The following is a 229,504-nucleotide window of genomic DNA, read 5'->3' as shown; positions in this document are numbered from 1 at the left end:
ACCACAGCAACCGAGCGAACAGGCACGGGCCCACCGTGGCTGACCTGCGCAGTTCCCCGCGCCCCTAGGTGGGTGGACGGGTGCGGGTCCGCCGCAGCTGGCCGCGCAGTTCCCCGCGCCCCTACGGGGCGGGGTGGGTGCGGGTTCGTCGCGGTCGACCGCGTCCCCAGGCCGTGGCTGGGGTCAGGGTCGGCTCCCTAGGGGCGCGGGGAACGGCGCAATCAGCCCCAGCGGACCCGCAGGTGGCACACCGGCTCACCCCCACCCACCTAGGGGCGCGGGGAACTGCGCAATCAGCCACAGCGGACCCGCAGGTGGCAAACCGGCCCCACCCCACCCACCCAGGGGCGCGGGGAACTGCGCACCCAGCCGCAACGGACCCGCACCCGCCCGCTCACGGTCACCTACCAACGGCCGCCAAAAGCGGAGCGCCTACGTGCGGGAGACGTTCCGTTCGTACACCAGCCGCAGCCCGATCAGCGTCAGCCACGGCTCGTGCTCGTCGATCACCGACGCCTCGCCCAGCACCATCGGCGCCAGCCCACCCGTGGCGATGACCGTGACGTCGTCCGGGTCCTCGGCGAGTTCGCGGGCCATACGGTGGACGACGCCGTCGACCTGCCCGGCGAAGCCGTAGATGATGCCGGACTGCATCGCCTCGACGGTGTTCTTGCCGATGACCGTGCGCGGTCTCGCGATCTCGATCTTGCGCAGCTGGGCCCCCCGCACCCCGAGCGCCTCGACGGAGATCTCGATACCGGGCGCGATGACACCACCCGCGTACTCCCCGCGCGCGGACACCGCGTCGAAGGTCGTCGCCGTACCGAAGTCGACGACGATGGCCGGCCCCCCGTACAGCTCGACCGCCGCGACCGCGTTGATGATGCGGTCGGCGCCGACCTCCTTGGGGTTGTCCATCAGGATCGGGACGCCCGTCTTGATGCCGGGCTCGACGAGGACGGCGGGCACGTCCCCGTAGTAGCGGCGGGTCACCTCGCGCAGCTCGTGCAGGACCGAGGGGACGGTCGAGCAGATCGCGATGCCGTCGATGCCGTCGCCCAGCTCGTCGCCGAGCAGCGGGTGCATGCCCATCAGGCCCTGGAGGAGCACGGCCAGTTCGTCCGCGGTGCGGCGCGCGTCCGTGGAGATGCGCCAGTGTTCGACGATGTCCTCGCCGTCGAAGAGCCCGAGGACGGTGTGCGTGTTGCCGACGTCGATCGTGAGCAGCATGCCTACTCAGCCTCGCTCAAGGGCGACTCGGGGGCGTCGCGCAGGTCGAGGCCGATGTCCAGGATGGGCGAGGAGTGCGTGAGGGCGCCCACCGCGAGGAAGTCGACGCCCGTACGCGCGTACGCCGCCGCGGTGTCCAGGGTGAGGCGGCCCGAGGCCTCCAGGAGCGCGCGGCCGCCCACCAGGGCCACGGCCTGCTCGCACTCGCTGGGCGTGAAGTTGTCCAGGAGGATGAGGTCGGCGCCCGCGGCCAGGACCTCGCCCAGCTGGTCCAGGGTGTCGACCTCGACCTCGATCGGCAGCTCGGGGAAGGTCTCCCGGACGGCCTTGAAGGCCTGCGCGACACCGCCCGCGGCGACCACGTGGTTGTCCTTGACGAGGGCCGCGTCCGAGAGGGACATGCGGTGGTTGACACCGCCGCCGCTGCGGACCGCGAACTTCTCCAGGGAGCGCAGCCCGGGCGTCGTCTTGCGGGTGTCCCGCACGCGGGCGCCGGTGCCCTCCAGGACGTCCGCCCACGCGCGCGTGGCCGTCGCGATGCCGGACAGGCGGCACAGCAGGTTCAGGGCGCTGCGCTCGGCCGTCAGCAGGTCGCGGGTGCGGGTCGTGACGCTCAGGAGCCGCTGGCCGGCTTCGACGCGGTCGCCGTCGTCGACGTGCCGCTCGACCTCGAACTCGTCGGTGCAGACGACGGAGACGACCGCCTCGGCGATCCGCAGGCCCGCCACGACCCCGGCCTCGCGGGCGGTGAAGTCGGCGGTGGAGACGGCTTCCTCGGGGATGGTCGCGACCGTGGTCACGTCCACGCCGTGGTCGAGGTCCTCCTCGATGGCCAGATGCGCGATGTCCTCGACCTCGACGGGGTCGAGCCCGGCGTCGGTGAGGAGCTGCGCGAGGGCGGGGTCGAGCCCGCACTCGGCGTACTCGGCGTACTCCGCGTCGTCGGCGCTGTACTCGCCGCAGCCGCAGCCGTCGCCGCAGCCACCGCCGTCGAGGAGGGGAAGGTCCGGAGTGCTCACTGCTGTCACTGCTCCTGGGGGCTGGGCGTGGGGGTTCCCTCGGTGCGCACGGAGTCGCGGGCGGCCGTGGGGAGTGTCGGGGGGAAGTCTGCGGTGTCGGTGGTGTGTACCGCGAGCGTCCGGTCGGGATTGAGCCGTACGACGATGTGGCGCCGCCAGTTGTCGTCGTCCCGTTCGCCCCGGTCCTCGCGCCAGTGGCAGCCGCGGGTCTCCTCACGGAGGCGGGCGGCGGCCACCAGGACGCGGGCCACGCACAGGAGGTTGGTCGCCTCCCAGGTGTCGACGCCGGGTTCGGCGGTCTTGCCGTTCTCGTCGAGGGCGTCGCGGGCGTCGGCGTGCAGTTGCTGGAGGCGGTCGGCGGCGATCTCCAGGGAGGCGGCCGAGCGCAGGACGCCGGCGCCGTCGGTCATGATCCGCTGGATCGCGAACCGGGCCTCGGCGGCGAGCAGCGGGTGGTCGGGCTTCTCCGGCCGGGCGGCGGGCGAGGGCACGCGCGCGTGGAGGCGGTTCTCGTCGTGCCCGGCCTCCTCGTGCCCGGCCTCCTCGTGGGAGTGCTCGCCGTACTCGTGCCCTACGCGCCCCTCTCGCCCCTCTCGCCCTTCGTGGCCTTCGTGGGTGTGCGCGATGTCCGCCGCGATGCGCTCGGCGTAGACGAGGCCCTCCAGGAGGGAGTTGGAGGCGAGCCGGTTGGCTCCGTGGACACCCGTGCAGGCGACCTCGCCGCACGCGTACAGGCCCGGCACGGTCGTACGGCCCCGGGAGTCGGTGCGTACGCCGCCGGAGGCGTAGTGGGCGGCCGGGGCGACCGGGACCGGCTCGGTGACCGGGTCGATGCCGTGGGCGCGGCAGGCGGCCAGGATCGTCGGGAAGCGGTGCTCCCACATGTGCGCCCCGAAGTGCCGGGCGTCCAGGTACATGTGCTCGGCGCCCTGTTCCTGCATGCGCCGCGTGATGCCCTTGGCGACGATGTCCCGGGGCGCCAGTTCGGCCAGTTCGTGCTGCCCCAGCATGAAGCGCTCACCGTGCGCGTCGACGAGGTGGGCGCCCTCGCCTCGGACCGCCTCGGAGACGAGCGGCTGCTGGCCCTCCGCGTCCGCGCCGAGGAACAGCACGGTCGGGTGGAACTGCACGAATTCCAGGTCGGAGACCTCGGCGCCCGCCCGCAGCGCCAGCGCCACACCGTCGCCGGTGGACACCGACGGGTTGGTGGTCGCCGAGAAGACCTGGCCCATGCCGCCGGTCGCGAGGACCACGGCGGGCGCGTGGACGGCTCCCACGCCGTCGTGCTGGCCCTCTCCCATGACGTGCAGGGTCACGCCCGCCGTACGGCCGTCGGCGTCCGTGAGGAGGTCCAGGACGAGCGCGTTCTCGACCGTGCGCAGCCCACGCGCGCGGACGGCCTCGACGAGGGCCCGGGAGATCTCGGCGCCGGTCGCGTCGCCGCCCGCGTGGGCGATACGGCGGCGGTGGTGGCCGCCCTCGCGGGTCAGCTCCAGGTCGCCCTCTTCGGACTCGTCGAAGTGGGCGCCGGTCTCGATGAGACGGCGTACGGCGTCGGGGCCCTCGGTGACGAGGGTGCGGACGGCGTCCTCGTCGCAGAGGCCGACCCCCGCCACCAGGGTGTCGGCGAGGTGCTGCTCGGGGGTGTCGCCCTCTCCCAGGGCCGCGGCTATGCCGCCCTGGGCCCAGCGGGTGGAGCCGTCGTCGAGGCGGGCCTTGGTGACGACGACGGTCCGCAGACCGGCGGCGTCGCAGCGCAGCGCGGTGGTGAGTCCGGCGACCCCGGAGCCGACGACCACGACGTCGGCGGTGACGGACCAGCCTGGCGCGGGCGCGTGCAGACGTATACCTGTGCCGGTGCCCGTACCGGCGCCCGTGCTGGTGCCTGTGCTGGTCACGAGGCGGCTCCGAAGGTCAGAGGAATGTTGTCGATCAGCCGGGTCGTCCCGACCCGGGCGGCGACGGCGAGGACCGCGTCACCGGTGTGACCGTCCGCGATCTCGGTGAAGTCCGACGGATCGACCAGCGCCAGGTAGTCCAGGACGAGCGGCGGGCTGAGCCGGGCCGCGTCGTCGAGGACCAGCCGGGCGGCGGCGCGGACGGCGGCGGGGCCCCCTGGGGCCGCCTTGGCGACGGCGTGCGTGTCGGCGGCGGCGCGGGACTCGCCGAGTGCGCTCAGGGCCTCGGCACGCGCGTGCGTGGCGGGCACTTCGCGGGCACGCGCGCACAGCGCCTCCTGGGCGGCGTGCCGGTCGCTGCCCGCGAACAGGGCCTGGGAGAGGGCGAGCGCGGTGCGGCGCTCGGCGGCCGACAGATAGCGGTTGCGGCTGGACAGGGCGAGACCGTCCGCCTCGCGCACCGTCGGGACGCCGACGATCTCCATGCCGAAGTTCAGGTCGCGCACCATGCGGCGGATCAGGGCGAGCTGCTGGGCGTCCTTCTGCCCGAACAGCGCCACGTCGGGCCCGGTGAGGTGCAGCATCTTGGCGACGACGGTGAGCATGCCGTCGAAGTGCCCGGGCCGCGTCGAGCCCTCCAGCCGCTCCCCCATCGGCCCCGCGCTGATCCGGACCTGGGGTTCGCCGCCCGGGTAGACCTCGTCCACGGAAGGGGCGAACACGACGTCCGCGCCCGCCTGCTCGGCGATCTTGATGTCGGCGTCCAGGGTGCGCGGGTAGCGGTCGAGGTCCTCGCCCGCGCCGAACTGGAGGGGGTTCACGAAGACGGTGACGACGACCTCGCCGTCGCCGCCCGCGAGTTCCCGGGCGGTGCGGATCAGGGTGGCGTGGCCCTCGTGCAGGGCGCCCATCGTCATGACGACGGCGCGGCGGCCCGCGCGTACGCGCGCGTGGAGCTCGTCGGCGGTGCTCAGCAGGACGGTGGTCATCGGACTGCTCCGTTCCCGGCGCCGGGGCTGTCGGCGCCCGAGCCTGAACCTGCGCGCTTCATCGGGCGTCTCCTTCGGGGACGTCCGGTCCTTCGGGGCCGTCGGCGAGTACGCCGAGCAGGTCCTCGGCGAGCTCCGGCTTGAGCAGGCCGTGGGCGAGGGCCCGGTCGGCCGTCGCGCGGGCCATCGCGAGGTAGCCGGCGACGGTCTGCGGGGCGTGCTCGCGCAGCTCGGAGATGTGCGCGGCGACCGTGCCCGCGTCGCCGCGCGCCACCGGCCCGGTGAGGGCCGCGTCGCCCGACCTGAGGGCGTTGTCCAGTGCGGCGCCCAGCAGCGGGCCCAGCATCCGGTCCGGGGCGTCGACCCCCGCCGTGCGCAGCAGGTCCATGGACTCGGCGACCAGGGTCACCAGGTGGTTGGCGCCGAGCGCGAGGGCCGCGTGGTACAGCGGCCGGGACTCCTCGGCGATCCACTCGGGCTCGCCGCCCATCTCGATGACCAGGGCCTCGGCGGCCAGCCGCAGTTCCTCGGGGGCGGTGACCCCGAAGGAGCATCCGGCGAGCCGCTGTACGTCCACGGGGGTGCCGCTGAACGTCATCGCGGGGTGCAGGGCGAGAGGCAGTGCCCCGGCGCGCAGAGCGGGGTCGAGGATCCTCGACCCGTACCGTCCCGAGGTGTGCACGAGGAGCTGGCCCGGGCGGACGGAGCCGGTGTCGACGAGCCCTTCGACCAGGCCCGGCAGGGCGTCGTCGGGGACCGTGAGCAGGACCAGGTCGGCCCGCTCCAGGACCTGCTCGGGTGTCACCAGCGGCACGTCGGGCAGCAGTTGCGCGGCGCGGCGCCGGGAGGCGTCGGAGACCCCGGACACGGCCACCGGGCGGTGCCCGGCGAGCTGCAGCGACGCGGCCAGCGCGGGGCCCACCCGGCCGGCGCCGACGACGCCGACGGTGAGCCGCGCGGGGCGGTCCTTGGGGTCTGCCTGGGGGAATGTACTCACTCGACGGCGGCCTTCCGTTCCAGTCCGCTCGGGGTACCGGACGCTTTCTCGTCATGTTAACGCGATCGGTCCGGGGCCGTTTTTCTGTCCACAGGTTCTTGTCCACAGCCTGTGGGAAATCGACCGGCCGTGGCACGGGGGCCGCCGATGAATTCGCGTGCCCCCCGTCATGGCGTCCTGCATCATCCGGAGCATGAACGATTCGGCGGAGAAGTCGGAAGTGGCGGAGCGGACGCCCGAGGAGCGGCGCGAGCGGCGCAGGGTCGCCTGGCGAGGGGCCCGGCGGGCGCTGTGGCGGCCCGGTTTCCGCTCCACGGTCGGTGAGCTGCTGACCGGTCTGACGGACGCCGCGCCAAACGTGTACGACCTGGACCTGCCGGTGGACATGTACGGCAACGGGATCGTCGAGACCCTGGAGGAGCGGGCCGCCGGACTGCTCGGCAAGGAGGCCGCCGCCTTCTTCCCGTCGGGGACCATGGCCCAGCAGGTGGCGCTGCGCTGCTGGGCGGGCCGTACGGGCAACGCGACGGTGGCGATGCATCCCCTGTCCCACCCGGAGGTCCACGAGAGGCATTCCCTCAGCGCCCTCGGCGGCCTGCGGACCGTCCATCCCACGCGCGAGCCGCGGATGCCCTCCGCCGACGAGGTGCGCGACCTGGACGAGCCCTTCGGGACGCTGTTCCTCGAACTGCCCCTCCGGGAGGCCGGTTTCCTCCTGCCCTCCTGGGAGGAGCTGGTCGCCGTCACGGACGCGGCACGCGAACGCGACGCCGTGGTGCACTTCGACGGGGCCCGCCTGTGGGAGTGCGGCACGCACTTCGGCCGCTCCCTGGCCGAGATCTCCGATCTCGCGGACAGCGTCTACGTGTCCTTCTACAAGTCGCTGGGCGGGTTCGGCGGCGCCGCTCTCGCGGGCCCGCGGACGCTCGTCGACGAGGCGAAGGCCTGGCGCCACCGGTACGGCGGCCAGGTCCTCCAGCAGTTCCCCACCGCCCTGTCCGCGCTGATCGGCCTGGAGAGGGAACTGCCCCGGCTCCCCCAGTACGTGGCCCACGCGCGCGTGGTCGCCGCGGCGCTGCGCGAGGGGTTCGCCGGGGCGGGGCTCCCCTGGGCGCGGGTCCACCCGGAGGAGCCGCACACGCACCAGTTCCAGGTGTGGCTGCCGTACGAGGCCGACGACCTGAGCGACACGGGGGCGCTGCAGGCGGAGGAGACGGGCGTGTCGCTCTTCCCGCAGGTCTGGAACCGGGGCGGGCCCGGCCTCGCGTACACCGAGGTCACGGTGGGCGCGCCGGGCCTGGAGTGGACGGCGGACGACGTACGGGCCGCTGTCAGGGAGTTCGCGGCGCGCATTCCCCGCTGATCACCGGGCCGGCCGTCCTGGCCGGCCCGACCCCGCCGCTCGGCCCGCTCGGACTCCGCGGGCGGCTCCGTCCGATCAGGTCGGGGCGATCGGAGTGACCGAGGCGGCCGGGGCGGCCGAACCATGCGATCCGGACCGCCCGTACCCGTGCGCGTACTCGCGCCCCTACCCGCCCCCGGGCAGGGCGGCCGGTCAGGACCGCGCGGAACCGCCGGTGGTCGGGCAGTTCGCGCATGACCTGCCAGTCGTGGGCGCCGGGAGCCGGCGGGGTCGGGTCGCCGTGCTGCCGGGCGCGGTAGGTGTCCAGTAGGTACTGCTGCGTGATGCTCATGGCTGATCGCCTTCTCGGGACGGGTACGGACGTCTGCCGGGCCCGGCCCCGCCATCGGTTCCTCTTCGGTTCCGATGCCGGTTCCGGCTCCCGGACGTGCTCCGTGGGCCCCGCGGTGCCCCGGTGGACCCAGCGTGCGCCCGGCCCGCCGTCGCCGTCCCGTCGATTGACGGCGCTCGTCAATCGGGGGCCGCGTTGTCGGTGGCGGGGTGCACCATGAGGTCATGAGCGTGACCATCGACATCTCCGGGCTGCGCAGGGAGCGGGTGGCCGTCGTGCCCTCGCCCCTGGCCGAGTTGTGCATGGCACTGCACGCGCTGGCCGAGCCGGGCCACCACCCAGGCCTCCAGGGCTGGGCGACCGGCGTGACCGCCCGCCTCGACCCGCATCTGGCCGACCGGATGTGCGAGGCCGACTTCCTGTGGCGGACGACGTTCTCGGACCTGTTCCTGCCGTACGCGGGAGCGGCGGGCGGCAGCACGCTCCCCGGCGCCACCCTCGCCGAGGAGCTGGACCTGGTCGACAAGCTGACGGACGAGCAGTTCGTGGACGCGGCCCTGGAGTTCACCTGCGCGCTCCCGTACGACGCGCAGGGCGCCGGCGCCCTGGCCGACCCCGCGTCCCGTCGGCGCGCCCTGGAGCTGGCCGCCGCGCGCGGGCCGCGGCCGGCGGAGTTCACCGAACGGCTGCTGGCCGACCCGCCGCGGATCCGGGCCTGGCTGCGGCAGTTCCTGGAGGACTGCGACGAGGCATTCTTCGCCGACACCTGGTCCCGGCTGCGCCACCAGCTCGCGGCGGACGCCCGCCGCAAGACGGACCTGCTCGGCCGACGGGGCCTGGGCGAGGCGCTGGCGTCCGTGTCGGCCGCGGTGACGCTCGACGAGGACGCGGGCCGGATCGTCGTGGACAAACTGGGGCACGGCCGTACGTCGGTCCGGGCCGGCAGTCTCCTGCTGGTGCCGACGAGCCTCGGCTGGCCGCATCTCATGGTGCTGCACCGGTACGGCTGGCAGCCGGTGATCCACTATCCGGTGGGCTCCCCGGAGCTGACGGTTCCGACCTCCGTCGAGCAGCTGACCCTGCGGATGACGGCCCTGTCGCATCCGATGCGGATGCGGCTGTGCCGGAGCCTGGCCCGCAGCGCGTTCACCACGAGCGAGCTGGCGCAGACGCACGGGATGACGGCTCCGGAGATATCCCGGCACCTGAGCGTGCTGAAGAAGGCGGGGCTGCTCACCACGCGCCGCCGCGGGCGGTACGTCCTGCACCAGCTGGACGTCACGATGGTGGCGCGCCTGGGCAGCGACTTCCTGGAGGGAATCCTCCGCTGACCGCCCCGCGCCCGGCCTCGCCCCCTGCCCCCGCCTGCGGCCCGGTCGGAGTCACCCGCGCAGTTCCCCGCGCCCCCAGGGGACCAGAGTCGGCCGGGACACGACTGCCGCCCGGTAGGGGGCACCCGCGCAGTTCCCCGCGCACCTAGGGGGCCAAGGCCGGGGCACCTCACACGGCTCCCCAAGCCCCAGGCACCCCAGGGGCGCGGGGAACTGCGCGGCCAGCAACAGCGCACCCGCACCTATCCACCACCGGAGCCCTCACCTACCAAGGGGCGCGGGGAACTGCGCGGCAAGCAACAGCGGACCCGCACCCACCCACCACCGAGCCCCCACCCACCCAGGGGCGCGGGGAACGGCGCAACCAGCCACGCACGGCTGGCGGTCGGCGACGCGGCCAGGGGCGTCAGCCCTGCCCGCCGGCCCGTACCAGGCCCGTCTCGTACGCCAGGACGACCACCTGGACCCGGTCCCGCAACCCCAGCTTCGTGAGGATGCGACCCACATGCGTCTTCACCGTCGCTTCGGACAGGACCAGCCGCGCCGCGATCTCCCCGTTGGACAGTCCCTGGGCGACCAGGATCATGACCTCGCGCTCCCGCCCGGTGAGCCGCTCCAGCTCCTTGTGCTGCGGATCCTTGCCCGCACTCGGCAGCAGCGGCGCGAACCGGTCCAGCAGACGCCGCGTCGTCGAGGGCGCCACCACCGCGTCCCCGCTGTGCACGGAACGGATCGCCGCGAGGAGTTCCCCGGGCGGCACATCCTTGAGCATGAAGCCGGAGGCACCCGCCTTGAGCCCCGAGAAGGCGTACTCGTCGAGGTCGAAGGTCGTCAGGATCAGCACCTTCGGCGGATTCGGGTCCGAGCAGATACGGCGGGTCGTCTCCACCCCGTCCAGCTTCGGCATGCGGACGTCCATCAAAACCACGTCGACATCCCGCCCGCGCAGTGCCTGCAGCGCCTCCACCCCGTCGCCCGCCTCCGCCACGACCTCCATGTCCGGCTGGGCGTCGAGCACCATCCGGAACCCGGTGCGCAGCAGCGCCTGGTCGTCGACGAGCATCACGCGGATCGGCATGGGGAGGTCCTCCGGTCGGTTCGAATGCGCGTACGCGTCTTCGCATGCGTGCACGTGTCAGTGAGCGGGCTTGAGCGGAAGCAGGGCGCTGATGCGGAAGCCGCCGCCGGGACGCGGCCCGGCGTCCAGGGTGCCGCCGACCATGCCGATGCGCTCGCGCATACCGATCAGCCCGTGGCCCTGGCCGTCCACCCCGCCCTCCTCGTACAGCTCGTGCGGGGCGCCCTTGCCGTCGTCCTCGACGAGCAGGCCGAGGCCGTCGTCGAAGTAGACCAGGCGCACACTCGCTCCCGCGTTCGGCCCCCCGTGCTTACGCGTGTTGGTGAGGGCCTCCTGCACGATGCGGTACGCGGTCAGCTCGACACCGCTGGGCAGCGGACGCGGAGTGCCCTCGATCTTGAAGTCGACGGGGAGACCGGAGCCCCGGCACTGCTCGATCAGCTCGTCGAGCTGCTCCACGTCGGGCTGCGGCACGTACTCGCCGGACTCCTGGTGCTCGCCGGTGCGCAGCACACCGAGGAGGCGGCGCATCTCGGCGAGGGCCTGCCGTCCCGTCCCGGAGATGATCTCCAGGGCCTTCTTGGCCTGGTCCGGCGCGGAGTCGAGTACGTACGCCGCGCCGTCGGCCTGGACCACCATCACCGACACGTTGTGCGCGACGACGTCGTGCAGTTCGCGGGCGATCCGGGCGCGCTCGGCGGCGACCGCGACCTTGGCCTGAGCCTCGCGCTCCTTCTCCAGGCGCGCGGCCCGCTCCTCCAGCTGCGCGAAGTAGGCGCGGCGGGTCCGCAGGGAGTCGCCGAGGACCCAGGCGAGGGCGAAGGGGACCGTCTGGAAGATCACTATCGCGACCTGCCCGCCGGCGCTCTGGTGCTCCTCCGGCCAGCGCAGCTGCGCCAGCGGGGCCGCGAGCAGACCGGCCGTGAGGGCGAGCCGGGACGCCCACCGGGTGCCGTTCGAGGCGACCGTGTAGGTGATCACCAGCAGCGCGAAGTCGGCCGGCGCCAACGGCATGTCCAGCACCAGCTGCGCCCCGCCCATGGCGACGGCGAGGACCAGCATCGACTCGGGCAGCCGCCTGCGCAGCGCGATCACCAGGCAGAGCAGGAGGGTGATCGGAAGGGTGACGGCCAGGTGGTCGGTCCCGGAGTCGGAATTCTCCTGCCCGGCCGTTCCACTCGCGACCGAGATCCCGAGCAGGACGACGGCCCAGAAGCCGTCGACCCATGTCGGGTGCCTGCGGAGAAAATCATAGAGGCGCTGCACGTAACCCAGCGTAGGGAAGCGTGCTGTGTGCAGGGGTCAACCGGAGGGTCGATCCGTAAGCGGTGCTTGTACTCCCCAAGGTGGAGGCCGCCGTGAACTTGGCGCTTAGCCTGGCGCGGTGACGGCGAGGGAAACAGGGGTGGGCGCAGTGGAGCGTGAGGCGGCGGGCGGGATGCGCGGGTGGCGCCCGGCGACCGAGGAAGCGCTGTACGGGCCCCGCGGTTTCTATCGCAGACCGGAGGGTCCCGCGGGCCATTTCCGCACCTCGGTGCATGCGTCACCGCTGTTCGCGGGGGCCGTGGCCCAGCTGCTGCGGCTCGTCGACGAGGCGCTCGGCCACCCCGCAGAACTCGCCTTCGTCGACCTGGGCGCGGGCCGCGGCGAACTGGTGCGTGCCGTCCTGAAGGCGCTCCCCGCCGAAGTGGCCTCCCGCGCGCGTGGGTACGCGGTGGAACGCGCCGCCCGCCCCGCAGGACTCGATCACCGGATCGAGTGGCTCCCGGAACCCCCGCCGGGTGTCGCGGGCCTCCTGTTCGCCAACGAGTGGCTCGACAACGTGCCGGTGGACGTGGTCGAGGTGGACGCGCACGGGGTGCCCCGTCTCGTCCTGGTGGCCCCGGACGGGACCGAAGCCCTCGGGGAGCCGGTGGGGGGCGCGGACGCGCGCTGGCTGGAGAAGTGGTGGCCGCTCCCGCACCCGGCCGACGGCTCGTCATCCGCCGACAGCTCGTCATCCGCCGAAGGTCTGCGGGCCGAGATCGGTCGCCCCAGGGACACCGCCTGGGCGTCCGCCGTGGCGGCCCTGGGCCGCGGTCTGGCGGTCGCCGTCGACTACGGGCACGACGCGGGAGCACGGCCGCCCTTCGGGACGCTGACGGGCTTCAGGGAGGGCCGGGAGACGGCACCCGTGCCGGACGGCTCCTGCGACATCACCGCACACGTGGCGCTGGACGCGTGCGCCCTGCCCGGTGGCCGCCTGCTCAGCCAGCGCGAGGCACTGCGGACGCTGGGCGTGAGCGGCGACCGGCCACCCCTCACCCTGGCCGCCACGGACCCCGCGGCCTACGTACGGGCCCTGGCGGGCGCGGGCGAGGCCGCCGAACTGACCGCCCGGGGCGGCCTGGGCGACTTCGGCTGGCTGACCCAGCCGGTCGGCATCCCGGACCCGCTCCCGCTTGCGGACCCTCTCCCGAAACAGGAAAAGCCCTCTCCGTAGAGGGCTACTTGTCGATGTCCCCCACCACGAAGAACAGCGACCCCAGGATCGCCACCATGTCCGCGACCAGCGTGCCCGGCAGCAGCTCGGTGAGCGCCTGGATGTTGTTGTACGAGGCCGACCGCAGCTTCAGCCGGTACGGCGTCTTCTCGCCCTTGCTGACGAGGTAGTAGCCGTTGATGCCGAGGGGGTTCTCGGTCCAGGCGTACGTATGGCCCTCGGGAGCCTTCAGAACCTTGGGGAGCCGCTGGTTGATCGGGCCGGGGGGCAGCTCCGCGAGCCGGTCCAGACAGGCGTCCGCGAGGTCGAGCGCGTTGTGGGTCTGCTCCAGGAGGCATTCGAACCGGGCCAGGCAGTCGCCCTCCTGGCGCGTGACGACCTTCAGCGTGTCCTGGAGTTCCCCGTACGCGAGGTACGGCTCGTCCCGGCGCAGGTCGAAGTCGACACCGGAGGCGCGCGCGATCGGCCCGCTCACTCCGTAGGCGTGCACCGCCTCGGGGGAGAGCACTCCGACCCCGCGCGTACGCCCCCGGAAGATCTCGTTGCCGAGCACCAGGCCGTCGAACCGGTCCATCCGGGAGCGCACCCCGGAAACGGCCTCCCGCGCGCGCGTGGCCCAGCCGGCCGGCAGGTCCTCCTTGAGGCCGCCCACCCGGTTGAACATGTAGTGCATGCGCCCGCCGGAGACCTCCTCCATGACGTGCTGAAGCTCCTCGCGCTCGGTGAACGCGTAGAAGATCGGGGTGATCCCGCCCAGCTCCAGGGGGTACGAGCCGAGGAACATCAGGTGGTTCAGGACCCGGTTCAGCTCCGCGAGGAGCGTGCGCGTCCATACCGCGCGCGGGGGCACCTCCATGCCGAGCATCCGCTCCACACCGAGGACCACGCCCAGTTCGTTCGAGAACGCGGAGAGCCAGTCGTGGCGGTTGGCCAGCATGATGATCTGCCGGTAGTCGCGCGCCTCGAAGAGCTTCTCCGCGCCGCGGTGCATATAGCCGATCACCGGCTCGGCGTGCTGGATCCGCTCACCGTCCAGGACGATCTTCAGCCGGAGTACGCCGTGGGTGGACGGATGCTGGGGCCCGATGTTGAGCACCATGTCGGTGCTCTCCGCGGCGCCGCCGATCCCGACCATGGTCTCCGTCGTAGGAGTCATGCGGACAGTGTGTCGTACGTACGCTTGCTGCATGGAGACGGGGACCTCGGAAAACGCGGGGCAGACAGCGGGGCGGCCGGCCGGGCGGGCAGCGGGGGTGCCGGCGGACGAGCCGGTGTGGATCGCGCTGCCGCCGGGGCTGCTGAGGATGCGACGGCTGCTGCTGGTGGTGTGGCTGGGGCTGCTGACCCTGGCCACGGGCCTGCTGCTCGGTCTGTTCGCGGGGCCCGTCTGGGCGGCGTTCGCGCTGCTGCCGCTGGCCGCGCTGCTGTGGGGCTGGCCGATGCTGGGCCGCAACTGGCGTTCCTGGCGCTATGCCGAGCGCGCGGACGACCTGCTGATCAGCCGGGGTGTCCTGTGGCACGAGGAGACCGTCGTGCCGTACGGGCGCATGCAGTTGGTCGAGGTCACCTCAGGTCCCGTGGAGCGGCACTTCGGGCTGGCGAGCGTGCAGCTGCACACGGCCGCCGCGGCGACGGACGCCCGTATCCCGGGGCTCGTACCGGCGGAGGCGGAACGGTTGCGCGACCGGCTCACCGAGCTGGGCGAGGCCCGATCGGCGGGGCTGTGACCACCCCACCGGAATCCGTGCCGCGCGAGCGGCGGCTGCATCCCGTGACTCCGCTGCGGCGCGCGTGGGCGCCGGTCGCCGTGATCGCCGGCTGGGCCGTGCACGATCCCGACCAGGCGCAGCGGCAGCTGATGCGGCTCACGACGACCGTCCTGCTGGCCGCCCTCGCCGCCGCCGTCCTGGGGGCCGCCCTGTACGGCTTCCTGAGCTGGTGGTTCACGCACTTCTCGGTGACCGACACCGAGCTGCGCATCCGGACGGGCCTGGTGTTCCGGCGTACCGCGCACATCCGGCTCGAACGGATCCAGGCCGTCGACGTCACCCAGCCGCTGCTGGCGCGCGTCGCCGGGGTCGCCAAGCTGAAACTCGACGTCGTCGGGACCGACAAGAAGGACGAGCTGGCCTATCTGGGCCAGGAGGAGGCCCGGGTACTACGGGCCGAACTGCTCGCCCGGGCCGCCGGTTTCGCCCCCGAGACGGTGCACGAGGTGGGCGAGGCGCCGGTCAGGCAACTCCTGCACGTACCGGCCAGGGTCCTCGCGGTCTCGCTCGTCCTGACCGGGGCCACCTGGGGGACGCTGGCCGCCGCCCTCGTCGTACCGCCGCTGCTGTGGTTCGCCACCCACAGCGTGTGGACGGTCCTCGCGACGGCGCTGCCGCTGCTGGGCGCGGCGGGCGCGAGCAGCGTGGGCCGGTTCGTCGCCGAGTACGACTGGACCGTGGGCGAGTCGCCGGACGGACTGCGCATCGACCACGGGCTGCTCGACCGTACGCACGAGACCGTGCCGCCCGGGCGCGTCCAGACCATCCACATCGTCGAACCGCTCCTGTGGCGGCGGCGCGGCTGGGTCCGGATCGAACTGGACGTGGCGGGCTCGTCCAACTCCGTCCTCATACCGGTCGCCCCGCGCGAGGTCGCCGAGTCGGTCATCGCGCGCGTGCTGCCGGGAGTGACCGTGCCCGCCACCCTCGCGCGCCCCCCGCGCCGGGCGGGCCGGTGTCTGCCGTTGTGGTGGCGGGGTTACGGGATCGCCGTCACCGACACCGTCTTCGTGGCCCGGCACGGGCTGCTCCGCCGCAGCATCGCGCTCGTACCGCACGCGAAGGTGCAGAGCGTGCGCCTGGAGCAGGGGCCGTGGCAGCGCCGCCAGGGGCTCGCCGACGTCCGGGTGGACACCGGCGCCAACAAGACGGTGACGGCCCGGCTGCGGGACGCCTCGGAGGCGGCGGAGCTGCTGTACGCGCAGGCGGACCGTGCGCTGACCGGCCGGCGCGAGGCCCGGCCGGACCGCTGGATGGCCTGACCGGCCCTCTCAGGGATTCCGGGTCCCTCAGAGATCTCCGGGCCCCTCAGGGATCTCCGGGCCCCTGAGGGATCCTCGGGAGCTTCTAGGAGACCGCGCTCCGCAGTTCCGTCAGGTCGATCTGTTCCGTCTCGTCGTGCGCGGTCAGGTCGATGACCTGGCCGACACCGCGCGACTCGTCGCCCGCGGGCTTGAAGCCGGACTCGGCCTCGGCCTTGTGGAGCGCGAGCGCCTCCTGCCCGACCACGTCGGCGAGGTCCTCGTTCTGCACGGCCTCCAGCGCTTCCGCGCCCTTCTGCGTACCGAAGAAGTCGAAGCCGCCCTCGACGGCGGGCCGCCGCACGGGTGCGGCCGGTGCGACCGCCACGGCCGTGGGCACGGCGAAGTGTCCGGCGGGACGGGCGGGACGCGCGGCGGGCGTCAGCGCGGCGGCGCCCGTCGGCGACGGACCGGCATCCGCCACGGGCGGCTGCTGTACGCGGGCCACTTCCGACGGGGTGGGACGCGCGAGGGCGCTGCCCGGAGACGACTCCGGCGCGGGCGCGGTGTCCTGCGCGGGCCGGGACGCCGTACGGGTCGCGGTGGACTGCAGGGACGTCACACCGACGGCGCCGGACCGTGCGCGGGGCCGAGCGGTCCCGGTGGCTCGGGCGGTCCCGGCGGGCTGTGCGGTCTCCGCGGGCTGCGCGTGGGGCCGTACGTTCTCGGTCTCGGCGGCCTGCGTGGGCCTCGGGGCGGTCGCGGCGGCCGTGCGCTCGTGCCCGCCGACCGCCTCGGGCCTCCCCAGCGCCTCGCCCTCCTGGCGGGTGTCAGCCTTCGTCGGCGCACCCGTCATGGCGCCGCCCGCGGTGGAGGCGGCGGCGGCCTTCGGGGAGCCGCCCGGCCTGGGCGCGCCCTTGCCGGGGCCGCCCGGCGACGGCGAACCCTTCCGGGTCCCGCCCTTCGGGGCCGTCCGCTTGGCCGGGCCGCCCTTGGGGGGCGTGGTCGGCGCGGGGCCGCCGGTGTCGGGGTCTTCCGGGGCCGGGTCGTCGGGGGTGGCGCCGGTCGCGGCGGGCGCGGTAGTCGACGGGGCAGCCGCAGCTTCGGCGCCTTGGTCTCCAGCGGCGCCGGCCTCGGCGTCGGTCCCGGCCTCCGCACCGGCGGCTATGGATCCGTCCGTCGGCGAGCCGGACCGCGCGGGGCCGGACTCCTCAGAGGCGGCCTCGACCGCGGTGTCCGCGGTGTCGTCCCCGGGCTCGGCCGTGGACCCGTCGCCGTTCAAGGCGTCCGAGTTGTCCGGGTCGTTCGGGTCGTGTGAGTCGTCCGGGTCGTTCGAGTCATCCGCCCGAGCCGCCTCCTCGACCGCGACGCCGTTGCGGGCCCCCAGGAGCCGGTCCAGCGCCGAGTTGGCCTTCACGTAGAGGACCGAGGCCGCGGAGGACGCCGCCAGGGCCGCCTGGACCGTTGCCGTCGTCGCCTCGGGCACCTCCGCCTCGGGAGCCGTGTCGGCGGATCCCTCAGGGGCCGTCTCCTCGGCCGTCGAAGCCGTGACGGGGGCCTCCGGGGCGGGCGCGGCCTCTATCTCCAGGAGCCGGCGGCCCTCCAGCGCGGTGGCCCGCTCGGTCTCCGCCGTGGCGTACCGCCGCAGCAGCGCGGCGTGTTCGTTGCGCAGCCCGGCCAGCTCGGCACGCTTGGCGCGCAGCCGTTGTTCCAGCTTCGTACGGAGTTCGCGCGACTCGTCCAGGTCGCTCTCCAGTTCGGCGACCCGCTCCTCGTGACGCCACTCGTCGCTCGCGCGCCCGCGTGCGAGATCCGCGACGCGCCTGCCCGCCGAGGCGTCCCAGCGGCGCATGACGATCGCGCCCACGACAGCCGTCAGCGCGGCGCCCGCGGCCAGCCCTCGGAGCACCATCGGTTCGGAGAACAGCCATGGCCCCACGGCGCAGACGACGGATACGCCTGCGATCGCCGAGGGGGGCAACAGCCGGTGCAGAGGTGGGGAATGGCGGTGACGTCCTCGTGGCATGGCCAGAAACTTACCGCGCGTAGGCGAATGATGGTGCCCCGCATGGCAAAAACGCAGCCACACCGAAACCTTCTCACCGCCCCTTCACCGGACAATCCCCGCACCGGCCCCTCCAGGACCACGAGTTGGGCCCGCCACCAGCAGTCGCACGGGTCCCGCCCCGTCGGTCCGCCGTCCGGCCGCCGTCCGCCTATTCGACGCGGACTCCCCCGTGGCCGCCGCGCCACTTCTCGATCAAGCTCCCCCGCATTCGTCCCCGGGGCGGGATCGCCGGCCTTGCGACCGGACTTCCCGAGATCCGAAAGAATCTCCGGGCCGGCGACCGGCGGTGAATTCAGCGGACTTCACCGCGTATTCGCGTACAGCCGTCGTCAGAAACCTTGACCGACGGCCGCTCGGTGATCCCCCGGGGCCGCTCAGTGGTCGCTCAGCCGCCCGCTCAGCCACTGGAGCGTCGCCGGGATCTCGCGCCGCCAGGTGTTGAAGTTGTGGCCGCCGCTGTCGAGGATGATCGACGAGATCCGGGTCGGCTTCCTCGCCCCGACCAGGTCGATGAACCGCAGCGTCTCCCGGTAGTTGCTCTCGCCCTGTCTGCTGCTGCTGACGAGCAGCGAGGTGTCGGGCGCGGGCCGGTGCTTGAGGAACCACATCAGGTCGGCGTTGTCGCGCAACTCCTCGTCCCCGTGGAAGAGATCGCCCGTCGTGGGGTCGGACGGCGGCCGGTAGTACGGGGACAGGCCCGCCCCGGCGGCGTACGTCCCCGGGTGGTGGATCGCGAGCTTCAGCGCGCAGTAGCCGCCCGTCGAGTCGCCGACGATGCCCCAGCCGCCGGGTTCTCCGCCCACCCTGTAGTGATGTGACACGGCGTCGGGGAGGTCCTGGGCGAAGAACGTCTCGGTCCGCGGTCCGCCGGGCACGTCCACGCACTCGGTGTCGCGCGGCGGTGCGACGGTCGGCCGCATCATGACCAGGATCATCGGCTGCATCCGGCCCTCCTCGGCCAGCGCGTGGGCGGTCTGCGGATAGTGCAGGCCCTTGATGAGCGCCTCCGCGGTGCCCGGATAGCCGGTGAGCACGACAGCGGCCGGGAACGTACGGGTCCGGTACTGCGGCTGGAAGTACTCCGGCGGCAGATAGACGTACGCGGGACTGGCGATGTGCGTCCGCCTGCCGACCAGTTCGACTTTCTGGATCTGACCGCCGACCTGGGGACGCGCCCCGCCGGACACGTTGACGTGCCGGGTGTCGACCACCTGGAGCGGCCCGGCCGCGTCCCCGGGGTCGTGGTCGACCACCACGCCCTGTCCGGACTCCCGGCCGAGGAGGTCGGCCCAGCTCGCGTAGAACCCGAAGGCCTGGTTGGCGCCAAGGCCGACCGCTGTGAAGACCGTGAGCTGAGTGGCCGTCAGCAGGGCGATCCGCCCTGCCACGGCACGCCAGTCGCGGCGTGCGAGCAGCGGCCAGCACCACACCGTGCCGACGAACAGCAGCACCGCGAGGAGGAGCACCAGTGCCAGCACCTTCTTGCTCGTGAGTCCCATGAGCTGTTCCTGCCTGCGCTTTCCGACGGGTGGCCGCACCGCTGCCTTCACGGCGCCTTGCCCCGGTCTTTCCTTTCCCTTTGGAGCGGTTTTCCGCAAGGGAGTGAACCTGGCTCCAAAAGACACCGTCCTAGAGGGCGCAATGTCGCCGGATGCCGGATTGGCACCGGATTCACGGTCTCTCGCAGAACCACGGGATGCGATGTCTGTCAGGATAGATGGGGAAAAGTCGGGCGAGGTTCCGGAACGAACGGACCGGCCGCGGGGCGCACTCGGCCGTCCGGGCGGCGCACCGCACGGCACGCGCCGCGTCTTCCACGGTCCGCGCCCCGAGGCCGTCCCCGCCTGGGTCGCCCGGGCCTGCACGCTCGTGGGCGTCCTGGACATCGCCGCGGGTGTCTTCCCGCGCTTCCGCCACAGCCGGATGCACACGCTCGCGGAGGTACTGCCGGGCGCGCTCGGCCCGTTCGCCGCCGCCCTGTCGCTCAGTACGGGTGTTCTGCTGCTGCTCCTGGCCCACGGGCTGCGCCGGCGCAAACGGCGGGCGTGGCGGGCCGCGGTGGGGCTGCTCCCGGCGGGCGCCCTCGCCCAGTTCACGTACCGGCACTCGCTCGTCGGCGTGGTCGTCTCGCTCGCGCTGCTGGCCCCGCTGCTGCGTCACCGGGACGAGTTCACCGCGCTGCCCGATCCGCGCAGCCGCTGGCGGGCGCTCGCCAACTTCGTCCTCATGGGCGCCGGTTCGCTCGTCCTCGGCCTGGTCATCGTCAGCGCCCACCCCCGCCGCCTGATCGGCGACCCGAGCCTCGCGGACCGTATCGCCCATGTGCTGTACGGCCTGTTCGGGCTGGAGGGGCCCCTCGACTACCAGGGCACCACGTCCTGGACGGTGGCCTTCTCCCTGGGCGCGCTCGGTCTACTGACCGCCGTGACCACGATCTATCTGGCCTTCCGTCCCGAACACCCGGCCGCGCGCCTCACCGAGGACGACGAGGCGCGTCTGCGCGCCCTCCTGGACAAGCACGGAGGGCGCGACTCGCTCGGCCACTTCGCGCTCCGCCGCGACAAGGCGGTCGTCTTCTCCCCCAGCGGCAAGGCGGCCGTGACCTACCGGGTCGTCTCCGGGGTGATGCTCGCCAGCGGCGACCCGATCGGCGACGTCGAGGCCTGGCCCGGCGCGATCGAACGCTTCATGGACGAGGCCACCGCCCACTCCTGGACGCCCGCCGTCATGGGCTGTTCCGAGACGGGCGGCGAGGTCTGGACCCGCGAGACCGGTCTCGACGCCCTCGAACTGGGCGACGAGGCGGTGGTGGAGGCCGCGGATTTCTCCCTGGCCGGGCGCGCGATGCGGAACGTGCGCCAGATGGTCAAGCGCATCGAGCGGGCCGGCTACGAGACCCGGGTACGGCGCATCCGTGACCTGGGCGAGGGCGAACTCGACCGGATCCGCGGGGCTGCGGAGGACTGGCGCGGCACGGACACCGAACGCGGGTTCTCCATGGCGCTCGGCCGCATCGGCGACCCGGCGGACGGCGACTGCCTCATCGCGACGGCGCACAAGGCGGACGGCGAGCCCGGCCCGTACGGCGACCTGAAGGCCGTACTCCACTTCGTCCCCTGGGGTGGGGACGGCGTCTCCTTGGACCTCATGCGCCGCGACCGCTCGGCCGACCCCGGCATGAACGAACTCCTCATCGTGGCGGCCCTCCAGGCGGCCCCCCGACTGGGCATCGCTCGCGTCTCGCTGAACTTCGCGATGTTCCGCGCGGCCCTGGCCCGCGGCGAGAAGATCGGCGCCGGCCCGGTCCTGCGGGTCTGGCGCGGTCTGCTGGTGTTCCTCTCCCGCTGGTTCCAGATCGAGTCGCTGTACAAGTTCAACGCGAAGTTCCGCCCCTCGTGGGAGCCCCGCTTCGTCGTCTACCGCACCTCCCGCGACCTCCCTCGCATCGGCCTCGCCGCCCTGCAGGCCGAGGGCTTCGTGAGCCTCGCCCTGCCGCGCGTCCTGCGCCGCCGCCCGAAGGCGCCCCGCCCGTGCGCCCACGCGCCGGTGGAACGCGCACGGCCGGCCTGAGCGCCATCACGCCCCCTTCCCACCACCCCCACCAGGAACGCCGGCCGCCTCGCGACGCCCACCCCCGTGCCGCGCGGCGGCCGGTCCGGGCCGGACACAGCGCAGACCGGCCATCCACCCCTTGGGCCTAGGCTGGACGGTATGAGCAAGATGAGTGGGCGAGGGCAAGTGTCAGGGCTCCCGGCGTGGGACCGCTGTGCGGTCATGGGCGTCGTGAACGTGACCCCCGACTCCTTCTCGGACGGCGGCCGGTTCTTCGACACGACCGCCGCCGTCAAGCACGGTCTCGACCTGGTCACGGAGGGTGCGGACCTGGTCGACGTGGGGGGCGAGTCCACCCGCCCCGGCGCCGCCCGCGTCGACGAGGCGGAGGAGCTGAAACGCGTCATACCGGTTGTCCGCGGCCTCGCCTCCGAGGGCGTCACGGTCTCCGTGGACACCATGCGGGCCTCCGTGGCCGAGCGCTCGCTCGCGGCGGGCGCCGTCCTCGTCAACGACGTCAGCGGCGGCCTCGCCGATCCGGCGATGATCCCCGCCGTCGCCGCCGCGGGCGCCCCCTTCGTGGTCATGCACTGGCGCGGCTTCCTCCAGGGCAGCACCGTACGGGGGTCGTACGAGGACGTCGTCTCCGAAGTGGTCGACGAGCTCCACGCACGCGTGGAGGCCGTTCTGGCGGGCGGTATCGCCCCGGACCGCATCGTCGTCGACCCGGGTCTCGGCTTCTCCAAGGAGGCCGAGCACGACCTCGTCCTCCTCGCCCACCTCGACCGCCTCCGGGAGATCGGCCACCCCCTGCTGGTGGCGGCGTCCCGCAAGCGGTTCCTCGGCCGTGTACTGGCGGGCCCTGAAGGTGCCCCGCCGCCCGCCCGGGAGCGGGACGCGGCCACCGCCGCGGTCTCCGCGCTCGCCGCCCACCAGGGCGCGTGGGCCGTCCGCGTCCACGAGGTACGGGCCACCGCCGACGCCGTCCGGGTCGCCCGGGCCGTGGAGGGCGCCCGCACCGCGGAGGGGGACCGGACCGCCCAGGGAGCCGCGACCGGCGAGGGAGCCCGGTGAGCGCCCCGCACACGGACGTCGAACAGGTCGAACTCGCCAACACGGCCTTCTACGAGACGCTGGAACAGGGCGACTTCGAGGAACTGTCCTCGCTCTGGCTGACGCCCTCCGACCTGGGCCAGGACGAGGAGTACCACGACCCCGCGCAGGCGGGCGAGATCTCCTGCGTCCACCCCGGCTGGCCGGTCCTCAACGGCCGCGGCGAGGTGCTGCGGTCGTACGCGCTGATCATGGCGAACACCGAGTACATCCAGTTCTTCCTGACCGACGTGCACGTCTCCGTCACCGGTGACACCGCGCTGGTGACCTGCACGGAGAACATCCTCAGCGGCGGCCCCCCGCCCGAGGACAGCGACGAACTGGGGCCGCTCGTGGGCCAGCTCGTCGTCGCCACGAACGTGTTCCGCCGCACCTCGGACGGCTGGAAGCTCTGGTCGCACCACGCCTCCCCCGTCCTGGCCGAAACCGACGACGACGAACCGGACGACCCGGCCCCCTGAGGCCCGCCGAGGCCCCGAGGCAGGCCCGGCGGCCGATCACCGCCGTAGTACGTTGGTGATCGCGACGCCGGCCCCGTGGCCCGGCCGACCGGCCGTGTCAGTACCCGCGGGTAGATTCGTTCCAGGTCGGCGCACCGCCCGCACACGGCAGGGCCGGCCCTCACCGACGACGATTGCAGGAGTGATTCGCGTGGATCGTGTCGCGCTGCGCGGCCTCAGGGCCCGTGGTCACCACGGCGTCTTCCCGAAGGAACGCGAAGAGGGCCAGACCTTCATCGTGGACCTCGTCCTGGGCCTGGACACCCGGCCCGCCGCGGCCGACGACGATCTCACGAAGACCGTGCACTACGGCATCGTGGCGGAGGAGGTCGTGGCCGTCGTCCAGGGCGACGCGGTGAACCTCATCGAGACCCTCGCCGAGCGGATCGCCGAGACCTGCCTCAAGCACGACGGGGTCCAGGAGGTCGAGGTGTGCGTCCACAAGCCGGACGCCCCGATCACGGTCCCCTTCGACGACGTGACCGTCACCATCATCCGGAGCCGTGCATGACAGCGTTCGCCGACGGCCAGAGCGACCCGACCGTCCAGCCGGTGCCGGCCTCCGTGGTGGAACGGGTGGACGCCGCCGACACGACCCTGCAGAACCCCGAGCGGGCCGTGATCTCCCTGGGCTCGAACCTCGGCAACCGCCTGGAGACCCTCCAGGGCGCCGTCGACGCCTTGGAGGACACCCCCGGCGTCCGCGTCAAGGCGGTCTCCCCGGTGTACGAGACCGAGCCGTGGGGCGTGGCGGCGGACAGCCAGCCGTCGTACTTCAACGCGGTGGTCGTCCTGAAGACGACTCTCCCGCCCTCCTCGCTCCTGGAGCGGGCCCACGCCGTGGAGGAGGCCTTCCACCGGGTGCGGGACGAGCGGTGGGGCCCCCGCACGATCGACGTCGACATCGTGGCGTACGCGGACCTGGTCTCCGACGATCCGACGCTGACACTCCCCCACCCGCGCGCCCACGAGCGCGCCTTCGTCCTCGCCCCCTGGAACGACGTGGAGCCCGAGGCCCAGCTGCCCGGCCGCGGCCCCGTGGCACAGCTGCTCGCCGCGGTCACCCGTGACGGTGTCGCGCCCCGGGCCGACCTGGAACTCCAGCTGCCCGAGTAGTCGTTAAGGTCAAGACGCACACGGACCGCCATGGGCCGGGACACGCAATCGTGAGAGGGACTGAGTGAAAGAGCTGCGCATCAGGACGCTGGCCGCGGTGTTCCTCGTCGCCGGGGTGCTGTCCTGGGCGGGTGCCCGTCTGTGGAACTCGGTGGGCACGCTGCCCCGGGTCCCCCTGGCCGCCCCCATCGTCCTGGCGCTGATCGCCGTGGTCCTGCTGGCCACGGCGCTCTCCCTGCGGGCCCGGCTGAAGGCCCAGCGCGAGCGGGTGGTCGGCGCCAAGGGGGTCGACCCGCTGATGGCCGCCCGCGCGGTCGTCTTCGGCCAGGCCAGCGCGCTGGTCGCGGCCCTCGTCGCCGGGATGTACGGCGGCACGGGCGCGTTCCTGCTGGAGTCGCTCGACATCCCCGCCCGCCGCGACCAGGCCATCTACGCCGGCTTCTCGGTCCTGGCGGGCCTCGCCGTCATAGCGGCAGCCTTCTTCCTGGAACGAGTCTGCAAACTCCCGGAAGACGACGACACAACAGGCAACACGGCCCCGGCCTAGCCCCCTCTCCGGGGCCGCGGAGAACGCCACAGCCTTCCGCCCTACAGGGGCGCGGAGAACGCCGCAGTCTTTTGGTCTTTGATCTTTAGGGGCGCGGGGAACGGCGCAATCTTTCCGCCCTTCATGGGCGCGGGGAACGGCAGCCCGCTACCGAGCCATGATGAGGCTCATCGCCTCATTACGCGTAGCCGCATCCCGCAACTGCCCACGCACCGCAGAAGTTATCGTCTTGGCCCCCGGCTTACGAATCCCCCGCATGGACATGCACATGTGCTCACACTCCACCACCACGATCACCCCCCGCGGCTCAAGAATCGCCATCAGCGAGTCGGCGACCTGCGTGGTCAGCCGCTCCTGCACCTGCGGCCGCCGGGCGTACACGTCCACGAGCCGCGCCAGCTTCGACAAGCCCGTGATCTTCCCGGACGTACTCGGGATGTAGCCCACGTGCGCCACCCCCCGGAACGGCACCAGATGGTGCTCACACGTGGAGAACACCTCGATGTCCTTCACGAGGACCATCTCGTCGTGACCGAGGTCGAACGTCGTCGTCAGGACGTCCTCGGCCCGCTGCCGCAGCCCCGCGAAGATCTCCTGGTACGCCCGGGCGACCCGCCCCGGCGTCTCCCGCAGCCCTTCCCGGTCCGGATCCTCGCCGACCGCGATCAGCAGTTCTCGTACGGCGTTCTCGGCGCGCTTCTCGTCGAAGTCGCCGATCACACCCTCGCCGTCCAGCCTCACGGGGTCGGTCATCTCGTGCCTCGTTCCTGTGCCTCTCACATGCGCGAACCGCGCGTACCGCCATCGGGCATACCAAGATGCCGCGCCCCCCAGGCTAGAACCTGAGGGGCGCGGCATTCATTCCGGGCCTGGTGAGGGCCCCGGGAGCCAGGGTGCTGTCAGCTCTCGGTGCGGTCCTCGGGAGCCGTCTCGGTCACCGGGTGGGCCTCGGCGGATGCGTTGGCCTTCGAGGTGATCGCGGGGCTCGAACCGTTCGTCCCGGTCGTCAGTGACAGCTCCCTGGGGGAGAGCACCGGCGGGCGGGTGGACGGGGTGCGGCGGGAGGAGCCGGTCCACGCGGGGCGGGCCGGACGCTTGACGAGGGGAGTGAAGATCTCGGCGATCTGCTCCTTGCTCAGCGTCTCCTTCTCCAGCAGCTGCAGCACCAGCGCGTCGAGCACGTCGCGGTTCTCGACCAGGATCTCCCAGGCCTCGTTGTGCGCGTTCTCGATGAGCTTCTTGACCTCTTCGTCGACGAGCGCGGCGACCTCTTCCGAGTAGTCGCGCGGGTGCGACATCTCCCGGCCCAGGAAGGGCTCGGTGTTGTCGCCGCCGAACTTGATGGCGCCGAGGCGCTCGGTCATGCCGTACTGCGTGACCATCGCGCGAGCCGTCGCCGTGGCCTTCTCGATGTCGTTCGCCGCGCCCGTGGTCGGGTCGTGGAAGACGAGCTCCTCGGCCGCGCGCCCGCCCAGCATGTAAGCCAGCTGGTCGAGCATCTCGTTGCGGGTCGTGGAGTACTTGTCCTCGTCCGGCAGGACCATCGTGTAGCCCAGAGCACGGCCTCGGGAGAGGATCGTGATCTTGTGAACCGGGTCGGAGTTCGGTGAGGCCGCCGCGACCAGGGCGTGTCCGCCCTCGTGGTACGCGGTGATCTTCTTCTCCTTGTCCGACATGATCCGGGTCCGCTTCTGCGGGCCCGCGACCACACGGTCGATCGCCTCGTCGAGCATGTGGTTGTCGATCAGCTTCAGATTGCTGCGCGCGGTGAGCAGCGCCGCTTCGTTCAGCACGTTCGACAGGTCCGCACCCGTGAAGCCCGGCGTGCGACGCGCGACGGCCGACAGGTCGACGTCCGGCGCGACCGGCTTGCCCTTCTGGTGAACCTTGAGGATCTCCAGACGACCCAGCATGTCCGGACGGTCGACCGCGATCTGGCGGTCGAAGCGGCCGGGGCGCAGGAGGGCCGGGTCGAGGATGTCGGGCCGGTTCGTCGCGGCGATGAGGATCACGCCGCCCTTGACGTCGAAGCCGTCCATCTCGACGAGCAGCTGGTTCAGCGTCTGCTCGCGCTCGTCGTGGCCGCCGCCGAGGCCGGCGCCGCGATGGCGGCCGACCGCGTCGATCTCGTCCACGAAGACGATCGCCGGGGCGTTCGCCTTGGCCTGCTCGAACAGGTCACGCACTCGGGAGGCACCGACACCGACGAACATCTCGACGAAGTCGGAACCGGAGATCGAGTAGAAGGGAACGCCCGCCTCGCCCGCGACGGCACGCGCGAGCAGCGTCTTGCCCGTACCGGGAGGCCCGTACAGGAGGACGCCCTTGGGGATCTTGGCGCCGACGGCCTGGAACTTCGCCGGCTCCTGGAGGAACTCCTTGATCTCGTGGAGTTCCTCGACCGCCTCGTCCGAGCCCGCCACGTCGGCGAACGTCGTCTTGGGGGTGTCCTTGGTGATGAGCTTCGCCTTGGACTTCCCGAAGTTCATGACCCGGGAGCCGCCGCCCTGCATCTGATTCATCAGGAACAGGAAGACGACGACGATGAGGACGAAGGGCAGCAGGGACAGCAGGATGCCGACGAAAGCGTTCTGCTTGGTCGGCGAGACCGTGTAGCCGTCCGGAATCTGCTTGTTCTGGTACTTGTCCTGGAGGATCGTGGCCAGGTTCACACCCTGGTCGCCGATGTAGCTCGCCTGGATCTTCGAGCTGCCCTCGATCTTTTCGCCGTCCTTGAGCTCGGCCTTTACGACCTGCTCGTCGCCGGTGGTGATCTTGGCTTGTTTGACCTTGTTGTCATTGATCGCCTGGACGACCTGGCCAGTGTCCACCGTCTTGTAGCCGCCGGACGAGCCGACGACCTGCATCAACACGACCACGGCAAGGACGGCCAGCACGATCCACATGACCGGCCCACGGAAGTATCGCTTCACGTCCATCCATACGGAGCGGTGCCGCCCCGTCCCTCCTGCCATAGTGAGTTTGATAAGACTGTTCTTCGGACGGTACCCCAGCATTGCCACCGGAAGCTGCACGGTCCGGCTGACAAGCCCCGTCTACGTATGCTCCAACGGCGCGGAACCCCCTGGGGTTCCCGGCCGTCCCACGGGGGCTTGACCCCCGTCAGGGTGAGTCACCCGTCCAGGGTGCCTCAGCCGCCGTAGACATGGGGCGCGAGCGTACCGACGAACGGGAGGTTCCGGTACTTCTCCGCGTAGTCGAGGCCGTACCCGATGACGAATTCGTTCGGGATGTCGAAGCCGACCCACTCCACGTCGATTGCGACCTTCGCGGCCTCCGGCTTGCGCAGCAGCGTGCACACCTTGAGGGACGCGGGCTCGCGGGAGCCGAGGTTGGAGATCAGCCAGGACAGCGTCAGGCCCGAGTCGATGATGTCCTCGACGATCAGGACGTGCTTGCCCTTGATGTCGGTGTCGAGGTCCTTGAGGATCCGCACCACTCCGGAGGACTGGGTGCCCGCGCCGTACGAGGAGACGGCCATCCAGTCCATGGTGACGGGGGTGGACAGGGCCCGGGCCAGGTCCGCCATGACCATCACGGCGCCCTTGAGGACACCGACGATCAACAGGTCCTTGCCCGCGTACTCCGCGTCGATCTTCGCGGCCAGCTCGACCAGCTTCGCGTCGATCTCTTCCTTGGTGATGAGCACCGACTGGAGGTCGGTGCCCAGGTCTTTCGCGTCCACCCGCATCACTTTCGGTCGTCCCACCGGCTGCTTCCCGGCCCTCAGCGAAGAGGGGCCGCTCCCCGAAGGGGTTGCCCTCCGGGGGAGTCGCCACCCGAAGGGCGACTCTTTTTCAGCCTTGCCGAATCACCAGTCTGCCACCCTGCCGCTGGGCGACGACCTTGCCCGGGAGGTTGATGGCTCCCTGGCCTCGCCAGCCGGTGATCAGCCGGTCGATCTCCTCGATGTGCCGGGCGAACAGCGAACCGGCGGGCGCCCCGGCCTCGATGGCGGCCCGGCGCAGGATGCGGCGGCGCACGGCGGGCGGCAGGGCGTACAGCTTGGCGCACTCCAGGAGGCCCGCCGCGTCGCGTACGGAGGCCTCGGCCCGGCCGGCCCACGCGTCGAGCGCGTCGGCGTCGTCACGGGACAGCTGGGCCGTACGGGCGAGTGCCTCGACGACGCCCTTGCCGAGCGCCTTCTCCAGGGCGGGCAGCCCCTCGTGGCGCAGCCGGGAGCGGGTGTACGCCGGATCGGCGTTGTGCGGGTCGTCCCAGACGGGCAGCGACTGGACCATGCAGGCCTTGCGGGCGGTCTGCCGGTCCAGGTGCAGGAAGGGACGGCGGTAGCGGCGGTCGGCGCCCGGCCCGCCGGAGACGGCGGCCATGCCGGACAGGGAGCGGGTCCCGGAGCCGCGCGCGAGACCGAGCAGGACGGTTTCGGCCTGGTCGTCGCGGGTGTGCCCGAGCAGGACCGCGGCGGCCTCGTGACGGTCGGCCGCGTCGTCCAGGGCGGCGTACCGCGCGTCGCGGGCGGCGGCCTCGGGGCCCCCGTCACGGCCGACGCTCACCGCGATGGACTCGGCGGGGGCCAGTCCCAGCTCGGTGAGCCGCAGGACGACCTCGTCGGCGCGCAGGTCGGAACCGGACTGCAGACCGTGGTCCACGGTGACGCCGCCGGCGCGGATGCCGAGCTTGGGTGCCTCGAAGGCGAGGGCCGAGGCGAGCGCCATGGAGTCGGCGCCGCCGGAGCACGCGACCAGCACGAGCGGCGCACGCGAGGGCGTGTCGGGGACGCGATCGGGGTCGAGCGAGGGGGCGTGATCGGTGAGGACGTCATGGAGTACGCGGCGGACCGCCAGGCGTATCGCCGCGACCGCAGGATGGGGACCCATGTCCGGTTCCCTTCATGAAATTGTCGGGGGGTGAGCCCGGGTTCGGTCACTCAGAGTGTGTCGATGGTGACAGAACCGGGCCGTTCCCCGAGCATTGCACGCCTACCCATGGCTCACGGTCCCTCGGACGGGTGATTGGAGGGGCGTTCACCTGCCGTCGGCCGAATTCAATTCACGACTCTGCCTTACGGTGCACCCGCGCGACCCAGTCCGCGGGTTTGGCGATCTCCGACTTGGTGGGAAGTGTGTTCGGCGAGGTCCACACGCGGTTGAAGCCGTCCATGCCCACCTCGCCCACGACCGCGCGGACGAAGCGCTCGCCGTCCCGGTACTGGCGCAGCTTCGCGTCCAGGCCCAGCAGCTTGCGCAGGGCGAGGTCGAGGCGGGAGGCGCCGCGGGCGCGCCGCTGCTGGAACTTCTCGCGGATCTCGGCGACGGACGGGACCACGGCGGGTCCGACGCCGTCCATCACGAAGTCCGCGTGGCCCTCCAGGAGTGACATCACCGCGGTGAGCCTGCCGAGGATCTCGCGCTGGGCGGGGGTCTGCACGATCTCGACGATGGAGCGGGCCTCGTCACCCTCCTCGCCCTCGGGACGGCTGCCCGTGAGGGACTGGGCGGCCTCGCGGACGCGTTCCAGGACGGTCATGGGGTCGACCTCGGTCTCCCCCAAGAACGACTGGATTTCACCCTCCAGGTGGTCGCGCAGCCAGGGCACGGCCGTGAACTGCGTGCGGTGGGTCTCCTCGTGGAGGCAGACCCAGAGCCTGAAGTCGTGGGGCTGGACGTCGAGTTCGCGCTCCACGTGCACGATGTTCGGGGCCACCAGGAGGAGCCTGCCGCCGCCGTTCTGCCCGGCGGGCAGTTCCCGGGTGGCCGGGGCGAACGTCTCGTACTGGCCCAGGACCCTGGAGGACAGGAAGGACAGCAGCATGCCCAGTTCGACGCCGGTGACCTTGCCGCCGACGGCGCCGAGGACGGCTCCGCCCGGGGTGTTGCCGCGACGTTCCTGCATCTTGTCGAGGAGCGGTTTGAGGATCTCCCGGAACCCGGCGACGTTCGCCCGGACCCAGCCCGGGCGGTCGACGACGAGTACGGGGGTGTCGTGGAGGTCGTCCCCGCCCATCCGCGTGAAGCCGCGGACGTGTTCCTCCGACGCCTTTGCATGCCGGCGCAGCTCGGCGACGACTGCCCTGGCCTCGTCTCGGCTCGCTTCTGGGCCCGGCCGTACGAGCCGGGTCGCGGTCGCCACCGCGAGATTCCAGTCGACCATCTCGGCACCACGGATGCTCGTCATGCTGCCAACCGTACGTGAGCGCTGGCGCTGGGGGCAGGGGTGGGCCGTGGGGGTGCGCCTCCTGGGACCGTGCGGGTCCCCTGTGGCCGCTTGCGCCGTTCCCCGCGCCCCCTTGTCGGAGGGGGCGGGTCGGCGGGCGGGTGCGGGTGCGGGTGCGTCGTGGCTGGGTGCGCCGTTCCCCGCGCCCCTGGTGGGGCGGGGCCGGGCGGCGGAGAGGGGTCAGTCGCAGCCGCAGGTTGCCAACGTCGAGGCCAGGGTGTCCAGGCCCTGCTGGGTGGTTGTCGCGTCCGTGGGTGGGTCGGACTCCGTCAGGAAGGCGAAGGCCAGGAGGCGGCCGTCACTGTCGACGACCGTGCCCGCGAGGGTGTGGACGCCGGTCAGGGTGCCGGTCTTGGCGCGTACGAGCCCGGTGCCGGGCTGACCCGCGTACCGCTTGCTGAGGGTGCCGGTGAACCCGGCGACGGGCAGGCCGGTGAGGACCGGGCGCAGCTCGGGGCGGTCCGGATCGGCCGCCTCGGCCAGCAGGGCCGTGAGCAGGTCCGCGGTGAGTTTGTCCGCGCGGTCCAGCCCGCTGCCGTCCGCGAACTTCGCCCCCTTGAGGGGCAGTCCGAGCTTCTTCAGCTGCTCGTGGGTCGCCGCGCCGCCGCCCTTGAAGCTCGCCGGTTCGCCCGCGGCGAGGGCGGTCTGGCGGGCGAGGGCCTCGGCGATGTCGTTGTCGCTGCTGGTCAGCATGCGTTCGACGAGCGCGGACAGCGGCGGTGACTTGACGGTGGCGAGGGTCTTGGCGCGGGCGGACGCCTTCGAGGTACCGGGGACCGTGGTCCTGATGCCCCGCTCGTGGAGGAGGTCCGCGAACTTCTCGGCCGCGTCGGCCGCCGGATCGTCACTGCGGTCCGCGGGCCCGCTGGAGGAGTCGTCGAGGCGGCCCTCGTCGGCCATCAGGGCGGTGACCGGGGCGAGGTTGGTGTTGTCGGCGCCGATGGGGTGCGCGGCGGTGCCCGCGTACAGCGAGGTGTCGTACGAGAGCGTCACCTCGCCGCCCTTGCCGCCGGCCTTGCGGGACTTGAGGGCGCGGGCCGTGTCGTCGGCGAGGTCGCGCAGGCTCGCGTTGCCGTCCGCGTCCTTGCGGGCGGTCAGCGTGGGATCGCCGCCGCCGACGAGGACGACTTCCTCGGTGCCGGGTTCCAGGACGGCCCGGGTCGCGATGCGGTGGTCCGCGCCGGCCGCGGTGAGCGCCGCCACGGCCGTCGCGATCTTCGTGGTGGAGGCCGGGGTCAGCGGATCGTCCGCGCCCTTGCCGTACAGGCGCTTGCCGGTGGCCATGTCGACGACGGCGCCCGCGCGGTCGGAGCCGAGCGCGGGATCGTCGAGCAGCGGTCCGAGGACGCCCCCCAGGGCCTTCTCCGTGGGGGACGGCGCGGAGCCCTTGAGGCCGCCGAGGCCGGTGAGCACGGACACGGCGCTCGGCGCGGGCGCCGGCTCCTTGCCGGACGAACCGGACACAGCACCGTGATCTGCGCCACCTGCGCGCTCCCGCGATGCGGCCCAGTCGCGCTCCGCCGTACGCTGACCGGTGGAGTCCCAGGGCCCGGCCGCGGTGACCACGGTGGCCGCCACGACGAGTCCGAGGGTGGCGGCGCCCGTCGTGAACTGCACGGTGGACGGCCGCTTGACCAGCGGTTTCACGACTCCAGTCGCCCGGGCGAGCGGTGGTTTCGCAGCTTCCGCCGCCCGTACGAGCGGTGGCTTCACGGCTTCCGCCGCCCGTACGAGTTGCGGTCCCACGGATCGCGCGACCCGCACCACATGCGGTCTCGCGGCCCGCCAAGCCCTCAGCTCTGGCACGACCACCAGCCCCTTTCGCGATCACACACCTGCGTGAGGGACACTTAACCACCAGAACTATGTGTTGATCATGGAGGAGCCACCGGTGGAGTTCGACGTCACGATCGAGATTCCGAAGGGTTCACGGAACAAGTACGAGGTGGACCACGAGACCGGTCGGATCCGTCTGGACCGTCGCCTCTTCACCTCGACCAGCTACCCGGCCGACTACGGCTTCGTCGAGAACACCCTCGGCGAGGACGGCGACCCGCTGGACGCGCTGGTCATCCTGGACGAGCCGACCTTCCCCGGTTGCCTCATCCAGTGCCGCACGATCGGCATGTTCCGTATGACGGACGAGGCCGGCGGCGACGACAAGCTGCTCTGCGTCCCCGCGCACGACCCGCGCGTGGAGCACCTGCGCGACATCCACCACGTGTCGGAGTTCGACCGTCTGGAGATCCAGCACTTCTTCGAGGTCTACAAGGACCTGGAGCCGGGCAAGTCCGTCGAGGGCGCCAACTGGGTCGGGCGCACGGACGCCGAGGCCGAGATCGAGCGTTCGTACAAGCGCGCCAAGGACGCGGGCGGTCACTGATCACCCTGTGTCCTGCGGGCCGCGTGACCCCGACCGGGTCGCGCGGCCCGTTTGTGTATCAGTGCGCATACTGGGGCGTACTGGACGTGCGAACCAGGAGTAGTGCGTGACGGAATCGGACGCCGAGGACCGCAAGCCGCAGTCGGACGAGGCACGCAGCGCCTTCGTGCCACCGAGCGGTGTGGTGACGCAGGCCCCGCCGGTCGAGGAGGAGTCCTCGACGACGTCCGAGTTCGCGCTGCCCAAGGGCTACGGCGTCGCGCAGCCGCCCGTCGCCGACCCCGAGGGGTCGGCGTTCAGCATGCCGAGGACGTACAGCTCCCGGGACGCGCCGCCCGCCTTCACCCCGCCGGCGGGCATACCGCGGGTCGACCTCATCAAGGACGCCCCCTGGCAGGACCGCATGCGCACGATGCTGCGCATGCCGGTCGCCGACCGGCCCGTGCCCGAGACCGTGCAGAAGACGGAGGACGAGGGTCCCGCCGTACCGCGCGTCCTCGACCTGACCCTGCGTGTCGGCGAGCTGCTGCTCGCGGGCGGCGAGGGTGCCGAGGACGTGGACGCGGCGATGTTCGCCGTCTGCCGCTCCTACGGCCTCGACCGCTGCGAGCCGAACGTCACCTTCACCCTGCTGTCCATCTCGTACCAGCCCTCGCTGGTCGACGACCCGGTGACCGCGTCGCGGACCGTGCGGCGCCGGGGCACCGACTACACGCGGCTGGCGGCCGTGTACCAACTCGTCGACGACATCAGCGACGACGAGATCGAGGTCTCCCTTGAGGAGGCCTACCGGCGGCTCGCGGAGATCCGCCGCAACCGGCACCCGTACAGCGGCTGGGTGCTGACCCTCGCCACCGGGCTGCTCGCGGGCGCGGCCTCCGTGCTCGTCGGTGGTGACCTCATCGTGTTCGTCGCGGCGGTCGTCGGCGCGATGCTGGGCGACCGGCTGGCGTGGCTGTGCGCCGGGCGCGGGCTGCCGGAGTTCTACCAGTTCACCGTGGCCGCGATGCCGGCCGCCGCGATCGGCGCCGCGCTCACGATCGCGCACGTCGACGTACGGGCGTCCGCGGTGATCACCGGTGGACTGTTCGCGTTGCTGCCAGGAAGGGCGCTGGTGGCGGGCGTCCAGGACGGCCTGACCGGCTACTACATCACCGCGTCGGCCCGGCTCCTGGAAGTCATGTACTTCTACGTGGGCATCGTCATCGGTGTCCTGGTGATCCTGTACTTCGGGGTGACGCTGGGCGCCCAGCTCAACCCGGACGCGGCCCTGCTGTCGACCAACCGGCCGCTGTGGCAGATCGGCGCGTCGATGCTGCTGACGCTCGCCTTCGCGGTACTGCTCCAGCAGGAACGTTCGACCGTGCTGGTCGTGACCCTCAACGGCGGGGTCGCGTGGAGCGTGTACGGCGCGATGCACTACGCGGGCGGGATCTCACCGGTCGCCTCTACGGCGGTGGCCGCCGGTCTGGTGGGGCTCTTCGGGCAGCTCATGTCGCGCTACCGGTTCGCTTCCGCGCTGCCGTACACGACCGCCGCGATCGGGCCGCTGCTGCCCGGCTCCGCCACGTACTTCGGGCTGCTCGCCATCGCCCAGAACGACGTCGACCAGGGCCTCGTACAGCTCAGCAAGGCCGCCGCGCTCGCGATGGCCATCGCGATCGGGATGAACCTGGGGTCCGAGATCTCGCGGCTGTTCCTGCGGTTGCCGGGAGCCGCGGCGGGGGCCCGGCGGGCGGCGAAGCGGACCCGAGGGTTCTGAGAGGGCGCCGTTCCCCGCGCCCCTGAAGGGCGCGGGGTGCCCTGTGCCGTCGTTCGGCCGGCCGCCGGCTGAAGGGCGCGGGGCGCCGAAATCAGCTGCGGGGGTAGTCCTGGCCGTACGGGTAGGGCTGCTGCTGGCCCTGCTGGTACTGCTGCTGGTCGTCGGGGTACTGCCACTGCTGCTGCCCGTAGTTCTGGTCCTGGCCGTACGGCTGCTGCTGGTAGTAGTCCTGCTGCTGGATCGGGTTGCCGTACTGGTCGTACTGCTGCTGGTGGCCCTGGTCCCCGTAGCCCTGGTCTCCGTAGCCCCGGTCCTGGCCGTACCCCTGGTCGTGCCGCTGGTCGTAGCCGTTCTGGTGGGGCTGCGGGATCTGGCGGAGCTGGGCCGTGCGGTCGTCCATGACGGGGCCCGTCCGCGGGGCGGGGGTGGCCTGGGACTCGGCCTGCGACCCGTTCGCCGTGTCCTTCTTGGACTTTCCGCGGGCGCGCAGGAACTCGATGATGATCGGGACCACCGAGATGAAGACGATCAGGAGCAGGATCGGCTCGATGTTCTTGCGGACGAACTCGATGCTGCCGAGCCAGGAACCGAGCAGGGTGACGCCCGCGCCCCAGAGGATGCCGCCGATCACGTTGAAGATCAGGAACGAGCGGTACTTCATGCCGCTGACACCGGCGATGATCGGCGTGAACGTGCGCACGATGGGCACGAACCGGGCCAGCACCAGCGACTTCGGGCCGTGCTTCTCGAAGAACTCGTGCGCCTTGGTGACGTTCTCCTGCTTGAAGAGGCGGGAGTCCGGCCGGGTGAAGAGCGACGGCCCCACCTTCTTGCCGAACATGTACCCCACCTGGTCACCGACGATGGCGGCGATGCAGATCAGGACGACCGCGCCCCACAGCGGGAAGTCCAGGGCGTCCGAGGTGATCAGCATGCCCGCCGTGAACAGCAGCGAGTCACCCGGCAGGAAGAAGCCGATGAGCAGGCCCGACTCGGCGAAGACGATGAGGAGCAGGCCCCAGATACCGAACGAGTCCAGCAGGTAGTCCGGATCCAACCAGCTCGGGCCAAGGGCAAGCGTCGTCACGATTCCGGGCTCCTGAGGGTGGTGGATGCGGCGGCGGGCGAAGGTGTGGCCGACCAAAGTTATCAACGCGCCACGATGGGACCAGGTTCCACCGGCTCCTACAGGATGCACTGTGCCCCGACTGGGACAAAGCTGTGGGCCATGGGTATCGAAGAATACGGCGGGGGCCAGGGCCCTCAGCCCGACGTACTGGTCGTGACGACGAACGACGTGCCCGGTTACCGGGTCGAGCAGGTCATCGGTGAGGTCTTCGGGCTGACGGTCCGCTCCAGACATCTGGGCAGCCAGATCGGCGCGGGGCTGAAGTCGATGATCGGGGGCGAGCTGAAGGGCCTCACCAAGACCTTGGTGGAGACCCGCAACCAGGCCATGGAACGGCTCGTCGAGCAGGCGCGGGCACGGGGCGCCAACGGCGTGCTGATGTTCCGCTTCGACGTGACGGACGCGCAGGACGTGGGCACGGAGGTGTGCGCGTACGGCACGGCCGTGGTGATGGTCAAGGAGTAGCGCGACGCTTCGGTAAGGGGCGTCGGCCATTGCCGACGCCCCTTACCGGGCCACTGTTCCCGTGACGAGCCCTATCCCTCGTGCCGGGCCTTATCCCTCGTGACGGGCCCTATCCCTCGTGCCGGGCCGCGTTCGCCGTGATCGCGTCCCTGAGGTGCTCGGCGAGGCCCGGGCGCATGGAGTCGTAGAACTCCTTGAACCGTTCGTCGGCGACGTACATCTCGCCGAGCCCGCGATGGATGTCGTACGAGCACGCGTAGAACCAGCGGGTGATGTGCTGCCGGTGCTCCTCGGCCATGTCCATGGCCGGCTCCCCCGTGGCGGGTTCGCCGGACGCCATGAGGGCGTCGTAACGCCCGCCCCAGGAGGCGACCTCGGCCTGCATCCGTTTCCAGTCGTCCTTGCCGTAGCGGGCGGTGCGGCGCCGCGACTCGGCGTACGCCTCCGTGCCGCCCCAGCGGCGCTCGGCCTCCTGGGCGTGCTCCTCGGGGTCCTTGCCGCCGAAGACCTCGAACCTCTCCTCGGGTGTGAGCCTGATTCCCATCGTGCGTGCCTCCATGGCGTGCTCCACGGCCGTGGCCATCTTCTGCAGCTTCTCGATCCGGGCGGTCAGCAGGTCGTGCTGTCCGCGCAGGTGCGCGCGCGGGTCCGCCTCCGGGTCGTCGAGCAGGGCCGCGACCTCGTCGAGCGGAAACCCCAGCTCCCGGTAGAACAGGATCTGCTGCAGCCGGTCCAGGTCGGCGTCGCTGTAGCGCCGGTGGCCCGCGTGGCTGCGACCGCCCGGTACGAGCAGCCCGATCTCGTCGTAGTGGTGCAGCGTCCGCACCGTCACTCCGGCGAGACCGGCGACCTCTCCCACGGGGTAGCTCATGGCCTCCGCTCCCTCTTCTCGGTACACAACTCGGTACGCGGTCCAGGCTGACGCCTCACGCCACGTGAGGTGCAAGCCGGACAGCCGCCTCACACGATGTCGCTTTTACCCGCTTTTGGCGTGAGGGTGGCCCACCATGGAGTCCTGGACCCCCTCGACCCCCTGGACCCCCGTCCAGACGACCGGAGGCATCATGGCGCTCCACCAAGGCCCCGCGAAGTCCGACGAGCACCCCTCGACCGTCAACCCCTTCTACGGGGAGGCGAATCCGGTCGGCGGCATGACCGAGGCCCCGCCCCAGCACCGGCTGCCCGACGGACCGCTGACTCCCTCCACCGCCTATCAGCTGGTGCACGACGAGCTGATGCTGGACGGCAACTCCCGGCTCAACCTCGCGACCTTCGTCACCACCTGGATGGAGCCGCAGGCCGACGTACTGCTCGGCGAGTGCCGGGACAAGAACATGATCGACAAGGACGAGTACCCGCGCACGGCCGAGCTGGAGCGCAGGTGCGTGGCGATGCTCGCCGATCTGTGGAACGCGCCGGACCCGGCCGCCGCCGTGGGCTGTTCCACCACCGGGTCGAGCGAGGCGTGCATGCTCGCGGGCATGGCGCTCAAGCGCCGCTGGACCCGGCGGAACGCGGACCGGTATCCGGGAGCCCGCCCGAACCTCGTCATGGGCGTCAACGTGCAGGTCTGCTGGGACAAGTTCTGCAACTTCTGGGAGGTCGAGGCCCGCCAGGTGCCGATGGAGGGCGACCGCTTCCACCTCGACCCGAAGGCCGCCGCCGAACTCTGCGACGAGAACACCATCGGGGTCGTCGGCGTCCTCGGCTCCACCTTCGACGGGTCGTACGAGCCGATCGCCGAACTCTGCGCCGCGCTCGACGAGTTGCAGACCCGCACGGGCCTGGACATCCCCGTCCACGTGGACGGCGCGTCCGGCGCGATGGTGGCGCCCTTCGTGGACGAGGACCTGGTCTGGGACTTCCGGCTGCCGCGGGTCGCCTCCATCAACACCTCGGGGCACAAGTACGGGCTGGTCTACCCGGGGGTCGGCTGGGCGCTGTGGCGCTCGCCCGCGGAGCTGCCGGAGGAACTGGTCTTCCGGGTGAACTACCTGGGCGGCGACATGCCGACCTTCGCGCTCAACTTCTCCCGGCCCGGGGCCCAGGTGGTGGCGCAGTACTACACCTTCCTGCGGCTGGGCCGGGAGGGCTACCGGGCCGTCCAGCAGACGACCCGGGACGTCGCCACGGGGCTCGCCGACCGGATCGGGGCCCTGGACGAGTTCCGGCTCCTCACCCGGGGCGACGAGCTGCCGGTGTTCGCCTTCACCACCGCCCCGGACATCACGGCGTTCGACGTCTTCGACGTGTCCCGGCGCATGCGGGAGCGGGGCTGGCTGCTGCCCGCGTACACCTTCCCGGCCAATCGCGAGGACCTGTCCGTCCTGCGGGTGGTGTGCCGCAACGGCTTCTCCTCCGACCTCGCCCAGTTGTTCCTGGAGGACCTGCAGCGCCTCCTGCCGGAACTGCGCCGCCAGCAGGGCCCCGCGACACGGGACAAGGAAGCGGCGACCGGCTTCCATCACTGAGCGGGCGGGCACTGCCGCGGTCCGCCCGCTCACCGGGGCGCCCGGGTCACCGGGCGCCCCGCCGTCGTCACCCGCTCGGAGCCACTCGCCCGGCACTACTTGCTCAGCCCTCCGAACTTCCGTACCGCCAGGGGGAAGAACACCGCCAGCAGGGCCAGCGGCCAAACGACCGCCGCCCAGATGTGACCCGACTCGGCGCCCGGCGAGCCGAACAGGTCGCGTACCGCCGTCGCCGTCTGGGACAGCGGGTTCCAGTCGACGACCGTGGCCAGCCAGTCCGGCATGGACTCCGGGGTCGCGATGGCGTTGGAGAGGAAGCCGACGGGCCAGACCAGGATCTGCACGGCCTGCACCATCTCCGGCTTCCCGGCCACCATCGCCAGCAGGATACCGATCCACAGCATCGCGAACCGCAGCAGCAGAAGCAGGCCCACGGCGCCCATGAAGGCGCCGAAGGTGCCGTGCGCGCGCCAGCCCAGCGCGTACCCGACCCCCATCAGCACGAACAGGCCGAGCGCCGACTGGAGCATGTCGGCGGCCGAACGGCCCACCAGGACAGCCCCGTTGGCCATCGGCATCGAGCGAAAGCGGTCGATCACTCCCTTGTTGAGGTCCTGGGTGACGGCCAGCATCGTGCCCTCCAGGCCGAAGGCCATGGTCAGCGCGAACATGCCGGGCACCAGGAAGTCGACGTAGTCGCCCTCGACGCCCCGGCCGCCGCCGATCAGGTAGCTGAACATCAGCAGCAGCATGACGGGGAAGACCAGGCCGACCAGGACCTGGGCCGGCTGCCGCACCCAGTGGGCGAGTTCGCGGCGGGTCATGACCCAGGAATCGCTCAGCGCGTACGTACTCACACCGCCTCCTTCGCCGGGTCGGATCCGAGGTCGCCGTCCGCGGTCAGACGCAGGAACACCTCGTCCAGCGTCGGCCGCCGCAGCGCCACGTCCTCCGCCTCTATGCCGGCCTCCTCCAGGGCCCGTACGACCCCGGCGAGCGCCTTCATACGGTCCACGACCGGGGCGCTCAGCAGCCGCCGGTCCACGTCCACCGAGATCTCCGCCCTGGCGAGCGGCAGCAGTGCCACCGCGGCGCCCAGCTGGCCGCCGTCCCGCAGCACCACGTCGATCCGGTCGCCGCCCGCCAGCGCCTTCAGTTCGTTCGCCGTGCCGCCCGCCACGATCCGCCCCCGGTCCAGGAGCGAGATCCCGTCGGCGAGCTGGTCCGCCTCCTCCAGGTACTGCGTGGTGAGCAGCACCGTCGTACCGCCGCCGACCAGGGAGCGCACCGCCTCCCACACCTCGGTGCGGCCCCTCGGGTCGAGGCCCGTGGTCGGCTCGTCCAGGAAGAGCACCTCCGGTTCGGTGATGAGCGAGGCGGCCAGATCGAGGCGCCGCCGCATGCCGCCGCTGTACCGCTTCACCGCCTTGCGGCCCGTGTCCGCGAGGCCGAAGCGCTCCAGGAGCTCGTCGGCCCGTACGCGCGCGTGCCGGGCGCTCAGGTGGTAGAGGCGGCCGAACATCTCCAGGTTCTGCCGTCCGCCCAGTTCCTCGTCGAGTGCCGCGTGCTGGCCGAGCAGGCCGATCCGGCGACGCACCTCCCGTGCCTGGGTCACCACGTCGTGTCCGGCCACCTCCACCCGGCCCCCGCCGGGCCGCAGCAGCGTGGACAGGACCCTGACCAGCGTCGTCTTGCCCGCGCCGTTGGGGCCGAGCAGCGCGTGCACCGTGCCGCGCGCGATCCGCAGGTCGAGCCCGTCCAGCGCGTCCTTGTCCCCGTACCGCTTCCGAACGCCCTCGACGACGATCACGTCAGTCATCGGGCTCCCTCCATATACAGACATCTCCCTGGTACTCAAACTTGACTACCAGGTCACAGGCGGAGGGTATGCCCACGAAAGGCTTTAGTCAAACTTGATTATTCGGCGTCTTCCGGATGCGTCTCTCCCGTGCTGTACGGGTTCTCCTCGCCTGCCGAGAGCACCCCCACGAACGGCTCGCCCTCCCCCGCGAAGGTGTACGCGCCCCCCTTGATCCGCTGGATCAGACCGCGGGTCCACTCGGCGCCGCTGTCGGCGGAGTGGACCCAGAAGTTCATGATCTCGCCGATGTGGCCGAGCTGTCCGGGCCCGTCGGCCGGCACGTAGTGCTCGGTGACGGCGGTGCGCCACTCCTCGATGCCCCGCACCCGCTCCTCCAGGAGTTCGAGCGCCTCCTCGCGGCCGAGGTCCACCACGAAGCCGAGCGCCGCGGAGAGGACGTCCGGCTTCTGGTCGTACGAGGTCAGGGACTCGCGCAGCAGGGTGAGGTACTCCTGCGTGCCCTTCTCCGTGATCTCGTACTCCGTGCGCGGCGGGCCGCCGACCGTGGAGGGCGCGATCTCGTGGGCGATCAGCATTCCCTGCTTCGCCATCTGCTTGAGCGCGTGGTAGATCGAGCCCGGCTTGGCGTTGGACCACTCGTGCGCGCCCCAGTACTCCAGGTCGTTGCGCACTTGGTAGCCGTGGGCCCGGCCGTGCTGACGTACGGCACCGAGGACGAGGAGGCGGATCGCTGACATGCGGTCAAGCGTAGGACGCCGCGCTCCGCACCGGGCGCCGGGCCCACCGGGACCCGGCGCGAACCTGCCGGCGCACCACCGCTCGGAACGGGAGGAATCAGAACGGGTGGATTCGGAACGGTTGTAAACGGGTGGATTCGGAACGGTTGTATTCGGAACGGGAAGGGTCAGAACGGGAAGAGGCTGCGGCCGTGCTGGACCGAGATCCACTTCTGGGTGGTGAAGGCCTCGACCGTGGCCTCGCCGTTCAGCCGGCCCACACCCGAGGACTTCTCGCCGCCGAAGGCGACCAGCGGCTCGTCGTGCACGGTGCCGTCGTTCACGTGGAACATGCCCGTGTCGATCCGCTTGGCGAAGGAGACACCGCGCTCGACGTCGGCGGTGTGCACGGCGCCGCTCAGCCCGTACGGCGTGTCGTTGACGATCCGTACCGCCTCCTCCTCGCCGTCGAACGGCACGAGGAGCGCGACGGGGCCGAAGATCTCCTGCCGGAGGATGTCGGACTCGGCGGGCAGACCGGTCAGGACCGTCGGCTCGACCAGGTTGTCGGTGGTGGTGCCCTGCACGAGCGCGGTCGCGCCCTCGGCGAGCGCCTGGCTCACGACCGACGAAAGGGCGTCCGCCTGCGAGGAGTTGATGACCGGTCCGATCACGGTCGCCGGGTCGCTCGGATCGCCGACCTTGAGGGACTTCACCTTCGCGACGAACTTCTCGGTGAACTCCGCCTCGACCGCACGGTCCACGAGGACGCGGTTCGCGGCCATGCAGACCTGGCCCTGGTGCACGAACCGGCTGAAGACGGCCGCGTCCACGGCGTAGTCGATGTCGGCGTCGTCCAGGACCACCAGGGCGCTGTTGCCGCCCAGTTCGAGGATCGAGCGCTTGAAGTGCGCGGCGCACACGGTCGCGACATGGCGGCCGACCTTGTCGGAGCCGGTGAAGGAGATGACCTTGGGGACCGGGTGCTCCAGGAAGGCGTCGCCGATCTCCGCGATGTCGGTGATCACGACGTTCAGCAGACCGGCCGGCAGGCCCGCGTCCTCGAAGATCTTCGCGACCAGGGAACCGCCCACGATCGGGGTGTTCTGGTGCGGCTTGAGAACCACGCCGTTGCCGAGGGCCAGGGCGGGCGCCACGGACTTCAGCGACAGCAGGAACGGGAAGTTGAAGGGGCTGATCACACCGACGACGCCGACCGGCACGATGTAGAGGCGGTTCTCCTTGGTGTCGCCGGGCGAGGGGATGATCTTTCCCTCGGGCCGCAGCGCCAGGTTGACCGACTCGCGCAGGAACTCCTTGGCGAGGTGCAGTTCGAAGCCGGCCTTCAGCCGCGTGCCGCCCAGCTCCGCGACGATCACCTCGGCGATCTCCTGCTCGCGCTCCTCGACGATCCGCAGCGCCTTCTCGAACACCGCGCGCCGCGCGTACGGGTTCGTCGCCGCCCATTCCCGCTGGGCGCGGGCGGCGGCCCGGTAGGCCTCATCCACCTCGTCGACCGTGGCTATCGTGATCGAGGCCAGCTTCTCACCGTCGTACGGATTGAAGTCGATGATGTCCCAGGACCCGGTACCCGGACGCCATCGGCCGTCGATGTACTGCTGAGCCAGGTCGGTGAAGTAGGACGACGACATGTGATCCCTCAATCCCTTGCTGCCCAAGGCAACAGCCCATGCATCTTCACGGTCTGATCACATGTCATCGTACGGGTGTTTCAACTGAGTTGGAGCAGTCCTCTGAGCAAATCGCGGCTCTCGTCGGGGCCCGGACTGTCCTGCTGGAGCTCCTTCATCGCCTTCTCGTACTGGGCGACGTCCTCGCGCTTGTCCAGATACAGCGCGCTGGTGAGCTGCTCCAGGTAGACCACGTCGGACAGATCGGACTCGGGGAAGCTCAGCATCGTGAAGGCGCCGCTCTCGCCCGCGTGCCCGCCGAAGCTGAACGGCATCACCTGGAGGCGCACGTTGGGGCGCTGGGAGATGTCGATGAGGTGCTGGAGCTGACCGCGCATCACGCTCCGGTCGCCGTACGGCCGCCGCAACGCGGCCTCGTCCAGCACCACATGGAACTCGGGCGCGCTCTCGGCCACGAGATACTTCTGGCGCTCCAGGCGCAGCGCCACGCGCCGTTCGATGTCGGCCGCGCTCGCGCCCCGCATGCCCCGGGTGACGACGGCGTGCGCGTACGCCTCGGTCTGCAGCAGACCGTGCACGAACTGCACTTCGTACGACCGGATCAGGGCCGCGGCGCCCTCCAGGCCGACATAGGTCGGGAACCAGCTGGGCAGGACGTCCGAGTAACTGTGCCACCAGCCCGCGACGTTGGCCTCCTTGGCGAGCGACAGCAGTGATCTGCGCTCGGCCTCGTCGGCGATCCCGTAGAGCGTCAGCAGATCCTCGACGTCTCTCGTCTTGAAGCTCACCCGACCCAACTCCATACGGCTGATCTTCGATTCGGAGGCTCGGATGGAGTAACCGGCCTTCTCACGGGTGATCCCACGCGATTCGCGCAGCCGCCTCAGATGTGAGCCGAGCAGCATGCGCCGTACCACCGATCCCGACTCCTGCGCGCTCACGTTCGCCAGCCTCCCCAACCCGTCTTCAAGGGCCGCAGTCTGCCACTAAAACACTTCAAGCAGTACTCGTTCGGTTACAGAAACGGCAAGCTTTCAGGGGAGTTACACAGGAAACGACAAGGAGAAGACCAGCCAGACCGAGAAATGTGGCGGAGAGGTGGCGGAAAAAAGCACCAAGAAGCGGTATGGGAAGGTCCAATTCGGGCGCGTGCACGTGCATCTGCCCTTGCATCTGCTGAACGCAGACGGAACGATGGTCTCGCGCCACCGCTGCATCGCAACGACCGCGAACCCCGGGAGTGCCTCGCATGGGGACGAATGGATCGACCATGCTGGAGCCGTTAAGGCAGGGGCTTCCGCCACTTGACCCGGCGGCCGTCTCCAACGCCGCCTCCTGCGCCCTCCCGCCCCGTTACGAAGCGGTGCGCGACGCACGGCAGTTCACCCGCCGCACGCTCGACCAGTGGGACGTGGGCAACCGCTTCGACGACGTCTGTCTGGTGGTCTCGGAACTCGTCACCAACGCGCTGCGGCACGCGCTGCCCGCGGACACCCCCCGCTCCGCCGACCAGGACCCGCCCGTGCGGCTGCACCTGATGCGGTGGACCGAGAGACTGGTGTGCGCGGTGCGCGACCCCAGCCACGACAGCCCGGTCGCGGGCGACTCCGACGACTTCGCGGCGGAGTCGGGGCGGGGCCTGTTCCTGGTCGAGTCCTTCGCCGACGGCTGGGGATGGCACCCGCTCGCCAACACGCTGAACGGCAAGGTCGTGTGGGCGCTGTTCCGCCTGGGGCCTTCCGCGTGACGGACCGCGGCGCTTTTTCGCGCCGCGGTTCTACGCGCGTTACGGGCTTCCTGAGCCCCCAGGGAGCCGCGGGGAACCGGGGGCGCGCGCGGCAGAGGCCGTATACACCCCGGCGCACCCCTGACAGCCGCTGCCGGCGTCAGCCCGCTATCAGGTGGTCGAACTCGCCGTCCTTGATGCCCAGGAGCATGGCCTCGATCTCCGCGCGGGTGTAGACGAGGGCCGGGCCGTCGGGGAAGCGCGAGTTGCGCACGGCCACCTCGCCGCCGGGCAGCCGGGCGAACTCCACGCAGGAACCCTGCGAGTTGCTGTGCCGGCTCTTCTGCCAGGCCGCCTCGTGCAGCTCCGTGGCAGCCATGCCGTTGTACACGTCGTGGTCCACAGGTCGCTCCCCGGTGGTGCATTGGCGTCTGTTGCCATAGATGCAGTGGTCAACTGCCCCGGATCATAGCTGTCTTCACATGCAGATGCATGGGCAGATGCACGTGCACGGGGGGTGGTCTCCTGGTTACAGGTTTGACGGTCGCGAAGCCCGAATCGTTCCAACTCCGCGCCCTGCCAATGGAAGAGACGCACACCGGGCCGTTCCTGTTCCGATACGACCGCACCCCGCCCGAAGAATGAACGGGCGGGGCGGGGCTGTCGGACAGGCGGGGGCGGCTGGGGCCCTCGGGCCCCCAGAGGCCATGGGGGACCTGGGGAGCGGAGGTTCTCAAGGCACCCGCGCTGGTCGGCCGTGGCCGCCGCGGCGGCCGGGACTAGCGGGACGCGTAGGGCAGCAGAGCCATCTCGCGGGCGTTCTTGATCGCGCGGGCCAGCCGCCGCTGCTGCCGTGCGGTGACGCGGGTGACCCTGCGACTGCGAATCTTTCCGCGATCGGAGAGGAACCTCCGCAGCAGGTCCGTGTCCTTGTAGTCGATGTAAGTGATCTTCGCCGCATCCAAGGGGTTGGGCCGGGGCGACGACGGCCTGCGACCGGGGTTACGAGCACTACGAGCGTCACGGGTGTCACGGGTGTCACGGGCCATGGGGTCAGACCTCCAGGAGGGTGTCGAAGGCGGGCGGGAGCCGTTTCCAGGCGGTGCGGCCGGCGGCGTACTCCCCGTCGGTCAACAGGCAGGACTCCAGCAGCAGTTCGAGCCCGTCACGGTCCAGGCCCGGCGAGGTGAAGACGAGGTGCTGGCAGCAGTCGCCGTGCTCGGGGTGCCAGTCGAGCGCGGCGGCGGCCCGGCGCACCGGCGGCACCATGTCCCAGGCCGCGTCGGGCAGGGACGCCATCCAGGGCCCGGCGCTCTCCACGCACAGCGCGCCGCCGGCCGCGTCCCAGTGCAGCAGGGTGTCGGGGCGGTCCGCGAGCCAGAACCGGCCCCGGCTGCGCGCGGCGGCGCAGGCCAGTTCCTCCAGCGCCGCGTAGAGCCGCTCCGGGTGGAACGGCCGGCTCCGGTGCCATACGAGCGTGGAGACCCCGCACTCGTCCGCCTCGGCCGGCAGCAGCGCGCAGGCCGGATGCTGGGCCGCGGCAGCCGACTCCACGTCGAAGCCGGCGAGGGCGGCGGTGGCGAGGGGGGACGGGGTGTGGGCCTCCGCACCGAGCGCGGAAGGGTGGCCGATCGGGATCCGGCGGGCGGTCGGGTGGAGCTGGGCCAGCAGGGCACGGTCCTCGTCGTCGGCCTCCTGCGAGTCGGCGAGGGCCAGGACCGGGGCGTACTCCAACTGGCGGGCGAAGGTGTCGGCGATGGTGCGCTGGTCGGTCGCGGCGGCGGCGAGACCCGCGTCGGCGAGGTCGTCGCCGTTGCCGAGGTACGGGAGCACCAGCGCGGGGTCGACCGCGGTGATGACACCCGTCAGGCGCAGCCCCGCGCTCGCGACGACCTCGGCCATCGCCTTGGGCTCGACGGAGTCCCAGAGTTCGACGATCGCGAGACGGGTCACGCCGTCCGCCGCGAGCCGCTCCAGCTCGGGGACCAGGTCCTCGCGCAGGGCGCAGCACGCGCAGTCGTTGACCAGTGGTGCCTCACCGGCCGAGACGATGCCGGTGCGGTCGCGGACGGTACGGACCACGGTGCCCGTCGCGGCCGTCGCGAGGTCGTGGTGCAGCGCGACGGCGCCCGGCACGTCCGTGAGCAGCCGTTCCACCGCCTGCCTGCGCGCGTCGGCGTGCAGCCCGCCGACGACGGCGACGGACAGCATCAGCGCTCCCCGCGCCGGTCGGCCCGGCTCTCGTCACGCCGGTCGGCCCGGCTTTCGTCAGGCCTGCCGAAGCGGTTCTCGTCAGGCCTGCCGAAGCGGCGTTCGAAGCGCTCGACGCGGCCGGCCGTGTCCAGTACGCGGGCCGTCCCCGTATAGAAGGGGTGACTCACGTTCGAGATCTCGACGTCGACGACCGGGTACGTGTTGCCGTCCTCCCAGTCGATCGTCTTCTCGCTCGTCATGGTCGAGCGGGTCAGGAAGGCGTGGTTCGCGGCCCGGTCCCGGAAGACGACGGGCCCGTACGCCGGATGGATTCCCTCGCGCATGACGCTCAGCGCTCCTCTCGGAAGTCGACGTGGCGGCCTGCGACCGGGTCGTACTTGCGCAGGGTCATCCGGTCGGGGTCGTTGCGGCGGTTCTTGCGGGTGACGTAGGTGTAGCCGGTCCCGGCCGTGGACCGGAGTTTGACGACCGGGCGGAGTTCGTTGCGTGCCATGTGGCTAGTATATGAAAACGACTCCCATTATCAATAAGTGGGAGGCGAAGAAGACAGAGAGGTACGTCACTCACCATGTCCGCGCACTGCATGCTGACCGGGACCCGGCCGGGCTTCGGAAACTCCATCTCCCACTCGCACCGGCGCACGTCGCGCCGCTTCGACCCCAACATCCAGAGCAAGCGGTACTGGCTGCCGGGCGAGGGGCGGTACGTACGGCTGAAGCTGAGCACCAAGGGCATCAAGACGGTCGACGTCATCGGCGTCGAGGCCGCGGTGGCCCGGATCCGGGCCCGCGGGGTGAGGGTCTGATGGCCAAGAAGAGCAAGATCGCGAAGAACGAGGCGCGGAAGGTGATCGTGGCGCGGTACGCCCTGCGGCGGGCCGAGCTGAAGGAGATCGTGCGCGGCCCGTCTTCCACGGAGGCGGAACGGCTGGCCGCGGGGCGGGAGTTGCGGCGTCAGCCGCGGGACGCCGCGGGTGGGCGTGTGCGGAACCGGGACAGTGTGGACGGGCGTCCGCGGGGGTATGTGCGGACGTTCGGGGTCTCGCGGGTGAATCTGCGGGGGTTGGCGCACGGGGGCTTCCTGCCGGGGGTGCGGAAATCTTCTTGGTAGGGGTTGCCCCTGGGCGGGGGGCGAGGGCTGCGGGCCGGCGAGGGCGCCCCCTGGGGCGGGGCGAGACGACTGAGACCGAGTTCCGACTGCGGGCCGGTTGGGGCTGATCGCGCAGTTCCCCGCGCCCCTAAAAACGGGCGGTGCGGGCCGGTCGCGCAGTTCCTCGGGCCCCTCGGGGCGGGGCGAGACGACTGAGGCCGAGTGCCGACTGCGGGCCGACGGGGGTCACCCGCGCCGTTACCCGCGCCCCTTAAAAGCGGGCGGTCAGCCCCGCCCCGGCGCCTTTAGGGGCGCGGGGAACTGCGCCGCCCACCCCAGCGCCCCGCACCCACGAACCCACCCCACCCGGGTGTGCCCCTTCAGGGGCGCGGGGAACTGCGCGGGTGCCCCCCACGGCCCCGCACCCGCGAACTCGCCCCACCCGGGCAGGCCCCCTAGGGGCGCGGGGAACTGCGCGGCGGCCCTCACCGACCCGCATCCACGAACCCGTCCCACCCAGGCACGCCCCTCAGGGGCGCGGGGAACTGCGCGGCCCACCCCCGCCCGCCCGCGCCCGCGAACCCGCGCGCCTACTGCTGGTAACTTGCAGCGGTTGGACCCGCCCGCCACACCCCTGGAGGCTTCAGTGACGTCGGCGACCTTCCCGCGCACGCGCAAGCACACGCACACGCACACGCACACGCACACGCGCATCGCGGCCAAAGCCGCAGGGCTCGCAGCCGCGCTCGCCCTCACGACGGGCTGCAGCAGCGACGGCGGTGACGGCGACGGCGACAAGACCCCCTCGTCCACGACGAGCGCCGAACCGACCCCGTCCGCGGACACCGGGACCGCCGAAGCCAACAGCCTGGACGGCAACTGGCTGACCACCAAGGACGGCAAGGCCGTGGCCCTGGTGATCACCGGCAAGGAGGCCGGTCTGTTCTCGACGAGCGGATCCATCTGCAGCGGCACCGCCGCCGACACCTCCGGCATGCGCATGATCACGCTGAAGTGCACCGACGGGAACAAGGACCGCGCCGAGGGCATGGTGGACTCCGTCAACTCCACCACCCTCAAGGTCACCTGGGACGGCTTCGGCTCGGAGACGTACACCAGGTCGGAGGGCGAGGGCCTGCCGCCCGGCCTGCCTACGGAGAGCCTGGGTTCCTGACACCGGCCGTCTTCGTGGACGGCTCCGTGACCGCCGACGTCCCGTCGAGCGTCATGGGCGGTACGGCGGTGTCGAGGGCCTCGGAAAGTTCGATCAGCGCATCGAGGACGAGGCGCGCCGCGTCACCCACGAACGTGTCGTTGTCGGGGACGGCAGAGGCGACGGGAGCTTCCGGGATGGCCGAGTCAGCCGGCGGAGTCGCCTCCGGCTCCCAGGCCGTCAGGGCGGCCCGTACCGCGTCCCACCCCGGCACCCGGCGCTCGCGAATGCCCTTCGCCCCCTGCTGGGTGGACTCGCGCAGAGCCTCGGCGAGGCCGGCGGCCGCCGGAACCGGTGTCGCGCCGCGTTCCGGAAGATGGGCCTCCAGGAGCATGGCGACACGGCCCAGCTGCGCGAGCGCGTCCTCCGCGTCGTCGGCGGCGGTCCGGGAGAGCCCGCGGTGGCGGACGGGCTCGGCGGTGGCGCGGGCCACGGCGGTGTGCCAGGCCGCGCGGGCGGTGCGCGCGGCGAGCAGTGCCTCACGGACGTCCGGGGCGTTGCGCAGCGCCGGGTCGGCGTAGGCGTCGAAGACCACGGCCGCGTAACGGCCCTGCGTGGCCAGCCAGTCCGCGAGTCGGGTACGCAGCCGCGGCGTCTCCCACGCCGGGTAGACGGCGTACGCGATCATCGCCAGCACCCCGCCGAGCAGCGTGAGCAGGACGCGTTCGGGCACGGTCTGCGTCCACTGTTCGCCGCCCATGCCGAGCAGGAAGACGACGTACGCGGCGATGCAGCCCTGGGCCGCGAACTGGCCCGTCCGCATCAGTAGGTACATGAGCGCGGCGCTCACCACGGCGAGTAGGCCGGAGAGGTACGTACCCGGGTCCGCGAGCCGCACCACGGCCGTGGCCACGGCCACCCCGACGACGGTTCCGCCGAGCCGGGCCACCGCCCGGCTGTACGTCTGTGAGAAGTCCGGGCGCATGACCATGACCGAGGTCAACGGGGCCCAGTAACCGTGGCCGAGGGGCAGCGCGGTGCCGAGGATGTAGCCGACGGCGGCGACCGCCGACACCCGTGTGGCGTGGCGGGTGATCGGGGAACCCCTGCGGAGTTCCTTGCGCATGGCCTGGAGCGCGGTGGGGATCAGCGCGAGGAGGGTGGGACGGCTGCGGGCGCTGTGCGGACCTTGGAGGGACGGGGGGTGCGGCGGGGTGCCCTTCGGCGTCCCCGCCCGGGTGCCCTTCGGCGCGGGCTCAGGAGTGCTCTTGGGAGCACTGCCGCCCGCCGTCTCCAGTACGTCCTGGAGGAGGGTGTTGAGGCGGGACGCCGCGCGGTAGGGGCGGCCGGTGAGGATGCTCCCGGTGTCCGGGGTGCGGAAGGTGGCCAGGGCCGCGCCCGGGACGGTCACGGGCTCGCCCCGGCGGATCGAGTGGGCCGCCACGTCGAGGATGGTGCCGGCGGCGGCGAGCAGTTCACGTACGCGGTCGCGGGCGCGCCCCTCCGCGGGCACGCCCGTCGCCGGGTCCGCGAGGGAGGCGAGGACCGGGCGGATGCGCTCGGCGACACCGCGGGCGCCGTGCAGTTCGGCGGGGCGGCGACGGGCCTGGCGGGGTGTGACGGCGGCCGCGTTGCGGGCCTCCATCAGGGGCAGCGGGTCGAAGGACGCGACGGGATCGTGGCGCAGCCTGCGCGCGTAGTCCGCCTCGGCGGCCAGGGCGTCGGCGAGCGCGTCACGGTGGGCGCCCCAGCGGCGTACGGGGAAGAGCACGATCAGCGCGGCCTGGACGACACCGCCCACGATCATCATGGCGGCGTGGCCCGCGGCCTGGGCGACGGAGGTCGGCAGGGTGACCGTCACCAGCATGATCGCCACGTTCGAGGACGCGATCAGGCCGATGGTCGGGCCCGCGGCCCAGCTCATCCCCGCGGCGAACGTCCACACCACCAGCAGCGCGAGGAAGAGCGGTTCCTGGGAGATCGTCAGGTAGCCGAGGAAGGTGGAGACGGCGAGGCTCGTACCGGAGGCGAGGGCCAGTTCGGGGCGGGGGCGCCAGCTGCGCTGGAACGTGGCGATCGCCGCCTGGAACGCGCCGAACGCCGAACTCGCGGCGGCGGCCGGACCGAAGGCCCACAGGCTCACCGCGATCACGATCGCGAGCCCCACCGCTCCGCGCACCGCGACGAGAGGTTCGAGCCGTGTCTTCTCCACGGCGAGCCCCGAGCGCGCGGTGTCCTTAAGCGCTCGTCGCCAGCTCACCGCGCCAGCGTACGGGAGGGGCCGCAGGGGTGGAGGATCCATGATGATCTACGGATACCGTCATCAGTCCGCAGCACCATCACCAGCAGTACTTACAGCAGCGGTACTCACAGCAGCAGTACTCACAACGGCAGTACTTACAACGGCAGTACTTACAACGGCAGTACTTACAGCAGCATCAGCATGCAACCGCACCAGCACCAGCACCAGCACCAGCACCAGCAGTACGACCATGAGGCTTGAGGACATCCATGCGCACCCTGCCGATCGCCATCACCGCCCTCGCGGCGACGCTCACCCTGACCCTGACCGCCTGCGGTGGCGACGACGGCGGCGGTGACAACAAGCCCAGCGGGTCCAGGACGGACGCCTCCTCGTCCGCCTGCGCGGCCGACAAGTTCGGCCAGGAGGTCGTCGCCAGCGAGGCCCCGGCCGCGGGCGACACCGGGACCGTCTCCGTCACCCTCACGAACGGCTCCGGAGCCGACTGCACACTGCAGGGCTTCCCCACCGTCGGCCTGGACGCCGGCGGCACCGCGCTGTCCGTCGCTCCGGAGAAGTCCGCGGAGCCCGAGAAGCTGACCGTGAAGAAGGACGAGACGGTCGGCTTCACGATCACGTACGTACGAGGGCCCGCCGGTGACGCCGAGAAGGCCGCCGCGGTGACGACCGCGAAGTTCACCCTGCCCGGGGCCGACGGCGATCTGTCCTTCGCCTGGAAGTACGGCGAGGTGGCCCTGCGGGGCGCGGGCGGCGCCGAGCCGGACGCGTCGGTGACTCCGCTGCAGCGCACGGGGGACTGAGCGGCGGGGTGACCGCCCCCGGACAGGACGGGGGCGGGCCGCCGACGGTCAGGGCCTGCGCAGCGGTGGCCGTGCCCTGACCTGGGCGCGGTCCGCCGCCGCGGCCCCCTCCTGCCAGCCGGCCAAGTCGTTCACCCCGCGCATCCGGGTCGTGACGGTGTCCGGGAACATGCGCTCCGTCTCGTCCGTGACCGCGACGTCGCGCGCCGCGAGGACCGGCAGCAGCTCCCCCGCCGCGGCGGCCGCCTCCCCCTCCGTGGCGGTCACCTGCCCCTCGGCCGCGTCGGCCAGCCGGTCGCCGATGCGATGCGCGTACGCGGCGAGGAAGGACTGCCGGAAGGACTTCGTACGCTTCCTGCCGCCCGCGCGCTGCGCCGCCTCCGCCTTCGTCATCGCGGCCGTGGCCTGCACGAGGAGCGAGGTGTAGAGGAGTTCGACCGCCTCCAGGTCGGGTTCGAAGCCGACGACGGTGGAGAAGCCGAGGGCCTCGTTCCACACGGCCCGGCAGCGGTTGGCGCCGGCCACCGCGTCGAGGAGTACGGCCTTGGCGGTCTCGTACGGCGCGTCGACGCCGATCCGGCAGGCACCGGGCGCGTCCTTGGCGTGGGTGCGGGCCGCGAGCAGCGCCTCGTCGATGCTGTGCCGCGCCATCAACTCCTGCGCCTTGGCGCTCAGCGCCTCCGCCTCCTCCGGGAACCCGGTCGCCTCCGCCTTGGCGAGGAGCGCGCGGATACGGGTGAGCATGCGGGTGTCCCGCGGGGCGGCGCCGCCCCCGGGCGCGCGGGGCGCGCTGGGTACGTGGGCGTCCAGCGGCTCCAGGGAGGGCAGGCGCAGCAGCAGGCGGTACAGCTCCAGGGCGGCGGTCGCGTACTGGAACCGGTCCGGGCGGGAGGTGCCCGGCTCCGCGCCCAGCCCTTTCAGCTCGTCCAGCTGCGCGGTCCAGCGCGGGGTCCGGGACGCGCGGTCCCGGGCGGCCTCGGCGAGGACCAGCTCCGACACGAGGCGTACGTGCACGTCGTCCAACTCGCGCCGCACGATCCGTACGACGTCCGCGGGCTGCCAGCCGCGCCGCCAGGCCGCCGCGACGAACTCCTCACCGCGGCGCGCGAGTTCGGCGTCGGCGGCGGGGTCGGCGGCGAGCAGGGAGGCGCCGGTGTCGAGGGCCGCGTCGGAGTCGGCGTAGAGGGCGGCCGCGAAGGCGCGCTCCACCGTGGAGGACGTACTACTCATTCGCCGATCGTGTCATGGCATGTCATCCGGGCCCGGGCCCGGGCCCGGGCCCGGATACGGACGCGGGCGCGGGCGCGGACACCGGCACGGACGCGGGCTCGGGTACGCGGACGTCTCAGCGGGTGAAAATCGTTCGACCCGAAGGGCGGCGGGCCCGAGCATGCCCCCATGGTCGACACCTCTCTGTACGTCGCGTTCCTGGTCGCCGCGCTCGCGCTCGTGGTGAGCCCCGGCCCCGACATGATGTTCATCGTGGCGATGGGAGGCCGGGGCGGCCCGGTCACCGGGGTGATGGCCGCGGCGGGCGTCGCCACGGCGATGCTCGTGCACTCGGTCGCCGCGATGCTGGGTCTCTCCGCCCTGTTCACGGCGCTGCCGACGCTGTACCACGTACTGCGCTGGGCCGGTGCGGCCTACCTCCTGTACCTCGCGGTCAAGGCGTTCCGGGACCGTTCGGTGCCGGTCGAGGAGGGCGCCGCCGTCGGTCCGGGCCGGCGGCGGGCCTTCTGGCAGGGGGCGGTCACCAACCTGCTCAACCCCAAGGTGATCCTCTTCAACGTGGCGTTCCTGCCGCAGTTCGTGAACCCCGCACTCGGCCATGTGATGGGCCAGTTCCTCGTCCTCGGCGTCACCATCGTGGTCATGGGCTTCGCGTTCGACGCGTCGGTGGGGCTGCTCTCCGGCCGCCTCTCCGACCTGCTGCGGCGCAGCCGCCGGGTCGCCCGGGCACTCAACATCTTCAGCGGCACGGTCTTCACGGGGCTGGCCGTGCGCCTGCTCGTGGCGTCCCCGAAGTAGCCGACGCGGCCGGGACAGCCGCCTCCACCAAGCCGCCGAGACAGCCGAAGCGGCCGAAGCAGCCGCACAGTCGGAGCAGTCGGAGCAGTCGGAGCAGTCGAAGGAGGTTCCTGAGGCAAGCCGTCGAACCGGCTGTCAACGCGAGGTTGACACCCCTTCACCGTCAACCTACGGTTGACACATGACCACGAATCCACGCGGCACCACCTCCGTACGCCTCGACGACCTCATCGAGGCCATCAAGAAGGTCCACGAAGACGCCCTCGACCAGCTCCAGGACGCGGTGATCGCCGCGGACCACCTCGGCGACGTGGCCGATCACCTGATCGGGCACTTCGTGGACCAGGCCCGGCGTTCGGGCGCCTCCTGGACGGACATCGGCAGGAGCATGGGGGTCACCCGGCAGGCGGCCCAGAAGCGCTTCGTACCGAAGGCCGAGTCGGACCTCGACCCGAGCCAGGGCTTCAGCCGCTACACACCACGCGCCAGGAACGTGGTGGTGGCCTCCCAGGAGGAGGCCAGGACCGCGGGCAACGACCAGATCCGCACCGAGCACCTGCTCCTCGGCCTGATCGCCGAACCGGAGGGCCTCGGGGCGAAGGCGATCACCGCGCAGGGCGTCACCCTGGACGCCGTACGCGAGGCCGCGAGCGCCGGCCTCCCCGCGCGTGCGGAGACCATGCCCGCACTCGTCCCCTTCGACGCCGGCGCCAAGAAGGCCCTCGAACTCACCTTCCGGGAGGCCCTGCGCCTGGGCCACAACTACATCGGTACGGAGCACATCCTGCTCGCCCTCCTGGAGCACGAGGCCGGTACGGGCGTACTGAGCGGGCTGGGGATCACCAAGGCGGCGACGGAAGCGGACATCGCGAAGTCGCTGGCGGAGGTCACCAAGCCGCTCCAGTGATCCCCTCAGGTCAGGCAGAGCGGGGGAGAGGGCGGATTGTCAGACCCTCCTGCGAGACTCACGTCATGACCGGACGGTGGGCTCTCGCGCCGGCCGAGGACGGCGGCGCAGAGCTCGCCCCCCTCGGCCCCGACGGGCTGCCCGCCGGACCACTCCTGCGGGAGACGGACCTCGCCGAGTCCGTACGTTCGCGGCCGGACGTCACCCGCTGGGTGTGGCGGGCGACGGCGGAGGTCTACCCACGGCTGCGCGCCGAGGGCGTCCGGGTCGAGCGGTGTTACGACCTGGAGGCCGCCGAGACCCTCCTGCTCGGCCACGAGGGACGGCTCGGCGAACCCCGCTCGGCCGCCGCCGCCCTGGCCAGGCTGCGCGGCGGCCCCGTACCGCCCGACCCTCCGCAGCGCTCCGCCGAGCCCGGCTCGCAGTCCTCCCTCTTCGAGCCGCGCCCGGTCCACGTACCGCTGGCCCAGCTCATCGAGGTGTACGGGGAGCAGCAGCGAAGACACGACGCGACCGCGCTGCCCGAACGGATGCGGCTGCTCACGGCCTCCGAGTCGGCGGGCACGCTCGTGGCGACCGAGATGAACGAGACCGGGCTGCCGTGGAGCACCGACGTGCACCGGGAGGTGCTGCACGAACTGCTCGGCGAGCGGTACGCGGGCGGCGGTGAGCCACGGCGCCTTGCCGAGCTGACGGAGGAGGTGTCGGCCGCGTTCGGCCGCCGGGTCCGGCCCGACCTGCCCGCGGATGTGATCAAGGCCTTCGCCCAGGCCGGGATCAAGGTGAAGTCCACGCGGCGCTGGGAGATCGAGGCCATCGACCACCCGGCGGTGAAGCCACTGGTCGAGTACAAGAAGCTGTACCGGATCTGGGTCGCCCACGGCTGGTCGTGGCTCCAGGACTGGGTGCGGGACGGGCGGTTCAGACCGGAGTACCAGGCGGGCGGCACCGTCACCGGCCGCTGGGTGACCAACGGCGGCGGCGCGCTGCAGATCCCCAAGGTCATACGCAGGGCCGCGGTCGCCGACCCCGGCTGGCGGCTCGTCGTGGCGGACGCCGACCAGATGGAGCCGCGGGTCCTGGCCGCGATCTCCCGCGACCCCGGTCTGATGGAGGTGGCGGGCCGCGAGAGCGACCTCTACCAGTCCGTCTCCGACCGGGCCTTCTCCGGCGACCGCGCCCAGGCCAAGCTCGCCGTCCTCGGCGCGATCTACGGCCAGACGTCCGGCGACGGCCTCAAGAACCTCGCGCTGCTGCGCCGCCGCTTCCCGAAGGCGGTGGCGTACGTCGACGACGCGGCCCGCGCGGGCGAGGAGGGCCGGCTCGTACGGACCTGGCTGGGCCGCACCTGCCCACCGGCGGCGGGGTCGGACTCCTCGGGCGAGGAGGCCGGCATCCCGGACAGCGAGGAGGCGGGTGGGCCGGGCGGCTCGGGGGGTCCCGCCGGCCTGGGCGGCCCGGATGAGGGCGCCGACGGGGGCGCCCAGGACTGGGTGCCCGGTTACGCGTCCAGCAACTCCCGTGCCCGGGGCCGCTTCGCCCGTAACTTCGTGGTGCAGGGCAGCGCCGCCGACTGGACCCTCCTCGTACTCGCCGGGCTCCGGCGCACCTGCCGGGACATGGCGGCCGAGCTGGTCTTCTTCCAGCACGACGAGGTGATGGTGCACTGCCCGAAGGAGGAGGCCGACGCGGTGGTCCAGGCGATCCGGGAGGCGGCGGAGGAGGCGGGACGGCTGACGTTCGGGGAGACGCCGGTGCGGTTCCCGTTCACCACGGCGGTGGTGAAGTGCTACGCGGACGCGAAGTGACCGCGCGAAGCGCGGTGACCTCGGGGGCCCGGTGAGCGCGGCGGTCCCGATACGCCAAGTGATCTCGATGAGCCCGGTGAGCGCGGCAGTCCCGATGAGCCCGGCGGTCCCGGCGGTCCCGGTCAGAGCTGTGAGCGGTGGTCAGCCGATTCGGCTCAGGAGCAGGTCCCTCAGCTCCTCGACCACCGGGCTGTCCGTGCCGTCGAGATCGTCGAGGGCCAGTTCCCACTGCTCGTACGCCTCCTCGGTGCGGCCCGCCGACCGGAGCAGCAGTCCCTGCTGGTGCCGGGCGAGCCCCGCGGTGTAGCGGTCGGCCCGCCGCTCGGCCCGCTCCAGCAGCAGGGCGCACTCCCGGGCGGCCCGCTCCGAGCGGTCGAGGTCGCGCAGAGCACGCACCAGACCGAGACGGGTCTGCGAACCGCTCTGCCAGTCGACCCCGTCCGAGATGCTCAGGGCACGGTCGAAGTGCTCCAGCGCACCGGCCGGTTCGCCGAGCGTGAGGTGGGCGTACCCGATGTTGCAGTGCCCGGACTCGCGCACCCGTGAGTCGCCCATGGCCTCCCCGAGCGCGAGGCTCCTCTCGTGCCACTCGATGGCGGCGCGCGGGTCGCTGTGCTCGTACAGGTTGCCGAGGTGGCTGTAGGCGACGGCCTCGCCGTCCGCGTCGCCCGCCTGCCGTGCCAGTTCGAGGCTTTCCCGCAGGGCGGTCTCGCACTCGGAGTACCGGCCCAGGCTTTCGAGCAGCAGTCCCCGGTTGCTCAGACAGCGCTGGACGCGCGTCAGGACGCCGAGACCGCGCCAGCGCGCGAGCGCCTGATCGGTCAGGACGAGCGCCTCGCCGGCCCGGCCCTGCATGAAGTGCAGCCCCGCCAGGTCGGAGAGCGCGATCGCCTCGGCGGCGTCGTCACCGAGGCGCCGCGCCACGTCCAGCGCCCGCCGCCCGAGCGTCGCCAGCTCGCGGAGCCGGCCGCGGCGTTGCAGATACGGAAAGAGGGCGCGGACGAGAACGGGGACGAGCGGGGAGGCGGCGGCCCGCCCCTCGACGAGCGCGACGACGTTCGCCACCTCCTGGTCCCCCCAGGCGACGGCCTCGGCGACCGAACCGAACGCCGGGGCCCCGTCCTCCTCGGCGGCGACGCGCGCCCTCTCGGCAACGGTCACCCCGAGCCGATTGTCCCGGTCGCCCCCGGAGGGAGTCAGGGCCACGACGCACTGCCGAGCGGAGGCGATGTACCAACGGAGGGCGGTGTCTGCGGGGTCGTACGGGTCTGCGGAATCTGCGGGGTCCGCGGGGTCCACCGGGTCCGCAGGGTCCGCAGGGTCCGCGGGACCCGGTTCCGGTTCCGGCCCGGCCAGGCCCGAGGGGTCCGAGCAACACGGCGGTCCCGAGGGGCCGGGCCCCGCCCCCGCCGCACGGGCGAAATCGGCCGCGTCCTCGCGAGAAGCGTCGCGCGAGACCTCGCGGGCGAAATCCCGTACGAGGTCGTGGGGGGCGTAGCGGCCGTACGTAATCTCGTCGAGGAGGGCGACGTCGACGAGGCGGTCGAGGGCGGCCTCCGCGCGCCGTTCGCCGGTGCCCAGCAGCCGCGCGAGGAGCGGAATGCCGTACGTCGGCAGGTCGAGCGCGCCGATCCGGCGCAGAGCGAGCGCGGCATCCCGGTCGGCCTCGCGGTCCGAGGCACGCAGCGCGTCGAGGGCGACCGCGAGCGAACGGCGCACACTCAGGTCGTCGTACTCCAGCTGGTGCAACCGTCCTTCACTGGCGGCCAGTTGACCCGCCAGCGCGTCCGGTGTGAGAACGTGCCGGGCGGCCAGGCGCGCGGCGACGATCCGCAACGCGAGGGGCAGCCGTCCGGTGAGGCCGACGAGTGGGTGCGTACCGTCGAGGCCGTCCCGCCCGGAGACGGCGCGCAACAGCTCGGCGCTCTCCTCGTCGGACAGCGGCGCGAGCGGAAAGCGCGTCGCGCCGTCCAGCGCGGTGAGGGGCGATCGGCTGGTGACGATCACCGCGCAACCGGGGCCCGCGGGCAGCAACTGGCGGACCTGGGCGGCGTTCGCGACATCGTCCAGCACGAGCAGGGTGCGGGTGGGCGCGAGCAACGACCGGAGCAACGCGCTTGCCGCGTCCGGGTGTTCGGGCACGCCTCGTGGCTCCACACCGAGGTCGCGGAGCAGCGCGGCGAGGGCCTGCCCGGCGGTGAGCGGCGGCACGCCCGGCGTCGCCCCGTGCAGGCGCACGTACAGCTGGCCGTCGGGGAACTCCGCCCGCAGCCCGTGCGCCACCTGGACACCCAGCGCGCTCTTCCCGACCCCCGCCATACCGCTGACGACGGTGACCCGGGGGCGGCCGTCCCCGGCGGGCAGAAGCGCGGCGCGCAACGCCTGAACGGTGTCGTCGCGGCCGGTGAAGTGGACCGGTACGGGAGGAAGTTGAGCAGGTTTCGGAACAGCGGCGCCAGTGACGTCGGCGGCGATGGTGCTGGCAGCGGCGGAGGCGGCGGCAACAGTTCCATTCGGAGTGGCTTCCGTCCGAGGCACGCGAAGGGCACCGCACGCATCCACCCGCGAGACCCGGGAAGCCCGGGAGACCTGCACGGGAATGGCGGAAGCCGAAGCCGAAGCCGGAACCAGCGCCGGCCCCGAACCGGCACCCGCACCCGTGCCCGTGCCCGCACCCGTGCCGTAGGTCTCCGCCAGGATCGTGGTGGTGGCAGGCCTCAGAAGCGGGGCGTCCCGCGGGGAGCCGGACTCGGCGGCAGCCAGCTCGACGGTCCGCGCTCGGGAGCGGGCGGCGGCGGTCACCGCGGCCTCGCCTCCCAGGGCCCCATCCCCCAGACCTCCATCCCTCAGGTCTTCACCCCCAGGGCCCCCACCCCCCGGCTCCCGCAGGATCTCCAGATGGGCCTCCCGCACCGCGCTCCCCGGCTCCACACCGAGTTCGCGGACGAGCCTGTCGCGCAGGTCGCGGTGGACGGCGAGCGCCTCCGCCTGGCGGCCCAACCGGTGAAGGACCAGCATCAGCTGCCGGTGGAAGGCCTCACGCAGTGGGAACTCGGCGACCAACGCGGCCAGTTCGGGAGCGAGCCCGGAAAGCCGTACGCCCTGGTCGGCCGCTCCCCGGCTGAGCCCCAGTTCGGCGTCGTAACGCCACTCCAGCGCGAACAGCCGTGCCTCCTCCAGCCGTTGGACGAGGGAGATCCCGCCACCTTCCGGGGACCAGCCGTCCAACGGCGTGCCGCGCCACAGCGCGAGCGCCGCCAGGGCCTCGCCCAAAGCCCTCTCCCAGTCGCGCCGCGCGTGTGCCGCGCGGGCGGTCAGGACCCGGGCCTCGAAGACCCGTACATCCAACTCATCACCGGCTACGCGCAGTTGATAACCGGACGCCACCGACCTCAGACGGTCCGGATCGTCCAGGAGCCGCCGCAGACGAGTCACGTGATTCTGCAGCGAGGCATGCGCGGACGCGGGCGGGAACCCGCCCCACAACGCGTCCTTGAGCTTGTGCACGGAGACGACCCGCCCCGGTTCCAGGAGCAGAGCGGTGAGCAGGACGCGCCCCTTGGCGCTGCTGACCGGGCGGGGGACGCCACCGGCGTCGTACAGGACCGTCGGCCCGAGCAGCCCGAAGCGCAACCGGCACGGACGCACGGGCGTGGACGCGGACGCGGGGATGGACGTGGACGCAGACGCAGACGCGGAAGTGGGGGTGGACGTGGACGGGGGCGGGGACGTGCCGGGCAGACCGGACCCCCGTTCCGACCGTGTCCCGCCATCCACCCGTTCGCCCACCCGTTCGCCCTCCCCGTCGGCGGCGTCGGGCGGCCGGAATCCGACGCTCCGCCAACCCTCGGGCGAAACTACGTGCCCCGCCGCACCGTTCGCCCCATGTTAGCGATCGGTTGGCGTGGCCTGATTTGATCACCGCATCGGATCCGGTCGCTCCGGTACGCGGTAGGCGTCGTAGGTCGCCGCGACTCGGGGGAGTGTCGCCGTCGCGACCGGGTCCGAAGGTCCCATGGAAGACGCGTGAGACACCCGCGTACCGGGCGGAACCCTCGACCTCGAGAAGCTCCGGCCCCTCACCGCTACCTCAGATGACGGGTGGCCGCCCCAGCCGCGTAAGCCGCCACACGGTCCTCCAGCGCATCGGCCGCCGCTCCCCCGCCGACGCCCTCAGCCCCTCCACGAAACCGCCGAACCACGCCCGCAGCCCACCGACGGACCGCGTCCGTACGAGGGTCAGCGCGATCCAGACCGCCAGGTGGACGGGGATGAGCGGCAGGGGCAGCCGCCGCCTGACCAGCCAGACGCGGTTGCGGGCGGTGACGCGGTAGTAGATGGCGTGCCGGGCGGGCGACGTCTTCGGGTGCTGGAGCAGCAGCTGGGGCTCGTACCGGATGGTCCAGCCGGCGTCGGCGGCCCGCCACGCCAGGTCGGTCTCCTCGTGCGCGAAGAAGAACTCGGCGGGCCAGTCCCCCGTCTGCGCGAGCATCTCCATGGACAGGGCGTGGCCGCCGCCGAGGAAGCAGGTGACCTCGCCGCCCCGCAGGGGGTCCTTGGCGCCGAGCCGGGGTACGTGGCGCCGCTGGGTCTCGCCGTTCTCGTCGGCGATGCGGAAACCGACGATGCCCAGGCGAGGCTCGACGGCGTACAGGTCCCGTACCGTCCGCAGGACGTCTGGGTCGATGAGCAGCCCGTCGTCGTCCAGTTCTACGACGACGTCCACGTCCCCGAACTCCCGCAGGCGCCGCAGGGCGACGTTGCGGCCGCCCGGGCAGCCGAGGTTCTCGTCGACCTCGATGGCGGTGACCTCACCGGGCAGGCCCAGCCGCTCGGCGAACTCCGGCAGCGGACAGCCGTTCCCGACGATCACGATCCGCTCGGGTGCGACGTCCTGCTTGGCCACCGACGCGAGCAACGCGTCGACCTCTTCGGGCCGCGTCCCCATCGTCACCACGGCCACCGCGATCCGCGGCTCCCTCGACACGACGCCCACCCCGATCTCGACCTCGTCGGACAATCAGAGAACGATGCTAGCCGTTCACGCTGTGGACTCCTCAAGTACGCGATTTCGTAAGGGTGTCGCGGCGCGTCCCGGACTGCGTTCCCCGTCCTGTACGTACCTGGCCCCCGGCCGTCTCACAACCGCGCGACGCTCCGACGCCCGTCACGCCAGGCCGTCAGCCAAAGCCGCCACGCCAGATCATCACGTCAGGCCCCCACACCGGACCGCCACACCGGACCGCCACGCCAGGCCGTCACTCCGGACCGCCACTCCACTGGGTGCCACTCCGCTGGGTGCCTCAGGGGGCCCGACGACCGGTAGCGTGTCCATGACCCGCTTCCGGCGCCCGGACAGACCACAGAAGCCAGAAGCCAGAAGCTAGAAGCTAGAAGCCCGACCCGCAGGGCCGAGCGGGGCCGAGCAGGACCGAGGGAAGAACAGGACCGAGGGGAAGAAGGGCCCACGACATGACCGTAACCGTCTCCCTCATGCTGATGGCGGCCGTCGCCCTGACCGCCGCGGTCGTGGGGCCCCGCGTCCTGACCGGCGCCTCCTGGCCCGAACGGGAGCCCGTACTCGCGCTGTGGGTGTGGCAGTGCCTGGTCGCCACGGTCCTGCTGTGCTGTCTGTCGTCGCTCGTACTGAGCGCCTCCGCCGTCTTCCACACGGTCCGCGCCCACGTCTTCGCACCCGCGCCGCCTTCCGTCACCGCGGCGTACGACCTGGCCGCCGCCCCGCCCTGGACCACCGCGCTGACGCTGCTGCTGGCGGGCGGCGCCGCCTGGACGACGGCGATGCTCGCCCGTGAGGTGACGGAGGCCCGCAGGCGCAGTCGGCTGCGCCGGGAGCACCTGCGCGAACGGGCCCCCGAGCTGCCGGCCGGGCTGCCGACCTCCCGCGGCCCGCTCCTCGTACTGGAGGACGAGTACCCGGACGCCTGGTGGATGCCGGGCAACCCGGCCCAGCTCGTCGTCACCACGGGCGCCCTGCACCGCCTCACCGACCACCAGCTGGACGCCATCCAGGCCCACGAACTCGGTCACGCCCGCGCCCGCCACGACTGGCTCCTGCATCTCTCCCAGGCGCTGGCCGGCGGCTTCCCGGGCATCCCGGTCTTCCGTGACTTCCGCGACCAGACGCACCGCCTCGTCGAACTCTCCGCCGACGACACGGCCTCGCGCCGCTGCGGCCACCTCACGACGGCGCTGGCCCTGATCGAACTGAACCAGCACCGGGGCGTACTCTCCTGCGCCACCCCGAGACCCCTGCTCCACCAACGCGTGGAACGCCTCCTGGACCCCCCACCCCGCCTCACCCGCTCCCACCGCCGAGGCACAACAACGGCCGCGGCATTGGCCCCACTGATCCCACTACTGATCGCCTTCGCCCCAGCCTTGACGACCCTGGCCTCGTAACGCCCGCAGCCCCGCCCGCTACCGCTGCCGCAGCTCTCCGAGGATCGCGGGAATCGTGTCAGGCAGTGCACAGTCCGCGAGTGCCGAGGCGATACCGCAGGAGTCATTCATGGGAATTCACCCATGGACGCGTCCCAGCGGAACTCGTACCAGCACGCACCCGTCGATGCCGAGCTCCGCGCACATCGCCTCTGCGCCTGCCCGGATACCGCGCACCGCCGAGCGGAAGACGGTCTCCCCCGCGAGCGTCCGCCCGCGGCCCGCGCCCATCCACCGCGGGAAGTCGGCGTATTCGGGATCCAGCGGCACCCCCTGGTCCCGGGAGATCTCCTCCAGCTCACCCTCGGAGAGACCCCAGGACTCACGGCCATCGACAAGACCCTCGTCGACCAGCCGCGCGTACACCGTCCGGAACGGGCCCTCCGGGTACGCGGCCCAGGCCGACACCGGCGACGAGCATCTCGCTGACGGCCTGCTCAGCGGCCTCCAGTACCTCGCGCTCCATACACGTGATCGCGCGGCGGCAAGCGGCAACGCCTTACTGCGGGCAACGGTTCAGCCGGTGACGGCGGAGTGTCCGCCCAGTTCATGCACTACCGTCACCACAACTCCGCCGAGCCTCTCGGGGGCCCGGGCCCGCACCGAGGCCGTGTCGGCTTCACCGTTTCCAACGTGGACGAGCTAGCCGCCGGTGGTCCAGAACTTGAAGCGGCCGCCCGCAGGTTGGGCTCCGGTCTTGCCCAGGCGTTCGGCCGCGCTGACGATCCCGCAGTTCTCCCCGGCGGGGGAACTGCGTCAGCGCTACTGGTCCCGCGAGTCGCGCATTTCACCGCCTGATCGCAGGTAATCTCCGGTGTCAAATTATGAGGCAATAGAACCGCGGAAGAATGGCCGTCCTACCGTCGGCAGCCCCGAGTCGCCTCGTCCGCCAAGAGGCGACTGGTGAAGCCCTCGGCGCATAGCCGCTCGTACGCGCGGAGGGCGGCTGCTCAGGGCAGGACGGGCCTCTCAGGAGGCGCGATGTCGGAGGTGGCGGGCCGCGACGGCATGGGCACCCCGCATGCTTTCCCCGACGCGTCGAACACGATCCCCGCCCCCTCGGGGACCTCTCCCGCGCTCAGGACAACCTCCCAGCCGTTCTTCACCAGGTGCCAACCCTCGCCACCGTCCTCGGCCGGTATCCGCTCCATCCGTCCCCAGCCCCGTGCTTTCAGCACGGCCAACACCGAGTCCACGGCCTCACGCTTCGGCGCGTCCTCAGTCCGCAAGACCCCCACCACACGGCACGGATTGCCCAACTCGCTCATGTCAGGGAAACTCAACCGCCCGATCCCCGCGGCCCTGACCGCAGACCGGACATCACCCTGCACGGCATCGACGGTCACCTCGTCCTCGGCCGCCTTTTCCGCCACACGAGCGGTCGTTGTCGCCCGCTCGCCCGCCGCGCCGTCGCTGTCACCGCCGCCACAACCTGTCAGCGCCGTCGTCACCGCTATCGCGGCCACGGCCACTCCCACCCCACGCATGTGTCCTGCCTTCGCATTGTTTCGTGTGCCGTGGAGTGTCACACACAAGCGACCACCCGAACGATGCAGGTCAGGGCAGCAGAATCCATCACCCGAAAGGCTGCACGTCGCACGCCGGCGCGTGCCCTGAGCGCGCAGGCGGTGGCCTGGTTTCACCCGTCCCAAGACCAAGAAAAGCTCGAACCCCGTCCCGATCCCCCGCCGTTCATCCCGTACCTGCACGCGCACAAGACAGAGCAGGAGGGAATGCGGGCCGTCGCCGGGGACGAGTGGCAGGAGCACGACGCACTCTTCACGCGGCCGGACGGTCGCCCCCTCGATCCCCGAGCCGACTGGGAGGAGTTCAAAGACCTGCTCGCCGAAGCGGGAATCGACGACCGCCGTCTGTACGACGGGAGCCGCCACACCGCCGGCACGATCCTGAACGAGCTGGGGGTGGACATACCCACGATCATGGAGATCCTGCGGCACACCGTCGCACGGCGCGCGCTCTCCGGCGTCGCCGCACCCGCCAAAAGCAAAAGCCCCAGGTCACGGCGAGTGAGTCCTGAGGCTTCCACAGAGCCGCCTTCGGGATTCGAACCCGAGACCTACGCATTACGAGTGCGTTGCTCTGGCCATCTGAGCTAAGGCGGCGCGCTGCGGAACTATGGTGCGATCTGCAACGTCAGCAAGTCTACACAGTTTCCGGGGGTGCTCCGTACCGCCCCGGAGGCGCCCCCGGAGTCACCCTCAGAGGCACCCCCGGCGGGCTCGCCGACAGCCCGGTGACGGACAGGCGGCGGGTCGGTGGCGGGTCGGCGTCAACCCGGTGGTGGACCGGCGTCGGCCCAGTGACGGACCGGCGGCGAGTCGGCGGCGCACCCGTCGCGGACCCGTGATCACGTCGCCGAGCAGCGTTTTCCCTTTTGGGGAGGGGTGCCTTCCAGTAGGTACTCGTTGATCGCGGAGTCGATGCAGGCGCTGCCGCGCCCGTACGCCGTGTGGCCGTCGCCGTCGTAGGTCAGGAGCGCTCCGGAGGAGAGCTGGGTGGCGAGGGCCTGCGCCCAGGGGTAGGGGGTCGCGGGGTCCCGGACCGTACCGACGACGACGATCGGCGCCGCGCCCTTCGCCTCGATGCGGTGCGGCTCCCCGGTCGGCTTCACCGGCCAGTAGGCGCAGTTCAGCGAGGCCCAGGCGAGGCCCCTGCCGAAGACCGGGGAGGCCTTCTCGAAGTCGGGGACGCCCTTCTCGACCTCCTCGGGGGAGGCGAAGGCGGCGGGCAGGTCCAGGCAGTTGACCGCCGCGTTGGCGGACATCAGGTTGGCGTACGTGCCGTCCGCCTCCCGCTCGTAGTAGCTGTCGGACAGGACGAGCAGGCCCGCGCCGTCCTTGTCCTGCATGGCCGTGGTGAGGGCCTCGCGCAGTTGCGGCCAGGCCCCCTCGTCGTACATCGCGGCGATGACGCCGGTCGTGGCCAGCGCCTCGCCCAGCTTGCGGCCGTCCGCGTCGCCCGCGTCGATGGGATCGGAGTCCAACTGCTGGAAGAAGGCCTTCAGGTTCTTGCCGACCTGCTCCGGCGACGTGCCCTTCCCGCCCAGCGGGCAGTCGGACTCGGTCACGCAGTCCTTCGCGAAGGACCGGAAGGCCGTGTCGAAGCCGGCCGTCTGGTCCCGGTTCAGTTTCCGCGCGGGCAGGGACGGGTCCATCGCGCCGTCCAGGACCAGCCGGCCGACACGCTCCGGATAGAGGCCCGCATAGGTCGCCCCGAGGAACGTGCCGTACGAGGCACCCACGTACGTCAGCTTCTCGTCGCCCAGCGCGGCCCGTACGAGATCCATGTCACGGGCCGCCTCGACCGTGGACACATGGCGCAGCACGTTCCCCGAACGCTGTCCGCAGGCCTCCGCGAACTCCTTGTAGGCGTCGACCAGCTCACTGGTCTCGCGCGCGTTGTCGGGGGTCGTGTCGGTCTGCGTGTACGCGTCCATCCGGCGCCCGGTGAGGCATTCGACGGGCGCGCTGCGGGCGACGCCCCGCGGGTCGACCGCCACCATGTCGTAGCGGGCGCGCACCTTCGCCGGGTAGCCGATCCCGGCGTACGACTGGAGGTAGTCCACCGCCGATCCGCCCGGCCCTCCCGGGTTGACCAGCAGCGAGCCGATCCGTTTGCCCGGCCCCGTGGCCTTCTTGCGCGCCACGGCCAGCTTGATGTCGCCCTTGGTCGGCTCGGCGTAGTCGAGCGGGGCCTTCAGCGTGCCGCACTCGAAGCCGGCGACTCCGCAGTCCCGCCAGACAGCCCGCTGCCCGTAGTACGGGGCCAGCGCGGACGGGGTGGCCTCGGGCAGCGCGCGCAGCGCCACCGATCCGGCCGGGCTCGCGGAGCTCGTCGAACTCCCCGCGGAGCAGGCGGAGACGAGGAGTCCGGCGACGGCGAACAGGGTGCCGTACGCGCGGAGGGAACGATGGGCCCGGGACGACCCGGGCCTGCGCCTGGTGTACATCGACCGAGCGTAACCCTGTGCGACGGATTGATTGCTCAGGGTTGCACGCATGCCTCGTACGAGTGACGACGCCAACTCCCCGTTCGAGCAACCTCAACCCGCCGCGCTCAGCCGGCCCCCGGTGTCCGCCAACCCGCCGCGCTCAGCCGGCCCCCGGTGTCCGCCAACCCGCCGCGCTCAGCCGGCCCCCGGTGTCCGCCAACCCGCCGCGCTCAGCCCCCGGCCGCCTACCCTCAGCGCTCAGCCCTCGGTGGGGGCCCGCGTCACCCCGCCCGCAGTGCCATCGTCATGGCCTCCACCGCCAGCAGCGGTGCCACGTTCCGGTCCAGGGCCTCCCGGCAGGCGGCGATCGCCTCTATCCGGCGCAGGGTGGCCTCGGGCGACGAGCCGCGGGCCAGCCGGTCCAGCGCGTCCTGCATCTCCGTGTTGGCGAGGGCGAGGTCCGTGCCGAACTGCAGGGCGAGCACATCGCGGTAGAAGGCCGTGAGGTCGATCAGGGCCAGGTCCAGGCTGTCGCGCTGCGTACGTGTCTTGCGGCGCTTCTGCTTGTCCTCCAGCTCCTTCATCACACCCGCGGTACCTCGCGGCATACGGCCGCCGGGCCCCGCGCCGAGGGCCGCCTTCATGTCCTCGGTCTCCTTGACGTCACCCTCCTCGGCGACCTGTTTGGCGTCCTCGGAGGCCGCGTCGATCAGCTCCTGGGCCGCCTTGAGACAGGCGCCCACGTCGTCGACCCGCAGCGGCAGCTTCAGGACGGCGGCCCGGCGCGCGCGGGCCCGTTCGTCGGTGGCGAGGCGCCGGGCGCGCCCGATGTGCCCCTGGGTGGCGCGGGCCACGGCGGCGGCGATGTCCGGCTCGATGCCGTCGCGGCGTACGAGGACATCGGCGACCGCGGCCACCGAGGGCGTCCTGAGCGTGAGGTGGCGGCACCGGGAGCGGATCGTGGGCAGCACGTCCTCCAGGGAAGGCGCGCACAGGAGCCAGACCGTGCGGGGGGCTGGCTCTTCGACGGCCTTCAGCAGGACGTTGCCCGCGCCCTCGGTGAGGCGGTCGGCGTCCTCCATGACGATGACCTGCCACCGGCCGACCGCCGGGGACAGCTGGGCGCGGCGGACCAGGTCGCGCGTCTCCTTCACACCGATGGAGAGCAGGTCGGTGCGGATGATCTGCACGTCCGCGTGCGTACCGATGAGGCTCGTGTGGCAGCCGTCGCAGAATCCGCAGCCGGGGATCCCGCCGAGGGCTCGGTCGGGGCTGGTGCACTGCAGGGCCGCCGCGAAGGCGCGCGCCGTGGTGGAACGGCCCGAGCCCGGCGGCCCCGTGAAGAGCCACGCGTGCGTCATCTTCGAGGCCTCGGGCAACGGGGTGTCGGCCGCGACCGCGGTGACCAGGGCGTCGGCGTCCCGCGCGGCGGCCTCGAGCTGCCCGCTCACCTTCTCCTGGCCCACCAGGTCGTCCCATACGGTCATGGGGCGCCGCCCTTTCGTCGAACCCGCCGTCGAACCCACCGTCTCACCCGACGGCGGGTTCGACGGCGCGTGTGTCGTCATGCCCGCCGCCGCGTCCCACGGCGCACGTGTCGTCACGCCCGCCGTCGCACCGGTGCCCTGCTGTGTCGCTTCTGTCGTTTGTGTCGCCGCGTCCCATTGTGCGGGAGGGCACTGACAACGAGGCCCGACGCCGGCAGCGCCCGCTGCCGACGTCCTTCCCGACGGTGCGGTCAGCGCCGCCGGCGCCCGTTGCCCTCGCCCTGCCCGTCCCGCTCGTCGTCCTCACGCGGGCCCAGCAACTCGTCGGCCAGGGTCGGCAGATCGTCCAGCGGGGTCTCCTCCGCCCAGTCCGAACGGGGGCGCCGCCGCGGCCTGCCCTCGGCGTCGACCTGGGGCAGCTCACGGGTGCCGCCGTCGGAGGCACCGGTCCGGTCGGTCCGGTACCCGGGAGGCACCCGGTCCTCGGGCCCACGGCCGCGCTCGTCCCGTACCGGGGGAAGGACCGCCGTCTCGTCCGCGGCGGGCTCCGGCCGGACCGGCGGCAGCACCGCGGTCTCATCGGCGGCTCCCTGCGGAGCATGCGGGGCTTGTGAGCCCTGTGGGACCTGCGGCAGCACAGCCGTCTCGTCGCCGGCCGACCCGCCGACAGGACCAGCGGCCCGACCGTCAGTCGGCCGGGCGTCCTGCGGCCGCACCGGAGGCAGCACGGCCGTCTCGTCGACCGGACCGCCGGAGGCGTTCGTCGGCGTCACCATGGGCGTCTGCACGGTGCTCTCGTTGTCCGGGCTGTCACTGTCCGGGCTGTCACTGTCCGGACTCTCGCGGTCCGGGCTCTCGCGGTCCAGGCCCCGGCCACCCGCGCCCCTACTATCAACCCCCGCCCCGGACGGCGCCGCGGCCGCCGCCCGTGCCGAAGCCGCCGCGGACGCGGAAGCGGTGGTGGCCGCCGCGGCAGCGGCAGCGGCCTCCGCCGCCCGTCGCGCCTCCTCGGCCTTGACCAGCGCCTCCTCGGCCTTCCGCTGCTTCTCCAGGCGCCGTTCCTCGGCCTCGGCCCGCAGCCGGGCCTCCTCCTCCGCCTGCTTGCGCCGGCGCTCCTCCTCGGCCGCGCGGGCCTTCTCCTCCGCGAGCTGCCGTGCCTTCTCCTGCTCGGCACGCACGCGTGCGGCCTCGGCGCGTTGGCGGGCCTCCTCGGCCTGCCGCTCCGCCTCGCGGCGCTGCGCCTCTTCCAGTTCGAGCCGCTTGCGCTCTTCCTCCTCCGCGCGCAGCCGGGCGAGCTGTTCCTGGCGCTCGCGCTCCAGCCGCTCCTCCTCGGCCTTGCGGGCCGCCTCTTCCTCGGCCTTGCGGCGTGCCTCTTCCTCGGCGGCCCTGCGTGCCTCCTCCTTGGCCTTGATCTCGGCCTCGGAGAGCGGCAGCACCACGTCGAGCCGGTGCCGGATCACGGTCGTGACGGCCTCGGGCTCCTGCCCGGCGTCGACGACCAGGTAGCGGCCGGGGTCGGCGGCGGCCAGCGTGAGGAAACCGGACCGCACGCGCGCGTGGAACTCGGCGGGCTCCGACTCCAGCCGGTCCGGCGCCTCGGTGAACCGCTCGCGCGCGGTCTCCGGGGCGACGTCCAGCAGCACCGTCAGATGCGGTACGAGCCCGTCCGTGGCCCAGCGGTTGATGCGGGACACCTCGGTGGGGGACAGATCGCGCCCCGCTCCCTGGTAGGCCACCGAGGAGTCGATGTACCGGTCCGAGACCACGACCGCGCCCCGTTCCAGCGCGGGCCGCACCACGGTGTCCACGTGCTCCGCGCGGTCGGCGGCGTACAGCAGCGCCTCCGCGCGGTGCGAGAGTCCGGCCGACGACACGTCGAGCAGGATCGACCGCAGCCGCTTGCCGACGGGGGTGGCGCCGGGCTCGCGCGTCACCACGACCTCGTGTCCCTTGGCGCGGATCCACTCCGCGAGGGCCTCGGCCTGGGTGGACTTGCCGGCTCCGTCGCCGCCCTCCAGGGCGATGAAGAACCCGGCGTCGGTGGGCGCCTGCACCGGGTCGTCCCCGCCGCGCAGCGCGTCCCGCAGGTCGTGCCGCAGGGGTACTCCGGAGCGGTCGTCGGCCTTGGCGAGGACCAGTGCGGCGACCGGCAGGAGCAGCGCGCCGACCAGCATCAGCGTGAAGGCGGCGCCGCCGTGCGCGAACACGAACTTGCCGTTCTCCAGGCGGTGCGGGCCGATGGCGGCCGCCACCAGCGGCGCCACCAGGACGCCCACGGCCACGAAGACCCGTACGACCGCGTGCAGGTGTTCCGTCGTCCGCGCGCGGCGGTAGTCCTCGGCCTCCTGGTCGAGGAGCGCGTGGCCGGTGTTGGCGGCGACGCCCGCGCCGATGCCCGCGAGGCCGACGATCAGGAGCACGGTGGTGACGTCCGGGACGAGTCCGGCGGCGAGCAGCGCGATGCCCGTGAAGGCGATCGCCAGGGCGAGCAGCCGCCGGCGCGACAGGGACGGCAGCAGCTTGGGGGCCGTACGGATGCCGACCACGACCCCGCCGGTCACCGCGAGCACCAGCAGCCCGAACGTCACCGGGCCGCCGCCCAGGTCCTTGGCGTGCAGCACGGCCACGGCGACGGCGGCCGCGACGGCCCCGGCGACGGCCGCGCAGGCGAGCACCAGGAGCGGGATGGCCCCCGTACGGCCCTTGTCGATGCCCGAACCCGTCCTGGGGCGGCGCAGCCCTTCCAGCGGCGACCGCGCGCGCGGGGTCCGTACGCCGGGCAGTTCGAGGAAGGTGAGCACCGACAGGGACGCTGCGAACAGGCCCGCGGAGACGTACGAGGCGAGCGCCGCCTGGTGCTGGTCGAACCACGCGAGTCCGGCGCCCAGCAGGTTGTTGAGGAGCCCGGCGACGACGAGGGTCGCCGCCGCGAGGGGCGCCGCGACGAATCCCGTACGCAGGGAGAGGCGCCGCAGGGCGTCCATGTGGTCCGGCAGCGGCCGTACCGTCGCGCCCTCCAGGGGCGGCGCGGGCAGCAGCGCGGGCGCCGCGCTCTCGCGGCACACCGTCCAGAAACGCTCGGCGACCCCGATGACGAACGCCGTCACGAGGAGCACGGCCAGCGCGTTCTCGGGGGTCCAGTCGATCCACAGGGGCGCGATGATCAGCAGTACGGCCCGTACGCCGTCCGCGCCGACCATGGTCCAGCGGCGGTCGAGCGGGCCGTCCTGGGCGGTGAGGGAGGTGAGCGGGCCCAGAAGCACCGCTCCGAAGAGCAGCGTCGCGAGGATGCGCGCTCCGAAGACCGCGGACACGGCGAGGGCCACTCCGCGGTAGCCGCCTCCGAAGGAGCCGTCGGACACCGCCGCCTGGAGGGCGAGCAGGACCAGCACCAGCAGGGCGAGGGCGTCGCCGACGCCGCTCACCAACTGGGCGCTCCACAGCCGCCTCAGTTGCGGTACACGCAACAGCGCCCGGACGGCTCGCTCCCGTGAGTCTGCGACCAGGGAGTCGTCGGGGGCCGAAGTGTGGGCCGTTGGCTGCTCGGCTCGCGTCATCCCGCCAGCCTATCCGGACCGGCCCGGTCCCCGAAGAGGGCCCCGAACAAGCGAACGCCCTCGACACCAAGTGGTGTCAGGGCGTTCGTTCCGGGTACCGAAGGTCAGTTGATCCTCTGTGAGGAACAGCTCAGTCCTCGGCGGTCACCTTGGCGGTTGTGGCCTTCGCGGTGGTCTTCTTGGCGGCCGTCTTCTTGGCGGTGGTGGTCTTCTTTGCCGCCGTTTTCGTAGCGGCCGTCTTCTTTGCCGCTGTTTTCTTCGCCGGCGCCTTCTTGGCGGGGGCCTTCTTCGCCGCCTTCTTGGCCGTCTTCTTCGCCGGCCCCTTCGCCCGCTTCTCCGCGAGCAGCTCGAAGCCCCGCTCCGGAGTGATCGCCTCGACGCTGTCGTCGGACCGCAGGGTCGCGTTGGTCTCGCCGTCGGTGACGTACGCGCCGAAGCGGCCGTCCTTGACGACGACGGGCTGGCCGCTGACCGGGTCCGCGCCGAGTTCCTTCAGGGGCGGCTTGGCGGCCGCGCGACCGCGCTGCTTGGGCTGCGCGTAGATCGCGAGGGCTTCGTCGAGGGTGATCGTGAAGAGCTGGTCCTCAGCTGTCAGGGAGCGCGAGTCGGTGCCCTTCTTCAGATACGGGCCGTAGCGGCCGTTCTGCGCGGTGATCTCCACGCCCTCGGCGTCCGTGCCGACGACGCGCGGCAGCGACATCAGCTTGAGGGCGTCCGCGAGCGTCACCGTGTCCAGGGACATCGACTTGAAGAGCGAGGCCGTACGCGGCTTCACGGCGTTCTTGCCGGTCTTCGGGGTGCCCTCGGGGAGCACCTCGGTGACGTACGGGCCGTAGCGGCCGTCACGGGCGATGATCTGGTGGCCCGTCTCGGGGTCGGCGCCCAGCTCGAAGTCACCGCTCGGCTTGGCGAGCAGTTCCTCCGCCAGCTCGACGGTCAGCTCGTCGGGTGCCAGGTCCTCGGGCACGTCGGCGCGCTGGTGGTTCTCGGCGTCCCTCTCGCCCCGCTCCACGTACGGGCCGTAGCGGCCGACGCGCAGCATGATGTCGCTGCTGTCCACGCGGAACGACGACACCTCGCGGGCGTCGATGGCACCGAGGTCGGTGACGAGCTCCTTGAGGCCGCCGAGGTGGTCCCCGTCGCCGTTGCCCGCCTCCGCGGCGCCGGTCGCCTCGCCCTCACCGAAGTAGAAGCGCCTCAGCCACGGAATGGACAGGGCCTCGCCCCGCGCGATGCGGTCGAGGTCGTCCTCCATCTTGGCGGTGAAGTCGTAGTCGACGAGCCGCCCGAAGTGCTTCTCCAGGAGGTTGACCACGGCGAAGGACAGGAAGGAGGGCACGAGGGCCGTCCCCTTCTTGAACACATAGCCGCGGTCGAGGATCGTGCCGATGATCGACGCGTACGTCGACGGGCGGCCGATCTCCCGCTCTTCGAGCTCCTTGACCAGGCTGGCCTCGGTGTAGCGGGCCGGGGGCTTGGTCGCGTGGCCGTCGACCGAGATCTCCTCGGCGGTCAGCGGATCGCCCTCCTCGACCTGCGGGAGGCGGCGCTCACGGTCGTCCAGCTCGGCGTTCGGGTCGTCCGCGCCCTCGACGTACGCCTTCAGGAAGCCGTGGAAGGTGATCGTCTTGCCGGACGCGCTGAACTCGGCGTCCCGGCCGTCGGAGGCCCTGCCCGCGATCTTCACGGTGACGGAGTTGCCGACCGCGTCCTTCATCTGGGAGGCGACGGTCCGCTTCCAGATCAGCTCGTACAGCCGGAACTGGTCACCGGTCAGACCCGTCTCGGCCGGGGTGCGGAAACGGTCGCCCGAGGGACGGATCGCCTCGTGCGCCTCCTGCGCGTTCTTCACCTTCCCGGCGTACGTACGCGGCTTGTCCGGCAGGTAGCTCGCGCCGTACAGCTGCGTGACCTGAGCGCGGGCCGCGGTGATCGCGGTGTCCGAGAGGGTCGTGGAGTCCGTACGCATGTAGGTGATGAAGCCGTTCTCGTACAGCTTCTGCGCCACCTGCATCGTGGACTTCGCGCCGAAGCCGAGCTTGCGGCTCGCCTCCTGCTGGAGCGTGGTCGTACGGAACGGCGCGTACGGCGAACGTCGGTACGGCTTCGACTCGACGGACCGTACGGCGAAGGCGGTGTTCTCCAGGGCGGCGGCCAGCGCGCGGGCGTTGGTCTCGTCCAGGTGGAGGGTGTTCGCACCCTTGATCTGCCCGAGCGAGTCGAAGTCACGGCCCTGGGCGACGCGCTTGCCGTCGACCGCGGTCAGCCGGGCGACCAGGTTCGACGGGTCGCTGCGGTCGCCGGCACGGCCGGTGCCGAACGTGCCGGTGAGGTCCCAGTACTCGGCGGAGCGGAAGGCGATGCGCTCGCGCTCCCGCTCGACGACGAGACGGGTCGCGACCGACTGGACGCGGCCGGCCGACAGCCGCGGCATGACCTTCTTCCACAGGACCGGCGAGACCTCGTAGCCGTAGAGGCGGTCGAGGATACGGCGGGTCTCCTGGGCGTCGACCATGCGCTGGTTGAGCTCGCGCGGGTTGGCGACGGCGCTGCGGATCGCGTCCTTGGTGATCTCGTGGAAGACCATCCGGTGGACGGGGACCTTCGGCTTCAGGACCTCGAGGAGGTGCCACGCGATGGCCTCGCCCTCGCGGTCCTCATCGGTTGCGAGGAAGAGCTCGTCGGAATCCTTCAGCAGATCCTTGAGCTTCTTTACCTGGGCCTTTTTGTCAGCGTTGACCACGTAGATCGGCTGGAAGTCGTTCTCGACGTCCACGCCGAGCCTGCGCACCTCGCCGGTGTACTTCTCGGGCACCTCCGCGGCGCCGTTGGGGAGGTCGCGGATGTGCCCGACACTCGCTTCGACGACGTATCCGGGGCCGAGATAGCCCTTGATCGTCTTCGCCTTGGCAGGCGACTCGACGATGACGAGTCGGCGGCCGCCGTGTGCGGTCTCGCTGGTCGGGGACAACTTCGCTCTTCTCTCCGGTCGACGCAGGGGGTCTCGCCCCAGGCCTTGAACCCGGGGGTCGGGTCATGCTGACGCTGCGGAGTGTGACGGTACATCCCGCCCCCGTGTCAAACGGGAAAAGCCCGCAACGGCCACTCGAACGGTAACCCGACTCCCGCCATTCCTGCCGCCCGGAGTGCCGACCAGCCCTTTCCGGGACATCCGGAGCGTGACCTATCAATTACCGGAGAGGAGAAGTCCGACCGGCGTCGATCTTGCCCGCGCCCGCCGCCGTACGGCGATTCCAGGACAGCGGGGACGGCGTTTCCCGGACAGCGGACCGGCGTTGCGCGGGCGGCGGGGCGGCAGCGCGCGGACAGCGGAGGCGTGGTCTATGCGCGGGGCAGACCGGCGCGGCGACCGCTGCCGGCGCTCAGACGCGAGTGAAACACCACACCGCGAGGAGCACGGCGGCCGTCCCGGCGAAGGCCGCGACCGTCGCCGATGCGACGGGGCTCACGCCGTGGGCGACGGGGGCGCGCTGCCGCAGCCGGACCGCGGTCCACAGCAGCAGCCCGCCCCCGAACAGGGCGAACACCGACCCCGTGAAGATCGCCGGTCCGCTCTCCATGACTCGCCCCTCCGCCCTCGTGTGTCCCTCGGGGTCCCGCTCTCGCGTGTCCCGGGTCTCGCCTACGCGTGCTCTGGGTCTCGCCTTCGCGTGCCCCGCGTCCCGCCTTCGCGTGCTCTGGTCGGGACGCTGGCACCTCCGGGAGACCGGAATCCCAACCCGGGGTGAACGGGAGGCGGCCGGCTCCGTGCACCCCGGCGCGGGACAGCTCACAACCGCCCACACCGCTGCCGCACCGCCACTCCCTCACCGGGAGCGGGCCGCCCGGAAGGGACCCGCCACCGCACGCACACGGAGCCGACCACGCCGCCGGGTGGAGTCCGTCACACCGCGCCGGGGGCCGGCGTCTTTCCGCTCGTCTGCGCGCATGCAGTCCACGACGCCGAGGTTCGGCACCGACTCGGACGGCGTTCCGGACCGGACGGCCCGCACACAGTCCCCCGTCCTCAACGGCTTCACTCCATCCGCTGCCCCCGGACACCGGGAGGCAGCGGGGAAGGCGTCCCGGGGCCCCGCGAACGTCACCGCGCCGCGGGCTCGATGAATCCCTGTTCGACCAGCAGCCGGATCTGCGCGGGCGTCCGGTCGCGCAGCAGCACCGGGTCCTCTCCGACCAGTTGGGCGATGGCGTCCAGGATGCGTCCCGCGCTCAGCGTGCCGTCGCAGACGCCCGCGAACCCCGCGCCGACCGTGTCCACCTTCGTGGCCCGCCGCATACCGCGGTGCTGGCGCAGCACGACGTGCTCCGGGTCCTCGGCACCGGGCAGCCCGACCTGCTCCTGCACGACCTCGCCGACCAGTTGGAAGTGCGCCGCCAGCAGGGCCGCGTCGTCGTGCTCCCGCAGATAGTCGACCCGCTCGAAATGCGCGCGCACGGCGTCGCCGAGGGGCTGTTCGACGGAGTGCGGCCACTCCTCCAGGACGACCGAGGGCAGCTCCGCGTCCGACCTGCGCAGCGTGATCCAGCCGAATCCGACGGCCTTCACCTTGCGCGCCTCGAACTCGTCCAGCCAGGCGTCGTACCGCGCCTGGTACTCGACGGGATCGGCGTGGTGGTCGCCCGCGTCGCGCAGCCACAGTTCGGCGTACTGCGTGACGTCCTGGACCTCGCGCTGCACGATCCACGCGTCGCAGCCGCGCGGCACCCAGGAGCGCAGCCGCTCCTGCCAGTCCTCGCCCTCGACGTGCTGCCAGTTGGCGAGGAACTGGGCGTATCCGCCTGCGTTCAGCCGGTCGCCCGCCTGCTGGACGAGCGTGCGGCACAGATCGTCCCCGCCCATCCCGCCGTCGCGGTAGGTGAGCCGGGCGCCTGGGGAGATCACGAAGGGCGGGTTCGAGACGATGAGGTCGAACGTCTCGTCGCCCACCGGTTCGAAGAGGGAGCCCTCGCGCAGGTCGGCCGCCGGGGCCCCGGACAGGGCGAGCGTGAGCGCGGTGATGTGCAGCGCGCGGGGGTTGAGGTCGGTCGCGCTCACGCGCGTGGCGTGCTGTGCGGCGTGCAGCGCCTGGATCCCGGAACCGGTGCCGAGGTCGAGCGCGGAGGCGACGGGGGTGCGCACGGTGATGCCCGCGAGTGTCGTGGACGCGCCGCCCACTCCCAGTACGACGCCTTCGTCATGGCTGCCGATGCCGCCGGCCCCGCCGACCGCGCAGCCCAGGTCCGAGACGATGAACCAGTCCTCGCCGCCCGGTCCGCCGTACGGCCGTACGTCGACGACGGCCGCGACCTCGTCCCCGCCGACGCGGGTCAGCCAGCCGCTCTCCAGGCAGTCCTCCACCGGCAGAACGTCCGCCACGCGCGCGTGCGGCACGGGCTGCTGCAGCAGGAACAGCCTTACGAGTGCTTCCAGCGGGGAGTCGCCCCGGGTGGCCCGGAGCGCGGGCACGGTCTCGCTGCGGGCCAGCGCCGCGTACGCGGGGGCTCCGAGCAGGTCGAGCAGCCCGTCGGCGCTGAAGGAGGCGCCCAGGAGGGCGTCCCGCAGCCGTGCGGTGACGTCGGTGCGGTCGAACGAGGGCAGCGGTGCCAGGCTGGTGTTACTCACCCGCCCATTGTGACGCGCGAACGACGCCGGACGGGCGGCATCCACGCCACGCGGCCCGCGTCACCCGGCCTACGTCACGCGGCCCGCGCTACGTCCTGGCCCGCGCCATATGCCCCGTGTGGTCCGCCCGAGCGGGGCCACGCGCCGGAGTCGCCGCCCGGCACCCCCGCGCCGGGCGGCGACTCCGCCGGGGTCAGCTCTTCGTCGCCGCGGCCGACGGGGACGCGCTCTTGCAGCTCTCCTGCTTGGCCATCGCCTTGCCCACGTCGCCCTCCTCCAGCTTCGCGAGGGCGTCGTTGCCGCTCTGGCTCAGCTTGTCCAGTTGGGTGGCGATCCCCTTCAGACCGTCGGCGAACTTCGCCTGGTCCTTCGTGTCGAGGTCGTCGACCTGCTTCTTGAGGTCGCCGTACGACGCGGAGATGGTGTTGAGCTCCTTGACGGCGTCCGTCTTCTTCTTCTCGCCGCCCTCGACGTCCGGCGCCCCGGCCTTGTTCACGGCGCTGCCGATCGCCTTGTAGGCGTCGGACATGTCCTGGAAGGCCTGGGCGTCGGTCTTCTGGACGTCCGCCGGGGTGCTGTTGTCCGAGGTCTGCTTCTGGATGGCGGTGTTGGCGGCCGAGATCTTCTTGGCCTGCGGCTTCACCGCGTCACAGACCTGCTTGGCCCAGGAGTTCAGCTTGTCGCTGCTGTCGTCACTGCTGCTGCATCCCGACAGCGCCAGTACCAGTACCGCACCGCCGGACAGCGCGGCCGCGAGCTTCTTGTTCACCGGGTTGGTCCCTTCCATGGCTCTCGGCCCCGGAACATACACGCCAATCGGGCGACACCACCGTGACGAACATCCGTTTGGACCACTATTGAAGCCATTTGCACCAGGCGCGGAACGGGCGAGATAAGGCTCACGAAACAGGGCGTACACGCAGGCGTACACACAGACGGGCGGGCGGACGGCACGTCAGTACGTACCGTCCGCCCGCCCGTTGAGCGCAATCCGCTCAGCCGGGCCAGGGGGCTAGGAGACCACCGCCGGATCGACCGGCTTGGCCACCCGCTCGGAGTTGCCCTCGTCGCCGACGGCGATGCCGCGCCGCTTGGACACGTACACCGCGCCGATGATGACGGCGAGCGAGAGCGCCGCGATGAGGATCCGCATGGCCACGCTCTTGTCCTCGCCGTAGCTGAACTTGACCACTGCCGGCGCGATGAGCAGCGCCACCAGGTTCATCACCTTCAGGAGGGGGTTGATCGCGGGTCCCGCGGTGTCCTTGAAGGGGTCACCGATCGTGTCGCCGATCACCGTCGCGGCATGGGCCTCGCTGCCCTTGCCGCCGTGGTGGCCGTCCTCGACGAGTTTCTTGGCGTTGTCCCACGCGCCTCCGGAGTTGGCGAGGAAGACGGCCATCAGCGTGCCGGTGCCGATGGCGCCCGCGAGGAAGGCGCCGAGCGCGCCGACCCCGAGTGTGAACCCGATCGCGATCGGCGTCAGTACGGCGAGCAGACCGGGCGTGGTCAGCTCGCGAAGCGCGTCCTTCGTACAGATGTCTACGACGCGCCCGTACTCGGGCTTCTCTGTGTAGTCCATGATCCCGGGGCGCTCGCGGAACTGCCGCCGCACCTCGTAGACCACGGCCCCGGCCGACCGCGACACCGCGTTGATCGCCAGCCCCGAGAAGAGGAAGACGACCGCGGCGCCCGCGATGAGCCCGACCAGGTTGTTGGGCTGCGAGATGTCCATCATCAGGTTCATCGGAGCGCCCGGACCCGAGACCTTCTCCCCCACGTCGTTCGCGGCCGTGAGGATGGCGTCCCGGTACGAGCCGAAGAGCGCCGCCGCCGCCAGTACCGCGGTGGCGATGGCGATGCCCTTGGTGATGGCCTTGGTGGTGTTGCCGACGGCGTCCAGGTCGGTGAGCACCTGCGCGCCCGCGCCCTCGACGTCGCCCGACATCTCGGCGATGCCCTGCGCGTTGTCGGAGACGGGCCCGAAGGTGTCCATGGCGACGATGACGCCGACCGTGGTCAGCAGACCCGTTCCGGCGAGGGCCACCGCGAACAGCGCCAGCATGATCGACGTACCGCCGAGCAGGAAGGCCCCGTAGACGCCGAGGCCGATCAGCAGGGCGGTGTAGACGGCCGATTCGAGACCGAGCGAGATACCGGCGAGGACGACGGTGGCCGGGCCGGTGAGCGAGGTCTTGCCGATGTCCTTCACCGGGCGACGGGTCGTCTCGGTGAAGTAGCCGGTCAGCTGCTGGATCAGCGCGGCCAGCACGATGCCGATGGCGACGGCGAGGAGCGCGAGGATCCGCGGATCGCCGGCCTTGCCGAGGATGGCCTCGTCGGTGACACCGTCCAGGTCGGCGTACGAGGACGGCAGGTAGACGAAGACGGCCACGGCCACGAGCACCAGTGAGATCACCGCGGAGATGAAGAAGCCACGGTTGATGGCGCTCATCCCGCTGCGGTCCGCACGGCGCGGCGCGACCGCGAAGATGCCGATCATCGCGGTGATCACACCGATCGCGGGCACGATCAGCGGGAAGGCGAGCCCGGAGTCGCCGAACGCCGCCTTGCCGAGGATCAGCGCGGCGACGAGCGTGACGGCGTACGACTCGAAGAGGTCGGCGGCCATACCGGCGCAGTCGCCGACGTTGTCGCCCACGTTGTCCGCGATGGTCGCGGCGTTGCGCGGGTCGTCCTCCGGGATGCCCTGCTCGACCTTGCCGACCAGGTCGGCGCCGACGTCGGCCGCCTTGGTGAAGATGCCGCCGCCGACACGCATGAACATGGCGATCAGCGCGGCGCCGAGACCGAAGCCCTCCAGGACCTTCGGCGCGTCGGCCGCGTACACCAGCACCACACAGGAGGCGCCCAGCAGACCGAGCCCCACCGTGAACATGCCGACGACGCCGCCCGTGCGGAAAGCGATCTTCATGGCTTTGTGCGAGACGGCGGTGAGATCCTTTTCGGGCTCACCCTCCGCCGGGGTCGCTTCCCGTGCCGCGGCGGCCACGCGGACATTGCTGCGTACGGCGAGCCACATGCCGATATATCCGGTGGTCGCCGAGAACGCCGCGCCGATCAAGAAGAAGACCGATCGGCCGGCACGCTGATTCCAGTCGTCCGCGGGCAGCAGCATGAGCAGGAAGAACACCACGACGGCGAATACCCCGAGGGTACGCATCTGCCTGCCCAGGTAGGCATTCGCGCCCTCCTGGATCGCGACCGCGATCTTCTTCATGCTTTCGGTGCCCTCGCCCGCCGCGAGCACCTGGCGGACCAGGACCCCGGCGACGGCAAGCGCCGCAAGGGCGACGACCGCGATCACCACGACGATGAGACGGTTGTCGTCTGTCAGTACTGCGGCTGCGAGGGTAGTGGACTGGTCAAACTGATGAGGGGTAGAAAGCCCCGCCATTCGTCCTCCTTGACGCTTGGACCGAGCTCAAGATGTGGACGGATTGTAGGTACCGGAACCTGATCAAAACAGTGCGCGGTAAGCGGAATTGGCCTTCACATGCTCTTCAGCAAATGATCCGGCGATCCGCAAGGGGCTCGAAAGTGGTAATGCCTCAAACGCATTGACGCCAGGTCCATTACCGTGCGGCGCGGCGTAAAGCTGATCGTATTGTTGATCGAAATCCAGATCGTGAATTAATTCACGAAATAGGCGTGGCTTGATCCGGAGGGCGTGGGGGGCCCTGCGGGGGCCCAGCCCGGTCCAAGGGCAACTGTCGTCGGGTGCCCGATGGGGTGGCACGAGGGTCGCTGATGACGGGCGAACCGCCGAGCGACGGTGGGCGCCGGCGCCCTTCCGGGATGCCTCCCGAGAGGGACGGCTGTCGACACCTGAGGGGGTGCGCGATGGAAGGCCGCCGGAAAGCCTCCGCTCAGGGACGGGGACGAACGCGCCAGAGAGGGCGCCAGAGCGACAGCGGGGCGAACGCCGACAGGCGGGGGCCGGGTGACGGACTCGGGCCGCGAGGCAGGCTCCTGGATGACCGGCTGAGCCGGCACCAGCACGGCCGCCGGCCGGCTGACGGACCGGCCGGCCGGTCAGCCGGGCTGCGGGGCCGGGTGGCTGGCCGGGCGGCCGGTCGCAGCAGGGCCGGTCGGTCGGCTGCGGGGCCGGAAAGCGGGCGGGCATGCCAAAGGGCCCTGGTGAGCAGGGCCCTTTCGCACAGGTTCAGGCAGTACCAAGAGGGGTGGATCAGGAAACGAGCGTGGCCGGCGGCGTGGTGGGCCAGCTCATCCTGATCAGTCCGCCGTTCTCACCGGCGGTCACTTCCACGTCGTCGACGAGGCCGCTGATGACCGCGAGGCCCATCTCGTCCTCTTCGGTCTCGACGTCCGCGCCGTCGGCTCCGCCATGGGCACCCGGCGACTTGTCACCGGGAACCGTGTGCGGCGCCTCATCGCCGACCTCGATGGAGAAGAGCTTCTCCTCCTCGATCAGCGAGACCCGCACCGGCGCCGAGATTCCGGCGCTTTGGTGCAGGCCGACGGCCCGGGTGCAGGCTTCGCCCACGGCGAGCCTGACCTCGTCGAGGACGGCCTCGTCCACTCCGGCCCTGCGCGCCACCGCTGCCGCCACCAGTCGGGCGGTCCTGACGTGCTCGGGCAGCGCGCTGAAGCGGAGTTCAACGGTGGCCATGCATCCCCCTCGGAACTACGGGCGTGCGGTCGGGGGGTCGGGTCGCCGAGACCTGACCCCCCTCCATTGACTTCTGCCTCCCGGGCCGTGCCCGGGATTCGGCTGTGACGGCTGACCGGCCAGTCAGCAGGGACGGGCCGGACCGTGGCCGCTCAGTCGGTGGCCGCCACCGCTTCTTCGACCGAGGTGTGGATCGGGAACACCTTGGTGAGACCGGTGATGCGGAAGATCTTCAGAATGCGCTCCTGGTTGCAGACCAGCCGGAGCGAACCCTCATGGGCACGCACCCGCTTCAGGCCGCCCACCAGAACGCCGAGACCGGTCGAGTCGAGGAAGTCCACGCCCTCCATGTCGACGACAAGGTGGAAACTGCCGTCGTTCACCAGCTCGACCAGCTGTTCGCGCAACTTGGGCGCGGTATATACATCGATTTCGCCACCGACCTCGACGACCGTACGATCGCCGACGGTACGGGTCGACAGGGACAGGTCCACGGATCCTCCAGCACCTTGCTATCGAGCGGTCATCCCAAGGGACACCTCGGCGGAGCCCCCGGGACGGTTCGCCAGCCGCGATGGCATTCAATCACTTACCGGCAGGCGTGCACGACGCCTTGGGCCCATTGTCCGTCATGCCAGTGACACACTCGATGCCGATGGCCAATAATCTCCGACCCGATCGAACCTCGACGGACACCGCGTCCCGCCCCTCGCCGGGCGAGATCCTGGACCGGCTGGCCTCTGGGCCGAGCCGGGCTTCGCGCATCACTCATACGGAGCACTTGCCCCCACGTGAGGGTCGCCATGCCGTGTGGCCCGACCGGATCCGTTCGGAGGTCATCGCGGCGGTGCAGTCCGCCGGTATCGAGCACCCCTGGGCCCATCAGGCACTCGCGGCCGAGCACGCCCTGGACGGCGAGTCGGTGATCGTCTCCACGGGTACGGCCTCCGGCAAGTCCCTGGCGTATCTCGTCCCGGTCCTGTCGACACTCCTCGACGGTTCCGAGGCGCCGAACGGTCGCGGCGCGACCGCCCTCTACCTCGCCCCGACCAAGGCCCTCGCCGCGGACCAGCGCCGATCCGTGAAGAAACTCTCACATCCGCTGGGCCACGCCGTACGTTCCGCGGTCTACGACGGGGACACCCCCGTCGAGGAACGCGAGTGGGTACGCCAGTACGCCAACTACGTCCTCACCAACCCCGACATGCTGCACCGCGGGATACTTCCCTCCCACCCCAAGTGGGCCTCCTTCCTGCGCGCCCTGCGCTATGTCGTCATCGACGAGTGCCACACCTACCGGGGCGTCTTCGGGTCACATGTCGCCCAGGTGCTCCGCAGGCTGCGCCGCCTGTGCGCCCGCTACGGCTCCTCCCCCGTCTTCCTCATGGCCTCGGCGACCGCCGCCGAGCCCTCCGTCGCCGCCTCCCGTCTCACCGGTCTGCCCGTGGTGGAGGTCGCCGACGACGCCTCACCCCGCGGTGAACTGGTGTTCGCCCTCTGGGAACCACCCCTCACCGACCTGCATGGCGAGAAGGGCGCCCCGGTCCGCCGCTCCGCCACCGCCGAGACCGCCGACCTCCTCACCGACCTGACCGTGCAGGGCGTCCGCTCGGTCGCTTTCGTACGGTCCCGCCGCGGGGCCGAGCTGATCTCGGTGATCGCCCAGGAACGGCTCTCCGAGGTCGATCGCTCCCTGGCCCGCCGCGTGGCCGCCTACCGCGGCGGATACCTCCCCGAGGAACGCCGCGCCCTCGAACAAGCCCTCCACTCCGGCGAACTCCTCGGCCTCGCCGCCACCACCGCTCTCGAACTGGGCATCGACGTCTCCGGCCTGGACGCGGTCGTCATCGCCGGCTACCCGGGCACCCGCGCGTCCCTGTGGCAGCAGGCAGGCCGCGCGGGCCGCTCCGGACAGGGGGCACTGGCCGTACTGGTCGCCCGGGACGACCCGCTGGACACCTTCCTCGTCCATCACCCGGAAGCGCTGTTCGACCAGCCGGTGGAGTCCACCGTCCTCGACCCGGACAACCCGTACGTCCTCGCGCCCCACCTGTGCGCCGCCGCGTCCGAACTTCCCCTCACCGAGGAGGACTTCGAACTCTTCGGCCCGGCCACCGCCGAACTGATGCCGCAGCTGGAGGCCGCGAAACTGCTCCGCCGCCGCACCAAGGCGTGGCACTGGACCCGGCGGGAACGGGCCGCCGACCTGACCGACATCCGCGGCGGAGGCGGCAACCCGGTGCAGATCGTGGAGACCGGCTCCGGACGGCTGCTGGGCACGGTCGACGCCGGGGCCGCGCACACCAGCGTCCACGAGGGCGCGGTCCACCTCCACCAGGGCCGCACGTACCTGGTCGACGAACTGCACCTGGACGACTCGGTCGCCCTGGTCACCGAGGCCAACCCGCCGTATTCGACGGTCGCCCGTGACACCACGGCCATCTCCGTCCTGGAGACGGACGTCGAAATCCCCTGGGGCGACGGCCGGTTGTGCTACGGCTCCGTCGAGGTCACCAACCAGGTCGTCTCCTTCCTGCGTCGTCGTCTCATGACCGGAGAGGTGCTCGGCGAGACGAAACTCGACCTGCCTCCCCGCACACTCCGTACGCGCGCCGTGTGGTGGACGGTCACCGAGGACCAGCTCGACGCCGCCCGGGTGAACCCCGAGATCCTGGGCGGCGCCCTGCACGCCGCCGAGCACGCCTCCATCGGCATGCTGCCGCTCTTCGCCACCTGCGACCGCTGGGACATCGGCGGCGTCTCCGTGCCGCTGCACCCGGACACCCTCCTGCCCACCGTCTTCGTGTACGACGGCCATCCCGGCGGCGCGGGCTTCGCGGAGCGCGCCTTCCACACCGCCCGCGAATGGCTCACCGCCACCCGCCAGGCCATCGCGTCCTGCGAGTGCGACGCCGGCTGTCCGTCCTGCATCCAGTCCCCCAAGTGCGGCAACGGCAACGAGCCGTTGCACAAACGGGGAGCCGTACGCCTGCTGACAGTCCTCCTGCAAGGAGCCCCGACAGCACCGGCAGCACCAGCAGCACCGGAGGAACAACCCGGGGGAGGCTCGCCCGAGGAGGCGGAGCAACACGTCGGCCAGCAGCCGGACGTCGTCACCGCGACCGAGCCCGCGGAGGGGTAGAGCCTGGCGCCGCGGGTGCCGGCGGACCTGCCGTGACCCCTGGCGCCATGGGTCCGGCGGGTGGGCCTGCCCGTGACCTCACCTCGGCCGTCAGCGGCCCCCGCCCCGCCTCGACCGTGACGTCCGAGATCTCGCCCCGGACGTCACACCGCACGATCCGGGTGCCCTGGGCCCGTGCCACACGGTCCGCCCGGGCACATGCCTCCGCCCCGCCGCGCATCCAGTGGTCGGCCGCCGCGAGCGCCGCCAAGTCGGCCGCGCCGCCCGCCCGATGACGAACCACCACCGCCTGCCCCATCGCCAGCACGGCACCGAAGACCACGCACAGCACCGCGAGCGCGCCCACGGTCCAGACGGTGGCCGACCCCCGGTCCGACACCGACCCCACCGCCCAAGACCTCGTACGCCCCCGGAGACCACCTCCCCTCGCCTCTACCCGCTCACCCGGCTCACCCAACTCTCCGGGCCCTCCTGGCCTTCTCGGCGCCCTCGCCGTCTCTGTCACTCCCACCACCCCCGCCGTTCTCACCGCACCGCCCCCACCGTCTCCTCCGCCAGGGCAGTTGCCTCCTGTGTGAGGTCGAGGGCCAGCGCGTCCGGGCCGGGGGTCTCGGCCTGGACCCGGACGTGTACGAGGTCGCCTTCGCGTCGGACGGAGATCCTGGCGCCACTCGGCGCCGCCTGCCGGGCGGTCTCCGTCACCGTGCCCGGCGGTTCCTGCCGGGCCGCCGCGCGAGCGCCCGCCCGGGCCGCGTCCACGCACTGGATCAGCGCGGCAGCGGCCAGCAACGCCCAGACCAGCGCCATCGTGAACGCGACCAGCACCGGCAGCACCACAGCCGCCTCCGCCGTCACGAAACCGCGGTCCTCGCGCGCCCTCGCCTCAGAACTCCCCACTGAGCGCCCGCCCGACGATGTCCTGCAGAGCCCCGCGCACCTGCCCGCTGGTCAGCACCTCGTAGAGCAGCGCGGCGAACCCCACCGCCGCGATCAGCCCCATCGCGTACTCGGAGGTGACCATCCCGGCGTCCCTCCGCCCCGGCCTTGCCAGCCCTGCCCGACACACCCGGTCCCACCCCTCCAGAACCCACGCCCACGCCCGTACACGCACCCGTACCCGCACTGCCTTGCCCATCCGAACCCCCGTACAGCTCTGTTCCGTTGACCGTTCACCGTCGACCTGTGGAGCCGTCGACCTCGCTCACTCGTGGTTTCGCCCGTCACCCAGCACCCCTCCCGTCACCCATCACCCCCACCCAGCACCCCGCTCGCCAGCCCGAGCACTACCGGCAGTACGCCGATCGCGATGAACGCGGGCAGGAAGCACAGCCCGACGGGAGCGGTGATCAGGACGCCCGCGCGTCGCGCCCGAGCCGTGGCGGCGCGCCCCCGTTCCGCGCGGGCCTCGGCGGCGAGGCGCGCGACCGGTACCGCCGCCGGTACTCCCGACTCACCGGCCCGTTCCAGCAGGCGGGCCAGTCCCCGGGCCCCGGGCAACGCGGCCAGCGCGCGCCAGGCCTCCGCCGGTTCACCGCCGAGTCGCACCTCGGCCGCTCCCCGCGCCAGCCGTGCCCCCACAGGCCCCTCCAGCGCGTCCCCCACCGCCCGGGCGGCCATGACGGGGCTCGCGCCCGCCGCGATGCAGGCGGCCAGCAGATCGGCGGCAAGGGGCAGTTGCCGCGCGGCCCGTACCGCGTCGAACTCCTCCGTCGGCACCGGTCTGCGCTGCCACCTCCACATCCCGAACGCGGCCACCAGCCCCACCAGGACCCCGGTCGCACCCCCGACGAACACCCAGCAGGCGCTCAGGGCGCCGATCACCGGCAGCCATCGCCGTACCGCGTCACGCAGTTGCGAGCGCCGTGCGAAGGAGGCGGCCTCCACAGCCGGTTCGCGTTCGTCGGCCAGGATCGTCAGGAGCGCCTCGAACCGCCCGCGGACCCTCCGCTTCCGCCGTGCCGCTCCCAGGGACCGGGCGAGCGCCCACAGTCCCACCGCCACGCACACCGCCGCCCCCAGCCTGTGGACAACCTCCGCACTCATCCGTCCTCCGCTCCCCGTACGATCCGCAGCGCCCACCACAGGCCGACGCCCTCCAGAACCCCGCCGACCAGCAGACAGCCGAGTCCCGCCCCGGTGTGCAGCACGACGTGCAGCGGGTCGGCGCCGAGCGCGGTGCCCAGGAGCAGCCCGAGCGCCGGCAACCCCGCGAGCAGTACCGCCGTCGACCGGGCGCCCGCCAACTGGGCCCGCAAGTCCGCACGCTGGTCCCGCTCCGCGCGCAGCGCCCCTTCGAGTCGGTCGAGCCCGGCCGCGAGACCCGCGCCCCGGTCCACGGCGACACGCCAGCACGCGGCGAGCCCCAGCAGTCCTTCGGCCCCGGGCCGCCGGGCCGCCTCGGTGAGCGCGCCCGGCACATCCCCTCCGAATCTCGCGGCCGCCAGTACCGACGCCTGGACGTCTCCGAGCCCTCCCGAGTCCCGGGCGGCGCCCAGCAGCGCCTCGCCCGGCTGCCGTCCGGCCCTGACCTCCCCCGCGAGCGCCCCGCACAGCGCGATCACCGCCGCTGCCCGCCGCTCCCGGGCCCGGCGCGCCGCTCCGGCCCGCCGAACCCTCCTTACCAGCGGGACTCCGAACGCCCCGAGGACGACCGGCACCACGGACGCTCCCAGGAGTCCGACCACCGCCCCGGCGACCAGTGCCCACCACTCGCCCCGCGTCCCGTGCAGCCGCCGAAGCCGTTCGCCCGTCCGCAGCGCCCGCTTCCACGGCGACGACGGCGGTGATGGTGGCCCGGTCCCGGCCGCCCCGCCACCCGCACACACCAGCCGCGCCCGCCGCGCCCCGTGCCCCGGCCCGCCCGTCAGCCAGAGCGCCGCCCCGGCACACACCGTCGCCGCCACCACCGACATCCCGCCGACCCCCGTCACAGCCCACCCCTCCGTTCGCTCATGCCACCGGTGCCACGCACGTCACCCACGCCCAGCGCATCTCCCACACCACCCAGGTCACCCGGGCCGCCGAGCAGTTCTCGCAGCCGTTTCCATCCGCGCTCGTACCTGAAGGCCTCCGCGCCCCAGCGCAGCGCGGGCACCGTCACGACCAGCCCTGCCGGATCCCTCTCCAGCACGTGCACCTCGGCGATCCGCCGCCGTCCGGCCCGGTCGCGTACGAGATGGAGCACCACCGACAGCGCCGCCGCCACCTGGCTGTGCAGGGCGGCCCGGTCGAGCCCGGCGGCCGTTCCCAGCGCCTCCAGGCGAGCCGGCACCCCCGAGGCGGCGTTGGCGTGCACGGTCCCGCAGCCGCCTTCGTGCCCCGTGTTCAACGCGGCCAGCAGCGCGACCACTTCGGGGCCCCGGACCTCACCGACCACCAGGCGATCCGGTCGCATGCGCAGCGCCTGGCGCACCAGATCCTGGAGCGTGACGAGTCCCGCGCCCTCCTGGTTGGGCGGTCTGGATTCCAGCCGTACGACATGGGGGTGGTCGGGGCGCAGCTCCGCCGAGTCCTCGGCGAGCACGATCCGCTCACCTGGCCCGACGAGGCCGAGAAGCGCGCTCAGCAAAGTCGTCTTGCCACTGCCCGTCCCGCCGCTGATCAGGAACGACAGCCTCGCGTCGAGCAACGCGCGCAGCAGCCGGTCCCCGCCCGGCGGTACCGTCCCGGCGGCCACCAGTTCGGCGAGCGTGAACGCCCTCGGCCGTACCACCCGCAGGGACAGGCAGGTCGAGCCGACGGCGATCGGTGGCAGCACCGCGTGCAGCCGGGTGCCGTCGGGAAGCCTGGCGTCCACCCAGGGGTGGGCGTCGTCCAGCCGCCGCCCGGCCACGGCCGCGAGCCGCTGTGCGAGCCGTCGTACGGCCGCCGCGTCCGGGAAGGACACGGCGGTCAGCTCCAGGCCGCCGCCACGGTCCACCCACACCCGGTCGGGCGCCGAGACCAGCACATCGGTCACCGAGGGATCGTCGAGCAGTGGTTCCAGCGGGCCGCTGCCGACCAGTTCCGACCGCAACCGCTCGGCCGCGCCGAGGACCTCGGCGTCCCCGAGCACCCGCCCCTGCTCCCGCAGAGCCTGCGCCACGCGCGCGGGGGTCGCTTCGCCCCCGCTCTCCGCCAGCCACTGCCGGACCCCGTCCAGCAACCCCGTGTCGGCGCTCACGCCGCCGCGCGGCTGCCCGCCCCCGAACGGACCCGCACCGGGACGACCGCCCGCGAACGGACCCATGCCCGGACTTCCGCCCGACAGCCGACTCCCCGGCCGCGCCTCCCGCCGGGCGATCACGCCGCCCGGCTGCCCGCCCACGAGTGAATCCGCGCCCGGTCGCCCGCCCGACAACCGACCCCCCGGCCGCACCTCCCGCGCCTCCCGCCCCGCGCGCACCGGAGAACCACCACGCAGCCCCGTACCCCCGTTCATACGCCCCCTCCGGCGATCGCGGCCCGCGCCCAGAACGACGAGCAGAAGCGGGCGAGCGGGCCTCGGCCGTCTCCGCCGGGTGGGGCGCCCCGCTCCTGGGCCGCCGACAGCCCCGGCTCCGTGGGCACCTCGCCCAGCAGGGGCAGTCCGAGGAGCCGGGCGACCTCCCGGTCGTCCAGACCCGGCGCGTACGGTCCGCGGACCGCGACGCGCAGGTCCCTCAGGACCATGCCGACCGCGGACGCCACCCGTCCGGCCGCCGCGACGGCGCGCAGCTCGGCCGGAACCACGAGCACCCCGAGGTCGATCTGGGCGAGGGCCTCCACGACCCCTTCGTCGATCCGGCGCGGCAGGTCCACGACCACCACCCCGCCGCGCCGCCGGGCGGCGGCCAGGACCGCGCGGACGGCCTCGGGCGCCACGGTGACGCAGTCGCCGCGGTCCCAGCTGAGGACCCGCAGGGCGTGCAGTGCGGGCAGCGACTCCTCCAGGGCTTCGCCGCCGACGCGTCCGTGCGAGGCGGCGAAGGCAGGCCAGCGCAGTCCCTCGACGGATTCGCCGCCGAGGAGTACGTCGAGTCCGCCGCCCAGGGGGTCCGCGTCGACAAGGAGGGTGCGGGCGCCCTGGCGCGCCGAGGTGACGGCGAGCGCGCAGGCGAGCGTGGACGATCCGGCGCCTCCGCGACCGCCGATCACGCCGACGGTGAGGGCGGGCGGTCCGACCCCCTCGGCCACGTCGGCGATGCGGTCGACCAACCATTGTTCGCCATCCGGCAGCATCAGCACATGGTCGGCACCGATCTCCACAGCCCTTCTCCAGACCCCGGGATCGTCCTGATCCCGACCCACCAGCACGACGCCTCGTCTGCGTGCGGCGCCGCGCACCCGGCGCGCGGCGTCGTCGCCGACGAGCACCAGCGGTGCCGTGTCCCAGCCGCCGCCGCGCTCCGGCACGCCGTGGTGGACTTCGGGCCGGGCGCCGGCCGCGGCGCACAGCCGCAGCAGGTCGTCCAGCAGATCCACGTCCTCGGTGACGATCAACGGTCCGCCCTGCCGCCCCTCGGCGGCCGACGGCCGGCCGTGTGTGATGGCTCCCGCCACGCTCTCCAGCCCCCTTCGCTGCTCCCCCGCGGAACCTCTGCGGCCCCGCGATTCCCGCCCAGCGCGAGAGCCGTCAACCGGCCCTCCATATGAACCGCCGATACGAACCGGCCATAGCCGCCGAACAAACGGAACCGGCCATGAACTTCCGCAAGCGGTACGCGCTGGAATCACGGTGCAGCGAAGCCGGAAATCGTGTGGATCTTGGTCGATAACTGTGGACAACTCGGCGCCTGTGAATATCGCCTTCACCCAAACCGGTGAGCGTTGTACGACTTCCTTGGCGCGACAGCACAGCTACACACAGTGACGAATCCTGTGCGGAGACAGAGAAACGCCGGGCCCCGCAGTGCGGGACCCGGCGCTCTCAACAACGGACGGGAAAACCCGTCCGGACATGCGACGACCCCCGCCGGGGGGGAGAGCGGGGGTCGTCCCCACGGTTTGACTCGGGGGGGGAGGAGCCAAACCGGGTTAGCACGGTCGCGAACGATCCGTGACTTCCATGGTGTACCCGAGAGCTCTCTCAGGCAAACCCACACGTCCCACACTAGCCCGAATGGCGGGCGCATATGCTCAACCCGTGGAAAACCACTCCTTGCCTCGTACAGCGGCCTTCTTTGACCTGGACAAGACGGTCATTGCGAAGTCGAGCACGCTCACCTTCAGCAAGTCGTTCTACCAAGGCGGTCTGATCAACCGCCGCGCGGTGTTGCGTACCGCATATGCCCAGTTCGTGTTCCTCGCGGGCGGCGCCGACCACGACCAGATGGAGCGGATGCGCGAGTACCTGTCCGCGCTGTGCCGCGGCTGGAACGTCCAGCAGGTCAAGGAGATCGTCGCCGAGACCCTGCACGACCTGATCGACCCGATCATCTACGACGAGGCCGCCTCCCTCATCGAGGAGCACCACACCGCCGGCCGCGACGTCGTGATCGTCTCCACGTCCGGCGCGGAGGTCGTCGAGCCGATCGGCGAACTCCTGGGAGCCGACCGGGTGGTGGCCACCCGCATGGTCGTCGGCGACGACGGCTGCTTCACGGGCGAGGTGGAGTACTACGCGTACGGCCCCACGAAGGCCGAGGCCGTCAAGGAGCTGGCCGCGTCCGAGGGATACGACCTGTCGCGCTGCTACGCGTACAGCGACTCGGCGACCGACATCCCGATGCTCTCGGCGGTCGGCCACCCCCACGCGGTGAACCCGGACCGCGCGCTGCGCCGCGAGGCCCTCGCGCGCGCGTGGCCCATCCTCGACTTCAACCACCCGGTGCGCCTCAAGCAGCGGCTGTCCGTGACGCCCCGGCCGGCCATCGTCGCGGCGGCGGCCATAGGGGCGGCGGCGGCCACCGCGGGACTCGTCTGGTACGCCAGCAGGCGCCGCGCGACGGTGAGCTGACCCCGCCCAGGAGGCGTCACTCCAGCCCCCTCGCCTCCTGTGGGCCCCTTCTTGCCCACTCCTTGTCCGTCCCTACGAGTCGACCGCCCGATTCGCTCGCTTTTGATCCCAAAAGTAAAGAAGTACAGCGAGGGGTTCCGCTTGCCTTGGACCAGGAGTACAAAGGGATTAACGGCCCGCGAGACCAAGGACATCCGAAAGGATCACCTTCAAACGCAACCGAGGCCCCACGGACCGCGCATGAACACCGGGCACCCACGCGACGTCGACCCGTCGATTACGGGCCAGCCGCACCAGGCGACGGGCAACAGTTCCCGACCTGATGGGCAACACTCCGAGGACGCTTGGTAACCCGGTGAACATGCCAGCGGCGGTACGGGAACCCGTACCGCCGCAACCCTGTGCAGGTACTTATGCCGCGCCCCGCTGCAGCGCCTCGCACACGGCCGTCGACTCCCTGGCGCCGAGTTCGACCGCCTTGCCGCAGTGCGCGATCCAGGCCGCCATCCCGTCCGGAGTGCCCGAGGCATAGCCGTCGAGAGCGGCGGCGTAGGCGGCGCGGCCGAGTTCCGCGTGGCCGACCTCCGGCGGGCAGACCGACTTGGGGTCGAGACCGCTGCCGATGAGGACGATCCGTTCGGCCGCGCGCGCGACCAGGCCGTTGTGGGAGCCGAAGGGGCGCAGCGCGAGCAGTTCGCCGTGCACCACGGCGGCGGTCACCAGGGCGGGCGCCGAACTCCCCGCGATGACCAGCCGCGCCAGTCCGTCGAGCCGGCCCTCGACCTCGGCGGCGTCCGGCAGCGGAAGCCCGATCAGCGGCGGCCCCGCGGCGCCCGCCGCCGGGGTCTCCGTGGCGGGCTCCCCGTCCCGACGTGGACGTCCGACCGCGTCCCCGTTGTCGGCGGCGGCGACCAGGTGCAGCCTCGCCAGCACCCTCAGGGGCGACTGGCGCCAGATGGACAGGAGTTCGCCCGACTCGGCGGTCAGCCGCAGAGCCGCGCCCACCACCCTGGCCTGGTCGTCCCCACTGAAGTCGGCCCTTCGGCGTACCTCTTCCAGGGCCCAGTCCGCGCCGGACAGCGCCGCGGATCCACGGGAGCCCCGCAGCGCCGCCTCTCCGGTGATCTCGTTGCTGCGGCGCCGCATGATGCGGTGCCCGTAGACCCGGTCCACGGCCTTGCGCACGGACTCCACGGATTCCGCCACACCGGGCAGCGAGCCAAGCGCCGCGAGGGGGTCGGCGTTCGCACCTGTCGCACCCGCTCCTGTCGTACTCATGAGTACGACCCTACGCACCCCCGGCCCGCACCCCACGAACGAGTGGTCTTCTTCACGTCCCGGAGCCCTCCGGGCCGGCGGGACCACTACGCTACATGAACATGAAAATTGCTTTCGTTGGGAAGGGTGGCAGTGGCAAGACCACCCTGTCCTCGCTCTTCGTCCGTCACCTCGCGACGACCGGGTCGCCGGTCGTCGCGGTGGACGCCGACATCAACCAGCACCTCGGCCCGGCACTCGGCCTCACCGACACCGAGGCGCAGAGCCTGCCCGCCATGGGCGACCGCCTGAGCCTCATCAAGGAGTACCTGCGCGGCTCCAACCCGCGTATCACCTCCGCCGAGACGATGATCAAGACCACCCCGCCCGGCGAGGGCTCCCGGCTCCTGCGGGTGCGCGAGGACAATCCGGTGTACGAGGCCTGCGCGCGGCCGGTGGAACTCGACGGCGGGGCCGTTCGTCTGATGGTCACCGGCCCCTTCACCGAGGCCGACCTGGGGGTGGCCTGCTACCACTCCAAGACCGGCGCGGTGGAGCTCTGTCTGAACCACCTCGTCGACGGCCCCGGTGAGTACGTGGTGGTGGACATGACGGCAGGCTCGGACTCCTTCGCGTCCGGCATGTTCACGCGCTTCGACATCACGTTCCTCGTCGCGGAGCCCACCCGTAAGGGCATCTCGGTCTACCGGCAGTACAAGGAGTACGCGCGCGACTTCGGCGTCACCCTGAAGGTCGTGGGCAACAAGGTGCAGGGCCAGGACGACATCGACTTCCTCAGGGGCGAGGTCGGCGACGACCTGCTGCTGACAGTCGGCCACTCGGACTGGGTACGCGCCATGGAGAAGGGCCGTCCGCCCCGGTTCGAGCAGCTGGAGGACGGCAACCGCCGTGCGCTGAGCGCCCTCCAGGCGGCCGCCGACGCGACCTACGGGCAGCGCGACTGGGAGCGCTACACACGGCAGATGGTCCACTTCCATCTGAAGAACGCGCAGTCGTGGGGCAATGAGCGCACGGGTGCCGACCTGGCCGCCCAGGTCGACCCCGCCTTCGTCCTGAGGGAGGCCGAGGCCGCCACGGCGTGAGCCGCACGCGGCCCGGGCGCTACGGCTTGACCGCCGGGGCGCCCGGCACTCCCTTCGGCGCCGGGGCCGGCCGGTCGGACAGGAACGACGCCCAGTCCTGCTTCGGAGCCTGGCCCACCTTGAGCGTGCGGAGCTTGTCGAGGGTCTTGGGGTCCTGGGCGTCGAGCCAGTCGGCGAGCTGCCGGAAGGAGACACACCGCACCTCGCGCTTGGTACAGACGCGCTCGATGGTCTCCTCGATGGCCCGCATGTACGTGCCGCCGTTCCAGGACTCGAAGTGGTTGCCGATGATCAGGGGCGCGCGGTTGCCCCGGTAGGCCCGGGAGAAGCCCTTGAGCAGGCCGTCACGCATCTGGTCGCCCCAGTACTCGTGCTTGTCGGGATCGCCCTGGGAGGTGGTGCCCGACTGGTTGACCATGAAGTTGTAGTCCATGGTCAGCGTCTCGAACCCGCGGCCCGGGACCGGGACGAGCTGCATCGAAAGATCCCACAGGCCCGCCTTCTTCCTGGGCCAGACCTGGTCGTTGACGCCACTGGTGTCGTAGCGGAAGCCGAGCTCGCGGGCGGCCCGCGTGAAGTTCTTCTGCCCCTCCAGGCAGGGCGTGCGGGCGCCGATGAGTTCCTTGTCGTAGTCGAAGGGCAGCGGTGAGCCCTTCGCCGTACCGGTGTTGGTCTTCCAGGACTTGACGAAGGACTTGGCCTGGGCGATCTCGTCCTTCCACTCGGCGACCGACCACTCACCCACTCCGCCGCCGCTGCCGCAGAAGTGGCCGTTGAAGTGCGTACCGATCTCACTGCCTTCGAGCCAGGCGCCGCGCAGCTGCTTCACGGTGTCCCGGATGCCCTGCTCGTCGTTGAAGCCGATGTCGGAGCGCCCGGGCGAGTGCTGCGGCGGCCGGTACAGATCGCGCTTGCCCTCCGGGAGCATGTACACGCCGCTGAGGAAGTACGTCATGGTCGCCCGGTTGTCCTTGGCCACCTTGCGGAAGTGCGAGAAGAGCTTCTGGCTGTCCTCGCCCGCCCCGTCCCAGGAGAAGACCACGAACTGCGGCGGCCGCTGCCCGGGCTTCAGCCGCTCGGCCCGGGGCAGACGCGGCTGCGCGCCGGTGAACGCGGTGGAGCCGTCGCCGATCAGCCGGACCGCGTTCTTCGGCGCCGGAGCACCCACGCCCTTCCTGGCCCCGTGCGCACCCTCGCCGTGCGCCTTCTCACCGTGGGCCCCCTCGCCCTGTGCGCCTTTTTCGGCTCCGGTGTCGCCGATCCCGCATCCGGCGAGCGCCGCGGCACAGACCGCGATGACGGCGACGCTCTTGGTGAACCTCTGAGTGGCGGCCATGCTCCGCCCACCTTCTTCCTTCAATCGGGACAAAACAGACGGCGAGGCCAAGATCGCAGGGGTCCCGAAAGGAGGTGGTGCGACAAGCCGATCAAAATGACTAATCACTCTCCGGAATGAAGCGTTGGACCATTTGCGCTATTTTTCCTGACACGTCCTTTACTCTCCATTACGATTCATTTACCGAGCGTTGTTAAATCCCGCCGCTGTACGCCGTGACCCACGGCCGCGCCCCCAAGCGACCGCGTAGCCCCGGAGGAGACGGGAACCATGACTGCCTTCGTCCCCACTCGCACCGACGACTCTTCGCACACCCCGGACGAGGGGCGGCCGCACAGCCCGTCCCCGCCCTGCCGCGACACCGCCCGGATCCCACGGATCCTCCGCCTGCCGAGGCCCCCTCGGCTCCCCCGGATCGCGGCCGCCGACCTGTCGGCCTCGGTCGCCGTCTTCCTGATCGCCCTGCCCCTGTCTTTGGGCATCGCCCTCGCCACCGGAGCACCGCTGCAGGCGGGGCTCGTGGCCGCCGCCGCGGGCGGACTCGTGGCCGGCCGACTCGGTGGCTCACCTCTCCAGGTGAGCGGCCCCGCCGCGGGGCTCACCGTGGTCACCGCCGATCTCATCCAGAAGTACGGATGGCGTACGACCTGCGCCATCACCGTCCTCGCCGGACTGGTCCAGCTCGGCCTGGGCTTCCTGCGGGTGGCCCGCTCCGCACTCGCCGTCAGCCCCGCGATCGTGCACGGCATGCTGGCCGGCATCGGCATCACCATCGCCGTCGCCCAGTTGCACATCGTGCTCGGCGGCTCCCCCAGCAGCTCGGTCGTCGACAACATCCGGGCGCTGCCCGCCCAGTTGTCGCACCTCCAGGTGGCAGCGCTGTCGATGAGCGCCCTGACACTGACCGTGCTGCTGGCCTGGCCTCGCGTCCCCGGGCGCGTGGGGCGGATGCTGCGTACCGTCCCGGCCGCGCTCGTCGCCGTCGCCGCGGCCACCACGACGGCCGCCCTCGCCGGGCTCACCCTCCCCAAGGTCGATCTGCCGTCCTGGCGCAGTCACGCGCTGGCCGGACTGCCCGAGGGTCCGGCACTCGGAATCGTCGCCGCCGTGCTCACCACCACGCTGGTGTGCAGTGTCCAGTCGCTCCTGGGTGCCGTCGCCGTGGACAAGCTCACGGCCAGACGGCCGGCTCAGCAGGGGCGTTCCGACCTCGACCGCGAGCTGCTCGGACAGGGCGCCGCCAACATCGTCTCCGGCACCCTCGGCGGGCTCCCCGTCGCGGGCGTGGCCGTACGGACCTCGGCGAACGTCCAGGCCGGCGCCCTCAGCCGGAACTCCACGATGCTGCACGGCGTCTGGATCACGGTGGCCGCGCTGCTGATGGTCCCGTTCCTGGAGCTGATCCCCCTCGCGGCACTGGCCGCCCTGGTGATGGCCGTCGGCATCCAGATGGTGTCCCTGCACCACATCCGCACGGTCACCCGCCACCGAGAGGTGCTGGTGTACGCCGTCACCACCCTCGCCGTCGTCGTCCTCGGAGTCCTTGAGGGCGTCACCCTCGGGATCGCCATGGCCGTCGGCGTCGCCCTGCACCGCCTCACCCGGACGCGGATCACCCGCTCGGTGGGCCCGGACGGCGTCCACCACGTGCGCGTGCGCGGGCAGTTGACGTTCCTCGCCGTGCCCCGGCTCAGCCGGGCCCTGCATCTGGTGCCGCCGGGGGCCGATGCCGTGATCGAGCTAGACGGCTCCTTCATGGACCACGCGGCGTACGAGTCGCTGCACGACTGGCAGAGCGCGCACACCAGCCACGGCGGCTCCGTCGAGCTGACCGGGCGCACCGGAGCGCGGCTCGCGGAACCGCACGTCAAGGACGACGACGGGCAGTCGTCACACTGCCACTGCCGTCCCTGGACGCCCTGGCGCAACCACCACTGCGAGAGCCCCGAGACACCGCCGCCCGGCGGGCACCGCAGCGGGCACCAACTGGCCAGCGGCATCAGCACGTTCCAGCGCAACACCGCACCCCTGGTGCGCGGCGAGCTGGCCCGGCTCGCCCGGGAGGGGCAGCAGCCCTCACAGCTCTTCCTGACGTGTGCCGACTCCCGGCTGGTCACATCGATGATCACTTCCAGCGGCCCCGGCGACCTCTTCGTCGTACGCAATGTCGGCAATCTCGTGCCGCCGCCCGGTGAGGAGAGCGGCGACGACTCGGTGGCCGCCGCGATCGAGTACGCGGTGGAGGTGCTGCGGGTGCGGTCCATCACCGTGTGCGGGCACTCCGGATGCGGGGCGATGCAGGCGCTGATGAACACCGAACCGGGAGGCGCCCGGACACCGTTGAAGCGGTGGCTGCGGCACGGACTGCCGAGCGTGGAGCGCATGACCGCCGAGGACCGGCCCTGGACCCGGATCGCCGGACGGGCGCCCGCCGACGCCACCGAGCAACTCTGTCTCACCAACGTCGTGCAGCAGCTGGAGCATCTGCGGGCCTACGAGTCCGTGGCCCGCGCACTGGAGGAGGGTGTGCTCGAACTGCACGGGATGTACTTCCACGTGGGCGAGGCCCAGGCCTACCTCCTCACGGCGGCCGCCCCCCGCGACGAGGAGGAGGGAGAGCTCTTCGACCGGGTCGCGGCGACGGCCCTGTACGACACCCAGGCCTGAACCACCGCGGCCTGACCCACCGAGCCCGGGCGCCCCTTCGGCTTGCCCCACCGCGCCCGGGCGCCGCGCTTCGGCCTGAACCACCGCGTCCGGGCGGCACCCCGGCCTGAACCGCTCCCTTCCCCCGTCCGTGAGAACGTGTGGCCGCCCGTGTCCGCGGGCAGGCCACCCGCACACAGGATCCAGCGTCCATGATCCGGCACACAGGTCTAAACCAATTCCCGGACGGCCCTTGTCACCAGGGGCTTGCGTCTGATGAGCTGTGGCCTGGGACACAACGGGCGCCCCTGGCACAGCACCGCAAGGGAGATGTCGTGAGCAACGAAAGCCTGGCCAACCTGCTGAGCGAGGAGGGGAAAGCATGAGCGAGCCGTCCTCACTCTCCAACCTGCTCAAGGAAGAACGCAGGTTCGCGCCGCCCGCCGACCTGGCCGGACACGCCAACGTCACCGCGGAGGCGTACGAGCAGGCCAAGGCTGACAGGCTCGGCTTCTGGGCCGAGCAGGCCCGCCGGCTGACCTGGGCCACCGAGCCGACCGAGACCCTGGACTGGTCGAACCCCCCGTTCGCGAAGTGGTTCCAGGACGGCAAGCTCAACGTCGCCTACAACTGCGTGGACCGCCATGTCGAGGCCGGCCACGGCGACCGGGTCGCCATCCACTTCGAGGGCGAGCCCGGCGACAGCCGCGCCATCACCTACGCCGAGCTGAAGGACGAGGTCTCCAGGGCGGCCAACGCCCTCACCGAGCTGGGCGTCGAGAAGGGCGACCGGGTCGCCGTCTACCTGCCGATGATCCCCGAGGCCGTCATCTCGATGCTGGCCTGCGCCCGCATCGGCGCCGCGCACTCGGTCGTCTTCGGCGGCTTCTCCGCCGACGCCATCGCCACCCGCATCCAGGACGCCGACGCCAAGCTGGTCATCACCTCGGACGGCGGCTACCGCCGCGGCAAGCCCGCCGCGCTCAAGCCGGCCGTCGACGAGGCGGTCTCCCGGGTCGACGGCGTGGCCAAAGTCCTCGTCGTGCGTCGTACGGGCCAGGACGTCGCGTGGACCGAGGGCCGCGACGTGTGGTGGCACGAGATCACGCAGAAGCAGTCCGCGGAGCACACGCCCGAGGCGTTCGACGCCGAGCACCCGCTGTTCATCCTCTACACCTCGGGGACGACGGGTAAGCCCAAGGGCATCCTGCACACCTCCGGCGGCTACCTCACCCAGGCCGCGTACACGCACCACGCCGTCTTCGACCTCAAGCCGGAGACCGACGTCTACTGGTGCACCGCCGACATCGGCTGGGTCACCGGGCACTCGTACATCACGTACGGACCGCTGGCGAACGGCGCGACCCAGGTGATGTACGAGGGCACGCCCGACACCCCGCACCAGGGGCGCTTCTGGGAGATCATCCAGAAGTACGGCGTGACGATCCTCTACACGGCCCCCACAGCCATCCGTACGTTCATGAAGTGGGGCGACGACATCCCCGCGAAGTTCGACCTGTCGAGCCTGCGGGTCCTCGGGTCGGTCGGCGAGCCGATCAACCCCGAGGCGTGGATCTGGTACCGCAAGCACATCGGCGCAGACCGCACCCCGATCGTGGACACCTGGTGGCAGACCGAGACCGGCGCCATGATGATCTCGCCGCTGCCGGGCGTCACCGAGACCAAGCCGGGCTCCGCGCAGCGGGCGCTGCCGGGCATCTCGGCGACGGTCGTCGACGACGAGGCGCGGGAGGTCCCCGACGGCGGCGGCGGTTACCTCGTCCTGACCGAGCCGTGGCCGTCGATGCTGCGCACCATCTGGGGCGACGACCAGCGGTACATCGACACCTACTGGTCGCGTTTCAAGGGCAAGTACTTCGCGGGCGACGGTGCCAAGAAGGACGACGACGGCGACATCTGGCTGCTCGGCCGGGTGGACGACGTGATGCTCGTGTCCGGGCACAACATCTCGACCACCGAGGTCGAGTCGGCGCTCGTCTCGCACCCGTCGGTCGCCGAGGCGGCGGTCGTGGGCGCGGCCGACGAGACGACCGGACAGGCGATCGTGGCCTTCGTGATCCTGCGCGGTTCCGCGTCGGAGACCGAGACCCTCGTCGGCGAGCTGCGCGACCACGTCGGCAAGACCCTCGGCCCGATCGCCAAACCGAAGCGGATCCTTCCGGTGGCCGAGCTGCCCAAGACCCGCTCCGGCAAGATCATGCGCCGGCTGCTGCGCGATGTCGCGGAGAACCGCCAGCTGGGTGACGTCACCACGCTGACCGACTCCACCGTCATGGACCTCATCCAGACGAAGCTCCCCGCGGCGTCCAGCGAGGACTGAGGCAGATCCCGTACGGGCGCGGACCCAGGTCCCGTACGGGCGCGGGCTCCGAAGGGGCACCCGGCGGCGGACTCGCCGGGTGCCCCTTTTCCATCGCGGGTAGGCTGCGACACGTAACCACACGACAACACAACGTCCGAGCTCCGAACGAGCCCGGAGTTTCCATAGGTGCGCCGGGAAGTCTGGTCGGCATGTGCTCCGCCCTGCCCACCGACCGGAGGTCGACCCGTGTCCGCGCCCACCCCCTCCCCCACGCCAGGCGACAGCGACAACCGCCAGGCCGCCCAGGAACGCGAAGGCCGTGACAAGGACCGCAAGGTCCTGGGACGCCTCTCGCTGCCCGAGCGGACCTTCGTCGCGGACGCGCTGCGCACCGAGACGGTCGGCGGCGTCCTCCTGCTCGTCGCCGCCGTCGCCGCGCTGATCTGGGCGAACACCCCCGTCCGGGAGAGTTACGAGTCCGTCCGCGACTTCCACCTCGGGCCCGCCGCGCTCGGTCTGAACCTCTCCGTCGAGCACTGGGCCGCCGACGGACTCCTCGCGGTCTTCTTCTTCGTCGCTGGCATCGAGCTCAAGCGCGAACTGGTCGCGGGTGACCTCAGGGACCCACGGGCCGCCGCGCTCCCCGTGGTCGCCGCGCTCTGCGGGATGGTGATGCCCGCGCTGGTCTACACCCTGGTCGGCGTCACCGGCGGCGGCTCGCTCGCCGGCTGGGCCGTACCCACCGCGACGGACATCGCCTTCGCGCTCGCCGTCCTCGCCGTCCTCGGTACGTCGCTGCCGAGCGCCCTGCGCGCCTTCCTGCTCACGCTCGCCGTCGTCGACGACCTCTTCGCGATCCTGATCATCGCGGTCTTCTTCACCGATGACCTGGACTTCGCCGCGCTCGGCGGCGCCGTCGTGGGCCTCGCCGTCTTCTGGCTGCTGCTCAGGAAGGGCGTACGCGGCTGGTACGTGTACGTGCCGCTCGCGCTGGTCGTGTGGGGCCTGATGTACAACAGCGGCATCCACGCCACCGTCGCCGGCGTCGCGATGGGCCTGATGCTGCGCTGCACCCCCCGCGTGGACGAGGGCGAGGAGCACTCACCGGGCGAACAGGTCGAACATCTCGTACGCCCCCTGTCGTCGGGCCTCGCCGTACCGCTGTTCGCCCTTTTCAGCGCCGGGGTAGCGGTGTCGGGCGGCGCGCTCGGCGAGGTGTTCACCCAGCCGGAGACACTCGGGGTCGTCCTCGGTCTCGTGGTCGGCAAGGCGGTCGGGATCTTCGGCGGTACGTGGCTGACGGCCCGCTTCACCAGTGCGTCGCTCTCCGACGACCTCGCCTGGCCGGACGTCTTCGCGGTGGCCTCCCTCGCGGGCATCGGCTTCACCGTGTCGCTGCTCATCGGCGAACTCGCCTTCGCGGACGACCCGGCGCTCAGCGACGGCGTCAAGGCAGCCGTCCTGACGGGCTCGCTGATCGCGACCGTCCTGTCGGGCGTGCTGCTGAAGCTGCGCAACGCCAGGTACCGCAAGCTGTGGGAGGCCGAGGAGCGCGACGAGGACCTCTCGGGCGTCCCCGACGTGTACGAGCAGGACGATCCGGCCTACCACCTGCGCATGGCCGAGATCTACGAGCGCAAGGCCGCCGAGCACCGAAGGCTTGCCGAAGTGACGGGCGGGGCAGGCGTGGGGCACGACGGTCCGGCATGATCTGACACACACGGTCCGAAACGTACGGCCCGGACCTGACGGTCCGAAACCACCGGCCGGACCGTACGGACGGCCACGGCACAGCCAAGACAACGGCGACACGACAACCAAGACAACAGGGAGAACGCGATGAGCGCACCCGACGGCAGCCCGGTCGGCGCCGAACGCAGCATCGGCCAGCTGTTCGCCTCGGCGACGACCGAGATGTCCGCGCTGGTGCACGACGAGATCGCACTGGCGAAGGCCCAGCTCAAGCGGGACGTCAAGCGCGGGGCGGTCGGCGGCGGCGCGTTCAGCGCGGCCGGCGCGGTACTGATCTTCTCCCTGCCGATGCTGAGCTTCGCCCTGGCCTACGGCATCCGCACCTGGAGCGGCTGGAACATGGCCGTCTGCTTCCTGCTGTCGTTCGCCGCGAACGTGCTGGTGGCCGCGGTCCTCGCACTGATCGGTGTGGTCTTCGCGAAGAAGGCCAAGAAGGGCAAGGGCCCGCAGAAGACGGCGGCCTCGGTCAAGGAGTCGGCGGCCGTACTGCAGAACGTGAAGCCGCACCCCCGTGAGGTGACCACCGTGTACCGGGTCGGTGACGGGGTCGGTGACGGGGTCGAGGCTGTGACACGCTCGTCCTCATGACGGGCTCCTCCCTCCCTGCGGGGCAACCATCCTCGGCCTCCGCGGGGCATTCATCCTCGGCGCAACCCACCTCTGTCGTACGGCTCGACGTGCCCGGCGCGAAAGAGGTGATCCACCGGGACGTCGCCGCGAACGGGGCGCGCTTCCACATCGCCGAGACGGGTGACGGGCCGCTGGTCCTGCTGCTGCACGGCTTCCCGCAGTTCTGGTGGGCCTGGCGGCATCAGCTGGTGGCGCTCGCCGACGCGGGCTTCCGCGCGGTCGCCATGGACCTGCGGGGCGTCGGCGGCAGCGACCGCACCCCGCGCGGCTACGACCCCGCGAACCTCGCGCTCGACATCACCGGGGTCGTACGGTCCCTCGGTGAGCCCGACGCCGCGCTGGTCGGCCATGACCTCGGCGGCTATCTGGCGTGGACGGCGGCCGTGATGCGTCCCAAGCTGGTGCGCAGGCTCGTGGTCTCCTCGATGCCCCATCCCCGGCGCTGGCGCTCGGCGATGCTCTCGGACATGAAGCAGACCGCGGCCGGTTCGTACGTCTGGGGCTTTCAGCGGCCCTGGGTCCCGGAGCGCCAACTGATCGCCGACGAGGGCGCGCTGGTCGGCCGGCTGATCCGGGACTGGTCGGGGCCGCGGCTGCCGGAGGACGACGTCGTGGACGCGTACCGGCGGGCGATGCTCATCCCCTCGACCGCGCACTGCTCGGTCGAGCCCTACCGGTGGATGGTCCGCTCGATGGCCCGTCCCGACGGCATCCAGTTCAACCGGCGCATGAAGCGGCCGGTGCGGGTGCCGACGCTGCATCTGCACGGATCGCTCGACCCGGTGATGCGCACACGGAGTGCGGCGGGGTCCGGGGAGTATGTCGAAGCGCCGTACCGCTGGCGGCTGTTCGACGGGCTCGGGCACTTCCCGCACGAGGAGGATCCGGTGGCGTTCTCCACCGAGTTGGTGAACTGGCTGAAGGACCCCGAGCCGGACCGCTGAGGCGGCCTCGGCCCGCCTCTCGGTCAGCCCACGGACGGCGCCTCGGGCGGCCTCTCAAGGGGGTCCGATCGCAGGCTGTCGCCCCGTGCGTCACACGGGCCCCAGGAACGTCTGTTCTACGAACGCCAATTGCCTCACGCATAGGCCAATTGGGGGGCGTGGGGGCGGTTATCGACCTTGGGGCTGGGGCAGACGTCGGTGTATGGGCTGGACGCACGACTACAGTGACGCAGCACGCAACCGCCGCTCGATCGGCGGGCTGAGTTCCCACCGGAGGGGCGCCCCGCAATTGCAGGGCACGGACCCCCGGCTGGGAATCCCGCACATTCTGAGGCGCCGGGCCCGATGGGTCTCGGCGCGTTTGCGTCATCCCCGCGGCTGAGCCGCGCGAGACGCGGCCGTACCGGCCAGGGACCTTCCCCGCGTGGGGCTCGCCGCCCTCGCGGACAGGCGGTTCGTGCGACCCGTGTGACGGGCCTCAGAGCGCGCAGCTGTCGCTGTCCACCTGCTGGTTGGCGGTGCGGCCCTTCGTGATGTCGTCCTGGATCTCGTCCACGGTCAGCGCGTAACCCGTCTCGGGGTCGTCGAGGGACTTCGCGAACACCACGCCGTACACCTTGCCTTCCGGGGTGAGCAGAGGGCCGCCGGAGTTGCCCTGGCGCACGGTCGCGAAGAGCGAGTACACCTCGCGCTTCACCGTGCCCCGGTGGTAGATGTCCGGGCCGTTGGCCGTGATGGGGCCGCGCACCCGCGCCGCGTTGATCGTGTACGAGCCGTTCTCCGGGAAGCCCGCGACGATCGCGCCGTCCAGCCGGACGGCCGCCCGGTCGGAGAACTGCAGGACGGGTGCCTGCAGATCGGGCACGTCGAGTACGGCGATGTCGCGCTCCCAGTCGTAGAGCACGACCTTCGCGGCGAGCCGCCTGCCCTCGCCGCCTATCTGGACGTACGGCTCGTCCACGCCGCCGACCACGTGCGCGTTGGTCATCACGCGGCGCTGTCCGAAGACGAAGCCGGTGCCTTCGAGTACCTTGCCGCAACTCTGGGCGGTGCCGGTGACCTTGACGATGGAGCGCTTGGCCCGGGTGGCGACCGGGCTCGTCGCGAGGGCCGGGTCGGGAGCGGGCACCTTGTCGATCTGCTCGTCCGAGAAGGGGCTGAAGACCTGCGGGAAGCCGTTCTGCGCGAGGACCTTGGAGAAGCTCGCGAACCAGGTGTCGGCCTGGGCGGGCAGCGCCCGCGCCACCCCCAGCAGCACCCTGGAGCCGCGGACCTCCTTGCCGAGCGTCGGCAGCGTCGTACCGGCCAGGGCCGAGCCGATCAGCCAGGCGACGAGGAGCATCGCCACGACGTTGACGAGGGCGCCGCCCGTGGCGTCCAGGGCGCGGGCCGGGGACCAGGTGATGTACCGGCGCAGCTTGTTGCCGAGATGGGTGGTGAGGGCCTGGCCGACCGAGGCGCAGACGATCACCACGACCACGGCGACGACGGCGGCGGTCGTACCGACCTCCGCCTCGTCCGTCACCGCGCCCCAGACGACGGGCAGGAGGTAGACGGCGACGAGGCCACCGCCCAGGAAACCGATCACCGACAGGATGCCGACGACGAACCCCTGCCGATAGCCGACGATCGCGAACCACACGGCGGCGACCAGCAACAGGATGTCCAGCACGTTCACTGCCACTGCCTCAAGCCTCGCCTCATCACTTTGCGGTGGCCACGCCCTGGCCGGGGGGCCGGCCCGCCGCACGGCGGCAGGGGGACACGGAGCCTCCCGGGAAGACACAGCACGGGGGCCACCCTGTCATGCGCGCCAGTCGAGCGGGACCTGCTTGTCGCGGTCCCAGGGCAGCTCCCAGTCGGCGTAGTGCAGCAGGCGGTCGATGATTCCGGCTGTGAAGCCCCAGACCAGGGCCGATTCGACCAGGAATGCCGGACCTCGGTGGCCGCTGGGGTGCACCGCCGTCGCGCGGTTTGCCGGATCCGTGAGATCCGCCACGGGCACGGTGAAGACCCTCGCGGTCTCGTTCAGGTCGACCGCGTCGACCGGGGTCGGCTCGCGCCACCAGCCGAGGACGGGGGTCACCACGAAGCCGCTCACCGGGATGTAGAGCTTCGGGAGCACCCCGAAGAGCTGGACGCCCCGGGGGTCGAGCCCGGTCTCCTCCTCGGCCTCGCGCAGGGCGGCCCTCAGCGGCCCGTCGGTCTTCGGGTCGCCGTCCTCGGGGTCGAGGGAGCCGCCGGGGAAGGACGGCTGCCCGGCGTGCGATCTGAGCGAGGTGGCGCGCTCCATGAGCAGCAGCTCGGGGCCGCGCTCGCCCTCGCCGAACAGGATCAGTACGGCCGACTGGCGTCCCGCGCCGTCCTCCGGAGGCAGGAAGCGGCTCAACTGGAGGGGCTGGACCGTCTCGACGGCGCGCACCACCGGGTCCAGCCAGCCGGGCAGCCCGGCCTTGGTCACGACCGGATCGCCGTACCGCGTGTGGTGTGTGCCGTCCTGTATGTCGTGCGTATGGCTCGCGCGCGTCATCGCCACCCCCGTTCTGCTGCTCTCAACGCCCGCGAGACCGCAGATCGTTCCGTCATCCGGTGCCCCGCGAGGGTGAACCGGTCGCGGGCGCGGCGGGTGACGCGGACGGGGGTGAGGTGGGTGCAGCGGGCTCGGGCTCGGGTGAGGCGGAGGTGGAGGCGGGCACTCCGAGGGGCGGGGCCGGGATGCCGCCCGCGTCGAGGTAGGACTGCGGAGGGTTGAGGCGCTGGCCCGGGAAGCCGCCCTTCTCGTACTTCAGGAGCTTCTTCGCCTTCTCCGGGTCGGTCTCGCCCTCTCCGTACGCCGGGCAGAGCGGGGCGATGGGGCAGGCGCCGCAGGCGGGTTTGCGGGCGTGGCAGATCCGGCGGCCGTGGAAGATCACGTGGTGGGACAGCATCGTCCAGTCGGTCTTCGGGAAGAGCTCGCCGATCGCCCGCTCGATCTTGTCGGGCTCCTTCTCGGCGGTCCACTCCCAGCGTCGTACGAGCCGCTGGAAGTGGGTGTCCACGGTGATGCCGGGGCGGCCGAAGGCGTTCCCGAGGACGACGAAGGCGGTCTTGCGGCCGACGCCGGGCAGTTTCACCAGGTCTTCGAGACGACCGGGCACCTCGCCGCCGAAGTCGTCCCGCAGGGCCTTGGAGAGGCCCATCACCGACTTGGTCTTGGCCCGGAAGAACCCGGTGGGCCTCAGGATCTCCTCGACCTCCTCCGGGTTCGCCGCGGCCAGGTCCTCGGGCGTGGGGTACTTCGCGAAGAGCGCCGGTGTCGTCTGGTTCACCCGCAGGTCGGTCGTCTGCGCCGACAGGACGGTGGCGACGACCAGTTGGAAGGGGTTCTCGAAGTCCAGCTCCGGGTGGGCGTACGGGTACACCTCGGCCAGTTCGCGGTTGATACGCCGGGCCCGCCGGACGAGAGCCGTGTGCGACTCGTTCCGGGGAGGCTTGGCGGGGGCGATGCGCTCGGTGGCCACGGCTTTCTTGGCGGTCCCAGTCACAGCCTTCTTGGCGGTCCCGGCCACGGCTTTCTTGGCCGTCCCAGTCACGGCTTTCTTGGCGGGCGCGGCCCCGGCTTTCTTGGCGGGCGCGGACTTCGCGGCTGACGCCGACTTCGCGGCCGACGCGGCTTTCTCGGCGGGCGCTGACGTCTTGGCGGGCACTGACTTCTTGGCTGGCACGGCTTTCCTCACGCGAGCGGTCTTCTCGGCCGGCACGGCTTTCCGGGCAGGCTCGGCCTTCGTGGCCGACACCGCCCTCTTGACCGTCACCGCCCTCTTGACCGTCACGGCCTCATCGGCAGGCGCGGCCTTCTCGGCAGCCGCCTTCACGGACGCGCTCTTCGTCGCGCCCGCTCCGGAGGACCGGGCCGTACCCGCCCCGGACGCCCGGATCTTCTTCGCGGGCGCCTTCTTGCCGGGCGCCTTCACCGGCGCACTCCTCTTCGCGGTCTCCTTGGCGGTCCTCTTCGCGGCGGCGGCCTTCTTGGCGACCGCAGCCTTCTTCGCGGCAGCGGCCATCTCCGACGCGGCGACCCCCGCGGCCTTCCCGGCGGCCCCCGCCGCGGTCGTCGCCGGTCTCGACCCTGCCGCTTTTGTCGTTTTCTTCGCTCCACCGGAGCCCTGTTCGCCCACAGCGGAATCACGACGTACACCCACGCGCCCAGCCCCCTTGGCCTGTGCTCTCACCGGCGATTTGGACACCCGGCCAGCCTAAAGCCCACCACCGACATCTGGCCCGGCCACCATCCATCAGCCCCCAATTGGCCCCCTGCCGCACTGTCGGACACGCCGGTGCGGCAGACTTGTGACTGATCACACTGTTTGGACCGTCCAGCAAAACGGGGAACACGGACCCCTGGTACACCGGGACCAAGATCCCCTATGCAGGTCGACAAGGAGAGAACTCGTGGACGACGTTCTGCGGCGCGCCCCGCTCTTCGCGGCGCTCGATGACGAGCAGGCCGCGGAGCTCCGCGCCTCCATGAGTGAGGTGACCCTCGCACGCGGGGACGCGCTCTTTCACGAGGGCGACCCCGGAGACCGCCTGTACGTGGTCACCGAGGGCAAGGTGAAGCTCCACCGCACCTCACCCGACGGCCGCGAGAACATGCTGGCGGTCCTCGGCCCCGGCGAGCTCATCGGTGAGCTGTCGCTGTTCGACCCCGGCCCGCGGACGGCGACCGCCTCCGCGCTGACCGAGGTGAAGCTGCTGGGACTCGGCCACGGCGACCTCCAGCCCTGGCTGAACGCGCGGCCCGAGGTGGCCGCTGCCCTGCTGCGCGCCGTCGCCCGGCGGCTGCGCAAGACCAACGACCAGATGTCCGACCTGGTCTTCTCCGACGTGCCGGGCCGGGTGGCCCGCGCGCTCCTGGACCTCTCGCGCCGCTTCGGTGTGCAGTCCGAGGAGGGCATCCACGTCGTGCACGACCTGACCCAGGAGGAGCTGGCCCAGCTGGTCGGCGCCTCCCGTGAGACGGTCAACAAGGCGCTCGCCGACTTCGCGGGCCGCGGCTGGCTCCGCCTGGAGGCCCGCGCGGTGATCCTCCTGGACGTGGAACGCCTCGCGAAGCGCTCGCGCTAGTCACGACTTCTTGCGCTAGTCACAGCTTCTTTACAGAAGGGCCCTGCCACACGGCAGGGCCCTTCTTCTGTCCGCCCGCGCCTGTTTCCTCCTCCGCGCGTCTCCCGCTCGCGAGGAGGGGAAATGGCATGCCCGCGCGGGCCCTGTCCGGGCACAGTGGTCGCATGTCGAAGAGAGGGCTCGACGCCCTGGGGTACATCGAGCGCGAAGGTTCCTTGGGGCGCGTACCGAAGGCGTTCCGGCCGGTCGTCGCCGCGGCCCGCGACCGGGTGCTGGACGTCTTCGGGGCCCGGCTGCACAGCGCGTACCTGTACGGGTCGATTCCGCGCGGCACCGCGCGCCCGGGCCGTTCCGACCTCGACCTGCTGCTGGCCCTGCGCGAGGAGCCCACGGAGGCGGACCGGGCGGACGCGCGCACCCTCGACGAGGCCCTCGACAAGGAGTTCGCCCAGATCGACGGGGCCGGGACGCTGCTGGTCGGCCGGGCGCAGGTGCTGAGCGACCTGGAGAGGCACGACCTCGGGTGGTTCGTCGCGTGCCTCTGTACGCCCCTGCTGGGCGAGGACCTCGCCGAGGAACTGCCGCGCTACCGCCCCGACACGCTCCTCGCCCGTGAGACGAACGGCGACCTCGCGCTGCTCCTCCCCCGCTGGCGCGAGCGGATCGCCCGCGTCGCGGGGGTCACCGGGGCGGGCGGCTCGGAGGAGGCCCTGCGGCCCCTGGTGCGCCACCTGTCCCGTCATCTCGTCCGGACGGGCTTCACGCTCGTCATGCCCCGCTGGAACGGCTGGACGAGCGATCTGACGGAGATGGCCGAGGTGTTCGCCGCGTACTACCCGGAGCGGGACCACCCGCGGCGGGCCGTCCGGTTGCGGGAGGCCGCCGTCCTCGGCCACGAGCCTGTCGGCGACCGTGCCGTCCTGCGGTCGTACGTCGACGATCTCGGCCCGTGGCTCGCCGAGGAGTACGCGCGCGTGCACGGCGTCAAGAACCCGCGCCCCTGAGCGAACACTCTGCGGGGCCTCACTCCCGGCCGATGAGCCCGTGCTCCTTGAGGTAGTCCAGCTGCGCCCGTACCGACAGTTCCGCCGCCGGCCACAGGGAGCGGTCGACGTCCGCGTAGACGTGCGCGACGACCTGGGAGGGGTCCGTGTAGCCGTCCTCGACGGCCGTCTCGACCTGGGCGAGGCGGTGGGCGCGGTGGGCCAGGTAGAACTCCACGACGCCCTGCGCGTCCTCCAGGACCGGCCCGTGGCCCGGCAGGACCGTGTGCACGCCGTCGTCGACCGTCAGGGACCTGAGCCGCCGCAAGGAGTCCAGGTAGTCGCCCAGACGCCCGTCGGGGTGGGCCACGACGGTGGTGCCCCGGCCCAGGATCGTGTCGCCGGTCAGCACGGCCCGGTCGGCGGGCAGATGGAAGCAGAGTGAGTCGCCGGTGTGGCCGGGGGTGGGGACGACGACCAGTTCCAGGCCGCCCGTCGTGATCACGTTCCCGGCGGCCAGGCCCTCGTCGCCGAGCCGCAGCGCCGGGTCGAGCGCCCGCACCTTCGTGCCCGTCAGCTCGGCGAACCGCGCGGCGCCCTCGGCGTGGTCCGGGTGCCCGTGCGTCAGCAGGGTCAGCGCGACCCGTTTGCCGGCCTTCTCGGTTGCGTCGACGACAGCGCGCAGGTGTACGTCGTCCAGGGGCCCCGGATCGATCACCACCGCCAGTTCGGAGTCCGGCTCGGCCACGATCCAGGTGTTCGTGCCGTCCAGGGTCATCGCGGACGCGTTCGGGGCGAGGACGTTGACCGCGCGCGCGGTGGCGGGGCCGGAGAGCACCCCGCCGCGCGGCTGGCCGGGCAGTGCTGCGGCGTCGGTCATGCGGAGGCTCCACCGGTCGGGATGTGCTTGGTGAACTCGTCGTGGCCCGGCCAGCTGAGGACCAGCTCGCCGTCCACCAGCCTGGCCCGGGCCAGCACGGGTGTCATGTCCCGTCCGGGCGCCGCCGCGAGGGCCTCGGCGGCACTCCCGTACGCGCCGAGCTGGCGCAGGGTCGCGATGGTGGGCGGCATCATCAGGAGGTCGCCCCTGTCGTAGCCGTCGATCGCCTCCGAGGGGCGGATCCAGACGGTGCGGTCGGCCTCCGTGGAGGCGTTGCGGGTGCGCTGGCCCTCCGGGAGGACGGCCACGAAGAAGAAGGTGTCGTAGCGGCGGGGCTCGAACTCCGGGGTGATCCAGCGCGTCCAGGCGCCCAGGAGGTCGGAGCGCAGCACGAGCCCCCTGCGGTCGAGGAACTCGGCGAAGGAGAGGTCGCGGGCGACCAGGGCCGCCCGGTCGGTCTCCCAGTCGTCCCCGGTGGTGTCGCCGACCACGGTGTCCGCGGCCGGGCCCGCGAGCAGGACGCCCGCCTCCTCGTACGTCTCGCGGACCGCCGCGCAGACGATCGCCTGGGCGGCGGTCTCGTCGACGCCGAGCCGGGACGCCCACCACGCGCGCGTGGGGCCCGCCCAGCGGACGTGATGGTCGTCGTCCCTGGGGTCCACACCGCCGCCCGGATACGCGTACGCGCCTCCGGCGAAGGCCATGGAGGCGCGTCTGCGCAGCATGTGCACGGCGGGATGGGAGCCGGTGTCCTCGGGGCGGGAGCCGGTGGAACCGGAACCCGTGTCCTTGAGCAGCATGACGGTGGCCGCCCGCCTGGGGACGACCGGTGTGAGCGTGCCCTCCGCGAGTGCGCGGATCCTCTCGGGCCACTCCGGGGGGTACCACTGCCCATTCGCCATGGGCGGAGGCTATCCCGGAGTGAGCTGATGTTCGAGAGGCAACGATCGGTCCCCCGGAGGGCCCCATCAGCGCGTCGTCTCCCCGGCGGGGGCAGGCGAAGGCGTGCTTATGCCTCCGTCAGCTCCACCTGGATCTCGACCTCGACGGGTGCGTCGAGCGGCAGCACCGCCACGCCGACCGCGCTGCGCGCGTGCACGCCCTTGTCGCCGAGAACCTCGCCCAGCAGCTCGCTCGCGCCGTTGAGGACAGCGGGCTGGCCGGTGAAGTCGGAGGCCGAGGCGACGAAGCCGACGACCTTCACCACGCGCGCGATGCGGTCGAGGTCGCCCGCGACCGACTTGACCGCCGCGAGGGCGTTCAGCGCGCAGGTGCGGGCCAGTTCCTTGGCCTCCTCGGGGGTGACCTCCGCGCCCACCTTGCCGGTGAGCGGAAGCTTGCCGTCCACCATCGGGAGCTGGCCGGCCGTGTACACGTACACACCCGACTGCACGGCGGGCTGGTACGCGGCCAGCGGCGGCACGACGCCCGGCAGGGTCAGCCCCAGTTCGGCGAGCTTCGCCTCGACAGCGCTCACGCGGCCCTCTCCCGCTTCAGGTAGGCGACGAGCTGCTCGGGGTTGTTCGGCCCGGGCACGACCTGGACGAGCTCCCAGCCGTCCTCGCCCCAGGTGTCCAGAATCTGCTTCGTGGCGTGGACGAGCAGAGGCACGGTTGCGTATTCCCACTTGGTCATGGGGGCGACTGTATCCGCTGGCGCGCCCCGCCTTTCCTGGACCTCCGCCCGCCGCCCCGCCGCCGCCCCGTCCGACACCGGGCGGCGACCGGGCCGAGGCCGGGACGGCGACCCGGCCGATGGCTGAGCGGCGGCCGGGCCGATGACTGGGCAGGGCGCTCCGTGGGCACCCGTATGCGAAGCAGGGCCCCACGGCCACCGCACCACCCAGTGAGGAATTAGGCTCGAAGACGTGAGCAGGCTTCAGGTCGTCAGCGGCAAGGGCGGTACCGGAAAGACCACGGTCGCCGCAGCACTCGCGCTCGCCCTCGCGACCGAGGGCAAACGTGCCCTTCTGGTCGAGGTCGAGGGCAGACAGGGCATCGCGCAGCTCTTCGAGACGCAGGCGCTGCCCTACGAGGAGCGGAAGATCGCCGTCGCTCCAGGGGGCGGGGAGGTGTACGCACTCGCCATCGACCCCGAGCTGGCCCTTCTGGACTACCTCCAGATGTTCTACAAGCTCGGCGGCGCGGGCCGCGCCCTGAAGAAGCTGGGCGCCATCGACTTCGCGACCACCATCGCGCCGGGCTTGCGGGACGTGCTCCTGACGGGCAAGGCCTGTGAGGCCGTACGCCGCAAGGACAAGCGCGGGCGGTTCGCGTACGACTACGTGGTGATGGACGCGCCGCCGACCGGGCGGATCACCCGCTTCCTGAACGTCAACGACGAGGTGGCCGGGCTCGCCAAGATCGGTCCGATACACAATCAGGCGCAGGCCGTGATGCGGGTGCTCAAGTCGCCCGAGACCGCCGTGCACCTGGTGACGCTCCTGGAGGAGATGCCCGTCCAGGAGACCGCCGACGGCCTCGCGGAGCTGCGTGCGGCGCGACTGCCGGTGGGGCGGACCATCGTGAACATGGTGCGGCCCGCGATCCTGGACGAGGCCGACCTGGAGCTCGCGCGCGAGGCACCGCGAACGGCCGTCGCCAAGTCGCTGTCGGCCGCGGGACTCGGCGGCGCGCGCCGCGGCGGGGTCGCCGAGCGCCTGGTGGAGCCGCTGCTGACCCAGGCGGACGAGTACGCCGAGCGGTACGCGCTGGAGCGCGAGCAGCGGACGGTGCTCCAGGGCCTGGGGCTGCCGCTGCACGAACTCCCGTTGCTCGCCGAGGGAATGGACCTCGCGGGCCTGTACGAACTCGCCAAGGAACTGCGTCAGCAAGGGATCTCATGAGTCAGGACCCGGCCCGCGCAAACGATTCTGCCCGCGGACGCGGGCCCGCCCGCGCGTCTGAGGCCGCCCGCACGACCGGCACCGCAGGCTCGGTCGACACCGCCCGCGCGATCGACACCGCGTCCTCGGCCGTCCTGGGCGTCGACGCGCTGATCGACGACCCCGGGACCCGCATCGTGGTCTGCTGCGGTTCGGGCGGCGTCGGCAAGACCACCACCGCGGCGGCGCTGGGCCTGCGGGCCGCCGAGCGCGGTCGCAAGGTGGTCGTCCTGACCATCGACCCGGCGCGCAGGCTCGCCCAGTCGATGGGCATCGACGCGCTCGACAACACCCCGCGCCGGGTGAAGGGCATCGACGACTCCGCGAGCGGCGAACTGCACGCGATGATGCTCGACATGAAGCGCACCTTCGACGAGATCGTCGAGGCGCACGCGGACCGCGAGCGGGCCGCCACGATCCTGAACAACCCCTTCTACCAGTCGCTCTCCGCCGGCTTCGCGGGCACGCAGGAGTACATGGCGATGGAGAAGCTGGGGCAGCTGAGGGCGCGCGACGAGTGGGACCTCATCGTCGTCGACACGCCGCCCTCGCGCTCGGCCCTGGACTTCCTGGACGCCCCCAAGCGGCTCGGGTCGTTCCTGGACGGCAAGCTGATCCGGCTGCTGACCGCGCCGGCGAAGCTGGGCGGCCGGGCCGGGATGAAGTTCCTGAACGTCGGGATGTCGATGATGACCGGCACCCTGGGCAAACTGCTGGGCGGCCAGCTCCTCAAGGACGTGCAGACCTTCGTCGCCGCCATGGACACCACCTTCGGTGGTTTCCGTACGCGCGCGGACGCCACGTACAAGCTGCTCCAGGCGCCCGGTACGGCGTTCCTGGTGGTCGCGGCCCCGGAGCGGGACGCGCTGCGCGAGGCGGCGTACTTCGTGGAACGGCTGGCCGCGGAGGAGATGCCGCTCGCCGGTCTCGTGCTGAACCGGGTCCACGGCAGCGGTGCCACCCAGCTGTCCGCCGAGCGCGCGCTCGCCGCCGCGGAAAATCTTGCCGAGGCCCGCATTGTGGATCAGGTGGGCGGGAAAGCTGGACTTCGTAACTCTCCCGACACGTACGGCAGTTCAGAACCACCCGCTACCGAGACCGCCGTTCCCGAGGCTCCCTCATCCGACGCAGGCTCCCCCGCCGCGGACCGGACCAGTGCCGACGGAGCCGGAACGGACGACGACCGCGGCACGGCGGACCCCAGCGCCGAAGCCGACGACGACCGCAGCACGGAAGGCCGCACCGTCGAACAACTCACCGCAGGCCTGCTGAGGCTGCACGCCGAACGTATGCAACTGCTCTCCCGCGAGCAGCGCACACGTGATCGCTTCGCCGCGCTCCACCCCGAGGTGGCGGTGGCCGAAGTGGCCGCGCTGCCCGGCGATGTGCACGACCTCGCGGGGCTGCGACACATCGGGGACCGGCTCGCGGCGGACAGCTCACCGACGGCGGCCTCCTGAGCCGCTCGACGACAGCTTTCTGAGCCTCGCGGGGCCACGGGGCCCGCTGTGGCGTACGTGGCGCACGCCGTCGTCGTACCGCGCGTACGCCGTTGTACGGGGTCACGTGGACGTCACTCGTACCTCTGAGGACGCCACTCGCACCTCTGGCGCATACGGAAGCGCTGTGAGTCCGCTGCGTGCGCGGAGCCCGGTCAGCCCACCGCTGCGTAGTTCTCGTACACCTCTTCCTCGTCGAGAGGCAGGATTCCCGCCCCCCGCTCGTACTCGGTACGCGCGGTTTCGAGCAGCCTGCGCCAAGAGGTGACGGTTGGCCGCCTGCGCAGCAGTGCGCGGCGCTCCCGCTCCGTCATCCCTCCCCACACGCCGAACTCGACGCGGTTGTCCAACGCGTCGGCCAGGCACTCCGTGCGCACCGGGCATCCGGTGCACACTGCCTTCGCCCGGTTCTGCGCTGCTCCTTGAACGAACAGTTCATCCGGATCGGTAGTGCGGCAGGCCGCCTGCGCACTCCAGTCGGTTACCCAGCCCATACCGGCGCCGTCCTCTCCCGAATCGAGGCTCCCCCACGGCGGCAGCGGCATATTCACCGCCACCAGTTCAGGACGTTACGGAAGGTGGGCACAGTCAACCAGCCCCTTCGGGCCCAATCTTGAATGGCCCGAATGGACTATGGGTACGCGACAGATCACCCAACGGAGTGACCCGACGACATACGTGACTTTCCCGGCAAACCGGGGCAGTTGAGTTGCGTCACAACGGACACCAGGTGACACATAAGGCGGATTCGGGCACGTCCTCAACAAAAAAGTCGAGTGTCGACCGAACCGATTAGGGGTCGCCGGACGTATTGATACGTGGTCCTACTGCTGTGACAGTTGAGAGCAGCTTAGGCCAATGCCTATACGCGTGTCCGGCGAATGAGAACGTAGGCTGCCCTCATGCCAAAGAAGCGCTCGGGCGGTGGTCTGTCTCCCACGCAGCAGGCCGCCAAGTTCCTCGGTGTCAGTGTGCTCGCGGGGGCCGTCATGGCCGGGATCGCCGTGCCGGCGTTCGGTGCGCTCGGACTCGCGGCCAAGGGTTCGGTGGAGGGGTTCGACGAGATCCCGGCCAACCTGAAGCGGCCGCCGCTGAGCCAGCGCACCACGATCCTGGACAACCAGGGCGGCCAGATCGCCACGGTCTACTCACGTGACCGCACGGTGGTCGACCTCAAGGACATCTCGCCGTACATGCAGAAGGCGATCGTCGCGATCGAGGACGCGCGGTTCTACGAGCACGGCGCGGTCGACCTCAAGGGCGTCCTGCGCGCCCTCAACAAGAACGCGCAGAGCGGCGCCGTCTCGGAGGGCGCCTCGACGCTCACCCAGCAGTACGTGAAGAACGTCTTCGTGGAGGAGGCCGGCGACGACCCGACTAAGGTCGCCCAGGCCACCCAGCAGACCCTCGGCCGCAAGGTCCGCGAGCTGAAGTTCGCGATCCAGGTCGAGGAGGAGCTGGGCAAGAAGAAGATCCTCGAGAACTACCTGAACATCACGTTCTTCGGGCAGCAGGCCTACGGCGTGGAGGCGGCGGCCCAGCGCTACTTCTCCAAGTCCGCCAAGGACCTGGAGGTCCAGGAGGCCGCGCTGCTGGCCGGCATCGTCCAGTCGCCGACCCGGTACGACCCGGTGAACGACGAGGCCGAGGCCACGAAGCGGCGCAACGTGGTGCTGCAGCGCATGGCCGAGGTGCACGACATCTCGCAGGCGGAGGCCACCGAGGCCAAGAAGAAGCCGCTCGGCCTCAAGGTCAGCAAGCCGAACAACGGCTGCATCACGGCCGTCAAGGACTCCAGCTTCTTCTGCGACTACGTACGTGAGGTGTTCCTGAACGACCCGGTCTTCGGCAAGACCCAGAAGGCCCGGGCCAAGGTCTGGAACCAGGGCGGTCTGACGATCCGTACGACGCTCGACCCGCAGGCGCAGAAATCGGTCCAGACCTCGCTCAAGGACCACGTCAACCAGTCGGACAAGGTCGCGGCGGCGTCGACGCTGGTCGAGCCCGGCTCCGGCAAGATCCTGGCGATGGGCCAGTCGAAGCCGTACGGCTACGGCAAGAACGAGACCGAGATCAACTACTCGGTCGACCAGAAGATGGGCGGCTCGAACTTCGGCTTCCCGACCGGTTCGACGTTCAAGCCGTTCCTGGCCGCGGCGGCCCTGGAGGGCGGCAAGCCCGTCACGCAGTCCTATCCGGCGCCGTTCGAGATGCCGTACCCCGACAGCGTCCAGGCGTGCGGCGGGAAGGTCTGGCGCAACAGCGAGAGCGCGAAGGTCGAGAACGAGGACGAGTCGGAGGTCGGCCCGTACGCGCTGAAGAAGGCCATGGCGCTGTCGGTCAACACCTACTTCGTGCAGATGCTCGAAGACATCGGGATGTGCCCGGTGGTGGAGATGACCGACAAGCTGGGCGTCGTGCAGGGCAACGGCACGAAGCTGCCCGAGCAGCCCTCGTCGATGACCCTCGGCTCCACCGGTATCTCGCCGCTGACCATGGCGAGCGCGTACGCCGCCTTCGCCAACCGGGGCACGTACTGCACGCCGGTCGCGATCGCGTCGATCAGCCAGAAGCTCGGCGGTGAGAAGAAGTCCCTGCCGGTTCCGAAGACGTCCTGCTCGCGCGCGATGTCGGAGACCACCGCGGACACCGTCAACACGCTGCTGAGCGGTGTGGTCGACTCCGGTACGGGTCAGGAGGCCGGTCTCACCGACCGCGCCAACGCCGGCAAGACCGGTACGACGGACTACCGCAAGAACGCCTGGTTCGTCGGCTACACGCCGAACCTGTCCGGCGCGGTCTGGGTCGGCAGTGCCACCCAGAAGGTCAAGATGGTCAACATCACCATCGGCGGGACGTGGCACGAGAAGGTCTTCGGTGGCGCGGTGCCGGGGCCGATCTGGAAGGACGCCATGACCGGCGCCCTGTCCGGCAAGGAGTCCCCGAGCTTCAACCTCGTCAACATCCCCGACGCCGACAAGGACCGCGACAAGGGGCGGGGCGACGGAGACAACGACGACAACGGCAACGGGGACGACGACAACGGGAACGGTAACGGGGAGAACCGGGGAAATGACAACGGGGGCGGCACCGACGGTGGCCAGCCCCAGATCCCCACGCCGACCTTCTCCATCCCCGACGAGTGGACGATCGGTGGGAACGACGGCGGCGGCGGTAACAACGGCGGTGGGAACGGGAACGGTGGTGGCATCGGCGGCGGCAACTGGCCGTAGCCCGGCCTGACTTCTCCCGCTCCACCCGCTTTACCTGCGTTACCTGCGTTACCCGCTCTGCTTGTACGCCGATGGGGGCGCCCCTTGTTCTGGGGCGCCCCCATCGGCGTACGGGAGAAGGGCGGGTCGTTTGCGGCCGGGGTCAGCCCGCGAGGCGCTTCTTGACCTCCGCGGCGACGCGGCCGCCCTCCGCCAGGCCGGCCACCTTCGGGTTCACGATCTTCATGACCTGACCCATGGCACGGGGGCCCTCGGCGCCGGCCGCCTTCGCCTCCTCGACCGCCTGCGCGACGATCTGCTGGAGCTCGTCGTCGGAGAGCTGCTTGGGCAGGTACTCGGCGAGAACCTCGCCCTCCGCCTTCTCGCGCTCGGCCGACTCGGCACGGCCGCCCTTCGCGAAGGCGTCGGCCGCCTCACGGCGCTTCTTCGCCTCCTTGGCGATCACCGTCTGCACCTCGTCGTCGGAGAGTTCGCGCTTCTGCTCGCCCGCGACCTCCTCCTTCTGGACGGCGGCGAGGGTCAGCCGGAGCGTCGAGGAACGGAGCTCGTCGCGCCCCTTGATCGCGGCGTTGAGGTCTGCCTGCAGCTTCGACTTGAGCGTGGTCATGGGGTTGATTGTCGCAGGTGTGGTGCGGCGGACGCCCGTGCATTTCGGCCGGGGCTCTCCTCGGCGGCCCGTGGGCTTCGCGGCGGCCGGGGTCTGACACGATGGGCGTATGCGCGCGCGATACGGAGTACCACTGGGAATCGCGGCGGCTGGCGCCGCCGGTCTGCTCTACTCGGCGGGGTTCGAAGCCCGCTCGTTCAGACTTCGGCGGGTGACGGTCCCGGTGCTGCCCCCCGGGATGCGACCGCTGCGCGTGCTCCAGGTCTCCGACATCCACATGGTGAGCGGGCAGCGCAAGAAGCAGCGCTGGCTGCGTTCGCTGGCGGGGCTGCGCCCCGACTTCGTCATCAACACCGGGGACAACCTCTCGGACCCCGAGGGCGTACCGGAGGTCATGGACGCCCTCAGGCCCCTGATGGAGTTCCCCGGCGCGTACGTCTTCGGCTCGAACGACTACTACGGGCCCACGCTCCGCAACCCGGCCCGCTACCTGTTCGAGAAGACACAGGGCCGGCACGGGCTGAACGGCAACGCGCCCGCCGTCAACGTCGTCCACAACCCGTGGGAGGAGCTGCGCGACGGCTTCGACGCGGCGGGCTGGCTGAACCTGACGAACGTCCGGGGCACGCTGAAGATCGACGGCTTCGAGATCGAGCTGACCGGGCTCGACGACCCGCACGTCAAGCGCGACCGGTACGCGCGCGTGGCCGGCGGCCCGTCCGATGCGGCCGACCTCTCCCTGGGCATCGTGCACGCGCCGTACCTGCGCGCGCTGGACGCCTTCACCGCGGACGGCTACCCGCTGGTCCTGGCGGGCCACACGCACGGCGGGCAGCTGTGCATCCCCTTCTACGGCGCCCTGGTCACCAACTGCGACCTGGACACCGACCGGGTGAAGGGCCTGTCCACGTACACGGAGGCGGAGTCGGGCCTGACGTCCTACCTGCACGTCTCGGCGGGCTGCGGGACGAGCAGGTACACACCGGTACGGTTCGCGTGCCCACCGGAGGCGACGCTGCTGACGCTCACGGGGCGGGATTCGGCGTAGCGGGGCGGGGGCGGCGTAGCAGGGCGGGGCGGCGTAGCGGGGCGGGGGCGGCGTAGCAGGGCGGGGCGGCGTAGCGGGGCGGGGCTCCGCATAGGGGGTGGGGCTGCACGTAAGCGGGGAGATCCCCGCCCGCGCCTCCCGACCCCCACCCATCCGGTTCAATCCACCTCGCCCCTTTTGTCGTGCCCTCCTAGCGTGAGGGCATGACCACCCCCATACCTGCGGACATCCCGGACATACCCCGGATCCCCGGGATAGCCGCCAGTGCCGCCGCTGCCGCCGTCCCCGTCGTGCCCGCGTACGCGGTGGTCCCGCGTGTACGCCGGCCCCTGGTCGCCGTCTACCGCCTGCTCGTCGCCCTGGCAGCGGCTGCGGGCGTGGCGCTCGACCTGCTGCTGGGCGACCCCGTCCGCGTCCTGAGCTACGCCACGATCCTGAGCAGCATCCTGGTGGCCGCGGTCTTCACCGTCTCGGCCTCGCGGGCCTGGAAGGCCCGCCACCCGCTGCGGCCGTCCCTCACCGCCTGCACCGTGCTGTACGCGGTCGGGACGGGCCTGGTCTACCACCTGCTCCTGGCCGACGACGCGACCGCCTTCTCCATGACGGGCGACGCCACGGCGCTCACCGGCTGGCACGCGGTCACGAACCAGCTGCTGCACACGGCGATCCCGGTGGCGGTCGCGCTGGACTGGCTCCTGCTGACCCGCCCGGGGGCTCTGCGCCTGCACAGCGCGGCCACCTGGATGATCCTCCCGGTCGCATTCCTGGCGTACACGGTGACCCGGGGCCTGCTCCTCCCCCCGGGCACGCCGGCCCGCTTCCGCTATCCCTTCCTCGACGTGTCCGAGCACGGCTTCGTCGAGATCCTCGGCAACGTGACGATCCTCGGCCTCGCCTGTTACGCCCTGGCCGTCCTCCTCGTGGCCCTGGACCACATCAGGCCTGGCCCACGCCGCCACCGCGCCCCGGAAAACCGGATTTCGTCTCCGGCCACCGGTGGGCTAAAGTAAACGACGTCGCCACGGCACACACCACGAGAGTGGCTCGCCGCCAGCGACATCGGGGTGTAGCGCAGCTTGGCAGCGCGCTTCGTTCGGGACGAAGAGGTCGTGGGTTCAAATCCCGCCACCCCGACAGCCAAAACAGCAGGTGAGGCACCTACGGATTTCCGTAGGTGCCTCACCTGTTTCTGCGTGCCTGTTCAGCTGAGAGGTGCCGGCTAGGGCGCCGTCGCTGAGCCGTCGTAGACGTTCTTCGGAGTCGCGATCGCTGTGATCGCGCGGGCCAGCAGCGTGGACGGTTCCTGGCCCTCGCTCGTGATGTCGGTGTTCATCATGATGACCAGGGTGGCCTTCTGCGAAGGCAGGTAGACCGTCACCGTCTCGTAGCCCGGAATCGAGCCGTTGTGGCCGGTCCAGCCGTTGGTCTTGAGGATGCCTAGGCCGTAGGTGGTTCCGGGAATGCCGGTGGGGAGGGTTCTGAGGCGCTGTTTTTGGGTCTCGGGGCTGAGCAGTTGACCGGTCGCGACCGACTTGGCCCAGTGTCGGAGGTCGTGCAGGTTCGAGATCATCGACCCCGCCGCCCAGGCCCAGCTGGGGTTCCAGTCCGTCGCGTCCTCGACCTCGCCGCTCAGTGTCTGGTCGGTGTAGCCGCGCGGGTGCGGCTGCGGGAACTCGTTGCCGTGCGGGAACAGTGTGTGGTGCAGGTGCGCCGGGCGCAGCACGCGGTCGTGGATGACGTCGGCGAGCGGGCGGCCGGTCACCTTTTCGATCACCATGCCCAGCAGGACGAGGTTGGAATTGAAGTACTGGAACTTCTCGCCCGGCGCGAAGGTGTTGCGGTGCTTGAAGCCGTACGCGAGGGACTGGCGTGGGGTGAAGGTGCGCTGTGGGTCGCTCAACAGGTCCTGTACGAAGTCGGCGTCCTCGGTGTAGGGGAACAGGCCGCTGCGCATCCCCGCGAGTTGGCGCAGCGTGATGCGGCGGCCGTTGGGCACGCCCTTGACGTACGTGGAGATCGGATCGTCCAGGCCGATACGGCCCTCGTCCACGAGTTGCAGGAGTGCGGTGACGGTGAACGTCTTCGTCTCGCTGCCGATCCTGACGAAGAAGTCCGCGGACATCGGCTCGCCGGTTCTTGTGTCGGCTACGCCCATCGAACGGATGTAACAGCCCTTGGCCGGCATCCACAGACCTACGACCGCCCCGGGGATGTTCGCCTTCCGTCCGACGTCGTCCATCGCCTTGTCGAGGCGGGATGTGAGCTTGCTGCTCAAGCTCTTCCGGCAGCCGCCTGTATCGGGATGGGCCGCGGCCGGGTTGGCTGCCGTCGGCGCCCACAAGGACGCGGCGAGCAGCGCTGCGCAGAGAGTGCGGCGGGAGGTGGTACGTCTCATTGAGGGCGCCTCTTCCAGACAGGGCAGGGGGCGGACGTCATGAACATCACCACCCCCGCCCGCGACGCAAGCCCCATCGCCCGCTCCGGTGTCGAGGAATTCACTCGTCCGGCGCCCACTGCGCACCAGAGGGGGCAGCCCTTCCCCCTCACCCCACAGCTCCGCGTCGCGTCCCGCACTGCAACCGTCCGTGTTCTCAAAGAGTCGTATCCGCCGTGACCGGAACTCGTACACACCGCTGCTTGGGGTTGTCGCGCGGCTGCGCCGCCGGCCTCGGCTTCGGAGGTCTGGTCCTCGCTGCAGTCGGGAGTTGGAGCGGTCTCCTGCTGGTCGTGCGGGGGCGGGTCGTTCCCGGGTGAGGGCTGAGTGCGGCTCTGCTTGTCATGGCGCTCGTTCTGCGCGGGGCACTCAAGCGGGCGTATCCACCGGCGGCGGTGGATGCCGCGCGTCTTCCACGGAAGCAGACCGTCTGGGTACCGCTGGGGGTTCGTCTGCTGATCGTCGCGGCGGTGTTCGGCATCGCAGGAGGAGCGTTGGGCGATCTGTTCCTCGGCGCGGAGTACCGCGTGCTGCGTCCCTCGGGGCCGGGGGGCTGCACGGCGGTGGTGCGCGAGGCGTCCTTCCTCATGAGCGGCGGTGGCGAGGCGTGGGCGGTGGGGCGCACCGGCCTGGCCTTCGGCGAGTCGGGCTCCTGGACGGTCGACGACGGTTACCGGCCCGTCGCCTCAGGCACTTACGCCTTGGACTGGGGGCGGGACGGCGGCCTTCTGCAGATCAGCGGCACGAGCACCAACCCCGTCGCCAGCGGGGGATCGGCCGACCTCGACTGCGGGTGGTGGTGAGGCTGCCGCCCGAAGGGCGGTTACGACGGCAGACGGGCTCCTGAACCTTGGTCGCCGGCCGCGGAGTTGGCAGGATGCTCAGCCATGGGCGCGAGAGATGACAGTGACGAGGCGTACGTCGTCGGTCTGTGCGACCTGATCCTCGGCGAGAGCGGTCTGCCGCAGCACAAGTTCGACTGGCTGCTGGGGGATCCCGGCACGAACGGTCGCCGCGCCAGGCTGCCGGTCGATGCCTTTTGGCCCGGCCATGGGCTCGTGGTCGAGTACCGCGAACTGCAGCACGATCAGCCGACGCCCCACTTCGACAAGCCGGACCGGCTCACTGTCAGCGGGGTTCACCGCGGCGAGCAACGGGCCTTGTACGACGCGCGGCGGGACACGGAGATTCCCGCCCACGGGCTGCGGCTGGTCGTTGTCCGGCCCGCGGATCTCGATGCGGACGGCCGCGGACGGTTGCGCCGCAACAAGAAGGCCGACCTCGCGGCGCTGAAGAAGATCCTCGCCACCGGCAGCACCGGCGACACCGTCAACCAGTACCTGGTCCGCCGATCGATGCCGACATTGCCTACGGGTAACTGCTGCGGCGCATGACGAGTCAGGGCCCCCGTACGTGTTACGCGCAGCAACCAGGCGGGCGGCAACTGCGTGGAGGTCGCCGACAGTTTCCCCGGCGTCGTCCCCGTCCGTGACAGCAAGGTCCCGTACGGGCCCACTCTGGTCGTCGACTCGGGGGCTTGGGCCGTGTTCATAGCCCGGGTGAAGGTCGGGTCGTACCGCTTCTGAGTCGGCGAAGTGCCGGCCAGCGTCCGGAAAAGCCTCCGCGACCGCAGCCGCTCCGGATCTGCCGGATACGGAGGCAGGGTCTGCGGTTCGGACGGCGGTCGTACCCCTCCTTCGGGGATGACACCAAGAAGGTCAGATCGGCACCGCCACCCCCGTGAACGTCGTCTCCGGGGTCTGAGGGCTCGTGAAGCGGGCGTTGACCAAGTAGAGGCGGTTGGCGAAGCGGGCCGCTGTGGTGGGGACGTCGAAGCGGGGGTCCGTGATCGTGCCGGTCAGCGTCGCCGTCGTGGAGGTCGAGTCCAGGTGGAACACGCTGATCAGGTTCAGGCGGTTCTGGACCACGTACAGGGTGCGGCCGATCCGGTAGAGGCCGTCGCCGTTCACGACGTCCGCCGCGCCGGCCAGGGTGATGCGGGTGGCGTGGCCCGTCCGGGTGATCACCTTGTACAGCTCGCCCGGGTTGCTCTTGACCACGATCAGGGCCCGGCCGTCGGGGGTCCCCACGATGCCGTTGGCGTTGTTGACGTCCGGGAGCTGGACCCAGTCGCCGATGAGCGGCAGGGTGCGTACGGCTCCGGAGCGGCCCCTCGGGACCCCGTACAGTGCCGCCGCCCGTGAGTCCGTGAACCACGCTCTGTCGCCCAGCAACGTCACATCGTTGATGAAGTGGCCCGTCGCTTCGCTCAGTTGGTGTGTTGCCACCACATTGCCCGTGCGGGAGTCGTGGGTACGGGCCACTCCCGTGTTGCCCGCCACATACAGCAGGCCGTCGCTGTCCAGTTTCAGGCCCACCGCCACCAGGCCCGTGGCGCCCGCGAAGAGGATGCCGCCCTCGCCCGTACGCAGATCGGTACGGTAGATCGCGCCGTTCGCGCGCGAGCCCATGTACGCGTACGGTTTCCTGCCGATGGCTATGCCCTCGGGGAGGAAGCCGTCGGGGAGGGGGAACTGCGTCGGCCAGGTGGCGGGGGAGATCGCCGCCGCCGCGTTGACCGTTCCTGTCGCCGTCGCCGTCGCCGTCCCCGTCGCCACCGTGAACGCGGCGAGCGCCGCGCCGCCCAGCAGCGTGCGGCGCGAGGGGTGTTCGCGGGTCGTGCGGATCGAGTGGGTCATCGTTCCTGGCCTCCTTGGAGGGTCTGAGAACTTCAACTCCGTACGTGCCGTACCTTCATCCTGGCTCAACCTCGCCCCACCCATCCCGCCCGTGCCCCGCATCGACAGAGGATCGACAGCTTGACGGTCCCCGTGCGGGTACGTGACGCCTCAGCCGTTCCAGCTCTCGTCGTACGGGTCCTTGGGAGCCTTGATCGGCTTCGTCTCCGTGACGTTCAGGAACGGGATGATGCCGTCGTTCACCGGGTCCTTCGTCTGCTTGCCGGTGTACGTGCCCGTCACCTCCAGCCAGGTGTCCGGGCGCAGGACCGTCGGCGTGCGGCCGGTCAGGCCGATCTTCACCGGCTGGGCGTCCGCGGCACAGCAACTGAGCGCCATGCGCATCAAGTAGGGCGTGCCGTCGCTGCCCACCGCCAGGAAGCCCGCCGTCCTGATACGGCGGTCGTCGAGCGAACGGCCGTGGTCGTACGCGGCGCGGCCCGCGTAGTCCACGAGGCTGAGGCGGACGGTGTCCCCCTTGGGCAGTTCCGCGAAGCCCCACGGCTGTTTCTGCAGCGCCGTTCCCGTGCGCATCGCGCTGTACGAGCCGAGCGCCGGCGGGGACACCAGGACGAGGGCCAGGAGGGGGAGGACCATGAGCCAGGCGATACGGGGTTCCCGGTGGGCGTGGCCGTCTCCGTCCCGGTGGGCATGGCCGCCTCCGTCTCCGTCCCCATCTCGCTCTCCGTCGCCATCTCGCTCTCCGTCCCCATCCCGCTGCGGGCGTGGCGACCGGCGTTCGTACCAGACCGTCGCGATCGCCGTGGCTATCAGGACCACCCCCGCCGTCAGCAGCAACGGCCTCAACCCCGCCTTGACGTACCGCAGATAGAGGTCGGTGAGGCCCGCGTGCAGGATCGCCCCGCCGGTGAGGAGGAGTACGGCTGCCTGCGCCTGGCGGTTCACAGGAGCACCGCCCCGACCAGGGACGACACCAGGACGGCCAGGGTGAAGGTGGCGGGCGCGAAGCGCAGGGCGAAACCTCGGCCGAACGTCGCCGTCTGCATCGCGAAGAGTTTCAGGTCGATCATCGGGCCGACGACCAGGAAGGTCAGTCGGGCCGTGAGCGAGAACTGGGTGAGGGACGCCGCCACGAAGGCGTCCGCCTCGGAGCAGATGGACAGGAGTACGGCCAGGACCGCCAGGGCGAGGATCGAGAACACCAGGTTGTCGGCGGCCAGGCCGAGCCAGTCCGCCGGGACCACCGCCTTGAGCGTCGCCGCGGCCATCGCGCCGACGACCAGGAATCCACCCGCGTGCATCACGTCGTGCCGTACCGAGCCCCAGAACGCCGCCCCTTTCCCGAGGTCTTCCCAGGACGGGCGGTCCGGCGGGCGCAGCCAGTCCGCGCGGCCCAGCCGGTGCCAGAGCCAGCCCATCGCGCAGGCCACCAGCAGGCTCGCCACGAATCGCGCCAGGACCATCTCCGGGTCGCCCGGGAACGCCACCGCGGTCGCCGTCAGCACGATCGGGTTGATCGCGGGCGCCGACAGGAGAAACGCCAGCGCCGCCGCGGGCGTGACACCCCGGCGTACCAGCGCCCCGGCCACCGGCACGGACGCGCACTCGCAGCCCGGCAGCACCGCTCCGGCCATGCCCGCGACCGGTACCGCGAGCGCCGGCCGCTTCGGCAGCGCGCGGGCGAAGAACGACGGCGGGACGAACACCGCGATGACCGCCGACAGCATCACACCGAGCACCAGGAAGGGCAGCGCCTGCACGATCACCGCGACGAACACGGTCATCCAGCTCTGCATCACCGGTGCGGACAACGCCCCGCGGATCGGTCCCTGGAGCACCACACCCGCGAGCAGCAGCATGGTCAGGACGAGGGGGGAGTTGAACTGCCAGCCCTTCGGTTCGCCGGCATCGGCCGTCGTGCCGTCCGGCTCGCTGTCCTCCACCGCGGGCCGCGTCGCGTTGGTTGTGGTCACGGGAGAGGTACCTCCGGTAGGGAGGGGCTTCGTCGGTGGACTCCGTCGGTGGACTCCGTCGGTGGATTCCGTGGGTGGATCGCCCTCCACCTTGAGTACGCCTGATCCGGCACAGCTTCTCATCCCGGTCCGCCGCCGGTGTCCGGGGCCGGTGTCCTGGGCCGGTGTCCTGGGCCGGTTCGCCGCCGGTCCCCTCGTGGCAGGTCACCGTGCAACCGACCGTGCCCGTACGGCACTCTGTGCTGTTGTGGGGAGCCTTCCGAACCAGAGCGGACCGAATCAGAGCAGACCGAACGACCGCGGAGCGGACGACCGCGGGCCGAGCGATCGCGGACGGCACGATCGCGGACGGAATGACGGAGCCACGCACATGGTGGTGTGCGGGGACGACGCTCTCGCGCACCGGCTCGCGGCCGAGTTGCGGGGCGTCTACGGGGAGCGCGTGACGCTGGTCGTGCCGTCCGCCGAGCGGAACGTGCGGCCCCCGGTCGTGGGACGCGCCCGCGCCTCGACCCTGCTCGACCGCGTGTCGGCCGCGATGACCCGGGCGGCGGGCAACGGCGTCACCGGCGGGAGCGGTGAGGGTGGAAGCGGAGGCGGTGGCGGCGGGGCCTCCCAAGGACGGTCCGCGGACCAGGTGTTGGAGGCCGCCGTACTCACCGAGGCCGTGCTCGCCGAGGCCGGGGTCGAGCGTGCCCACGCGCTGGCCCTCGTCCATGACGACGACGAGACCAACATCCGCGCGGCCCTCATGGCCCGCCGGCTCAACCCGCGCCTGCGCCTGGTCATACGGCTCTACAACCGCCGCCTCGGCCAGCACATCGAGGCCCTGCTCGACCAGGCGTCCGCCCTGGCCATGGCGGGGATCGGGGAGGCCACGGGCTCGCCCGGGCCCGGTCTTGTCGACGCCTCCACGACCGTACTCTCCGACGCGGACACCGCCGCGCCCGCGCTGGCGGCCACCGCCGTCGCCGGAACCACCAAGGTCGTACAGACCGACGGGTTGATGCTGCGAGCCGTGGAACGGCAGCCGCCGGGGCCCGGGGAGGTCGCCGACCCCGGGCTGTGCACGCTGGCCCTGCTCTCCGCCACCACCAACGACCCGGCCGGCGCTGACGGTTCGGAGAGCAGCGGCGATCAGGGGCCACGGTTGCTGCCCGACGAGGCGTCCGTGGCCGCCGCGACCGGGCGCGGCACGATCGTCCTGGAGACCGTGTCGTACTCCGGTCCCCCGTTGCCCGCCGGACGCGGTGTCCTGCCGGGCGGGATGTCCATCGGGCTGCCCCTGGGAAGGCTGTTCTCGCGGCGGCTGCGCTGGTCCTTCGCCGGTCTGGTGGCCTGTGTCGTCGCGCTCGCGGTCGCGTCCATGCTCGTCACGGGCGCCCATCCGCTGCACGCCACCTACCTGACCCTCCTCGACCTCTTCGCGATCAACGACCCCGCGCTCGACGACCCCCTCGGCCGCCAGATCCTCCAACTCCTCTCCGGGCTGGTCGGGTTGCTGCTGCTTCCCGTGCTCCTCGCCGCCGTCCTGGAGGGCCTCGGTACGTTCCGCAGCGGGACGGCGCTGCGGAAGCCACCCCGGGGGCTCTCCGGTCACGTCGTCCTCCTCGGAGTCGGCAAGATCGGTACGCGGGTCCTCGCGCGCCTTCGCGAACTCCACATCCCCGTGGTGTGCGTCGAGGCCGATCCCGAGGCGCGCGGGCTCGCGCTGGCGCGCCGGCTGCGCGTGCCCGTCGTGCTCGGTGACGTCACCCAGGAAGGCGTCCTGGAGGCCGCCAAGATTCATCGGGCGCACGCCCTGCTCGCGCTGACCAGCGCCGACACCACCAACCTCGAAGCCGCCCTGTACGCACGGTCGGTGCGCCCCGATCTGCGTGTCGTCCTGCGTCTGTACGACGACGACTTCGCCACGGCCGTCTACCGCACCCTGCGCGCCACCCACCCGCACGCGCTCACCCGCAGCCGCAGCGTCTCCCATCTGGCCGCGCCCGCCTTCGCCGGAGCGATGATGGGCCGCCAGATCCTGGGGGCGATCCCCGTGGAACGCCGGGTGCTGCTCTTCGCCGCCCTGGACGTGGCGGGACATCCGCATCTGGAGGGCCGGACCGTCGCCGAGGCGTTCCGGGCGGGGGCGTGGCGGGTCCTCGCCCTGGACACGGCGGTCGTGGACACCTCGGCCCCGTCTGCGTCTGCGTCTTCACCTCCGCGTCCGCGTCCGGCACCGTCTCCGCCTCCGTCCCCCTCGCCCTCGCCCTCTCCGTCGCCGTCGCCGTCGGTCCGTGATCGCGACGGCTCGGGCCCGGACCGGTCGGACCGGCCGGACCGGCCCTCGGGCGGACTGGTCTGGGACCTGCCACCGAACTATGTGCTGAGCGCCGGGGACCGTGTCGTCATCGCCGCCACCCGGCGGGGACTCGCCGAGCTGCTGGGGCGCCGCACGCGGGAACGCACGATCGGCGGCGCCTCTTAGCGGCGCATTTCGGCGGGGCCTCTCAGCTGTGCCTCTCGGCGGTGCTCCGGCGTGCTGCCCGGTAGCGGTCTGATAAGTGTGCGAGCGTCCCTATCGGCCCCTGAACTGCGGGGATGCGCGGTTCGACCGTGTCGTGGACCGCTTCGGCCGGAGAGTTTTCCACAGGCTGAGGGGCCCCTCGGCGCGATGTCGTCCTGTGCGTGCAATATGGGGCCATGACTGAGAGCAACGGGGCCATCCCGCACGAGGTAACCATGCCCGAATGGGAGAAGCGCTTCCGGGCGCCGCGGGTGTCCTTGCCGGACTGGGCGGAGGACGCCCCGCACCGGTCCCTGTTCGTGTCCAACGCGACAGGGACGTACGAGTTGTACGCGTGGGACCGTGCGACGGGCGCCCAGCGCCAGGTCACGGACCGGCCCAACGGAACGACGGACGGCGTGCTGTCGCCCGACGGCGAGTGGATCTGGTGGTTCGACGACAAGGACGGCGACGAGTTCGGGATCTGGCGCCGACAGCCCTTCGCCGGGCCGGAGGCTGAAGGCGCATCGACCGCATCGACCGGATCGGGCGGAACAGGCGGATCGGGCGGTCCCGACGCACCCGCTGCTCCCGGGCTCGACCCCTCCTACCCCGCCGGGCTCGCGCTCGGGCGGGACGGGCGGACGGCGATCGTCGGCAGGTCGACCGACGAGGACGGTTCGACGATCTACGTCAGCCGCACCGGCGAGGACCCCGTCGAGGTCTACCGCCACCGCGAGTCGGCCGGAGTCGGCGACCTCTCGCACGACGGCACACTGATCGCGGTCGAGCACACCGAGCACGGCGACGCGATGCACTCCGCGCTGCGGGTGCTGCGGATGGACGGTTCGACGGTCTCCGAGCTGGACGACACCAAGGGCGGTACGGCCGAGCTGGGCCTGGAGGTGCTGGGCTTCGCCCCGGTGGCCGGGGACACGCGCCTGCTCGTCGGACACCAACGGCGCGGGCGCTGGGAACCGATGGTGTGGGACGTGGTGTCCGGCGAGGAGACGGACCTGGAGCTGGCCTCGCAACTGGACGGCGACCTGAGCGCCGAGTGGTATCCGGACGGCTCCGCCCTGCTCGTCGTCAACAGCTTCGAGGCGCGCAGCGAGCTGTGGCGGTTCGACCTGGCGACCCGCGAGCTGGAGCGGGTGCCGACGCCGAAGGGCTCCGTGTCGGGCGCGACCGCACGCCCCGACGGCAGCGTGGAGTATCTGTGGTCGTCCTCCGCCGAGGCGCCGGTGGTCCGCTCGACGTCCGGCGAGGTCGTCCTCGATCCGCCCGGCATGAAGGCGCCGGAGTCGGTGCCCGTCGAGGACGTGTGGGTGACGGGTCCCGGCGGCCGTATCCACGCCCTGGTGCAGCGGCCGGCCGGAGCGAGTGGTCCCCTCCCTACCGTCTTCGACATCCACGGCGGCCCGACCTGGCACGACAGCGACTCGTTCGCGGCGGGCCCGGCGGCCTGGGTGGACCACGGGTACATGGTGATCCGGGTCAACTACCGGGGTTCCACGGGGTACGGGCGGGAGTGGACGGACGCCCTCAAGCACCGGGTCGGCCTGATCGAGCTGGAGGACATCGCGGCCGTACGGGAGTGGGCGGTCTCGTCCGGGTACGCCGACCCGGACCGGCTGATCCTGACCGGCGGTTCGTGGGGCGGCTACCTCACCCTTCTCGGTCTGGGTACGCAGCCGGAGGCGTGGGCGCTCGGTATCGCCGCGGTACCGGTCGCGGACTATGTGACGGCCTACCACGACGAGATGGAGGCCCTGAAGGCGATGGACCGCACGCTGCTCGGCGGTACTCCGGAGGAGGTTCCGGAGCGCTTCGAGGCGTCGTCCCCGCTGACGTACGTCGACGCGGTGAAGGCGCCGGTCTACATCTCCGCCGGGGTCAACGACCCGCGCTGCCCGATCCGTCAGGTCGAGAACTACGTGACCCGGCTCGCCGCGCGTGACGCGGACCACGAGGTGTACCGCTATGACGCGGGGCACGGTTCGCTGGTCGTGGACGAGCGGATCAAGCAGGTCCGCCTGGAGCTGGACTTCGCGGAGCGCCACCTGGGGGGCTGACCGGGGCGGCGGGCGGCGGGCGCCGGTCTTCCGGGGGCAGCCGCCGACGGGGGCAGCTGCCGACCGGGGGCAGCGGTCGGCCGGGGGGCGCGCCGCCGTCGACCGTCCATGGCATCGGTGTCCCTGTGAGAGGGGTCGTGGTCGAGGCACCCCCCCTCGGCCACGCTCCCCGCAGGGGCCCCGTACCGTTGAGGTCGTGTACCGGTTCCTGCTGACGCCCCGCTGGTGGGGGATCAACGTCTTCGTGCTGTTGGCCATCCCCTTCTGCGTGTTCATGGGGTCATGGCAGTTGAGCCGGTTCGAGGACCGGGTCCAGGACCACCGCGACGCCGGCGACCAGGCCGCGGCGGCCAAGACGCAGGCTCCCCGGCCGCTCGCCCAACTGCTGCCCGTGGACAAGAAGACGTCGGGCAAGCAGGCCACGGCGACGGGCCGGTACGGGAAGCAGTTGCTCGTGCCCGACCGGGAGCTGGACGACAAGCGCGGCTTCTACGTCCTGACGATGCTGCGCACCGACGACGGCAGGGCTCTGCCGGTGGTCCGGGGCTGGCTCGCCGGCGACGCCGACACCGCGAAGGCCCCGGCGGCTCCGGCAGGCGAGGTCACCGTGACCGGCGCGCTCCAGGCGTCGGAGTCACCCGGGTCGAACGGGGTGCCCGCGGCCGGGGGGCTCCCCGCCGGGCAGACCGGTGCGATCAGTTCGGCGTCCCTGGTGAACCTCGTGCCGTACAAGATGTACGACGCGTGGATCACGCTCGCCGAGGCCGACCCGGGGATGAAGGCCGTGCCCGCCGCGGCGCCTTCGGACACGGGCCTGGATCTGAAGGCGTTCCAGAACCTGGGTTACACCGGTGAGTGGTTCGTCTTCGCCGGCTTCGTGGTCTTCATGTGGTTCCGGCTGATGCGGCGCGAGGTGGAGTTCGCGCAGGACGCGGAGCTGGGGCTCGTGGAGGAGACTCCGGCGGAGACCGGCGCCCCGAAGGTGTCCTCCGCGTCGTCCCCCACCGCCTGACACGGCCCGGCACCCAGGCCCCGGTCAGTACCCGGCACCCGGGCCCGAGCGGCAGCCCGGGCCCGGCGCGGTCAGGAGCCGGCCAGCACGCCGGTCCGGTAGACCGTCCCCGCACACGCGTTGGACACGGTCGTCGCGGCCGCCGGTGCGCCACCCTCGGCCGTGTAGGACACGCTGACGCTTCCGTCGACGGTCCCGTCGGCCCTCATGAGCTGGGGTTCCTCGCCGGTCGCGCCCTCCGAGACCGTACCGCCGCTGGCCCCGGTGGGGTCCTCCGTGGGGGTCGGGTCGGGCGTGGGTTCCCCGCCGCCGGTACCGCCGTTGCCGCCGCTGGTCGGGCAGGTCGACGAAGGCACCCAGGCGAACTTCACGTTGTACGTCCCGCCCGGCGGCAGGACCAGGGAGGTGGCGTAGGTGGACGGGTCGGGCAGCCCGGCGGCGGGGTCGCCCGCCACGTGCAGGGCCGTCATGAGCTGGGACTGGTCCGCGGCGCCCACCGCGGTCGGCGCCACCGAGCCGTCACCGACGACCGTACAGCTGGCGGTCGAGACGTTGGTGACCGTGAAGGTGCCGTAGACCGCGCCGGTGGCGTCGGGTGCGCCACCCCCGGCAGCGGCGATGAGCTGCGTCGGCGTACAGGTCGGCGCGACCGCGGTGGAGGTCGTGGGCGGGGTGCCCGCGGTGCCGCCACCACCCTTGCCCTTGCCGGGCTTGTCCTTCTTGTCGCCCTTGTCCGACCCCTTGGACGAGCCCGCGGAACTGCCGGAGCCGCTTCCCGAGGAGGATTCCTTGCCCTCGTTCGCGCCGCCCTGGGTCGCCGAGGTGTTGCCCGCCATGGACGGGTCGGCGTTGGAGCCCGTGGAGTTCGAGACGTGCACCAGGGCCGGGACGGCCGTGCCGATGAAGAGCGCGGCGGCGGCCATACCGACGAGGGCCTGGCGCTTGCGCGCCCGCCGGGCCGGTACCGCGCGCCGCAGATGGTCCAGCGTGCCGTCGGTCGGCTCGATCTCCTCGACGGCCTGGTGCAGCAGCCGCCGCAGGGCCAGTTCGTCGGAGCCGAACATGTCCGGTCCCGATCCGCCGCCCGTCCCGGAGCCGGCGCCGAGCCCCAGGCCGAGACCGGGGATGCCCGCACCGGACTCACCCGCGCTCACCGGCTCCGTACCCGCGGACTCCGTACTCGTGGACTCCGTACCCGCGTCGCCCGAATCACCCGCGGAGTCCTTCGAGGACCGGGGAGGCAGAGGGGAAATCTTGGTCGGTGCGTCGTCGGACGCCGTCTCCGGCGTGCCGTCCGCGACCTCGGCCTCGGCCGGGGACGTGCCCGGCGCTTCGTCCGAGCCGTCGGGGTCGACCGGCTCAACCGGCTCGACCGAGTCGCCCGCGTCGTCCGAGGTGATCGGCTCGTTCGTGGGGTCGCCCGGTGAGCGGTCCGACGGGCGGCCTTCCGTATCCGTGGGGCCCGACTCTTCCGGGCCCGAGTTCTCCGAGGGGCCGTGTTTCACAGTTCCGTTCCCAGCGTGCTGCTCGTGCTCGTCGTCGTCGCCGTGGCGACCGTGCTCGTCGTGGCGTGCTCGCTCGTCGTGCCCGCTCATGCCGGCGCCTCCATGGCGACGCGCAGCGCGGCGATGCCGCGCGACCCGTACGCCTTCACGGAGCCCAGGGAGACACCGAGGGTCTCGGCGACCTGCGCCTCGGTCATGTCCGCGAAGTAGCGCAGGACCAGGACCTCGCGCTGGCGTCTCTGGAGCCCCTTCATCGCCTTGATCAGGGCGTCACGCTCCAGCTGGTCGTACGCGCCCTCCTCGGCGCTCGCCATGTCGGGCATCGGCTTGGACAGGAGCTTCAGGCCGAGGATGCGCCGTCGCAGGGCGGAGCGCGAGAGGTTGACGACGGTCTGGCGCAGGTAGGCGAGCGTCTTCTCCGGGTCGCGCACGCGCTTGCGCGCCGAGTGCACCCGGATGAAGGCCTCCTGGACGACGTCCTCGCAGGACGCGGTGTCGTCGAGGAGGAGCGCCGCGAGACCCAGGAGCGACCGGTAGTGGGCGCGGTAGGTCTCGGTGAGATGGTCGACGGTGGTGCCGGCCGCCAGGGCCTCGTCAGCGCCTTCACGCTGATTCGGGATGCGGGTCGGCCGCGCTGCGGGCATGGGGGCGATCACCGGCATGCCGCCGCCGGACGCGCCGGACGTGCGGGGTCGGCGGGGCGGACGGAGGGTCGTGCCCCGCGTCGCCACAGTGAATTCGAGAACCTCAGCCACGCCAGTTGGACACGCTTCCCCCCGTCGGGGTTGTACGCGACAGGCATCACGTTTGCGTAGGACCTCATGCCGGACCGTGCGCTAAGTGTCCTCATACGTAAAAGCCCATCCCCTATGCCCAAATGAACGTGGCGTCCGGTCACCCCTCAAGGGCGACCGCAAAGACGCTCCCCGCCCTCCGCGCGGTTGCGGAGAACGGGGAGAAAAAACCTTTGGGCGCCAGAGGTCTGGTTCCTGTGGTCCGGACCACAGCTTCGGCCACGATCGAACCATAGAAGTCGCACAGATCCTACAAAAGATTCAACTTATGACCGGCGAATTTCCTGTCCGGAACCTGCCGGAACCGATCGGAACCGATCCGAACCGGCCGGAACCGTCTGAGAGCTGCAGGTCACAGCTCGGCCGCCACCAGCTCCGCGATCTGGGCGGTGTTCAGCGCGGCACCCTTGCGCAGGTTGTCCCCGCAGACGAAGAGCTCCAGCGCCGTCGGGTCGTCGAGAGCCCGGCGCACCCGCCCGACCCAGGTGGGGTCCGTACCGACCACGTCGGCCGGCGTCGGGAACTCCCCCGCCTCCGGGTTGTCGAAGAGCACCACCCCGGGGGCCGTGGCGAGGATCTCGCGCGCCCTGCCCACCGTCACCTCGCCCTGGAAACGGGCGTGGACGGTCAGGGAGTGCACGGTGACGACCGGCACCCGGACACAGGTGACGGCGACGGGCAGGTTCGGCAGCCCGAGGATCTTGCGGGACTCGTCCCTGACCTTCATCTCCTCCGAGGACCAGCCGTCCTCACGCACGGACCCGGCCCACGGCACCACATTGAGCGCCACCGGCTCCGGGAACGGCCCGGTGTTGTCCCCCACGGCCCGCCGTACGTCACCAGGGGTCGTCCCCAGTTCCGTACCGGCGACGAGCTTCAGCTGCTGGCGCAGGGTGTCGACGCCGCGCTGCCCGGCCCCGCTCACCGCCTGGTACGAGGAGGCCACCAGCTCGCGCAGCCCGAACTCGGCGTGCAGCGCGCCCAGGGCCACGATCATCGACAGGGTCGTGCAGTTCGGGTTGGCGATGATGCCGCGCGGCCGGACGCGGGCGGCGTGCGGATTGACCTCGGGCACCACGAGCGGCACCTCGGGGTCCATCCGGAACGCGCCCGAGTTGTCGACCACGACGGCGCCCTTGGCCGCCGCCACCGGCGCCCAGCGCCCGGCCACCTCGTCGGGTACGTCGAACATGGCGACGTCGACCCCGTCGAAGGCCTCCTCCGTCAGGGCCACCACCTCGACCTGCTCGCCGCGCACGGCCAGCTTGCGGCCGGCCGAGCGCGGCGAGGCGATCAGGCGGATCTCGCCCCAGATGTCCGCGTGCTGGGACAGGATCTGGAGCATGACCGTGCCGACGGCTCCGGTCGCGCCCACGACCGCGAGCGTCGGCCGCCCGGTCATCGTCGTACGCCTCCGTACGAGGGGACGGTCATCGGCCGGTGCCTCCGTAGACGACGGCCTCGTCGCTGTCGGAGTCGAGCCCGAAGGCGCTGTGCACAGCGCGCACCGCTTCGTTGACGTCGTCCTGGCGGGTCACCACCGAGATGCGGATCTCGGAGGTCGAGATCAGTTCGATGTTGACGCCCGCGTCGGACAGCGCCTGGAAGAACGAGGCGGTGACGCCCGGGTTGGTCTTCATCCCCGCGCCGACCAGGGAGATCTTGCCGATCTGGTCGTCGTAGCGCAGCGACTCGAAGCCGATCGCGCCCTTCGCCTTCTCCAGGGCCTCGATGGCCTTGTGGCCCTCGGCCTTGGGGAGCGTGAAGGAGATGTCCGTGAGGCCCGTGGAGGCCGCGGACACGTTCTGCACGATCATGTCGATGTTGATCTCGGCGTCCGCGATGGTCCGGAAGATCACTGCGGCCTCGCCCGGCTTGTCCGGGACGCCGACGACCGTGATCTTGGCTTCGGAGATGTCGTGCGCGACTCCGGAGATGATGGCGTGCTCCACCTGCGCGTCCCCTTGCGGATTCTCGTTGCTGACCCAGGTGCCCCGCAGTCCCGAGAAGGACGAGCGGACGTGGATCGGGATGTTGTATCGGCGTGCGTACTCGACGCAGCGGTGCAGCAGCACCTTGGAGCCCGAGGCGGCGAGCTCCAGCATGTCCTCGGAGGAGATCCAGTCGATCTTCCGGGCCTTCTTCACCACCCGCGGGTCGGCGGTGAACACACCGTCGACGTCCGTGTAGATCTCGCAGACCTCGGCGTCGAGGGCGGCGGCGAGGGCGACGGCCGTGGTGTCGGAACCACCGCGCCCCAGCGTGGTGATGTCCTTCTTGTCCTGGCTGACGCCCTGGAACCCGGCGACGATCGCGATGTTGCCCTCGTCGAGCGCCGTCCTGATGCGGCCCGGCGTGACATCGATGATGCGCGCTTTGTTGTGGACGGAGTCGGTGATCACGCCTGCCTGGCTGCCGGTGAAGCTCTGGGCCTCGTGGCCCAGGTTTTTGATCGCCATGGCCAGCAGGGCCATGGAGATCCGCTCCCCGGCGGTCAGCAGCATGTCGAACTCACGCCCGGCAGGGATCGGGGATACCTGCTCGGCGAGATCGATCAGCTCATCCGTCGTGTCACCCATCGCCGACACCACGACGACGACCTGGTGGCCGTCCTTCTTGGCGTCGACGATTCGCTTGGCGACACGCTTGATGCCCTCGGCATCGGCTACGGAGGAACCTCCGTACTTCTGCACGACAAGGCCCACGTGCGCTCCTCGCTCAGTCCGTCTCGTACCGCACGACTGCGGTCGGCTCAGTCTAACGAGCGGCCGAATTCCACCCCGGGGATATCGCATCGTGAGATGTCCCGCTCACGTGTTGATCACCCGGCTCAGTCGGGTCCGGCCGTACGGGCGTCCGATCGGTCGGCTCCCGCAGTCCGGCCCTCCGGCCGCTCCAGGACCGCATCTGCCCGTCCCGGACGCACCTCACGCGCAAAGTGCCCCTCGTCACACGGTCGGCGCGATATGTCCGCGCGACAAGGGGCACGGCATGCGTGTGGGGCGGGCCCGGAGTCGACGACTCCGGGCCCGCCCCACACGCAGCACGCACGTCCGCGACCGCGCGCTACTTGACCTCGCGCAGGCCCAGCGGACCCGCGATCTCCTCCGCCATCACCCGGCCGGCCTCCTCCGCGAGGGCGTCCTCGCTGAGCTCCTGGTCGGTGTCCAGGCCGTCCAGCTCCTGGAGGGGCTGGTTCAGCCGGACATGGGCGACCAGGGACTGGAGGGCGCGCAGGGTGGCCGAGGCCGTGGAGCCCCAGTTCGAGAAGTACGAGAACTGCCACCACCACATCGCCTCGGTGGTGCGGCCGGCGCGGTAGTGGGCCATGCCGTGCCGCAGATCGGCCATGACATCGGCCAGGTCGTCCGAGATACGGGCCGGGACCGGGGCCTTACGGGGCTCGTACGGGTCGAAGACCTCGGAGTAGACGTCGACCGGGTCGAGCATCTCGGCGAGACGCTCGCGCAGTTCGTCGACGTCCGGCTCGGGGCCCAGGTCCGGCTCGTACCGCTCGTCGGGAAGGATGTCCTCGTGCGCGCCGAGACGGCCGCCGGCCAGCAGGAGCTGGGAGACCTCCAGGAGCAGGAAGGGGACGGCCGAGTCCGGCTCGTCGCCTCTCGCGACCTCTGTCACCGCGACGAGGAAACTCTCGATCTGATCCGCGATCTGGACCGAGAAGTCGTCGGGGTCGGGATCGGTCGCGTGCAGCGTGGCGTCAGACATCTAGAAGCCGGCCTTCCTCAAGAACTTCCCGTACATCAACCAGTCGTTCAGACATCCAGCAGCCGCCTTCCCTCGAAGGCGCGTCCCAGGGTGACCTCGTCGGCGTACTCCAGGTCGCCGCCCACCGGCAGCCCGCTGGCGAGGCGGGTGACCCGCAGACCCATGGGTTTGATCATGCGGGCGAGATACGTGGCCGTGGCCTCGCCCTCCAGGTTCGGGTCGGTGGCCAGGATCAGCTCCGTGACCGCGCCGTCGGCGAGCCGCGCCAGCAGCTCCCTTATGCGCAGGTCGTCCGGGCCCACGCCCTCGATGGGGCTGATCGCGCCGCCGAGCACGTGGTACTTGCCCCGGAACTCGCGGGTCCGCTCGACCGCGACCACGTCCTTCGGCTCCTCGACCACACAGATGACCGAGAGGTCGCGGCGCGGGTCACGGCAGATGTTGCACAGCTCCTCCTGCGCCACGTTCCCGCAGGTGGCGCAGAAGCGGACCTTCGCCTTGACCTCCATGAGGCACTGCGCGAGACGGCGTACGTCCGTCGGCTCCGCCTGGAGGATGTGGAAGGCGATCCGCTGCGCGCTCTTGGGACCGACGCCGGGCAGTCGCCCCAGCTCGTCGATGAGGTCCTGGACCACGCCTTCGTACACGGATTGCCTTCCTGTTTCCCACGGATTTCCCACGGACTCGGTACGTACCGTAGTCGCGCTTGCTCTCTTCGTACGTACGGTAGTTGGCGGTCGGCCTTCTTAGAAGGGACCGCCGGATTGACTTAGAACGGCAGGCCGGGGATGCCGCTGCCGCCGCCGAGCCCCTGGGTCAGCGGGCCGAGCTTCTGCTGCTGGAGCGCCTGGGCGTTCTCGTTCGCCGCCTGGACCGCCGCGACGATCAGATCGGCGAGGGTCTCGGTGTCCTCGGGGTCGACGGCCTTCGGGTCGATGACCAGGCCGCGCAGTTCGCCCGACCCCGTCACCGTCGCCTTCACCAGGCCGCCGCCCGCCTGACCGTCGACCTCGGTGCGCGCCAGCTCCTCCTGGGCGTTCGCGAGGTCCTGCTGCATCTTCTGGGCCTGCTGGAGCAGCTGCTGCATGTTGGGCTGGCCACCACCGGGAATCACGATCAGCTCCTGGTTCGTACGGCTGTGAGTACTGCGGTGAGTACTGCCTTCGGATACGGCTTTCGGGCGTGAATTCCGCCTTGGCACGAGCCTACGTGGTCTACCGGGCCGTCGCTTCGACACTCTTTCGAGTGAGAGGGCGAGTTGGTCTATACCTGATCAGAGCCCACATCCGAGCGGAAAAGCCCCGAAAGCAGGGCTGTCCCCACCGATGGGGAGGTAGTAAGAGTGCGGCGCATCAGCACCACGCGCCACGTTACCGTCACACAACGTCACAACGAGGGAGCGTGGGGTGAGCCAGCCGGACATGCAGCCCGAGGGGCCGGCCCAGAGCGGTCGGGGCGACGGTCCGGTGGAGCCCGGCGATCTGCTGGGACGGGTCTTCCCCCTCGGCGACTGGGGTGAGCCGGCCGAGCGGCTGGACGAGCTCTACCGGTGGGTGGAGGAGGGGGCGCTCACCACCGCGGACTGGTACCTCGCCGACCGGGTGTGGAAGCGGCGAGGGGCGCGGGCCCTGCGGGCCGGGGCCGCCGCGGGAGCCCTCGCCGGGGCGGGGCTGCCCCTGCTGGATCTCGCCGGAGTGCTCGGCGGGGGCGCCACCTGGGGATATCTGGCGCTGCTGGTGGCGGTCGCCTGCGTCGCGGGGGACCGGTTCTTCGGGGTGACCTCCGGGTGGATGCGGGACGTGGCGACCGCGCAGGCCGTGCAGCGGCGGTTGCAGGTGCTCCAGTTCGACTGGGCGTCCGAGTGCGTGCGGGAGGTTCTCGGGCCGGCCGAGGGGACCGCGGGGGAGGCCGCCGAGCGGTGTCTGGGGGTGCTGCGGCGGTTCTCCGAGGACGTGACGGAGTTGGTGCGGGTGGAGACGTCGGACTGGATGGTGTCGTTTCGGAGTGGGATGACTCCGTCGGTGCTTCGGGAGGGGGTGGGTGGGGGTGGGGGTGTGCGGGACGCCGCGCCGGCCGGGCGGTTGCCGCTTCCCCCGGGTACGCGCCCGAACATGCCGCGCCAGCGGCCACCGGAGCCCCGGTAGGGGCGTGTTCCTCGCCCCCGCCGCCCCTACCCGTTCCCATCCACGCATGGGGGCTGCGCCCCCTCGCCCCCGCAATCGCGCTGACGCGCTCGTCCTCAAACGCCGGACGGGCTGAAGGATTAGCCCCTCCGGCGTTTGAGGAGCGGGGGTTCGGGGGCTGGCCCCCGAGTACGTGACGGGAACCGGGTCAGGGTTGGGGGGAGGGGAATGTGACCGGGCTTTTCAGGCCCGTTCTGTTTACCGCTCGTACGCCGAAGAAGACGTTGTCCTTGGACAGGTCCACCTCGTGGGACGTCACGTCGCCGACCGGGATCACGTGCGTCCACTCGGACGCCGTGGTCTCCCGCCAGACGACTTCGTAGCCCGCGAGATCCGGCTCGGCCCCCCGCTCCCACACCAGCTCCGTGGAGTTCGTGAGCGCGGCGGTAAGGATCCGCGCGGACCGCGGCGCACCCGGCGCCTGCGCCAACGTCCAGAGCGCGGCCGCGTTGACCCGCGCGACCCGAGCAATGAAGGGAAAGTCGCAGAACTCCGGCAGGTCCCCGTACTGCTTGCCGTCCTCGACCCGCACATCCTGGTGCTGATGGGCGAAGTCCTCGGCGGGCTCGGTGAACCGCGCCGCCGCGTACCCCTGCTCCAGGAAGGGGATGTGGTCACCGCCCCGCCGGTAACGGTCCCGCCGGTAGACGACCCGTACCCGCATACCCGTCGCCGGGTTGTCCGCCGTGTCCCGCACGAAACGGGCCAGCTGGCGCGACGGGGAGTCGTTCTCGCCGCCCACCGACCGGCGCGTGGCCGCCTGCTCCGGGGTCTCCGACGTCGGCACGCCTTCCGCGAAGAGCCGGATGGTGTACGGGTCCTTCGTGCCGTCGTCCGCCCTCGACGCGCCCACGATGTCGTTGGTGAACATGCCCTGCACGTCCGTACCCGCCGCCTTGAACCGCGCGGCCATGTGCGCCGCCCCGTACAGGCCCTGCTCCTCCCCCGCCACCGCCGCGAAGACGATCGTGGCGGCGGGGCGGCGCCGTGCCATGACCCGGGCCAGTTCCATCGCCACGGCCACGCCCGAGGCGTCGTCGTCGGCGCCCGGGGAGTCCGAGGTGGCGTCCATGACGTCGGTGACGCGGGAGTCGTAGTGCCCGGAGACGACGTACACGCGCTCCGGGGTGACCGAGCCGCGCAGGGTCGCCACGATGTTCGTGATGCGGGTGGCCGTGGGGATGCGGGGCGCGGGTTCCTGCACGTACGACTGGAGTTCGGCCGTCATCCGGCCGCCGGACGTGGCGGCGTACGAACGCATCTCCGCCAGGATCCAGTCGCGGGCCGCGCCGATCCCGCGGACCGGGTCGTCCTGGGTGGAGAGCGTGTGGCGGGTCCCGAAGGAGACGAGTCTGCGGACGGTCGCCTCGATGCGGGCGGGGTCGATCTCCCGTAACAGGGCGCGGAGTTCGGGGGTGGGGGGCTGGGCGGTGGCCGGTGGGCGGGTGGACGCGTTCGACGCCTCGGCCGCCGTCGCCGTACCCGTGACCACCGTGGCGGCTCCGGCTGTCGCCGTCGCGGCCAGGACCGTTCTTCTGCTGGGGCTCACAGGGCGTTCGGGTCTCATGGGTCGCATGTATCGATGGTTGTGTACGCGTCAATCGCAGGCAAGGGAGCGCGCACCGGCCCGTGTCAGCCCTCGCCGCAGATCCGCTGCCCCACCGGTGTCGCGCACGGCAGATGGCCATGGGTGCGGATCACGTCCTGGCCGCTGCCCCGGCTGATGTACGTGAGGAAGCTGGAGACGAGCGAGTCGGCGGGCGGCGAGCCGTACGTGTACGCGTACTCGATCTCCCGGTACGGGTACTCGCTGGTGCCGTGCTCGATCTCCTCGACCGACGGGTCGTGGCCGTCGAGGGTCACCCGGTGCACGCCCTCGTGGCCGGTGGCGAGGTTGAGTTCGCTGTACCCGATGGCGCCGGGGATCCGGGCGACGGTGCTCAGCACCTGCTCGGTGGAGAACAGTTCGCAGCGGACGACCGGGGCCGCCTCGTAGTCCTTGTGCTCGCAGTCCGAGGAGTAGTTCGCGCCCTCGTTGCGGTTCAGGACCCGGCGCTGGAAGACCTTGCGCGTACCGGAGTTGGCGTCGCGGCTGATCAGGTGGACGGGCAGGTCGGGGCCGCCGAGCTGCTTCCAGTTGCTGATCCGGTCGCTGTAGAGGCGGCGTACGTCGTCGGTCGAGAGGTTCTTCACCGGCAGGTCCTCGTGGGCCACGAGGACGAAGACCGAGACGGCCACCCGGGTCTCGCGCAGTTCGCGCAGACCGCTCGGCTTGGTGCCGTCGGACAGGGCGATCACCGGCGGGGAGCCGTTCTTCGACTTGGCGCCCAGCCCGGCGAGTTCCTGGACGCCGGCGGTGGAGCCGTGCGGGTCCACCTCGATCGACGCGCCCGCGCAGTCGTCCTCGTACTTGGCGGCCAGTTCCCGCATCACGGGCCCGAACGCCGTCGAGCCGGTCACCGTCAGCTCGCCCCGCTCGCAGCCGATCGGCGGCGGGGTGTCGTCGCGGGTCACCACGATGACGGCGAGGGCGAGCACGCACAGCGTGAGCAGGCCGGTGATCAGCCGCGACGCCCGGCTGAACAGCGCCGGCGTGCCGTCCACCGGCGCGGCGCGGTTGGGGTGCACCTCGCCGTCGCGGATGCCGCCGATGAGCCGTATCCCGCTGCCCACATCGCCGCCCGACAGCAGGACGAGCAGCTTGAAGTGCTCGCCCCGGTTGAGCGGGACGCGCGGGATACGCAGGGTGCTGCCCTCGTAGCCGAGGCCGTTCGACGGGGTGAAGTGGTCCATCAGGTGGTCGGTCTCGGGCGGCTGGGTGACCGACACCCCGCGGATCGTACGGTCCGTGAACACGGCGGTCAGGCCGTGGAGTTCGCGTCCCGTGTAGTCCATGTCGGCGATGCTCTGCGAGCCGTCGTTCTCGATGCGCAGCAGGACGAGCGTCGCGTCGGCCATGCCGGGCGCCTCGTCGAAGAGCCCCAGCCGGACGCTGGCCCTGCCGAGGCGGACGTCGTCCCCGATCGGGTTGTCCATCTGTACGCGGTAGCCGATGCGTTTGCGGCGCGGCACCCGGCGCTCGTACCAGACCATGACGCCCGAGGCCACGATGCCGACGACCGCCGTGCCCACGGCCACCACGTTCTCTGCGCTGAGCCACTCCACTGGGTGCCCCACCACTCCCGGAGTTCGACGGTGCGGACACTGTACGAGCGGGACGGGCGGGATCGCTGTGGCGACGGCTGAAGTTCAGCAGCTGTTCAGGGGCGGCCGGGCAGGCGCGGCCCCACCCTCACCGCCTCTGCCGCTTCTACTGCTTCGTGTACGTCAGCGCGTCGCCGTTGTCCGCGTTCACGCGCCGCAGCCGGCCGTCCGGCAGCAGGGTCAACTCCGTTGCCGCGCCCGGCGAGCACGACGTGGCCGGTTCGCCGACGGTGACCTCGGACGGGCCGATCCGCAGCGGGCCGCCGTCGCTCGGGGCCTCGGCGAGCGACGCCCGGAACACACAGTGGTACGTGCCGCCGTCGGCCGGTCCGTCCGCCGTGAGCGAGAGCACCGCGTCACCCACCTCGCCCTGCTCGATGGTGAGCCGGCGGGTGTTGCGGCCCGTGGCGTTGTCGATGGACGCCGTCCAGGTACCGAGGTACTCGGTGGGGATCGCGCCGTCCGCGGGCGTCCCCTCCCCCGTGGTGGGCGGCTGCGTCGAGGGCTTCTGGCTGGACGGGCCCGGGGTGGTGGGCGCGCCCGTCGTCCGGGACTCGCTGCGGTCGCCGCCTGCCTGGCCGTCCCCGTCGCCCTTCATGAGCGCGTACACGGACGCGCCCGCACCGAGCGCGACGACCAGCGCCACCACGATCAGCAGGGCGGTGGAGCGGGCGTTCCCGCGCGGCGGCTCCGGTTCCGGCCGCGGCGCGAAGCCCGGCCCGTACGGGGGTGTCGGGCCGTAGGGAGGGGTCGAACCCGGGGGTGACGCGTAGCCGTTGGGAGCCGTGTAGCCGCCGGGGGTCGCGTACGCGTTGGGGGTGGCGGGTCCGCCCGGGGGCGCCGACCAGGCGCCGGGCTGCTGCTGGTGCGGGTAGCCGTAGCCGGAAGCGGGCTGGGGGTGCTGCTGGGGATAGCCGTAGGCCGGGTGGGCGGGGGCGGGACCCGGGGCCGAGGCCGGGGCCGGGGGTGCCGGTGGGAGTGTGCCGGGCCGGCCCGCGGTCATCGTGGGGAGGTGATCGGCGGGAGCGCCCGCCGGTGGTTCCGGCGGCGGGGAGGAGGCGTCGGGGGTGGGGGCGTGTTCCGGGGAAGCGGCGTGTTCCGGGAAAGCCGTGGGAGGGGGTACGGGGGCCGCGGGCGGGGTGGGCGGTGGAGTGGGCGCCGGGGCGGGTGTCGGGGCGGGGTCCGGGGTCTGGCCGGCCTCGTCCTCGAAGGCCGGACGGGCGGAGACCTCCGGGTCCTCCGAGTCCAGCAACCGCACCGCGTGACGGCCCAGTTGGGCCACCAGCATCCCCGGCAGCCAGGGGTCGCGGCTGCGGCCGTCCGCGACGGTGTCCTCCGCTCCCGTGCGCTCCAGGATGTCGTCGAGCGTCGGGCGGGAGGCGGGGTCCTTGCGCAGGCACTGGCGGACGAGGTCGGCGATGCCCTCCGGCACCCCATCGAGGTCCGGTTCCTCCTGGGCGATACGGAACATCAGGGCGTGCGCGCCGCTGTTGGCCGCGCCGAAGGGGAGGACGCCCGTGGCCGCGTACGACAGGACCGAGCCCAGGCAGAAGACGTCGCACGCGGGCGTGACCCGGTCGCCGCGGACCTGCTCGGGGGCCATGAAGCCGGGCGAGCCGACGAGCGCGCCGGTACGGGTGAGGCCGCCGTCGGTGACCGTCTCCAGGGCGCGCGCGATTCCGAAGTCGATGACGCGCGGGCCGTCGATCGTGACGAGGACGTTCGACGGCTTGAGGTCGCGGTGGATCAGTCCCGCCGCGTGGATGTCCTTGAGCGCGTGCGCGAGGCCGGCCGCGAGGATCCGTACGGAACGTTCCGGGAGCGCGCCGTGGTCGTGGCCGACGACCTCCTGGAGCGAGGGCCCCGCCACATAGCCCGTGGCGACCCACGGGATGGCCGCCTCGGTGTCCGCGTCGAGCACCGGGGCCGTCCAGTAGCCGCCCACACGCCGGGCCGCCCGCACCTCCTGACGGAAACGCGCGCGGAACTCCTCCTGTTCGGCGAGTTCCTGGCGGACGAGTTTGACCGCGACGGTCCTTCCGCGGTCGGAACGCGCGAGATACACCTGGCCCATACCGCCCGCGCCGAGCCGCGCCAGCAGCCGGTACGCGCCGATCCGGTGCGGATCCGCAGATCCGAGTTTCTCCATCGAAACGCCGCCCTCCCCCGTGCATGTGCGACAGCCCGAGGATAGTGCGGCGCGACGGGGAGGCGGCAGGGGCGGTGTCTACGGTTCCGTAACAGGGCGTACAGGCTCCGTGGCTGGTTCCGTGGCTGGTTCCGCGGGCATCCCGGTGACCGTCTCCATCGCCGCGATCAGCCGTTCCAGCACCCGTACGGTCTCGGCCAGGCCCTCCTCACCGAGGGTTTCGGCGAGCCGGTCCGCGAAGGCGGCGTGGCCGGGGCCGATCTTCCGGACGGCCGCGAAACCCTCGTCGGTCGGCCGGAGCAGCTTGGCGCGGCGGTGTGCGGGGTTGGGTACGTACTCGGCGAGCCCCCGTTCCACCAGCAGGTCGGCGATCCGCTGCACGCTCTGCCGGGTGATGCCCATGACCCGGGCGATCCCGGATACGGGCAGGGGTTCCCGCAGGACGGCACCGAGCACCTGCCACCGGGCGGCGGTGACCCCGGCAGGCCCGGCCAGTTCCTCGGCGACGCCCAGGTACTGGCCGTTCAGCCGGAAGACCGCGAGCGCGCTCCGGCTGAACAGGTCCTGGCGCCCGCCGCCCTCCTCCTCGCCCGTACCGCTCACCGCGTGCCCGCCTCGGCCGCTTCGGTCGCCTCGGCCGCTTCCAGGACCTCGTACGCCTGCGCGTCGGAGTCGTGGAACAGCCGGTACCAGGCGTCGAGCACCTCTCCCTCGTACACGCCGAGCAGGGCGAACACCTCCCGTGCGAACGCGACGGGGTCGGTGGGTCCGGCGGTGACGAGTCCGCCGTCCGTCACGGCGTCGGAGTCCACGTACCGGTCGCCGCCCTTGTAACCGGTGGCGGCCAGGTAGAAGGAGACCGCGCCGGTGTGGGCCCGGTCGTCGAGCAGTCCCTCGCGGGCGAGCCCGGCGGTGGCCCCGCAGATCGCGGCGACGGGTACGCCGGCCGCCAGGAACTCCCGTGCCCTGCGGGCGAAGGGGGCCAGTTCGTCGCCGGTGTCCCAGAGGTCGGCGCCCGGCAGGATCAGCAGCGCGGCGTCCTCGGGGCGTACGTCGTCGAGCGTCACGTCGGGCAGGATCCGCAGGCCGCCGACGGACCTCACCGGGTCGCCGGACAGGCCGGCCGTGCGGATCTCGTAGCCGGCGCGGGCGAGATACGCGGTCGCGTGACCGGTCTCCCAGTCGGCGAGCGTGTCGTACACGGCGAGGTACACGGGCTTGCGGGCGGACTCGCGGGTCATGGCCTCTCCTCGGTCGGGCGGTCAGTCGGTCCCTCAATGAGCTATGTCAGCATGCTGTCATTTCGACAGCATGCTGTCAATTCTGTACGGAGTTTCCGCCGAAGGCCCTCCGGGGATCCGTCGGGGCGTCCCACACACGACAACCTGTCGCTTTCGGGGCCGCACCGCAGACAGGACGCCGATGTCGCGCCCGCGCGCCGGCCGCCTACCCTCGGGCGCATGACCCCTCAGCCCAATCCCCAGGCCGGCGCCGCCGTGAAGGCCGCGGACCGTGCGCATGTGTTCCACTCCTGGTCAGCGCAGGAGCTCATCGACCCGCTCGCCGTCGCCGGTGCGGAGGGGTCCTACTTCTGGGACTACGACGGCAAGCGGTATCTGGACTTCACCAGCGGCCTCGTCTTCACGAACATCGGCTACCAGCACCCGAAGGTCGTCGCCGCGATCCAGGAGCAGGCCGGGAAGATGACGACGTTCGCGCCCGCGTTCGCCGTCGAGGCCAGGTCGGAGGCGGCGCGCCTGATCGCCCAGCGGACACCGGGCGACCTGGACAAGATCTTCTTCACCAACGGCGGCGCCGAGGCCGTCGAGAACGCCACCCGGATGGCCAAGCTGCACACCGGCCGGCCGAAGGTGCTGAGCGCGTACCGCTCTTACCACGGGGGCACCGCGGCCGCGATCAACCTCACCGGCGACCCGCGCCGCTGGGCGAACGACTCCGGTTCGGCCGGGGTCGTGCGCTTCTGGGCGCCCTTCCTCTACCGCTCCCCCTTCCACGCCGAGACCGAGCAGCAGGAGTGCGAGCGCGCGCTCCAGCACCTCGCCGACACCATCGCCTTCGAGGGCCCGGCCACCATCGCCGCGATCATCCTGGAGACGATCCCGGGCACGGCCGGAATCATGGTCCCGCCCCCCGGCTACCTGGAGGGCGTCCGCGCGCTCTGCGACCAGTACGGCATCGTCTTCGTCCTCGACGAGGTCATGGCCGGCTTCGGACGCACGGGCAAGTGGTTCGCCGCCGACCACACCGGTGTCGTACCCGACCTGCTGACCTTCGCGAAGGGCGTGAACTCGGGGTACGTGCCCCTCGGCGGCGTCGCCATCTCCGGCGCGATCGCGGACACCTTCGCCCGGCGCCCGTACCCCGGCGGCCTCACGTACTCCGGGCACCCGCTCGCCTGCGCCGCCGCCGTCGCCACCCTGAACGTGATGGAGGAGGAGGGCGTCGTCGAGCAGGCCGCCCGCATCGGCGAGACCGTCCTCGGCCCCGGGCTGCGCGAGCTGGCACAGCGCCACCCGAGCGTCGGCGAGGTGCGCGGCACCGGTGTCTTCTGGGCCCTGGAACTCGTACGGGACAGGGAGACCCGCGAGCCCCTCGTCCCCTACAACCCGCAGGGCGAGGCGAACGCCCCCATGGCCGCCTTCGGCGCGGCGGCGAAGGCCCACGGACTGTGGCCCTTCATCAACATGAACCGCACCCATGTCGTGCCGCCGTGCAACATCACGGAGGCGGAGGCCAAGGAGGGCCTGGCCGCGCTCGACGAAGCCCTCTCCGCGGCGGACGAGCACACGGCCCGGTAGGGCGGACAGGCGCGGACAGAGGGGGTGTGACGCAGGACTCCCGCAATCCGGGTGGCCCGACATCGAACGCGTAAGGTGACTGGCTCGTAGACATGAGCGAGTACTTGTTCGCGAGTACTTATTCGATGGGGGAAGGACCCGGACGATGCGCGGCACCGGCAGTGGCGGCGGCAATGGTGCCGTCACCCGCAGCACCCTGCGGCAGCAGATCGCGGACGCGCTGCGCGACGAGGTGCTCGCCGGGCGCCTCCAGCCGGGCAAGGAGTTCACGGTCAAGGAGATCGCCGAGCAGTACGGCGTCTCCGCGACCCCCGTCCGGGAGGCCCTGGTCGATCTGTCGGCGCAGGGCCTCCTGGACGCGGACCAGCATCGCGGGTTCCGCGTCCACGAGTACTCGCTGAGCGACTACCGGGGCATGATCGAGGCCCGCAGCCTCGTCACGGAGAGCATCTTCCACGGGCTGCTGGACTCGACGGCCGCCACCACCCGGGGCGCCCGCGCCGCGCTCGCCACCCGCGCCGACGATCCGCGTACCTCCGCCGCGCTCGCCGGGGTGCGCCGCCGCGGCGAGGAGGCGCAGCGGGCCGCCGCGGCGGGCGACCTGAACATCCTCATCGGCTACGACCTGCGGTTCTGGCGCGAGCTGAGCGGCCTGTTCGGCAACCCGTACCTCGCCGACTTCCTGCACCGGCTGCGCGTCCAGTCCTGGGTGTGCGCGGTCCAGCACCTGCGCAGGCTCGACGATCTGCGGGGCCGTCTGTGGGCCGAGCACACGGACCTCGTGGACGCCCTCACGCGCCGGGACGCCCCGGCGGCGCACGAGATCGTCGCGGCGTACAACACGCACTCGCTGGCGCTGATCGAACTGCTGGCGCAGGGCTGAGGGCTGAGGTCCGAGCGGCGGGTCGGGCGGCGGGCCGAGTGACGGGTCGGGCCGAAGTCCGAGCGGCGGTCGGTCGGTGTGCGCCGCCGGTGGGGCCGCCGGTGTGGGGTATCCGACCCGCACGGAGGGGACCGCCCGCGCCTTCACCCATTACGCTGCCTTGACCACCGTGCTGAACGAGGAGTTCTCAGTTGGCCTGTGACCTGTGGCTGGTCCCGCTCGTCGACGTGTTGTGCCACACCCCCGACAACCCCTTCGCCGAGGAACTCGCGCTCTACGACAAGGTGCTGGGCGAGGCCGGACTACCGCCGGTGCCGGTGTACGCGTACATGCCGGGCCTCTCCGGCGATGTCGCGCCGGTCGCGGGCTTCGACTACGACGCGCTGCACTTCCTGCGCCGCGCGTACCTGTTGCAGGTGTGCCAGCTGCCGGTGACGCCGGTCGGCGAACTGGGCGGCGACTACGAGCAGCTGCTGGAGATGTTCGACACGACGGCCCAGCAGTCCCACCTGGTCTGGCACTACGACCACGCGGGCGCGTACGTCCCGGTGGACTTCCCGCATCCGCTGTCGAGCGACGAACTCCTCGCGGGCGGCGGGCCGTTGGGCTCCTCCCAGGTGCTGCTGCGCGAGCTGGAGCTGGTCGCCCCCTCGATCGGCATCGACCCCGCCAACCCGCCGGTGCCGCCGCAGCCTCCGATGACACCGACGGAGTTGGAGGAGCCGGCCGCCCCGGCCCCCTTCGACGCGAGCCCGTTCGCGCGCGAGCGCCATGTCTGGCTGGGCCTGCACGCGGCGGCGACCCGGAGCCTGGCCCAGGGCTCGATGATCATCTTCAGCTAGGACACGCCCTAGGCCCCGACCCGGCCCGGGGGAACGGCGGGGCCGCTCAGCGGAGTTGGGACAGGCCCTTCTGGAGGTCCTCGCCGTTCATGATCGGGGAGACCTCGACGTCCGCGTCGAACTGGGTGAAGAACGGCTCACCCATGGCGGGCAGCTCCGAGCTGTCCCGCATGTCGAGGAACAGGAGGGCGGTGCGCCGGCCGCCCAGGGCGCCGAAGTACGCCGCCTCGGGCTTGAGATGGTCCAGCGCCTCCTTCATCAGCTCCGGCATCTTCCCGCTGCGGATCGCCTCGTTCGCCTTCTCCGTGTCCATGGTCGCCTTGAGCAGAACGCGCATCGCACTCACCTTCTCCGATCGCGGATCCACGCGTACGCGTACCTGCCCAGGATATGCCCGTTATGACGTTATTGACTTTTTTTCCGACGGATGCGCACGAGACGGAGTGAGCACATACGGGAGGGCCGCCGCCGCGTACGCATGCTTCGTACGCGGCGGCGGCCCTCCCGTGTGCCGTTCCCGTGGGTCCTACCGGAGGAACGAGTTGATCTCGATCGTCTCGTCGCGGCCCGGGCCGACGCCGATGGCGGAGATCGGGGCACCGGACATGTCCTCCAGCGCCTTCACGTACGCCTGGGCGTTCTTCGGGAGGTCGGCGAAGGTCTTGGCCTTCGTGATGTCCTCCGACCAGCCGGGCAGGTTCTCGTAGATCGGCTTCGCGTGGTGGAAGTCGGTCTGCGAGTACGGAAGCTCCTCGACGCGCTTGCCGTCGATCTCGTACGCGACACAGACCGGGATCTCGTCCCAGCCGGTGAGGACGTCGAGCTTGGTGAGGAAGAAGTCCGTCAGGCCGTTGACGCGCGTCGCGTACCGCGCGATCGGCGCGTCGAACCAGCCGCAGCGCCGGTCACGACCGGTGGTGACACCGCGTTCGCCGCCGATACGGCGCAGCGCCTCGCCGTCCTCGTCGAGCAGCTCGGTCGGGAACGGACCCGCGCCGACCCGGGTCGTGTACGCCTTCAGGATGCCGATGACCCGGCTGATCTTCGTCGGGCCGACGCCCGAGCCCGTGCAGGCGCCGCCCGCGGTGGGGTTCGACGACGTCACGAAGGGATACGTGCCGTGGTCGATGTCCAGGAGCGTGCCCTGGCCGCCCTCGAAGAGGACCACCTTGTCGTCGTCGAGCGCCTTGTTCAGCAGCAGGACGGTGTCGGCGACGTACGGGCGCAGCCGCTCCGCGTAGGTCAGCAGCTCCTCGACGACCTGGCCCGCCTCGATCGCGCGGCGGTTGAAGACCTTGGTGAGCAGCTGGTTCTTGCCGTCGAGCGCGGCCTCGACCTTCTGCGTCAGGATCGACTCGTCGTACAGGTCCTGGACGCGGATACCGACACGGTTGATCTTGTCGGCGTAGGTCGGGCCGATGCCCCGGCCGGTGGTGCCGATCTTCCGCTTGCCGAGGAAGCGCTCGGTCACCTTGTCCACCGTCACGTTGTAAGGCGTGATGATGTGGGCGTTTCCGCTGATGAGGAGCTTGGAGGTGTCGACGCCTCGTTCGTTCAGTCCGTTCAGCTCGGAGAACAGGACCGACGGGTCGATGACGACTCCGTTGCCGATGACCGGGGTGCACCCCGGCGAGAGGATTCCGGAAGGGAGGAGGTGGAGGGCGTACTTCTGATCGCCCACGACTACCGTATGGCCGGCGTTGTTGCCGCCTTGGTAGCGCACCACATAGTCCACGGAACCACCGAGCAGGTCGGTGGCCTTTCCCTTGCCTTCGTCACCCCACTGAGCACCGAGCAGCACAAGTGCGGGCACGCGCGTACACCCCTTCCGGGCGGGGCATGTCCAAGGTCGGGGACGTACGCGGCTGTATCTGGTACGGCTGCGTACGCCGGCGACCACCTTTGGCCGCGACCGTCGGACCGGATGCCCCGGAATAGACGAAGCCCCTGGCGCAATAGCGCAAGGGGCTCTTGCACAAAGATGCTACCCGAGGAAGCGAGGCATGACCGAGGTGGCGACTTCCGACCAGCTCCTGGTGGTCATCGACCCGGTCGCCCGTCGCGGTGACGGTGAGGCGGTACGGATCGCAAAAGACGTGCTCAGCGCGGGTGCGACGACAAAAGTGTGCCTCCCCGACGGGCCCGAGGAATTCGATCGGGCACTGGCCCGGAGAGGGTCGCGGCGACCCGTCGTGATCGGGGACGACCGGGCGCTGTTGCGCGCTGTGTCCCTTTTGCACCGGCGGCGCGAGTTGGCCGGATGTGCACTGTCGCTGGTGCCGGTGGGTGTCGGCGGCGGAGCGCTGACGCTCTCGCGGGCCCTCGGTGTGCCCATGGGGGCCGTGGCGGCGGCACGGGCGGTGCTCGACGGGTCCGAGCGGCGGCTCGACCTGCTGGTGGACGACAGTGACGGGGTGGTGCTGGGGGCTCTGCGGATTCCGCCGCTGGGTGGGGGTGGGGCGGGTGGCACTGGTTTGGCCGGTGATTCTGGTGGGGTCGGTGGGGGCGGTTTCTCGGACTCGGAGGAGGACGGCTCGCGGCACCACAGCCATCACCATCACTGGTTGCGGACCTGCCAGTCCCTCGTCCGCACGCTCACCGCACGGCCCGCCCGCCAGCCGGCGTCCGCCTCACCCGGGCCCGCGCGGCTGCGGGTCGAGGTCGACGGGGAGACCCTCGTCGACCTGGACCAGCCCGTGGAGGGCGTGTCGATCACTCCGGGAGGCGCGGGGGGTGGGGCGCGGGTCGAGGTCCGGCCCGTCTCCGTGGGGGCGGAGGCGGCGCCGTTGTCGGCCGTGGGACGGACGATCACCGTGTCGGGGGCGGATTTTCGGTATCGGGCGGATGCGGTGGTGGGGGGACCGGTACGGACCCGGACGTGGACCGTCCGGGAGGGGGCTTGGGGGTTGACGCTGCCGGGGTAGCGGGCGGGGGGTGCGCCCGGGTTTCCTCGTCCCCGCAATCGCGCTGCGCGCTCGTCCTCAAACGCCGGACGGGCTGAATACGTTTCAGCCCGTCCGGCGTTTGAGGACCGGGGGTTCGGGGCAGCGCCCCCGAGTCAGTCAGCCCGCACCGAAGTGGCGTTCGCGATGTACCCGCCACCGGTCCATCATCAGCGCCACCTCCCCGTCCACGAACTCGAAGAACGCCAGCGTCTCAGCCAGCCGCCGCCCCGCCGGAGTCCCCTCCCCGAGGCTGTCGACGCCCTCCCGCAACGCGTACTGCCAGTGCTTGATCACCGCTTCGCGGTTGGTCAGCGCCTCGTACCACTGGTCGCTGTGCACCCGGTACCGCTCGCGCCGCGATCCGGGCTCCCGCTCGCGCGAGACCAGGTGCTGCTGCGCGAGATAGCGCACCGCCCCGGACACGGCGGCCGGACTGATCCGCAGCTGTTCACCCAGCTCGACCGAGGTCATGGTCCCGGAGTCGGAGGAGAGCAGCGCGGCGAACACCCGGGCCGGCATCCGCTGCATCCCCGCCTCGACGAGCTGCGCGGCGAAGCTCTCGACGAACTTCGAGACCGCCTCGGCGTCACGCGCCGCCCGCCCGCCTCCCGGTGCCGCGCCATTCGGTTCCGCCATCCCGCGTTCCTCTCCGGTACCCCTCGCCTGTGCCTCACCCGGGATCTAGTCTATCCGTCGTTCATACGCTTCCTTAACTTCACAAGTTTGTGAAATCAGCGTACGTTCTGAAGCATGACGAAGGCAATCAGCGTCTCCGGACTGCACAAGTCGTTCGGCGGCACGCACGCTCTGGACGGTCTCGACCTCGATGTCGAGACCGGAGAGGTCCACGGCTTCCTCGGCCCCAATGGCGCCGGCAAGTCCACCACCATCCGCGTCCTGCTGGGCCTGCTGCGCGCCGACTCGGGCACCGCGCGGCTGCTGGGCCGGGACCCCTGGGCCGACGCGGTGGAACTGCACCGCCGGGTCGCGTACGTCCCCGGTGACGTGACGCTCTGGCGGAACCTGTCCGGCGGCGAGGTCATCGACCTGTACGGGCGTCTGCGCGGCGGCCTGGACGAGGCACGCCGCGCGGACCTGATCGAGCGGTTCGAACTGGACCCCACGAAGAAGGGGCGCACCTACTCCAAGGGCAACCGGCAGAAGGTCGCCCTCGTCGCCGCCTTCGCCTCGGACGTGGACCTGCTGATCCTGGACGAGCCCACGTCGGGCCTGGACCCCCTGATGGAGGAAATCTTCCAGCGGTGCGTCGAGGAGGAACGCGACCGGGGCCGCACCATCCTGCTGTCCTCCCACATCCTCAGCGAGGTCGAGGAGTTGTGCGACAGGGTCAGCATCATCCGCAAGGGCGTCACGGTCGAGACCGGTTCGCTCGCCGATCTGCGGCACCTCACCCGCACCAGCGTCACCGCCGAACTCGCCGGACCCCCCGACGGACTGGCCGCCCTGCCCGGCGTCCACCACCTCGACATCCAGGGCGCCCGGGTCAGGCTCCAGGTGGAGAGCGACCAGCTGAACGCCGTACTGCGCTCCCTCACCGAGTCCGGCGTACGGTCCCTCACCTCGACACCGCCCACCCTGGAAGAGCTCTTCCTGCGGCACTACCAGGAGGACGTGCACGCGGAGGCGGTGTCCCGATGACCGCCACCGTCACCTCACCCGCCGGACCCACCACCACCGTACGGGGCAGAGGTTCGCGCCAACTGGCAGGCACCTGGCCGCTGTTGAAGCTGGCGCTGCGCCGCGACCGGGTGGTGATCCCGCTCTGGGTCGGCGTCGTCGCCCTCATGGTGGTCTCCATGCCGGGCTCCCTGAAGAGCGTGTACTCCACGGCCGCCGAACGCACCGAACTCGCCCACCAGATGCTCACCAACAGCTCCCTGCGCGCGATGTACGGACCGGTGTTCGGCGACTCGCTCGGCGCCCTCGCGGCATGGCGCATCGGCGCGTACGCGGGGGTGTTCGCCGGAATCATGAGCCTGGTCGTCGTCGTACGGCACACCCGGGACGAGGAGGAGAGCGGCCGTCAGGAGATGGTCTCGGCGGGCATGGTCGGCCGCCGCGCCCCGCTCACCGCCGCGCTGCTCGCCGCCCTCGTCGCGAACGCGGCCCTCGCCCTGCTCATCACCGCCGGCCTCGCCGGACAGGGCTCGTCGGGCGCCCTCGCGCTGGGGCTCGGCACGGCCGGGGTCGGCATGGTCTTCGCGACGATGGCGGCGATCGCCGCTCAGCTCACGGAGAGCGCACGGCTCGCGAAAGGGCTGACGGGCGGTCTGCTGGGCGCGGCGTTCGTACTGCGGGCCGCCGGTGACTCCTCGGTGAGCGACGGCTCGTCCGTGCTGACGTGGCTGTCACCCGTCGGCTGGCTGGAGAACCTGCGGGCCTTCGCCGACGAACGCTGGTGGGTCCTCCTCCTGTTCGCCGCCGCCGTCACCCTCCAGGCCGCGACCGCGTACGAACTGGCCGGGCGCCGCGACGTCGGCATGAGCTTCCTTCCCACTCGGCCAGGACCCGCCGCCGGCCGCCTCGGTACGGCGGGCGCGCTGGCCTGGCGACTGCAGCGCGGCAGCGTACTCGGCTGGAGTCTCGGCTTCTTCGCCGCCGGCGCGGCCTTCGGCGGGGTGACGAAGGGGGCGACGGATCTGGTCGGCGACAACGAACGCACCCGCGAGATCATCGAGCGCATGGGCGGCCAGTCCGGCATCACCGACGCGTTCCTCGCCACGATGGTCGGCATGCTCGGCATGGTCGCCGCGCTGTACGTCGTCCAGTCCGTACTGCGGCTGCACGCCGAGGAGACCTCCCAGCGCGCGGAACCCGTCCTCGCCGGCGCGGTGAGCCGCCTGCGCTGGGCCGCCGGCCACCTCCTGATCGCCTTCGGCGGAGCGGTACTCATCATGCTCCTGGGCGGCCTCGGCCTGACGGCCGGCTACGGCCGGTCGCCGGGCACCATCCTGGGCGCCTGCCTCGTCCAACTCCCCGCGATCTGGACCATCGGCGCCCTGGCGGTGCTCCTGTACGGGGTCTCCCCGCAGGTGGCTCCGGCCGCGTGGGCGGTGGCCGGCAGCGCGCTGCTCCTGGGCTGGATCGGCCCGGCCCTCGACCTCCCCGACCCGGTGCTGGACCTCTCACCCTTCGGCCACCTGCCGAAACTCCCCGGCGGCGAGATGACGTGGACACCGGTGGTGCTGCTCACGGCGATCGCGGCTGCCCTGACCGCAGCAGGCCTGACGGCACTCCGCCGCCGGGACCTGACGACGGGGTGAGGCGGACGCTTCAGGAGGGCTGGTGCCGCCGTCCTCTCAGGCCCGGGGCCACCCCCGTCTTTCAGGGGCGCGGGGAACCGCGCGACCAGCACCGACGCGCCCGCACCTGCCCACCGGCCCCCGGCCACCCCACCCCTCAGACCTCCACAAGCAGCCCCTCCAGCCCCCGGATCACGAAGTTCGGCTTCCGCGAAGGCTCGGCCGCGAGCCGAAGTGAAGGAGCCTGCTCCAGCAACGCCCCCATGGACGCCGCGAGTTCGATCCGGGCGAGCGGCGCCCCGATGCAGTAGTGGATACCCGCGCTGAAGGAGATGTGCGGATTCTCCGCCCGGGAGAGGTCGAGCGCCTCCGGCTCGGCGAACACCGCCGGGTCGTGGTTGGCCGCCCCGAAGAGCAACGCCACCTCGCTCCCCCGCGGAATCACCGTCCCGTCGATCTCGATCTCGTCCAGCACCCACCGCTCGAACAGCTGCAGCGGGGTGTCGTACCGCATCAGCTCCTCCACCGCCGTACCCACCAGCCCCCGGTCCGCGCGCAGCGCCGCCAGTTGCTCCGGGTGCCTGAACAGCGCCCACCAGCCGTTCACCGTGGCGTTCACCGTCGCCTCGTGGCCCGCGTTCAGCAGGAGGACGCACGTCGAGATCATCTCCTGCTCACTGAGCCGGTCCCCCTCGTCGTACGCCGCGATCAGCCCCGAGATCAGGTCGTCCCCCGGCTCCTTGCGCCGTACCGCGATCAGCTCCCGCAAGAACTCCGTGAACTCGGCCGACGCCCGCACCGCCCTCTCCGCCGTCTCCTCGGACGGACTCAGCTCGTACATCCCGCAGATGTCCGCCGACCAGGGACGCAGCTGCGCCCGCTCGGACTCCGGGATGCCCAGCATCTCCGCGATCACCGCCACCGGGAGGGGCTCGGCGACGACCGTCAGCAGGTCTCCGCCGCCCGCCGCGACCAGCTCGCCCACCAGCTCGGACGCCAGCCGGTCCACGTACGGCCGCAGCCGCTCGACCGTGCGCGGGGTGAACGCCTTCGACACCAGCCGCCTGATCCGTGTGTGGTCCGGCGGCTCCAGGTCGAGCATGCCGTGGTCGTTCAGCACGTGGAACGGCTCGTGCTCGGGCGGGGGCGCTGTCCGCCCGAAGTCCTCGTGCGTGAACCGGTGCTGGTAGGTACGGCCCAGCCTGCGGTCCCTCAGCAGCGTCGACACGTCCGCGTGGTGGGGTACCAGCCATTGGTCGGTGGGCTCGTAGTAGTGGATCCTGCCGTGGGTGCGGAGGTCCGCGTACGCGGGGTACGGGTCTGCCAGGAAGGTCTGGTCCCAGGGGTCGAAGGACTTCGGGGGGTTGATGGCTGCCATGAGCGGACGCTAGCCGGTGGTGTCCCTGTCTGGACAGGGCCTGCCCTCTTGAACTGGGGCTTCGCTCCGGGGTGTCTTTCGGCTGCGGGTCGGTGGGGGCTGGTTGCGCCGTTCCCCGCGCCCCTGAAAGGCCAAAGATTGCGCCGTTCCCCGCGCCCCTAAAAGGCGAAAGACTGCGCCGTTCCCCGCGCCCCTGGGGGGGGGGCGGTCAGCCTGGGGTTACCAGGCGGGCCTCGTAGGCGAAGACTGCTGCTTGGGTTCGGTCTCTCAGGCCCAGCTTCACCAGGATGCGGCTCACGTGTGTCTTTATGGTGGACTCCGCCACGACCAGGCGGGTGGCTATCTCCGCGTTGGACAGGCCCTGGGCGATGAGGACCAGCACCTCCGTCTCCCGGTCGGTCAGGTCACCGTAGGCCGCGTGGGCGGTGGCCGAGTAGCGCGGCTCCTCGGCCAGCTTCGAGAACTCGGTGATCAGCCGCTTCGTCACCGAGGGCGCCAGCAGCGCCTCGCCGGCCGCCACCACCCGTACCCCGTCGGCGAGCTGCCGGGCCGAGGCGTCCTTCAGGAGGAACCCCGACGCACCGGCGCGCAGCGCCTGGTACACGTACTCGTCGAGGTCGAACGTCGTCAGCACGAGCACCTTCGCCGCGCCGTCCGCCGCCACGATCTCGCGCGTCGCCTCGATGCCGTTCATCTCGGGCATCCGGATGTCCATCAGGACGACGTCCGGGGCGAGCTCCCTGACCCGGTCGACCGCTTCCCGGCCGTTGACCGCCTCGCCCACGACCTCGATGTCCGGCATCGCGCCGAGCAGCACCGAGAACCCTTCGCGGACCATCATCTGGTCGTCGGCGATCAGTACCCGAATGGTCATGCCGTGTCCTCCGCAGACACCGCCGCCGTCACCGGCAGGAAGACCTCGACCTCGTAGCCCCCGTCGTCCGTCGCCTCCGCCGTCATCTCCCCGTCCAGCATCGACACCCTCTCCCGCATGCCCGTGACACCGTGCCCGGCACCCGGTGACGGCTTGACCAGCCCGGTCGCCGGACCGTTCACTATCCGCAGCCCGAGCCCGCCGAGCACATAGCCGACCTCCACCTTGGCCGCGGCGCCCGGCGCGTGGCGCAGGCTGTTGCTCAGCGCCTCCTGGACTATTCGGTAGGCGGACAGCTCGACGCCCTGCGGCAGCTCCCGCACCGCTCCCGTGACGGTCTTGTCCACCTGGAGGCCGGCGTCACGCACGTTCTCCAGGAGGCGGTCCAGGTCCGCGAGCTTGGGCTGCGGGGCGTCCGGGGCCTCGTAGTCCTCGGCCCGTACGACGCCGAGCACCCGGCGCAGCTCGGAGAGCGCTATGACCGCGTTCTCCCTGATCACCTTGAACGCGTACTCCAGCTCCGGCGGGGGGTTCTCCACGCGGTAGGGCGCGGCCTCCGCCTGGATGGCGACCACCGACATGTGGTGGGCGACCACGTCGTGCAGCTCGCGGGCGATCGTCGTGCGCTCTTCGAGAAGGGTCCGCTTGGAGCGCTCGTGCGCGGTCACCGTCTGCTGGGCGGTCACCTTCTGCGCGGCCTCGCGGCGCACGTGCCACACCGTGACGACCAGCATGGCCAGCGCGCTCACGAACAGGAACGGCATGGTGTTCGTGTAGTAGTGGTCACCTCGGAAGAAGGCCTCCGCGACGAGGCCGTAGGCCGCGGTCAGCGCCCACATCCAGGCCGCCGTGCGAGGCCTTGTCCGCATCGCCACGACCGTGAGGACGACCAGCTGGGTGGCGAAGGCGCCGGGCGACCAGGGCCAGTTGCTGCCCCAGTGGTTGCCGAACTGGGCCGTGACGGGTGCCACCGCGAGGGAGATCCAGAAGGCGCCGACCGGCCTGAGCAGGGTCAGCAGGATCGCGCCCATGCCCAGGAGGCCGGTCAGGAACTGCGCCAGATCGCCGCCGCCGTTGCCCGCGAGGGAGATGAGCAGCGTCACCGTGCCGGCCAGCACCACCAGGGCGTGCGGGAAGCGGGTGGCGTGCTCCTGAAGGCGCGGCGGCAGCAGTCGGGTCAGCGGGCCGTCCACGCGCATCCTCGGAAGCGGGTGGAGGGCGAAGGCGTCGTGGAACAGGTCCTGCCGCAGTCCCCGCGATACGTCCATCGCCAGCTGGAACTCGGGGCTCCGCGGCCGGCCGCCGCCTGGCAGCGTCGTCTGTGTCTGGGTCGTCTCGGTCACGTTCAAACCGTAGGCCGGGGCGGGGGTGGTGGTCGTCACCAGTGAGAAGGGTCCTTCGGCCTCCCCCTCAGGTACTACGGGTATCCCCGTGGCCCGGTGGGTCAGTAGCCGGTGGGGCGCACCAGCCCGCACTCGTAGGCGAACACCGCCGCCTGGGTGCGGTCCCGCAGTCCCAGTTTCACCAGGATGCGGCCCACGTGGGTCTTCACGGTCTGCTCGGCGACGAAGAGCCGCTCGGCGATCTCCGCGTTCGACAGGCCCTGCGCGATGAGGGCGAGGACCTCCGTCTCGCGCTCGGTCAGCTCGCCGACACGCTGCTTGAGGGGGGCCCGGGGCGCGGAGCCCAGCCGGGAGAACTCGGCGATGAGACGACGGGTGATCCCGGGCGCGAGCAGCGCGTCACCGGCGGCCACGATCCTGACCGCCTCCGCGAGCTGGTCGGCCGACGCGTCCTTGAGCAGGAACCCGGAAGCACCGGCCCGCAGCGCGTCGTACACGTACTCGTCGAGGTCGAAGGTGGTCAGCACCAGGACTCTGATCTGCGGGGTCTCGCCGGTGATGCGGCGGGTGGCCTCGATGCCGCCCAGCTCGGGCATGCGGATGTCCATCAGGACGACGTCCGGGGCGAGTTCGGCGACCTTCGCGATCGCGTCCAGGCCGTCGACCGCCTGCCCGACCAAACCCGCGCGGCCGGGGCCGCGGGCGTCGAAGGTGAGGTGCTGACGGGACGGGTCCGCCATGGCGCGGGCGGCGGACGCGCGGGTTTGGTCGCCGTGGGCGGCGGCCATGCGGGACGCCTCGGCGGCGTTCGCCCGGTTCGCCGCGTACGCCCTGTCCAGGGTGGTGGGGGTGATCGTGCCGATGCGGGGCGGGGCGGGCGCGGGTATCTGCGGATTCGCGGTCGCGGCGGAGATCGGGGCGACCACGGCTGCCGTGACCAGCGTGGCGAGCAGGGTGTGGCGCAGGCGGGGGCCTTGGGGTGGTGGGTGCGGTGTTGGGGGCGATGCCTCGCCGGGTGACTGAGCCGGGGTCCGCAGCTCACCTGTTTTTGGCCACCACTGCATGACTCGTCCCCGTCCCTGTTCCGGTCCCTGGTTCCGTGCGTTCGGCCTTCTGGCCTCGTGACAGGGAAGTTACGGATTCGGGCGGGTAGTCGGCGTCCCGCCAGGGAGCCCAACTGGGATGTGGCTCTCAGGTATTACGGGTATGACCCGGGGAACGCGGACGCGGTGAGCTGCGTGCGGCGGTGAGGGCCGGGTGCGCAGTTCCCCGCGCCCCTTTCGGGGCGGGCGGGGTACGCGGGGCGGGCGGGGTACGCGGGGCGCTGTGCCGTCCGGTGGGCTTCGAACTACCAGGCCAGTTGGGCGATCTCTTCCGCCACCACCGCGCACGCGTCCGCCGCCGGGTCGATCAGGGGGAAGTGGCCGACGTCCTCCAGGAGCGTCAGGCCCACCACCTCACCGGCCTTCGCGGCGGCGTCCGCGTATGCCTCCGCGACCGCCTGCGGTACGACGGTGTCCGTCCTGCCCTGGACCAGGGTCGTGGCGATGCCTGTCGGGAGGAGCAGGGCCGGGTCGGCGTACGGCTGCCGTTCATCGAACTTGCTCTCTCCACCGAGGAGTTGGAGGGCCGCTCCGGAACAGACGTCCAGCTTCTCCGCGACCGTGAAGTCCGCGATCGGGGCCAGGGCGACCACACCGCGCAACGGGGCCGGCCTCTCCAGGTACCAGGGCGCGTCGGTCGGCAGCAGGTGGCGGGCGGCCGCCCACAGCGCCAGCTGGCCGCCGGCCGAGTGGCCGGTGACCACCGTGCGGCGCACGTCGGCTCCCGGCAGGGCCTTCCGTACGAGAGCCGGCATCGCGTCCAGCGCCGCCGCGACGTCGTCGAAGGTGTCGGGCCAGCGCCCGGCCACCGGTCCCGTGCCGCCCAGCGCCGGGATCGTGGCGCCGCGCCGGTACTCGACGTTGGCCACGGCGAAGCCCCGCCGGGCCAGGAAGTCCGCGAACGGGGTGATGTGCCGCCGGTCGTACGGGGCACGCCAGGCGCCGCCGTGCAGGACGACGACGAGCGGGGCAGACTCCTCACCGCCGCGGGGCGCGTAGAAGTCGACGACCTGGTCGGGGTGGTCGCCGTACGCGGCGGTGGTGTCGGGGTCGACGGGCGGATGGGAGAAGGCCGACTCCTCCTCCGCGGCGTCGCGGGCGTCGTCCGGCATGCTCCAAGCCTCTCAGCGGTGCGGTGTTCGTTCCCCGGCCCGTGAGCTCACGGAGCTTGCGGTCAACGTGCTCCGGGGCGCGGGTCGTTGGCGGGACGGTATCAGGCCGGTGACGTGCGCCTACACACCGCCGTGACGCTCGGTTAGCGGTAAATGGTGCTGGTGTTTCGTTACGCTGGTGGGGGGCCGGAGTCAGGCGTTCGGCCCCCGGCTCCTCTCCTGCCGACCTGTCTCGTCCCGACCTGCATTCTCCCGACCTGCCTTCTCCCGACTCGTTCCGACTCGTCTCGTCCCGATACCGTCCGTGTTCGCCAAGGAGTTCCTATGATCGCCGCGCCCGACTCGACCGAGAGCGAGCCCGAGCGCGAGCCCGAGCCCGAACCCGGGACCGTCCGTCCCGGGGGGCGTACCGCTCGGGTCCGTACGGCCGTGTTGCGTGTCGCCGGGGACGTGCTGGCCGAGCAGGGGTTCGCCCATCTCGATCTGGCGGATGTCGCCCGGCGCGCGGGGGTGGGGAAGACGACCGTGTACCGGCGCTGGGGCTCCGTCACCGGGCTCGTCGCCGACCTGCTCGGTGACATGGCCGAGCAGTCCCTCCCCCGTACCGAGACGGGCTCCGTGCTCGGGGATCTGCGGGCCAACGCCGCGCTGGTCTGCCGTACGCTCGCCGATCCCCGGCAGGGCGCGTTGTTCCGGGCGGTGATCGCCGCCGCGGCGTGCGACGCGCGTACGGCGGAGGCACTGCGGCGGTTCTACGACGTGCGGGTCGCCGAGTGGGCGCCCTGCGTCGAGCAGGGGGTTGCGCGGGGGGAGCTGCCTGTGGGGACCGATGCGGGGGAGGTTGTGCGGGCTGTTTCGGCGCCGCTGTATTACGCGTTGCTGACGTCGGGGGTGGCGCCGGACGCGGCTGCCGGGGAGCGGGCGGCCGCGGCGGCGGTTGCCGCTGCGCGGGGCGGGGTGTTCGTGGGGTAGAGGGCTTTCTTCGCCCCCGCCGCCCCTACCCGTTCCCGTCCACGCATGGGGGCTGCGCCCCCTCGCCCCCCTTTGTCCTCAAACGCCGGACGGGCTGGTTTTCCAGCCCGTCCGGCGTTTGAGGACCGGGGGTTCGGGGGCAGCGCCCCCGAGTCGTCGACGGGAACGGGTAGGGGCGGCGGGGGCGAAAACCCTGCTCGTCAGAACAACCCGCCCAACACCCCCGCCGCCCTCTCCACATCCGCGAAACCCACGTACAGCGGGGTGAAGCCGAAGCGGAGGATGTCTGGTTCCCGGAAGTCGCCGATCACTCCCCGGGCGATCAGGCGGCGCATCACCTCGCCCGCGTCCGCGCAGCGCAACGCGACCTGGCTGCCCCGTTCGCCGTGGTCGGCCGGGGTCACCGACTCGACCGCACCCGCAGGTACGTACGCCTCGACGCATTCCAGGAAGAAGTCCGTCAGGGCGAGGGACTTGGTGCGGACCGCCTCGATCGAGACGTCGTCCCAGACCTCGAGGGCCGCCTCCAGGGCGAGCATGGAGAGGATGTCCGGGGTGCCGACCCGGCCGCGGAGGGCGCCGTCGGCCGGGACGTGGTCCGGGGTCATGCCGAAGGGGTCGGCGTGGGAGTTCCAGCCCGGCAGCGGGGAGTCGAAGCGGGGCTGGTGGTCCCGGCGTACGTAGAGGTACGCCGGTGAACCCGGGCCGCCGTTCAGGTACTTGTACGTGCAGCCGACCGCCAGGTCCACGCCGTGTTCGTCCAGGCCGACCGGCAGGGCGCCCGCGCTGTGGCAGAGGTCCCAGACCGAAACGGCACCCGCCTCGTGGATCGCGGCCGTCAGGGACGGCAGGTCGTGCAGGCGGCCCGTGCGGTAGTCGACGTGGTTCAGGAGCACCGCGGCCGTACGTCCGCTCAGGGCGTCCGGGACCTCGTCCGGCGCCACCGGGCGCAGCGTGCAGCCCGTGAGCCGCGCCGCCGACGCGGCGATGTACCCGTCCGTGGGGAACGTCGTCGCGTCGACCAGGATCTCGTCCCGGGCCTCACCACGCGCACCCCCGCCCTGGCCCCCGCCTCCGCCGGCGAGGCGCACCGCGCCCACGACCGCCTTGAACACGTTCACGCTCGTCGAGTCGCCGACGACGATCTGGCCGGGCGCCGCGCCCACCAGCGGCGCGATCCGGTCGCCGATCCGCTCCGGCGCCGTCCACCAGCCGCTCTCGTCCCAGGACCTGATCCGCAGCGAACCCCACTGTCTGCGCACGACGTCCTCGATCCGGCCGGGCACCGAGCGCGGCAGCGCGCCGAGCGAGTTCCCGTCCAGGTACACCGTGTCGTCCAGCACGAACTGCGCGCGCAGTTTGGCCAGTTCGTCGGTGGCGTCCAGCGCCGCCGCCCTGCTCGCGTACGACTCCGTGCCGGACTCCGCGTACGGCTCAGACATGCGACCGTGCCGTCCACAGCTCGGGGAACACGTTCTTGCGGGCCCGCTTCTCCAGCCAGGCCACGCCCGCCGAGCCGCCGGTGCCCGTCTTGGAGCCCATCGCGCGGCGGGTGGCGACCAGGTGGTCGTTGCGCCAGCGCCAGACCAGTTCGGCGACGTCGGTCAACGCCTCGCCGAGGCGCGCGAGTTCGGAGCTCTCGTCGCCCGCGTAGAGGTCGGTCCACACGGCCTCGACCTCGGGCGAGGGCTCGTAGCGGCCGGAGACGTCCCGCTGGACGACCGAGGGCGGTATCGCGTGGCCGCGCCGGGCGAGCAGCCGCAGTACCTCGTCGTACAGACTCGGCTCGTGCAGGGCCTTCTCCAGCTCGGCGTGCACGCGGGGCGCGCCCCGGTGCGGTACGAGCATGGACGCGGACTTGTCGCCGAGCAGGAACTCCATGCGGCGGTACATCGCCGACTGGAATCCGGAGCCCTCGCCGAGGGCGCTGCGGTACGAGTTGAACTGGGCCGGAGTGAGCTGGCCGAGGGGCTTCCAGGAGGCGTTCAGCGCCTCCAGTTCCCGTACCGAACGCTTCAGGGCGGCCACCGCGACCGGCACGCGGTCCTCGCGCAGCGCCTTCGCCGCGGTCTCCCACTCGTGCACGATGACGGTGAACCACAGCTCCATGACCTGGGTCGTCACCAGGAAGACCATCTCTCCGGGGTCGTCGGAGAGGGTGTGCTGGAGGTGGGTGAGGACGTCCGCCTGTACGTAGTCCTCGTACGGCGTCGTGCCCTGGAAGTCGAGATGCGGGGTCTCGGGCTCCGAAGCCGCCGTGTGGGCCTCGCCGTGCTGAGCCTGTTGGGACATCGCTGTCTCCTGCTGTACTCCGGGTAGCGGTCCGCCCCTGCCGAATTCCGACACGGGGGCCCCGGTCCCCAACCGGCATCCTCCACAATCGTGCCCCGAAACCGCAAGGTCCGCCTGGTCACACCAGGCGGACCTGTACGTACGCGGCCCTCGGCGGGCTCGCGGGACCGGCCCGGGGCCTACCCAGCGGTCTGGCCCGGGGTCTAGCCCAGGGTCTGGGCCGCCGCCGGGGAGGAGTCCTTCAGGAACTGCGAGCAGCGCTCGTACTCCTCCTGCTCGCCGATCGCCTGGGCGGCGCGGGCGAGACCGTGCAGGGCGCGCAGGAAGCCGCGGTTCGGCTCGTGCTCCCACGGCACCGGGCCGTGGCCCTTCCAGCCGCCGCGGCGCAGGGAGTCGAGGCCCCGGTGGTAGCCGGTACGGGCGTACGCGTACGACTCGACGACGCTGCCGCGCTCGTACGCCTCGTCGGCCAGCTGGGCCCAGGCGAGCGAGGAGGTCGGGTACTTCGCGGCGACATCGGCGGGCGCCGTGCCGTTCGCGAGGAGCTCGCGCGGCTCCGGGTCGTCGGGCAGGTGGGTCGGGGGCGGTCCCCCGAGAAGGTTCTCGTGAATCGACATGGTCTCCAGTTTGCGCTATCCACGGCCGCCCCGGGCTCCCTGGGCTACTCCAGTCGCCCCCGCGACCGGTTCGGCTCCAGCGGCGGAGCCGTCACGCTGCCGTGCGTGAGGCATTCCGGGCGCAGACAGCCCGGTGGCGGCTTGCGTACGGTCGCGAAGGCGATCACCGCGCCCAGCACGAGGATCCCCGCGCACAGCGGCATGGCCCGCCGGAACGCGTCGTCGAAGGCGTCCGCCGACCGGTACGCCTCCTCGCCCATCCCGGCCAGCAGCGGCAGCGCGGCCACCGCGACGAGACCGGCGGCGCGGGCCGCCGCGTTGTTGATGCCGCTGGCGAGCCCCGCCCGGCCGGTGTCCACGGAGGCCAGCACGGTCGCGGTGAGGGGCGCGACGAGCGTCACCATGCCGGCGCCGAGCACCAGGACGGCGGGCAGCACATCGGCCGCGTACGACGCGTCCTCGCCCACTCTCAGCATCAGCAGCATCCCGGTCGCGCACAGCAGCGGGCCGACGGTGAGCGGGATGCGCGGGCCGATCCGCTGAGCCAGTTCCCCCGAGCGGGCGGAGAGGAGCAGCATCAGGACAGTCGTCGGCAGCAGGGCCGTACCGGCGCCCAGGGCCGAGTAACCGGCCACCACCTGGAGCTGGACCGCGGAGAGGAAGAAGAACCCGCCGAAGGCCGCGTACACGCACAGGGTGACGACGTTGACCGCCGTGAACTGGCGGGACGCGAAGATGTCGAGCGGCATCATCGGGTCGGGCCGCCGCTTCTCCACGGCCACGAAGGCGACCCCCGCCGCGACACCGGCCGCCGCCGTCACCGCCACCACGGGCACCGAGCCGCCGGGCGCCTCGATGAGGGCGTACGTCACCAGGGCCAGCGCCAGTGCGCCGAGGGCGGCGCCGAGCACGTCGAAGCCGCGGCCGTGCACCCGGTCGTCCTTCGACTCCGGTACGTGTCTGAGGGCGATCGGGGCGCACAGCAGGGCGAGCGGGACGTTCAGCAGGAACACCCACCGCCAGCCGGGGCCGTCCACCAGCCAGCCGCCCAGGAAGGGGCCGACCGCCGCGCCGATGCCGCCGAAACCGGACCACAGACCGACGGCCCGCGCCCGGTCCTCCGGGTGGAACGACGCCTGGATGAGGGCCAGCGAGCCCGGGGTGAGCAGCGCGCCGCCGACGCCCTGGAGCGCGCGGGCGGCGACGAGCACGCCCGCGTTCGGTGCGAGCCCGCACAGCAGCGAGGCCGCCGCGAACCACACCACACCGACGACGAACACCTTCCGCCGTCCGAAACGGTCGCCCAGGGCGCCGCCCAGGAGGATCAGACCGGCGAGGGTCAGCATGTAGGCGTTGACGGTCCACTGCAGGCCCGCCAGGTCGGCGTCGAGGTCGCGGCCGATGGTGGGCAGCGCGACGTTCACCACCGTCGAGTCCAGCATCGCCATGCTCGACCCGAGGACCGTGGTCAGCAGGATCCACTTGCCCGTGGCGGAGGACATCCGGACGGCCGGGGACGGAGCCGGGGATGGGGATGGGGATGGGGCCGGGTTCGGAGACGGGTCCGGGTCCGGGGACCCCTGCGGGGACGGTGGTGGGGCGGCCATGTTCCGGATCATACGGACATACGGCGGGGCCCGGTCGTCCCTGTGGACAACCGGGCCCCGCCCCCGCGAGAGGGGTGCTTACTTGATCTTCGTACCCGTGGAACGCAGGTTGCCGCAGGCCTGCGTGACGCGCGCGGCCATCGAGCCCTCGGCGAGCTTGCCCCAGGTGCGGGGGTCGTACGTCTTCTTGTTGCCGACCTCGCCGTCGACCTTCAGGACACCGTCGTAGTTGCGGAACATGTGGTCCGCGACGGGGCGCGTGAACGCGTACTGCGTGTCCGTGTCGATGTTCATCTTCACGACGCCGTTCTCCAGGGCCGTGCGGATCTCCTCCTCGGAGGAGCCGGAGCCGCCGTGGAAGACGAAGTCGAACGGGGACGGCTTGTTGTACTTCGCCGCCACGCCCTCGTTCAGCTCCTTCAGGAGCTCGGGGCGCAGGACGACGTTGCCCGGCTTGTAGACGCCGTGCACGTTGCCGAAGGACGCGGCCAGCAGGTAGCGGCCCTTCTCGCCCAGGCCCAGGGCCTCGACGGTACGGAACGCGTCGTCGACCGTGGTGTAGAGGGAGTCGTTGATCTCGTGCGTGACGCCGTCCTCCTCACCACCGGTCGGGGTGATCTCCACCTCAAGGATGATCTTCGCGGCGGCGGCGCGGGCCAGTAGCTCCTGCGCGATGGCCAGGTTGTCGTCGAGGGTCTCCGCGGAGCCGTCCCACATGTGGGACTGGAACAGCGGGTTCTGACCGGCCTTGACGCGCTCCTCGGAGACCGCGAGCAGCGGACGCACGTACCCGTCGAGCTTGTCCTTCGGGCAGTGGTCCGTGTGCAGGGCGACGGTGACGTCGTACTTCGCGGCGACGATGTGCGCGAACTCGGCGAGCGCGACCGCGCCCGTGACCATGTCCTTCTTGTACTGGCCGCCCAGGAACTCCGCACCGCCGGTGGAGATCTGGATGATGCCGTCGCTCTCGGCCTCCGCGAAGCCGCGGAGCGCAGCGTGCAGGGTCTGCGTCGAGGTCACATTGATGGCCGGGTAGGCGAACTTGCCTGCCTTCGCCCGGTCGAGCATCTCGTTGTAGACCTCGGGGGTTGCGATGGGCATCTGTCCGCTCCTTGTATGTGCGGGTGGCGTTCTGCTGAGAACCCTGACCTAGGGGGCGACGTCATCGTCGGCCCCATCTTTCCAGACATGACCGGATGCTCCGGTCTCACTCAGGTCTCGCTCAGGCGAGGCCCAGCTCGTCCTTGGAGTAGGCGAAGAGGTACGGGACACCGGCGGCTTCCTGGATCTTCTCCGCGGCGCCGGTGGCGCGGTCGACGATGGTCGCCACGCCGACGACCTCCGCGCCGGCCTCGCGCACGGCCTCGACGGCGGCGAGCGGGGAGCCGCCGGTCGTCGAGGTGTCCTCGACGACGAGCACACGGCGGCCCGCGATCTCCGGGCCCTCGACCCTGCGCTGCAGGCCGTGCGCCTTCGCCTCCTTGCGGACCACGAAGGCGTCCAGGCGCCGGCCGCGCGCGTGGGCGGCGTGCAGCAGGGCCGCGGCCACCGGGTCGGCGCCCATGGTGAGGCCGCCGACCGCGTCGAAGTCCAGGTCCGCCGTCAGGTCGAGCAGCACCTCGCCGACCAGCGGGGCGGCCTCGCCGTCCAGGGTGATCCGCCGCAGGTCGACGTAGTAGTCGGCCTCGATGCCGGAGGAGAGGGTCACCTTGCCGTGCACCACGGCCTTGTCCTTGATCTGCTGCAGCAGCTCGCCGCGTACGTCGTCGCTCATGCGGGTCAGCTTAGAGGCGGCGCCAGGTCCAGGTGGTGGCGGCTTCCAGGGGGTCGATGGGGGTGACCAGGCGGGGCAGGGTGTTGAGGCCGTTGGGCGGCCCGGTCTGCGGTTCCACGCACACGGCCGCCTCCTGCTCGTCGTAGACGACGACCCACTGCTCGCGGCTGGCCACGTTCAGCTCCAGCCGGCCGGGCCAGGTGAGGGTGACGTCGACGCCGTCGGGCATACCGAAGCAGTCGTCCCAGGGGCTCGGCCGCGGGTCGATGCGGCGGCCGGTCGGCAGGTGGTCGTCGCCGCGCTCCTCCTGCCAGGCGGCGCTGAAGTCGACGCGCGCGCCCTCGCCTCCGCCGAGGGTGCGGTTGAACCAGGGGTGCCACCCGATCTGCGCCGGGAAGGAGTCGCCGTACGTCTCCACCGACATGGTGAGCGTCAGGGAGTCCTCGGTCAGCTTGACGACCTGCGTGACCCGGCCGGAGTACGGCCAGGGGTCGACGAGGTCGTACGTGATGACGGCCTCGTCGGCGCTCGTACGGGCGGTGCGCCAGGCGGCGTCGCGGGCGGTGCCGTGGATGGCGTGGGGTGGGGAGTTGAGGGGGAGTTGGTGGGGGGTGGAGCCGTTGAGGAAACGGCCGTCCCTGGTGCGGCCGCACCACGGCACCATGGGGAAGCAGCCGAACTTGTCGCCCTGGCGCAGCAGTTCGACGCCGTCGACCTTCAGTCCGCCGATCCGTCCGCCGTTGCCCGGCTGCACGGTCGCTTGCGCGTCGCCGGCGGTCAGCGTGATGTCTTCGTTACTCACGCGGAAGACCCTACGGGGTGCGCGACGGGTTGTGCCCCGCAGGGGCCCATCCCGGGGCGGCCGCCCCCAGGGGCGCGGGGAACTGCGCGCGCGCCCTGTACCCACCCGCAGAAAAAACCCACACCGCACGCGGTATATCCCGTGCACGCCGCCCGCGGCTGGCCGCGCAGTTCCCCGCGCCCCTGAAAACGGGCCCTGCGGGCCGTCTCCGGGCGGGCGGGAGGCCACGCCCCAGGACCGGCCGCCCCTCAGGGGCGCGGGAAACTGCGCGGGCAACCCCCACTCGGCCGCACACAAAACACACCGCACACCGGATGCCCCGTGCACGCCGCTCATGGCTGGCCGCGCAGTTCCCCGCGCCCCCAAGCAGCCCCCTCAGGGGCGCGGGGAACCGCGCGGGCGACCCCCACCTCGCCGCGGTGGTCAGTGGCGTTTGCGGAGGGCTCGGCCTACTACGATCGCCGAGGCCAGGGCGAGGGCCGCCGCGGGTGCGGCCCAGCGGAGGACCGCGTTGCCGCCCGCGGACTCGGGCGTCGGCACGGGCGCGTACCGGCCGCGCGGCGGCGCGTGGTCGACCTCCTCCGCGCTGCGGCCGATCATCGTGCGCCGCGCGTGCGCCGCCTCGGCCGGTGCCCCGGGCGGCGACGTCCCGTCGTCCTCGAAGCCGCTCGCGAAGTCGCCCTCCGCGAACGGCACGTGCGAGGAGGAGGGCTCTTCCTCCGCCGGGTCGGGCCCCGGCTCCGGGGACTCCTCCTCCGGCTCCGGTTCCGGCGCCAGGTGTTCCGCGAAGCGGTTCAGCAGGCGGGTCGTCGCCGACGCCACCTCGTCCGCCGGCAGATCGGCGATACGGCCGTCGGCCGAGGCCGTACCGGTGAACGTGAGCGTCGAGCCCCCCTCGGCCGGCCGCACGGCCAGCGTGAGCGCGAGCTTCACCGAGCCCGTCCCCCGCGCCTCCGTGGCGTCGGCCTCGACGGAGTACGAGCCGTCGTCGCGCGCGGAGACACCGAGCGTGCCCCGGTACGTGATGGAGTGCCCGCCGACCCGTAGCTTCAGGCGGCCGGAGACGGGCGCCGTCCCCGCGTCCTGCTGGAGACCGGGCAGCGCCCGCGCCACCCGCGCGGGATCGGCGAGAGCCTCGCGCAGACGCTCGACGGGAACCGGAACGAACACCTCATGCTCCATGTCGGCCGAGCCTACCCAGCACCACCCGTACCGCACCCGTACATGCGGGGATTCCCCCGGATCCACCGCGGATGGACGCCCGGACGGACGCGCGGAGGGACGCGCGCGACGGACCGGCGGACGCACCCGTGGAGCCAATCGCGAAGCGCCCCCGGACGGGCTCAGTCCGCGTATTCCGCGTATTCCGCGTACTCCCCGTAGTCCGCGTATCTCGGGTGTACCAGCGTCGAGGGCGGCAGGCCCTCCAGCCGCGTGCGCTCCATCGCGCGGACGCCCGCCTGGAGGGACGGCACGCGCGGCGCCCCCTCCGTCGCCCCGTCCCCCAGGTACGGCCGCGTGCGCGCGGCCAGCACGTACCCCCAGTCGTGCGGGACCCGCGACCCGCCCGCGGCGTAGGAGTCGCGGCCGCCGACGGAGTACGGCACCGTCCGCAGCCCGGCCGCCCGTACCGTCGCGTCCACGGTCCAGAACGCGCGCGGCCGGGCCGCGACGGGCCCGGCGTGCACGACGAGCCGCCCGCCGTCGCCGAGCACCGCGCGGGCCAGCCCGTAGAACTCCTGCGAGTACAGCTTCGTACTGGACGTGTCCTCGGGGTCGGGCAGATCGGAGACCACCACGTCGTACGCGTCCCGCGGGGCCTGCCGCAGCCAGCCGAACGCGTCCGCGGCGACGACCCGCACCCGCGGATCCTCGTACGCGTGGCCGTTCAGCGCGGACAGTGCCGGGTCGGTGCGTGCCAACTCCACGAACTCGGTGTCGAGTTCGACGACGTCGACCCGGTGTACGCCCCGGTGCCGCAGCACCTCGCGCACGGCCAGCCCGTCGCCACCGCCGAGGACGAGCACGCGCGCGTGGGGGCCGTTCATCGCGGGGTGGACGAGCGCCTCGTGGTAGCGGCGCTCGTCGCTGCCGCTGACCCTCAGCCGGCCGTCGAGGTAGAGGTCGAGCCGGCTGCCGTCGGTGCCGCCGGTGAGGACGACGTCCTGGACGTCGGTGTGCATGGCCACCCGGACGTCCCTGCCGTACATCGCGTGCCGCGCGGACCGCTCGAAGTCGTCGACGAGGACGGCGGCCGAGGCGAGCAGCGCGAGGACGAGGAGGTTGGCGACGACCAGCAGCCAGCGGCCGCGCCGGGTCAGGTCCTGCCGGAACAGGCCGAGGACGAGCGCGGCGCCGGCGATCGCGTTGACCGTCCCGGTGATCAGCGTCGCGGTCAGCTGGCCGAGCAGGGGCAGCAGCAGGAACGGGAACGCGAGCCCGCCGGCCAGCGCGCCCACGTAGTCCGCGGCGAACAGGTCGGCGACCGCGCCGCCCGCGTCCTGTCTGCGCACGCGCTGGATCAGCTCCATCAGCAGCGGCACCTCGGCGCCGATGAGCAGGCCGATGGCGAGGGAGAAGGCGACGAGGAGGTAGCTGGAGCCGTTGGCCCAGGCGCCGCCCCAGTCGCCGGTCCAGGCGAAGACGGCGTACAGGGCCATCGCGCTGCAGCCGCCGATCAGCGCGAGCAGGGCCTCCACGGCACCGAAGCCGGCCGCGGCGCGGCAGCGCAGCCGTTTGGCGAGGAGTGAGCCGATGCCCATCGCGAAGACCATCACGGACAGGACGACGGAGGCCTGGGTGATGGAGTCGCCGATCAAGTACGAGGCGAGGGCGACCAGTTCCAGTTCGTACACCAGTCCGCAGGCCGCGCAGACGAACACGCCGGTGAGGACGAGGAACCGGCCGGTGGCGGGCCTGACCGGCAGACGCGCCTGGCCCGCGCCGCGGCGGGGCGGCGGGGCCGTACCGGGCGGGGCGGGCGCGTGCGGCTCGATCACTCAGGGAACGCTACGTCACCGGTTCACTGCGTCCTGTCACCCACACGTGTGTAAATGCTGTCGCCCGCGCATACTTCGGCCGTTTCGGGGCCCCCTCCCGCCGGACGGAGGACGGCGGCGTGACGCCAGGGCCCGGGGCCTGCCCTAGAGACGCGCGGGTACCCGTACTCCCACCTTCGTACGGGTGGCGACCAGTTGGCCCTCCTGGGGGTAGGCGTGCCAGGTGCGCCAGTGCACCTGGCCCTCGTGGCGCTGCGCGAGCATCGCGGTGAAGGCGTGCGGGCTGCCGGGGAAGACCCCCGCCAGTCCGTTCGGATGGTCGGCGACGAGGGCGAGCAACTCCTGGGCCCGGCCCGCGAAGGAACCGCGCGACAGCGTCTCCACGCGCGCGGCGAACTCGTACTCCCAGTCGCCCGCCCGCTTGGCGACGCCGAGCGGCAGCGGTGAACTGCTGCCCGCGATACAGGCGACGGTCTCCGAACAGGTGCCCCGCTCCTCCTCAAGGAGGACCTGGTGGGACGCTCCGAGCAGTCTCAACTGCAGTTTCGCGTCGGCGAATTCGATGTCGAGGGTGGCGAGCGCGGGCAGCGGTTCGCGTCCGAGGGCCCAGGCGAGGTCGGCCGCGCGCGTGTCGGTGTAGGCGGTGTTGAGGGTCGTGAGCATGGGTCGGCTCCGCTGCACGCAAGGGTGGGGTCGGTCCGTCGCACCCCGGTCGGCGCCGGGCGGTGATCCGGGCCCGGTCGGCCAGGTCAGAGGGTTGTTCCGGGGTCTGCGTCGGCGATACGAGGGAATCATGAACGGCGCGTCCGTCACAGCGTTTTTACCCAACTTCGGCGGGTTTCCATCCCCCCGAGGGCTCCACAGCTCAACTGTTCAACCAGAAAGTGCGCCCCTGGGGGGCTCACGTCGAGGTTCACGCCCCCTGAACGACGGAGTGCCCGCCGGGAGATGACCCCCGACGGGCACTCGTTCGAGCGGACGATCCGGACGCGGTTCCCGGCCCGGAGGCGGTTGCCCCGTCCCGGAACCCGGTTGCCGCCCGGAGCTCAGCTGCCCCGTGTCAGCTGCCTCCGCCGCATCCGCCGCCTCCGCCCCCGCAGGACGAACCGCCGCCGCAGGAGTGGTTCCCCGACGAGCCCGACGAACAGGAGGAGGAGGAGCCTCCGTCGCCCCCGCTCGTCGCTCCCCCGCCGGCCCACCAGCTGTCGCTGTTGCGGCGCGAACGCCCCCTGCCACGACCGCGTCCCCGGTCGGCGGCGGATGCGATCCGCACGCCCACGACGACCACGAACCCCACGACGAACAACGCCAGGATGATGCCGATGACCATGGCGCCACCCTCCTTCCGTTCCCCCGAAGCGGCCCCCCGTGGGCTCTGCTTCTCGTCTGCTGCTGCCTGTTTCCTGCCGAGATCCTTGCTGTGACTGCCGCGGCGACCGCTGCTGTGATTCCTTCGGTGACCGCGGCGGTGATTCCTGCCGCACACCCAGGTGTGCGCCTTGCGTGGGAGGGGGATGCCCTGTCGTCTCACGGACCAAAGCAGAGTTGAGCAACTCCAGAGGTTGAGCGCAGGATGGCCGTCATGACCTCCAGTGCACGTCGCCCCCTCCTCAACCGCCGTCTCGCCGAGTTCGGTACGACGATCTTCGCCGAGATGTCGGCCCTCGCCCTGAGCACCGGCTCGATCAATCTCGGGCAGGGCTTCCCCGACACCGACGGGCCCGAGGAGGTCCGGGAGGCGGCCGTGCGGGCGTTGCGCGACGGGCGCGGCAACCAGTACCCGCCGGGGCCTGGCGTCCCCGAGCTGCGTACGGCCGTCGCCGCGCATCAGGAGCGCCTGTACGGGCTGACGTACGACCCCGGGACCGAGGTGCTGGTCACGGCCGGTGCGACCGAGGCCATCGCGGCCACCCTGCTCGCCCTGCTGGAGCCCGGCGACGAGGTGATCGCCCTGGAGCCGTACTACGACTCGTACGCGGCCTGCATCGCGATGGCCGGTGGTACGCGCGTGCCGGTCACCCTGCGGCCGCACGAGGAGACCGGCGACGACGGCGTCGTACGGCGGCGGTTCCGGCTCGACCTCGACGAGCTGCGCGACGCGGTCACGGACAACACCCGGCTGCTGCTGCTCAACACCCCGCACAACCCGACCGGCACGGTCCTCACCCGCGAGGAACTGACCGCGATCGCCGAGCTGGCCGTCGAGCGGGATCTGCTGGTCGTCACCGACGAGGTGTACGAGCACCTGGTCTTCGGCGGCGCCGAGCACGTGCCCCTCGCGACGCTGCCCGGGATGCGCGGGCGCACGGTCAGCATCGGGAGCGCGGGCAAGACGTTCTCGTTCACCGGCTGGAAGGTCGGCTGGGTGACCGCCTCACCCGAGCTGGTGACGGCGGTGCGCTCGGCGAAGCAGTTCCTCACGTACGTGTCCTCGGGGCCCTTCCAGTACGCGGTCGCCGAGGCGCTGGCGCTGCCCGACACGTACTTCGACGCCTTCCGCGCGGACATGCTGGCCAAGCGGGACCTGCTGAGCGCGGGGCTCGCGGAGGCGGGCTTCGCGGTGTTCCGGCCGGCCGGGACGTACTTCGTCACCACCGACATCCGGCCGCTGGGCGAGAGCGACGGCTTCGCGTTCTGCCGGGCGCTGCCGGAGCGGGCCGGGATCGTCGCCATCCCGAACGCGGTCTTCTACGACCACCGGGACGCCGGGGCGCCCTTCGTCCGGTTCGCGTTCTGCAAGCGGACGTCCGTACTGGAGGAAGCGGTGAGCCGGCTCAAGACGCTCGCCGGGTGACTCCGGCCGGCGAACGCCTCGGAGCCCGTTGTCACGGCGGCGCGCCGTGGTGGCGGAACAACGGGGTGAAGCGGACCCGGTCGGCCGCGCGTTGCTCGCAAAAGGCCCGGATTGCCCGCAATCTTCGGATGTGAGCCTCGTCCGTACCCTCGCGCCCTCCCCCGTCACGCCCCCCGCCGCGGAGCGTCCGCCGCCGCGCCGTCCGGTCCCGGCCGCCACGATGGGCACGGCCCTCGCACTGTTCATGGCGGCCCGGCTGCTGGGTGCCGCGGCCGTGGCCCTGGCCGCCTGGGCGGTCGGCGAGCGGCCCGTGCTGCTGCTCGGGCGGTCCTGGGACTCCATCTGGTATCTGCGGATCGCCGGGAACGGCTACGGGCGCAGCCTGCGGTTCCATCCCGACGTCGTCCACAGCGACCTGGCGTTCTTCCCGCTCTATCCGGGGCTGCTGCGGTCCGTCACCGAGTTGACCCCGCTCAGCGGTCCGGCGGCGGGCCTGCTGGTGTCGTGGACGGCCGCCGGGGTCGCCGCCTGCGGGATCTACGCGATCGGGGCCCGGCTGCACGACCGGGCCGTCGCCACCGCCCTCGTCCTCCTGTGGGCCCTGCTGCCGCACTCGGTCGTGCTGTCGATGGCGTACACGGAACCGGTCCTGACCGCCTTCGCGGCCTGGTCGCTGTACGCCGTCCTCACCGGCCGGTGGGTGTGGGCGGGCACCCTCGCGGTGGGCGCGGGGCTGGCCCGGCCGAACGGGTTCGCGGTGGCCGCGGCGGTCCTCGCGGCGGCGGCGTACGAGTTCTGGAGGCGGCGCGGAAAAGTTACCCACAGGCTGTGGACGGGCGCGGCGCTCGCCCCGCTCGGCTGGGTGGGGTACGTGCTGTGGGTGGGGCGGCGGCAGGGCGATCCGCTCGGCGGGTACTTCGAGGTGCAGCGGCTGTGGGGTTCGCGCTTCGACTTCGGCCTCGACGCGCTGCGCTTCGTACGGCATCTGCTGCTGGAGGGCGACCTGCTCGTCTTCCCGGTGTCGATGGTGACCGTCGCGGCGGCGCTGCTGCTGTACGGGCTGCTGCTCGCGGACCGCGCTCCCCTGCCGCTGCTGGTCTACGCGGGCGTGCTGCTGTTCGTGGCGGCCGGCGGCGCCGGGTTCTTCGAGTGCAAGCCGCGGTTCCTGCTGCCGGCGTTCCCGCTGCTGCTGCCGCTCGCGTGCGCGCTGGTACGGACGGCGAGAGCCCGGCCGTGGCACGCGACCCTGGTGGTCGGCGCCCTGGCCGGGCTCTCGTTCACGTACGGGGCATATCTGGTCGTACTCGCCCACAAGCCACTGTGAGGACCACTGGTCGCGGTCAGGACCACTGGTCGCCGTGCGGACCACCGGTCGCCGTCAGGGCCACCGGCCGCCGTGCGGACTACTGGTCCTCGTCGGGCTTCTCCGCGTCGTCGATCTCCTGCTCCAGGCCGAGCTGCTCGACGAGCCACTTGTCGAACTCGATGGCGGCCCGCACCCAGCTGACCGTCGACGACACGAAGTGCTCCAGGCTGACGCCCGTGCCGATCAGCATCTGCGCCTCGCCGATCAGGCGGACGGTGCCGTCGTCGTGCGTGTGGCTGTAGACCTTGGGCCACAGCGTGCGCCGGTTCCAGTCGTCGATCGATTCGAGCAGGTGGAGCTTCTCGTCGATCTGGTGGGGCCGGTCGTAGAACGTCCGCACCGAGAAGACCTGCTGGTCGTCCTCACCGCGGAACATGAAGTACGTACGGAACTGCTCCCACGGCGCCGCGAGGTCTCCCTCGTCGTCGACGACATACTTCAGCTCCATCTGGTCCAGGAGCTGCTTCACAAGGTCCTGATCCGGGACGACGGGGCCCGCCGGTCCGCCGGGGTTCGGCTCTGGCTGGCCCCCGAAGTTCGGAATCGAGGACGGGTCGATGCTCACCGTGATTTTCCCTTCGTACGGATTCCGCCATCCTCCCCCATGCGGGGCGGGGGCCCGCAACCCCCGCCCCCGCCGGTGACGTAATTCCGCTCAGAGCGTTTTGCCCGACGCCGGACCGCTCGCCGCCCCATCTGCCGGGCCGTTCTCCGACCCGGTTGCCGACCCGGTTGCCGGGCCCTCCGCGGCGACCGTGACCGGTCCCGTCGCGGGGCCGACGATCAGGCCGTCGCCGAAGGCGTCCACGCGGACCGTGTCGCCGTCCTTGACCTCGCCGGAGAGGATCTCCTTGGCGAGCCGGTCACCGATGGCGGTCTGCACGAGACGGCGCAGCGGCCGGGCACCGTACGCCGGGTCGTTGCCCTCGTCCGCGAGCCAGGCCAGGGCCTCGTCCGTGATCTCCAGGGTGAGCCGGCGCTCGGCGAGCCGCTTCGCGAGACGGCCGACCTGGAGCTTGGCGATGCGTTCCAGTTCCGTCTTGTTCAGCGCCGAGAAGACCACGAGGTCGTCGAGCCGGTTGAGGAATTCCGGCTTGAAAGAAGCCCTCACCACCTCCATGACCTGTTCCTTCTTCTCCTGCTCGCTCGTCAGGGGGTCGACCAGGTAGTGGCTGCCCAGGTTCGAGGTCAGGACCAGGATGGTGTTGCGGAAGTCGACCGTCCGGCCCTGCCCGTCGGTGAGCCGTCCGTCGTCCAGGACCTGGAGCAGGATGTCGAAGACCTCCGGGTGCGCCTTCTCCACCTCGTCCAGGAGCACGACGCTGTACGGGCGCCTGCGGACGGCCTCGGTGAGCTGGCCGCCCTCCTCGTAGCCGATGTAGCCGGGCGGCGCGCCGACCAGACGGGCCACGCTGTGCTTCTCGCCGTACTCCGACATGTCGATGCGGATCATGGCCCGCTCGTCGTCGAAGAGGAAGTCCGCGAGGGCCTTGGCCAGCTCGGTCTTGCCGACACCGGTCGGTCCGAGGAAGACGAACGAACCGGTCGGGCGGTCCGGGTCGGCGATGCCCGCGCGGGTGCGGCGGACGGCGTCCGAGACGGCCCGTACGGCCTCGCTCTGGCCGATCAGCCGCCGGCCCAGCTCCTCCTCCATGCGCAGCAGCTTCTGCGTCTCGCCCTCCAGGAGGCGGCCCGCGGGGATGCCGGTCCAGGCGCCGACCACGTCGGCGATGTCGTCCGGGCCGACCTCCTCCTTGACCATCGTGCCCTTGGCGGCCTCCTCCTCGGCCTCGGAGGCTTCCTCCAGGTCCCTCTCCAGGGTCGGGATCTCGCCGTAGAGGAGCTTGGAGGCGGTGTCGAAGTCGCCGTCGCGCTGGGCCCGCTCGGCCTGGCCGCGCAGCTCGTCGAGCCGCTCCTTCAGCTCACCGACGCGGTTGAGGGACTGCTTCTCCTTCTCCCAGCGGGCGGTGAGACCGCGCAGCTCCTCCTCCTTGTCGGCGAGGTCGCGGCGCAGCTTCTCCAGGCGCTGCTTGGAGGCCGCGTCGGTCTCCTTGTCGAGCGCCAGCTCCTCCATGCGCAGCCGGTCGACGACCCGCTGCAGCTCGTCGATCTCGACGGGCGAGGAGTCGATCTCCATCCGCAGCCGGGACGCGGACTCGTCGACGAGGTCGATGGCCTTGTCGGGCAGGAAGCGCGAGGTGATGTACCGGTCGGAGAGGGTCGCGGCGGCGACGAGCGCGCTGTCCGCGATGACCACCTTGTGGTGGGCCTCGTACCGGCCCTTGAGGCCACGCAGGATCGCGATGGTGTCCTCGACGGACGGCTCGGCGACCAGCACCTGCTGGAAGCGCCGCTCCAGCGCCGGGTCCTTCTCGATCCGCTCGCGGTACTCGTCCAGGGTGGTGGCGCCGACCATGCGCAGTTCGCCGCGGGCGAGCATGGGCTTGAGCATGTTTCCGGCGTCCATGGCCGAATCCCCGCCGGCGCCCGCGCCGACGACGGTGTGCAGCTCGTCGATGAACGTGATGATCTGCCCGTCGGAGTCCTTGATCTCGGCCAGGACCGTCTTCAGGCGCTCCTCGAACTCACCGCGGTACTTGGCCCCGGCCACCATGGCGCCGAGGTCGAGCGAGACGAGCCGCTTGTTCTTGAGGGACTCGGGCACATCGCCCTTGACGATCCGCTGGGCGAGGCCTTCCACCACGGCGGTCTTGCCGACGCCGGGCTCCCCGATGAGGACGGGGTTGTTCTTGGTGCGCCGCGACAGGACCTGTACGACGCGGCGGATCTCCTGGTCGCGGCCGATGACCGGGTCGAGCTTGCCCTCCCGGGCCGCGGCGGTGAAGTCGGTACCGAACTTTTCGAGTGCCTTGTACTGGCCCTCGGGATCCGGGGTGGTCACCCGGCGCCCTCCCCTGCTCTTCTCGAACGCGTCCAGCAGCTTCTTGGCGCTGGCCCCCTGCTGGGAGAGTATGTCGCCGACCTGGCCGCCCTTGGCGGCGATCGCGATCAGCATGTGCTCGGTGGAGAGGTACTCGTCCCCGAGCTCCTTGGCCCGCTCGCTCGCGTCGGCGATGACCGCGAGCAGCTCGCGGTTGGGCTGCGGCGGGGCGACGGTGGAGCCGGTCACGCTGGGCAGCGCGGCGAGGACGCGCTCGGCGCCGGCCCGTACGGCGGCCTGGTCGGCGTCGACCGCGGCCAGCAGGTCGGTGATGTTCTCGTTCTCCTGCCCGGCCAGCAGCGCGAGCAGCAGGTGCGCGGGCGTCAGGTCCGGGTGGCCCTCGGACACGGCCCTGCTGCTGGCCGCGTTGATCGCGTCCCGGCTCCTGTTGGTCAGCTCGGCGTCCACGTTCGCGTTCTCCTCCTCGTGCTCGTACTCAGGCTCGTACCCGTACGGTGTTGGCTGACCCAACCAACGTACACAAAGTTGAGTCTATTCCACTCAAGGGGGTTCAGGGGGCTGCGGGGAGCCCGCCGGGTTAGGTTCCGGTTCATGGCCTCGTACCCCGTGAACCCGCGCGATCCCGGCGACTCCTATCTCGGCTTCTGGCGGGAACGCCACGTGTGCACCCTGAGCACCTTCCGTCCCGACGGCACCCCGCACGTGGTGCCCGTCGGCGTCACATACGATCCCGAGGCCGGTCTGGCTCGGGTCATCGCCTCCAAGTCCAGCAAGAAAGTACGCAACGTGCTGGCCGCGGGACCCGACGGGATGCCGGTCGCGGTCTGCCAGCTGGAGGGGCGGCGGTGGGCGACGCTGGAGGGGCGCGCGACGGTGTCCGGGGACCCGGAGCGGGTCGCGGAAGCGGTGCGCCGCTACGCCGAGCGCTACAGCAGGACGCCGTCACCCAATCCGGCCCGGGTGGTCATCGAGATCGCCCTGACGTCGGCCATGGGCAACTGCTGACACCACGGCGGGCACCGCGGCGGGCGGGGCGGTGGCACGAGGCCGGTTTTCACCCTTGTGGAGCGCCGGGGGCAGCATGAAGCATGCCTGCTGAAACATGTCTGCCGGAACATGCCTGAAAACTGCAGCGGCGTCACCGTGTTCAGGTCACGGTGACGCCGCTGCGGGGGGAAGCGCCTGAGCGATTTACTACGACGGGGGAATCGCGTCAGGCACTGCGGGGGGTGGCTGCGATGGTTCGTACGTCCGGGGCCTCCGGCTCGTCCAGCCGATGGTCGCGCTGATCGAGGTTCACAAAGATCATTCCGTACCGAATGGCGCACCGTACCGGCTGCGGCGCCCCCCGAGGCCGCCGCAGACACCGGTACGCCCGTACGTCGTCCTCGTCGTCCCGCGTCACCACGACCGGCTCTCCGAAGACGGTCACCATCAACGAGTCACCGCTGTGGGGGATGGCGGTGGCCAGGTCGATGAAGTGCCAGCCGGAGCGGTAGGCGGTGGCCATTTCTCTGCGGAAGGACCGGTCGTCGGGAGGAGTGCTCATGTCAGCCTCCGATGCTGCCGTCTATCGGCGCCACGGGCCAGCTGGTGTCCGGGGGGCCGGCGACCTCACCGTTCTGTCCGGCCGACGGCCAGCTCGTGTCCGCTCGAACGTCACCCTTCGCGTCGGAGAGGCCATCCAGTGCTCCGAAGGCCACAACGGCGGAGAAGACGGCGACAAGCACCGAGCGAAGCATTTTCTTACCCATAGTCGGCTTCGTCCTCACTTGAAGGTCCCTCTCCCCCGTCGGATACGACGATGGCTCATTCGGGCACATCATGGCCACATAATCGATGCATCATGTTCCTGCACGTTCAGGACCCTGGGGGGTGGAGATTTCATGGCGAAACGGCATAAACCGACACATCCTCATGCGGTGACCGAGCTGTGCGAGGAAGGCGGCCGTCTCTATGCGAATGCGCTCCGCACAGGACGTATCGCCCGTGAAGAAGTCGAGTCCGCTCCCTGCTTGATGGAGTTCGCCCTTCTTCACCCCGATCCGGATGACGCGAGCTGGTTGCGCCCGGTGCCTCCGACGGTGGCCCTGGCCCAGCGGCTCAACCCCATAGAGCGCGAAATCACGGCGCACCGGCGGTTGTCGATCGAACTGACCGATGCTTTCGAGCCGTTCATGACGCTGAGCGCCCAGGCGACGGCGCCCACCCACTCCATCACGGTGCTGGAGGGCAGCGACCGGATCAACGCGGCGCTCAACCTGGCCACGGCCCAGTGCCAGACCGAGGTCCTCACCATCCAGCCGAGCAACCGCATATCCGAGCGCAACCTCATGCACGGGCTGGAACGCGACAGACCGCTGACCGAACGCGGTGTGCGCATCAGGACCCTCTACCAGCACACCGCCCGCTACAGCCAGGAGAAGCTGGCCTACGTGGACCAGCTCTCCAACGGCAAGGTGGAGTACCGCACCATCGACGAGCTGGTGGAACGTCTCATCATCTGCGACGAGACCGTCGCGTTCATCCCCACGCGCGACGACCAGCAGGTCGCCCTGGAACTGCGCCACCCGGGCCTCGTCCGCTACCTGATCAAGGTCTTCGAGTTCGTCTGGGGCCGAGCCGTCCCGCTGAGTGCCGGCGCCCCGTACGAGACCGCCCCCGACGGCATCACGAACATCCAGCACTCGATCGCCAAGCTCCTCGTGGAGGGCCACGTCGACGAGGCCATAGCCCGCCGGCTCGGCATGAACGTACGCACCTGCCGCGCGCACATAGCGAAGCTGGCCACCGCCCTGGGCAGCGGCAGCCGCGCACAACTCGGCTACCTCATTGCCGAGTCGGGGATCCTGAAGCAGGGCGCTGCGGAGTGAAGGACCCGCACCCCGCACACAGTGTGGAGGAACTGTGCGCGGCCGGCTCGGAGTTGTACGAACGGGCTCTGCGCGAGGGGCGTATACACAGCGAGGACGCCGAAGTGGCTCCCTGCCTCGTCGACTTCGGCCTCCTGCAGCCGGCCGTCGAGGACCCGGTCCGCCTCGAACCCGTCGCGCCGGTCGTCGCCCTTCACCGGCTGCTGCGGAGATCCGGGGAACGCATAGCCGACGAGCGGTGGCGCGAGGCCCGGCTGGCCGCGGTGTTCGAGCCGCTGATGCGGGTCGACGGACGCCGGACGGCGACCGCGGACACTCCGATGATCAACGTCCTCAGCGGTTCGAAGCAGATCAACCAGGCCATCACCGAAGCCATGGCCCACGCGTCCCGTGAACTCCTCACCGTCCAGCCCCACACCCACACCGGTGAACGCCGCTACCAGGCCGAGGCCATCGCACTGGACCGTGACCAGGCCCTGCTGGACCGCGGCGCCCGCATCCGCACCCTCTACCAGCACACAGTGCGCCACTCGCCCACCGTTCTGGCCCGCTACGAGCAGTTGAAGGGCGACATCGAGACCCGCTCCCTCGACGAAGTCACGGACCGGCTCATCGTCACCGACCGCACCGTCGCCTTCATCCCCGCCGACAAGGACGGCAGCCTCGCACTGGAGGTCCGCCACCGGCCCTCGTCGGTTACCTCGTCACCACCTTCGACCGGCTCTGGCGCCTGGCCACGCCCATGTATCCCGAAGCCGTCCGACGTCCCTCGCTCAAAGGCGTCACCCCACGTCAGCGAGCCATCGCCACCCTTCTCGTCGAAGGCCACACCGACGCGGCCGTCGCCGAACGGCTCGGCCTGAACGTTCGCACCGCCAGGGCGCACATCGCCAAGCTCGCCGAGACCCTCGGCAGCGAGAGCCGCGCGCGGCTCGGCTATCTCATCGGTCGCTCGGGGATCCTGGACGATTCGGAACAGTGAGCGGCTGCAGTTCCGCGGCGCGCGGTGGCCCGTCCAGGCCCGCCTGGGCGATCCGCACCCCCAGCTGCGTGCGGCTGGCGGCCCCCAGCGTCTCCGACAGCCGGGCGATGTGCGCCCGGCACGTACGGACGCTGATGCCGAGGCGCTCCGCGACCACCGCGTCCTGGTGCCCCTCGGCGAGCAGCGCCGCGATGGAGCGTTCGCGGTGGGTGATGCCCTCGATGCCGGTGTCCGGGAGGGGCGCGGTGAGGGGGATCGCCAGCCGCCAGAGCCGTTCGAAGACGGTGACCAGATAGCTCACCAGGGCCGGGTGGCGCAGCTCCAGGGCCATGGTGCGGTCGGGGCTCGCGGGGATGAACGCGACCGTGCGGTCGAAGACGATGAGCCGCTCGGTGACCTCGTCGAGCGTGCGGGCCTCCGCCGCCTCCTCCATCAGCTCCATGTAGTTCCGCAGGCCCTGGCCGTGCCGGGCCACATGCGTGTACAGGTCGCGCATACGCACCCCGCGGCGGCGCAGCGCGAGCGCCCGGTGCAGGCCTTCGGAGAGTTCGTCCTCGCGGCGGATGCCGCCCGGCTGGACGGCCAGCACCTCGGAGGTGCACGCCTCGGTCGCCTCGTCCATCGCGGCACGGATCCGGGGCAGCCCGTCGAGCACCCGGATCGCCACCGCCCCGGCGGGGGAGCGCGCGTCGCCGCCGAGGGCCGCGTACCACTCGAAGGCGGAGACCGCCTCGCCCATGCGTGACTGGGTCGCGACGACGTGCTCGTGCATCTCCCGCAGCAGCCGCGTCATGACCTCCTGCGGCGAGGTCGGCACCAGCCAGCCCATGTCGTCGGGGTCGGGATGCAGGAGCGCCAGCTCGACCAGGCAGGGCACCGACTCGGCGTCCTTGCGGGACACCCGGCCGCGCCGCACCGCCCGGGAGTACACCCGGTCTCCGGCATCGCACAGGCGGTCAGCACCGTGTGGATGCGCTTCCGTCGTGTGCCCGGCCATCTCCCCAACCCCCGGTTCCAGCCTCTTCGGAGCGCAACTATGCGCGGCGTCCCCCGGCTCCGCAACACGGCTCCGCGACGCCACCGAGCCCTATCGGCATACTTGCTCCGCTTTTGCCCCTACCCCCGCATGACGCGTTGCAACAACCTGCTGCCGGGAACGGCACGCAGCCCAGCACATGACTCCCCCGGCCACCAAGACACCCTGATGGTTTTGGCCGAATACGGCACGCTCCACGTCCGGTTGACCGGCCGGACCGCGACGACGCGATACTCGTCGGTGATGAGCGGGCGGTTGAGTGAGATCGGCTACAAGGGATCGTGACGTGACCTCGGAGACCGACAGGCGCACCCGGCCGATCACGGTCGGGTGCGTTGTCCTGCTCGTCGTGGTTCTGCTGCTCGCCGGGGCCGCGTTCCTGATGTCCGTCGCCGTGCGGGGGTTCTTCGACCGTCCGGCGCAGCCGGATCACGAGGTCGTCGACAAGGGGGCCGGACTGACCCGGTACCGGCTCCAGGGGGCCGTGCGGGACGGCGTTCTCACGGAGAAGGAGATCGCCCACGCGGCCGGGGACGCCCGCTGGGGCAGTGCCCGGGAGGCCTCGGCCGTTCGGATCACGGTCGCCTACCCGACGAGCGGCGACGGCGAGAGCTGTTACCGGTTCACCCTCGCCCGGCCCCTGACGGACCGGCCCCTCGCCGATCCCGTACGACTCGCCCGCTGTCCCGCCGGCCTCGGCGGACCGGCTACTTGATGCCGAGTTCCTCGCACGCCGAGCGGTACTTCGCCGTGCAGATCTCCTCGGCCGTGTAGATGCCGTCCTCGACGACCGTCGACTCGATGGTGTTGCGGGTCAGGGAGGAGACCTGGACGAGGCTGGCGGGGATGCTCTTGTCGGTGGGGCTGGAGACCCGGTCGGGGGTGAGCGAGTCGAACTCGATGCCGTAGCCGCGGACGCGGGCCACGGCTATCTCGGCGGCGGTCTCCGCCTCCTCGGGGTACGGCTTGTAGACGCTCATGAACTGTTCGCCGGTGAGGATGCGCTGCACGGCGTCCAGTTCGGCGTCCTGGCCGGTGATGGGCGGCAGCTTGGTGGCACCCGCGGCCTTGAGCGCGGAGATGATGCCGCCCGCCATGCCGTCGTTGGCGGAGTACACCCCGGCGATGTTGTCGACGCCGATGGAGGAGATGGCCGCCATCATGTTGGCGCGGGCGTTCGCCGGCTTCCAGTCCTTGGTGTCGTACGTCTTGGCGATGGTGACCTTGTTCCGCAGTTCGGTGAGGGCGGCGGCCTTGAACTGGGCGGCGTTCGGGTCCGTCACCGCGCCGTTCATCATGACGATCTTCTGGCTCTTGTCGCCGTCCAGCTTGTCGGCGAGGGCCCGGCCCTGCACCTGTCCGACCTCCTCGTTGTCGAACGAGATGTACGCGTCGATCGGGCCCTCGGCCAGCCGGTCGTACGCGATGACGGGAATCCCGGCCTTCTTGGCCTTCTTCACACCGGCGGCGATGGCGTTCGAGTCCACGGCGTCCACCATCAGCACGTCGACCTTGTCGTCCACCATCTTCTGCAGCTGCCGGCTCTGCACGGCTGCGTCCTGCTCGGCGTTCGCGTAGACGACCTTGCCCTTGCCGTCCGTGAGCGTGCTGACCTTCTTCTTGATGATGGGGTAGTCGAACTTCTCGTAGCGCGAGTTCGCCTTCTCCGGCAGCAGCAGGCCCACCGTGATGTCGTCGCCCTTGGTGGGGCTCGCTTCGGCCCCGTCGTCACCGCTCCCGCACGCGGCGAGGGTCAGGGTCATGGAGCAGACGGTCACAGCCAGGACGGTACGACGTGTGGCGCGGTTCACTTCAGGTGCCTTCCGTACGAGGGCGACAGTGCGGGCCCAGGTGACGAAAAGCCAACGCGGGGCTTCTCGGGGCGTCAAGGAGTAACTGCTAACGACCTCGCAACAGAAGTCTGTGAAGAGACGGGGGCGAAGTCGGGCGGATGCGCGGAGTGAGAATCCACACCGTCCTCGCACACTCCACGGGGCAGAGAGGGGTGAGTCGGTTCTGTTCGGCACCAGTCGCCTCAAAGATGCTTCAAGACGGTGAAAGACGGCACGAAACCCACGTCCGGGTCAGTGTGAGCACCTGATCGGCGGCGCACGGATTGCGGTGGGGCGGTCGGCGGAACTTGCTGGGACCAGACAACTCGTTCCGACCGTGTCCTCCTTCACCACGGAGTTCCCATGCGCGCTTTCCCCCGATGCCTCATAACTGCGCTGGCCGCGGGCTGCCTCGCCCTGGCGGCAGGCACGTCCGCGGCGGCCGTCACCCCGTCCGCGGCACCCGCGCCCGCACCCGCGCCCGCACCCGTGCCCGCGTCACGGGCCGCGCCCGATCCGGTCCCTGGCGCCTGTGACGTCGACTGGGCCGGACTGGCCGGGATCACGGGCACCGGCACCCTCCAGGAGGCGATCGTCGCCTGCGTCGAGGCCTACACGGAGCGCGACCTCGCCGACTGGCTCCAGGCCTCGCCGAAACTCCCCGACGAGCAGCGGGAGCAGCCTGAGCAGCCCGCCGAGCAGCCGGGGAAGCAGGAGGAACAGAAAGACCAGGAGGAGCGGGAGGAGCAGGAGGAGCAGGAGGACTGGACGGGGGCCGACGCCGGGGACTGGGCGACCGACCTGTCCTGCGACCTGGCCGAGCTCTTCGAGGAGCCCACGGCATGCCGCCGTACTCCGTGACGCAGCGATGAAGCCCTCGCGCAGGTGACGGGTGACGGAACGGGCCGGGATCTGAGCACTCGCGGACGAGTCGCGGAGGAATGCGAGAACCGCGAGTGTTCACTCTCCGGCCCGTTCGTCGCGCGCGAGACCTGTGGACGGATCACCGCGGACGGACCGCCGCGGACGGACCGCTGCGGACGGACTGCTGCGGACGACCGCTGTGGACGACCGCTGCGGGAGAGGGCTTGGGCTACCGTTCGTCCCAGCCCGCTCCCGCCCCGGCACCCGCTCCCGCTCCCGATCCCCCACCAGGTGAGGTCCGCGATGCGAAAGATCGTCCTGAGCATGTCCGTCTCCCTCGACGGTTTCTTCGAGGGGCCGAACCGCGAGATCGACTGGCACCTGGTCGACGACGAACTGCACCAGCACCTCAACGAACGCATCGGCGCCCTGGGCGGCTTCCTGACCGGCCGTGTCTCCCACGAGCTGATGGCGGAGTACTGGCCCACCGCCGACCAGGACCCCGACAGCCCCGAGGTCGTCCGCGAGTTCGCCGCCATCTGGCGGAACATGCCGAAGGTCGTCTACTCGCGGACGCTGGACAAGGCCGACTGGAACGCGACCGTCGTACGCGAGGTCGCGCCCGATGTCATCAGGGCGCTCAAGGCACAGCCGGGCGGAGACCTCGCGGTCGGCGGGGCGGAGCTGGCGGCGGAGTTCCGGCGCCACGACCTGATCGACGAGTACCTGATCTACGTACACCCGGTGCTCCTCGGGCACGGCCGGCCCCTCTTCCGCGACACCGACGCGCTCGCCCACCTGCGCCTGGTCGAGTCCCGCGCCTTCGGCAACGGGGTGGTGCTGCTGCACTACACGCGCGAGGGAGCGGAGGAGGCGCAGACAGCGCGGGCACAGGCAGAGCACACCTGAGCCGCCGTCAGCCGTCCTCAGTTGCACTCAGACGTCCTTGGTTGTACTCAGCCGTCCTCAGCCGCCGTCGTCCGAGGGATGGTCGTGGCCCCGTGGGCGTTCGGGGAAGGGGAGGAGGCGGGCGGGGGGCCGGTCCGGACCCACCAGGTCTTCCTGCCCGGACGCCCGGGCGTGTTCCTCCCAGCCCGCGCGGAACCAGTTCAGCTGATGCCGTTGCAGCTCTTCCTCGGTGAGCACGCGCACACCGTCGGGCCCCGCGACCCGCACCTTCTCGGCCAGTACGCCGAGGAGGTCGCCCACCGCTTCCACGACGTCGGCGACGCCATCGGCCTCGGCCCCACGGCCGCCTCCTGGTTCACCCATGCCGCACTCCGTTCTCCCCGCCGTCAAGCGCCCTCCGGCAGGAACTGCCGTGCCACCCTGGCGAACAGTTCCCGCAGTTCGGGCGGGACACCCATCCGGCAGGCGGCCTCCTCGGGGCTGAGCCACGGGTGCTCCTCCCCGTCCGCGGGGCGGCCCGCGCCGGTGAGCGGCAGGTCGTCCTCCGTCAGCCGGCCCGAGCGGATGAGCATCTCCCGCAGGGGCACCCCGAGTACGGCCGCGATGCGCCGCATCGTCTCCAGGTCGGGCATGGACTGCCGCTGGAGCAGCCGGCTCACGGCGGCCCGGTGCACCCCGGCGTCGTCGGCCAGTTTCGAACGGCCGCCGCCGCGCGGGCTGTCGATGTCGTAGCCCCGGGCGCGCAGCAGTTCCTCGATCCAGCCCGCGAACTCCTGCAGCCCCGCGGCCCGGTACGTCTGATCCGTACGGGCCCCGGCCCGTGCGCTCGAAGCCATGTGTCCGCTCTCCCCTCGTCGCCGGGGCAGCGTACCGATCGCACACGCGCCAATTTGTGTGCGCGCTCGCACGTAACTGTGGAGATTCGGCGACTTCGGTAACTCTGCGCAGCGAAAACGGGAATGACAGGCCGTCACCGCACCACCTCTCACGGAACGTAATCACTTGCGTACGCGCTCGCAACATGCGACTCTGACCGCTCGCCCGCAACTGTCGAACACATGTTCCCATACATGAGGAGGGGTTGCACGTGACCGACCAGCCGTCCGTGACCGCCACCGCATCCGCCACCGCAGCCGCCAAGGAGCTGGACTGGCGCAGAGGAGCCGCCTGCGCCCACCTGTCCGAGAGGTCGGTGTTCGCACGGCTCCCGGCCGAGGCCGAGCCCGTCTTACGCGCCTGTGGCAGGTGCCCGATCCGCAAGCAGTGCGAGGCCGTCGTCGACCCCTCGCACACCTGGTTCGACGGGGTCAGCGGTGGCCGCCTGTGGCGCAACGGACGCGAGGTCACCCGATGAGCACGCACCAGGGCGGAGCCGTGTGGATCGCCTCGCTCGTCCGCCGGTGGCCGGACCTCGTCGACGAGTTGTCCCCCGCGGGCCGCGGGCAACCGCGGGAACGGCGCGGCGGCGGACCCGTCGGCGGTACGACCGCTCCGGTCCGCCTCTATGTCTCCGACGCCGTACGGGACATCACCGACGGGGTCGTCGAACTGGAGGAGGCCGTACGGGAACGGCTCGGACTGCGGCCGGTGGCCCCGGCCCCCGTACCGGTACGGCTGCGCCGGATCGCCGGGCTGCTGGACCGCATCGCCGCCGACCCGCTGCTCGCTCCGCACGTCGAGGACGAGACCCGGCGGATGGCCGCACGCTGCGCCCGCGCGCTCGGCGACCCGGAACAGCTCGTACGGCTGCCCGGCCGCTGCCCCGCGTGCGACTGCGTGTCCCTGCGGGCACTCCCGGAACGGGCCGAGATCAGGTGCGTCAATCCCGCGTGCCGGCGGGTGCTGGAGGCCGAGCAGCCGTGAACAGGAATGCGCACAGCGGCCTCAACGACCCGCTCATCACCACCGAGTTGGCCGCCGACGAGGCGGGGGTCACGACCGCGACCATCCGCAAGTGGGTGCAGCGCGGCCATCTGCGGTCCGCGGGCACCCAGGGCAGGCGCCGCCTCTACCGCCTGGAGGACGTCTTCGCGGCCGAGCGCACGACGTACCGCGCCCGCCGCCGCGACCACTGATCCCGCCGTACGTGGGAGGGGCCCCGCCGCAGCACGCGGTGGGGCCCCTCCCACGTACACGCTCGGGCCCGAATAGCCCTCCGGCATAAGCCGGTTGCACGTTCGGCCGAGCGGTGTCACATTGGATGCAGCGGCAGAGCTGCGCCCGGCGGACGGGCGGCGGACCTGCCGCTTTGTGTTGCCCGGAAACTCCGGGCACGACCGGGACGGCGCCCGGAGAACCCCGGGAAACCCCGTCTCCCGAAGGGAGCGTCCATGTGGCCATCCTGACCTTCCCCGACGCCGAGCAATTGGTCGTCGACTTCCTCAAGAACCGGGCCGAGCTGACCGGCGTCACCGTCGACAGCCGCCCGCCGGCCGGGTTCGACGGCACCCAGAAGGTCGTCCTCGTCTCCCACATGGGCGGCGCCTGGATCGACGACCAGCATCTCGACCAGCCGCTGCTCGACCTGGAGGCGTACGGCCCGGACAAGCCCACGGCACACACCGTGGCGCTGTCCGCCCGTGCCTGCGTCCTGGAGCTGGCCGACACGGTGTACGGCTCCGCGGCCGTCGTCGATGTCTCCGAGGCCGACGGGCCGCGCTGGCTGCCCGACTACACGCGGTCGGCGGCGAACCGCTACCGCTCCACGATCCGGCTGCTGCTGCGGCTCGGCTGAGCCGCAAGTCCCCTACCTGTACGTGCAGCTGTACCTGTACTCGAGAGAGGCGTTCGCATGGCAACGAACAACGGCAAGGAAATCCGTGTCGCCGGTACCGGCCGGGTCCTGGTGGCCCCCGCCGGTACCACCGCGCCGGTCAAGTCCGACGACGTCTGGCCGACCGGCTGGGTGGAGCTGGGCTACACCTCCGTCGACGGCATCAAGCTCAACAAGAAGGACAAGATCGACCCGGTCGACACCTGGCAGTCGGCGTCCCCGGGCCGGTTCATCTACTCCGACCGCGATCTGACCGTGAAGTTCCAGCTGCTCCAGATGAACAAGAGCACGCTCTCCTTCTTCATGGGCATCCCGGCCACCGGCATCACCCAGACCTCGGTGGGCGGCACGGCGGTGGCGGACACGTACGAGTTCCTGATCCCGAGCACTCCGGCGAAGGACGAGCGGGCGCTGGGCATCGAGTTCACGGACGGTACGGACGCGGTGTACCGGTTCATCCTGCCGCGCGGGCAGGTCACCGAGACCGAGGAGATGGGGTTCACGCGGACCGGGTCCGTGAAGCTGGGGGTCACGTACACCGCCCTTGAGGCGGAGAGCGCGAACCGCGAACTGGCCAAGTGGATCATGAAGGACAAGGCGTACGCGGCCCTCTGACCTGCGGTCAGCCGCTTCGGCCCTCACGCAGACCGCGGTCGCATGCCGGCTGCGGTCACGGTGGGGGCCGTTCGCGCAGTTCCCCGCGCCCTCAAAAGACTGCGCCGTTCCCCGCGCCCCCAAAAGACAAAGACTGCGCCGTTCCCCGCGCCCCTGAAGGGGCGCCCCGTAGGGGCGCGGGGAACTGCGCGGCCAGCCTCTGCCGGGCCGCGCCCGGCATACCACCGCACCCATCCCCCGCTGCCCACAAGGGAGTACGTACCCATGACCGGATTCAACGTCAACGCGGCTCGCGCCCAGCGTCTGGAGGCGCTCGGTCGGAGCTGGATCTTCGAGCTCGACGACGACCGCTTCGAGCTGCCGACCGAACTGACCCGCACCACCGCCCGCACGCTCCGCGACCTCGACGACAACGACGTGGACGGGCTGCTCCGACTCCTGCTGGGAGACGAGCAGTTCACCCGGTTCGAGCGGCACGACGTCACCATGCAGGACATCGCCGCCATCCTGGAGACCTACGGCAAGGAGACGGGGCTGGGTCTGGGGGAAGGCTGAGCCTCGGCGCGCTCGTAGAGGAGCACGCCGAGGCCCTGGAGGCGGACCTGCTCCGCCATTACGGGGTCGACCTGCTGGACTGGCACCGGGGGCAGCTGTCGTCACGGCGGCTCTCGGTGCTGGTGCGGCATCTGCCGAGGGACAGCGCGCTCATCCGCACGCTGCACGGCGAGGCGGCTGACTGGTCGGTCACCGACTATCTGCTCGCCGCGGTCGTCGACCAGCTCGCGGAGGCGAACTGGATGTTCGCGACGGTCAACCGGGACGAGGACAGCGAGCCGCTGGAATTCCCGGAGGCCATGCCCCGGCCGGGCGACGAGCCGAAGGACGGGTCGGCGGACCGGGCCGGGGCGCCGACAGCGGAGGAACTCACCCGCTTCTTCCTCTGATCGCCCCCGAGAGACCTCTTCGTACTCTCAGTCGCCGAAGAAAAGCACGAAGACCGCAAGAGCGAGCACCAGACCGGAAAGGACGGTCGCCGGCAGGGAAACCCTCCCGGTCATCACATTGTCCGGGGTCTCGGCATTGGACAGGTCCTCGGGGTCGTAGACCACATCGATGATTCCCCCCACGAGGGCCGGCGGACTCCTGAAAGGCCCCACCCGCACCTGCAGCTTCCTGCCGTCCTCCGCCGTGAACTGCATCGTGAGAGTGCTGACGCCTTTGGCGTCCCTTTCCCTGTTCACGCATTTCGCGGCGATGCGTACGCCGCGCTTTCTTAATGCCCTGCCTCGCCGGAAGGCCGTGGCGGAGAACCAGAAGACCAGAGCCGTCAACATGACGACAGGTATCGCAGGACCGTACATAAAGAACCCCCACTCGGACGTGAACCGGCCCATTCTTGAGTCTTCGACACGCCTGCGTCAAGGATCAATCTGCATCCGGGGCCGGAAGTTGAAGGAGGTTCCGCATGACCCAGCATTCAATCGACGACGTCTACGCCCAGGTCACCGAAATAAAGAAGAAACTCGAAGCGACCTCGAAGGAGAAGCCCAAGGAGGAGCCGAAAGAAGAACCGTCCCAGGTCGAGAACTGGGCCAAGTCGATAGGCTTCGGCTTGGATGAGCTGGTCAAGACGGTGAAAGATTTCAAGGTCACCTCCGTGGCAGCGTGGTCCACCCTCGGCGCGGTCGTGACCGGATTCATCATCAGCAATTTCATCGACAAAGATGTGGCGGCGACAAAGGCACTCGGTGTGATCGGACTCGAACGCCATCCCGACAAGGCGATCCCGCGGCCGAAAAAGGGCGGAGAAGTCGTTCCCGAGATCCCCGTCACCAGTATCGACATCAACCGGCTGAAAGCGCTGCGCAGTTCCTCCATCGCCCTGTCCCGCTCGCTGAACGATCTCACCAGGGACGTACGCAACGCGTCGCGTGAGATCGCCTGACCCAGGGAGTTCCCATGTCACTCGCGCGCAACTCCACCACCGCCGCCGGAGCGCTCGCACGTTTTCGCGGCGCGGCCGCCCAGGCTTCGTCCTCCGTACGGCAGTTGCGGACCGCGACCGGCGGTGCCAACCCCTCGCTGGACAAGATCCGGGGCGGTTCCGACAAGCTCAACGCCTCGCTGGGCCGGTTGCGGACGGCTGCCTCCCAGAGCGGCAGCGGCCTCACGAAGGCCGGCTCCGCGGCCAAGGGCGCCGACGGGTCCCTCAACAGGTCCAAGAGCGCCGCCGACAAGTTCAAGGCCTCTCTCGACAAGCTCAAGTCGTCCGCCGACAAGGCCAAGAACTCCCTCAAGGGCGTCAAGCAGCAGTCCGACGCCGTGGAGAAGTCCGTCGGGAAGGCCGGGAAGAACGCGGACAAGGGCGGGAAGTCCATGGGGAGTCTGGGGAAGGGGCTCAAGGGCGCGTCCACCGCGCAGAAGGGCCTCAACCTCGCCATGGCGTCCAACCCGTTCGGGCTGGTGATGACCCTGGTCGCCCCGCTCATCGCCCAGTTCGTCAACATGGACAAGGTCGCCGCCCTGGTCCGCAAAGGACTCACCGCCGCGTGGACGCACATCAAGAGCGCCTCGCAGTCGGCGGCGAAGATGCTCGGGCCGCTCTTCAAGGGTGTCGTGAACGGCTTCCTGACGCCCACCCGGATGCTCATCCGCGGGCTGAACGTCCTGATCGGCGCCCTCAACCGCGTCAAGTTCAAGGTCCCGGACTGGGTGCCCGGCATCGGCGGCCGCGGCTTCGCCTTCAACCTGCCGCCCATCCCGGTGCCGCAGCTCGCGAAGGGCGGTGTCGTACGGGCCCGTACCGGCGGCACGCTCGCCCTCGTCGGTGAGGGCGGCGAGCACGAGGCCGTCATCCCGCTCTCCAAGCTGGAGCGGATGCTCGGCTCCGGCGGCGGCATGCGCCGGCTCGCGGCGGCCGTGGAGGCGCTCGCCGAGCGGCCCGTCCAGATCGACGTGGACTCCCAGACCATCGCGCGCGCCGTCCAGCTGGGACAGCGCAAGCTCGCCCGGAGGTGAGGCAGGGACATGGCCAGGAACCTGTGGATCGGCAAGCCCGGTCTGCTGCGGGAGATCGACCAGGCCGCCAAGAGCTGGGACCGCAGCGCCGAGTTGAACGTCACCGAGTTCAAGTCACTGGAAGGACGCGTCACCACCGTCGCCCCGCCGCGTACGGTCCGCCGGCTCAAGTTCTCCTGGGAGTGGCTCGAACCGGGTGACGCCCAGCACCTCACCCGGCTGGCCCGCCGGATCGAGGGACCCGGTCTGCTCGGCAGCCCGAAGCCCTCGTACGGACCGCTCGCGGTCGTCGACCCGGCCTCCGTCAATCTGCTCGGGCCGTACCAGGCCGCGGCGCAGAGTTCCGAACCCGGCGGCACCGACCACTGGTTCACCGTGACCGGCGCGCTGGGCGTCCTCCCGTACACCGGTGACACCGTCATCGGTGACTTCGGGGAGAGCACCCGGGTCGGCTGGAAGCACGGCACCTGGACCGGCTGGCCGGTGGCCCCCGGGATGCGGGTGTCCTGGCGGGTGCCGCCCGACTGGAATCCGGCGCTCGCGACGGCCCAGCTGGACTGGAAGCGCGCCGACGAGACGTATCTCGGCACCACGGCCGTGACCGGCGCGGGCGTCGTCACCGGCACCGCCCCCGCCGAGGCCGCGTTCGTCACGCCGGTCGGCGGCCCCGGTGAGGCCGTGCTCGCCGGGCTCGCGGGCGCCTGCCTGACCATCGACGCGGACCCCGTCGCGTACGCGCTCGGCGACGGCTGCCCGGCGATGACCGTGACCGCGTACACGGACGTCCCGGCGGCCCGGCTGCCGTACCGCAACATCAGCATCGACCTGGTGGAGGTGTAGAAGGTGCAGAACTCCGACGACCTGCTCGGCGCCGCCCTCGCCGCCCCGGCCCGCTCCCCGGCCCACGCCACCCGCCTCGGCGGGCGCGAACTGGGCGGGCAGATCCAGTCCTGGAAGGTGGAGCGGGCCTACAGCACCGATCTGCCCGAGGCCCTGCGCGCCTTCTCCGGAAGCGCGTCGGCCCAGCTGGAACTGCTGCTCGGCGGCGACGGCGCGCCCGCGCCCCTGCTGTACTCGGCCTGGGCGGGCCGCGACACCGGCGACGTCGTACGCCCCGGCCAGTCCGTGGTCCACCGGGCGGGCGCGAACGGCCGGACCGTGCCCGCCTTCCGGGGCACGGTCCGGTCCCGGACGGCCGCGTCCGGCAGCGACACCGTCACCGTGCAGGCGCTGGACGGCGCGGAACGGCTGCGCGGACCCGCGCAACTGCCGCGCCCGTACCACGGTCTGCGGTACGGGCGGCCGGTGGCGACCGCGACCTGGTGCGTGGACGAACTCCTGCGCCAGGGCGGCATCCACAGCTGCCCGCCGCCTCGAGCGCCCGCCGTGGCGGACGACCCCGCCAAGCCGTTCACCGTGCTCTACGCCTCACTGCACGGCGGCTTCAACTCCTCGTACGGACAGCCCGAGACCCTGCCGGCCCCGGCGGCGTACTCCTGGATCCGCGACGGGGCCCCGTTCGAGACGGCGCTGATGCCGAAGGCGGCCGGTCTCGAGGTGACCTGGATGCCGCGCTCGCGCTTCGTCGTGGCCGGGAAGGTGTTCCAGGCCGAACTGCACGTCAACACCGCGCTCTCGGTGGGCAGCGAGCTGGAGCTCAAGCTGATCTTCGACCGCAGCGCGGGGGCGTTCGGGAACTACGCGCTGAACGTGTACTTCGCGACCGGCGTCGTGAAGATCACCTCGGGCACGGTCGGCGGTGGCGGCACGGTCGCGAGCTGGACGTTCCCCAAACTCGCCTCCCTCAAGGGCGTGTGGCACCTCGGCTTCACGGTGGACACCCGGGCGGGAGCCGTCGGCGGCAGCACCCCGGCGGCGGTGTATCCGCGGCTCACCGCGCCCGACGGGGTGTACCTGCCGGCCGCGCCCTTCACGTTCACGCAGGCGGCGGCGCTCCAGCCGCCCTCCGAGCTGTCCCAGGTCGGTGTCAGGACGGACGTGGCCGTCGAATGCCTCCAGGTCACCGACCGCTCCTGGCCGGACGGCGACTCGTACACCGCCGACGAGTGGGAGCAGAAAGGCCGCTGGACGAAGGGCGCGGTGCTCGACGACGCGACCGTGCCGCTGTTCGACCTGCCCACGGTCGCCGGCTCCCAGTGGGACGCCATCACCGAGATCGCCCGCGCCACCCTGTCGACCGCCGAGTTCGACGAGCAGGGGGTGTTCCGCTGGCGTGGCCCTGCCCGGTTCCAGTCCGTACCGGAGCGCCCCGACCTCACGGTCACGACCCGGCGTGACATCGCCGCGCTCACCGTCTCCGAGGAGATCGACGCCTGCCGCAACTACTGCGAGCAGACCTACCAGGACTGGACGGGCATCAGCCACACCTTCAGCGACACGGTCACCGACACCGTCGTACGGGAGATACAGCCGGGCGCCTCGGTCGAGGTCGCCTACGCCATCGCCGAGGACGAACTCGACATCGGGCCGCCCCAGATCGAGGACGACATCGCGCCCATGACCGGGCACCGGGTGCGCTTCGGCAGCGCGGCGACCGGCGGCACCTCGGTCAAGGGCAGTGTGACGGTCGGCTCCCGGCGCGACGGCCCGAACTACATCGTCCGCTTCACCAATTACGGTACGGCGAGCGTCTGGACGGTCACCAAGGACGGCAAGCCGTCGGTGCAGATCGTGCCGCAGAAGCGGACGGGCGACCCGCGCCGGCGCACGTACGCCTGGTACAACACCACGAGCCAGGCGCACTACGGCAAGCAGGTCTACCAGGCGCCCGCCACCGACTGGGTGCAGCAGCGCCAGGTCGCCTCCGACCTGTCGTACGCCATGCTCAACGCCGGCCGCTACCCGGTGCCGGTGCTCGGGGACGTGGAGGTGCTGCACGATCCGCGCATCCAACTCGGCGACGTCGTACGGGTGGTGGACACCAGCGGTGCCGCGCTCGACACGCTCGCCTGGGTCGTCGGCATCCGCACGACCTGCGCGGCGGGCGCGGCCCCGCAGCAGACCCTGACCCTGCGCGGCACCTCCTACAACGGTGTGCCGTCCGACGCCGGGCTCGTCCCGGACCCGCCGGTCGATCCGGAGTACGGCACGACCCGTACGTACGCCCTGATCGAGGCGCAGCACGCGACGCTCGACGCGCTGACCGTCAGCAAGGTCACCTATCGGGAGCTGCTCAGGGGACCGGGGGGTGCGGCGGCATGAGTGAACTCCCCGCGGACGCAGCCCCGTTGGAGGCGGAACCGTCGGAGGAGCCGCCGGTGGAGGCGGAGCCCGACGGCAGCGTGGCCCATCCCGTACCGATCGACAGCCCGACGGCACGCGACGGCGACGGCGGCACACCCGCCGACTCGCTCCCGCCGCCCCTCGGCACCTGACAGCGCAGCCCAGCCCTTCTCACCTCAGGAGGCCGTCATGGCCCTGCTCACTCCGCTCGGCAGTCTCCCGTACCCGCAGCCGGCCGACGCGGCGAACATTCCCGTGCACATCCAGTCGCTCGCCGAGGCCGTGGACGGCCGCACGGTGCTGCGGTTCGCCGACAGCGCCGCCCGGGACACCAAGGTCACCGCCCCCGTGGCGGGCATGCTCTGCTGGCTCAGCACACCGAAGCAGTACTGGTACTACACCGGCAGCGTCTGGGCCCAGCTCGCCCCCGCCCCGGTCCACAAGGCGAACGCGACGAGCGGGACGACCACCTCGACCGCGTTCGTGGAGACACTCACCGGCTCCACCGGCGATCCGACGGCCGCGGCCTTCACGGCGCCGGCGTCCGGTTCCGTGCTCGTGTCGCTGGGCTCGCGCATCAGCAACAGCGCCGCGGCCGGCACGTGCCTGATGTCCGCGAACGTCCGCGCCGGTTCGGGTTCGACGGTCGTGCTGGCCGCCGCCGACGCGCGCTCGGCGATCTCCACCGGCACGGGCCAGGTCTCGGGGAGCACCCAGTACCTCGTCACCGGGCTGACCCCGAACAGCGCGTACACGGCGACGGCCGCCTACCGCTGCACGTCCGGGACGGCCACGTTCATGTACCGCTTCGTGACCGTCACCCCCGTCAACTGAGGACCGACAACCGAGGACACGTCATGGCCACACCCCTCACCGCCGAGGCCCTCGTGCGCGCGCTGCGCGGCGAGGGCCTCGCCCTTTCGGAACACACCGGCTGGCGTACGCACAACAGGAACCACAAGGGCGCCTGGGGCCCGGTGCACGGCGTGATGCTGCACCACACCGCGGGTACCGACAGCCTCCGCCTGTGCCGCGACGGCACCGCGGCGCTGCCGGGCCCGCTGTGCACCGGCCTGATCACGAAATCCGGCACGCTGCACCTCCTCGGACACGGCCGTACGAACCACGCCGGCGCGGGTTCGACGGCGGTCCTGGACGCCGTACGGGCCGAGAAGTCCGCACTCCCCGCCCCCGGGCCGGACACCGTGGACGGCAACGCCCGCTTCTACGGCTTCGAGATCGAGAACCTCGGCAACGGCCGCGACCCGTACCCGGCGGCCCAGCTCCGCACGGTGGAAAGGCTGTCGGCGGCGATCTGCCGGGCACACGGCTGGTCGGCGGAGAGCGTGATCGCCCACAAGGAGTGGACGCGGCGGAAGATCGACCCGTCGTTCCCGATGACGGTACTGCGCGCACGGGTCGCGGCCCTGCTGAGCGCCGCGCCGACGCCGGCTCCCACGGCGTACGCGCCCTTCCCGGGCGCCGCGTTCTTCGTACCGGGCCGCCGCAGTGCGCTGATCACCGCGGTCGGCAAGCGGCTGGTGGCGGAGGGCTGCGGACGATACGCCTCGGGCCCCGGCCCCGTCTGGACCCCGGCCGACGTCCTGTCGTACGCGGCCTGGCAGCGCAGCCTCGGTTACGTGGGCCTGGCGGCGGACGGCATCCCCGGCCGGGTGAGCTGGGACAAACTACGCGTGCCGCACATCTGACACGGGAGGTACCCGATGACGACGACCGAGACCGAGGAGGTCGTCCTGGAACTGGAGCGCCTGCGTCGTTCGGTCGACGTCGGCTTCGCCACCACCCGGGGCGACCTCGCGCTCCTCCTCCAGCGCGTCGACCAGACCGACAAGGCCCTCGACGAGCACGAGGCCCGTATCGAGGCACTGGAACGCGCACGCTGGCCGCTGCCGTCACTGGCTGCGGCGACCTCGTGCCTGGCCCTGGCGCTCACGGTGTGGCAGACGACGGGCCGCTAGCGGACGGTAGCGCGGCAGGGCCCGGACCGCATGTCGCGGTCCGGGCCCTGCCTCCTGCTGTCTGTGGTGCGTCAGCTCTGTGCGCTGCCGTCGCCGGCCTGCCGCGCGGCCTCGGCCTCGGCGGCGGCTGCCTTCTCGCGCATCTTGCGCACCAGCTCGGCCTTCTGGTCGGCCGCGCCCTGGCGGTCGAGGTTGCGGTACGGGCCGTTGTTCTGCCGTTCGGCGCGGGACTGCTTCTTGCGCTGGCCGCCGCCCTGGCCCACGGGGTTGTTGATGTTCTTGCTCACGGTCACGGGTTCTCCCGGTGCTGATGTGGAGTGATCTACGGATTCATCGGTGGGGACGGGCCGCGACGTGACGTCGGAGGACGTCGAGCGGGGCCCGTCACGCTCTCACTCGTAAATCGGCGTCTGGAAGAACATGCCAAAGACGTTACCCGGTTCCGTCGGCCCCGCACACCAAGATTTTCGCCGCCCCGGCGCTCATACCGTCGGCCGCAGCTCGAACCACACCCCTTTCGCGTACCGCCCGGTCCTCGCGTCGGCGACGCCCCATGTGTCCGCCACCTCCTCGACCAGGGCGAGCCCTCTCCCCCAGCAGACGACGACTCCCGCGGCGGGGCGCGCCACGACCGGTGGATCGGGGCTCTCGTCGAAGACGCTCACGTGGAGGCGCGTCGGGTTCAGGCGGACTCGGAGTATGGCGGCGCCCTTGGTGTGCAGATGGACGTTGGTGACCAGCTCCGAGGTGCACAGCGCGGCGGGCATGACGAGAGCCTCCCGCCCGTGCGTGAACAGCACGGCCCGCACGAAGTCCCGGCAGACACGGGGTGACGTGGCGTCGGCGGGCGCGAAGAGGCTGTAGTCGTGGGTGAGTTGGGTGGCGCGGTGCGCGGCGGTGCGGGCGGGGTCCATCGGCTGGGCTCCAGTCATGGTTCGGGCCCGGCGATGGCGATGCCCGCGCGCTCCCGGATGGAGGGGCGGGTGCTCTGTCGGCTTGTGGGCAGGGGGAGTTGCCTGACTTCAGAGTGTTACCTAAAGCACACTTAAAGTAACTATTGGAGGATGTAAATCTCAACCTCTTCGCAGGATCGGTGGACCCCCCTCCTTGAGCAGGGCAGACTCTGAGGGAGCCATCAAGGAGTGACCCGTGGGACTGCGCACCACCATCAGCGAACGTCAACGACGACTCGGCTTCGAACTCAAACAACTGCGCGAACGAGCTGGATTGAGTGCCGGTGAGGGCGCTGAACGCATCGGCATGAGCCGGGCCCAGCTAAGCCACATCGAGTTGGGGCGCACATCGATCCTGACCGAGCGACTATTGAACCTGTGCCGCACTTACGGTTGCACAGACAAGCCCTACATTGACGAACTGGTGTCGATGTCTGAGGCGGCAGGAAAAGGATGGTGGAGCGCACACAAGAAGCGTCGAGGCTTGGACGCGCTCAACATAGCGGAGCTGGAGTCCGACTGCACCGCCCTGCGGATGCACCAGTCACTGTTCATTCCGGGACTTCTCCAGACAGCCGAGTACACCCGAGCCATCTTCGCCAGCCCCGGACTGGGCTTCGAACGCAAGGAAGACGCCGTGGAGTTCCGCATGGAGCGACAGCGGGTACTCACCCGCGAGAGTCCCCCCTCGGTGCACGCGGTGATCCACGAGTCAGCTCTGCACATGCAGTTCGGCGGCCCAAAGGTGGCCCGCGAACAACTGCTGCACCTTGTCGAACTCGCCCGACTCCCCCACGTCACCATCCAGGTCTATCCGTTCAGCGCCCCGGCGTACGCCGCCCTCAGCGGCAACTTTGTCCACGTCGTCCCAGGACTACCGCAGTTGGCCACCGTCGTGCTCGAAAAGCCCGTCGGCCTGCAGTACTTGGCGGACAGGGCAAGCCTGGAGCGGTACGAGAAGCTGTTTCGCCATCTCGCCGAGAACGCCTTGCCCCCTATCGACGTATCGTTGGCCCCCGATGCACACTCCGTAAAGGACTCGCTGGCTCTCATCCAGCACGTTCTCTACACCTTCTAGGGAGGCCTCGATGCCGGAACTCAACTGGCAGAAGTCGACGTTCAGTGGAGGTCCGGAAGGTGAGTGCCTGTACATAGCCACGGCCCCCGACGGAACGATTCGCCTCCGCGAGAGCGAGGCCCCCGGCGTCATCCTCACCACCGAGCCGCAGGCCCTCGCCGGGCTGCTGCACCATACCCGTCGCCCCGCGCAGGGCAATGGCTGAGGAACGCAGAGGAGGCCCGCATGCCTGCGCTGAACAACTGGCAGAAGTCATCCTTCAGCGGCGGCCCCGAAGGCAACTGCCTTGAAATAGCCACCACCCCCGCCGGAACCCCCCGCCTCCGCGAGAGCGACGCCCCCGACGTCATCCTCGCCACCGGGGCGCAGAGCCTCGCCGCACTGCTGCACCACGTGTCCGAGCTGAACCGCTGGCAGAAGTCGACGTTCAGCGGCGGCCCGCAGGGCGAATGCCTCTACATAGCCGCCGCCCCCGACGGCACCCTCCGCCTCCGCGAGAGTGACGACCCCGATGTCATCCCCGCCACCGGCCCGCAGGGCCTCGCCGGGCTTCTCCAGCACGCCCGTGCGCGGGGCAATGGCTGACGAGAACTTCGGCCACCCCCGGCTCGCCGCGATCTACGACCCGCTCGATCCCGATCGCGGTGACCTCGACGCGTACGTCCGTATCGCGGAGGAGTTCGGGGCGCGCCGCGTGCTCGACATCGGCTGCGGGACCGGGGTGTTCGCGCTGCTGCTCGCCGCGCGCGGGGTCGAGGTCGTCGGGGTCGACCCCGCGCGGGCGTCCCTCGACGTGGCCCGCGGCAAACCCGGCAGCGATCGGGTGCGCTGGCTCCACGGCGACGCCACCGCGCTGCCTCCCCTCCGCGTCGACCTCGCGACCATGACGGCCAACGCGGCCCAGCAGATCGTCGACGACCAGACCTGGCGGGACACCCTGCGGGGCGCCCACCAAGCCCTGCGGCCCGGTGGGCACTTCGTCTTCGAGACCCGCGATCCGGCCCGGCGCGCCTGGGAGGAGTGGAACCGCGAGGCCTCGTACGGCGTGACGGAGATCCCCGGCGTCGGTGCCGTGGAGAGCTGGACCGAGCTGACCGGGATCGACGGACAGCTGGTGTCCTTCCGCCAGACGTACGTCTTCGCCGCCGACGGGCAGAAGCTGACGTCGGAGTCGACGCTGCGTTTCCGTGAGCGCGAGGAGGTCGAGGCCGACCTGGCCGCCCAGGGCTACGCGGTGCGGGGCGTCCGCGACGCACCCGACCGCCCCGGCCGCGAGTTCGTCTTCGTCGCGCGGCGGCCGGGAACGGCTTCCTCCTGAGCCAGTTCCCGCGTGACGGCACGGCGCCTAGGACGCCGAGAGCGTCATGCGGGTGCCGCGGCGCCAGACCTCGCGCAGGTTGAGGGTGTCGCCGATCGTGGTCGTGGGGTCGCCGGCCACGAGAAGCAGGTCGGCCCGCAGGCCCTCCGCTATACGGCCGCGGTCCGAGAGGCCGAAGCGCCGTGCCGGGGCCGCGGTCGCCGCGCGCAGGGCCTGGACCGGGGTGAGGCCGGCCCGGACGAGGTACTGGAGTTCCTGGTGGACGCTGGCGCCGTGGACCACACCGCCCATGAACTGCAGCGGCATGGGGGCCGAGTCGGTGCCCGCCAGGAGGTCGACGCCCGCGTCGTGCAAGGCCTTGACCGAGGCCAGGACGTCCTCCAGCCTGCCCTGCGGGTAACGGTCGTAGCTGGTGTTCAGGGCGTTCGTCCACGCCTCGTCCAGGCGTGAGCCGACGCGCGGGTCCGCGGACAGGGACGCTCCCGTGATGCCCATCATGGAGGCGTTCAGGACGACGCAGGGAACGACGAACGCGCCGGAGGCGGCGATGAGGCCGATGATCTCCTCGGTGTGCGGCCGGTCCATGAACAGGTGCGCGAAACCGTCGATGCCTGCCTCGATCGCCATCCGGGTCGCGTCGACGGTCAGCGTGTGGGCGATGGTGAGCATCCCGTGCCGGTGGGCCTCCGCGACCCCGGCGCTCAGGGTCGCCTGGTCGAGCATGGGCAGACCGGGGTGGCCCTCGACGCTGCCGTCGTCGACCATGAACTTGATGTAGTCCGAACCCGCCTCGACGAGCCGCGGGACGAACCCGACCGCCTCCTCGGGCGTGGTCGAGAACGGCATCAGAGGCACCTCGCGCGGCGCGCCCCCGTCGCCCCGTCCGCGGTGGCCCCCCGGCTTGAAACCCTTCGGCATGAGTTCGCTGGGGTGGCCCCCGGGAGGGGTGATGCCGAAGCCCGCTGAGCGGACGTCGGCGAGGGAGTCGTTCTCCGAGACACGCCGGCGAACGGCCCCGGTGTTCATGCCCTGCATCTCCAGTTCGGTGGTGATCCCGAACCGCAGGGCCAGCGCGAGCGCCTCGTCGGAGGTGTGCACATGGGCGTCGAACAGGCCGGGCAGCAGGGTGCCGCCGACCGCGTCGACGATCTCCGCCCCGGCGGGCGCCTCGCCGCCGACCGCGGTGATGCGCGAGCCGTCCAGCACGACCGTGGTGTCCTCCAGCACGCGCTCGCCGTCGAACACCTGGCCGTTGATGATGGCTGTGATCATGACTCTCTCTTCTCCGGGCAGGTCGGTCCCTCAGCCGGTGCCGAGCGCTCCCACCGCGAGCACCACATTAATGCAACTGGCAACTCCATGCATCTTTGCATGTATCTGTGGTCCGCAGATACATGCGATAAGGTGCGCGGGTGACTGATACGGACGCCTCCATGCCGCAGGGCCAGGCCCTCCTGGACGCCGTCGGCGCGGCCTTCGCCCGACTCAGGCGGCGCACCATGCAGGCGCCGGTCGACCCCCCGTCGGGGCCCAAGGACCTCAAGCGCAACCTGGTCCTCAACATCGTCGACGAGGCAGCCGAGGCGGACACGGAGATGACGGTCGGCGGACTCGCCGAGCACCTGCTGGTGGACCCGTCGGTGGCCAGCCGCATGGTGAGCGACTGCATCTCCCACGGCTATCTGGTCCGCGCGGCCTCGCAGCGGGACGGCCGCCGCACCGTGCTCCACCTCACGCAGGACGGCACCGCCCTCCTCAACCGCTTCCGCCACCAGCAGCGGCAGGCGTTCGAATACATCACCCGCGACTGGCCCGAGTCCGAGCGGCTCGAATTCGCCCGCCTCCTCCTCAAGTACACGGACTCCACCGCCCGGCTGCCCGCGCCCGGCGCCGGGGCGGCCCGGCAGCGCGAGACATAGACCGAGACATGGACCGAGACATGGAAAAGGGGCCCGGAGGTTCGAATGAACCTCCGGGCCCCTTGACGTGACCGTTGCCCCGCTCAGTCCGTCGGGGGGCGTTTCGGGCGCCATACCACCAGGGCGCTCGTCTGCTGGACCTCCTGGTACGGGACCAGGTCTCGGCGGTACGAGGCGTGGACCGCTGCCTCGCGCTGCTGCATGGTCGCCGCCGCGCCCTCCAGGGCCGACTGCAGTTCCGCGACGCGGGACTGGAGTGCGGCGACCTGGTTCTCCAGCTCGATGATGCGCTTGATGCCGGCGAGGTTGATGCCCTCGTCCTGCGACAACTGCTGGACGGTGCGCAGCAGTTCGATGTCGCGGGCCGAGTAGCGCCGGCCGCGGCCGGCCGTGCGGTCGGGGGAGACCAGGCCGAGGCGGTCGTACTGACGCAGCGTCTGCGGGTGCAGACCGGAGAGCTGGGCGGCCACCGAGATGACGTACACCGGTGTCTCTTCCGTCAGCTCGTACGCCCTGCCGGTGAAGGAGTTCTGCCGACGGCGTCCGGGTGCGTCCATGGTGTCCTCATGCTCCCTTCGCGGCCTGGAACAGCTCAGCCCGCGGATCCTCCTCCGCGGTCGCCTCGCGATACGCCTCCAGCGCGTCACGAGCCTTCCCCGTCAGGTCCACCGGGACACTCACCTCGACGGTGACCAACAGGTCCCCGCGGGTGCCGTCCTTGCGGACCGCGCCCTTGCCACGGGCGCGCATCGTACGGCCGTTGGGCGTGCCCGGGGGCAGTTTCAGGGTGACCGGAGGCCCCCCGAGCGTGGGCACGCGCACCTCGCCGCCGAGTGCCGCCTCCGTGAAGGTGACGGGCACGGTGACGGTGAGGTTGTCGCCCTTGCGGCCGAAGACCGGGTGCGAGTCCACGTGCACCGTGACGTACAGGTCGCCCGACGGGCCGCCCCGTTCGCCCGGCGCGCCCTTGCCGCGCAGCCGGATGCGCTGGCCGTCCGACACCCCCGCGGGGATACGGACCTGCATGGTCCGGGACGACTTGGCGCGTCCCGAGCCGCTGCAGACCGCGCACGCGTGCTCCGCGATCAGGCCGCGGCCCTTGCAGTCGGGGCACGGGTCGGTCAGCGAGAAACCGCCGCCCGAACCGCGCGCCACCTGGCCGGTGCCGACACAGGTCGGGCACACGCGCGGTGTGCCGTTCTTGTCGCCGGTGCCCGAACAGGCCTTGCAGGGCGACTGCGAGGTCATCCGGAGCGGGACGGTCGCGCCGTCCACCGCCTCCGTGAAGCTGAGCGTGACCTCGGTGTCGATGTCCTGGCCGCGCCGCGGCTGCGTGCGGGCACCGGGGCCCGCACCGCCGCGGTTGAAGAGTCCGCCGAAGACGTCCCCTATACCGCCGCCGAAGCCACCGGCCCCGCCCGCTCCACCCGCCCCGCCCTGGGCGCCGCCTCCGAAGAGGTCCCCCAGGTCGAAGTTGAAGGAGCCGCCCGAGCCGGCCGGGCCGGGACGGAAGCCGCCGTTGCCGAAGAGGGTGCGGGCCTCGTCGTACTCCTTGCGCTTCTTGGGGTCCCCGAGGATGTCGTTCGCCTCGGAGATCTCCTTGAAGCGCTCCTCGGCCCGCGCGTTGCCCTTGTTGGCGTCCGGGTGGAACTCGCGGGCGAGCTTGCGGTACGCCTTCTTGATCTCGGCCTCGGTGGCGTCCTTGGGGACGCCGAGGACCTTGTAGTAGTCCTTCTCGATGAAGTCCTTGGTGCTCATCCTCGACGCCCCTCCTTCCGTACGCCACCGTCACGTACGCGCTCGACGTTCTTTGTGCAAAGGGGCGCGCGTACGCCCTGTTCCACGTCAGCCCTCGTCCGGGCCACCGCTCTCCTTGTCGTCGGCCGCCGCGGTCCCCGCGTCCGTCTCGTCGCCCTTGACGGGCTGCGCTCCGGGCTGCGGCTCGGCGACCGCCACCCGCGCGGGGCGGATGGTGCGCTCGCCGAAGCGATACCCCGGCTGCAGAATCGCCACGCACGTCGTCTCCGTGACGTCCGGCGCGTACGAGTGCATCAGGGCCTCGTGGATCATCGGGTCGAAGGGCTCGCCCTCCTTGCCGAACTGCTGCAGGCCCATCTTCGCCGCGACGGTCTCCAGCGACTCGGCCACCGACTTGAAGCCGCCGACCAGTTCGCCGTGTTCCCGCGCGCGGCCGATGTCGTCGAGCACGGGCAGGAGCTCGGTCAGGAGGTTCGCGATGGCGAGTTCCTTGACCGCGATCCGGTCGCGCTCGACCCGGCGGCGGTAGTTCTGGTACTCGGCCTGGAGCCGCTGGACGTCCGCCGTACGTTCGTTGAGCGCCGTACGCACCTGGTCCAGCTGGGCCGTCAGGCCTGCGATCTGGGCTGCGGACTGAGCTGCTGCCGCCGCGTCCCCGGCCTGGGCCGCCCCGTCCTCCGAGGAGGAGGGGGCAGGCTTCGGCTCGGCGTCTTCAGGGGTGGCGCCGGAGGGGACGTCGGGCTGCTCGTCGAAGCCCGGAGTCTCCTCGGTCACGCGGCACCGTCCTTGCGGTCACGGTCCTCGTCGACGATCTCCGCGTCGACCACGTCGTCGTCGGCGGCCTTGGCACCGGCGTCCGGACCGGCGCCCGGGGCCTCGGCGCCGGCGGCACCCTGAGCGGCCTGGGCGTCGGCGTACATCGCCTGGCCCAGCTTCTGGGAGACGGCGGCGACCTTCTCCGTGGCCGTACGGATCTCGGCGGTGTCCTCGCCCTTGAGCGCGGCCTTCAGCTCCTCGACGCTCGTCTCGACCTCGGTCTTGACGTCGCCGGGGACCTTGTCCTCGTTGTCCTTGAGGAACTTCTCCGTCTGGTAGACGAGCTGCTCGCCCTGGTTGCGGGCCTCGGCGGCCTCGCGGCGACGGTGGTCCTCGTCCGCGTACTGCTCGGCCTCCTGGCGCATGCGGTCGACCTCGTCCTTCGGCAGCGAGGAGCCGCCGGTGACGGTCATCTTCTGCTCCTTGCCCGTGCCGAGGTCCTTCGCGGTCACGTGCATGATGCCGTTGGCGTCGATGTCGAAGGCGACCTCGATCTGCGGGACGCCACGCGGGGCCGGCGGCAGACCGGTCAGCTCGAACATCCCGAGCTTCTTGTTGTACGCCGCGATCTCGCGCTCGCCCTGGTAGACCTGGATCTGGACGGACGGCTGGTTGTCCTCGGCCGTCGTGAAGATCTCGGACCGCTTGGTCGGGATCGTGGTGTTGCGCTCGATGAGCTTGGTCATGATCCCTCCCTTGGTCTCGATACCGAGGGACAGCGGGGTCACGTCGAGGAGCAGGACGTCCTTGACCTCACCCTTGAGGACACCGGCCTGGAGGGCGGCGCCGATGGCGACGACCTCGTCCGGGTTGACGCCCTTGTTGGCGTCCTGGCCGCCGGTCAGCTCCTTGACGAGCTCGGCCACGGCGGGCATACGGGTGGAGCCACCGACGAGAACGACGTGGTCGATCTCGCTCAGCTGGATGCCGGCGTCCTTGATGACGTTGTGGAACGGCGTCTTGCAGCGCTCCAGCAGGTCGGCCGTCAGCTGCTGGAACTGGGCGCGCGTGAGCTTCTCGTCCAGGTGCAGCGGGCCCTCGGCGGAAGCCGTGATGTAGGGCAGGTTGATCGAGGTCTCCGTGGAGGAGGACAGCTCGATCTTGGCCTTCTCGGCGGCCTCGCGCAGACGCTGGAGGGCCATCTTGTCCTTGCCCAGGTCCACACCGTGGCCGGACGCGAACTGCTTCACCAGGTAGTCGACGACCCGCTGGTCCCAGTCGTCACCACCGAGGTGGTTGTCACCGTTGGTGGCCTTCACCTCGACGACGCCGTCGCCGATCTCCAGGAGGGACACGTCGAACGTGCCGCCACCGAGGTCGAAGACGAGAATCGTCTGGTCGTCCTTGTCGAGGCCGTACGCCAGGGCCGCGGCGGTCGGCTCGTTCACGATGCGCAGGACGTTCAGGCCCGCGATCTCGCCGGCCTCCTTCGTCGCCTGGCGCTCGGAGTCGTTGAAGTACGCCGGGACGGTGATGACCGCGTCGGCCACCTTCTCGCCCAGGTACGCCTCGGCGTCGCGCTTCAGCTTCTGCAGGATGAAGGCGCTCATCTGCTGCGGGTTGAAGTGCTTGCCGTCGAGCTCGATCTTCCAGTCCGTGCCCATGTGACGCTTCACGGACCTGATGGTCCGGTCCACGTTCGTGACCGCCTGGCGCTTCGCGACCTCGCCGACGAGCACCTCGCCGTTCTTGGCGAAGGCGACGACGGACGGCGTGGTCCTGGCGCCCTCGGCGTTGGTGATGACGGTGGGCTCACCGCCCTCCAGAACGCTGACGACGGAGTTAGTCGTGCCCAGGTCGATGCCGACCGCACGTGCCATTTCAATTCCTCCAGCAATGACTTGAGTGGAACGGACTCAAGTGTGCATGACGCTTGCCGCTCGGTCAACAGAGGTGAGTCATGGAGGCTCAACTCTTATCTCTTACTTACGCGCACACTAGCCCCTGACCTGCGCGTCACTGTCCGGCTGCGGCCCGCCGAAAGCCGTTCGCGCAGTTCCCCGCGCCCCTGAGAAGCCGGGTGCAGTCCCGGCGGGAACCGTTCGCGCCGTTCCCCGCGCCCCTGAGGGAGTGGCGCCGGCGCCGTTTCAGGGGTGCGGGCCGGCGGGGGTGGGCCGCGCAGTTCCCCGCGCCCCTCAAAAGCGGGGCTACGCCCCACCTTTTGCCCCAACGGAGCGCGGAAAACCCGCCCTCCAAGGGCGCGGGGAACTGCGCAAACACTCCATCCGGCCCGCACCCGACCCCCTAGGGGCGCGGGGAACTGCGCACCACCCACCCAGGCCGCACCCGACCTCCCAGAGGCGCGGGGAACTGCGCGATCGGTCCCCGCCGGGGCCGCACCCGCCCCCCTAGAGGCGCGGGGAGCCCGCACCCAGGTATGCCTCAGCGACGCAGATCACCGTGGCGCTGACTACAGTGCGGACATAGGAATGGGTAGTCTCGTAGGACTGCGTAAGCTACCGCTCAGTAATGACCCTCGCAGGCCCGAGGAGCCCCGAAATGCAACTCGCCGCGATCATCGTGTCGCTGGTCCTGACCGTGGTCGGCGTCGCGCTCATCGCGCGCGCCATCGGCCAGTTCGTCCGGTACTTCAAGCTCGGCCAGCCGGTCCCCGCCGGCACCCGCACCGACAACCCGTACCAGCGCAGCGTGACGCTGGTGAAGGAGTTCCTCGGTCACACCCGGATGAACCGGTGGGGCATCGTCGGCTTCGCCCACTGGTTCGTGGCCGTCGGCTTCCTGACGCTGCCGCCCACCCTCGTCCAGGCCTTCGGCCAGCTGTTCCAGGCCGACTGGGTCCTCCCGGTCATCGGTGAGTTCCTGCCGTTCGAGCTCTACATCGAGTTCATCGGCGTGATGACGATCCTGGGCATCGCCGTGCTGATCGCGATCCGGCTGGCGAGTCTGCCCTCGCGGGCCGGCCGCAAGTCCCGGTTCGCGGGCTCGAAGTCCGGTCAGGCGTACTTCGTCGAGTACGTCATCCTCACCATCGGCCTCGCCATCTACGTGCTGCGCGGCCTGGAGGGCGCCCTCCACCACGTCGAGCACTACGAGGCCGGGTACTTCGCCTCGTACCCGCTGGTCCTGGCCTTCAAGGGCCTCGGCCTGAGCACGCTGCAGAACCTGGTCTACCTCGTCGCGACGATCAAGATCGGCACGTCCTTCGTGTGGATGATCGTCGTCTCGCTCAACACCAACATGGGCGTCGCCTGGCACCGCTTCCTCGCCTTCCCGAACATCTGGTTCAAGCGGAAGGCCGAGGGGGGTACCGCGCTCGGCGCGCTGCTGCCCATGACCTCCGGCGGCAAGCCCATCGACTTCACCGATCCCGGTGACGACGACGTCTTCGGTGTCAGCCAGGTGGAGCAGTTCTCCTGGAAGGGCCTGCTCGACTTCTCCACGTGCACCGAGTGCGGGCGCTGCCAGTCGCAGTGCCCCGCCTGGAACACCGGCAAGCCGCTCTCCCCGAAGCTGCTCATCATGTCGCTGCGCGACCACGCGCACGCCAAGGCCCCGTACCTGCTCGCGGGCGGCGGCAAGGACATGGAAGGCAACGAGAAGGCGACCGCCGAGCAGCTCAAGGACGTGCCCGCCGCCGCCCTCGCCGAGGCCGAGCGGCCGCTCATCGGGACCCTGGAGGAGAACGGGGTCATCGACCCCGACGTCCTGTGGTCCTGCACCACCTGCGGCGCCTGCGTGGAGCAATGCCCCGTCGACATCGAGCACATCGACCACATCGTCGACATGCGCCGCTACCAGGTGATGATCGAGAGCGCGTTCCCGTCCGAGGCCGGGACGATGCTCAAGAACCTGGAGAAGAAGGGCAACCCCTGGGGGCTCGCCAAGAAGCAGCGCCTGGAGTGGACCAAGGAGGTCGACTTCGAGATCCCCGTCGTCGGACGGGATCTGGAGGACCTCTCCGAGGTCGAGTACCTGTACTGGGTCGGCTGCGCCGGCGCCCTGGAGGACCGGGCCAAGAAGACCACCAAGGCCTTCGCCGAGCTGCTGCACATGGCGGGCGTGAAGTTCGCCATCATGGGCGGCGACGAGAAGTGCACCGGTGACTCCGCCCGCCGCCTCGGCAACGAGCCCCTGTTCCAGGAGCTCGGCATGGAGAACGTCATGTCCCTCAACGCCGCCTTCGGCGAGGAGATGGACGACGACGGCAAGGTCACCGCGGAGTCGAGGAAGCCCAAGGCCGCGAAGAAGATCGTCGCGACCTGCCCGCACTGCCTCAACACCCTCGGTAACGAGTACCCGCAGCTCGGTGGCGACTACGAGGTCATCCACCACACCCAGTTGCTCCAGCACCTCATCGACGAGGGCAAGCTGGTCCCGGTGACCCCGGTCGACGGCCTCATCACCTACCACGACCCCTGCTACCTGGGCCGGCACAACAAGATCTACACGCCCCCGCGCGAGATCATGTCCGCCGTCCCGGGCCTGCGCCAGCAGGAGATGCACCGCCACAAGGAGCGCGGCTTCTGCTGCGGCGCGGGTGGCGCGCGGATGTGGATGGAGGAGCGGATCGGCAAGCGCATCAACAACGAGCGCGTCGACGAGGCGCTGTCCCTGAACCCCGACATCGTCTCCACGGCGTGCCCGTTCTGCCTCGTCATGTTGACCGACTCGGTCAACGGCAAGAAGAACGACGGCAAGGCCAAGGAGTCCGTGCAGGTCGTGGACGTGGCCCAGTTGCTGCTCGACTCCGTCAAGACCCTGCCGGAGCCTCCGGCGGGTGCGGCCGAGGCGGAGAGCGAGCCGCAGCCCGAGCCGGTCAAGTAGGCACGCGCGCAGTCAGCAGTCAGCAGTCAGCAGTCAGCAGTCAGGTGAGTCGAACGGCCCCCGCCCACCGGCGGGGGCCGTTCGCGCGGTTCCCCGCGCCCCCGACGGGCTACACGTCGTCGAACGGGGCCGCGTAACCGAACGTGCCGCGCAGGCCCGGCTCGTACGCCGTGAGGGTGCGGACCTGGAAGTACTCGCCCCAGGCCGGGTCCGGCGGGCGGATGCCCAGCTCGGTGGCGGGGCGGAAGCCGAAGCGGCCGTAGTAGGCGGGGCTGCCGAGCAGCGCGACGAGCGGTTCGCCCAGGGCGTCCGCCGCGCCGAGGACCGCGTGCATCAGCGCGAGGCCGACACCGCGGCGCTGTGTGTCGGGGCGTACGCCGATCGGGCCGAGTCCGAGGGCCGGGACGCCGTCGACGTGTCCGCGCGTACAGACGACGTGCCCGACGACCTCCTCCCTCTCGTCTCCCGCGACCGCCACGACCGACAGCTCCGGGAGCCAGCCCTCGCAGGTCCGCAGCGCGTCGAGGAGGGTGGCCTCCACCGGGTCCGGCGGACCGGGGGCGCCCGGCTCGGCGAAGGCCGCCGCGATCACGGCACGCGCGGCGGGTACGTCGGCAGGGGCCTCACGTCGTATCAGCACCGGGTCAGTGTGGGAGGCGGGGACAGACACCGCAACGCCGTTTCTGTCCGCCCCGTCAGCCGCCCCACCGCTGCGTCGGCCGCCCCGTCAGCCGTCCGGCCGGCCGTCGAGCGCGGTCGTCAGTTCGCCCCGGCGCCGGATGCCCAGCTTCCGGTAGGTGCTGGTCAGATGGGTCTCCACGGTGCGGCGCGCGAGATGCAGCAGTTCCGCGATCTCCGTGTTCGTCCGGCCGTCGGCGGCCAGCTCCGCTATCCGGCGCTCGCTGCCGGTGAGCGCGCCCGAGCCGGTGAGCGCCGTTGTCGTGCGGCGGGCGCCGCCCTCGCGCAGGGCCTCCTCGGCGATGGCCCGCAGCCGTACGGCGCCCAGCCGTTCGGCGCGTTCGGCGGCCTCCCGCAGGCAGTCGCGGGCACGGCCCCGGTCCCCGGCGGCGGTGAGCTGGCGTCCCTGCGCGATCAGCGCGGGGATCAGCTCGGTGTCGACCGGGACGCCTGCGGAGGCGTCCCGCAGTACGCGTACGGCCTGGTCGGCGAGTTCCAGGCCGCGCCGCCCGCCGGTCGCCAGGCCGAGGACCCGCAGGGCACGGCCCACCAGCCGCGGGGTGTCCCACACCCGGGCCAGGCGCAGCTCCTCCTCGGCCAGTTCCAGCGCCTCCCGGGGCCGCCCGAGGGCCAGCCGGCACTCCGCCGAGGCCGTCCGCCAGGGAGTGACGACCGGGCTCACCACATCGCGCGCCGACTGACGGCGCCCGCATTCGAGGAAGTCGTCGAGCGCGCCCGCCGGGTCCCCGCCGGCGGCCCGCAGCACCCCTCGCGCGTACAGGAACCTGTTCACCTCCCAGGAGTCCTTCGCCTCCCGCAGGTCGAAGCCGCCCGCGAGTCTGCGGGCCTCCACGACCCGGCCGGTCTCGACGAGCGCGACCAGGGCGTGCGCCTGCCCGTTGCCGGGGCCCAGCCGGGTGCCGGCCGACGGGCGGGCCTCGGGGCCGGCGAGCAGCCGCGCGTAGTCGCCGCGGGCGGCGGCGATGTCGGCCCGGACGTTCAGCAGGGCGCGGTGCATCGGGTGCAGCAGGGACGGGCGCTGCCGGGCGAGACCGCGCCCGACGAGCCGCTCGGCCTCTTCGAGTTCGTCGGCCCACTGGGCGACGGCGGCGGCCGTGCCCAGCAGGAAGGGCTCCGTGAGCGGTTCGGCCGGCTCCGCGAGGAGGGCCCGTACGCGTTCCATGGCGGCGTCCGCGGAGAGCAGGCCCGCCGTGGCCTCGTACCGTACGAGCAGTGCCTGGCCCGCGGCGCCGACCAGGCCCGGTGAGCGGGCGGCGCTCTCCCGCAGCCAGCGGTAGACCTCCTGCCTGATCTCGTGGTCGTGGTCGGAGAGCAGCGCCGAGGTGATCTGCACGGTACGGGCCAGGTCGGGGTGGGCCGTGAGCTGCGAGTCCAGCGAACGCAGTACGTCGATGGCGGCGCGTGCCTCGCCCCGGCCGGCCAGGGCCGTGCCCAGGGCCACCGCCGCGCGCACCCGGTCCTGCGGGACGCCCGGGAGTCGTACCGCCTCGGCGAGGCGCGGGATGCCGGCCGAGGAGCGGACGGTGGCGTACTCCAGGGAGCCCAGTTCGGTGAGGAGCCGCTGCCGGTGGTCGTCGGGCAGCGGTTCGTCCAGGGCGCGGCGCAGATAGGGCAGGGCGTCGGCGGCGCGGTCGTCGTGGACGGCGACGGCGGAGGCGTCCAGGAGGACGCCGGTGGCCCAGGGCTCGCCGACCGCGTCGGCGCGCAGCAACTGGCCGGCCACGACCTCGGCGCGTTCGCCGCGCCGCAGCATGACCTCGGCGGCCCTGCGGTGCGCGGCCCGCCGCCGGGCCACGGGCCAGCCGCTGAGCACCGCGTCCCGCAGCAGGGGGTGGGCGTAGCGGGGGCGCCCGTCGTCACCGGCCCACAGGAATCCGAGCTGCGTCATGGCGGTCAGCCACCCCGCCACCCGCGCGGGATCGGCCTCGGTGACCCCGCCGAGCAGGTCCGCCAACTCGTGCGCGACGGCGTCGTCCGGGGCAGGGCCGCCGTCCGCCGGGCCGACACCTGCGGCATCGGCAGCGGCATCGGCAACAGCAACGGCGGCAGCAGCAGCGGCAGCGGCTTGAGCACAGGAACCGGGACCGGTAGCTGTACCTGTCTCTACGGCTGCGTCTACGGCCGTGTCCGCGTCCGTGTCTGCCCCCGTGTCTGTGCCGGCATCGGCGGCCGCATCCGGGTGTGCCCGTTCCCGGTGGGCCGGCGGCCGGGCGGCGCCCTCGTGAGGGCTGCTCCCGGGCGGGGCGTCGGTCCCGTGCCCGGGGTCCTCGCTCCGCGTCCTGGGCACCCCGCCGTTCGCCTTGTCGAACGGTGTCCGGAGGTGGGGGCCCACCGCGTCGTCGTCGAGTGCGGCGAACGCCCGCGCCACCTCCGTCGTCGCGGGGCCCGCGTTGTCCAGCCACCAGGAGACCGCGGCCTGGTACGCCCCCGGATACAGCGCGGCGCTCACCTTCGGCACCGTGGCCGGCAGGGTTCCGCGCAGGTCGTCCAGCAGGGCGCGCAGCAGCAGCGGGCTGCCCGCGCTCGCCCGTACGCAGTCCTCCACCCATGACTGGGGGACCGTGCCGAAGTCCGAACGGACCAGCCGTGTCGTGGAGTCGACGCCCAGCGGCGCGAGGGTGAGCGTGCGTACGAGCGCGGGCGACAGGGTGTGGGCGAGGCCGGCCGACGGCGCGTCGATGTCGTACTGGCTCCGCTCGGTCACCACGAGCAGGACCGGTAACCGGTCCACCCGCCGGGCCGCGTCGACGAGCCAGCGCCGCGAGGACTCGTCGGCGAGATGGACGTCGTCCACGGCCACCAGGAGCGGCGATCCGGCCGTGAACGAACGCAGCAGCCGCCACAGCCAGGCCCCCCGGGCGCGTTCGTCCGGCACCTCCCGGTCGTCGGGGAACTCCGCGTGCGGGCCCAGCAGTTGACGTACGGCCGAGAAGGGCAGGGCGGTGTCGTCGGGTGAGCAGCGGGCCCGCAGCACCCGCATCCCGGCCGACTCCGCCTGTTCGGCGGCGGCTTCGAGGAGCGCGGAACGGCCCGTGCCGGTGGCGCCCCGCAGCAGGACGAGCCGGCCGCTCCCGGTCCGGGCGCGCGCGGCGTCGGCGGCGATCAGTTCCAGGGTTTGACGACGCTCAAGCAGTGGTACGTACATCCCTGCCTCCCTCGCGGCCGTGGTGCGGCCCACTGTGTGGGACGGCGGAACAGGCGAGTCCCGTTGCGTGACATGACCCACTGTCATTTGTGCAACGTCGTTTCCGATCTGCTTCCCGATCTCGTGGTGTGTCTCGTGGTGCTCCACGATTGCGCCGACCACACGGCCCCCAGAAGTGTGAGGACCGCACGCCTGTCACGGACGCCACAGAGGTGACGGGCTCGTGAACATAGGGGAGTCCGTTGCGCAGCTCATTTGGGACCGCGGCTCCGGGCACGGCAGAGCCCGAGTCCCGAATACCGGTGGCGGTCCACGCCTCGGACCCGATCACCCGGGAGGGAGCGCTCAGCCAGCTGCGGCAGCACCCGGTGATCGACCTCCGCGAGGAGACCGAGACAGGCCCCGACACCGTCGCCCTGCTGATCAGCGAGACGCTGGACGAGACCGCGCTCTCCCGGCTGCGCAGACTGGTGCGCAGCGAGGGCGCCCGTGCCGTCCTCGTGGTCAGCACGATCCGCGAGACCGAACTCCTCGACGTCATCGAGTGCGGGGTCGGCGCCATCGTGTGGCGCCACGAGGCCACCGCGCACCGGCTGGTGCAGGCGGTCGTCGCGGCCTCGCGGGGCGACGGCGACCTGCCCGCCGATCTGCTCGGCCGGCTGATCAGCCAGGTGGGTTCGCTGCACCGCACGGCGAGCAGCCATCCCGGAGCCCCTTCCTCGGGGCTCGCACCGCGTGAGGTGGATGTGCTGAGACTCGTCGCCGAGGGGCTCGACACCGGGGAGATCGCCAGCAAGCTGTCCTACTCCGAACGGACCGTCAAGAACGTGATGCATGGGCTCACCACCCGACTGCATCTGCGCAACCGGGCGCATGCCGTGGCACATGCCCTGCGCGAAGGCTACATCTGATCGAACGGGCAGCCGGAGGCGGACGCGGGGGCAGCACTCTGTGCCCGCCGGTCGTCCCCGGCGTGCCTGCGGAGGCGAAGCCTTCAGAGGCACGATCGGTTACGACAGCGGTTCCGGTTACGGCAGCGGCTCCGGTCGCCGCGGGACAGCCGCGCCGTCATCCGGTGGCGGTACGGCAGGGCACAGCACGGCAGGGCGGGAGCGCGACGGTGATCCACGAGGTGGACGAGGTCCTCAAGCGGCTGCTCGGGGGCGGTGCGCTGGCGGGCTCCGGCATCGACATCTCCTTCGAGGCCCCGACCCGCGACTGGGCGGCCCGGCGCAACGCGCCGACCATCAACACCTACCTGTACGACATCCGCGAGGACGTCTCCCGGCGCCAGCGCGGCCACACCGCCGTCCGCGACGACCGTGACATCGTCGTACGCCGTCGCCAGCCGCCCCGCTGGTTCCGGCTGTCGTACCTGGTCACCGCGTGGACCAAGCAGCCGCTGGACGAACACCGGCTGCTCTCGGCGGCGTTGGCGACCCTGCTGCCCCACGAGCTGATACCCGCGAGCGACCTGCCGGGCCCGCTCGGCGCGCTGGGCCTGTCCGTCCCGCTCACGGTGGCCGGGCTGCACACCGAGTCCCGGTCCCTCGCCGAGATCTGGTCCGCGATGGGCGGCGAACTGAAGCCGTCCCTGGACCTCGTCGTCACCGCGCCCTTCCCCGCCTTCCCCGAGTACGACGCCGGTCCCCCGGTCACGGAGGGCACGGGCGTGCGCGTACGGGGCATGGACGGCACGCTGGAGGGGTCGGAGGAACGCCGGCACCGGCCGCGGCACCTGAAGTCCTCGCCCCTGGGCACCGGGACACGCGAGGACACCGGCCGGCCCGACCCCACCGGAGAACGGCAGAGCTCCGGCGATCCGCAGAACACCGGAGAACGGCACAAGTGACCGCCCACGCCCCGCCCACGTCCGACACGCTCCTCCTGCGGCTGGCCCGGCTGCGCGACCGCGTCGCCGAGCTGGTCGACGAGCGCAGCGCCGGGGATCCCACGGCGGGCGATCCGCTGCGCGGCCTGTACCTCTCCGACGAGGCCGTACGGCACCTTCTGGGGCCCACGACGGTCTCGTACCCCACCGCCTTCGACGACGGGGCGGGCGACCGGGACGGGGACGACGGGACGGCGTACGAGGGCGCCGGGGCCGACCGGCTGGAACTGCTCGCGGTACGGCTCGGGCTCACCGAGCTGGACCTGCGAATCCTGCTGATCGCCCTCGCCCCCGACCTGGAGCGCTCCTTCGAGTCGCTGTACGGGTACCTCAACGACGACGTCAGCAGACGCCGGGCCACCACCGGACTCGCCCTCGACCTGTGCGGGCTGCCCGTGCACTTCGCCGGGGCGCGGGCCCGCTTCCACCCCTCGGCGCCGCTGACCGCGCTCGGCCTGCTGAGCGTCGAGGACCCCGAACGGCCCTTCCTCAGCCGGGCGTTGCGCGTACCCGACCGGCTCATCGCGCATCTGCTCGGCGACGACACCCTGGACCCCGCCCTCGTCGGCCACGTCCACCCGCTCGCGACCGCCGCGCCCTCGCACGACGACGAGTTCACCGCCAAGCTGGCAGCCCGGCTGAGCACCGCGCCCCTCACCGTCTATCTGCGCGAACACCGCGAGGGCGACGGGCTCGCCGGTGCTGCCGCCGCCCTGCGCGCCGCCGGATACGAGGCCCTGCACTTCACGGGCCCCGAGGACCGCGTACCCGAACTCCTGCGGGAGGCCCGGCTGCGCGACGCCGCCGTCGTCGCGTCCGCCCTGCCCGAACAACCCGGCAAGCTGGTACGGGCGTTGGCGCACTCCGGGGTGCCCGTGCTGCTCACCGGGTCCCGGCCGTACGACCCGCAGTGGTCCGAGCACGACCCGCTGGTCCTCGACGCGCCCCGGCAGCGGGCCGGCGCGGTGGACGTCTGGTCGGCCGCCCTGCGGGACGAGCCCGGCTTCGACCTCGCCGCCACGGTGGCCCCCTACCGGCTCGGCGGCGACCGCATCCTGCGGGCCGCCGAGGCCGCCCGGAGCCTCGCCGGCTTCGACGGCACCCCGGTGACCGCCGCCCATCTGCGGCTCGCCGCACGGCAGCAGTCCGCCTCGGGGCTCGAACGGCATGCCCGCAGGATCCGCCCCGACGTGGGCTGGGAGGACCTCGTCCTGCCCGACAAGCCCCTCGTGCAGCTGCACGAACTGGCTCTGCGCGCCCGCCACCGCGACCAGGTCCTCGGCGACTGGCGGCTCAGCGCGGGCGGCGGCCGGGGCCGCGGTGTCCTCGGTCTCTTCGCGGGCGAGTCCGGCACCGGCAAGACCCTGTCGGCCGAGGTCGTCGCCGCCGAACTCGGCCTGGACCTGTATGTGGTCCAGCTCTCCTCGATCGTCGACAAGTACGTGGGCGAGACCGAGAAGAACCTGGAGCGGATCTTCACCGAGGCCGACCGCACGGACGCGGTGCTGCTCTTCGACGAGGCGGACGCGGTCTTCGGCAAGCGCTCCGAGGTCAAGGACTCCCACGACAAGTACGCCAACATGGAGAGCGCGTACCTGCTCCAGCGCCTGGAGTCCTTCGACGGCATCGCCCTGCTCACCACCAACCTGCGCGCCAACATCGACGAGGCGTTCACCCGGCGCCTCGACCTGGTGGTCGACTTCCCGTTCCCCGACCCCGGGCAGCGCCTCGCCCTGTGGCGGCACAGCCTCTCCGCCGTGCCGTGCGCGGAGGGCACCGATCCCTCGGCGGTCGCCGACGCCTTCGAGCTGGCGGGCGGCTCGATCCGCAGCGCGGTCGTCACCGCCGCCTACGCGGCCGCCGGACGCGGCGCCCCGGTCACGACGGCGGACCTGCGCGAGGGCGCCGAACGGGAGTACCGCAAGGCGGGCCGACTGGTCCCCGGAGAGGGCAACTGGTAGCCGTCCGGCACTCGTGGGACACACCACCGGTAGCCGTCCGGACGCCCGTGGGACACACCACCGGTAGCCGTCCGGACGCTCCGACGGCACCTGACCGGCAGTCGTTCCGAGCCCCGCGCGACGCGGGTGCGGTAGCCGTCCGGGTGCCCGTGTGACGCCCTGGTGAACTACGGCCGACCCCCCGGTGAGCTGCGGGCCTCGATCACCTGACACCCCACGTGACCTGCCCTTTCCCGCCCGTCCCAGTGGTTACGCTGCCTCTCGGACGGATCCGGAACGGACAGACGTGCGGGGTTGCCCCCGTGGTGGGGACGGCTCACTGTGCGCCGACAGCGGCAGGCGTCGAACGACAAGGGCAAGGCGCCTGAGACGACGGCGTCCTCCGCACCGGGCGGCCCCGCCCCGCGCTCGATGCTCGCGCTCCAGCAGAGCGCGGGGAACGCGGCGGCGTCCAAGGCACTGCGCGGCAGGAACCCGCACCGGGCCGCCATGCTCAGCGCCCCGCCCGGCGAGGCCGGCCGGAGCGTCGCGGGCCCCTCGCGCACCGCGCAGGGACCCGGTTCCGCCGGACTGTCGTCCATCGAGGAACTGCCCGAACACGCCCCCGCCACCCGCCTGCGGTCCGTGCTGCCCACCATCGCGGAGGGCGACGAGGGCGCCCCCGAACCGGAACCGCTGGGCCTGCCGCCGTATCTGCGGGACCTGACGGCGGCCGGCCTGTCCACCGCCCGGCAGCCCACCGGCCACGAGATCGTGGGCACCGCGCTGGCCACCGCCATCGGGCACTCCGACGGAACCGTCGCCGAGATCAAGGAGGAACTGGCCGGCCGGCCGGAGACCTTCTACGGGCAGGGCCGCGCCTTCTCCGTGGCGGGCCCGAACGGCAAGGACTGGTACGACGTCACGGTCACCATCTCCCCCGCCCCCGAGGACCGGCCCGAGACCTTCGTCTCCGCCGAGGTCCTGAAGGCGCGCGCCGCGACCGCCGGACGGGCCGGCGACCGGGCGGCGGCGCGGGCCGCGATGGCCCGGGAGGCCGAGGGCGCGGCCACCAAGGTGGACGTCCAGCACAACACCCAGGCCACGGTGGGCCGTACCGCCGGCAACTCCGCCAGCCACGGCGCCGGTCTGATGGCCTTCGGCCTCGCGCCGGTCGCGCCCGGTGTCTGGCTCGGCGGCGCGGTCATGGCGAACGGCCAGCCGTTCCAGTCCGCGCGCGAGTCCCGCACCCAGAAGAGCGTGGCCGAACCGCGGGTCCTGCGCAGCGACAAGGGCTCCGTCGAACTGCTCCGCCAGGTCCGGTACGGCGTACGGATCAAGAAGCAGGACGCCCCCGAGGTGAAGTCGTTCAGCGGTACGGGCACGCTCACCATGCGCGTCCCCACCGAGCACCTGGTCCCCGCCTCCGTGGCCGCGTCGGCAACCGGCGGTACGCCTCCACGGGCGGCCCGGCTGACCGCGCGCACCGCGCGGAAGGTCGCGCGGGCCGACAGCCTGGCCCCGGTCGCGGTCACCGACACCGCGGGCCCGCACGAGGGCGGCAACGGCCTGTTCGACAAGGTCCGTTCCGTGCTGCACCCCTCGCTGACCTCACCCGGCGCCCCCGGCCGCGCCCGGCTGTACGAGGCCACCTCCACCACCACCGTCCTGGAGGACATGCCCCGGCTGCTGCGCCAGGAGGTCGTCGGCGAGGACCTGACCGCCAAGGACGGCAGCGCGGTGGGTACGTACCGGATGCGCGCCGCCCTCGGCTCGATGACGCCCGCCTGGCAGATCGGCAAGACCCAGCTGCGTACGCACCAGCAGGCGCAGCACTCGGTGACGGACACCGCGGGCAAGGGGCGCGGCGGCACGTTCGGCGTGGGCCCCGCCATCGGCGTCGGGGTGCTGGCGAACGCCGCGGCGGTACGCGCCACGGCCATGCCGACCTTCGGGGCGAAGAGCGCGCGCTTCACCGTGTCCGAACAGACGGTCTCCAGCCGCCAGGGCGCCGAGGTCCGCGGCGACAAGGTGCTCTACCAGGGCACGGTGCTGCTCACCGTGGAGGGCACCGGGCCGCTCTCCCCCGCGATGAAGGCGCGGATGGGCAACCGGACGGCCACCCACGCGATGAACGTGTGGCTGAGCCTGCGCGCCGACGAGGCACAGGCACTCGGTCTGCCGCTGCCGTCGGGCGTCACCGCGGACGAGATGGTGAAGAAGCCCAAGGCCGACCCGGCGAAGGGCAAAGGCACCGGCTCCGGCTCCGGCTCCGGCTCCGGGGACGGCACCGGCTCCGGCACCGATGCCGGCAAGGGCAAGGCGCGGGCCTCCGACGTCACGCCCGAGGAGGCCGCGCCGGACGTCGAGCGCCATCTGCCCTTCGGTGCCATGGGGTCGAGTGTGGCGATCAGCCAGCTCGACACCGGTCCCCTGCTCGCCGGCGTCCAGCGGCTCTTCGCCACCGACCCGCAGCTGGCCGGCTATCTGCCGGCCTTCGGCGCCGGACGGGAGCCCGGGAAGACCAGCCCCGAGGAGGCCGAGGCGCAGCGGACCAACTACCGGGAGCTGCTGACCGTCCTGTCGGACACCAACCTGGCCGTCAACAAAGACCAGTTGCTCTCTAGCGGTATCCGCGTACGGATGCGGCGCAAGTCCCGGATGCACGCGCACGACGTGCAGATCAAGGTCACCGGCAGGCTCGACAACACCACGTACGCCGGTGACGTCAAGGACTGGCTCGTCCGCAGCCACGCCGGAGTCACCAGCAACGCCCAGAGCGGGCGCTCCAGTTCGCGCTCGGTCGGCGGCATGGTGCTCGGCCAGTTCCGGATCATCCCCTCCGCGCTGAACGCCTCGGTACGGGCCGACCGGACGAAGACCGGCGCGCGGCGCGGCCAGGGCGGCCCGACGACCCGCTCGGACATCCTGACCAACGGCTCCGAGGACGCCGCCGCGTTCACCGGCTCCCTGCACCTCGACGTGGACGTCACCATGACGTCGCGCGAGCGCAAGGCCAAGCGCACCCTGACACCGGGCCTGCCGGGCCGGGACGTACCCGAGGCGAGGCACATCGGCACGGTCGACCTGGAGGACCAGGACGTACGCCTGATGACCCCGGCCGGGTTCACGATGGACACCGAGGAGAAGCAGAGGCTGGACTCCTCCGTCGCGGCCCGGACCGCAGGACACGGGCCGCCGCAGCGGACGTTCGCCGCCGAGGGCATCGGCGACCTCGCGGGCATGGAACCGCGGGCGATGGCCTCACGGCGGGTACGGGACTGGACGCTGGTGGAGACCCTCGGCGACGGGCAGCCGATCCGCGACCTCGCCTTCGAGCTGCTGGCCGGGGCCGCCGCCCGCAACAGGACGCTCCGCGAGGACAAGGCCCTGGCCACCGAGGGCCTCGCGCCGCGGCTCGCGATCGAGGAGCGGTTCAGCCCGCAGGCCGTCACCGCGGCGCTGCGGCAGGCCGTCTCCGCCGGCTGGGTCGTGAAGAACCTGCGGTACCCGCGCCGGACCGCCGGGCTCACCGGCGCGGTGGGGACACGGTTCGCGCTGGCCAACCCGAAGGTCGTGCACCGGGCCACGGGCCCCGGGACCGAGAGCTTCGTCCTGGGCGGCCACCAGGCCACCGGGCAGGAGTCCGAGAGTACGAGTACGTCGGTGCAGGCCGGAGTCGTGGGCATGCAGAACGGCGCCGACTGGCGGGCCGGCGAGGGCGTCTCGGCGAGCCGCACCCTGAGCGAGGGCTCGTCCACGGCGTCGACGCTGGCCGGCACGGTCGAGCGCAACGCCCACACCTCGCGCACCCAGCCCCTGTACCTGGTCCACTGCGACCTGGTGGTCCGGATGGTCGCCGAGGTCGGGGTCACCGGCGGCGGCCCGTACGTGTCGAAGTCCGAGCGGACGCTGCCGGGAGCGGCGGCCGTGTGGCTCACCACGGACCAGCTGAGGGCGTCGAAGCTGCGCGTACCGGGCGAGAAGGCGACGGAGGAGACCCCGGAGAAGGCGGCGAAGACGCAGGAGAAGGCGCAGGACAAGGCTGGGGAGAAGGCGCAGGAGAAGGCGGAGGGCAGCAGGGCGGCGGGCGTGGTCGCGGGCGGTGACACCGGGCGCGACGAGCAGGGAGGCCGGGAGACCGGCGCCCCCGCCCCGCAGCCCCAGCTGTCCCGGGACCTCCCGCTCGGCTTCGGCGCGATCGAGGACATGCCCGACTTCGTCCCCCTCCTGGAACAGCTCCGCGGCAGCCTCGGCCGCCGGGACAGGAGCCTCGCCGAGAACCTGCTGCCCAGGCAGCAGCTCAAGGACCGCAACGACAACGTGCAGCGGCTGCTGCGGGTACTCGACAAGGACGGGGCCGCCGGACTGCTCTCCGGTGCCATGGACGGCGGCGTCACCGTGGAACTGCTGGACGGGCGCAGGACGCCGTACTGGGCGGTGTTCAAGGTCAGCCGCAACGGGCCCGGCACCCATGCCGAGACCCTCGCGGAGGGCCCCGGGGACATGGAGTACATCACCTCGGCCTCGGCGCAGCGGGCGGGCAGCCGGGAGAAGAGCGACGCGCGCGGGGTCGAGGCCGTCTTCGCCGGAGCCGCGAAGCCCGAGAACGGCGGCGGCCAGCTGAAGAACGTCGGCGGCGCGGCGGGACTCGGCCTCGGGTACAGCGACGCGAAGAAGACCGCGTCCGTCGGCCGGGCCCAGCTCGGTGTCAAGACCGTCGCCGAGGCGTCGGCGCGCTCGGTACGCATGAACGTCCCGATCACCGCGTCGCTCGAACTGCACTCGGCCAAGGGGCGGTTGGGGCTGGCCCAGCTGAGCGGGCAGAAGCTGACCCACCGCATCCTGCAGAACGACCTCACGGCGCTCGGCCAGCTGCAACCGGTGCAGCAGGACCAACGGGATCAGCGTGATCAGCAGCAGGGGCAGGGGCGGCCGACGCCGCCCGGCCGGGAGGACGCCCGTGCCGACCGGATGGGGCCCTGGCACGACGCCGGGGTGGCCCTGCCGATGGAGGCCCAGGTCAACGGCTTCCAGGGGGCGCCGGACATCCGCAAGCTGATCGACGACACGGTACGCGAGGCGGGCGGCAGCAAGCGGTACGGCAAGCAGGGCGACGCCGCGGCCCACGTCCAGCGCGAGGCGGTGTCCACGGAGTGGCTCATCTCGGCGCTGCCGCTGCTGACCTCCGCGGGGGTGGATCTGCCGCCCGTGCACGCGAGCGGGCTGCGGGGCCAGGACCTGCGTACCTCGCTGCACGCGCGACTGCGCGCCGGGCGGGTCCTGGGGGTCGGCGACAAGATGACCTTCGAGACGGTGGCGCAGAGCGGTCTGGACGCGCCGCGCCCTACCGGGGTGGACAACCAGCAGTCGGCTGAGCACAGCAAGACGGCGCGTGGGATCGTCGGGGCGGGCGTGCTGAACGCCACCGAGTTCCGGATGAACCAGCTTCTCGGCAACGCCGACGGCACCGGCAGCGCGAGTGACGCGCATGCGAACGCGGCCGGTTCGATGCCGCTGCACAAGCCGAAGTTCGAGTCGGTGCTGGTGCAGTTCACGCTGGACGTGCGGGTGGTGGCGCGGGTCGCGGAGCGGGGTGTGGGGGGTCGGCGGTCCGTGGGGGTACGGGAGTTCACGCTCCCACGGCCGGTGGTGATCCGGATGCCCGCACCGGCGGTGCGCCGCCTGCTCGCGAACCCGTCGAACGCGTCGAAACTCCGCGACCCACAAGGTCACTTGACAGAGAAGAAGGCCAACACGGCGGCCACGACCTGAGGGTACGGCCCCGACGGGAGCCGCTCGCGCAGTTCCCCGCGCCCCTTAAGGGCGGGCCTGCGCCCTAGCTCGCGGAGTCGTCAGGTGCGGGCGCGCGGGTGCTGGCCGCGCAGTTCCCCGCGCCCCTCAAAGGCGGGGCTGCGCCCCAGCCTTTGCCCTCCAGGGGCGCGGGGAACTGCGCGAACGGCTCCGTACATCCGGTCAGACCGTGAACTTGACCGCTTCCAGCCACAGGTTGTTGTCCAGGGTTCCGCCGAAGATGAACCCTTCACCCTCACCCGGCTTGTCGCAGGCCAGACCGAGCCAAGCCCCGTTGCGGATGTGGGCGTTCTGGCAGACGGCCCCACCACCGTTGTCGACGTTGATGGTGAACCCCAGCAGATTCGGCGCGTCCTTCTTCGTACTGCCGATGTAGTTGTCGATACCGTCGGCCGCCCCCGACCACGGCGCGGTGTAGTGCCCCTGCCCGTTCGTCGACCCGGGGTCGTGGACGAACGCGGCGCTCGCCGTGCCCTTGACCCCCGACACCGCGATGTTGAGGCTCTTGAGGGGCGTCTCCTGCCCCACCGTGCCGGCCGTCTCGCCGTCGCAGACCGCTTCCGTCCAGCCCTCGCCCTTCACGTAGGCCCGGTAGCAGATGTGCTTCTTGTCCGGTTCCTCCGCGGCCAGTTCCTGGACGGCGGTCGCCGCGGTCCGCTCCGGGGCCTTGGTCTCCTTCTCCTCGGAACCACCGCCTCCCGCCCCGGCCGCGGCCCCGCCCGCGGCCGGTGACTCCGCGGCGGCCGGGGGCGTCGTCGGGGCGGCGGTGGGAGTGGACGGCATGGGAGGGGACGCCGTGGGGCTGCTGGGCGGCAGGGTGCTGATGCCGGCTTCCTGGAGCTTCTCCGTGGCGGCGCTGCGCACTTGGGGCTTGTAGGCGATCCACAGCAGGACGAACGTGATCGCCAGCGCCATGAAGATGCCGAGGAACGTGGCGAGCCAGCGCGGCAGGAAACCCTTCTGGACGTACGTGCCCTCGACATCCAGCGGATCCACGCCCGACCGCTGCACGGCCAGCGTGTACGGCCGCGACTCCTTCGAACCGAACCAGATGATCTCCCGCGGCTTCAACGTCGTCTTCACGAACGCCGCACGCCCCGGCTC

General features: G+C 71.4%; 197 protein-coding genes, 2 tRNA genes and 8 pseudogenes. 89 read left to right on the top strand and 118 right to left on the bottom strand.

The window, feature by feature from the left end:
* Positions 1-432: 432 nt before the first annotated feature.
* From IE278_RS17380 to IE278_RS17360, 5 genes are read right to left on the bottom strand one after another with little or no spacing between them, the layout of a single operon-like run.
* A complete protein-coding gene (locus tag IE278_RS17380) occupies positions 433-1,230 on the bottom strand; it encodes a type III pantothenate kinase (RefSeq protein ID WP_107022346.1) in 798 nt (265 codons plus the stop codon).
* Between the two features lie 2 nt (positions 1,231-1,232).
* Positions 1,233-2,249: a carboxylating nicotinate-nucleotide diphosphorylase gene (gene nadC / locus IE278_RS17375; protein ID WP_189773260.1), complete on the bottom strand. Its 1,017-nt coding sequence runs from the start codon at positions 2,247-2,249 to the stop codon at positions 1,233-1,235.
* Positions 2,250-2,254: 5 nt separating this feature from the next.
* Positions 2,255-4,147, bottom strand: a complete 1,893-nt coding sequence (locus IE278_RS17370; RefSeq protein ID WP_189773259.1) for an L-aspartate oxidase — start codon at positions 4,145-4,147, stop codon at positions 2,255-2,257.
* A complete protein-coding gene (gene panC, locus IE278_RS17365; RefSeq protein WP_189773258.1) occupies positions 4,144-5,136 on the bottom strand; it encodes a pantoate--beta-alanine ligase in 993 nt (330 codons plus the stop codon). The genes IE278_RS17370 and panC overlap by 4 nt, the downstream gene beginning before the upstream one ends.
* A 58-nt stretch (positions 5,137-5,194) precedes the next feature.
* The gene (locus IE278_RS17360) at positions 5,195-6,133 is read right to left on the bottom strand and encodes a Rossmann-like and DUF2520 domain-containing protein (protein ID WP_189773256.1); all 939 of its coding nucleotides are present in this window, start codon (positions 6,131-6,133) and stop codon (positions 5,195-5,197) included.
* Between the two features lie 193 nt (positions 6,134-6,326).
* Here IE278_RS17360 and IE278_RS17355 point away from each other — a divergent pair, with 193 nt between their 5' ends.
* Positions 6,327-7,496 carry a threonine aldolase family protein gene (locus IE278_RS17355; protein WP_189773254.1) on the top strand — a complete coding sequence of 390 codons (1,170 nt, stop codon included), beginning with the start codon at positions 6,327-6,329 and terminating at the stop codon, positions 7,494-7,496.
* Between the two features lie 142 nt (positions 7,497-7,638).
* Here IE278_RS17355 and IE278_RS43185 read toward each other — a convergent pair.
* Positions 7,639-7,827: pseudogene (locus IE278_RS43185) on the bottom strand (hypothetical protein); the annotation flags it as partial.
* Positions 7,828-8,051: 224 nt separating this feature from the next.
* Between IE278_RS43185 and IE278_RS17345 the strand changes: the two are divergent.
* Positions 8,052-9,158, top strand: a complete 1,107-nt coding sequence (locus IE278_RS17345) for a DUF5937 family protein (RefSeq protein ID WP_189773252.1) — start codon at positions 8,052-8,054, stop codon at positions 9,156-9,158.
* 406 nt (positions 9,159-9,564) lie between these two features.
* Here IE278_RS17345 and IE278_RS17340 read toward each other — a convergent pair whose 3' ends face one another.
* Together IE278_RS17340 and IE278_RS17335 are read right to left on the bottom strand one after the other, a co-directional pair.
* A complete protein-coding gene (locus tag IE278_RS17340) occupies positions 9,565-10,236 on the bottom strand; it encodes a response regulator transcription factor (RefSeq protein WP_189773250.1) in 672 nt (223 codons plus the stop codon).
* A gap of 57 nt (positions 10,237-10,293) precedes the next feature.
* Complete coding sequence (locus IE278_RS17335) at positions 10,294-11,502, bottom strand: sensor histidine kinase (RefSeq protein WP_189773248.1); 1,209 nt, start codon at positions 11,500-11,502, stop codon at positions 10,294-10,296.
* Between the two features lie 172 nt (positions 11,503-11,674).
* Between IE278_RS17335 and IE278_RS17330 the strand changes: the two genes are divergently transcribed.
* The gene (locus IE278_RS17330; protein ID WP_189773352.1) at positions 11,675-12,718 is read left to right on the top strand and encodes an SAM-dependent methyltransferase; all 1,044 of its coding nucleotides are present in this window, start codon (positions 11,675-11,677) and stop codon (positions 12,716-12,718) included.
* 4 nt (positions 12,719-12,722) lie between these two features.
* Here the strand turns inward: IE278_RS17330 and IE278_RS17325 are convergent, their stop codons facing one another.
* Positions 12,723-13,874, bottom strand: a complete 1,152-nt coding sequence (locus tag IE278_RS17325) for an NADH-quinone oxidoreductase subunit D (protein WP_189773246.1) — start codon at positions 13,872-13,874, stop codon at positions 12,723-12,725.
* Positions 13,875-13,905: 31 nt separating this feature from the next.
* Here IE278_RS17325 and IE278_RS17320 point away from each other — a divergent pair, with 31 nt between their 5' ends.
* The gene (locus IE278_RS17320; RefSeq protein ID WP_246570359.1) at positions 13,906-14,445 is read left to right on the top strand and encodes a PH domain-containing protein; all 540 of its coding nucleotides are present in this window, start codon (positions 13,906-13,908) and stop codon (positions 14,443-14,445) included.
* Positions 14,442-15,749 carry a PH domain-containing protein gene (locus IE278_RS17315; RefSeq protein WP_373312010.1) on the top strand — a complete coding sequence of 436 codons (1,308 nt, stop codon included), beginning with the start codon at positions 14,442-14,444 and terminating at the stop codon, positions 15,747-15,749. The genes IE278_RS17320 and IE278_RS17315 overlap by 4 nt, the downstream gene beginning before the upstream one ends.
* Positions 15,750-15,834: 85 nt before the next feature.
* Here the strand turns inward: IE278_RS17315 and IE278_RS17310 are convergent, their stop codons facing one another.
* Positions 15,835-17,754 carry a hypothetical protein gene (locus IE278_RS17310; protein ID WP_246570358.1) on the bottom strand — a complete coding sequence of 640 codons (1,920 nt, stop codon included), beginning with the start codon at positions 17,752-17,754 and terminating at the stop codon, positions 15,835-15,837.
* 416 nt (positions 17,755-18,170) lie between these two features.
* Positions 18,171-19,295, bottom strand: a complete 1,125-nt coding sequence (locus IE278_RS17305; protein ID WP_189773242.1) for an alpha/beta hydrolase — start codon at positions 19,293-19,295, stop codon at positions 18,171-18,173.
* A gap of 202 nt (positions 19,296-19,497) precedes the next feature.
* On the opposite strand from IE278_RS17305, the gene IE278_RS17300 reads away from it, so the two are divergent.
* From IE278_RS17300 to IE278_RS17275, 6 genes are all read left to right on the top strand, one after another.
* A complete protein-coding gene (locus IE278_RS17300; RefSeq protein ID WP_189773240.1) occupies positions 19,498-21,366 on the top strand; it encodes a phosphatidylglycerol lysyltransferase domain-containing protein in 1,869 nt (622 codons plus the stop codon).
* A 141-nt stretch (positions 21,367-21,507) separates the two neighbouring features.
* Entirely contained in the window at positions 21,508-22,422 is a 915-nt protein-coding gene (gene folP / locus IE278_RS17295; RefSeq protein WP_189773238.1) for a dihydropteroate synthase, read from the top strand.
* On the top strand, positions 22,419-22,922 hold the full coding sequence (locus tag IE278_RS17290; protein ID WP_189773236.1) for a nuclear transport factor 2 family protein: 504 nt from the start codon (positions 22,419-22,421) through the stop codon (positions 22,920-22,922). The genes folP and IE278_RS17290 overlap by 4 nt, the downstream gene beginning before the upstream one ends.
* A gap of 190 nt (positions 22,923-23,112) precedes the next feature.
* The gene (gene folB, locus IE278_RS17285; protein WP_189773234.1) at positions 23,113-23,472 is read left to right on the top strand and encodes a dihydroneopterin aldolase; all 360 of its coding nucleotides are present in this window, start codon (positions 23,113-23,115) and stop codon (positions 23,470-23,472) included.
* Positions 23,469-24,077: a 2-amino-4-hydroxy-6-hydroxymethyldihydropteridine diphosphokinase gene (folK, locus tag IE278_RS17280; RefSeq protein WP_189773232.1), complete on the top strand. Its 609-nt coding sequence runs from the start codon at positions 23,469-23,471 to the stop codon at positions 24,075-24,077. The genes folB and folK overlap by 4 nt, the downstream gene beginning before the upstream one ends.
* A gap of 64 nt (positions 24,078-24,141) precedes the next feature.
* Positions 24,142-24,624: a DUF3180 domain-containing protein gene (locus IE278_RS17275; RefSeq protein WP_189773230.1), complete on the top strand. Its 483-nt coding sequence runs from the start codon at positions 24,142-24,144 to the stop codon at positions 24,622-24,624.
* A gap of 147 nt (positions 24,625-24,771) precedes the next feature.
* Here IE278_RS17275 and folE read toward each other — a convergent pair whose 3' ends face one another.
* The 6 genes from folE to dacB form a co-directional block, all read right to left on the bottom strand.
* Positions 24,772-25,377, bottom strand: a complete 606-nt coding sequence (folE, locus tag IE278_RS17270; protein ID WP_189773228.1) for a GTP cyclohydrolase I FolE — start codon at positions 25,375-25,377, stop codon at positions 24,772-24,774.
* 146 nt (positions 25,378-25,523) lie between these two features.
* On the bottom strand, positions 25,524-27,563 hold the full coding sequence (gene ftsH, locus IE278_RS17265) for an ATP-dependent zinc metalloprotease FtsH (RefSeq protein ID WP_189773347.1): 2,040 nt from the start codon (positions 27,561-27,563) through the stop codon (positions 25,524-25,526).
* Positions 27,564-27,775: 212 nt separating this feature from the next.
* Complete coding sequence (hpt, locus tag IE278_RS17260; protein ID WP_189773346.1) at positions 27,776-28,336, bottom strand: hypoxanthine phosphoribosyltransferase; 561 nt, start codon at positions 28,334-28,336, stop codon at positions 27,776-27,778.
* 106 nt (positions 28,337-28,442) lie between these two features.
* On the bottom strand, positions 28,443-29,483 hold the full coding sequence (gene tilS, locus IE278_RS17255; protein WP_189773226.1) for a tRNA lysidine(34) synthetase TilS: 1,041 nt from the start codon (positions 29,481-29,483) through the stop codon (positions 28,443-28,445).
* A gap of 172 nt (positions 29,484-29,655) precedes the next feature.
* The gene (locus IE278_RS17250; RefSeq protein ID WP_189773224.1) at positions 29,656-30,780 is read right to left on the bottom strand and encodes an Rv3626c family coenzyme F420 biosynthesis-associated protein; all 1,125 of its coding nucleotides are present in this window, start codon (positions 30,778-30,780) and stop codon (positions 29,656-29,658) included.
* 219 nt (positions 30,781-30,999) lie between these two features.
* A complete protein-coding gene (gene dacB / locus IE278_RS17245; protein WP_189773222.1) occupies positions 31,000-32,631 on the bottom strand; it encodes a D-alanyl-D-alanine carboxypeptidase/D-alanyl-D-alanine endopeptidase in 1,632 nt (543 codons plus the stop codon).
* A 79-nt stretch (positions 32,632-32,710) separates the two neighbouring features.
* Between dacB and IE278_RS17240 the strand changes: the two genes are divergently transcribed.
* Both IE278_RS17240 and IE278_RS17235 read left to right on the top strand, forming a co-directional pair.
* Positions 32,711-33,202: an inorganic diphosphatase gene (locus IE278_RS17240; RefSeq protein WP_107018199.1), complete on the top strand. Its 492-nt coding sequence runs from the start codon at positions 32,711-32,713 to the stop codon at positions 33,200-33,202.
* A 166-nt stretch (positions 33,203-33,368) separates the two neighbouring features.
* Positions 33,369-34,964 (top strand): threonine/serine exporter family protein, encoded by a 1,596-nt coding sequence (locus tag IE278_RS17235; RefSeq protein ID WP_373312014.1) that lies wholly within the window; start codon positions 33,369-33,371, stop codon positions 34,962-34,964.
* 91 nt (positions 34,965-35,055) lie between these two features.
* Here IE278_RS17235 and IE278_RS17230 read toward each other — a convergent pair whose 3' ends face one another.
* Positions 35,056-36,051, bottom strand: a complete 996-nt coding sequence (locus IE278_RS17230) for a DedA family protein (protein ID WP_189773218.1) — start codon at positions 36,049-36,051, stop codon at positions 35,056-35,058.
* 141 nt (positions 36,052-36,192) lie between these two features.
* On the opposite strand from IE278_RS17230, the gene IE278_RS17225 reads away from it, so the two are divergent.
* The gene (locus tag IE278_RS17225) at positions 36,193-36,558 is read left to right on the top strand and encodes a YbjQ family protein (RefSeq protein WP_189773216.1); all 366 of its coding nucleotides are present in this window, start codon (positions 36,193-36,195) and stop codon (positions 36,556-36,558) included.
* A gap of 109 nt (positions 36,559-36,667) precedes the next feature.
* Here the strand turns inward: IE278_RS17225 and IE278_RS17220 are convergent, their stop codons facing one another.
* On the bottom strand, positions 36,668-37,429 hold the full coding sequence (locus IE278_RS17220) for a MerR family transcriptional regulator (RefSeq protein ID WP_189773214.1): 762 nt from the start codon (positions 37,427-37,429) through the stop codon (positions 36,668-36,670).
* A 193-nt stretch (positions 37,430-37,622) separates the two neighbouring features.
* Here IE278_RS17220 and gad point away from each other — a divergent pair, with 193 nt between their 5' ends.
* Positions 37,623-39,029, top strand: a complete 1,407-nt coding sequence (gad, locus tag IE278_RS17215; RefSeq protein ID WP_189773344.1) for a glutamate decarboxylase — start codon at positions 37,623-37,625, stop codon at positions 39,027-39,029.
* Positions 39,030-39,124: 95 nt separating this feature from the next.
* On the opposite strand, the gene IE278_RS17210 is transcribed toward gad, so the two are convergent.
* From IE278_RS17210 to IE278_RS17190, 5 genes are all read right to left on the bottom strand, one after another.
* Positions 39,125-39,886, bottom strand: coding sequence for an ABC transporter permease (locus IE278_RS17210; protein ID WP_189773213.1), 762 nt, complete (start codon positions 39,884-39,886; stop codon positions 39,125-39,127).
* Positions 39,883-40,848 (bottom strand): ATP-binding cassette domain-containing protein, encoded by a 966-nt coding sequence (locus IE278_RS17205; protein WP_189773211.1) that lies wholly within the window; start codon positions 40,846-40,848, stop codon positions 39,883-39,885. The genes IE278_RS17210 and IE278_RS17205 overlap by 4 nt, the downstream gene beginning before the upstream one ends.
* A 98-nt stretch (positions 40,849-40,946) precedes the next feature.
* Positions 40,947-41,588 carry a PadR family transcriptional regulator gene (locus IE278_RS17200; RefSeq protein WP_189773209.1) on the bottom strand — a complete coding sequence of 214 codons (642 nt, stop codon included), beginning with the start codon at positions 41,586-41,588 and terminating at the stop codon, positions 40,947-40,949.
* Between the two features lie 167 nt (positions 41,589-41,755).
* Positions 41,756-43,219, bottom strand: a complete 1,464-nt coding sequence (locus IE278_RS17195) for an aldehyde dehydrogenase family protein (RefSeq protein WP_189773208.1) — start codon at positions 43,217-43,219, stop codon at positions 41,756-41,758.
* Positions 43,220-43,299: 80 nt separating this feature from the next.
* The gene (locus tag IE278_RS17190; protein ID WP_490862767.1) at positions 43,300-44,136 is read right to left on the bottom strand and encodes a Sco1979 family transcriptional regulator; all 837 of its coding nucleotides are present in this window, start codon (positions 44,134-44,136) and stop codon (positions 43,300-43,302) included.
* 332 nt (positions 44,137-44,468) lie between these two features.
* On the opposite strand from IE278_RS17190, the gene IE278_RS17185 reads away from it, so the two are divergent.
* Positions 44,469-44,966, top strand: coding sequence for an ATP-binding protein (locus IE278_RS17185; RefSeq protein WP_189773207.1), 498 nt, complete (start codon positions 44,469-44,471; stop codon positions 44,964-44,966).
* A gap of 139 nt (positions 44,967-45,105) precedes the next feature.
* Here IE278_RS17185 and IE278_RS17180 read toward each other — a convergent pair whose 3' ends face one another.
* The 5 genes and pseudogenes from IE278_RS17180 to rpmG all read right to left on the bottom strand — a co-directional run bounded on the left by IE278_RS17180 (position 45,106) and on the right by rpmG (position 47,652).
* Entirely contained in the window at positions 45,106-45,348 is a 243-nt protein-coding gene (locus tag IE278_RS17180; protein ID WP_079103477.1) for a DUF397 domain-containing protein, read from the bottom strand.
* A 376-nt stretch (positions 45,349-45,724) separates the two neighbouring features.
* Positions 45,725-45,994 (bottom strand): 30S ribosomal protein S18, encoded by a 270-nt coding sequence (rpsR, locus tag IE278_RS17175; RefSeq protein WP_189773206.1) that lies wholly within the window; start codon positions 45,992-45,994, stop codon positions 45,725-45,727.
* A 4-nt stretch (positions 45,995-45,998) separates the two neighbouring features.
* Entirely contained in the window at positions 45,999-47,156 is a 1,158-nt protein-coding gene (locus IE278_RS17170; RefSeq protein ID WP_189773205.1) for a GTP-binding protein, read from the bottom strand.
* An 86-nt stretch (positions 47,157-47,242) separates the two neighbouring features.
* Positions 47,243-47,482: pseudogene (locus IE278_RS17165) on the bottom strand (type B 50S ribosomal protein L31); the annotation flags it as partial.
* Between the two features lie 5 nt (positions 47,483-47,487).
* A complete protein-coding gene (rpmG, locus tag IE278_RS17160) occupies positions 47,488-47,652 on the bottom strand; it encodes a 50S ribosomal protein L33 (protein ID WP_055610751.1) in 165 nt (54 codons plus the stop codon).
* 75 nt (positions 47,653-47,727) lie between these two features.
* On the opposite strand from rpmG, the gene rpmB reads away from it, so the two are divergent.
* The 3 genes from rpmB to IE278_RS17145 all read left to right on the top strand — a co-directional run bounded on the left by rpmB (position 47,728) and on the right by IE278_RS17145 (position 49,422).
* Entirely contained in the window at positions 47,728-47,964 is a 237-nt protein-coding gene (rpmB, locus tag IE278_RS17155) for a 50S ribosomal protein L28 (protein WP_189773204.1), read from the top strand.
* The gene (gene rpsN / locus IE278_RS17150) at positions 47,964-48,269 is read left to right on the top strand and encodes a 30S ribosomal protein S14 (protein ID WP_189773203.1); all 306 of its coding nucleotides are present in this window, start codon (positions 47,964-47,966) and stop codon (positions 48,267-48,269) included. Before rpmB ends, rpsN begins: the two co-directional genes overlap by 1 nt.
* Before the next feature lie 625 nt (positions 48,270-48,894).
* Entirely contained in the window at positions 48,895-49,422 is a 528-nt protein-coding gene (locus tag IE278_RS17145) for a hypothetical protein (RefSeq protein WP_246570357.1), read from the top strand.
* Here the strand turns inward: IE278_RS17145 and IE278_RS17140 are convergent.
* Positions 49,400-51,661, bottom strand: coding sequence for an FUSC family protein (locus tag IE278_RS17140; protein WP_189773201.1), 2,262 nt, complete (start codon positions 51,659-51,661; stop codon positions 49,400-49,402). The genes IE278_RS17145 and IE278_RS17140 overlap by 23 nt on opposite strands.
* Before the next feature lie 63 nt (positions 51,662-51,724).
* Positions 51,725-51,895, bottom strand: a complete 171-nt coding sequence (locus tag IE278_RS17135) for a hypothetical protein (RefSeq protein ID WP_189773199.1) — start codon at positions 51,893-51,895, stop codon at positions 51,725-51,727.
* Between the two features lie 17 nt (positions 51,896-51,912).
* Here IE278_RS17135 and IE278_RS17130 point away from each other — a divergent pair, with 17 nt between their 5' ends.
* Positions 51,913-52,464, top strand: a complete 552-nt coding sequence (locus tag IE278_RS17130; RefSeq protein ID WP_189773197.1) for a DUF4232 domain-containing protein — start codon at positions 51,913-51,915, stop codon at positions 52,462-52,464.
* 48 nt (positions 52,465-52,512) lie between these two features.
* Here the strand turns inward: IE278_RS17130 and IE278_RS17125 are convergent, their stop codons facing one another.
* Positions 52,513-53,694, bottom strand: a complete 1,182-nt coding sequence (locus tag IE278_RS17125; protein WP_189773195.1) for a DUF2786 domain-containing protein — start codon at positions 53,692-53,694, stop codon at positions 52,513-52,515.
* 168 nt (positions 53,695-53,862) lie between these two features.
* Between IE278_RS17125 and IE278_RS17120 the strand changes: the two genes are divergently transcribed.
* The 3 genes from IE278_RS17120 to IE278_RS17110 all read left to right on the top strand — a co-directional run bounded on the left by IE278_RS17120 (position 53,863) and on the right by IE278_RS17110 (position 57,207).
* On the top strand, positions 53,863-54,492 hold the full coding sequence (locus IE278_RS17120) for a LysE family translocator (RefSeq protein ID WP_189773193.1): 630 nt from the start codon (positions 53,863-53,865) through the stop codon (positions 54,490-54,492).
* A 181-nt stretch (positions 54,493-54,673) separates the two neighbouring features.
* Positions 54,674-55,399, top strand: a complete 726-nt coding sequence (locus IE278_RS17115; RefSeq protein WP_189773192.1) for a Clp protease N-terminal domain-containing protein — start codon at positions 54,674-54,676, stop codon at positions 55,397-55,399.
* A gap of 65 nt (positions 55,400-55,464) precedes the next feature.
* Entirely contained in the window at positions 55,465-57,207 is a 1,743-nt protein-coding gene (locus IE278_RS17110) for a bifunctional 3'-5' exonuclease/DNA polymerase (protein ID WP_189773191.1), read from the top strand.
* A 141-nt stretch (positions 57,208-57,348) separates the two neighbouring features.
* Here the strand turns inward: IE278_RS17110 and IE278_RS17105 are convergent, their stop codons facing one another.
* Positions 57,349-60,855: an AfsR/SARP family transcriptional regulator gene (locus IE278_RS17105; protein WP_189773190.1), complete on the bottom strand. Its 3,507-nt coding sequence runs from the start codon at positions 60,853-60,855 to the stop codon at positions 57,349-57,351.
* A 442-nt stretch (positions 60,856-61,297) separates the two neighbouring features.
* Positions 61,298-62,209 (bottom strand): glycosyltransferase family 2 protein, encoded by a 912-nt coding sequence (locus IE278_RS17100; RefSeq protein WP_189773338.1) that lies wholly within the window; start codon positions 62,207-62,209, stop codon positions 61,298-61,300.
* A gap of 470 nt (positions 62,210-62,679) precedes the next feature.
* Between IE278_RS17100 and IE278_RS17095 the strand changes: the two genes are divergently transcribed.
* A complete protein-coding gene (locus IE278_RS17095) occupies positions 62,680-63,627 on the top strand; it encodes a M56 family metallopeptidase (RefSeq protein ID WP_189773189.1) in 948 nt (315 codons plus the stop codon).
* A 117-nt stretch (positions 63,628-63,744) separates the two neighbouring features.
* Here IE278_RS17095 and IE278_RS17090 read toward each other — a convergent pair whose 3' ends face one another.
* A complete protein-coding gene (locus IE278_RS17090) occupies positions 63,745-64,074 on the bottom strand; it encodes a hypothetical protein (RefSeq protein ID WP_189773188.1) in 330 nt (109 codons plus the stop codon).
* A 542-nt stretch (positions 64,075-64,616) separates the two neighbouring features.
* Entirely contained in the window at positions 64,617-65,132 is a 516-nt protein-coding gene (locus tag IE278_RS17085; RefSeq protein WP_189773186.1) for a hypothetical protein, read from the bottom strand.
* A 116-nt stretch (positions 65,133-65,248) separates the two neighbouring features.
* Here IE278_RS17085 and IE278_RS17080 point away from each other — a divergent pair.
* Positions 65,249-65,723: pseudogene (locus IE278_RS17080) on the top strand (tyrosine-type recombinase/integrase); the annotation flags it as partial.
* Here the strand turns inward: IE278_RS17080 and IE278_RS17075 are convergent.
* The 11 genes from IE278_RS17075 to bldG all read right to left on the bottom strand — a co-directional run bounded on the left by IE278_RS17075 (position 65,716) and on the right by bldG (position 83,433).
* Positions 65,716-65,789 (bottom strand) — tRNA-Thr (locus tag IE278_RS17075). The pseudogene IE278_RS17080 and the gene IE278_RS17075 overlap by 8 nt on opposite strands.
* Before the next feature lie 245 nt (positions 65,790-66,034).
* The gene (locus tag IE278_RS17070) at positions 66,035-67,636 is read right to left on the bottom strand and encodes an alpha/beta hydrolase (protein ID WP_189773185.1); all 1,602 of its coding nucleotides are present in this window, start codon (positions 67,634-67,636) and stop codon (positions 66,035-66,037) included.
* A gap of 263 nt (positions 67,637-67,899) precedes the next feature.
* Positions 67,900-69,105, bottom strand: coding sequence for a DNA polymerase III subunit delta' (locus IE278_RS17065; RefSeq protein WP_189773184.1), 1,206 nt, complete (start codon positions 69,103-69,105; stop codon positions 67,900-67,902).
* A 251-nt stretch (positions 69,106-69,356) separates the two neighbouring features.
* Positions 69,357-72,662: a dTMP kinase gene (tmk, locus tag IE278_RS17060; protein ID WP_189773183.1), complete on the bottom strand. Its 3,306-nt coding sequence runs from the start codon at positions 72,660-72,662 to the stop codon at positions 69,357-69,359.
* Positions 72,663-72,792: 130 nt separating this feature from the next.
* The gene (gene topA / locus IE278_RS17055; RefSeq protein ID WP_189773182.1) at positions 72,793-75,633 is read right to left on the bottom strand and encodes a type I DNA topoisomerase; all 2,841 of its coding nucleotides are present in this window, start codon (positions 75,631-75,633) and stop codon (positions 72,793-72,795) included.
* A 412-nt stretch (positions 75,634-76,045) separates the two neighbouring features.
* The gene (locus IE278_RS17050; RefSeq protein ID WP_189773181.1) at positions 76,046-76,243 is read right to left on the bottom strand and encodes a hypothetical protein; all 198 of its coding nucleotides are present in this window, start codon (positions 76,241-76,243) and stop codon (positions 76,046-76,048) included.
* Between the two features lie 521 nt (positions 76,244-76,764).
* Positions 76,765-78,285 (bottom strand): DUF7059 domain-containing protein, encoded by a 1,521-nt coding sequence (locus tag IE278_RS17045; protein WP_189773180.1) that lies wholly within the window; start codon positions 78,283-78,285, stop codon positions 76,765-76,767.
* 193 nt (positions 78,286-78,478) lie between these two features.
* Entirely contained in the window at positions 78,479-79,072 is a 594-nt protein-coding gene (locus tag IE278_RS17040; RefSeq protein ID WP_189773179.1) for a small secreted protein, read from the bottom strand.
* 225 nt (positions 79,073-79,297) lie between these two features.
* A complete protein-coding gene (locus IE278_RS17035) occupies positions 79,298-81,703 on the bottom strand; it encodes a sodium-translocating pyrophosphatase (RefSeq protein ID WP_189773177.1) in 2,406 nt (801 codons plus the stop codon).
* 792 nt (positions 81,704-82,495) lie between these two features.
* Positions 82,496-82,939, bottom strand: a complete 444-nt coding sequence (locus IE278_RS17030; RefSeq protein WP_189773175.1) for an ATP-binding protein — start codon at positions 82,937-82,939, stop codon at positions 82,496-82,498.
* Positions 82,940-83,091: 152 nt separating this feature from the next.
* Positions 83,092-83,433: an anti-sigma factor antagonist BldG gene (gene bldG, locus IE278_RS17025; RefSeq protein WP_003975386.1), complete on the bottom strand. Its 342-nt coding sequence runs from the start codon at positions 83,431-83,433 to the stop codon at positions 83,092-83,094.
* A gap of 80 nt (positions 83,434-83,513) precedes the next feature.
* Between bldG and sftH the strand changes: the two genes are divergently transcribed.
* Positions 83,514-86,081 carry a DEAD/DEAH box helicase gene (gene sftH / locus IE278_RS17020; protein ID WP_246570356.1) on the top strand — a complete coding sequence of 856 codons (2,568 nt, stop codon included), beginning with the start codon at positions 83,514-83,516 and terminating at the stop codon, positions 86,079-86,081.
* Here the strand turns inward: sftH and IE278_RS17015 are convergent.
* The 7 genes from IE278_RS17015 to ssd form a co-directional block, all read right to left on the bottom strand.
* Positions 86,053-86,469, bottom strand: a complete 417-nt coding sequence (locus IE278_RS17015) for an Rv3654c family TadE-like protein (RefSeq protein WP_189773171.1) — start codon at positions 86,467-86,469, stop codon at positions 86,053-86,055. The two genes, sftH and IE278_RS17015, sit on opposite strands and share 29 nt — an antisense overlap.
* 137 nt (positions 86,470-86,606) lie before the next feature.
* A complete protein-coding gene (locus IE278_RS17010; protein ID WP_189773169.1) occupies positions 86,607-86,978 on the bottom strand; it encodes a TadE family type IV pilus minor pilin in 372 nt (123 codons plus the stop codon).
* Complete coding sequence (locus IE278_RS17005; RefSeq protein WP_189773167.1) at positions 86,965-87,216, bottom strand: DUF4244 domain-containing protein; 252 nt, start codon at positions 87,214-87,216, stop codon at positions 86,965-86,967. The genes IE278_RS17010 and IE278_RS17005 overlap by 14 nt, the downstream gene beginning before the upstream one ends.
* A 104-nt stretch (positions 87,217-87,320) precedes the next feature.
* The gene (locus IE278_RS17000) at positions 87,321-88,124 is read right to left on the bottom strand and encodes a type II secretion system F family protein (protein ID WP_189773165.1); all 804 of its coding nucleotides are present in this window, start codon (positions 88,122-88,124) and stop codon (positions 87,321-87,323) included.
* Complete coding sequence (locus IE278_RS16995; protein WP_189773336.1) at positions 88,121-88,993, bottom strand: type II secretion system F family protein; 873 nt, start codon at positions 88,991-88,993, stop codon at positions 88,121-88,123. The genes IE278_RS17000 and IE278_RS16995 overlap by 4 nt, the downstream gene beginning before the upstream one ends.
* Positions 88,994-89,007: 14 nt before the next feature.
* The gene (locus IE278_RS16990) at positions 89,008-90,309 is read right to left on the bottom strand and encodes a TadA family conjugal transfer-associated ATPase (protein WP_373312009.1); all 1,302 of its coding nucleotides are present in this window, start codon (positions 90,307-90,309) and stop codon (positions 89,008-89,010) included.
* A gap of 188 nt (positions 90,310-90,497) precedes the next feature.
* Positions 90,498-91,601: a septum site-determining protein Ssd gene (gene ssd, locus IE278_RS16985; protein ID WP_189773163.1), complete on the bottom strand. Its 1,104-nt coding sequence runs from the start codon at positions 91,599-91,601 to the stop codon at positions 90,498-90,500.
* 559 nt (positions 91,602-92,160) lie between these two features.
* Between ssd and IE278_RS16980 the strand changes: the two genes are divergently transcribed.
* Positions 92,161-92,997, top strand: coding sequence for an HAD family hydrolase (locus IE278_RS16980; RefSeq protein WP_189773161.1), 837 nt, complete (start codon positions 92,161-92,163; stop codon positions 92,995-92,997).
* Positions 92,998-93,408: 411 nt separating this feature from the next.
* On the opposite strand, the gene IE278_RS16975 is transcribed toward IE278_RS16980, so the two are convergent.
* Positions 93,409-94,275 (bottom strand): Fic family protein, encoded by an 867-nt coding sequence (locus IE278_RS16975; protein ID WP_189773159.1) that lies wholly within the window; start codon positions 94,273-94,275, stop codon positions 93,409-93,411.
* Between the two features lie 95 nt (positions 94,276-94,370).
* Between IE278_RS16975 and IE278_RS16970 the strand changes: the two genes are divergently transcribed.
* Entirely contained in the window at positions 94,371-95,357 is a 987-nt protein-coding gene (locus tag IE278_RS16970) for an ATP-binding protein (RefSeq protein WP_189773158.1), read from the top strand.
* A 19-nt stretch (positions 95,358-95,376) separates the two neighbouring features.
* On the opposite strand, the gene IE278_RS16965 is transcribed toward IE278_RS16970, so the two are convergent.
* On the bottom strand, positions 95,377-96,693 hold the full coding sequence (locus IE278_RS16965; protein WP_189773156.1) for a polysaccharide deacetylase family protein: 1,317 nt from the start codon (positions 96,691-96,693) through the stop codon (positions 95,377-95,379).
* A gap of 270 nt (positions 96,694-96,963) precedes the next feature.
* Between IE278_RS16965 and IE278_RS16960 the strand changes: the two genes are divergently transcribed.
* The 6 genes from IE278_RS16960 (at position 96,964) to IE278_RS42285 (ending at position 105,370) form a co-directional block, all read left to right on the top strand.
* Entirely contained in the window at positions 96,964-99,360 is a 2,397-nt protein-coding gene (locus tag IE278_RS16960) for a bifunctional SulP family inorganic anion transporter/carbonic anhydrase (RefSeq protein ID WP_189773155.1), read from the top strand.
* Positions 99,361-99,721: 361 nt separating this feature from the next.
* Entirely contained in the window at positions 99,722-101,680 is a 1,959-nt protein-coding gene (acs, locus tag IE278_RS16955) for an acetate--CoA ligase (RefSeq protein ID WP_189773154.1), read from the top strand.
* Positions 101,681-101,908: 228 nt separating this feature from the next.
* Positions 101,909-103,372: a Na+/H+ antiporter NhaA gene (gene nhaA, locus IE278_RS16950; protein ID WP_189773153.1), complete on the top strand. Its 1,464-nt coding sequence runs from the start codon at positions 101,909-101,911 to the stop codon at positions 103,370-103,372.
* A gap of 129 nt (positions 103,373-103,501) precedes the next feature.
* Positions 103,502-104,002 carry a phage holin family protein gene (locus IE278_RS16945; RefSeq protein ID WP_189773152.1) on the top strand — a complete coding sequence of 167 codons (501 nt, stop codon included), beginning with the start codon at positions 103,502-103,504 and terminating at the stop codon, positions 104,000-104,002.
* The gene (locus IE278_RS16940; RefSeq protein ID WP_189773151.1) at positions 103,999-104,988 is read left to right on the top strand and encodes an alpha/beta fold hydrolase; all 990 of its coding nucleotides are present in this window, start codon (positions 103,999-104,001) and stop codon (positions 104,986-104,988) included. The genes IE278_RS16945 and IE278_RS16940 overlap by 4 nt, the downstream gene beginning before the upstream one ends.
* 202 nt (positions 104,989-105,190) lie before the next feature.
* The gene (locus IE278_RS42285) at positions 105,191-105,370 is read left to right on the top strand and encodes a hypothetical protein (protein WP_107018148.1); all 180 of its coding nucleotides are present in this window, start codon (positions 105,191-105,193) and stop codon (positions 105,368-105,370) included.
* Between the two features lie 96 nt (positions 105,371-105,466).
* On the opposite strand, the gene IE278_RS16935 is transcribed toward IE278_RS42285, so the two are convergent.
* The 3 genes from IE278_RS16935 to nth form a co-directional block, all read right to left on the bottom strand.
* A complete protein-coding gene (locus tag IE278_RS16935; RefSeq protein WP_189773334.1) occupies positions 105,467-106,666 on the bottom strand; it encodes a MarP family serine protease in 1,200 nt (399 codons plus the stop codon).
* A 126-nt stretch (positions 106,667-106,792) separates the two neighbouring features.
* Positions 106,793-107,518 (bottom strand): NUDIX hydrolase, encoded by a 726-nt coding sequence (locus IE278_RS16930; RefSeq protein ID WP_246570354.1) that lies wholly within the window; start codon positions 107,516-107,518, stop codon positions 106,793-106,795.
* 52 nt (positions 107,519-107,570) lie between these two features.
* Positions 107,571-108,728: an endonuclease III gene (nth, locus tag IE278_RS16925; RefSeq protein WP_373312013.1), complete on the bottom strand. Its 1,158-nt coding sequence runs from the start codon at positions 108,726-108,728 to the stop codon at positions 107,571-107,573.
* A 691-nt stretch (positions 108,729-109,419) separates the two neighbouring features.
* On the opposite strand from nth, the gene IE278_RS16920 reads away from it, so the two are divergent.
* Entirely contained in the window at positions 109,420-110,094 is a 675-nt protein-coding gene (locus IE278_RS16920) for a Crp/Fnr family transcriptional regulator (RefSeq protein ID WP_016642758.1), read from the top strand.
* A gap of 164 nt (positions 110,095-110,258) precedes the next feature.
* A complete protein-coding gene (locus IE278_RS16915; RefSeq protein ID WP_189773150.1) occupies positions 110,259-111,098 on the top strand; it encodes a nucleotidyltransferase domain-containing protein in 840 nt (279 codons plus the stop codon).
* A 19-nt stretch (positions 111,099-111,117) separates the two neighbouring features.
* Here the strand turns inward: IE278_RS16915 and IE278_RS16910 are convergent, their stop codons facing one another.
* From IE278_RS16910 to sp36, 4 genes are all read right to left on the bottom strand, one after another.
* Entirely contained in the window at positions 111,118-111,957 is an 840-nt protein-coding gene (locus tag IE278_RS16910; RefSeq protein WP_189773148.1) for an MBL fold metallo-hydrolase, read from the bottom strand.
* The gene (locus tag IE278_RS16905) at positions 111,954-112,859 is read right to left on the bottom strand and encodes an NUDIX hydrolase (RefSeq protein WP_189773147.1); all 906 of its coding nucleotides are present in this window, start codon (positions 112,857-112,859) and stop codon (positions 111,954-111,956) included. Before IE278_RS16905 ends, IE278_RS16910 begins: the two co-directional genes overlap by 4 nt.
* A 107-nt stretch (positions 112,860-112,966) precedes the next feature.
* Positions 112,967-113,434, bottom strand: a complete 468-nt coding sequence (locus IE278_RS16900) for a RidA family protein (protein ID WP_189773146.1) — start codon at positions 113,432-113,434, stop codon at positions 112,967-112,969.
* Positions 113,431-113,592, bottom strand: a complete 162-nt coding sequence (gene sp36, locus IE278_RS16895) for a Sp36 family protein (protein ID WP_107018142.1) — start codon at positions 113,590-113,592, stop codon at positions 113,431-113,433. Before sp36 ends, IE278_RS16900 begins: the two co-directional genes overlap by 4 nt.
* Positions 113,593-113,824: 232 nt before the next feature.
* Here sp36 and bagA point away from each other — a divergent pair, with 232 nt between their 5' ends.
* A complete protein-coding gene (gene bagA, locus IE278_RS16890) occupies positions 113,825-114,802 on the top strand; it encodes an ATPase BagA (RefSeq protein ID WP_189773145.1) in 978 nt (325 codons plus the stop codon).
* Complete coding sequence (gene bagB / locus IE278_RS16885; RefSeq protein WP_189773144.1) at positions 114,799-116,301, top strand: ATPase BagB; 1,503 nt, start codon at positions 114,799-114,801, stop codon at positions 116,299-116,301. Before bagA ends, bagB begins: the two co-directional genes overlap by 4 nt.
* A 194-nt stretch (positions 116,302-116,495) precedes the next feature.
* Here bagB and wblA read toward each other — a convergent pair whose 3' ends face one another.
* Positions 116,496-116,834 carry a transcriptional regulator WblA gene (wblA, locus tag IE278_RS16880; protein WP_055515737.1) on the bottom strand — a complete coding sequence of 113 codons (339 nt, stop codon included), beginning with the start codon at positions 116,832-116,834 and terminating at the stop codon, positions 116,496-116,498.
* 408 nt (positions 116,835-117,242) lie between these two features.
* On the opposite strand from wblA, the gene IE278_RS16875 reads away from it, so the two are divergent.
* Positions 117,243-119,573: a transglycosylase domain-containing protein gene (locus IE278_RS16875; protein WP_189773143.1), complete on the top strand. Its 2,331-nt coding sequence runs from the start codon at positions 117,243-117,245 to the stop codon at positions 119,571-119,573.
* A gap of 142 nt (positions 119,574-119,715) precedes the next feature.
* Here the strand turns inward: IE278_RS16875 and IE278_RS16870 are convergent, their stop codons facing one another.
* A complete protein-coding gene (locus IE278_RS16870) occupies positions 119,716-120,180 on the bottom strand; it encodes a GatB/YqeY domain-containing protein (protein WP_189773142.1) in 465 nt (154 codons plus the stop codon).
* Between the two features lie 109 nt (positions 120,181-120,289).
* Between IE278_RS16870 and IE278_RS16865 the strand changes: the two genes are divergently transcribed.
* The 3 genes from IE278_RS16865 to IE278_RS16855 all read left to right on the top strand — a co-directional run bounded on the left by IE278_RS16865 (position 120,290) and on the right by IE278_RS16855 (position 122,362).
* Positions 120,290-121,228, top strand: coding sequence for a metallophosphoesterase (locus IE278_RS16865; protein WP_189773140.1), 939 nt, complete (start codon positions 120,290-120,292; stop codon positions 121,226-121,228).
* Between the two features lie 203 nt (positions 121,229-121,431).
* On the top strand, positions 121,432-122,238 hold the full coding sequence (locus IE278_RS16860) for a Pr6Pr family membrane protein (protein WP_189773138.1): 807 nt from the start codon (positions 121,432-121,434) through the stop codon (positions 122,236-122,238).
* A gap of 50 nt (positions 122,239-122,288) precedes the next feature.
* Positions 122,289-122,362, top strand: a tRNA-Pro gene (locus tag IE278_RS16855).
* Between the two features lie 85 nt (positions 122,363-122,447).
* Here IE278_RS16855 and IE278_RS16850 read toward each other — a convergent pair.
* A complete protein-coding gene (locus IE278_RS16850; RefSeq protein ID WP_189773137.1) occupies positions 122,448-123,623 on the bottom strand; it encodes a serine hydrolase domain-containing protein in 1,176 nt (391 codons plus the stop codon).
* Between the two features lie 383 nt (positions 123,624-124,006).
* Here IE278_RS16850 and IE278_RS16845 point away from each other — a divergent pair, with 383 nt between their 5' ends.
* From IE278_RS16845 to IE278_RS16835, 3 genes and pseudogenes are all read left to right on the top strand, one after another.
* Complete coding sequence (locus IE278_RS16845) at positions 124,007-124,465, top strand: hypothetical protein (RefSeq protein WP_189773136.1); 459 nt, start codon at positions 124,007-124,009, stop codon at positions 124,463-124,465.
* Positions 124,466-124,549: 84 nt separating this feature from the next.
* Positions 124,550-125,056: a hypothetical protein gene (locus tag IE278_RS16840; protein WP_246570353.1), complete on the top strand. Its 507-nt coding sequence runs from the start codon at positions 124,550-124,552 to the stop codon at positions 125,054-125,056.
* Positions 125,057-125,092: 36 nt separating this feature from the next.
* Positions 125,093-125,248, top strand: a pseudogene (locus IE278_RS16835) (DUF397 domain-containing protein); the annotation flags it as partial.
* A 132-nt stretch (positions 125,249-125,380) separates the two neighbouring features.
* Here the strand turns inward: IE278_RS16835 and IE278_RS16830 are convergent.
* The 3 genes from IE278_RS16830 to IE278_RS16820 all read right to left on the bottom strand — a co-directional run bounded on the left by IE278_RS16830 (position 125,381) and on the right by IE278_RS16820 (position 128,334).
* The gene (locus IE278_RS16830; protein ID WP_189773134.1) at positions 125,381-126,361 is read right to left on the bottom strand and encodes an SMP-30/gluconolactonase/LRE family protein; all 981 of its coding nucleotides are present in this window, start codon (positions 126,359-126,361) and stop codon (positions 125,381-125,383) included.
* Between the two features lie 150 nt (positions 126,362-126,511).
* Complete coding sequence (locus IE278_RS16825; protein ID WP_189773133.1) at positions 126,512-127,306, bottom strand: TIGR03943 family putative permease subunit; 795 nt, start codon at positions 127,304-127,306, stop codon at positions 126,512-126,514.
* Positions 127,303-128,334 (bottom strand): permease, encoded by a 1,032-nt coding sequence (locus tag IE278_RS16820; RefSeq protein WP_373312008.1) that lies wholly within the window; start codon positions 128,332-128,334, stop codon positions 127,303-127,305. Before IE278_RS16820 ends, IE278_RS16825 begins: the two co-directional genes overlap by 4 nt.
* A 370-nt stretch (positions 128,335-128,704) precedes the next feature.
* Here IE278_RS16820 and IE278_RS16815 point away from each other — a divergent pair, with 370 nt between their 5' ends.
* From IE278_RS16815 to IE278_RS16805, 3 genes are all read left to right on the top strand, one after another.
* Complete coding sequence (locus tag IE278_RS16815) at positions 128,705-130,807, top strand: potassium channel family protein (RefSeq protein WP_189773132.1); 2,103 nt, start codon at positions 128,705-128,707, stop codon at positions 130,805-130,807.
* A gap of 215 nt (positions 130,808-131,022) precedes the next feature.
* On the top strand, positions 131,023-132,900 hold the full coding sequence (locus IE278_RS16810; RefSeq protein ID WP_189773130.1) for a S9 family peptidase: 1,878 nt from the start codon (positions 131,023-131,025) through the stop codon (positions 132,898-132,900).
* A 196-nt stretch (positions 132,901-133,096) separates the two neighbouring features.
* Positions 133,097-133,912, top strand: coding sequence for an SURF1 family protein (locus IE278_RS16805; RefSeq protein ID WP_189773128.1), 816 nt, complete (start codon positions 133,097-133,099; stop codon positions 133,910-133,912).
* Positions 133,913-133,983: 71 nt separating this feature from the next.
* Here IE278_RS16805 and IE278_RS16800 read toward each other — a convergent pair whose 3' ends face one another.
* The 7 genes from IE278_RS16800 to IE278_RS16770 form a co-directional block, all read right to left on the bottom strand.
* Positions 133,984-135,507 carry an ICP22 family protein gene (locus IE278_RS16800; protein ID WP_246570352.1) on the bottom strand — a complete coding sequence of 508 codons (1,524 nt, stop codon included), beginning with the start codon at positions 135,505-135,507 and terminating at the stop codon, positions 133,984-133,986.
* On the bottom strand, positions 135,504-136,172 hold the full coding sequence (locus tag IE278_RS16795) for a SigE family RNA polymerase sigma factor (RefSeq protein WP_189773125.1): 669 nt from the start codon (positions 136,170-136,172) through the stop codon (positions 135,504-135,506). Before IE278_RS16795 ends, IE278_RS16800 begins: the two co-directional genes overlap by 4 nt.
* Before the next feature lie 391 nt (positions 136,173-136,563).
* Positions 136,564-137,613 (bottom strand): aspartate-semialdehyde dehydrogenase, encoded by a 1,050-nt coding sequence (locus IE278_RS16790; protein WP_189773123.1) that lies wholly within the window; start codon positions 137,611-137,613, stop codon positions 136,564-136,566.
* A 28-nt stretch (positions 137,614-137,641) separates the two neighbouring features.
* Positions 137,642-138,916, bottom strand: a complete 1,275-nt coding sequence (locus tag IE278_RS16785) for an aspartate kinase (protein WP_189773121.1) — start codon at positions 138,914-138,916, stop codon at positions 137,642-137,644.
* 361 nt (positions 138,917-139,277) lie between these two features.
* Positions 139,278-139,937, bottom strand: coding sequence for a DUF5063 domain-containing protein (locus IE278_RS16780; protein ID WP_107018121.1), 660 nt, complete (start codon positions 139,935-139,937; stop codon positions 139,278-139,280).
* Between the two features lie 47 nt (positions 139,938-139,984).
* The gene (gene recR / locus IE278_RS16775; RefSeq protein WP_189773119.1) at positions 139,985-140,584 is read right to left on the bottom strand and encodes a recombination mediator RecR; all 600 of its coding nucleotides are present in this window, start codon (positions 140,582-140,584) and stop codon (positions 139,985-139,987) included.
* Between the two features lie 122 nt (positions 140,585-140,706).
* Complete coding sequence (locus tag IE278_RS16770; protein WP_189773117.1) at positions 140,707-141,051, bottom strand: YbaB/EbfC family nucleoid-associated protein; 345 nt, start codon at positions 141,049-141,051, stop codon at positions 140,707-140,709.
* 292 nt (positions 141,052-141,343) lie between these two features.
* Between IE278_RS16770 and IE278_RS16765 the strand changes: the two genes are divergently transcribed.
* Entirely contained in the window at positions 141,344-142,081 is a 738-nt protein-coding gene (locus tag IE278_RS16765) for an SLATT domain-containing protein (RefSeq protein ID WP_189773116.1), read from the top strand.
* 187 nt (positions 142,082-142,268) lie between these two features.
* On the opposite strand, the gene IE278_RS16760 is transcribed toward IE278_RS16765, so the two are convergent.
* From IE278_RS16760 to IE278_RS16740, 5 genes are all read right to left on the bottom strand, one after another.
* Positions 142,269-143,696, bottom strand: a complete 1,428-nt coding sequence (locus IE278_RS16760) for a M20/M25/M40 family metallo-hydrolase (RefSeq protein WP_246570351.1) — start codon at positions 143,694-143,696, stop codon at positions 142,269-142,271.
* Between the two features lie 56 nt (positions 143,697-143,752).
* A complete protein-coding gene (locus IE278_RS16755) occupies positions 143,753-145,285 on the bottom strand; it encodes a substrate-binding domain-containing protein (RefSeq protein WP_189773324.1) in 1,533 nt (510 codons plus the stop codon).
* 145 nt (positions 145,286-145,430) lie between these two features.
* Positions 145,431-147,473: a serine/threonine-protein kinase gene (locus IE278_RS16750; RefSeq protein ID WP_189773115.1), complete on the bottom strand. Its 2,043-nt coding sequence runs from the start codon at positions 147,471-147,473 to the stop codon at positions 145,431-145,433.
* 78 nt (positions 147,474-147,551) lie between these two features.
* Complete coding sequence (locus IE278_RS16745) at positions 147,552-148,076, bottom strand: MarR family winged helix-turn-helix transcriptional regulator (protein WP_189773114.1); 525 nt, start codon at positions 148,074-148,076, stop codon at positions 147,552-147,554.
* A complete protein-coding gene (locus tag IE278_RS16740) occupies positions 148,073-148,714 on the bottom strand; it encodes a type 1 glutamine amidotransferase family protein (protein WP_189773113.1) in 642 nt (213 codons plus the stop codon). The genes IE278_RS16745 and IE278_RS16740 overlap by 4 nt, the downstream gene beginning before the upstream one ends.
* A gap of 219 nt (positions 148,715-148,933) precedes the next feature.
* Here IE278_RS16740 and IE278_RS16735 point away from each other — a divergent pair, with 219 nt between their 5' ends.
* The 3 genes from IE278_RS16735 to IE278_RS16725 all read left to right on the top strand — a co-directional run bounded on the left by IE278_RS16735 (position 148,934) and on the right by IE278_RS16725 (position 152,017).
* Positions 148,934-150,292 carry an aspartate aminotransferase family protein gene (locus IE278_RS16735; protein WP_189773112.1) on the top strand — a complete coding sequence of 453 codons (1,359 nt, stop codon included), beginning with the start codon at positions 148,934-148,936 and terminating at the stop codon, positions 150,290-150,292.
* Positions 150,293-150,437: 145 nt separating this feature from the next.
* Positions 150,438-151,175, top strand: a complete 738-nt coding sequence (locus IE278_RS16730; RefSeq protein WP_189773111.1) for a GntR family transcriptional regulator — start codon at positions 150,438-150,440, stop codon at positions 151,173-151,175.
* A 191-nt stretch (positions 151,176-151,366) separates the two neighbouring features.
* The gene (locus tag IE278_RS16725) at positions 151,367-152,017 is read left to right on the top strand and encodes a putative DNA-mimic protein (protein WP_189773110.1); all 651 of its coding nucleotides are present in this window, start codon (positions 151,367-151,369) and stop codon (positions 152,015-152,017) included.
* A 46-nt stretch (positions 152,018-152,063) separates the two neighbouring features.
* Here the strand turns inward: IE278_RS16725 and IE278_RS16720 are convergent, their stop codons facing one another.
* Both IE278_RS16720 and IE278_RS16715 read right to left on the bottom strand, forming a co-directional pair.
* Entirely contained in the window at positions 152,064-152,354 is a 291-nt protein-coding gene (locus IE278_RS16720; RefSeq protein ID WP_189773108.1) for a hypothetical protein, read from the bottom strand.
* A gap of 189 nt (positions 152,355-152,543) precedes the next feature.
* The gene (locus IE278_RS16715; protein ID WP_189773106.1) at positions 152,544-153,830 is read right to left on the bottom strand and encodes an adenylosuccinate synthase; all 1,287 of its coding nucleotides are present in this window, start codon (positions 153,828-153,830) and stop codon (positions 152,544-152,546) included.
* A 190-nt stretch (positions 153,831-154,020) separates the two neighbouring features.
* Here IE278_RS16715 and IE278_RS16710 point away from each other — a divergent pair, with 190 nt between their 5' ends.
* Positions 154,021-154,941, top strand: coding sequence for a diacylglycerol kinase family protein (locus IE278_RS16710; protein ID WP_189773105.1), 921 nt, complete (start codon positions 154,021-154,023; stop codon positions 154,939-154,941).
* A 138-nt stretch (positions 154,942-155,079) separates the two neighbouring features.
* Here IE278_RS16710 and IE278_RS16705 read toward each other — a convergent pair whose 3' ends face one another.
* Positions 155,080-155,598, bottom strand: coding sequence for a GbsR/MarR family transcriptional regulator (locus tag IE278_RS16705; RefSeq protein ID WP_189773104.1), 519 nt, complete (start codon positions 155,596-155,598; stop codon positions 155,080-155,082).
* A 114-nt stretch (positions 155,599-155,712) separates the two neighbouring features.
* On the opposite strand from IE278_RS16705, the gene IE278_RS16700 reads away from it, so the two are divergent.
* Positions 155,713-156,621, top strand: a complete 909-nt coding sequence (locus tag IE278_RS16700) for an ABC transporter ATP-binding protein (RefSeq protein WP_189773103.1) — start codon at positions 155,713-155,715, stop codon at positions 156,619-156,621.
* Positions 156,618-158,246, top strand: a complete 1,629-nt coding sequence (locus tag IE278_RS16695; protein ID WP_189773102.1) for an ABC transporter permease — start codon at positions 156,618-156,620, stop codon at positions 158,244-158,246. The genes IE278_RS16700 and IE278_RS16695 overlap by 4 nt, the downstream gene beginning before the upstream one ends.
* A gap of 136 nt (positions 158,247-158,382) precedes the next feature.
* Here the strand turns inward: IE278_RS16695 and IE278_RS16690 are convergent, their stop codons facing one another.
* The 5 genes and pseudogenes from IE278_RS16690 to IE278_RS16670 all read right to left on the bottom strand — a co-directional run bounded on the left by IE278_RS16690 (position 158,383) and on the right by IE278_RS16670 (position 164,035).
* Positions 158,383-159,603, bottom strand: coding sequence for a cytochrome P450 (locus IE278_RS16690; RefSeq protein ID WP_189773101.1), 1,221 nt, complete (start codon positions 159,601-159,603; stop codon positions 158,383-158,385).
* Between the two features lie 208 nt (positions 159,604-159,811).
* Positions 159,812-160,477, bottom strand: coding sequence for a response regulator (locus IE278_RS16685; RefSeq protein WP_189773099.1), 666 nt, complete (start codon positions 160,475-160,477; stop codon positions 159,812-159,814).
* Complete coding sequence (locus IE278_RS16680) at positions 160,474-161,820, bottom strand: sensor histidine kinase (protein WP_246570350.1); 1,347 nt, start codon at positions 161,818-161,820, stop codon at positions 160,474-160,476. Before IE278_RS16680 ends, IE278_RS16685 begins: the two co-directional genes overlap by 4 nt.
* A gap of 101 nt (positions 161,821-161,921) precedes the next feature.
* Positions 161,922-162,500 (bottom strand): annotated as a pseudogene (locus IE278_RS16675) (LuxR C-terminal-related transcriptional regulator); the annotation flags it as partial.
* A gap of 668 nt (positions 162,501-163,168) precedes the next feature.
* Positions 163,169-164,035, bottom strand: coding sequence for an alpha/beta hydrolase (locus tag IE278_RS16670; protein ID WP_189773096.1), 867 nt, complete (start codon positions 164,033-164,035; stop codon positions 163,169-163,171).
* 324 nt (positions 164,036-164,359) lie between these two features.
* On the opposite strand from IE278_RS16670, the gene IE278_RS16665 reads away from it, so the two are divergent.
* Complete coding sequence (locus IE278_RS16665) at positions 164,360-165,007, top strand: TetR/AcrR family transcriptional regulator (RefSeq protein WP_189773094.1); 648 nt, start codon at positions 164,360-164,362, stop codon at positions 165,005-165,007.
* Between the two features lie 200 nt (positions 165,008-165,207).
* Here IE278_RS16665 and kynU read toward each other — a convergent pair whose 3' ends face one another.
* From kynU to IE278_RS16610, 11 genes are all read right to left on the bottom strand, one after another.
* Positions 165,208-166,449, bottom strand: coding sequence for a kynureninase (kynU, locus tag IE278_RS16660; RefSeq protein WP_189773093.1), 1,242 nt, complete (start codon positions 166,447-166,449; stop codon positions 165,208-165,210).
* Positions 166,442-167,299, bottom strand: a complete 858-nt coding sequence (locus IE278_RS16655) for a tryptophan 2,3-dioxygenase family protein (RefSeq protein WP_189773091.1) — start codon at positions 167,297-167,299, stop codon at positions 166,442-166,444. The genes kynU and IE278_RS16655 overlap by 8 nt, the downstream gene beginning before the upstream one ends.
* A gap of 203 nt (positions 167,300-167,502) precedes the next feature.
* The gene (locus IE278_RS16650) at positions 167,503-167,916 is read right to left on the bottom strand and encodes a DUF3151 domain-containing protein (RefSeq protein ID WP_189773089.1); all 414 of its coding nucleotides are present in this window, start codon (positions 167,914-167,916) and stop codon (positions 167,503-167,505) included.
* Between the two features lie 44 nt (positions 167,917-167,960).
* Complete coding sequence (locus IE278_RS16645) at positions 167,961-169,418, bottom strand: MFS transporter (protein WP_189773087.1); 1,458 nt, start codon at positions 169,416-169,418, stop codon at positions 167,961-167,963.
* Positions 169,419-169,601: 183 nt separating this feature from the next.
* Positions 169,602-170,624 (bottom strand): class II fructose-bisphosphate aldolase, encoded by a 1,023-nt coding sequence (gene fbaA / locus IE278_RS16640; protein ID WP_189773084.1) that lies wholly within the window; start codon positions 170,622-170,624, stop codon positions 169,602-169,604.
* A 121-nt stretch (positions 170,625-170,745) separates the two neighbouring features.
* On the bottom strand, positions 170,746-171,297 hold the full coding sequence (gene pyrE, locus IE278_RS16635) for an orotate phosphoribosyltransferase (RefSeq protein ID WP_189773082.1): 552 nt from the start codon (positions 171,295-171,297) through the stop codon (positions 170,746-170,748).
* Between the two features lie 10 nt (positions 171,298-171,307).
* Positions 171,308-172,099 carry an aldose epimerase family protein gene (locus IE278_RS16630; RefSeq protein ID WP_189773081.1) on the bottom strand — a complete coding sequence of 264 codons (792 nt, stop codon included), beginning with the start codon at positions 172,097-172,099 and terminating at the stop codon, positions 171,308-171,310.
* A 423-nt stretch (positions 172,100-172,522) separates the two neighbouring features.
* A complete protein-coding gene (locus IE278_RS16625) occupies positions 172,523-173,281 on the bottom strand; it encodes an SRPBCC family protein (protein WP_189773079.1) in 759 nt (252 codons plus the stop codon).
* A 161-nt stretch (positions 173,282-173,442) separates the two neighbouring features.
* Entirely contained in the window at positions 173,443-175,098 is a 1,656-nt protein-coding gene (locus IE278_RS16620; RefSeq protein ID WP_189773077.1) for a polyamine aminopropyltransferase, read from the bottom strand.
* Between the two features lie 144 nt (positions 175,099-175,242).
* Positions 175,243-175,761 carry a DUF2617 family protein gene (locus tag IE278_RS16615; protein ID WP_189773075.1) on the bottom strand — a complete coding sequence of 173 codons (519 nt, stop codon included), beginning with the start codon at positions 175,759-175,761 and terminating at the stop codon, positions 175,243-175,245.
* Between the two features lie 397 nt (positions 175,762-176,158).
* A complete protein-coding gene (locus IE278_RS16610; protein ID WP_189773073.1) occupies positions 176,159-176,428 on the bottom strand; it encodes a hypothetical protein in 270 nt (89 codons plus the stop codon).
* Between the two features lie 243 nt (positions 176,429-176,671).
* Between IE278_RS16610 and IE278_RS16605 the strand changes: the two genes are divergently transcribed.
* Together IE278_RS16605 and IE278_RS16600 are read left to right on the top strand one after the other, a co-directional pair.
* On the top strand, positions 176,672-177,892 hold the full coding sequence (locus IE278_RS16605; RefSeq protein WP_189773072.1) for a pyridoxal phosphate-dependent aminotransferase: 1,221 nt from the start codon (positions 176,672-176,674) through the stop codon (positions 177,890-177,892).
* Between the two features lie 130 nt (positions 177,893-178,022).
* Entirely contained in the window at positions 178,023-179,216 is a 1,194-nt protein-coding gene (locus IE278_RS16600) for a putative hexosyltransferase (protein ID WP_373312006.1), read from the top strand.
* Between the two features lie 79 nt (positions 179,217-179,295).
* Here IE278_RS16600 and IE278_RS16595 read toward each other — a convergent pair whose 3' ends face one another.
* Both IE278_RS16595 and clpB read right to left on the bottom strand, forming a co-directional pair.
* On the bottom strand, positions 179,296-179,823 hold the full coding sequence (locus IE278_RS16595; protein ID WP_189773070.1) for a YbjN domain-containing protein: 528 nt from the start codon (positions 179,821-179,823) through the stop codon (positions 179,296-179,298).
* 198 nt (positions 179,824-180,021) lie between these two features.
* Positions 180,022-182,607, bottom strand: a pseudogene (gene clpB, locus IE278_RS16590) (ATP-dependent chaperone ClpB); the annotation flags it as partial.
* A gap of 144 nt (positions 182,608-182,751) precedes the next feature.
* Between clpB and IE278_RS16585 the strand changes: the two are divergent.
* Positions 182,752-183,165 (top strand): pyridoxamine 5'-phosphate oxidase family protein, encoded by a 414-nt coding sequence (locus IE278_RS16585; protein WP_189773068.1) that lies wholly within the window; start codon positions 182,752-182,754, stop codon positions 183,163-183,165.
* A 208-nt stretch (positions 183,166-183,373) separates the two neighbouring features.
* On the opposite strand, the gene IE278_RS16580 is transcribed toward IE278_RS16585, so the two are convergent.
* Positions 183,374-183,709 (bottom strand): Rieske (2Fe-2S) protein, encoded by a 336-nt coding sequence (locus IE278_RS16580; RefSeq protein WP_189773067.1) that lies wholly within the window; start codon positions 183,707-183,709, stop codon positions 183,374-183,376.
* A 337-nt stretch (positions 183,710-184,046) separates the two neighbouring features.
* Between IE278_RS16580 and IE278_RS16575 the strand changes: the two genes are divergently transcribed.
* Both IE278_RS16575 and IE278_RS16570 read left to right on the top strand, forming a co-directional pair.
* On the top strand, positions 184,047-185,033 hold the full coding sequence (locus IE278_RS16575; RefSeq protein WP_189773066.1) for a helix-turn-helix domain-containing protein: 987 nt from the start codon (positions 184,047-184,049) through the stop codon (positions 185,031-185,033).
* Positions 185,030-186,015 (top strand): annotated as a pseudogene (locus tag IE278_RS16570) (helix-turn-helix transcriptional regulator). The gene IE278_RS16575 and the pseudogene IE278_RS16570 overlap by 4 nt, the downstream one beginning before the upstream one ends.
* Here the strand turns inward: IE278_RS16570 and IE278_RS16565 are convergent.
* Entirely contained in the window at positions 185,975-187,012 is a 1,038-nt protein-coding gene (locus IE278_RS16565; protein ID WP_189773065.1) for a helix-turn-helix transcriptional regulator, read from the bottom strand. The pseudogene IE278_RS16570 and the gene IE278_RS16565 overlap by 41 nt on opposite strands.
* 325 nt (positions 187,013-187,337) lie before the next feature.
* Here IE278_RS16565 and IE278_RS16560 point away from each other — a divergent pair, with 325 nt between their 5' ends.
* A complete protein-coding gene (locus IE278_RS16560; protein WP_189773064.1) occupies positions 187,338-187,766 on the top strand; it encodes a hypothetical protein in 429 nt (142 codons plus the stop codon).
* On the opposite strand, the gene IE278_RS16555 is transcribed toward IE278_RS16560, so the two are convergent.
* Positions 187,759-188,814, bottom strand: coding sequence for a substrate-binding domain-containing protein (locus IE278_RS16555; RefSeq protein WP_189773063.1), 1,056 nt, complete (start codon positions 188,812-188,814; stop codon positions 187,759-187,761). The genes IE278_RS16560 and IE278_RS16555 overlap by 8 nt on opposite strands.
* A gap of 432 nt (positions 188,815-189,246) precedes the next feature.
* On the opposite strand from IE278_RS16555, the gene IE278_RS16550 reads away from it, so the two are divergent.
* Entirely contained in the window at positions 189,247-189,744 is a 498-nt protein-coding gene (locus IE278_RS16550) for a hypothetical protein (RefSeq protein WP_189773062.1), read from the top strand.
* 306 nt (positions 189,745-190,050) lie between these two features.
* Positions 190,051-190,656, top strand: coding sequence for a dihydrofolate reductase family protein (locus tag IE278_RS16545; RefSeq protein ID WP_189773060.1), 606 nt, complete (start codon positions 190,051-190,053; stop codon positions 190,654-190,656).
* Between the two features lie 57 nt (positions 190,657-190,713).
* Here IE278_RS16545 and IE278_RS16540 read toward each other — a convergent pair whose 3' ends face one another.
* A complete protein-coding gene (locus IE278_RS16540) occupies positions 190,714-191,019 on the bottom strand; it encodes a hypothetical protein (RefSeq protein WP_189773059.1) in 306 nt (101 codons plus the stop codon).
* 23 nt (positions 191,020-191,042) lie between these two features.
* The gene (locus IE278_RS16535) at positions 191,043-191,492 is read right to left on the bottom strand and encodes a helix-turn-helix domain-containing protein (RefSeq protein WP_189773058.1); all 450 of its coding nucleotides are present in this window, start codon (positions 191,490-191,492) and stop codon (positions 191,043-191,045) included.
* A 251-nt stretch (positions 191,493-191,743) separates the two neighbouring features.
* Between IE278_RS16535 and IE278_RS16530 the strand changes: the two genes are divergently transcribed.
* From IE278_RS16530 to IE278_RS16500, 7 genes are all read left to right on the top strand, one after another.
* Positions 191,744-192,010 carry a hypothetical protein gene (locus IE278_RS16530; RefSeq protein ID WP_246570349.1) on the top strand — a complete coding sequence of 89 codons (267 nt, stop codon included), beginning with the start codon at positions 191,744-191,746 and terminating at the stop codon, positions 192,008-192,010.
* Entirely contained in the window at positions 192,007-192,519 is a 513-nt protein-coding gene (locus tag IE278_RS16525) for a hypothetical protein (protein ID WP_189773057.1), read from the top strand. Before IE278_RS16530 ends, IE278_RS16525 begins: the two co-directional genes overlap by 4 nt.
* On the top strand, positions 192,516-192,731 hold the full coding sequence (locus IE278_RS16520) for a MerR family DNA-binding transcriptional regulator (protein ID WP_189773056.1): 216 nt from the start codon (positions 192,516-192,518) through the stop codon (positions 192,729-192,731). The genes IE278_RS16525 and IE278_RS16520 overlap by 4 nt, the downstream gene beginning before the upstream one ends.
* 257 nt (positions 192,732-192,988) lie before the next feature.
* Positions 192,989-193,390 carry a hypothetical protein gene (locus IE278_RS16515; RefSeq protein WP_189773055.1) on the top strand — a complete coding sequence of 134 codons (402 nt, stop codon included), beginning with the start codon at positions 192,989-192,991 and terminating at the stop codon, positions 193,388-193,390.
* Positions 193,391-193,447: 57 nt separating this feature from the next.
* Positions 193,448-194,044, top strand: coding sequence for a phage tail tube protein (locus IE278_RS16510; protein ID WP_189773054.1), 597 nt, complete (start codon positions 193,448-193,450; stop codon positions 194,042-194,044).
* Positions 194,045-194,308: 264 nt separating this feature from the next.
* Positions 194,309-194,599, top strand: coding sequence for a hypothetical protein (locus IE278_RS16505; protein WP_189773052.1), 291 nt, complete (start codon positions 194,309-194,311; stop codon positions 194,597-194,599).
* A 47-nt stretch (positions 194,600-194,646) separates the two neighbouring features.
* Positions 194,647-194,988 carry a hypothetical protein gene (locus IE278_RS16500; protein ID WP_189773315.1) on the top strand — a complete coding sequence of 114 codons (342 nt, stop codon included), beginning with the start codon at positions 194,647-194,649 and terminating at the stop codon, positions 194,986-194,988.
* A gap of 27 nt (positions 194,989-195,015) precedes the next feature.
* On the opposite strand, the gene IE278_RS16495 is transcribed toward IE278_RS16500, so the two are convergent.
* Positions 195,016-195,378: a DUF3592 domain-containing protein gene (locus tag IE278_RS16495; RefSeq protein WP_189773049.1), complete on the bottom strand. Its 363-nt coding sequence runs from the start codon at positions 195,376-195,378 to the stop codon at positions 195,016-195,018.
* Between the two features lie 131 nt (positions 195,379-195,509).
* Between IE278_RS16495 and IE278_RS16490 the strand changes: the two genes are divergently transcribed.
* The 8 genes from IE278_RS16490 to IE278_RS16455 are packed head-to-tail and all read left to right on the top strand — an operon-like array spanning position 195,510 to position 202,284.
* A complete protein-coding gene (locus IE278_RS16490) occupies positions 195,510-195,989 on the top strand; it encodes a hypothetical protein (RefSeq protein WP_189773047.1) in 480 nt (159 codons plus the stop codon).
* A gap of 14 nt (positions 195,990-196,003) precedes the next feature.
* Positions 196,004-197,062: a hypothetical protein gene (locus IE278_RS16485; RefSeq protein WP_189773045.1), complete on the top strand. Its 1,059-nt coding sequence runs from the start codon at positions 196,004-196,006 to the stop codon at positions 197,060-197,062.
* A gap of 9 nt (positions 197,063-197,071) precedes the next feature.
* Positions 197,072-197,902: a hypothetical protein gene (locus IE278_RS16480; RefSeq protein ID WP_189773043.1), complete on the top strand. Its 831-nt coding sequence runs from the start codon at positions 197,072-197,074 to the stop codon at positions 197,900-197,902.
* 3 nt (positions 197,903-197,905) lie between these two features.
* Positions 197,906-200,284, top strand: coding sequence for a hypothetical protein (locus IE278_RS16475; protein ID WP_189773041.1), 2,379 nt, complete (start codon positions 197,906-197,908; stop codon positions 200,282-200,284).
* Positions 200,281-200,457 carry a hypothetical protein gene (locus IE278_RS16470; protein WP_189773039.1) on the top strand — a complete coding sequence of 59 codons (177 nt, stop codon included), beginning with the start codon at positions 200,281-200,283 and terminating at the stop codon, positions 200,455-200,457. The genes IE278_RS16475 and IE278_RS16470 overlap by 4 nt, the downstream gene beginning before the upstream one ends.
* Before the next feature lie 37 nt (positions 200,458-200,494).
* Positions 200,495-201,139, top strand: coding sequence for a hypothetical protein (locus IE278_RS16465; RefSeq protein WP_189773037.1), 645 nt, complete (start codon positions 200,495-200,497; stop codon positions 201,137-201,139).
* A 23-nt stretch (positions 201,140-201,162) separates the two neighbouring features.
* Complete coding sequence (locus tag IE278_RS16460) at positions 201,163-202,014, top strand: peptidoglycan-binding protein (RefSeq protein ID WP_189773035.1); 852 nt, start codon at positions 201,163-201,165, stop codon at positions 202,012-202,014.
* Positions 202,015-202,029: 15 nt separating this feature from the next.
* Complete coding sequence (locus IE278_RS16455; protein ID WP_189773033.1) at positions 202,030-202,284, top strand: hypothetical protein; 255 nt, start codon at positions 202,030-202,032, stop codon at positions 202,282-202,284.
* Positions 202,285-202,355: 71 nt separating this feature from the next.
* Here the strand turns inward: IE278_RS16455 and IE278_RS16450 are convergent, their stop codons facing one another.
* Complete coding sequence (locus IE278_RS16450) at positions 202,356-202,577, bottom strand: DUF6243 family protein (RefSeq protein WP_189773031.1); 222 nt, start codon at positions 202,575-202,577, stop codon at positions 202,356-202,358.
* Positions 202,578-202,766: 189 nt separating this feature from the next.
* Complete coding sequence (locus IE278_RS16445; protein ID WP_189773029.1) at positions 202,767-203,198, bottom strand: ATP-binding protein; 432 nt, start codon at positions 203,196-203,198, stop codon at positions 202,767-202,769.
* Between the two features lie 235 nt (positions 203,199-203,433).
* Here IE278_RS16445 and IE278_RS16440 point away from each other — a divergent pair, with 235 nt between their 5' ends.
* Genes IE278_RS16440 through IE278_RS16425 form a run of 4 tightly spaced genes read left to right on the top strand, consistent with a single transcriptional unit; the run spans position 203,434 to position 205,633 of the window.
* Complete coding sequence (locus tag IE278_RS16440) at positions 203,434-204,315, top strand: helix-turn-helix domain-containing protein (RefSeq protein ID WP_189773027.1); 882 nt, start codon at positions 203,434-203,436, stop codon at positions 204,313-204,315.
* A gap of 10 nt (positions 204,316-204,325) precedes the next feature.
* Positions 204,326-204,520: a DUF397 domain-containing protein gene (locus tag IE278_RS16435; RefSeq protein WP_189773025.1), complete on the top strand. Its 195-nt coding sequence runs from the start codon at positions 204,326-204,328 to the stop codon at positions 204,518-204,520.
* 20 nt (positions 204,521-204,540) lie between these two features.
* A complete protein-coding gene (locus tag IE278_RS43080) occupies positions 204,541-204,900 on the top strand; it encodes a DUF397 domain-containing protein (protein WP_189773023.1) in 360 nt (119 codons plus the stop codon).
* Positions 204,893-205,633: a class I SAM-dependent methyltransferase gene (locus IE278_RS16425; RefSeq protein ID WP_189773021.1), complete on the top strand. Its 741-nt coding sequence runs from the start codon at positions 204,893-204,895 to the stop codon at positions 205,631-205,633. The genes IE278_RS43080 and IE278_RS16425 overlap by 8 nt, the downstream gene beginning before the upstream one ends.
* Before the next feature lie 27 nt (positions 205,634-205,660).
* Here IE278_RS16425 and IE278_RS16420 read toward each other — a convergent pair whose 3' ends face one another.
* A complete protein-coding gene (locus IE278_RS16420) occupies positions 205,661-206,905 on the bottom strand; it encodes an amidohydrolase family protein (RefSeq protein WP_189773019.1) in 1,245 nt (414 codons plus the stop codon).
* A gap of 140 nt (positions 206,906-207,045) precedes the next feature.
* Here IE278_RS16420 and IE278_RS16415 point away from each other — a divergent pair, with 140 nt between their 5' ends.
* Positions 207,046-207,552 (top strand): MarR family winged helix-turn-helix transcriptional regulator, encoded by a 507-nt coding sequence (locus IE278_RS16415; protein WP_189773017.1) that lies wholly within the window; start codon positions 207,046-207,048, stop codon positions 207,550-207,552.
* 83 nt (positions 207,553-207,635) lie between these two features.
* Here the strand turns inward: IE278_RS16415 and IE278_RS16410 are convergent, their stop codons facing one another.
* The 4 genes from IE278_RS16410 to dnaK all read right to left on the bottom strand — a co-directional run bounded on the left by IE278_RS16410 (position 207,636) and on the right by dnaK (position 211,946).
* The gene (locus tag IE278_RS16410; RefSeq protein WP_246570348.1) at positions 207,636-208,109 is read right to left on the bottom strand and encodes a heat shock protein transcriptional repressor HspR; all 474 of its coding nucleotides are present in this window, start codon (positions 208,107-208,109) and stop codon (positions 207,636-207,638) included.
* A gap of 7 nt (positions 208,110-208,116) precedes the next feature.
* Positions 208,117-209,310, bottom strand: a complete 1,194-nt coding sequence (gene dnaJ, locus IE278_RS16405) for a molecular chaperone DnaJ (RefSeq protein ID WP_189773016.1) — start codon at positions 209,308-209,310, stop codon at positions 208,117-208,119.
* An 87-nt stretch (positions 209,311-209,397) separates the two neighbouring features.
* Complete coding sequence (gene grpE / locus IE278_RS16400) at positions 209,398-210,084, bottom strand: nucleotide exchange factor GrpE (protein ID WP_189773014.1); 687 nt, start codon at positions 210,082-210,084, stop codon at positions 209,398-209,400.
* Entirely contained in the window at positions 210,081-211,946 is a 1,866-nt protein-coding gene (gene dnaK, locus IE278_RS16395; protein ID WP_189773012.1) for a molecular chaperone DnaK, read from the bottom strand. The genes grpE and dnaK overlap by 4 nt, the downstream gene beginning before the upstream one ends.
* A 679-nt stretch (positions 211,947-212,625) precedes the next feature.
* On the opposite strand from dnaK, the gene IE278_RS16390 reads away from it, so the two are divergent.
* Positions 212,626-214,911: a (Fe-S)-binding protein gene (locus tag IE278_RS16390; RefSeq protein WP_189773010.1), complete on the top strand. Its 2,286-nt coding sequence runs from the start codon at positions 212,626-212,628 to the stop codon at positions 214,909-214,911.
* A 109-nt stretch (positions 214,912-215,020) separates the two neighbouring features.
* On the opposite strand, the gene IE278_RS16385 is transcribed toward IE278_RS16390, so the two are convergent.
* Complete coding sequence (locus IE278_RS16385; RefSeq protein ID WP_189773008.1) at positions 215,021-215,551, bottom strand: GNAT family N-acetyltransferase; 531 nt, start codon at positions 215,549-215,551, stop codon at positions 215,021-215,023.
* 87 nt (positions 215,552-215,638) lie between these two features.
* Positions 215,639-218,755 carry a helix-turn-helix transcriptional regulator gene (locus IE278_RS16380; RefSeq protein ID WP_189773006.1) on the bottom strand — a complete coding sequence of 1,039 codons (3,117 nt, stop codon included), beginning with the start codon at positions 218,753-218,755 and terminating at the stop codon, positions 215,639-215,641.
* 242 nt (positions 218,756-218,997) lie between these two features.
* On the opposite strand from IE278_RS16380, the gene IE278_RS16375 reads away from it, so the two are divergent.
* The 4 genes from IE278_RS16375 to IE278_RS16360 all read left to right on the top strand — a co-directional run bounded on the left by IE278_RS16375 (position 218,998) and on the right by IE278_RS16360 (position 228,361).
* Positions 218,998-219,666: a helix-turn-helix transcriptional regulator gene (locus tag IE278_RS16375; RefSeq protein ID WP_189773004.1), complete on the top strand. Its 669-nt coding sequence runs from the start codon at positions 218,998-219,000 to the stop codon at positions 219,664-219,666.
* A gap of 209 nt (positions 219,667-219,875) precedes the next feature.
* Complete coding sequence (locus IE278_RS16370) at positions 219,876-220,607, top strand: Pvc16 family protein (RefSeq protein ID WP_189773002.1); 732 nt, start codon at positions 219,876-219,878, stop codon at positions 220,605-220,607.
* Positions 220,604-222,607 carry an ATP-binding protein gene (locus IE278_RS16365; protein ID WP_189773000.1) on the top strand — a complete coding sequence of 668 codons (2,004 nt, stop codon included), beginning with the start codon at positions 220,604-220,606 and terminating at the stop codon, positions 222,605-222,607. Before IE278_RS16370 ends, IE278_RS16365 begins: the two co-directional genes overlap by 4 nt.
* 321 nt (positions 222,608-222,928) lie before the next feature.
* Positions 222,929-228,361 (top strand): hypothetical protein, encoded by a 5,433-nt coding sequence (locus IE278_RS16360; RefSeq protein ID WP_246570347.1) that lies wholly within the window; start codon positions 222,929-222,931, stop codon positions 228,359-228,361.
* Between the two features lie 201 nt (positions 228,362-228,562).
* Here IE278_RS16360 and IE278_RS16355 read toward each other — a convergent pair.
* Positions 228,563-229,504, bottom strand: a pseudogene (locus IE278_RS16355) (hydrolase); the annotation flags it as partial.

The sequence above is a fragment of the Streptomyces tauricus genome (assembly GCF_014650955.1).
Taxonomy (GTDB): Bacteria; Actinomycetota; Actinomycetes; order Streptomycetales; family Streptomycetaceae; genus Streptomyces; species Streptomyces tauricus.
This window is presented reverse-complemented; position numbering and strand designations above follow the sequence as displayed.

Coding starts and splice junctions, on each gene's coding strand:
- IE278_RS17380 (WP_107022346.1), bottom strand. CDS start 1,230: ATGCTGCTCACGATCGACGTCGGCAACACGCACACCGTCCTCGGGCTC.
- panC (WP_189773258.1), bottom strand. CDS start 5,136: ATGACCACCGTCCTGCTGAGCACCGCCGACGAGCTCCACGCGCGCGTA.
- IE278_RS17355 (WP_189773254.1), top strand. CDS start 6,327: ATGAACGATTCGGCGGAGAAGTCGGAAGTGGCGGAGCGGACGCCCGAG.
- IE278_RS17345 (WP_189773252.1), top strand. CDS start 8,052: ATGAGCGTGACCATCGACATCTCCGGGCTGCGCAGGGAGCGGGTGGCC.
- IE278_RS17340 (WP_189773250.1), bottom strand. CDS start 10,236: ATGCCGATCCGCGTGATGCTCGTCGACGACCAGGCGCTGCTGCGCACC.
- IE278_RS17330 (WP_189773352.1), top strand. CDS start 11,675: ATGCGCGGGTGGCGCCCGGCGACCGAGGAAGCGCTGTACGGGCCCCGC.
- IE278_RS17325 (WP_189773246.1), bottom strand. CDS start 13,874: ATGACTCCTACGACGGAGACCATGGTCGGGATCGGCGGCGCCGCGGAG.
- IE278_RS17320 (WP_246570359.1), top strand. CDS start 13,906: ATGGAGACGGGGACCTCGGAAAACGCGGGGCAGACAGCGGGGCGGCCG.
- IE278_RS17310 (WP_246570358.1), bottom strand. CDS start 17,754: ATGCCACGAGGACGTCACCGCCATTCCCCACCTCTGCACCGGCTGTTG.
- IE278_RS17305 (WP_189773242.1), bottom strand. CDS start 19,295: ATGGGACTCACGAGCAAGAAGGTGCTGGCACTGGTGCTCCTCCTCGCG.
- IE278_RS17300 (WP_189773240.1), top strand. CDS start 19,498: ATGTCTGTCAGGATAGATGGGGAAAAGTCGGGCGAGGTTCCGGAACGA.
- folP (WP_189773238.1), top strand. CDS start 21,508: ATGAGCAAGATGAGTGGGCGAGGGCAAGTGTCAGGGCTCCCGGCGTGG.
- folK (WP_189773232.1), top strand. CDS start 23,469: ATGACAGCGTTCGCCGACGGCCAGAGCGACCCGACCGTCCAGCCGGTG.
- folE (WP_189773228.1), bottom strand. CDS start 25,377: ATGACCGACCCCGTGAGGCTGGACGGCGAGGGTGTGATCGGCGACTTC.
- ftsH (WP_189773347.1), bottom strand. CDS start 27,563: ATGGACGTGAAGCGATACTTCCGTGGGCCGGTCATGTGGATCGTGCTG.
- hpt (WP_189773346.1), bottom strand. CDS start 28,336: ATGCGGGTGGACGCGAAAGACCTGGGCACCGACCTCCAGTCGGTGCTC.
- tilS (WP_189773226.1), bottom strand. CDS start 29,483: ATGGGTCCCCATCCTGCGGTCGCGGCGATACGCCTGGCGGTCCGCCGC.
- IE278_RS17250 (WP_189773224.1), bottom strand. CDS start 30,780: ATGACGAGCATCCGTGGTGCCGAGATGGTCGACTGGAATCTCGCGGTG.
- IE278_RS17225 (WP_189773216.1), top strand. CDS start 36,193: ATGGGTATCGAAGAATACGGCGGGGGCCAGGGCCCTCAGCCCGACGTA.
- IE278_RS17220 (WP_189773214.1), bottom strand. CDS start 37,429: ATGAGCTACCCCGTGGGAGAGGTCGCCGGTCTCGCCGGAGTGACGGTG.
- gad (WP_189773344.1), top strand. CDS start 37,623: ATGGCGCTCCACCAAGGCCCCGCGAAGTCCGACGAGCACCCCTCGACC.
- IE278_RS17205 (WP_189773211.1), bottom strand. CDS start 40,848: ATGACTGACGTGATCGTCGTCGAGGGCGTTCGGAAGCGGTACGGGGAC.
- IE278_RS17200 (WP_189773209.1), bottom strand. CDS start 41,588: ATGTCAGCGATCCGCCTCCTCGTCCTCGGTGCCGTACGTCAGCACGGC.
- IE278_RS17195 (WP_189773208.1), bottom strand. CDS start 43,219: ATGTCGTCGTCCTACTTCACCGACCTGGCTCAGCAGTACATCGACGGC.
- IE278_RS17185 (WP_189773207.1), top strand. CDS start 44,469: ATGGGGACGAATGGATCGACCATGCTGGAGCCGTTAAGGCAGGGGCTT.
- rpsR (WP_189773206.1), bottom strand. CDS start 45,994: ATGGCCCGTGACACCCGTGACACCCGTGACGCTCGTAGTGCTCGTAAC.
- IE278_RS17170 (WP_189773205.1), bottom strand. CDS start 47,156: ATGCTGTCCGTCGCCGTCGTCGGCGGGCTGCACGCCGACGCGCGCAGG.
- rpmG (WP_055610751.1), bottom strand. CDS start 47,652: ATGGCACGCAACGAACTCCGCCCGGTCGTCAAACTCCGGTCCACGGCC.
- rpmB (WP_189773204.1), top strand. CDS start 47,728: ATGTCCGCGCACTGCATGCTGACCGGGACCCGGCCGGGCTTCGGAAAC.
- rpsN (WP_189773203.1), top strand. CDS start 47,964: ATGGCCAAGAAGAGCAAGATCGCGAAGAACGAGGCGCGGAAGGTGATC.
- IE278_RS17135 (WP_189773199.1), bottom strand. CDS start 51,895: ATGGTCGTACTGCTGGTGCTGGTGCTGGTGCTGGTGCTGGTGCGGTTG.
- IE278_RS17130 (WP_189773197.1), top strand. CDS start 51,913: ATGCGCACCCTGCCGATCGCCATCACCGCCCTCGCGGCGACGCTCACC.
- IE278_RS17125 (WP_189773195.1), bottom strand. CDS start 53,694: ATGAGTAGTACGTCCTCCACGGTGGAGCGCGCCTTCGCGGCCGCCCTC.
- IE278_RS17120 (WP_189773193.1), top strand. CDS start 53,863: ATGGTCGACACCTCTCTGTACGTCGCGTTCCTGGTCGCCGCGCTCGCG.
- IE278_RS17115 (WP_189773192.1), top strand. CDS start 54,674: ATGACCACGAATCCACGCGGCACCACCTCCGTACGCCTCGACGACCTC.
- IE278_RS17110 (WP_189773191.1), top strand. CDS start 55,465: ATGACCGGACGGTGGGCTCTCGCGCCGGCCGAGGACGGCGGCGCAGAG.
- IE278_RS17095 (WP_189773189.1), top strand. CDS start 62,680: ATGACCGTAACCGTCTCCCTCATGCTGATGGCGGCCGTCGCCCTGACC.
- IE278_RS17070 (WP_189773185.1), bottom strand. CDS start 67,636: ATGTACACCAGGCGCAGGCCCGGGTCGTCCCGGGCCCATCGTTCCCTC.
- IE278_RS17065 (WP_189773184.1), bottom strand. CDS start 69,105: ATGACCGTATGGGACGACCTGGTGGGCCAGGAGAAGGTGAGCGGGCAG.
- tmk (WP_189773183.1), bottom strand. CDS start 72,662: ATGACGCGAGCCGAGCAGCCAACGGCCCACACTTCGGCCCCCGACGAC.
- IE278_RS17050 (WP_189773181.1), bottom strand. CDS start 76,243: ATGGAGAGCGGACCGGCGATCTTCACGGGGTCGGTGTTCGCCCTGTTC.
- IE278_RS17040 (WP_189773179.1), bottom strand. CDS start 79,072: ATGGAAGGGACCAACCCGGTGAACAAGAAGCTCGCGGCCGCGCTGTCC.
- IE278_RS17035 (WP_189773177.1), bottom strand. CDS start 81,703: ATGGCGGGGCTTTCTACCCCTCATCAGTTTGACCAGTCCACTACCCTC.
- IE278_RS17030 (WP_189773175.1), bottom strand. CDS start 82,939: ATGGCCACCGTTGAACTCCGCTTCAGCGCGCTGCCCGAGCACGTCAGG.
- sftH (WP_246570356.1), top strand. CDS start 83,514: ATGGCATTCAATCACTTACCGGCAGGCGTGCACGACGCCTTGGGCCCA.
- IE278_RS17005 (WP_189773167.1), bottom strand. CDS start 87,216: ATGGGCAAGGCAGTGCGGGTACGGGTGCGTGTACGGGCGTGGGCGTGG.
- IE278_RS17000 (WP_189773165.1), bottom strand. CDS start 88,124: ATGAGTGCGGAGGTTGTCCACAGGCTGGGGGCGGCGGTGTGCGTGGCG.
- IE278_RS16995 (WP_189773336.1), bottom strand. CDS start 88,993: ATGTCGGTGGTGGCGGCGACGGTGTGTGCCGGGGCGGCGCTCTGGCTG.
- IE278_RS16990 (WP_373312009.1), bottom strand. CDS start 90,309: ATGGGTCCGTTCGCGGGCGGTCGTCCCGGTGCGGGTCCGTTCGGGGGC.
- IE278_RS16980 (WP_189773161.1), top strand. CDS start 92,161: ATGGCGGGCGCATATGCTCAACCCGTGGAAAACCACTCCTTGCCTCGT.
- IE278_RS16975 (WP_189773159.1), bottom strand. CDS start 94,275: ATGAGTACGACAGGAGCGGGTGCGACAGGTGCGAACGCCGACCCCCTC.
- IE278_RS16970 (WP_189773158.1), top strand. CDS start 94,371: ATGAACATGAAAATTGCTTTCGTTGGGAAGGGTGGCAGTGGCAAGACC.
- IE278_RS16965 (WP_189773156.1), bottom strand. CDS start 96,693: ATGGCCGCCACTCAGAGGTTCACCAAGAGCGTCGCCGTCATCGCGGTC.
- IE278_RS16960 (WP_189773155.1), top strand. CDS start 96,964: ATGACTGCCTTCGTCCCCACTCGCACCGACGACTCTTCGCACACCCCG.
- acs (WP_189773154.1), top strand. CDS start 99,722: ATGAGCGAGCCGTCCTCACTCTCCAACCTGCTCAAGGAAGAACGCAGG.
- IE278_RS16945 (WP_189773152.1), top strand. CDS start 103,502: ATGAGCGCACCCGACGGCAGCCCGGTCGGCGCCGAACGCAGCATCGGC.
- IE278_RS16940 (WP_189773151.1), top strand. CDS start 103,999: ATGACGGGCTCCTCCCTCCCTGCGGGGCAACCATCCTCGGCCTCCGCG.
- IE278_RS42285 (WP_107018148.1), top strand. CDS start 105,191: ATGGGCTGGACGCACGACTACAGTGACGCAGCACGCAACCGCCGCTCG.
- IE278_RS16930 (WP_246570354.1), bottom strand. CDS start 107,518: ATGACGCGCGCGAGCCATACGCACGACATACAGGACGGCACACACCAC.
- IE278_RS16915 (WP_189773150.1), top strand. CDS start 110,259: ATGTCGAAGAGAGGGCTCGACGCCCTGGGGTACATCGAGCGCGAAGGT.
- IE278_RS16910 (WP_189773148.1), bottom strand. CDS start 111,957: ATGACCGACGCCGCAGCACTGCCCGGCCAGCCGCGCGGCGGGGTGCTC.
- IE278_RS16905 (WP_189773147.1), bottom strand. CDS start 112,859: ATGGCGAATGGGCAGTGGTACCCCCCGGAGTGGCCCGAGAGGATCCGC.
- sp36 (WP_107018142.1), bottom strand. CDS start 113,592: ATGACCAAGTGGGAATACGCAACCGTGCCTCTGCTCGTCCACGCCACG.
- bagB (WP_189773144.1), top strand. CDS start 114,799: ATGAGTCAGGACCCGGCCCGCGCAAACGATTCTGCCCGCGGACGCGGG.
- wblA (WP_055515737.1), bottom strand. CDS start 116,834: ATGGGCTGGGTAACCGACTGGAGTGCGCAGGCGGCCTGCCGCACTACC.
- IE278_RS16875 (WP_189773143.1), top strand. CDS start 117,243: ATGCCAAAGAAGCGCTCGGGCGGTGGTCTGTCTCCCACGCAGCAGGCC.
- IE278_RS16870 (WP_189773142.1), bottom strand. CDS start 120,180: ATGACCACGCTCAAGTCGAAGCTGCAGGCAGACCTCAACGCCGCGATC.
- IE278_RS16865 (WP_189773140.1), top strand. CDS start 120,290: ATGCGCGCGCGATACGGAGTACCACTGGGAATCGCGGCGGCTGGCGCC.
- IE278_RS16860 (WP_189773138.1), top strand. CDS start 121,432: ATGACCACCCCCATACCTGCGGACATCCCGGACATACCCCGGATCCCC.
- IE278_RS16850 (WP_189773137.1), bottom strand. CDS start 123,623: ATGAGACGTACCACCTCCCGCCGCACTCTCTGCGCAGCGCTGCTCGCC.
- IE278_RS16845 (WP_189773136.1), top strand. CDS start 124,007: ATGGCGCTCGTTCTGCGCGGGGCACTCAAGCGGGCGTATCCACCGGCG.
- IE278_RS16840 (WP_246570353.1), top strand. CDS start 124,550: ATGGGCGCGAGAGATGACAGTGACGAGGCGTACGTCGTCGGTCTGTGC.
- IE278_RS16830 (WP_189773134.1), bottom strand. CDS start 126,361: ATGACCCACTCGATCCGCACGACCCGCGAACACCCCTCGCGCCGCACG.
- IE278_RS16815 (WP_189773132.1), top strand. CDS start 128,705: ATGGTGGTGTGCGGGGACGACGCTCTCGCGCACCGGCTCGCGGCCGAG.
- IE278_RS16810 (WP_189773130.1), top strand. CDS start 131,023: ATGACTGAGAGCAACGGGGCCATCCCGCACGAGGTAACCATGCCCGAA.
- IE278_RS16800 (WP_246570352.1), bottom strand. CDS start 135,507: ATGAGCGGGCACGACGAGCGAGCACGCCACGACGAGCACGGTCGCCAC.
- IE278_RS16790 (WP_189773123.1), bottom strand. CDS start 137,613: ATGACCGGGCGGCCGACGCTCGCGGTCGTGGGCGCGACCGGAGCCGTC.
- IE278_RS16780 (WP_107018121.1), bottom strand. CDS start 139,937: ATGTCTGACGCCACGCTGCACGCGACCGATCCCGACCCCGACGACTTC.
- IE278_RS16760 (WP_246570351.1), bottom strand. CDS start 143,696: ATGCGACCCATGAGACCCGAACGCCCTGTGAGCCCCAGCAGAAGAACG.
- IE278_RS16750 (WP_189773115.1), bottom strand. CDS start 147,473: ATGGAGAAACTCGGATCTGCGGATCCGCACCGGATCGGCGCGTACCGG.
- IE278_RS16740 (WP_189773113.1), bottom strand. CDS start 148,714: ATGACCCGCGAGTCCGCCCGCAAGCCCGTGTACCTCGCCGTGTACGAC.
- IE278_RS16735 (WP_189773112.1), top strand. CDS start 148,934: ATGACCCCTCAGCCCAATCCCCAGGCCGGCGCCGCCGTGAAGGCCGCG.
- IE278_RS16730 (WP_189773111.1), top strand. CDS start 150,438: ATGCGCGGCACCGGCAGTGGCGGCGGCAATGGTGCCGTCACCCGCAGC.
- IE278_RS16720 (WP_189773108.1), bottom strand. CDS start 152,354: ATGCGCGTTCTGCTCAAGGCGACCATGGACACGGAGAAGGCGAACGAG.
- IE278_RS16710 (WP_189773105.1), top strand. CDS start 154,021: ATGACCGAGGTGGCGACTTCCGACCAGCTCCTGGTGGTCATCGACCCG.
- IE278_RS16705 (WP_189773104.1), bottom strand. CDS start 155,598: ATGGCGGAACCGAATGGCGCGGCACCGGGAGGCGGGCGGGCGGCGCGT.
- IE278_RS16700 (WP_189773103.1), top strand. CDS start 155,713: ATGACGAAGGCAATCAGCGTCTCCGGACTGCACAAGTCGTTCGGCGGC.
- IE278_RS16695 (WP_189773102.1), top strand. CDS start 156,618: ATGACCGCCACCGTCACCTCACCCGCCGGACCCACCACCACCGTACGG.
- IE278_RS16690 (WP_189773101.1), bottom strand. CDS start 159,603: ATGGCAGCCATCAACCCCCCGAAGTCCTTCGACCCCTGGGACCAGACC.
- IE278_RS16685 (WP_189773099.1), bottom strand. CDS start 160,477: ATGACCATTCGGGTACTGATCGCCGACGACCAGATGATGGTCCGCGAA.
- IE278_RS16670 (WP_189773096.1), bottom strand. CDS start 164,035: ATGCCGGACGACGCCCGCGACGCCGCGGAGGAGGAGTCGGCCTTCTCC.
- IE278_RS16665 (WP_189773094.1), top strand. CDS start 164,360: ATGATCGCCGCGCCCGACTCGACCGAGAGCGAGCCCGAGCGCGAGCCC.
- kynU (WP_189773093.1), bottom strand. CDS start 166,449: ATGTCTGAGCCGTACGCGGAGTCCGGCACGGAGTCGTACGCGAGCAGG.
- IE278_RS16655 (WP_189773091.1), bottom strand. CDS start 167,299: ATGTCCCAACAGGCTCAGCACGGCGAGGCCCACACGGCGGCTTCGGAG.
- IE278_RS16650 (WP_189773089.1), bottom strand. CDS start 167,916: ATGTCGATTCACGAGAACCTTCTCGGGGGACCGCCCCCGACCCACCTG.
- IE278_RS16645 (WP_189773087.1), bottom strand. CDS start 169,418: ATGTCCTCCGCCACGGGCAAGTGGATCCTGCTGACCACGGTCCTCGGG.
- fbaA (WP_189773084.1), bottom strand. CDS start 170,624: ATGCCCATCGCAACCCCCGAGGTCTACAACGAGATGCTCGACCGGGCG.
- pyrE (WP_189773082.1), bottom strand. CDS start 171,297: ATGAGCGACGACGTACGCGGCGAGCTGCTGCAGCAGATCAAGGACAAG.
- IE278_RS16625 (WP_189773079.1), bottom strand. CDS start 173,281: ATGGAGCATGAGGTGTTCGTTCCGGTTCCCGTCGAGCGTCTGCGCGAG.
- IE278_RS16615 (WP_189773075.1), bottom strand. CDS start 175,761: ATGCTCACGACCCTCAACACCGCCTACACCGACACGCGCGCGGCCGAC.
- IE278_RS16610 (WP_189773073.1), bottom strand. CDS start 176,428: ATGGTCATCGGCATCATCCTGGCGTTGTTCGTCGTGGGGTTCGTGGTC.
- IE278_RS16605 (WP_189773072.1), top strand. CDS start 176,672: ATGGCCGTCATGACCTCCAGTGCACGTCGCCCCCTCCTCAACCGCCGT.
- IE278_RS16585 (WP_189773068.1), top strand. CDS start 182,752: ATGGCCTCGTACCCCGTGAACCCGCGCGATCCCGGCGACTCCTATCTC.
- IE278_RS16580 (WP_189773067.1), bottom strand. CDS start 183,709: ATGAGCACTCCTCCCGACGACCGGTCCTTCCGCAGAGAAATGGCCACC.
- IE278_RS16575 (WP_189773066.1), top strand. CDS start 184,047: ATGGCGAAACGGCATAAACCGACACATCCTCATGCGGTGACCGAGCTG.
- IE278_RS16565 (WP_189773065.1), bottom strand. CDS start 187,012: ATGGCCGGGCACACGACGGAAGCGCATCCACACGGTGCTGACCGCCTG.
- IE278_RS16555 (WP_189773063.1), bottom strand. CDS start 188,814: ATGACCCTGACCCTCGCCGCGTGCGGGAGCGGTGACGACGGGGCCGAA.
- IE278_RS16550 (WP_189773062.1), top strand. CDS start 189,247: ATGCGCGCTTTCCCCCGATGCCTCATAACTGCGCTGGCCGCGGGCTGC.
- IE278_RS16545 (WP_189773060.1), top strand. CDS start 190,051: ATGCGAAAGATCGTCCTGAGCATGTCCGTCTCCCTCGACGGTTTCTTC.
- IE278_RS16540 (WP_189773059.1), bottom strand. CDS start 191,019: ATGGGTGAACCAGGAGGCGGCCGTGGGGCCGAGGCCGATGGCGTCGCC.
- IE278_RS16535 (WP_189773058.1), bottom strand. CDS start 191,492: ATGGCTTCGAGCGCACGGGCCGGGGCCCGTACGGATCAGACGTACCGG.
- IE278_RS16525 (WP_189773057.1), top strand. CDS start 192,007: ATGAGCACGCACCAGGGCGGAGCCGTGTGGATCGCCTCGCTCGTCCGC.
- IE278_RS16510 (WP_189773054.1), top strand. CDS start 193,448: ATGGCAACGAACAACGGCAAGGAAATCCGTGTCGCCGGTACCGGCCGG.
- IE278_RS16505 (WP_189773052.1), top strand. CDS start 194,309: ATGACCGGATTCAACGTCAACGCGGCTCGCGCCCAGCGTCTGGAGGCG.
- IE278_RS16495 (WP_189773049.1), bottom strand. CDS start 195,378: ATGTTGACGGCTCTGGTCTTCTGGTTCTCCGCCACGGCCTTCCGGCGA.
- IE278_RS16490 (WP_189773047.1), top strand. CDS start 195,510: ATGACCCAGCATTCAATCGACGACGTCTACGCCCAGGTCACCGAAATA.
- IE278_RS16485 (WP_189773045.1), top strand. CDS start 196,004: ATGTCACTCGCGCGCAACTCCACCACCGCCGCCGGAGCGCTCGCACGT.
- IE278_RS16480 (WP_189773043.1), top strand. CDS start 197,072: ATGGCCAGGAACCTGTGGATCGGCAAGCCCGGTCTGCTGCGGGAGATC.
- IE278_RS16470 (WP_189773039.1), top strand. CDS start 200,281: ATGAGTGAACTCCCCGCGGACGCAGCCCCGTTGGAGGCGGAACCGTCG.
- IE278_RS16465 (WP_189773037.1), top strand. CDS start 200,495: ATGGCCCTGCTCACTCCGCTCGGCAGTCTCCCGTACCCGCAGCCGGCC.
- IE278_RS16460 (WP_189773035.1), top strand. CDS start 201,163: ATGGCCACACCCCTCACCGCCGAGGCCCTCGTGCGCGCGCTGCGCGGC.
- IE278_RS16455 (WP_189773033.1), top strand. CDS start 202,030: ATGACGACGACCGAGACCGAGGAGGTCGTCCTGGAACTGGAGCGCCTG.
- IE278_RS16445 (WP_189773029.1), bottom strand. CDS start 203,198: ATGGACCCCGCCCGCACCGCCGCGCACCGCGCCACCCAACTCACCCAC.
- IE278_RS16435 (WP_189773025.1), top strand. CDS start 204,326: ATGCCGGAACTCAACTGGCAGAAGTCGACGTTCAGTGGAGGTCCGGAA.
- IE278_RS43080 (WP_189773023.1), top strand. CDS start 204,541: ATGCCTGCGCTGAACAACTGGCAGAAGTCATCCTTCAGCGGCGGCCCC.
- IE278_RS16425 (WP_189773021.1), top strand. CDS start 204,893: ATGGCTGACGAGAACTTCGGCCACCCCCGGCTCGCCGCGATCTACGAC.
- IE278_RS16420 (WP_189773019.1), bottom strand. CDS start 206,905: ATGATCACAGCCATCATCAACGGCCAGGTGTTCGACGGCGAGCGCGTG.
- IE278_RS16410 (WP_246570348.1), bottom strand. CDS start 208,109: ATGGACGCACCCGGACGCCGTCGGCAGAACTCCTTCACCGGCAGGGCG.
- dnaJ (WP_189773016.1), bottom strand. CDS start 209,310: ATGAGCACCAAGGACTTCATCGAGAAGGACTACTACAAGGTCCTCGGC.
- dnaK (WP_189773012.1), bottom strand. CDS start 211,946: ATGGCACGTGCGGTCGGCATCGACCTGGGCACGACTAACTCCGTCGTC.
- IE278_RS16390 (WP_189773010.1), top strand. CDS start 212,626: ATGCAACTCGCCGCGATCATCGTGTCGCTGGTCCTGACCGTGGTCGGC.
- IE278_RS16380 (WP_189773006.1), bottom strand. CDS start 218,755: ATGTACGTACCACTGCTTGAGCGTCGTCAAACCCTGGAACTGATCGCC.